The 230,686-nt window shown below is 63.3% G+C and carries 202 protein-coding genes, 2 tRNA genes, 6 pseudogenes and 1 riboswitch (1 of these 211 running past the window's edge); of the genes and pseudogenes, 76 read left to right on the top strand and 134 right to left on the bottom strand.

All coding sequences use genetic code 11. From position 1 onward, the window contains the following. The 3 genes in view from GNH96_RS07555 to GNH96_RS07545 are tightly spaced (at most 33 nt apart) and all read left to right on the top strand, a layout consistent with a single transcriptional unit that may run on beyond the window. Positions 1-647: the final stretch of a hypothetical protein gene (locus tag GNH96_RS07555; protein WP_169603116.1), read on the top strand. 721 nt of this gene lie to the left of the window's left edge; the window shows 647 of its 1,368 coding nt (coding positions 722-1,368); the start codon falls outside the window, past its left edge; it ends in the stop codon at positions 645-647. A gap of 33 nt (positions 648-680) precedes the next feature. Next, positions 681-1,085, top strand: coding sequence for a group III truncated hemoglobin (locus tag GNH96_RS07550; RefSeq protein WP_169603115.1), 405 nt, complete (start codon positions 681-683; stop codon positions 1,083-1,085). Continuing rightward, complete coding sequence (locus GNH96_RS07545; RefSeq protein WP_169603114.1) at positions 1,082-1,528, top strand: hypothetical protein; 447 nt, start codon at positions 1,082-1,084, stop codon at positions 1,526-1,528. Before GNH96_RS07550 ends, GNH96_RS07545 begins: the two co-directional genes overlap by 4 nt. Positions 1,529-1,579: 51 nt before the next feature. On the opposite strand, the pseudogene GNH96_RS07540 reads toward GNH96_RS07545, so the two are convergent. The 7 genes and pseudogenes from GNH96_RS07540 to GNH96_RS07510 form a co-directional block, all read right to left on the bottom strand. Continuing rightward, a pseudogene (locus GNH96_RS07540) lies at positions 1,580-2,030 on the bottom strand (nitrogenase component 1). Positions 2,031-2,098: 68 nt separating this feature from the next. Beyond that, positions 2,099-2,170 (bottom strand): P-loop NTPase family protein, encoded by a 72-nt coding sequence (locus tag GNH96_RS16420; protein WP_267313399.1) that lies wholly within the window; start codon positions 2,168-2,170, stop codon positions 2,099-2,101. Positions 2,171-2,299: 129 nt separating this feature from the next. Then, complete coding sequence (moeA, locus tag GNH96_RS07530) at positions 2,300-3,568, bottom strand: molybdopterin molybdotransferase MoeA (RefSeq protein ID WP_169603113.1); 1,269 nt, start codon at positions 3,566-3,568, stop codon at positions 2,300-2,302. A gap of 528 nt (positions 3,569-4,096) precedes the next feature. Further along, the gene (locus tag GNH96_RS07525) at positions 4,097-5,077 is read right to left on the bottom strand and encodes a peptidylprolyl isomerase (protein WP_169603112.1); all 981 of its coding nucleotides are present in this window, start codon (positions 5,075-5,077) and stop codon (positions 4,097-4,099) included. After that, the gene (locus GNH96_RS07520; protein ID WP_169603111.1) at positions 5,077-5,364 is read right to left on the bottom strand and encodes a BolA family protein; all 288 of its coding nucleotides are present in this window, start codon (positions 5,362-5,364) and stop codon (positions 5,077-5,079) included. Before GNH96_RS07520 ends, GNH96_RS07525 begins: the two co-directional genes overlap by 1 nt. Further along, on the bottom strand, positions 5,361-5,663 hold the full coding sequence (locus GNH96_RS07515) for a YciI family protein (protein WP_169604630.1): 303 nt from the start codon (positions 5,661-5,663) through the stop codon (positions 5,361-5,363). The genes GNH96_RS07520 and GNH96_RS07515 overlap by 4 nt, the downstream gene beginning before the upstream one ends. A gap of 5 nt (positions 5,664-5,668) precedes the next feature. After that, positions 5,669-6,211 carry a septation protein A gene (locus GNH96_RS07510; protein ID WP_169603110.1) on the bottom strand — a complete coding sequence of 181 codons (543 nt, stop codon included), beginning with the start codon at positions 6,209-6,211 and terminating at the stop codon, positions 5,669-5,671. A 187-nt stretch (positions 6,212-6,398) separates the two neighbouring features. Here GNH96_RS07510 and GNH96_RS07505 point away from each other — a divergent pair, with 187 nt between their 5' ends. Next, positions 6,399-6,701, top strand: coding sequence for a DUF1244 domain-containing protein (locus GNH96_RS07505; protein WP_169603109.1), 303 nt, complete (start codon positions 6,399-6,401; stop codon positions 6,699-6,701). Here GNH96_RS07505 and gloA read toward each other — a convergent pair. Beyond that, positions 6,698-7,090, bottom strand: a complete 393-nt coding sequence (gene gloA / locus GNH96_RS07500; protein WP_169603108.1) for a lactoylglutathione lyase — start codon at positions 7,088-7,090, stop codon at positions 6,698-6,700. The genes GNH96_RS07505 and gloA overlap by 4 nt on opposite strands. A gap of 171 nt (positions 7,091-7,261) precedes the next feature. On the opposite strand from gloA, the gene GNH96_RS07495 reads away from it, so the two are divergent. Beyond that, positions 7,262-7,352, top strand: a tRNA-Ser gene (locus GNH96_RS07495). A 201-nt stretch (positions 7,353-7,553) separates the two neighbouring features. Next, positions 7,554-7,694: an Arm DNA-binding domain-containing protein gene (locus tag GNH96_RS07490; protein WP_169603107.1), complete on the top strand. Its 141-nt coding sequence runs from the start codon at positions 7,554-7,556 to the stop codon at positions 7,692-7,694. A gap of 38 nt (positions 7,695-7,732) precedes the next feature. Here GNH96_RS07490 and GNH96_RS07485 read toward each other — a convergent pair. From GNH96_RS07485 to GNH96_RS07470, 4 genes and pseudogenes are all read right to left on the bottom strand, one after another. Continuing rightward, positions 7,733-9,022 (bottom strand): annotated as a pseudogene (locus GNH96_RS07485) (IS256 family transposase). 259 nt (positions 9,023-9,281) lie between these two features. Then, positions 9,282-10,130, bottom strand: coding sequence for a hypothetical protein (locus GNH96_RS07480; RefSeq protein ID WP_169603106.1), 849 nt, complete (start codon positions 10,128-10,130; stop codon positions 9,282-9,284). Between the two features lie 14 nt (positions 10,131-10,144). Beyond that, entirely contained in the window at positions 10,145-10,792 is a 648-nt protein-coding gene (locus GNH96_RS07475; RefSeq protein WP_169603105.1) for a helix-turn-helix domain-containing protein, read from the bottom strand. Positions 10,793-10,811: 19 nt separating this feature from the next. Then, entirely contained in the window at positions 10,812-11,612 is an 801-nt protein-coding gene (locus GNH96_RS07470; protein ID WP_223163478.1) for a TIGR04255 family protein, read from the bottom strand. Positions 11,613-12,034: 422 nt separating this feature from the next. Here GNH96_RS07470 and GNH96_RS07465 point away from each other — a divergent pair, with 422 nt between their 5' ends. Beyond that, positions 12,035-12,601: a recombinase family protein gene (locus GNH96_RS07465; protein ID WP_169603104.1), complete on the top strand. Its 567-nt coding sequence runs from the start codon at positions 12,035-12,037 to the stop codon at positions 12,599-12,601. A 323-nt stretch (positions 12,602-12,924) separates the two neighbouring features. On the opposite strand, the gene GNH96_RS07460 is transcribed toward GNH96_RS07465, so the two are convergent. Continuing rightward, positions 12,925-13,299, bottom strand: a complete 375-nt coding sequence (locus GNH96_RS07460; protein ID WP_169603103.1) for a hypothetical protein — start codon at positions 13,297-13,299, stop codon at positions 12,925-12,927. Positions 13,300-13,744: 445 nt separating this feature from the next. On the opposite strand from GNH96_RS07460, the gene GNH96_RS07455 reads away from it, so the two are divergent. Then, the gene (locus GNH96_RS07455; protein ID WP_169603102.1) at positions 13,745-16,204 is read left to right on the top strand and encodes a putative bifunctional diguanylate cyclase/phosphodiesterase; all 2,460 of its coding nucleotides are present in this window, start codon (positions 13,745-13,747) and stop codon (positions 16,202-16,204) included. A 22-nt stretch (positions 16,205-16,226) separates the two neighbouring features. On the opposite strand, the gene GNH96_RS07450 is transcribed toward GNH96_RS07455, so the two are convergent. The 12 genes from GNH96_RS07450 to msrB all read right to left on the bottom strand — a co-directional run bounded on the left by GNH96_RS07450 (position 16,227) and on the right by msrB (position 26,975). Continuing rightward, positions 16,227-16,535, bottom strand: a complete 309-nt coding sequence (locus tag GNH96_RS07450) for a hypothetical protein (protein WP_169603101.1) — start codon at positions 16,533-16,535, stop codon at positions 16,227-16,229. Positions 16,536-16,662: 127 nt separating this feature from the next. Further along, positions 16,663-17,163 (bottom strand): phosphatidylglycerophosphatase A family protein, encoded by a 501-nt coding sequence (locus GNH96_RS07445; protein ID WP_169603100.1) that lies wholly within the window; start codon positions 17,161-17,163, stop codon positions 16,663-16,665. Beyond that, positions 17,144-18,148 carry a thiamine-phosphate kinase gene (thiL, locus tag GNH96_RS07440; protein WP_407658840.1) on the bottom strand — a complete coding sequence of 335 codons (1,005 nt, stop codon included), beginning with the start codon at positions 18,146-18,148 and terminating at the stop codon, positions 17,144-17,146. The genes GNH96_RS07445 and thiL overlap by 20 nt, the downstream gene beginning before the upstream one ends. Before the next feature lie 2 nt (positions 18,149-18,150). After that, entirely contained in the window at positions 18,151-18,747 is a 597-nt protein-coding gene (gene nusB / locus GNH96_RS07435) for a transcription antitermination factor NusB (RefSeq protein ID WP_169603099.1), read from the bottom strand. Next, entirely contained in the window at positions 18,744-19,223 is a 480-nt protein-coding gene (gene ribH, locus GNH96_RS07430; protein ID WP_169603098.1) for a 6,7-dimethyl-8-ribityllumazine synthase, read from the bottom strand. Before ribH ends, nusB begins: the two co-directional genes overlap by 4 nt. A 12-nt stretch (positions 19,224-19,235) precedes the next feature. Continuing rightward, positions 19,236-20,351 carry a bifunctional 3,4-dihydroxy-2-butanone-4-phosphate synthase/GTP cyclohydrolase II gene (gene ribBA / locus GNH96_RS07425; RefSeq protein ID WP_169603097.1) on the bottom strand — a complete coding sequence of 372 codons (1,116 nt, stop codon included), beginning with the start codon at positions 20,349-20,351 and terminating at the stop codon, positions 19,236-19,238. Next, positions 20,348-21,007 (bottom strand): riboflavin synthase, encoded by a 660-nt coding sequence (locus GNH96_RS07420; RefSeq protein ID WP_169603096.1) that lies wholly within the window; start codon positions 21,005-21,007, stop codon positions 20,348-20,350. Before GNH96_RS07420 ends, ribBA begins: the two co-directional genes overlap by 4 nt. A 29-nt stretch (positions 21,008-21,036) precedes the next feature. Next, positions 21,037-22,161: a bifunctional diaminohydroxyphosphoribosylaminopyrimidine deaminase/5-amino-6-(5-phosphoribosylamino)uracil reductase RibD gene (ribD, locus tag GNH96_RS07415; protein WP_188114796.1), complete on the bottom strand. Its 1,125-nt coding sequence runs from the start codon at positions 22,159-22,161 to the stop codon at positions 21,037-21,039. Between the two features lie 24 nt (positions 22,162-22,185). Next, on the bottom strand, positions 22,186-22,683 hold the full coding sequence (gene nrdR, locus GNH96_RS07410; RefSeq protein WP_169603095.1) for a transcriptional regulator NrdR: 498 nt from the start codon (positions 22,681-22,683) through the stop codon (positions 22,186-22,188). 53 nt (positions 22,684-22,736) lie between these two features. After that, positions 22,737-23,993: a serine hydroxymethyltransferase gene (glyA, locus tag GNH96_RS07405; RefSeq protein WP_169603094.1), complete on the bottom strand. Its 1,257-nt coding sequence runs from the start codon at positions 23,991-23,993 to the stop codon at positions 22,737-22,739. Positions 23,994-24,162: 169 nt separating this feature from the next. After that, entirely contained in the window at positions 24,163-26,475 is a 2,313-nt protein-coding gene (ppk1, locus tag GNH96_RS07400; RefSeq protein ID WP_169603093.1) for a polyphosphate kinase 1, read from the bottom strand. A 44-nt stretch (positions 26,476-26,519) separates the two neighbouring features. Continuing rightward, positions 26,520-26,975, bottom strand: a complete 456-nt coding sequence (msrB, locus tag GNH96_RS07395) for a peptide-methionine (R)-S-oxide reductase MsrB (protein ID WP_169603092.1) — start codon at positions 26,973-26,975, stop codon at positions 26,520-26,522. A gap of 70 nt (positions 26,976-27,045) precedes the next feature. Next, positions 27,046-27,287: riboswitch (cobalamin riboswitch) on the top strand. A gap of 140 nt (positions 27,288-27,427) precedes the next feature. Here msrB and GNH96_RS07390 point away from each other — a divergent pair. Continuing rightward, the gene (locus GNH96_RS07390) at positions 27,428-29,314 is read left to right on the top strand and encodes a TonB-dependent receptor plug domain-containing protein (protein WP_228720066.1); all 1,887 of its coding nucleotides are present in this window, start codon (positions 27,428-27,430) and stop codon (positions 29,312-29,314) included. Between the two features lie 9 nt (positions 29,315-29,323). Here the strand turns inward: GNH96_RS07390 and GNH96_RS07385 are convergent, their stop codons facing one another. The 19 genes from GNH96_RS07385 to rnr all read right to left on the bottom strand — a co-directional run bounded on the left by GNH96_RS07385 (position 29,324) and on the right by rnr (position 46,645). Further along, entirely contained in the window at positions 29,324-29,716 is a 393-nt protein-coding gene (locus GNH96_RS07385; RefSeq protein ID WP_169603090.1) for a ClpXP protease specificity-enhancing factor, read from the bottom strand. Next, entirely contained in the window at positions 29,713-30,366 is a 654-nt protein-coding gene (locus tag GNH96_RS07380; RefSeq protein WP_169603089.1) for a glutathione S-transferase N-terminal domain-containing protein, read from the bottom strand. Before GNH96_RS07380 ends, GNH96_RS07385 begins: the two co-directional genes overlap by 4 nt. 244 nt (positions 30,367-30,610) lie before the next feature. Then, on the bottom strand, positions 30,611-31,333 hold the full coding sequence (locus GNH96_RS07375; RefSeq protein WP_169603088.1) for a cytochrome c1: 723 nt from the start codon (positions 31,331-31,333) through the stop codon (positions 30,611-30,613). After that, positions 31,330-32,709 (bottom strand): cytochrome b, encoded by a 1,380-nt coding sequence (locus GNH96_RS07370; protein WP_169603087.1) that lies wholly within the window; start codon positions 32,707-32,709, stop codon positions 31,330-31,332. Before GNH96_RS07370 ends, GNH96_RS07375 begins: the two co-directional genes overlap by 4 nt. Beyond that, positions 32,709-33,305, bottom strand: a complete 597-nt coding sequence (gene petA, locus GNH96_RS07365) for a ubiquinol-cytochrome c reductase iron-sulfur subunit (protein ID WP_169603086.1) — start codon at positions 33,303-33,305, stop codon at positions 32,709-32,711. Before petA ends, GNH96_RS07370 begins: the two co-directional genes overlap by 1 nt. Before the next feature lie 252 nt (positions 33,306-33,557). Then, the gene (hisD, locus tag GNH96_RS07360; RefSeq protein ID WP_169603085.1) at positions 33,558-34,868 is read right to left on the bottom strand and encodes a histidinol dehydrogenase; all 1,311 of its coding nucleotides are present in this window, start codon (positions 34,866-34,868) and stop codon (positions 33,558-33,560) included. Between the two features lie 4 nt (positions 34,869-34,872). Then, positions 34,873-35,514 (bottom strand): ATP phosphoribosyltransferase, encoded by a 642-nt coding sequence (hisG, locus tag GNH96_RS07355; protein WP_169603084.1) that lies wholly within the window; start codon positions 35,512-35,514, stop codon positions 34,873-34,875. 5 nt (positions 35,515-35,519) lie between these two features. Beyond that, positions 35,520-36,785, bottom strand: coding sequence for a UDP-N-acetylglucosamine 1-carboxyvinyltransferase (murA, locus tag GNH96_RS07350; protein WP_169603083.1), 1,266 nt, complete (start codon positions 36,783-36,785; stop codon positions 35,520-35,522). Further along, on the bottom strand, positions 36,778-37,140 hold the full coding sequence (locus GNH96_RS07345; RefSeq protein WP_169603082.1) for an STAS domain-containing protein: 363 nt from the start codon (positions 37,138-37,140) through the stop codon (positions 36,778-36,780). Before GNH96_RS07345 ends, murA begins: the two co-directional genes overlap by 8 nt. Before the next feature lie 2 nt (positions 37,141-37,142). Continuing rightward, positions 37,143-37,640 carry an outer membrane lipid asymmetry maintenance protein MlaD gene (gene mlaD, locus GNH96_RS07340; RefSeq protein WP_169603081.1) on the bottom strand — a complete coding sequence of 166 codons (498 nt, stop codon included), beginning with the start codon at positions 37,638-37,640 and terminating at the stop codon, positions 37,143-37,145. 3 nt (positions 37,641-37,643) lie between these two features. Further along, complete coding sequence (gene mlaE, locus GNH96_RS07335) at positions 37,644-38,435, bottom strand: lipid asymmetry maintenance ABC transporter permease subunit MlaE (protein ID WP_169603080.1); 792 nt, start codon at positions 38,433-38,435, stop codon at positions 37,644-37,646. Next, positions 38,435-39,259 (bottom strand): ABC transporter ATP-binding protein, encoded by an 825-nt coding sequence (locus GNH96_RS07330; RefSeq protein WP_169603079.1) that lies wholly within the window; start codon positions 39,257-39,259, stop codon positions 38,435-38,437. The genes mlaE and GNH96_RS07330 overlap by 1 nt, the downstream gene beginning before the upstream one ends. A 127-nt stretch (positions 39,260-39,386) precedes the next feature. Beyond that, positions 39,387-40,166, bottom strand: a complete 780-nt coding sequence (locus tag GNH96_RS07325; RefSeq protein ID WP_169603078.1) for a DUF2806 domain-containing protein — start codon at positions 40,164-40,166, stop codon at positions 39,387-39,389. A 12-nt stretch (positions 40,167-40,178) separates the two neighbouring features. Further along, the gene (gene serS, locus GNH96_RS07320) at positions 40,179-41,453 is read right to left on the bottom strand and encodes a serine--tRNA ligase (RefSeq protein WP_169603077.1); all 1,275 of its coding nucleotides are present in this window, start codon (positions 41,451-41,453) and stop codon (positions 40,179-40,181) included. 8 nt (positions 41,454-41,461) lie between these two features. Then, on the bottom strand, positions 41,462-41,788 hold the full coding sequence (locus GNH96_RS07315; RefSeq protein ID WP_169603076.1) for a DUF190 domain-containing protein: 327 nt from the start codon (positions 41,786-41,788) through the stop codon (positions 41,462-41,464). Next, positions 41,785-42,471, bottom strand: coding sequence for a fluoride efflux transporter CrcB (gene crcB, locus GNH96_RS07310; protein ID WP_169603075.1), 687 nt, complete (start codon positions 42,469-42,471; stop codon positions 41,785-41,787). The genes GNH96_RS07315 and crcB overlap by 4 nt, the downstream gene beginning before the upstream one ends. Then, entirely contained in the window at positions 42,468-43,526 is a 1,059-nt protein-coding gene (gene mtnA, locus GNH96_RS07305) for an S-methyl-5-thioribose-1-phosphate isomerase (RefSeq protein WP_169603074.1), read from the bottom strand. The genes crcB and mtnA overlap by 4 nt, the downstream gene beginning before the upstream one ends. Before the next feature lie 102 nt (positions 43,527-43,628). Next, complete coding sequence (rlmB, locus tag GNH96_RS07300) at positions 43,629-44,381, bottom strand: 23S rRNA (guanosine(2251)-2'-O)-methyltransferase RlmB (RefSeq protein ID WP_169603073.1); 753 nt, start codon at positions 44,379-44,381, stop codon at positions 43,629-43,631. Continuing rightward, positions 44,378-46,645 (bottom strand): ribonuclease R, encoded by a 2,268-nt coding sequence (rnr, locus tag GNH96_RS07295; RefSeq protein ID WP_228720065.1) that lies wholly within the window; start codon positions 46,643-46,645, stop codon positions 44,378-44,380. The genes rlmB and rnr overlap by 4 nt, the downstream gene beginning before the upstream one ends. Positions 46,646-46,756: 111 nt before the next feature. Here rnr and GNH96_RS07290 point away from each other — a divergent pair. Next, positions 46,757-46,841: transfer RNA gene (locus GNH96_RS07290), tRNA-Leu, on the top strand. A gap of 145 nt (positions 46,842-46,986) precedes the next feature. Here GNH96_RS07290 and GNH96_RS07285 read toward each other — a convergent pair. From GNH96_RS07285 to hfq, 6 genes are all read right to left on the bottom strand, one after another. Continuing rightward, complete coding sequence (locus GNH96_RS07285; protein ID WP_169603071.1) at positions 46,987-48,285, bottom strand: adenylosuccinate synthase; 1,299 nt, start codon at positions 48,283-48,285, stop codon at positions 46,987-46,989. 70 nt (positions 48,286-48,355) lie between these two features. Then, on the bottom strand, positions 48,356-49,576 hold the full coding sequence (locus tag GNH96_RS07280) for an ATP phosphoribosyltransferase regulatory subunit (protein ID WP_169603070.1): 1,221 nt from the start codon (positions 49,574-49,576) through the stop codon (positions 48,356-48,358). Positions 49,577-49,706: 130 nt separating this feature from the next. Beyond that, positions 49,707-50,570: a protease modulator HflC gene (gene hflC / locus GNH96_RS07275; RefSeq protein ID WP_169603069.1), complete on the bottom strand. Its 864-nt coding sequence runs from the start codon at positions 50,568-50,570 to the stop codon at positions 49,707-49,709. Further along, entirely contained in the window at positions 50,570-51,784 is a 1,215-nt protein-coding gene (gene hflK, locus GNH96_RS07270; protein ID WP_169603068.1) for an FtsH protease activity modulator HflK, read from the bottom strand. Before hflK ends, hflC begins: the two co-directional genes overlap by 1 nt. Before the next feature lie 103 nt (positions 51,785-51,887). Beyond that, positions 51,888-53,198, bottom strand: a complete 1,311-nt coding sequence (gene hflX / locus GNH96_RS07265) for a ribosome rescue GTPase HflX (protein ID WP_169603067.1) — start codon at positions 53,196-53,198, stop codon at positions 51,888-51,890. Between the two features lie 47 nt (positions 53,199-53,245). Further along, positions 53,246-53,494 carry an RNA chaperone Hfq gene (gene hfq / locus GNH96_RS07260; RefSeq protein ID WP_169603066.1) on the bottom strand — a complete coding sequence of 83 codons (249 nt, stop codon included), beginning with the start codon at positions 53,492-53,494 and terminating at the stop codon, positions 53,246-53,248. Positions 53,495-53,773: 279 nt separating this feature from the next. On the opposite strand from hfq, the gene nagZ reads away from it, so the two are divergent. From nagZ to GNH96_RS07245, 3 genes are read left to right on the top strand one after another with little or no spacing between them, the layout of a single operon-like run. Beyond that, on the top strand, positions 53,774-54,808 hold the full coding sequence (nagZ, locus tag GNH96_RS07255; protein ID WP_228720064.1) for a beta-N-acetylhexosaminidase: 1,035 nt from the start codon (positions 53,774-53,776) through the stop codon (positions 54,806-54,808). Next, positions 54,805-55,368, top strand: a complete 564-nt coding sequence (locus tag GNH96_RS07250; protein ID WP_169603065.1) for a hypoxanthine-guanine phosphoribosyltransferase — start codon at positions 54,805-54,807, stop codon at positions 55,366-55,368. The genes nagZ and GNH96_RS07250 overlap by 4 nt, the downstream gene beginning before the upstream one ends. A 1-nt stretch (position 55,369) precedes the next feature. Beyond that, positions 55,370-56,110 carry an S-methyl-5'-thioinosine phosphorylase gene (locus GNH96_RS07245; protein ID WP_169603064.1) on the top strand — a complete coding sequence of 247 codons (741 nt, stop codon included), beginning with the start codon at positions 55,370-55,372 and terminating at the stop codon, positions 56,108-56,110. 6 nt (positions 56,111-56,116) lie between these two features. On the opposite strand, the gene GNH96_RS07240 is transcribed toward GNH96_RS07245, so the two are convergent. Continuing rightward, positions 56,117-56,563 carry a thiosulfate oxidation carrier protein SoxY gene (locus GNH96_RS07240; RefSeq protein ID WP_169603063.1) on the bottom strand — a complete coding sequence of 149 codons (447 nt, stop codon included), beginning with the start codon at positions 56,561-56,563 and terminating at the stop codon, positions 56,117-56,119. A 79-nt stretch (positions 56,564-56,642) separates the two neighbouring features. Between GNH96_RS07240 and soxZ the strand changes: the two genes are divergently transcribed. Next, positions 56,643-56,945 carry a thiosulfate oxidation carrier complex protein SoxZ gene (gene soxZ / locus GNH96_RS07235; RefSeq protein WP_169603062.1) on the top strand — a complete coding sequence of 101 codons (303 nt, stop codon included), beginning with the start codon at positions 56,643-56,645 and terminating at the stop codon, positions 56,943-56,945. On the opposite strand, the gene GNH96_RS07230 is transcribed toward soxZ, so the two are convergent. From GNH96_RS07230 to GNH96_RS07150, 17 genes are all read right to left on the bottom strand, one after another. Beyond that, positions 56,946-58,526 carry a peptide chain release factor 3 gene (locus GNH96_RS07230; RefSeq protein WP_169603061.1) on the bottom strand — a complete coding sequence of 527 codons (1,581 nt, stop codon included), beginning with the start codon at positions 58,524-58,526 and terminating at the stop codon, positions 56,946-56,948. It abuts the gene before it with no gap. Between the two features lie 75 nt (positions 58,527-58,601). Continuing rightward, positions 58,602-60,536 (bottom strand): ATP-dependent DNA helicase, encoded by a 1,935-nt coding sequence (locus GNH96_RS07225; RefSeq protein ID WP_169603060.1) that lies wholly within the window; start codon positions 60,534-60,536, stop codon positions 58,602-58,604. Position 60,537: 1 nt separating this feature from the next. Then, complete coding sequence (locus GNH96_RS07220; RefSeq protein WP_169603059.1) at positions 60,538-61,062, bottom strand: tetratricopeptide repeat protein; 525 nt, start codon at positions 61,060-61,062, stop codon at positions 60,538-60,540. Between the two features lie 59 nt (positions 61,063-61,121). Then, the gene (locus GNH96_RS07215) at positions 61,122-61,895 is read right to left on the bottom strand and encodes a TatD family hydrolase (protein ID WP_169603058.1); all 774 of its coding nucleotides are present in this window, start codon (positions 61,893-61,895) and stop codon (positions 61,122-61,124) included. A 39-nt stretch (positions 61,896-61,934) separates the two neighbouring features. Continuing rightward, the gene (locus GNH96_RS07210; protein WP_169603057.1) at positions 61,935-62,291 is read right to left on the bottom strand and encodes a PilZ domain-containing protein; all 357 of its coding nucleotides are present in this window, start codon (positions 62,289-62,291) and stop codon (positions 61,935-61,937) included. Positions 62,292-62,305: 14 nt separating this feature from the next. Then, positions 62,306-63,292, bottom strand: a complete 987-nt coding sequence (locus GNH96_RS07205) for a DNA polymerase III subunit delta' (RefSeq protein WP_169603056.1) — start codon at positions 63,290-63,292, stop codon at positions 62,306-62,308. Continuing rightward, positions 63,285-63,911, bottom strand: coding sequence for a dTMP kinase (gene tmk, locus GNH96_RS07200; protein ID WP_169603055.1), 627 nt, complete (start codon positions 63,909-63,911; stop codon positions 63,285-63,287). The genes GNH96_RS07205 and tmk overlap by 8 nt, the downstream gene beginning before the upstream one ends. After that, positions 63,908-64,909: an endolytic transglycosylase MltG gene (gene mltG, locus GNH96_RS07195; protein ID WP_169603054.1), complete on the bottom strand. Its 1,002-nt coding sequence runs from the start codon at positions 64,907-64,909 to the stop codon at positions 63,908-63,910. Before mltG ends, tmk begins: the two co-directional genes overlap by 4 nt. Beyond that, positions 64,906-65,733 (bottom strand): aminodeoxychorismate lyase, encoded by an 828-nt coding sequence (pabC, locus tag GNH96_RS07190; protein WP_169603053.1) that lies wholly within the window; start codon positions 65,731-65,733, stop codon positions 64,906-64,908. Before pabC ends, mltG begins: the two co-directional genes overlap by 4 nt. Before the next feature lie 59 nt (positions 65,734-65,792). Continuing rightward, positions 65,793-67,034: a beta-ketoacyl-ACP synthase II gene (gene fabF / locus GNH96_RS07185; RefSeq protein ID WP_169603052.1), complete on the bottom strand. Its 1,242-nt coding sequence runs from the start codon at positions 67,032-67,034 to the stop codon at positions 65,793-65,795. A gap of 80 nt (positions 67,035-67,114) precedes the next feature. Beyond that, positions 67,115-67,345, bottom strand: a complete 231-nt coding sequence (acpP, locus tag GNH96_RS07180) for an acyl carrier protein (protein WP_010961245.1) — start codon at positions 67,343-67,345, stop codon at positions 67,115-67,117. Between the two features lie 94 nt (positions 67,346-67,439). Beyond that, positions 67,440-68,177, bottom strand: coding sequence for a 3-oxoacyl-ACP reductase FabG (gene fabG / locus GNH96_RS07175; RefSeq protein ID WP_169603051.1), 738 nt, complete (start codon positions 68,175-68,177; stop codon positions 67,440-67,442). Then, positions 68,174-69,130 carry an ACP S-malonyltransferase gene (gene fabD / locus GNH96_RS07170; protein ID WP_169603050.1) on the bottom strand — a complete coding sequence of 319 codons (957 nt, stop codon included), beginning with the start codon at positions 69,128-69,130 and terminating at the stop codon, positions 68,174-68,176. Before fabD ends, fabG begins: the two co-directional genes overlap by 4 nt. 17 nt (positions 69,131-69,147) lie before the next feature. Beyond that, positions 69,148-70,113 (bottom strand): beta-ketoacyl-ACP synthase III, encoded by a 966-nt coding sequence (locus tag GNH96_RS07165; protein WP_169603049.1) that lies wholly within the window; start codon positions 70,111-70,113, stop codon positions 69,148-69,150. Next, on the bottom strand, positions 70,110-71,129 hold the full coding sequence (gene plsX / locus GNH96_RS07160) for a phosphate acyltransferase PlsX (protein WP_169603048.1): 1,020 nt from the start codon (positions 71,127-71,129) through the stop codon (positions 70,110-70,112). Before plsX ends, GNH96_RS07165 begins: the two co-directional genes overlap by 4 nt. A gap of 76 nt (positions 71,130-71,205) precedes the next feature. Further along, positions 71,206-71,400 carry a 50S ribosomal protein L32 gene (rpmF, locus tag GNH96_RS07155; RefSeq protein ID WP_169603047.1) on the bottom strand — a complete coding sequence of 65 codons (195 nt, stop codon included), beginning with the start codon at positions 71,398-71,400 and terminating at the stop codon, positions 71,206-71,208. A 9-nt stretch (positions 71,401-71,409) separates the two neighbouring features. Beyond that, positions 71,410-71,925: a YceD family protein gene (locus GNH96_RS07150; RefSeq protein ID WP_169603046.1), complete on the bottom strand. Its 516-nt coding sequence runs from the start codon at positions 71,923-71,925 to the stop codon at positions 71,410-71,412. Positions 71,926-71,980: 55 nt separating this feature from the next. Between GNH96_RS07150 and GNH96_RS07145 the strand changes: the two genes are divergently transcribed. After that, entirely contained in the window at positions 71,981-72,580 is a 600-nt protein-coding gene (locus tag GNH96_RS07145; protein WP_169603045.1) for a Maf family protein, read from the top strand. Positions 72,581-72,601: 21 nt separating this feature from the next. On the opposite strand, the gene GNH96_RS07140 is transcribed toward GNH96_RS07145, so the two are convergent. From GNH96_RS07140 to GNH96_RS07125, 4 genes are all read right to left on the bottom strand, one after another. Further along, on the bottom strand, positions 72,602-73,225 hold the full coding sequence (locus GNH96_RS07140) for a lytic transglycosylase domain-containing protein (protein WP_169603044.1): 624 nt from the start codon (positions 73,223-73,225) through the stop codon (positions 72,602-72,604). A gap of 69 nt (positions 73,226-73,294) precedes the next feature. After that, a complete protein-coding gene (gene purT, locus GNH96_RS07135) occupies positions 73,295-74,497 on the bottom strand; it encodes a formate-dependent phosphoribosylglycinamide formyltransferase (protein WP_169603043.1) in 1,203 nt (400 codons plus the stop codon). A gap of 134 nt (positions 74,498-74,631) precedes the next feature. Further along, entirely contained in the window at positions 74,632-76,311 is a 1,680-nt protein-coding gene (locus tag GNH96_RS07130; RefSeq protein ID WP_228720086.1) for a Calx-beta domain-containing protein, read from the bottom strand. 383 nt (positions 76,312-76,694) lie between these two features. Next, positions 76,695-78,395 (bottom strand): multicopper oxidase family protein, encoded by a 1,701-nt coding sequence (locus tag GNH96_RS07125; protein ID WP_169603041.1) that lies wholly within the window; start codon positions 78,393-78,395, stop codon positions 76,695-76,697. A 536-nt stretch (positions 78,396-78,931) separates the two neighbouring features. On the opposite strand from GNH96_RS07125, the gene GNH96_RS07120 reads away from it, so the two are divergent. The 16 genes from GNH96_RS07120 (at position 78,932) to GNH96_RS16010 (ending at position 94,630) form a co-directional block, all read left to right on the top strand. Next, complete coding sequence (locus GNH96_RS07120; protein WP_228720063.1) at positions 78,932-79,450, top strand: copper resistance protein NlpE; 519 nt, start codon at positions 78,932-78,934, stop codon at positions 79,448-79,450. Positions 79,451-79,568: 118 nt separating this feature from the next. Continuing rightward, positions 79,569-79,823: a DUF504 domain-containing protein gene (locus GNH96_RS07115; RefSeq protein WP_169603040.1), complete on the top strand. Its 255-nt coding sequence runs from the start codon at positions 79,569-79,571 to the stop codon at positions 79,821-79,823. A 242-nt stretch (positions 79,824-80,065) separates the two neighbouring features. Further along, the gene (locus GNH96_RS07110; RefSeq protein ID WP_169603039.1) at positions 80,066-81,820 is read left to right on the top strand and encodes a proline--tRNA ligase; all 1,755 of its coding nucleotides are present in this window, start codon (positions 80,066-80,068) and stop codon (positions 81,818-81,820) included. Between the two features lie 69 nt (positions 81,821-81,889). Then, positions 81,890-82,453 (top strand): ATP-dependent protease subunit HslV, encoded by a 564-nt coding sequence (hslV, locus tag GNH96_RS07105; RefSeq protein ID WP_169603038.1) that lies wholly within the window; start codon positions 81,890-81,892, stop codon positions 82,451-82,453. Beyond that, the gene (hslU, locus tag GNH96_RS07100) at positions 82,450-83,772 is read left to right on the top strand and encodes an ATP-dependent protease ATPase subunit HslU (RefSeq protein WP_169603037.1); all 1,323 of its coding nucleotides are present in this window, start codon (positions 82,450-82,452) and stop codon (positions 83,770-83,772) included. The genes hslV and hslU overlap by 4 nt, the downstream gene beginning before the upstream one ends. A gap of 2 nt (positions 83,773-83,774) precedes the next feature. After that, positions 83,775-84,140 carry a gamma-butyrobetaine hydroxylase-like domain-containing protein gene (locus GNH96_RS07095; protein WP_169603036.1) on the top strand — a complete coding sequence of 122 codons (366 nt, stop codon included), beginning with the start codon at positions 83,775-83,777 and terminating at the stop codon, positions 84,138-84,140. 33 nt (positions 84,141-84,173) lie between these two features. Beyond that, positions 84,174-84,920, top strand: coding sequence for a bifunctional demethylmenaquinone methyltransferase/2-methoxy-6-polyprenyl-1,4-benzoquinol methylase UbiE (gene ubiE / locus GNH96_RS07090; protein ID WP_169603035.1), 747 nt, complete (start codon positions 84,174-84,176; stop codon positions 84,918-84,920). A 2-nt stretch (positions 84,921-84,922) separates the two neighbouring features. Beyond that, complete coding sequence (locus tag GNH96_RS07085; RefSeq protein ID WP_169603034.1) at positions 84,923-85,585, top strand: ubiquinone biosynthesis accessory factor UbiJ; 663 nt, start codon at positions 84,923-84,925, stop codon at positions 85,583-85,585. Further along, a complete protein-coding gene (gene ubiB, locus GNH96_RS07080) occupies positions 85,582-87,210 on the top strand; it encodes a ubiquinone biosynthesis regulatory protein kinase UbiB (RefSeq protein WP_169603033.1) in 1,629 nt (542 codons plus the stop codon). The genes GNH96_RS07085 and ubiB overlap by 4 nt, the downstream gene beginning before the upstream one ends. A gap of 68 nt (positions 87,211-87,278) precedes the next feature. Continuing rightward, the gene (locus tag GNH96_RS07075) at positions 87,279-87,836 is read left to right on the top strand and encodes a thioredoxin family protein (protein ID WP_169603032.1); all 558 of its coding nucleotides are present in this window, start codon (positions 87,279-87,281) and stop codon (positions 87,834-87,836) included. A gap of 39 nt (positions 87,837-87,875) precedes the next feature. Beyond that, the gene (locus tag GNH96_RS07070; RefSeq protein WP_169603031.1) at positions 87,876-89,051 is read left to right on the top strand and encodes a phosphoglycerate kinase; all 1,176 of its coding nucleotides are present in this window, start codon (positions 87,876-87,878) and stop codon (positions 89,049-89,051) included. 137 nt (positions 89,052-89,188) lie between these two features. Further along, on the top strand, positions 89,189-89,473 hold the full coding sequence (gene rpoZ / locus GNH96_RS07065) for a DNA-directed RNA polymerase subunit omega (RefSeq protein ID WP_169603030.1): 285 nt from the start codon (positions 89,189-89,191) through the stop codon (positions 89,471-89,473). Between the two features lie 29 nt (positions 89,474-89,502). Further along, positions 89,503-91,719, top strand: coding sequence for a RelA/SpoT family protein (locus tag GNH96_RS07060; RefSeq protein ID WP_169603029.1), 2,217 nt, complete (start codon positions 89,503-89,505; stop codon positions 91,717-91,719). Continuing rightward, positions 91,716-92,102: a RidA family protein gene (locus GNH96_RS07055; protein WP_169603028.1), complete on the top strand. Its 387-nt coding sequence runs from the start codon at positions 91,716-91,718 to the stop codon at positions 92,100-92,102. Before GNH96_RS07060 ends, GNH96_RS07055 begins: the two co-directional genes overlap by 4 nt. A gap of 13 nt (positions 92,103-92,115) precedes the next feature. Beyond that, a complete protein-coding gene (recG, locus tag GNH96_RS07050; RefSeq protein WP_169603027.1) occupies positions 92,116-94,191 on the top strand; it encodes an ATP-dependent DNA helicase RecG in 2,076 nt (691 codons plus the stop codon). A gap of 88 nt (positions 94,192-94,279) precedes the next feature. Continuing rightward, positions 94,280-94,630 carry a YMGG-like glycine zipper-containing protein gene (locus tag GNH96_RS16010; RefSeq protein ID WP_228720061.1) on the top strand — a complete coding sequence of 117 codons (351 nt, stop codon included), beginning with the start codon at positions 94,280-94,282 and terminating at the stop codon, positions 94,628-94,630. Positions 94,631-94,661: 31 nt separating this feature from the next. On the opposite strand, the gene rsfS is transcribed toward GNH96_RS16010, so the two are convergent. Next, positions 94,662-94,985 (bottom strand): ribosome silencing factor, encoded by a 324-nt coding sequence (gene rsfS, locus GNH96_RS07040; protein WP_228720059.1) that lies wholly within the window; start codon positions 94,983-94,985, stop codon positions 94,662-94,664. 284 nt (positions 94,986-95,269) lie between these two features. After that, on the bottom strand, positions 95,270-96,964 hold the full coding sequence (locus GNH96_RS07035) for a lytic transglycosylase (RefSeq protein WP_169603025.1): 1,695 nt from the start codon (positions 96,962-96,964) through the stop codon (positions 95,270-95,272). A gap of 59 nt (positions 96,965-97,023) precedes the next feature. On the opposite strand from GNH96_RS07035, the gene GNH96_RS07030 reads away from it, so the two are divergent. Further along, positions 97,024-97,785, top strand: coding sequence for a class I SAM-dependent methyltransferase (locus GNH96_RS07030; RefSeq protein ID WP_169603024.1), 762 nt, complete (start codon positions 97,024-97,026; stop codon positions 97,783-97,785). A 283-nt stretch (positions 97,786-98,068) separates the two neighbouring features. Here GNH96_RS07030 and GNH96_RS07025 read toward each other — a convergent pair whose 3' ends face one another. From GNH96_RS07025 to rpsF, 8 genes are all read right to left on the bottom strand, one after another. Next, on the bottom strand, positions 98,069-98,248 hold the full coding sequence (locus tag GNH96_RS07025; protein ID WP_169603023.1) for a hypothetical protein: 180 nt from the start codon (positions 98,246-98,248) through the stop codon (positions 98,069-98,071). A gap of 417 nt (positions 98,249-98,665) precedes the next feature. Beyond that, positions 98,666-99,757 (bottom strand): redox-regulated ATPase YchF, encoded by a 1,092-nt coding sequence (gene ychF / locus GNH96_RS07020; RefSeq protein ID WP_169603022.1) that lies wholly within the window; start codon positions 99,755-99,757, stop codon positions 98,666-98,668. A 12-nt stretch (positions 99,758-99,769) separates the two neighbouring features. Further along, positions 99,770-101,227 (bottom strand): mannose-1-phosphate guanylyltransferase/mannose-6-phosphate isomerase, encoded by a 1,458-nt coding sequence (locus tag GNH96_RS07015; RefSeq protein ID WP_169603021.1) that lies wholly within the window; start codon positions 101,225-101,227, stop codon positions 99,770-99,772. 18 nt (positions 101,228-101,245) lie between these two features. Next, positions 101,246-102,523 carry a lipid IV(A) 3-deoxy-D-manno-octulosonic acid transferase gene (waaA, locus tag GNH96_RS07010; protein ID WP_169603020.1) on the bottom strand — a complete coding sequence of 426 codons (1,278 nt, stop codon included), beginning with the start codon at positions 102,521-102,523 and terminating at the stop codon, positions 101,246-101,248. Positions 102,524-102,548: 25 nt separating this feature from the next. Continuing rightward, on the bottom strand, positions 102,549-102,995 hold the full coding sequence (gene rplI, locus GNH96_RS07005; protein ID WP_169603019.1) for a 50S ribosomal protein L9: 447 nt from the start codon (positions 102,993-102,995) through the stop codon (positions 102,549-102,551). A gap of 57 nt (positions 102,996-103,052) precedes the next feature. After that, the gene (locus GNH96_RS07000) at positions 103,053-103,940 is read right to left on the bottom strand and encodes a YybS family protein (RefSeq protein ID WP_169603018.1); all 888 of its coding nucleotides are present in this window, start codon (positions 103,938-103,940) and stop codon (positions 103,053-103,055) included. Positions 103,941-104,002: 62 nt separating this feature from the next. Further along, positions 104,003-104,233 carry a 30S ribosomal protein S18 gene (gene rpsR, locus GNH96_RS06995; RefSeq protein WP_169603017.1) on the bottom strand — a complete coding sequence of 77 codons (231 nt, stop codon included), beginning with the start codon at positions 104,231-104,233 and terminating at the stop codon, positions 104,003-104,005. 56 nt (positions 104,234-104,289) lie between these two features. Then, entirely contained in the window at positions 104,290-104,703 is a 414-nt protein-coding gene (gene rpsF / locus GNH96_RS06990) for a 30S ribosomal protein S6 (protein ID WP_169603016.1), read from the bottom strand. A 383-nt stretch (positions 104,704-105,086) separates the two neighbouring features. Between rpsF and gltB the strand changes: the two genes are divergently transcribed. From gltB to GNH96_RS06975, 3 genes are all read left to right on the top strand, one after another. Continuing rightward, positions 105,087-109,715 (top strand): glutamate synthase large subunit, encoded by a 4,629-nt coding sequence (gltB, locus tag GNH96_RS06985; RefSeq protein WP_169603015.1) that lies wholly within the window; start codon positions 105,087-105,089, stop codon positions 109,713-109,715. Positions 109,716-109,752: 37 nt separating this feature from the next. Next, positions 109,753-111,192: a glutamate synthase subunit beta gene (locus tag GNH96_RS06980; RefSeq protein ID WP_169603014.1), complete on the top strand. Its 1,440-nt coding sequence runs from the start codon at positions 109,753-109,755 to the stop codon at positions 111,190-111,192. A gap of 171 nt (positions 111,193-111,363) precedes the next feature. Next, positions 111,364-112,848 carry a TrkH family potassium uptake protein gene (locus GNH96_RS06975; RefSeq protein ID WP_169603013.1) on the top strand — a complete coding sequence of 495 codons (1,485 nt, stop codon included), beginning with the start codon at positions 111,364-111,366 and terminating at the stop codon, positions 112,846-112,848. Between the two features lie 85 nt (positions 112,849-112,933). On the opposite strand, the gene GNH96_RS06970 is transcribed toward GNH96_RS06975, so the two are convergent. Next, the gene (locus tag GNH96_RS06970) at positions 112,934-113,263 is read right to left on the bottom strand and encodes a hypothetical protein (protein ID WP_169603012.1); all 330 of its coding nucleotides are present in this window, start codon (positions 113,261-113,263) and stop codon (positions 112,934-112,936) included. A 170-nt stretch (positions 113,264-113,433) separates the two neighbouring features. Beyond that, entirely contained in the window at positions 113,434-114,456 is a 1,023-nt protein-coding gene (gene rpoS / locus GNH96_RS06965; protein ID WP_223163477.1) for an RNA polymerase sigma factor RpoS, read from the bottom strand. A 320-nt stretch (positions 114,457-114,776) separates the two neighbouring features. On the opposite strand from rpoS, the gene acs reads away from it, so the two are divergent. Then, positions 114,777-116,711, top strand: coding sequence for an acetate--CoA ligase (gene acs / locus GNH96_RS06960; RefSeq protein ID WP_169603011.1), 1,935 nt, complete (start codon positions 114,777-114,779; stop codon positions 116,709-116,711). A gap of 54 nt (positions 116,712-116,765) precedes the next feature. After that, positions 116,766-117,104, top strand: coding sequence for a P-II family nitrogen regulator (gene glnK, locus GNH96_RS06955; RefSeq protein ID WP_169603010.1), 339 nt, complete (start codon positions 116,766-116,768; stop codon positions 117,102-117,104). A gap of 60 nt (positions 117,105-117,164) precedes the next feature. Here glnK and GNH96_RS06950 read toward each other — a convergent pair whose 3' ends face one another. After that, entirely contained in the window at positions 117,165-117,737 is a 573-nt protein-coding gene (locus GNH96_RS06950; protein WP_169603009.1) for a MarR family winged helix-turn-helix transcriptional regulator, read from the bottom strand. A gap of 56 nt (positions 117,738-117,793) precedes the next feature. Beyond that, positions 117,794-118,651 (bottom strand): polyamine aminopropyltransferase, encoded by an 858-nt coding sequence (speE, locus tag GNH96_RS06945; protein ID WP_169603008.1) that lies wholly within the window; start codon positions 118,649-118,651, stop codon positions 117,794-117,796. A 70-nt stretch (positions 118,652-118,721) separates the two neighbouring features. On the opposite strand from speE, the gene speA reads away from it, so the two are divergent. Genes speA through GNH96_RS06915 form a run of 6 tightly spaced genes read left to right on the top strand, consistent with a single transcriptional unit; the run spans position 118,722 to position 125,787 of the window. Beyond that, entirely contained in the window at positions 118,722-120,599 is a 1,878-nt protein-coding gene (gene speA / locus GNH96_RS06940; RefSeq protein ID WP_169603007.1) for a biosynthetic arginine decarboxylase, read from the top strand. Positions 120,600-120,601: 2 nt separating this feature from the next. Continuing rightward, a complete protein-coding gene (locus GNH96_RS06935) occupies positions 120,602-121,471 on the top strand; it encodes an NAD(P)-dependent oxidoreductase (RefSeq protein WP_169603006.1) in 870 nt (289 codons plus the stop codon). Between the two features lie 53 nt (positions 121,472-121,524). After that, positions 121,525-122,460 carry a glycine--tRNA ligase subunit alpha gene (gene glyQ, locus GNH96_RS06930; RefSeq protein WP_169603005.1) on the top strand — a complete coding sequence of 312 codons (936 nt, stop codon included), beginning with the start codon at positions 121,525-121,527 and terminating at the stop codon, positions 122,458-122,460. Next, positions 122,453-124,534: a glycine--tRNA ligase subunit beta gene (gene glyS, locus GNH96_RS06925; protein WP_169603004.1), complete on the top strand. Its 2,082-nt coding sequence runs from the start codon at positions 122,453-122,455 to the stop codon at positions 124,532-124,534. Before glyQ ends, glyS begins: the two co-directional genes overlap by 8 nt. A 1-nt stretch (position 124,535) precedes the next feature. After that, positions 124,536-125,075 carry a D-glycero-beta-D-manno-heptose 1,7-bisphosphate 7-phosphatase gene (gmhB, locus tag GNH96_RS06920; protein WP_169603003.1) on the top strand — a complete coding sequence of 180 codons (540 nt, stop codon included), beginning with the start codon at positions 124,536-124,538 and terminating at the stop codon, positions 125,073-125,075. Then, positions 125,038-125,787: a lysophospholipid acyltransferase family protein gene (locus tag GNH96_RS06915; RefSeq protein ID WP_169603002.1), complete on the top strand. Its 750-nt coding sequence runs from the start codon at positions 125,038-125,040 to the stop codon at positions 125,785-125,787. The genes gmhB and GNH96_RS06915 overlap by 38 nt, the downstream gene beginning before the upstream one ends. A gap of 10 nt (positions 125,788-125,797) precedes the next feature. Here the strand turns inward: GNH96_RS06915 and GNH96_RS06910 are convergent, their stop codons facing one another. Beyond that, entirely contained in the window at positions 125,798-127,000 is a 1,203-nt protein-coding gene (locus tag GNH96_RS06910; RefSeq protein ID WP_169603001.1) for an aminotransferase class I/II-fold pyridoxal phosphate-dependent enzyme, read from the bottom strand. A 138-nt stretch (positions 127,001-127,138) separates the two neighbouring features. Between GNH96_RS06910 and GNH96_RS06905 the strand changes: the two genes are divergently transcribed. Continuing rightward, positions 127,139-127,534 (top strand): hypothetical protein, encoded by a 396-nt coding sequence (locus GNH96_RS06905; protein ID WP_169603000.1) that lies wholly within the window; start codon positions 127,139-127,141, stop codon positions 127,532-127,534. 15 nt (positions 127,535-127,549) lie between these two features. On the opposite strand, the gene GNH96_RS06900 is transcribed toward GNH96_RS06905, so the two are convergent. After that, a complete protein-coding gene (locus tag GNH96_RS06900; protein ID WP_169602999.1) occupies positions 127,550-128,281 on the bottom strand; it encodes a proteasome-type protease in 732 nt (243 codons plus the stop codon). Between the two features lie 326 nt (positions 128,282-128,607). Here GNH96_RS06900 and GNH96_RS06895 point away from each other — a divergent pair, with 326 nt between their 5' ends. Together GNH96_RS06895 and GNH96_RS06890 are read left to right on the top strand one after the other, a co-directional pair. Next, a complete protein-coding gene (locus tag GNH96_RS06895) occupies positions 128,608-130,059 on the top strand; it encodes a circularly permuted type 2 ATP-grasp protein (RefSeq protein WP_169602998.1) in 1,452 nt (483 codons plus the stop codon). A 1-nt stretch (position 130,060) separates the two neighbouring features. Beyond that, positions 130,061-131,032, top strand: a complete 972-nt coding sequence (locus GNH96_RS06890; protein WP_169602997.1) for an alpha-E domain-containing protein — start codon at positions 130,061-130,063, stop codon at positions 131,030-131,032. A 95-nt stretch (positions 131,033-131,127) separates the two neighbouring features. Here GNH96_RS06890 and nhaD read toward each other — a convergent pair whose 3' ends face one another. Then, positions 131,128-132,435, bottom strand: coding sequence for a sodium:proton antiporter NhaD (gene nhaD, locus GNH96_RS06885; protein ID WP_188114795.1), 1,308 nt, complete (start codon positions 132,433-132,435; stop codon positions 131,128-131,130). 330 nt (positions 132,436-132,765) lie between these two features. Here nhaD and GNH96_RS06880 point away from each other — a divergent pair, with 330 nt between their 5' ends. Both GNH96_RS06880 and GNH96_RS06875 read left to right on the top strand, forming a co-directional pair. After that, positions 132,766-134,412, top strand: a complete 1,647-nt coding sequence (locus GNH96_RS06880) for a nitrite/sulfite reductase (protein ID WP_169602995.1) — start codon at positions 132,766-132,768, stop codon at positions 134,410-134,412. Then, positions 134,399-134,884 (top strand): DUF934 domain-containing protein, encoded by a 486-nt coding sequence (locus GNH96_RS06875; protein ID WP_169602994.1) that lies wholly within the window; start codon positions 134,399-134,401, stop codon positions 134,882-134,884. Before GNH96_RS06880 ends, GNH96_RS06875 begins: the two co-directional genes overlap by 14 nt. 77 nt (positions 134,885-134,961) lie before the next feature. Here GNH96_RS06875 and GNH96_RS06870 read toward each other — a convergent pair whose 3' ends face one another. The 7 genes from GNH96_RS06870 to GNH96_RS06840 all read right to left on the bottom strand — a co-directional run bounded on the left by GNH96_RS06870 (position 134,962) and on the right by GNH96_RS06840 (position 143,973). Beyond that, the gene (locus tag GNH96_RS06870) at positions 134,962-137,481 is read right to left on the bottom strand and encodes a FimV/HubP family polar landmark protein (protein ID WP_228720057.1); all 2,520 of its coding nucleotides are present in this window, start codon (positions 137,479-137,481) and stop codon (positions 134,962-134,964) included. A gap of 36 nt (positions 137,482-137,517) precedes the next feature. After that, positions 137,518-138,540, bottom strand: coding sequence for an aspartate-semialdehyde dehydrogenase (locus tag GNH96_RS06865; RefSeq protein WP_169602993.1), 1,023 nt, complete (start codon positions 138,538-138,540; stop codon positions 137,518-137,520). 28 nt (positions 138,541-138,568) lie between these two features. Further along, a complete protein-coding gene (gene leuB, locus GNH96_RS06860) occupies positions 138,569-139,651 on the bottom strand; it encodes a 3-isopropylmalate dehydrogenase (protein WP_169602992.1) in 1,083 nt (360 codons plus the stop codon). A gap of 29 nt (positions 139,652-139,680) precedes the next feature. Next, positions 139,681-140,319, bottom strand: a complete 639-nt coding sequence (gene leuD / locus GNH96_RS06855; RefSeq protein ID WP_169602991.1) for a 3-isopropylmalate dehydratase small subunit — start codon at positions 140,317-140,319, stop codon at positions 139,681-139,683. Then, positions 140,316-141,728 carry a 3-isopropylmalate dehydratase large subunit gene (leuC, locus tag GNH96_RS06850; RefSeq protein WP_169602990.1) on the bottom strand — a complete coding sequence of 471 codons (1,413 nt, stop codon included), beginning with the start codon at positions 141,726-141,728 and terminating at the stop codon, positions 140,316-140,318. The genes leuD and leuC overlap by 4 nt, the downstream gene beginning before the upstream one ends. Before the next feature lie 34 nt (positions 141,729-141,762). After that, positions 141,763-142,407, bottom strand: coding sequence for an adenylate kinase (gene adk / locus GNH96_RS06845; RefSeq protein WP_169602989.1), 645 nt, complete (start codon positions 142,405-142,407; stop codon positions 141,763-141,765). Positions 142,408-143,256: 849 nt separating this feature from the next. Further along, positions 143,257-143,973 carry a superoxide dismutase gene (locus GNH96_RS06840; RefSeq protein ID WP_228720055.1) on the bottom strand — a complete coding sequence of 239 codons (717 nt, stop codon included), beginning with the start codon at positions 143,971-143,973 and terminating at the stop codon, positions 143,257-143,259. A gap of 462 nt (positions 143,974-144,435) precedes the next feature. Here GNH96_RS06840 and GNH96_RS06835 point away from each other — a divergent pair, with 462 nt between their 5' ends. After that, positions 144,436-144,699, top strand: coding sequence for a hypothetical protein (locus tag GNH96_RS06835; protein WP_169602988.1), 264 nt, complete (start codon positions 144,436-144,438; stop codon positions 144,697-144,699). 155 nt (positions 144,700-144,854) lie between these two features. Here the strand turns inward: GNH96_RS06835 and GNH96_RS06830 are convergent, their stop codons facing one another. Continuing rightward, positions 144,855-145,196, bottom strand: a complete 342-nt coding sequence (locus tag GNH96_RS06830; RefSeq protein WP_169602987.1) for a zinc ribbon domain-containing protein YjdM — start codon at positions 145,194-145,196, stop codon at positions 144,855-144,857. A gap of 483 nt (positions 145,197-145,679) precedes the next feature. Between GNH96_RS06830 and GNH96_RS06825 the strand changes: the two genes are divergently transcribed. Continuing rightward, entirely contained in the window at positions 145,680-146,942 is a 1,263-nt protein-coding gene (locus tag GNH96_RS06825; RefSeq protein WP_169602986.1) for a dicarboxylate/amino acid:cation symporter, read from the top strand. A gap of 30 nt (positions 146,943-146,972) precedes the next feature. Here the strand turns inward: GNH96_RS06825 and GNH96_RS06820 are convergent, their stop codons facing one another. The 14 genes and pseudogenes from GNH96_RS06820 to rlmE all read right to left on the bottom strand — a co-directional run bounded on the left by GNH96_RS06820 (position 146,973) and on the right by rlmE (position 170,922). Beyond that, positions 146,973-147,551 carry a lipid-binding SYLF domain-containing protein gene (locus GNH96_RS06820; protein WP_169602985.1) on the bottom strand — a complete coding sequence of 193 codons (579 nt, stop codon included), beginning with the start codon at positions 147,549-147,551 and terminating at the stop codon, positions 146,973-146,975. A 405-nt stretch (positions 147,552-147,956) separates the two neighbouring features. Further along, a complete protein-coding gene (locus tag GNH96_RS06815) occupies positions 147,957-148,919 on the bottom strand; it encodes an IS5 family transposase (protein ID WP_169604620.1) in 963 nt (320 codons plus the stop codon). A 181-nt stretch (positions 148,920-149,100) separates the two neighbouring features. Continuing rightward, a complete protein-coding gene (locus GNH96_RS06810; protein WP_169602984.1) occupies positions 149,101-153,036 on the bottom strand; it encodes a hypothetical protein in 3,936 nt (1,311 codons plus the stop codon). A 143-nt stretch (positions 153,037-153,179) separates the two neighbouring features. Next, a pseudogene (locus GNH96_RS06805) lies at positions 153,180-154,120 on the bottom strand (integrase core domain-containing protein); the annotation flags it as partial. Between the two features lie 127 nt (positions 154,121-154,247). Continuing rightward, positions 154,248-155,474, bottom strand: a complete 1,227-nt coding sequence (locus GNH96_RS06800) for an FtsX-like permease family protein (RefSeq protein WP_169602983.1) — start codon at positions 155,472-155,474, stop codon at positions 154,248-154,250. Beyond that, the gene (locus GNH96_RS06795; protein WP_188114812.1) at positions 155,467-156,174 is read right to left on the bottom strand and encodes an ABC transporter ATP-binding protein; all 708 of its coding nucleotides are present in this window, start codon (positions 156,172-156,174) and stop codon (positions 155,467-155,469) included. The genes GNH96_RS06800 and GNH96_RS06795 overlap by 8 nt, the downstream gene beginning before the upstream one ends. A gap of 5 nt (positions 156,175-156,179) precedes the next feature. After that, positions 156,180-158,141, bottom strand: coding sequence for a vWA domain-containing protein (locus tag GNH96_RS06790; protein ID WP_169602981.1), 1,962 nt, complete (start codon positions 158,139-158,141; stop codon positions 156,180-156,182). After that, positions 158,138-159,238, bottom strand: coding sequence for a sel1 repeat family protein (locus GNH96_RS06785; RefSeq protein WP_169602980.1), 1,101 nt, complete (start codon positions 159,236-159,238; stop codon positions 158,138-158,140). The genes GNH96_RS06790 and GNH96_RS06785 overlap by 4 nt, the downstream gene beginning before the upstream one ends. An 11-nt stretch (positions 159,239-159,249) precedes the next feature. Further along, complete coding sequence (locus GNH96_RS06780) at positions 159,250-161,919, bottom strand: putative virulence factor (RefSeq protein ID WP_228720053.1); 2,670 nt, start codon at positions 161,917-161,919, stop codon at positions 159,250-159,252. A gap of 10 nt (positions 161,920-161,929) precedes the next feature. Next, positions 161,930-164,920: a virulence factor SrfB gene (locus GNH96_RS06775; RefSeq protein WP_169602979.1), complete on the bottom strand. Its 2,991-nt coding sequence runs from the start codon at positions 164,918-164,920 to the stop codon at positions 161,930-161,932. 21 nt (positions 164,921-164,941) lie between these two features. Further along, positions 164,942-166,522, bottom strand: coding sequence for an SrfA family protein (locus tag GNH96_RS06770; RefSeq protein WP_169602978.1), 1,581 nt, complete (start codon positions 166,520-166,522; stop codon positions 164,942-164,944). A gap of 202 nt (positions 166,523-166,724) precedes the next feature. Then, positions 166,725-168,068, bottom strand: coding sequence for a phosphoglucosamine mutase (gene glmM / locus GNH96_RS06765; protein ID WP_169602977.1), 1,344 nt, complete (start codon positions 168,066-168,068; stop codon positions 166,725-166,727). A 110-nt stretch (positions 168,069-168,178) separates the two neighbouring features. After that, a complete protein-coding gene (gene ftsH / locus GNH96_RS06760) occupies positions 168,179-170,086 on the bottom strand; it encodes an ATP-dependent zinc metalloprotease FtsH (protein ID WP_188114811.1) in 1,908 nt (635 codons plus the stop codon). 203 nt (positions 170,087-170,289) lie between these two features. After that, positions 170,290-170,922 (bottom strand): 23S rRNA (uridine(2552)-2'-O)-methyltransferase RlmE, encoded by a 633-nt coding sequence (gene rlmE / locus GNH96_RS06755; protein WP_169602975.1) that lies wholly within the window; start codon positions 170,920-170,922, stop codon positions 170,290-170,292. Between the two features lie 57 nt (positions 170,923-170,979). On the opposite strand from rlmE, the gene yhbY reads away from it, so the two are divergent. Continuing rightward, positions 170,980-171,261 (top strand): ribosome assembly RNA-binding protein YhbY, encoded by a 282-nt coding sequence (gene yhbY, locus GNH96_RS06750; protein ID WP_169602974.1) that lies wholly within the window; start codon positions 170,980-170,982, stop codon positions 171,259-171,261. Here yhbY and greA read toward each other — a convergent pair. From greA to hrcA, 8 genes are all read right to left on the bottom strand, one after another. Then, entirely contained in the window at positions 171,258-171,734 is a 477-nt protein-coding gene (greA, locus tag GNH96_RS06745; RefSeq protein ID WP_169602973.1) for a transcription elongation factor GreA, read from the bottom strand. The genes yhbY and greA overlap by 4 nt on opposite strands. Positions 171,735-171,758: 24 nt before the next feature. After that, positions 171,759-174,977, bottom strand: a complete 3,219-nt coding sequence (carB, locus tag GNH96_RS06740; protein ID WP_169602972.1) for a carbamoyl-phosphate synthase large subunit — start codon at positions 174,975-174,977, stop codon at positions 171,759-171,761. A gap of 15 nt (positions 174,978-174,992) precedes the next feature. After that, on the bottom strand, positions 174,993-176,129 hold the full coding sequence (gene carA, locus GNH96_RS06735) for a glutamine-hydrolyzing carbamoyl-phosphate synthase small subunit (protein ID WP_169602971.1): 1,137 nt from the start codon (positions 176,127-176,129) through the stop codon (positions 174,993-174,995). Positions 176,130-176,564: 435 nt separating this feature from the next. Next, the gene (dapB, locus tag GNH96_RS06730; RefSeq protein ID WP_169602970.1) at positions 176,565-177,374 is read right to left on the bottom strand and encodes a 4-hydroxy-tetrahydrodipicolinate reductase; all 810 of its coding nucleotides are present in this window, start codon (positions 177,372-177,374) and stop codon (positions 176,565-176,567) included. A 17-nt stretch (positions 177,375-177,391) separates the two neighbouring features. Continuing rightward, positions 177,392-178,528, bottom strand: coding sequence for a molecular chaperone DnaJ (dnaJ, locus tag GNH96_RS06725; protein WP_169602969.1), 1,137 nt, complete (start codon positions 178,526-178,528; stop codon positions 177,392-177,394). A 94-nt stretch (positions 178,529-178,622) separates the two neighbouring features. Beyond that, a complete protein-coding gene (gene dnaK / locus GNH96_RS06720) occupies positions 178,623-180,542 on the bottom strand; it encodes a molecular chaperone DnaK (RefSeq protein ID WP_169602968.1) in 1,920 nt (639 codons plus the stop codon). 67 nt (positions 180,543-180,609) lie between these two features. Then, on the bottom strand, positions 180,610-181,164 hold the full coding sequence (gene grpE, locus GNH96_RS06715) for a nucleotide exchange factor GrpE (protein WP_169602967.1): 555 nt from the start codon (positions 181,162-181,164) through the stop codon (positions 180,610-180,612). Positions 181,165-181,272: 108 nt separating this feature from the next. Continuing rightward, on the bottom strand, positions 181,273-182,325 hold the full coding sequence (hrcA, locus tag GNH96_RS06710) for a heat-inducible transcriptional repressor HrcA (protein ID WP_169602966.1): 1,053 nt from the start codon (positions 182,323-182,325) through the stop codon (positions 181,273-181,275). A 208-nt stretch (positions 182,326-182,533) separates the two neighbouring features. Here hrcA and GNH96_RS06705 point away from each other — a divergent pair, with 208 nt between their 5' ends. The 4 genes from GNH96_RS06705 (at position 182,534) to GNH96_RS06690 (ending at position 187,391) form a co-directional block, all read left to right on the top strand. Then, positions 182,534-183,406, top strand: a complete 873-nt coding sequence (locus tag GNH96_RS06705) for an NAD(+) kinase (RefSeq protein WP_169602965.1) — start codon at positions 182,534-182,536, stop codon at positions 183,404-183,406. Between the two features lie 3 nt (positions 183,407-183,409). Further along, the gene (gene recN, locus GNH96_RS06700) at positions 183,410-185,086 is read left to right on the top strand and encodes a DNA repair protein RecN (RefSeq protein WP_169602964.1); all 1,677 of its coding nucleotides are present in this window, start codon (positions 183,410-183,412) and stop codon (positions 185,084-185,086) included. Positions 185,087-185,460: 374 nt separating this feature from the next. Then, a complete protein-coding gene (locus tag GNH96_RS06695) occupies positions 185,461-186,507 on the top strand; it encodes an agmatine deiminase family protein (RefSeq protein ID WP_169602963.1) in 1,047 nt (348 codons plus the stop codon). Next, positions 186,504-187,391 (top strand): carbon-nitrogen hydrolase, encoded by an 888-nt coding sequence (locus GNH96_RS06690; RefSeq protein ID WP_169602962.1) that lies wholly within the window; start codon positions 186,504-186,506, stop codon positions 187,389-187,391. The genes GNH96_RS06695 and GNH96_RS06690 overlap by 4 nt, the downstream gene beginning before the upstream one ends. A gap of 65 nt (positions 187,392-187,456) precedes the next feature. On the opposite strand, the gene GNH96_RS06685 is transcribed toward GNH96_RS06690, so the two are convergent. Continuing rightward, entirely contained in the window at positions 187,457-187,816 is a 360-nt protein-coding gene (locus tag GNH96_RS06685; RefSeq protein ID WP_228720051.1) for an H-NS histone family protein, read from the bottom strand. A gap of 357 nt (positions 187,817-188,173) precedes the next feature. Between GNH96_RS06685 and mfd the strand changes: the two genes are divergently transcribed. The 3 genes from mfd (at position 188,174) to GNH96_RS06670 (ending at position 192,710) form a co-directional block, all read left to right on the top strand. Next, the gene (mfd, locus tag GNH96_RS06680) at positions 188,174-191,653 is read left to right on the top strand and encodes a transcription-repair coupling factor (protein WP_228720050.1); all 3,480 of its coding nucleotides are present in this window, start codon (positions 188,174-188,176) and stop codon (positions 191,651-191,653) included. A gap of 96 nt (positions 191,654-191,749) precedes the next feature. Next, positions 191,750-192,397 carry a riboflavin synthase subunit alpha gene (locus GNH96_RS06675; protein ID WP_169602961.1) on the top strand — a complete coding sequence of 216 codons (648 nt, stop codon included), beginning with the start codon at positions 191,750-191,752 and terminating at the stop codon, positions 192,395-192,397. A gap of 10 nt (positions 192,398-192,407) precedes the next feature. Then, positions 192,408-192,710: a DUF3175 domain-containing protein gene (locus GNH96_RS06670; protein ID WP_169602960.1), complete on the top strand. Its 303-nt coding sequence runs from the start codon at positions 192,408-192,410 to the stop codon at positions 192,708-192,710. Here the strand turns inward: GNH96_RS06670 and GNH96_RS06665 are convergent, their stop codons facing one another. Together GNH96_RS06665 and recQ are read right to left on the bottom strand one after the other, a co-directional pair. Beyond that, positions 192,711-193,073, bottom strand: a complete 363-nt coding sequence (locus GNH96_RS06665; RefSeq protein WP_169602959.1) for a (2Fe-2S) ferredoxin domain-containing protein — start codon at positions 193,071-193,073, stop codon at positions 192,711-192,713. Between the two features lie 18 nt (positions 193,074-193,091). Beyond that, a complete protein-coding gene (recQ, locus tag GNH96_RS06660) occupies positions 193,092-195,251 on the bottom strand; it encodes a DNA helicase RecQ (protein WP_169602958.1) in 2,160 nt (719 codons plus the stop codon). Between the two features lie 84 nt (positions 195,252-195,335). On the opposite strand from recQ, the gene GNH96_RS06655 reads away from it, so the two are divergent. The 3 genes from GNH96_RS06655 to GNH96_RS06645 are packed head-to-tail and all read left to right on the top strand — an operon-like array spanning position 195,336 to position 198,261. After that, positions 195,336-195,695 (top strand): cupin domain-containing protein, encoded by a 360-nt coding sequence (locus GNH96_RS06655; protein ID WP_169602957.1) that lies wholly within the window; start codon positions 195,336-195,338, stop codon positions 195,693-195,695. Next, on the top strand, positions 195,692-196,537 hold the full coding sequence (locus GNH96_RS06650) for a RibD family protein (protein ID WP_169602956.1): 846 nt from the start codon (positions 195,692-195,694) through the stop codon (positions 196,535-196,537). Before GNH96_RS06655 ends, GNH96_RS06650 begins: the two co-directional genes overlap by 4 nt. 38 nt (positions 196,538-196,575) lie before the next feature. Beyond that, positions 196,576-198,261, top strand: a complete 1,686-nt coding sequence (locus GNH96_RS06645) for an ABC1 kinase family protein (RefSeq protein ID WP_169602955.1) — start codon at positions 196,576-196,578, stop codon at positions 198,259-198,261. Here the strand turns inward: GNH96_RS06645 and GNH96_RS06640 are convergent. Together GNH96_RS06640 and GNH96_RS06635 are read right to left on the bottom strand one after the other, a co-directional pair. Further along, complete coding sequence (locus GNH96_RS06640) at positions 198,220-199,512, bottom strand: dicarboxylate/amino acid:cation symporter (protein WP_169602954.1); 1,293 nt, start codon at positions 199,510-199,512, stop codon at positions 198,220-198,222. The two genes, GNH96_RS06645 and GNH96_RS06640, sit on opposite strands and share 42 nt — an antisense overlap. 351 nt (positions 199,513-199,863) lie before the next feature. Further along, a pseudogene (locus GNH96_RS06635) lies at positions 199,864-201,037 on the bottom strand (IS3 family transposase); the annotation flags it as partial. 178 nt (positions 201,038-201,215) lie between these two features. On the opposite strand from GNH96_RS06635, the gene GNH96_RS06630 reads away from it, so the two are divergent. Next, positions 201,216-201,419 (top strand): hypothetical protein, encoded by a 204-nt coding sequence (locus GNH96_RS06630; RefSeq protein ID WP_169602953.1) that lies wholly within the window; start codon positions 201,216-201,218, stop codon positions 201,417-201,419. A 3-nt stretch (positions 201,420-201,422) separates the two neighbouring features. Here the strand turns inward: GNH96_RS06630 and GNH96_RS06625 are convergent. Beyond that, positions 201,423-203,000, bottom strand: a pseudogene (locus tag GNH96_RS06625) (IS3 family transposase). A 71-nt stretch (positions 203,001-203,071) separates the two neighbouring features. Here GNH96_RS06625 and GNH96_RS06620 point away from each other — a divergent pair. Beyond that, positions 203,072-203,755: pseudogene (locus GNH96_RS06620) on the top strand (integrase core domain-containing protein); the annotation flags it as partial. 13 nt (positions 203,756-203,768) lie between these two features. Here the strand turns inward: GNH96_RS06620 and GNH96_RS06615 are convergent. The 5 genes from GNH96_RS06615 to GNH96_RS06595 all read right to left on the bottom strand — a co-directional run bounded on the left by GNH96_RS06615 (position 203,769) and on the right by GNH96_RS06595 (position 211,752). Next, entirely contained in the window at positions 203,769-205,043 is a 1,275-nt protein-coding gene (locus GNH96_RS06615; RefSeq protein WP_169602951.1) for a hypothetical protein, read from the bottom strand. A 290-nt stretch (positions 205,044-205,333) separates the two neighbouring features. Next, positions 205,334-205,984 (bottom strand): DUF1294 domain-containing protein, encoded by a 651-nt coding sequence (locus GNH96_RS06610; protein ID WP_169602950.1) that lies wholly within the window; start codon positions 205,982-205,984, stop codon positions 205,334-205,336. Between the two features lie 84 nt (positions 205,985-206,068). Next, a complete protein-coding gene (locus GNH96_RS06605) occupies positions 206,069-209,299 on the bottom strand; it encodes an efflux RND transporter permease subunit (protein ID WP_169602949.1) in 3,231 nt (1,076 codons plus the stop codon). Positions 209,300-209,316: 17 nt separating this feature from the next. Continuing rightward, positions 209,317-210,396, bottom strand: coding sequence for an efflux RND transporter periplasmic adaptor subunit (locus tag GNH96_RS06600; RefSeq protein ID WP_169602948.1), 1,080 nt, complete (start codon positions 210,394-210,396; stop codon positions 209,317-209,319). Positions 210,397-210,417: 21 nt separating this feature from the next. Then, a complete protein-coding gene (locus GNH96_RS06595; RefSeq protein WP_228720049.1) occupies positions 210,418-211,752 on the bottom strand; it encodes a TolC family protein in 1,335 nt (444 codons plus the stop codon). Between the two features lie 280 nt (positions 211,753-212,032). On the opposite strand from GNH96_RS06595, the gene GNH96_RS06590 reads away from it, so the two are divergent. The 3 genes from GNH96_RS06590 to GNH96_RS06580 all read left to right on the top strand — a co-directional run bounded on the left by GNH96_RS06590 (position 212,033) and on the right by GNH96_RS06580 (position 215,352). After that, entirely contained in the window at positions 212,033-213,307 is a 1,275-nt protein-coding gene (locus GNH96_RS06590) for an NAD(P)/FAD-dependent oxidoreductase (RefSeq protein WP_169602946.1), read from the top strand. Positions 213,308-213,365: 58 nt separating this feature from the next. Continuing rightward, the gene (gene moaB / locus GNH96_RS06585; protein ID WP_169602945.1) at positions 213,366-213,887 is read left to right on the top strand and encodes a molybdenum cofactor biosynthesis protein B; all 522 of its coding nucleotides are present in this window, start codon (positions 213,366-213,368) and stop codon (positions 213,885-213,887) included. A gap of 175 nt (positions 213,888-214,062) precedes the next feature. After that, positions 214,063-215,352, top strand: a complete 1,290-nt coding sequence (locus GNH96_RS06580; RefSeq protein ID WP_169602944.1) for a YhjD/YihY/BrkB family envelope integrity protein — start codon at positions 214,063-214,065, stop codon at positions 215,350-215,352. A 122-nt stretch (positions 215,353-215,474) separates the two neighbouring features. Here GNH96_RS06580 and GNH96_RS06575 read toward each other — a convergent pair whose 3' ends face one another. From GNH96_RS06575 to lexA, 4 genes are read right to left on the bottom strand one after another with little or no spacing between them, the layout of a single operon-like run. Continuing rightward, complete coding sequence (locus tag GNH96_RS06575) at positions 215,475-218,543, bottom strand: error-prone DNA polymerase (RefSeq protein ID WP_169602943.1); 3,069 nt, start codon at positions 218,541-218,543, stop codon at positions 215,475-215,477. 5 nt (positions 218,544-218,548) lie between these two features. Then, positions 218,549-220,027 carry a Y-family DNA polymerase gene (locus GNH96_RS06570; RefSeq protein ID WP_169602942.1) on the bottom strand — a complete coding sequence of 493 codons (1,479 nt, stop codon included), beginning with the start codon at positions 220,025-220,027 and terminating at the stop codon, positions 218,549-218,551. Between the two features lie 7 nt (positions 220,028-220,034). Continuing rightward, a complete protein-coding gene (imuA, locus tag GNH96_RS06565; protein WP_169602941.1) occupies positions 220,035-220,658 on the bottom strand; it encodes a translesion DNA synthesis-associated protein ImuA in 624 nt (207 codons plus the stop codon). After that, positions 220,658-221,266, bottom strand: coding sequence for a transcriptional repressor LexA (gene lexA / locus GNH96_RS06560; RefSeq protein ID WP_169602940.1), 609 nt, complete (start codon positions 221,264-221,266; stop codon positions 220,658-220,660). Before lexA ends, imuA begins: the two co-directional genes overlap by 1 nt. A gap of 273 nt (positions 221,267-221,539) precedes the next feature. On the opposite strand from lexA, the gene GNH96_RS06555 reads away from it, so the two are divergent. The 10 genes from GNH96_RS06555 to GNH96_RS06510 all read left to right on the top strand — a co-directional run bounded on the left by GNH96_RS06555 (position 221,540) and on the right by GNH96_RS06510 (position 230,464). Continuing rightward, positions 221,540-221,893, top strand: a complete 354-nt coding sequence (locus GNH96_RS06555) for a hypothetical protein (protein ID WP_169602939.1) — start codon at positions 221,540-221,542, stop codon at positions 221,891-221,893. A 463-nt stretch (positions 221,894-222,356) separates the two neighbouring features. Next, a complete protein-coding gene (locus GNH96_RS06550) occupies positions 222,357-223,511 on the top strand; it encodes a sialidase family protein (RefSeq protein ID WP_228720048.1) in 1,155 nt (384 codons plus the stop codon). Beyond that, positions 223,508-223,954 (top strand): copper resistance CopC family protein, encoded by a 447-nt coding sequence (locus tag GNH96_RS06545; RefSeq protein WP_169602937.1) that lies wholly within the window; start codon positions 223,508-223,510, stop codon positions 223,952-223,954. Before GNH96_RS06550 ends, GNH96_RS06545 begins: the two co-directional genes overlap by 4 nt. 15 nt (positions 223,955-223,969) lie before the next feature. Beyond that, positions 223,970-224,662 (top strand): hypothetical protein, encoded by a 693-nt coding sequence (locus tag GNH96_RS06540; protein ID WP_169602936.1) that lies wholly within the window; start codon positions 223,970-223,972, stop codon positions 224,660-224,662. Positions 224,663-224,670: 8 nt separating this feature from the next. Continuing rightward, the gene (locus GNH96_RS06535) at positions 224,671-226,344 is read left to right on the top strand and encodes a hypothetical protein (protein WP_228720047.1); all 1,674 of its coding nucleotides are present in this window, start codon (positions 224,671-224,673) and stop codon (positions 226,342-226,344) included. After that, positions 226,341-227,009, top strand: coding sequence for an ABC transporter ATP-binding protein (locus GNH96_RS06530; RefSeq protein WP_169602935.1), 669 nt, complete (start codon positions 226,341-226,343; stop codon positions 227,007-227,009). The genes GNH96_RS06535 and GNH96_RS06530 overlap by 4 nt, the downstream gene beginning before the upstream one ends. Continuing rightward, entirely contained in the window at positions 227,006-228,187 is a 1,182-nt protein-coding gene (locus tag GNH96_RS06525) for an ABC transporter permease (protein WP_169602934.1), read from the top strand. The genes GNH96_RS06530 and GNH96_RS06525 overlap by 4 nt, the downstream gene beginning before the upstream one ends. A gap of 8 nt (positions 228,188-228,195) precedes the next feature. Beyond that, the gene (locus tag GNH96_RS06520) at positions 228,196-229,101 is read left to right on the top strand and encodes a metal ABC transporter substrate-binding protein (protein ID WP_169602933.1); all 906 of its coding nucleotides are present in this window, start codon (positions 228,196-228,198) and stop codon (positions 229,099-229,101) included. 10 nt (positions 229,102-229,111) lie between these two features. Beyond that, positions 229,112-229,462, top strand: coding sequence for a DUF3147 family protein (locus GNH96_RS06515; protein ID WP_169602932.1), 351 nt, complete (start codon positions 229,112-229,114; stop codon positions 229,460-229,462). A gap of 621 nt (positions 229,463-230,083) precedes the next feature. Next, entirely contained in the window at positions 230,084-230,464 is a 381-nt protein-coding gene (locus tag GNH96_RS06510) for a hypothetical protein (RefSeq protein WP_169602931.1), read from the top strand. Positions 230,465-230,686 lie beyond the last annotated feature (222 nt).

The following is a 230,686-nucleotide window of genomic DNA, read 5'->3' as shown; positions in this document are numbered from 1 at the left end:
TTCCGCTGGGCAAGGCCGCAAGTCCGAAGATCCTGGCCGAACAGAGATTCAGCCTCGGCATCAATCCTCCTTTTTTGGCCGGCCGCGCCAACTCCGCCTTCGACAACCAGGTGTTCAAGCTGTTCGACAGATGGAGCGGACGGCCCGACCGAAGCGGTTCCGACCGCCGGGCAGCCATTGCCCGCGGCCAGCAGATATTCAATACCCGCACTTTCGTCATCAAAGGCGTGGCAGGGCTCAACGACTCGGCACTGTTCGGAAAGCCGGAGCAGTTGACCGGCACCTGCGGCACCTGTCATAACACGCCCAACGTAGGCAACTCGTCCTCGGCGCTGTTCATGAATACCGGTGTAAGCGACGCGGATCGCCGAACCGGCGATTTGCCGCTTTATACCCTGACGAATAAGACGACCGGCGAATCGATCCAGACCACCGATCCTGGCCGAGCCATGGTCACTGGGCTCTGGAAGGACATCGGCTGCTTCAAGGTCCCTGCTTTGCGCGGACTGGCGGCACGACCTCCTTATTTTCATAACGGGAGCCGCAGCGAAATACCCGATGTGGTAGATTTTTACGAGACCCGATTCGGTCTCGGGCTCAACAACAGGGAACGCCTGGACCTGATAAGTTTTTTGCGCGCACTATAAAGAATCAGATAGCCATTGCACTGAGCGTCTTTTATGAATACTCCACCTACCTCAGCCACCGAAGAGCAGATCGCCGAGTTGGTCAGGCGTTTTTACGAACGGGCACTCCAGAACGACAGCCTGCGGCCTGTCTTCGAAGCCGCAGTTGCCGACTGGGACACCCATCACCGTCTGGTGCAGGATTTCTGGTCGCGGACTTTGCTGGACACCAGCCGGTACCGCGGACATCCTTATTCCATCCATGCGCAACTCCCTCTGCGGCCCGAACATTTCGATATCTGGCTAGGGCTGTTCCGCGAAACTGCGCGGGAAGTTCTGCCGGCCGACGCCGCCGACAAGGCTATTTCGCGGGCGGAGCACATGGCCGAGAGTTTCAAGGCGGGTATGTTCAGTTTTCCGCGGTACGAAGGCCCGAAGTTGTGGAAGTCTGCGCTGTGAAGCCGCGGCCGGCTGCCGATGCCGAACCTCGCTTCCTGCTTTATCACCTCCATCCCCTCAGTTCACGCCTGCTGTTCGTGCGCCACGCTTCGGGCAGCGTTCTGACGCCCCGCCCGCTGCCTTTTCTGTCCGGCACCGTCGAAGACGACGGCGCAGATCAGAAGCTGGACCCCATCCGGCAACTGAGCCTGGGCATGCAAATCCACGCCGGGCTGGGCTTCGAACCCGGAACCCTGGTGGTCGAACGGGAATTTCTGCGCCAGGCGGAAATCCCCAGGGCGGTGGTGAGCATTCATCTGGCCCGCTTCATCGCCCTGGATCCGCCGCATGACGAAATGCGGGCCAAAGGCGGCGAGTTCCGTCCTATCACTGAATTGCACGGTGGCCATCCGGTAGAAATGGCCGTGCTCCGCTGGGCTTACGAATTCCTGCTGGGCGGTTGAATCTGTCGAAACCCGCGGGGAGCGCTCGACGCTCCCCGTGGTCCGATGAGTTCAGCGGATGATGTCGAAGCTGTAGTCGGTCTTCGACGGAACGCTACTGTTGCGGTCGATCTCGCTGAATATCTTGTCCAGAATCGATACCAGTACGTTCAAGCCACCCTGATAGCCCCTCAGGGGAAAGCGGTGGTGGTGATGGCGATCGAAGATCGGGAAGCCAATCCGGATCAGCGGCGTACCGGTGTCGCGTTCGAGACACCTGCCGTAGGTGTTGCCGATCAGGAAGTCGACCGGATCGGTGAACAGCAGCGAACGACGGAGACGAGTCGAACAGCGCCTGCACCTTCTTTTCCCAAGACTTGCCGCCATTGGTCGACAAGACGTGGACGGGCTCCGCGCCGAGCTCCATGAGGAACGCGGATAGGCCTCGGCAACGATCGGGATCGCCGTAAATCTCAATTTTCTGTCCAAAGATGGGGGCATTCGAATCGGCGATGGCATCCAACAGCTAGCCGCGCTCGCGCTCCAGCTCACGGGGAGTCGGCGGGCCGGGACACGTCCATCAAAAGCCGATCAGTCTTCACTGACGCCCGGCTCCGGACCATCGGACTCCAGGCAACGGATGTCGCAGAAGCCGACCTTCATCACGTCTTCCAGCTCCAGGTCCTCGACGCTGCCGGCATCGGCGGCCAGGGTGTTCTGGGCGATGGCTCGGGGCGAGGTCCCCGCGGGAGGGCCGAACGTGATTCGCCGAATCCGTTCGGCCGGAGGAGATCACACCAGCCCGAAAAACGGCTGCACGTCCACCAAGGCGCCCGGCGCCACCGGACCGCAGTCCAGCGGCAGCACGATAAAGCAGTTTGCCTGGCTCATGGAGCTCAGGATGCCCGAACCCTGCTGGCCGGTCTTGCGGACCACCATCCGGCCCTCGCCGTCCATCTCCACGATGCCGCGCTGGAATTCGACCCGTCCCGGCCGCTTCCTCAACTTGGACAGGCATACGGCCTTGAACGCCGCCGGCTTGGGCAAAGGCCATTCACCCGTCATCCGCCGCAGCCCCGGTTGAACGAACTGATAAAACGTCACCATGGCCGCGACCGGGTTGCCCGGCAGGCCGAAAAACGCGGCCCGACCGATACGGCCAAAAGTGAGAGGGCGCCCCGGCTTCATCGCGATCTTCCAAAATTCGATGTGACCGGCCTGCTCCAAGGCCTCCCTGACCAGATCGTACTCGCCCACCGAAACGCCGCCGGTGGAAACGATCGCATCCGCCTCGGCCGATGCCTGGGCCAACACGGCTTCCAGCCGTTGCTTGTTGTCGCCGACGATACCGAATTCGCATACCTCGACACCCAAGCGCTGCAACATGCCGAGCACGGTGTAGCGGTTGCTGTCGTACAGACAGCCTTCCGCCAGCGCCTCGCCTGGCTCCCGCAATTCGTCCCCGGTGGTGAACAGGCCGACCTTCAACCTGCGGTAGACCGGCACCCGTACCAGCCCTTGCCCGGCCAGGACGCCCAGATCGGCCGGCGTGAGGCGGCGCCCTCGCGTCAGCACGACCTGGCCGACGGTGACGTCCTCGCCCACCTGCCGGACATTTTGGCCTGGCATGGCCCCGCCGCCGAACACGGCCCAGCCGTCCGTGGCTTCGACATGCTCTTGCATGACTACGGTGTCGGTTCCCTCCGGCATCACTGCGCCGGTGAAAATCCGCACGCATTGTCCCGAGTGGACTTTACCGGGGTATGGCGCACCAGCGCGCGACACCCCGATGACAGCTAGGCGGCACTTGCCCGATGCGGGCAGGTCCGAGGCTCGCAACGCATAACCGTCCATCGCCGAATTCGGCGCAGAGGGTACCGCCAGGACCGCGTGTACGTCGGACGCCAGCACCCGCCCCAAGGCGGACCGCAAATCGACGGTTCTTGATGCGTCGAGCGGCTGAACCGCATCGATGACCCGGCTCCAAGCTTGTTCGACCGTCAGCGAATCCGGTTCGTAGTCATCCTCGCAGGTTACGGGATGGCGCTCGTCTTTTTTCATAGGAAGAGGAACTCACACAATCGTAGGCCCGGCTCGTCTGTGCCGCGGACATTTCAAGGCATCGCAACACCCGGGGAATTTTCGCACGATGTCGCGCGCGGACGGCGGCGTGGCAACGGTTTCAGATTCAGACGGAGCCAGGATGCGTACGCTGCAAAGATGGGGTGAGCAAAGGTGAAACCGCGAGCATGGTCGGGATGGCACCCCGCCGCGGTATCCGCCCCGGATCTGCGCCGTCGCAGTCGACCCGAACCCGCCGGACCCACTCCAGCATCCGTTCACCCTTCGGGGTTAGGCCCTGAACATGCAGGCCCTGCTGAGTGAACATGGTTCCCCGGCTCTGTTTACAGACGCCGGAGCGCGGTGGAAGAGCCGTTGCGACACAAGGCGGGTTTCGGCACGACCGAAATACCGGTCTTGGCCAAGGCGACAAGACAACCAACCCGAGGGAAGAGTCCAGCCGCTAGCGGACCGATGCGAACGGCTGGACGCGCGAAACCCCGGACGATGCCGTCCGGGGCAGGCCAATTATTTCTTGGGCTGGGCTGTGGGGGCGGCAGAAGGGGCCGCAGGTGCTGCTTCCGGCTTGGCGGCGGCGGGTACCGTACCCGCGGCCTCACCGGCGGGAGCGGCGGCAGGGGAAGCCTCGGGTGCAGGCGCCGGCGTCGCAAAGCGATCGATCTTTGCCTTGGCCATCAGATCGTCGATGTACTGGTGCAGTTTCTGCGTCTGCAGCATGGACCTGATCTGCTCCTTGACGGCATCGAATGCCGGCGGAGCAGACTCCCGCGATTCCTCGCGCTGGATGACGTGCCAGCCGAACTGAGTCTGTACCGGCGTCTGGGTGATCTCGCCATTCTTCAACTTGGCGACGGCTTCGGAGAACGGCTGCACCATCTGTTGCGGGCTGAACCAGCCCAGTTCACCGCCCTCGTTCTTGGAGCCGGGATCTTTCGACAGCTTCTTGGCCAGATCCTCGAATTTTGCGCCCTTGGCGAGCTTGGCGATGATGTCCTTCGCCACGTCTTCCTTGTCCACCAGGATGTGGCGGGCGCGGTACTCGGTACGCTGCATGGCACCGATGCGGTTGTCGTACTCCTTCTTGAGTTCCTCATCAGAGATGGTGAGGTTCTTCATGAAGTCTTCGGCGGCGATCTGTGACAGGATGACCCTTTCGGCGTTATCGATACGCGCCTGGTACTCTGGATTCTTGCTTAGTTGCTTGGCCACCGCATCCTGCCGCAGCAGTTCGCGCTTGACGAGTTCGTCGACGATCTTTTCTTCGGAAACCTCGCCGTTGCGACGCTGGGCGAGTTCCGATTTGATAGCGCCCACCTCGGCCTTGGTGATGGCCCTTCCGTTGACGCTGGCCACGGAATTCTCCGGCGTCGCCACGATGCCGGTTTTTGCTACTGAGGCCTGGGTTTTCGACGCATCCGGAGCAGGTTGATTACAGCCCGTCAAGGCGACGGCCAAGATCGCTGCACCGCTGGCAAGAGACTTTTTCATCAAGGGTTTCCTGTTGTTTGATGTTCAGAAGGAGTCAAGGCTTTCATGCTGAGGGCATGAATTTCATTGTGCATCATGTCACCTAACGCCGAATACACCATCCGGTGGCGTTGGACCGCAGATTTGCCATCGAATGCGGCTGACACGATTGTGGCATGGAAATGTCCACCGCCGGCCACCGCACCGGCATGGCCGGCATGAGAGGCGCTGTCGTCGATGATTTCCAAATGCAGGGGCTCCAGTGCCCGCTGAATGCGTTCACGAATCTGTTCGACCCGGGTGTTCATGTTGGATATACCTGCCGAAAAGGTTTGACGACCACGCGGGCATAGACCCCGGCGCGACCGTAGGGATCTTCGTCCGCCCAGCGTTGCGCTTCTTCCAGGCTCGGAAACTCGGCGACGATCAGGCTCCCCGTGAAACCGGCCTCTCCCGGATCCTCGCAATCCACCGCCGGATGCGGCCCCGCCAGCACGAGCCGCCCCTCGTCCTGCAGGCGGTCAAGCCTCTGCAGGTGGGCCGGACGCGCACCCTTGCGATGCTCAAGGCTGCCCGGATGGTCTTCACAAAATATGGCATACAGCACTTGGCTCACTCCTCGGTCTTCGCTTCGGGCATGTGGCGGGCCAGAAAAATCGATTGCGCCACGACGAACACCAGGGTCAGTCCCAACATGCCGAACAGCTTGAAGTTGACCCAGGTTTCGGTGTCGAAACTGTAGACGACGAACAGATTGGCGGCACCGACGGCCATGAAAAACAGGACCCATGCCAGATTGAGCCGCAGCCAGACCTCCTTCGGCAGGTCGACCTGCTTACCCATGATCCGCTCGATCAAGGTGCGCTCGCCGACGAACTGGCTCAGCAGAAAGCCCAAGCCAAACGCCCAGTTGAGCACGGTCGGCTTCCACTTGATGAACAGTTCGTCCTGGAACACCAGCGTCGCCCCGCCGAAAACGGCGATGAGGACCAGCGTCACCCAATGCATCGGCTCGACTTTGCGGGTTCGGTACCAGGCAACGCCCACTTGCAGCAAGGTCGCGACGATAGCCACCGCCGTGGCGAGATAGATGCCCTGCCACTTGTAGGCGACAAAAAACAGGATGATGGGGAAGAAATCGAACAGCAGTTTCATCGGTATTCAAGTAGTTGGAAGGTGCCGGAAGCGGTCGCGGACAAGGGTGATGCCACCTTCCGCATCGCCCCGGCATTGCCGGCCGCCGACCGAGGAGCAAGGGGACCTGTCATAAAGCCCATAGTTTACACATCCTGGTGACGACGGGCATTATGTTCTTGATCCGAAGTCAACCGCTATTTCTTTCATGGACCAAGAACATCGCGCCGAAATCGAAGCTCGGACATTCCGCCGCCTCCTGGCCCATCTTCAGACCCATACCGAAGTCCAGAACATCGACCTCATGATTGCCGCGGATTTCTGCCGCAACTGTCTGGCGAAATGGTACAAAGCGGCCGCAGATGAAATCGGCGAAGAGCTGCCGTATCCCGAAGCGCTTGCGGCCATCTATGGCATGTCTTACGAAGAATGGAAAACGCGCTTCCAAACCGAAGCCACGCCAGAACAACTGCAACGGTACGAAGAGAAACAGAAGCGCAAGCCGGCCTAGCCCGCCGGCTTGTGTTCGATCAGCTCGATCCGGTAGCCGTCCGGGTCCGCGACGAATGCGATGACCGTTGTCCCGTGCTTCATGGGCCCGGGTTCGCGCACGATTTCGCCCCCCAAGGCCCGTATCCGCTCCACGGCGGCATGGATGTCGTTCACCTCCAGCGCAATATGGCCGAAGCCTGTGCCCAGATCGTACTTGTCCACGCCCCAGTTGTAGGTCAGCTCGATCACCGTGGCGTCGGCCTCGTCGCCGTAACCGACGAACGCCAAGGTGAACTTGCCGTCCGGAAAATCCATCTGTCGCAGCAAACGCATCCCCAGAACCTCGGTGTAAAACCGCAGGGACTTCGGCAAATCCCCGACTCGCAGCATGGTGTGTAAAATACGCATGGCTTCAGACCTCCTCTCGCGCCATGGGAACCGGTCGACAAGGCCGGTTTGGATTGGAAATGATAGCGCGGCCCGGCAGGAAAAGCTCCAAAGCCCCTGCCTCATGTGCCGATGGGCGAGGCTAAAGGCTGACAGTCGACGAAAACTTGGCTAGAATAGCCGCCCTTCAACGGAGAGATGTCCGAGTGGTTTAAGGAGCACGCCTGGAAAGTGTGTATACGGTAATACCGTATCGAGGGTTCGAATCCCTCTCTCTCCGCCATTTGAATGATTCAGACAGTCCCAGGACATCCCTAAGCCCGCAATTCTGCGGGCTTTTTTGTGTAAACTACATCCCGGACATTCCCGCGTGTTCCCCCTTAAGCTTTGTCTTTTTGGGGGCACATTTGGGGGCATGACCCAAGCCGGCGGGGGCTGGTGCCCCCAAAATGGCCGGAAGCCGCTCTACGTATGGGGTGTAGCCATGTTGACCGATACCGCAATCAAACGCATCAAGCCCAGGGAGAAGCCCTTCAAGCTCTCCGACGAGAAGGGGCTTTACCTGGAAGTCACGCCGGCTGGGGGCAGATACTGGCGGATGAAGTACCGCTTCGGCGGGAGCTAATGTCAAATCTGGTGTATGGGCCATTAGCACAAGGCTGATCAGGCGGCCAATACCTGCTGTTCCGGTGGGTCGTCGGTCACCGGGATCCCATCTTCAAACACCACGCCGGAAAGTCAAGTCCGGGATGCGTTCGGCGCCGCGAATGCGCCGCCAGGATTTCGCCGCCTCCTCCATCAGCTTGAACGCCAGCCCGAGGAACGTTGACCGCGACAGGCAGTTCTTGGCGCGTGTGGTACGGTGGCGGACCGTCGCGAACGTGGACTCGATCGGGTGGGTGGTCCGTAGCTGCTGCCAGTGCTCCGCCGGCAAGTCATGGAAGGCCAGCAGGGCCGCCCTTCGGCAGGCTCAGGGGCCGCCCGGTCCTTGGTCAATTTCTCGGTGGCCTTCGGGTACGTTGCTTGATAGCTCTGCACGCAGCGGTCAAACGCCTGCTCCGCCTCGCGCCGCGTGGGCGCCATCCAGATCGCCTGGAGCGCGGCCTTGGCTTGGCTCTGTAAGGCTTTCGGCAGGCTGCTCAGGACATTGCCCATCTTGTGAAACCCACACCGCTGATGGCGGGTCTCGGCGTAGACCTCGTCCATTGCGGCCCAGAAGCCCAGCGCCCCGTCGCCGATCGCCAGGCGTGGCCCCTCGGTCAGACCGCGGGTCTTGAGGTCCCGCAGCACGTCGAGCCAGGACGCTTTCGCTTCACGGAAGCCATCCGCCAAGGCAACGAGTTCCTTCCTGCCGTCGCACCGTACGCCGATGATCACCAGCAGACACAGCCGCGGGTCGTCCTCTTCACGGACGCCGGTGTGGACCCCATCGGCCCACCAGTACACGTAGCGCTGTTCGGACAGATCCCGCCGTGCCCACGCCTGATACTCCCGAGCCCAATCGGCCTTCAAGCGACTCACCACATTCGCTGATAGGCCCTTGGCCTGGTCACCGACCAGCACCGTTAGGGCCTCCTGCAGATCCCCGGTCGAGATCCCTTTCAGATACAGCCACGGCAAGGCCGCGCAGATACGACCGGAACGGCGCACATACGGCGGCACCAAGGCCGAGTTGAACTTCACCCCGCTCCCCGAACGGTCCCGGACCTTCGGCACCCGCACCGACACCGGCCCGACCGCCGTCAGCACCTCGCGTTCCGGCAAATCACCGTTGCGGACAATGGCCCGCTGACCGCCCCATGTGCGCACGTTCCCGTACCGGCTCAGCAACTCCCCCAACTCCGTCTCGATGGCCTTCTGGATCAACTCGCGGGCACCCCTTCGGATCAAATCCTCCAGACCCAGCCCCAGCTCCGTTGCCTTTTTCTCCTCGTCCTGCGTAACCTTGCTCATGGCGTACTCACCTCAATGCTGCTTTTCAGTCTCGACAACCGAATTGTCAGCAGGGTACGCCACCCGTTCAAGCCATCACCCCCCTGGCTCATACACCAGTTCCGACTATAACTCGGCGCTACGGCGGAAAAGGAAAAGGCCAGAGCGAAGTCTGGCCTTGGAAAAGTGGTGGTGGACCTTAGCCAAAAAGAAAACCGACATCTACAACCAGTGCGGGTTTGGGCGGAACCCATCGCGATGGCGCGGCTATCCCGGCCCCCTACGCCGGCATTTCACCCACCGGCAGAAAGTCGCCTTGCCCCTCATCTCGTAGGCTGATGTACTCCAAGCGCCACTGATCCACGCGGCGCAGGTCAGCCAGCGTCAGGCGCGTGTCTGCCACGGCTTCGCAAGCGTCGAGCGCGATCTCCGTGGCAACGTCGGGCTTGCCGTAGGTCTTTTCGAACAGATCGCGCAGCTGCCCGGCGACCCGCTCAGCCGACAGCCTCGCTTCGGTGCCACCCTCGGTGACGTCGTAGACAACGGACACTGAAAGCGCATAGGGCTCCCCTTCGCCCACTTCTGCGCCTCGCTGCTCACCCAGATCGAAGAACAGCCCGACCAGGTACTTCGCGTCGGGCTCCAAAATCTTGGCGATCAGCTGCTCGACGGTGCGCTTGCCAGAGAGCTTGCGCAGCCGCTCCTCGAAAGCATTGGGGAAGGCCGGTCGGCCGTATCGCGCAGCAAGCCACTGCTTCAGGGCACGCTTCGCGTCAACCGGCAGCGCGAGGCTGTTGTCTTTGACTGCGCGCTCGGCGAAGTCGCCTTTCGGTACGCTGCGGCGATCACCATGCCGGAGCTCAAGAATCAACGGCGCAGCGTCGCCGCCCTCGTAGGCGAGTTGGAGTCGTCGTGGATGCTTGGCGTATGAGAGCTGTGGATCAGGCTCCTTCATGACCTCGGCCACGATGACCTCGACGCACAGCTCGCTGTCATGCGGCAAGTCGCAGTCATGGGTGATGACGATGACGCGGCGCCCTTGGTCGGCCGCGCCGACCAAACCCAATGCAGCAGCGGCCTCGCAAGTTAGAAGATCACCCTGTCGCCAGTCCGTATCGCGCGCCAGCATCCATCGCCCCCGACCTATCGCTCGGGGGACCCGGGAATGGACAGCTCGGCTCGCCAATCTTCCGAGGGCTTCGCTTTCGACCTCGCCAAGCCTGATCGGTCATAAGCCTCATCCATCGCCTTGGCTTCGGTGACAAGTGACTGGATGTGCGACCGCAAGAGCTGGCCGGCAGCGGCGAAGTCCATCAAGGACCGGCCTTCAAATGCCTTCATCTTCAGCAAGGAAGACGCACGAGGGATGCCGGCATCTCGGAAAGCGTCGGCGGCATGGCTCAGGGCAAGAATCCTCTCGAACTTATCAGGCTCAGGTGTGACTTCTCCTCTGATCCACTTGTAGATTGCCTGCCTGGAGACGCCGAGCACCGAAGCCATATCCGAGATGGCAGGAATCAACACCTGGCGGATGTTGGCAAGGTGATCAGATGCAGATCGCAGATCAGGGTGTTGTTCCTGGCTGTCGTCAGCCGTCGCAACATCGACATGAAAGGGAACTCGTGCCTCCAGCATCCTGCGCCAGTCTCCGGCACGAGAGATCTCGAAAATACTGCCGGTGCCACCAACCGCAAGGGCTGAGCCGATCAGCGCCAAGGCTGCAGTGGCAACAGTCCCAATCGGCGCGGCAAACGGCATCGGTCGGGGGGTAGGTAAAGTCGCGGTGTACATGGCGTCTGGTTTGTCCGGTTCAGGCCCACGCGTCACGCGCGTGATCCGTCGTCGTTGCCCTGAAGACGGACTTGATGGTCGCATGCAGCGAGAGCAGCTGCTCACCTAGCTTGTCCATGTCGATCGGCATGCGGCCTTCGACGAAATGGTCCGTATCGATGACCGCATGCGCCCGAGATTCCTTCACCTCGAATTTCGGATTGATTATCAAGCCGTGGGGCTGCAGGTCTGGCGGGAACCCCAAGGGCGCGGTCATCCTATGCACCCGTGCCACAAGCGTCCCCATCGGTACCAGTGGGCCAATCTCTGTTCTAAAGACCGATTCTGTCAGTCTGTAAAGTGGCTGCGCATTGAACTCGACCCCATGCAACCCGCCAACAAGGTACTGCTCCACGCTCTCACCGGCGCGCGGCAAGACGGCATCCAGATAGCGAAGACCCAGCCGACTGACGTGATCGAGGGTAACCACCTCGTGCACGGCCGCCAAGCCACTCAGCAGCTCCGGGATGAACTCGTTGTGCGTGTCGTAGTGGGTCGTGTGGTACGTGATGGCCGACGGGGCGAGGATGAATCCAGCCGTGCTGTCGCTGCGGGTGATGAGCCACTGATGCACATGCGTGATCTGCGGCTCCACTTGCTGCGCCTGACCTGGCCCCGGCACAACCAGGTGCGTAACCTGTTGCGGCTCGAACAACGGGTATCCCTCACGGCGCAGTCGATCCTGGATCTGGTCCACGTACTTAGACATCGCGGCGACAGGATTGAAGTGCGCCTGCGCAAGCGCGTAGTACACCGGCGCGTTCGACATCCTTTCGCTCACTGGTAGGCTCCGATCTCTTCTTGGTTGATAGTTTGGTTGTCAGTTTACACCTTGGTTGACACTATGACCAGAAGGAGCCACAAAGCGTCCAATCACCCTGCTGTGTCGGCGACATGATCCGGGTCGGCGGTAGGCTGCCCATCGAGGCCTTCGCCTTCACCAGTGACGCGGTGTGGCCGGGTGCCGCTGGGGGTGACCCTGTTGCAGGGCGCCAGCGTGCAGCCGGCGCCGGTCCGCTGGCTGTTCCTGGAGTCTCTCATTTTGTGTACTAATGATAGACGCGATAGACCGGCCTGAAACCCGCATTTCACCGTCGATCAAAAGTTTATTTTTCGACTTTTGATAGACCGATGGAAACGCTTTTAAAACTTATGATAGACTTATGATCGTGTTCCATTCGTCATTTTTGGGAGGTCGTCATCATGAAACATCAGGTCGTGGGTTACATCCGGGTCAGTTCGGTCGGGCAAAACACGGACCGGCAATTGGCGGGCGTGGCGCTGGATCGGGTCTTTGAGGAGAAGGCAAGCGCGAAGACCGTCACGGCGCGGCCTGTGCTGGCGGAATGCCTGGCCTACGTGCGGGCCGGGGATACGCTGGTCTGCCATTCACTGGACCGGCTGGCGCGGAACACGGCGGAGCTTTTGGGATTGGTCCGGGAGATCACGGGTAAGGGCGTGACGGTCCGGTTTTTGAAGGAGAACCTCACCTTTTCAGGGTCCGACGATGACCCGTTCAAGAATCTGATGCTGAGCATGCTAGCCGCGTTCGGGCAGTTCGAGCGGGAGCTGATCAACGAGCGGCGGCGCGAAGGCGTGGCGGCGGCACGGGCGCGGGGTCGGAAGTTCGGGGCGCCGGCCAAGCTGACCCCGGAGCTGTGCGCGAAGATCGATGAGCTTTTGGCGTCCGGGGCCAGCAAGCGGACGACGGCAAGGGCGGTCGGGATCGGGGAGGCTACGCTGTATAGGTATCTGAATGAAAAGGGCTAGAACACGCCGATGAAAAAACAGGGGGCACATTTGGGGGCATGAAGTTCCATCATAAAGACGCGGTGATAGGCAGAATGCGGCTTACGAGGTACGTTCGATTGTCTCTCTCGCAGAAATGCCGGCTTTTTATTGGGCGCTTCGCATGAGCCTCTCCATCCGTCAATCGACCGGAAGCCGGAAGGCGCGGGAGGGGAACGGCCAGCCATCCTGTCCGTCCCCTGGGTTCCCACCACGGGTTCGGCACAAATCCACAAGCGCGGGTGAAGACCGGACGTTAACGAGACGCTCCGGCACGGGGCGAGTCTGTTTCCCGGAGCTGGCGGTTACCGCTTCACACCGTTGGAAATGCCGCCCGTACCGAAAGTGTTGCTCCACTGCCCCACAAAGGACAGTTTATTCCTGGCAAGTTGCAGATCAAAAGTCGAGCTGCCGCCGCTGAAATCCAGTTGCAGGGAAGCCGCACCATTCCTGTCCACACTGCCGGTTCCGGTAACATCGAATTCGATGTGATGGCCCATGACGCAATGGCCGGTCGCCGATCCCCGAACGATGCTGACTTCACAGCGTCCGGTGTGCTGTTCAGCGAGATTGGACTGGTACATGATCCATGTGCCGTTGAGGTCTGGGGTTTTGCATCCGGCCTGCAGCTGCGCACTGAACAGCGCGGCGGGTCGTGTAGCAAGCAACAGTTTTTTCATCGTCGTAAAGCCTTGTTTTCTTTTTGTCGGGGTCGATCGCCTCATCCACAAGCACAAGGCGGTATCTCTTGCGCGTGATGTCGCGCCCCGTTGCCTTAGCAAATCTCGCGCCCCACCCATCGCTGAGCCATCCGATTGATTTCCGAAGGGGGCGAAAGGAAGGACTTGTGCCTTAGTATGCTGCTATCGCGTCATATGACTCGGTTGATGCGCGATATCGCCTACCTGCATCAGACCAGCAGGTGGCGATACTTGAGCTGGAACATTACTCGCCGAGTGATAAGCTTGTTTTTTTGATGGCCACGACGCTCGAGGACAAATTCGTGACGAAGGTCCCGCTCACGCAAGCGTTATTCCCTCATCCGGGCAGTCCGCGGCATCGCGCCGAGGGCGCCGGCATTCCCACCGCCTCAGACTGAATTGCGGCCAGGAGGACGGAACAGCCATGGCACCGATCACGGTACTGAAGGCTTCCCTGGACTACCTGCCCCATGGCTATTGCTACGCGTGGATTCCGGAGCTGCTCTGGCTGCATGTGATTTCCGACCTGGTCATCGCCGCCGCGTACTATTCGATTTCCATCGCCCTTTTCTATTTCGCGAAACGGCGGCGGGATGTGGTTTTCCGGGGCGTATTTCTCCTGTTCGGATTGTTCATACTGGCCTGCGCGTGCACCCATCTCATGGGAGCATGGACAGTTTGGCACCCCGACTACTGGACGGACGGAGCCATCAAGGCCATCACGGCCGTGCTATCCATCGCCACCGCTGTCCTGGTCTGGCCCCTGATACCACAAGCGCTGCAAATTCCTTCACCGAAACAACTGCTGGAACTCAATCAATATCTGGCCAACGAGGTCGCGGAGCGGAAGCAGGCGGAGGAACGCTTGCGCACACTCATCGATGCGGAACCCGAATGCGTGAAAACGGTGGGGGCCGACGGCACCCTTATAGACATGAACCGGGCGGGACTTCGGATGATCGAGGCCGGCTCGATCGAAGAAGTCCGGGGAAAACCGATATCCGCCTTCGTCGATCCCAACGATCGTGAACGGTTCGAAGCCTTCAGTCGGCGGGTGCTGGCAGGCGAAAGCGGCAAGCTGGAATTCCAGGTCATCGGCCTCAGGGGCGGCCGGCGCTGGCTGGAAACCCACGCGGTACCTTTCTATGGCCCCCCTGGGCGCGCCGAGGCCCTGCTGGCCGTGACTCGCGACATGACCGATCGGAAGCAGGCGGAAGAGGCCGTACGACTGGCCGCAACCGCCTTCGAAACCAGTGAAGCCATCATGATTACCGACGCCGAGGGCATCGTGCAGCGGGTCAACTCGGGCTATACCGCAATCACCGGCTATGCCCCGGAAGAAATCATCGGCACACCGTCCGAATTTTTACGGTTCGGCGCGAATGAAGGCGAAGCGACATCCGCGCAAATCTCGGAAAGTTTGAACGGGACGGGTTGCTGGAAAGGCGAGGTCACGGCCCGGCGCAAGAACGGCGATACCTATCCGGCATGGCTTTCGATCAAGGCCGTGCGGAACGAGGAGAGGGTGCTGACGCACTATGTCGCAACCTTCGTCGACATCAGCGAGCGCAAGCGCGCCCAGCAGGAAATCGAGCAACTGGCTTATTTCGATTCGCTGACGGGACTGCCGAACCGCCGTTTGTTTCTCGAACGGCTGAATCAGGCCGTCGGGGAAAGTCGCATCGACGGGTCCCGCTGTGCGCTGCTGTTCGTCGACCTCGACCGGTTCAAGCATCTCAACGATGCATGCGGCCACACGGTCGGAGACCAGCTGCTGCGCAAAGTTGCCGAACGTCTGACCGAAGGCATCGGCCAGCGCGACATGGTTGCGCGCCTGGGTGGCGACGAGTTCGTGATCCTGCTGGACGGCCTCGATGCCGACATCGAACCCGCATCCCGGCATACCATGGAGGTCGCTGAAAACCTCAGGCTGATGCTGCAGCGGCCCTTTCTTCTCTCCAGCGGACAGCATTACGTCACCGCCAGCATCGGCACGGCAGTGTTTCCTTTCGATACGGGCTCGGCCGACGATCTGCTGAAAGCCGCCGACATGGCCATGTACCAGGCCAAGGCGGCCGGCCGCAATACGGTGAGGGCCTACGCATCGACCATGCAGGCGGCAGCCGAAACCCGCCTGACCCTGGAGAGGGACATGCATGCCGCACTGGAACGCGGAGAGTTCCAGATCTATCTGCAGCCGCAGGTCGATGGCGAAGGCAAGACCGTCGGCGCGGAAGCGCTGCTGCGCTGGCAACATCCCACCGAGGGGCTGCTGCTGCCCGACAAGTTCATCCCCTTGGCCGAAGACACCGGCCTGATTCTGCCGATCGGCGAATGGGTGTTCGAACAAACCTGCAAGGAGAGCGTACGCCTGTCACAGGCGGGACATAAGCTGCGCCTGTCGGCGAACATCAGCCCCCGCCGCTTTCAGCAGCCCGATTTCCTGGAACGGGTCCTGCGCATCCTGAACCGGACGGGGGCCGACCCTCACAGCCTGATTTTCGAAATCACCGAAGGTCTGCTGGTCTCGGACATCGACGATGCCATCGCCAAAATGAGCGCCCTGGAGCAAATCGGCATCCGGTTTTCGGTGGACGATTTCGGCACCGGATACTCCTCGCTGGCCTATCTGAAACGGTTGCCGCTGAGTGAGCTGAAGATTGCGCAAACCTTCGTGGACGACTTGCCGAACGACCCGAATGACGTCATGCTGGTCGAGACGATCCTGTCGATGGCTTACCATTTGAACCTGGAAACCATCGCCGAAGGCGTCGAGACCCGCGAGCAGCTCGCGTTTCTGAAGGAAAGGGGCTGTCAGCGCTTTCAAGGATACTATTTCAGCCCGCCGCTCCCGGCAGCGGAATTTTTCGAGAAATTGGCCTGAATCCGCCCGCCCGTGGCGCAGATCAATCGGCCGGCCGCATCACGGGCGTTTCGACGCCGATCTCGCTCTCGCAGTTCGGGCAGGCATACCAGGTTTCGGCGTCCGAGCCCCAGGCATAGCCTTCGTTTCCATCCTGCTCCATCGGCACGAGCTCCCTGCCCCGCCCCCGCCAGCCGCATTCCGGACACCGGTACATGGACCGCTCCATTTCATCCAGGAAGCGCTGAAACGCGACGAAACTCATCTTGTTCATCGACATGCGCGCGGAACTGATGTGGAAGCGGATTCCCGCGGCTTTGTCGTCGCAGTCCTTGGTGATGCGTCTGGCCATGGCATATTCCCCTTCATTTGTGGATGAGTCGCTGCGGGCAAATTCCGACTGCCTGTGTCGAATAACGTACTCCTTCTCGGATTAACGGGTCAAATCCCCCATCCGCCGAAAAGGCCGGCCTGCGGCGTCAGTGAATGAAGGGCATCACCAGCGGAGATGCCAGGCCATGCAAGACCAGAGAAGACAGCGCGCCGGCGACCACGTCGTCCAGCATGACGCCCCAGCCGCCGCCAGTGCGCCGGTCTATCACCCGGATCGGCCAGGGTTTGACGATATCGAAGAACCTGAAGAGGACAAAACCGAGCAGCACGTTCTGCCATGAGGCTGGAATGCTCCACATCGTGATGAGATAACCGACGACCTCGTCCCATACGATCGCGGGGTGGTCGGCCTGGCCCAACATGCGGCCGCAACGGCCGCAGGCCACCACGCCCAGCCCCAGCAGCAGAGCCATGGCCGTTGCGTAAATCGCCGGAGTGTACCCGGCAAGCAGGAGATAGACCGGAATTGCCGCGAGCGTTCCGAAGGTGCCCGGCGCCCAGGGCGCCAGCCCGGAACCGAATCCCACGGCGATCAGGCACCAGGGATTCTTGAGCATCGGGCGGAACTCAACGCGGCGGCGATTCATCCGTCGTCTCCCGAGACACAAAATGGAGGTAGCCCGACCGCCAAAGCCTTTCAGGCCGGCCGGCGCGCCGAACGCTCAAACCGGAGCCGGCGCGGATCGTGCCGATGCGGCTCACCCGGGTGCCGGTTGCCTCGGCCGCAAGTGTGACCGCGTTCGCCTTCATCGCCGGAGCGGTGAAACACAGTTCGTAGTCGTCACCGGCGACCAAAGGCATCTCCCAGTCGCCGGAATCGGCGACATACCGGCAGACGCCAGCCGACAGCGGCAGATTTTCCCAGTCGACCTCCGCGCCCACCGCACTCTGTTCCAGGATATGCCCCAGGTCCGCCGCCAGTCCGTCCGAGACGTCGATGCACGCGCTGGCGAATTCCGGAAGGCGCAAGCCAAAGCCGACCCTGGGTTCCGGAACGTCCAACCGATCCAGTGCCTCTTCGTCCGAGGCATCATATGCGCCCTGCCGGATCTTCAAGCCCAGGCCGGCCAAACCGAGACCGCCGGTGACGTAAACGGCGTCGCCGGGCTGTGCCCCCGACCGTTTCACCGCCGACCGTCCTGCCGCCGTCCCGAGTGCCTGCACGGTGATGGCCAACGGACCGCGCGTGGTGTCGCCTCCGATCAGTTGGACGCCGTGGCGCTCGGCGAGTCCGAAGAAGCCTTGCGCGAAGGCGGCAATCCATTCGGGATCGTTTTCCGGCAGGGTCAAGGCCAGCAGCGCCCAACGCGGCCTGGCCCCCATGGCGGCCAGATCGCTCAGGTTGACCGCGAGTGCCTTGTGGCCGAGCCTCATCGGGTCTGCATCGGGGAAAAAATGGACGCCGGCGACGAGGGTATCGGTCGTCAGGGCGAGCCGCGTCTCCGCCGCAAAGTTCAGAATCGCGCAATCGTCGCCGATGCCGAGCTCCGTCTCCGGGTGCATCACCCGCTGCCTGGAAAAGAAACGCCGGATGATCTCGAATTCACCCGGCCGCTGCATGGAATCGGGCAATCTCAGCCCCGCCTGCGGGCCGCCATCTCGACCGCCCGGCATTCGTGCGCCACCCGGTCCAGGATGCCATTCACATAGCGGTAGCTCTGGGTGGCGCCGAACTCCTTGGCCAGATTGATGGCCTCGTTCAGGATCACCCGGTAGGGCGTCTCCGGACGGCGCAGAAATTCGTAGCAGCCGATGCGCAGAATCGCCCGCTCCACAGGATCGACCTCTTCGATCGGGCGATCGATGAATTTCGCCAGCTCGGCATCCAGCAAGGGCAGGTTGTTCGCCACGCCGTGCAAGAGCTCCTTGAAATAGCCGACCTGGACGTCCGGCACGTGGCATTTGCTGACCCGCTGCTCCAGCGTCTCGTCCTCCGCCTCGCCCTCGCCGGCTTCTTGCGAGCGGCCGAATTTTTCCAGCAGTTCCTCGAGCTGGTCCCGCTCAGCCGGACTCAATTCCAAACCGTTGGCGTGACGCCGATACAGCGACTTGGTGAGCTGCAGCTCTTCGACGAACTGGCGTTCGATTTCCGGAAGGCTGTCCCTCGCCAGTTGCCACTGGTAAACGGCTTGTACGGCGGCACGGCGCGCCAGCGTCCGCGTCAGGCTCATTCAGCCCCCAGCTGCCGTAGCAGATTGACCATTTCGATGGCGGACAGCGCGGCTTCCGCACCCTTGTTGCCGGCCTTCGTGCCGGCCCGTTCCACCGCCTGCTCGATCGTGTCCACCGTGAGCACCCCGAAGGCGACCGGCAGGCCATGCTGCAGGGAGACGCTCGCCAAGCCTTTGACGCATTCGCCGGCGACGTAATCGAAATGCGGAGTCGCGCCCCTGATGACCGCACCCAGCGCGATGATTGCATCGTAACGGCCGGAATCGGCGATCTTCTTGACCGCCAGCGGCAGCTCGTAAGCCCCCGGCGTCTTGGCGATGCAGATGTCCTCCCGGCGGGCGCCATGGCGCACCAGGGTGTCGATCGCGCCGCTGACCAGGTGGTCCACGATGAAACTGTTGAAGCGCGAAGCGGCGATGCAGACGCGCAGTCCTTCGGCGTTCATGCCGCCTTCGAAAGTCTTGATATGAGCCATGTCGGTTCCCGATCAGTCGGTTGTCACGTAATCCACGACTTCCAGCCCGTAGCCGGAAAGTCCCAAATATTTCTTCTGCGCGCCCAGAACCCGCAACTTGTGCACGCCCAGGTCGGCGAGGATCTGTGCGCCGGTGCCGGTGGTGCGCCAGTCGACCCCGGGATCCTCGCGTTGGCCGATGTCCACGCCGTGGTCTTCCATTTGGTAGTGGTGGATGCGTTCGACCAGGCAGCGGTCGTCTTCCTCGTTGCGGATCACGACCAGAACGCCCCGCCCCTCGTCCGCGATCCGCTTCATCGCCGCGCGCAGCGATATGCCGACATCGCCCCGCCGCACGCCGAACAGGTCGGTCAGCAGGTTGCGGCCGTGCACCCGGACCAGCACCGGCCCCTCGCCGGCAATGTCGCCCAGCGTAAGCGCGAGGTGCAGCTTGTTATCCAGGCGGTCCTGGTAGGCATAGAGGTGGAAGCGGGCGTATTCGGTCGGGAATTCGCATTCGCAGATGCGCTCCACCGTCTGTTCGTTCTGCATCCGGTAGTGGATCAGATCGGCGATGGTGCCGATCTTGAGGCCGTGGACCGCCGCGAACTGTTCCAGATCCACGCGCCGCGCCATCGAGCCGTCCTCGTTGAGGATCTCCACGATCACCGCTGCCGGCACCAAGCCGGCCAAGCGCGCCAGATCGCAGCCCGCCTCGGTGTGGCCGGCGCGATTGAGCACCCCGCCGGGCTGCGCCATGAGCGGGAAAATATGGCCCGGCTGAACCAAGTCTTCGGGCTTGGCATCCACGGCCACGGCGCACTGGATGGTGCGGGCGCGGTCGCCGGCCGAAATGCCGGTGGTCACGCCGCTTGCGGCCTCGATCGACACCGTGAAGTTGGTCGAATGCGGCGTCCGGTTCTCGTTCACCATCAACGGCAACCGCAATTGCTGGCAGCGCTCGCGGGTCAGCGTCAGGCAGATCAGACCGCGGCCGTAGCGCGCCATGAAATTGATGTCCTCGGGCCGCACGTGAGCGGCCGCCATGACGAGGTCGCCTTCGTTTTCCCGGTCCTCGTCGTCCATGATGACGACCATCCGGCCCTGGCGGATGTCTTCGATGATTTCTTCGATCGTGTTTAATGTCATTCTGCGATGAATCCATGGCCGCGCAACGATTCGCGCGTCAGTGAACCGGCCGGCCGCGCGGCGGCGTCGCCCAGCATCAGCCGTTCCAGGTACCGCGCCAGCAGGTCGACTTCGAGATTGACCCGCCTGCCGGCGCATGTTTCTCCCAGTGTCGTTTCCGCCAAGGTGTGGGGCACGACGTTGACGTCGAAGGCGCAGCCATCGACGCGGTTGACCGTCAGGCTGACACCGTCGATGCAGATCGAGCCCTTCTCGGCGATGTATTTCGCCAAGTTCGCAGGCGCATCGATGCGGAACCTGACCGACCGTCCATCCTGGACTCGTGAACCGACGACGCCGACGCCGTCGACATGGCCGCTGACGATATGCCCGCCCAGGCGGGCGGCGGGCGTCAGCGCCAGCTCCAGATTGAGCGCCGCCCCGGCCTCCAGCTCACCCAGCGTGGTACGGGACAGCGTCTCGCGGGATACGTCGGCGCTGAAATGGCCGCTGCCGTATTCGATCACGGTCAGGCAGATGCCGTTGACGGCGATGCTGTCACCCCGCCTCACCTCGGCCATCGCCAGCTTGCCCGCAGCGACGGTCAGACGGCAGTCGCCTCCCTGCAACTCCTTGCGCTGAAGCTGCCCTTTGGCTTGTATTATGCCTGTAAACATGCCTTGAAAGTTCTCCGGAGCCGGTGGCTTCAAGCGCTCGGACGGAGGATCAGCCGCATGTCCTTGCCGACCCGCCGCACGTCCGAGATCGCCAGTTCCGGGCGGTCGGCCATCTCGGTCAGGCCCGGCAGGTGGAACAGGCCACGCGCCTGGTCCCCGAGAATGCAAGGCGCGATATAGACGTGCCATTCATCGACCACCCCGGCCGCAAGCAATGCGCCGTTCAAGGTCGCGCCGGCTTCGAACAGCACCTCGTTGAACTCCAGGCGTCCCAGCGCCCGCACCACGGCCGACACGGCAGGCCTTCCCGTTGCATCGGCTTCGACCTCCAGTATCTCGACGCCGGCATCGGTCAGGGATTGCCGGGCCCCAGCGTCGGCCTCCGTGGTTATCACCAGCACCCGGCCGGGCTGCCGGAAAACCCGCGCGCATGCCGGCGCTTGCAAGCGGCTGTCAACAATCACTCTCGCCGGCTGCTCCAGATCGGTAGCTTCAGCCAGGCGAGCGGTGAGGAAGGGATCGTCGGCGCGCACTGTACCGATGCCGGTAACGATGGCGGAGCTGCGCGCCCTCAAACGATGGACGTCACATCGCGCCGCCTCTCCCGTGATCCATTTGCTCTCGCCGGATGCCAGTGCGGTCCGCCCATCGAGACTCATGGCCAGCTTGCTCCTGACGAATGGTAGTCCCGAACGCATGCGCTTGATGAAGCCCGGATTCAGGCGCTCCGCTTCCTTCTCCAGCAAGCCGCGGGAGACCTCGATGCCGGCCTGCCGCAATCGTTCGAGCCCCTTCCCCGCCACTCGCGGATTGGGGTCCTGCATGGCCGCGACCACACGCGCCACGCCGGCCTCGATCAAACGCCCGGCGCACGGAGGGGTCCGGCCGTGATGCGAGCAGGGCTCAAGCGTGACATAGGCCGTAGCGCCCTTGGCCCGCTCACCGGCATTCCGCAGAGCCACGATCTCGGCATGCGGGCCGCCGGCGCGCTGGTGCCAGCCCTCGCCGACGACTTGGTTCCCGTGCACAAGGACACAGCCGACCCGAGGGTTGGGATCGGTGGTATACAAGCCCTTTTCGGCGAGACGCAGGGCACGCGCCATGAAGCGAAAATCGTCGGCGTTCCAGCTTGCGGTGTCGGTGGAGGGGGTCATCGAAAACGGCAGGGTATGCCTGTTTCAGGCATCGAAAGCGTCGGACTGCCTGCGAGCGGCCTCGGAATCGGGCTCGTTTTCCAGGCGGTCGATCACTTCGCGGAACTGGTTGACGTCCTCGAACCGGCGATAGACCGAGGCGAAGCGGACATAGGCCACGTCGTCGAGCTGGCTCAGCTCGTTCATCACGTACTCACCGACCAGACGCGACTGCACCTCACGCTCACCGGTCGCCAGCAGGCGTTTCTTGATGCGGGTGATCGCGGCCTCCACCCGATCGCTGGGCACGGGGCGTTTCTCCAGGGCGCGCAGCATGCCGGCGCGCAGCTTCTCTTCCCGGAACGGCTGCCGGCTGCCGTCCGACTTCACCACCCTGGGCATGTTGAGTTCAGCCGCTTCGTAAGTAGTGAAGCGCTCCTTGCACTCGCCGCACTCGCGGCGGCGGCGCACCTGGTCTCCCTCCTGCGACAGCCGGGAATCCACAACTCGCGTATCTTGAGCACCGCAGAAAGGACACCGCACGGGCGAACTTCACCCCTCACAATGTGCAAGCTTCCGGCGAATGGCCCCCACCTTCAGTTGGCATAGACCGGGAAACGCCGGCACAGATGAGTGACCTCGCCGCGCACCTGGCCGATGACTGCTTCGTCTTCGGGATTGTCCATGACCTCGCACATCCAGCCCGCCAGCAGGCGGCATTCCTCGATCCCGAAGCCGCGCGTGGTCACCGCGGGCGTCCCCACCCGGATCCCGCTGGTCACGAACGGAGACTGCGGATCGTTCGGCACCGCATTCTTGTTGACGGTGATATGCGCCCTGCCCAGTGCTTCCTCCGCCAGCTTGCCGGTCAGGCCTTTTTCGATCAGATCGACCAGGAACAGATGATTTCGGGTGCCGCCCGATACGATGCGATAGCCCCGTTCGATGAAGGTCTTCGCCATGGCGTCGGCATTCTCCATCACCGCAGCCTGGTAATGCTTGAAATCCGGCTGCAGGGCCTCCTTCAACGCCACCGCCTTCGCCGCGATCACATGCATCAGAGGCCCGCCCTGGATGCCGGGAAAGACCAGGGAGTTGAGCTTCTTCTCGACCTCCGGGTTGGCTTTCGCCAGGATCAGGCCGCCGCGCGGGCCGCGGAGCGTCTTGTGGGTCGTGGTCGTCGTCACGTCGGCGATAGCCACCGGGCTCGGGTACAGGCCGGCCGCGATCAGGCCCGCGACATGGGCCATGTCGACCATCAGCCAAGCCCCGATGGCGTCGGCGATGGCGCGGAAACGCTGCCAGTCGACCACCTGGGAATAGGCGGAAAAACCGGCCACGATCATCTTCGGCCGGTGTTCCTGAGCCAAGGCCTCGACCTGTTCGTAATCGATCTCGCCGGTCGCGGGATTCAGGCCGTACTGGACCGAGTTGTAGATTTTGCCGGAAAAATTGACCTTCGCCCCATGGGTCAGATGCCCGCCATGAGCCAGGCTCATGCCCAGCACGGTGTCGCCCGGGTTCAGCAAAGCCATGTAGGCGGCGGCATTGGCCTGCGAGCCCGAATGCGGCTGGACGTTGGCGTAATCGGCTCCGAACAGCTGTTTGGCGCGCTCGATGGCCAGGGTCTCCACCACGTCGACGTATTCGCAGCCGCCGTAATAGCGCTTGCCGGGGTAGCCTTCGGCGTACTTGTTGGTCAGCACCGTCCCTTGCGCCTGCATCACCCGCGGGCTGGCATAGTTCTCCGAAGCGATCAGCTCGATGTGGTCCTCCTGTCTGCGTTCTTCGTCCTGGATCGCAGACCAGAGTTCATCGTCGAATCCGGCAATCTCCATACCCTTGCTGAACATGGGAACCTAAACCTCTCCGTCGGGGTGAAAAAATGCGCTGTGGCGACGCGATATTGAACGTGGAAGTTTACACTGATTGGCCGCTCCCTTCCAAACACGCTCGGGTGGACGGGCTCGAGCCCGCGACCAGGGCCCGTCGCGGACTCCAAGCCCCGCTCAGGCGACGAATTCAAACCATCTTCTTGAGCGCCTCCAGCAGCTCTGCCTGCGCGTCGCAGTGCCGGGTGTCGTGCACCCGCTCGTAGCTTCCGTCGGAACGCAGTTGCCAAGCTTGGCAGTCATCCTTCAGGTAAAGTTCCAGATCGTTCCGTATCCGCTCGGCGAGCTTCTTGTTCTCGATGGGAAAACAGGTTTCCACCCGGCGGAACATGTTGCGGGCCATGAAGTCCGCGCTGGCCGCATACACTTCAGGCTCCCCGCCGTTCTCGAAACAATACACCCGGCTGTGCTCCAGGAATCGTCCGACGATGGAACGCACTTCGATGTTCTCGGAGACGCCGGGAATGCCCGGTCTCAGACAGCAGATGCCGCGCACGATCAGCCTGACCGGGACCCCGGCGCTCGATGCGCGGTAAAGGGCGCGGATCAGCTTGGGCTCGACCAGGGAGTTGATCTTGATGACGATCCGCGCCGGCCGGCCTTCCCGGACGTGCTCGATTTCGCGCTCGATCTTGCGGATCAGCGTCTTGTGGAGGGTGAAGGGCGATTGCAGCAACTTGTGCAGCTTGCCCATCTTTCCCAGGCTGGTGAGCTGGACGAACACCCTCTGCACGTCCTCGCCCAGCGCCTTGTCGGAGGTCATCAGGCTGTAGTCGGTGTAAAGGCGGGCCGTGCGGGGATGATAGTTGCCGGTCCCGAGGTGGGTGTAATACCTCAGCGTCCGCCCTTCCCTGCGCAGGATCAGCAGGATCTTGGCGTGGGTCTTGTAGCCGACGATGCCATACACCACCTGCACACCGGCCTCCTGCAGGCGGGTGGCCAAGGATATGTTGGCGCGCTCGTCGAAGCGCGCCAGCAGTTCCACGACCACGGTCACTTCCTTGCCGGCCCGCGCGGCGCGCGCCAGTGCATCGACGATGGGCGAATCCGGTCCGGTCCGGTACAGCGTCTGTTTGATGGCGACGACCTGCGGATCGTCGGCGGCCTGGCGGATCAGGTCGATGACCGGGATGAAGGACTCGTAAGGATGGTGCAGCAGGATGTCCTGCCGGCGCAAAACCTCGAAGAAGTCCTGGTGCCCTGTGAGCTGCGCCGGCCAGCCCGGTGTGAAGGGCGGATATTTGAGGTCCGGCCGGTCGACCAGGTCGTAGATCTCGCGGGTCCGGCTCAGGTTGACCGGACCGTCCACCCGGTACAGGCGGTCCTCGCCGAGGCCGAACTGGCTCAGCAGGAACTCGATCACCGCGTCCGGGCAGTTGTCGGCCACTTCCAGCCGCACCTCGTCGCCATAATTGCGGCTCGCCAGCTCGCCTTCGACCGCCTGCAGCAGGTCGTCGATTTCTTCCTCGTCCAGGAACAGATCGCTGTTGCGGGTCACCCGGAACTGGTAGCACCCTTTGACTTTCATGCCGTGGAAGAGGTCGTCGACAAAGGCGTGGATGATGGACGACAGGAACACGAAATCGTGCGGCCGGCCGCCGGTCGTGCTCTTCGGCAACTGGATGATGCGCGGCAGCGCCCTCGGTGCCTGGAGGATGGCGAGATGGATGTTGCGACCGAAAGCGTCCTTCCCCGCGAGGGAGATGATGAAATTGAGGGCCTTGTTGAGCGGGCGCGGAAACGGATGGGTCGGATCCAGCCCGATCGGGCTGAGGATCGGCGCGAGCTCTTCTTCGAAATATCGGCGCAACCATTTGTGCTGGGCATCGGTCCAGTCGGAACGGCGGATGAAGCGGATACCTTCGGCTTCCAGCGCGGGCAACAGCTCCTGATTGAGCACACGGTACTGTTCGGCGACCAGTTCGTGGACGCGTTCGCTGATGGCGGAAAGGACTTCCTGCGGCATCATGCTGTCCGGGTCGGTCTGGGCCGCCCCGAGTTCGGATTTTTGAAGCAGCCCGGCGACTCTGATTTCGAAGAACTCGTCCATGTTGGAACAGGAGATGCTCAGAAAATTGAGCCGTTCGAGCAGCGGCGTCCGGGGGTCCTTGGCCTGGTCGAGCACCCGGCGGTTGAATTCCAGCAGGCTGAGTTCCCGGTTCAGGAAACACCGGGAATCATCCAGCCCTACGCCCTCCAGTGAAACCTCCGCTACTTCGGCCGCACCGGCAGATGCGATCGCTTCTTCGCGCCCTGTTTCCATGTCGCCGACCATGAACTTGGCCGCCCTGACCATGCGCTGGGCTTTCTGCCGGCTGAGGCCGGGGATCTTGGTGAGCCGGCCGACGTCGGCATCGGCCAGCTCCTCGACCGAAAAAATCCCGTGCTCCGCCAGCATGATCCGTGTCGACTTGCTGATACCTTTGACTTTACTGATGACCAAGCGACCTCCCACCTTATCCTCGTTTTCGCGTTCCACGATGTCCATCATTCGAAAAGCGTCAGATACTCCTCGTAGCCGGCCTCGGCCAACTCTTCTTTGGGGATGAAACGCAATGCGCCGGAATTGATGCAATAGCGCTTGCCGGTAGGCTCCGGACCGTCGTCGAAAACGTGCCCAAGATGAGAGTCCGCATGCCTGCTGCGCACTTCGGTCCGGGTCATCAGCAGGGAGCGGTCGGCGAGAGTGACGATGTGGTCGGGCTCCAGCGGCCGGGTGAAGCTGGGCCATCCCGTCCCCGAATCGAATTTGTCGCGCGAGCTGAACAGCGGTTCACCCGACACGATGTCTACATAGATGCCCTCCCGGTGATCGTTCCAGTAGGGATTGTCGAACGGCCGCTCGGTTCCGTTTTCCCGGCAGATTGCATACTGTTCCGGGCTCAGCCGGCCCTTCAGTTCTTCCTCTGTCGGCTGCTTGAAGCGCTTCTCGTCCCAGCCCATAAGCCTGTCTCCAAATAAATCTCTTAAATAATCAATTATTAACCATTGGCGCTCCGGCTTCCATACGCTAAAATTCGCGCCCTTCACAGGTGTCGACCGGCACAAAAGACCGGTCGGTGAAACGGGAAGCCGGTGCGGATACCTTATCCCAATCCGGCGCTGCCCCCGCAACGGTGATTGAGCCGGAACGTTCCCTGCAACCGTTCCGAGGCGGATTCATGACGCCACTGCGCGAACGCGCGGGAAGGCAGAAAACCGCCGGCGAACACGCCTCTCATCAGCCCGGAGACCGGCCTGCGATGATTTGAAGACCCCGCGGAGGGCGAGGGTCGCACCCTGCTTTGCCGTCCGCCCGATGCTCACCCGGCGATGCGGCTGCGGCCGGCTGGCGACCTCCGTGGAATCATTAACGCCATGCGGGTGTGCATGGCCATCCCATGCAGAGGTCCATCGTGAAATCCCGGCTTTTCCGCCTTTCCCTGACGGCGCTCGGCGCCGCCCTTTCCTTCGACATATCGGCCATCGACAGCGACCCCGAGGAACTGGACACCGTCGTGGTCACGGCCACCCGCACCGAGACGCCGAGCCGGCAGGTCGGCAGCTCCGTCACCGTCCTGACCGCCGAGGACATCAAGGAGCGCGGCATCTATTCGGTCGACCAGATCCTGCGTATCGTTCCCGGCCTCGACGTGGCCCAGAGTGGCGGTCCGGGACGCGAGACATCGGTTTTCCTGCGCGGCGCCAACTCGGGCCAGACCATCGTCCTGATCGACTGGACCGAGATGAACGACCCCTCTTCGGCCAACGCCGGGTTCGACTTCGCCAACCTGACCGTCGACAACATCGAGCGCATCGAAATCCTGCGCGGCGCGGCCAGTTCGGTATACGGGTCCGAAGCCATCGGCGGGGTGATCAACATCATTACCAAGAAGGGCACCGGCAAACCGAGGCTGAAAGCCAGCGTCGACGGCGGCAGTTACGACACCTGGCGGGTCATGGGCGACGTCGCCGGCGGCGACCCCGGCCTGAACTACAGCCTCACCGCCAGCCACCGCGAAGTCCGCGGCTTTTCCGCCGCCGACCAGCATTTCGGCGCCACCGAGCGCGACGGCTACCGCAACACCACCGTCAGCACCCGCGTCGGCGGCAAGCCTGCCGACAACCTGGAGCTGGGATGGAGCCTCCGCTACGACGACGGCTTCACCAAGCTGGACAACTACGATTTCCTGCTCAGGCGCCCGGTCGACGATCCCAATTTCACGGGCAACACCCACGAGCTCTATACCCGCGGCTTCGGCACCCTCAAGCTGTTCGACAGCCTGTGGGAACAGACGGCCGGCATGGCCTACACCCGCGTCGACCGCCAGTACGACAACGCGGCCAATCCGGGCGACCCCTTCCCTTTCCGTGCGGCCTACCTGGGCGAAAAGATCAAGGGCAACTGGCTCAACACGCTCCGCCCCCACGAGACCAATACGGTCTCTTTCGGCATCGATGACGAGGAGGACACCATGACCATCATGGAGCCGTCGCAATTCGTCAAAAGCTACAACACCCTCGGCTATTTTCTCGAAGATCAGATCAATCCCGCCGACTGGTGGTCTACCACGGCGAACGTGCGCCACGACCATAATAACTTCGTTGGCGGCCGAACGACCTGGAGGGTCAGCCAGGTCTGGACCACTCCGCACATCGAAACGAGACTGAAGGCCAACTACGGAACCGGCTTCAAGGTACCCGCCCTCGCCCAGCTCTACGACCCCTTGTACAACACGGGAAACCCGGACCTGAGACCGGAAACCAGCACCAACTGGGACGTCGGCATCGAACAGCCGTTCTGGGGGCTGCTGAGGGGCAACGCCGGCATCGTGTACTTCAACAACCGGTTCAACAACCTGATCCAGTTCGATCCGGTCACGTTCCGCATGGAAAACATCAGCAACGCCACTGCCGAAGGCGTGGAAACCTATGTCGAACTGAATCCGCTGAGCGGCCTGGATCTGCGGGGAACCTATACCTACATGGACAGCCGGGACAAGGACACCGGAAACCCCCTGTACCAGAGGGCTCGCGACAAGGGGGCATTCGACCTCAACTACCGTTTCGACAACGGCGCCAACGTCCACGCGAACATCGTGATGGTCGGCCAGCGGCTTAGCACGGGTAATCGGATAGCAGCCGGTTACGTCATCCTTAACCTTGCGGCATCCTATGAAGTCAGCGACAAGCTGTCGCTGTGGACGCGGGTGGATAACGCACTCAACAAGTGGTACGAAGAGGTCTACGGCTACGGGGCCACCGGGGCCGCGGCTTACGGCGGCCTGACCCTGACCTATTAGCGGGAAGCCTTATTTCACCACACGCAGGGCCGGCCGCTTTTTCTGCGCCGGCTCCTGCGGTTCCGGCGCCGGCGGAGGTTCACCGCCGGGTCCTTCCTCCTGGTCGAACACCATGCCCTGGCCATTTTCACGGGCATACAGTGCCATGACGGCCGACACCGGAATGTGGACGTGGGTGGGCGCGCCGCCGAAACGGGCGCTGAAGGTCACCTCGCTGTTGTTCATGTCCAGACGCTGCACGGCCTCGGGACGGAGGTTGAGCACGATGCGCCCATCCTGTACGTATTGCCGCGGCACGTCTACCGCGGGCGCTTCGGCATCGACCAGCAGATACGGCGTGAAATCATTGTCGACCAGCCAGCCGTACACCGCTCGTATAAGGTAAGGCTTGAGTGGAATCATGCATCTTCCGGTGCAGCGTGGGCTGGCGCGGCGAACTCCCGCTCCTCTTCGCTCAGGCTCGCCTGAAACGAATGGCGCTCGAACAGCCGCGCCCCATAGGCTTTGATCGCATCGGCCTGCCGCGGCAGCCCGATGCCCAGCATCGGCAGCCGCCACAGCAGCGGCGCCAGCGAACAATCGACCAGGCAGAATTCATCGCTCAGGAAATAGGGCTTCGCGGCAAACACGGGCGCCGCCGCGAGCAGGCTCTCCCGCAGCTGCTTCCTGGCCTTCTGGCTCCTGCCCTCCGGCGCATGTTCGATTTCCTCCAACAGGCTGTACCAGTCATGCTCGACCCGATGCACGAGCAGGCGAGCCCTGGCCCGCGAAACCGGATCCATGGGATGCAGCGGAGGGTGGGGAAAACGCTCGTCGAGATATTCCATGATAATGCGGGAATCGTAGAGCACCAGATCCCGGTCGACGAGAGTCGGCATGGTGCCGTAAGGATTCAGCTCGACCAGATCCTCGGGAGGGTTGCCCATATCGACATATTCGATATCCGCGGAAATTCCTTTTTCATGCAGTACGATCCGCGTGCGATGACTGTACGCGCAGGTCGGAGAACAATACAGAGTCATCACGGATTTTCGACTGGCCGCTGTTGCCACGTATCACACCTCTTTCATGTCGTGATCACGCCCGGAATCCCCTTCCTTATCATGTCCAACCGCGAACTGGCGGGCCGTCTCTGCGAGAGCGGGAAACATTCGAGAAAGCCACCCGTCGGGCGTTTCTACACGCCGGAGGACAGTCTGGGACGCTCGGCCCAAATGCATCAAACCCTTGCGCTGAACCGGACGGATCGGGGGGTCTTGGCGCGCCGCGATCCGTTCGGATTGTATCATGTTCGCCTCAGGCGATGTCTTTCCAGTACTCCCGCTTGAGCCGATAGAGCACGACCATCAGCACGATCAGCAGCGCGATCGCATACTTGCCGATGCGCAGCCGGTCCAATTGGGCGGGCTCGGCGGCATAAACCAGGAAATTGACCAGATCGGCCACCACCGCGTCGAACTCCTCGGGCGACAATGCGCCTGGAGTGACACGTTTCAACCCGACGATGGCCTCCACCCCGCCGCCCTTCTTGACGACCGGCCGCTGGGCGCCCTGCAGGGAAGCGAATACGTTCGGCATGGCGACCTGACGAAAGAAGGCGTTGTCCACGCCGGTCGGCCGTGAAGGGTCCAGATAGAAACCCCGCAAATAACTGTAAATCCAGTCCGGATGGCGCGAACGCGCGATGAGGGAAAGGTCGGGCGGAGCGACTCCGAACCAGCCTTCCGCATCGGCGGCGCGCATGGCGCTGAGCATACTGTCCTGCGGCTTGGCCTGGCCCCGCAGGAAATCCCGCTCCAGGGCCTGCTGCTCCAGCTTGAGGTCGTGCGCCATCCGCGAATAGCGCAGGTGCTTGAGGGAGTGGCAGCCCTGGCAGTAGTTCGCGTACGTCACCGCGCCCCGCCTGAGCGACTCCTTGTCGAAGACGTCGATGTCGACGTCCTCCAACGGCATGACGCTTTCCACGGCCAACGCGCTGCCGGCCACCAAAGTCAGAAAAAATCCGCCGATTCGTCTCATTTTTTGATTCCGCTAAATTCCCTGGCTTTTTCCAAGCAAGCGGCGACCTGCGTGCCAGCCCTTTGGTACCATTTGGAATTCTCCGCCGCGGCGATGCCCCGCCGCACCCACTCCCAAACGATACCCTCGCGTTTTTCCAGCGGGATCACAGCCTCGGTCAGACGCTCCGGCAGAGGCCTGACTCGATCCTTCAGGCTGTACCACGGCATCAACAGGAAAAAGGCGAAGTAGTTGAGCGAGAAAAACCGGGCCAGGAACGTGGTGGTGGGCGTCACCGGCTTGGTCCCCAGGATGCCGAGCCCGAGGAAGCTCAGGACGAACAGGGTCAGGGCGGTCTTGTAATAGGCACCCCGGTACCGGATCGAGCGCACTTGGCAGCGGTCCAGCCACGGCAGTCCGAACAGCAACACGATCGACGCCCCCATGGCGATGACACCGCCGAGCTTGTCCGGCACCGACCGCAGGATCGAGTAGAACGGAGTGAAATACCAGACCGGCGCGATATGCTCGGGCGTCTTCATCGGATCGGCCGGCTCAAAATTGGGATGCTCCAGAAAATAACCTCCCATCTCCGGCGCGTAGAACACGACCAGTGCGAACAGGACCACGAACACCGCCATGGCATACAGATCCTTGACCGTGTAATAAGGATGGAGAGGGATGCCGTCCAGGGGAATGCCGTTGGCATCTTTCTTCTCCTTGATCTCGATGCCGTCCGGATTACCCGATCCCGAGGTATGCAATGCGGCCAGATGCAGCACGACCAGCATCACGATGGCCAGCGGAATCGCTACGACGTGCAGCGCGAAGAAGCGGGTCAGCGTGGCATCCGCCACCACGTAGTCGCCCCGGACCCAGGTGGCGAGATCCTCGCCGATCACCGGAATGGCTCCGAACAGCGAAATGATCACCTGCGCGCCCCAATACGACATCTGGCCCCAAGGCAGCAGATAGCCCATGAAGGCCTCGGCCATCAGCAGGAGGAAAATCACCATGCCGAACAGCCAGAGCAGTTCGCGGGGCTTCTTGAACGATCCGTAGAACAGCGCCCGGAACATGTGCAGATAGATCACGATGAAGAACGCCGAGGCACCGGTCGAATGCATGTAGCGCAGCAGCCAGCCCCATTTGACGTCGCGCATGATGTATTCGATCGAGTCGAAAGCGAGGCCCGCATCCGGCTTGTAGTGCATCGCCAGGAAGATGCCGGTGACGATCTGATTGATCAGCACGAACAGGGCGAGCGAGCCGAAGAAATAGAGGACATTGAAATTCTTCGGCGCGTAATATTGGGTCAGGTGGTCGCGGACGAAGGCGCTCACCGGGAGGCGCTGATCCACCCAATCCATCACGGCTTTCATTCTTTCGTTGGACATCAGGCCTCCTCGTCGCCGGCGACCCCGATCAGGATACGGGTGTCGCTGAGATATTTGTAGGGTGGGATGTCCAGATTCTTGGGCGCCGGAACCCCTTTGAATACGCGGCCGGCCAGATCGAAGCGCGAGCCGTGGCAGGGGCAGAAGAAACCGCCGGGCCAGTCAGGACCCAGATCGGCCGGAGCCACTTCCGGACGGAACGTCGGGGCACAGCCCAGATGGGTGCAGACGCCGACAGCCACGAAAACTTCGGGCTTCAAGGCCCGAACGGGATTGGTCGCCGCCTTAGGCTGATCGGACTCCTTGGACAGGGGATCGCGCAGCACGTCTTCGTCCAGTGTGGCCAAACGGTCGAGCTCCTCTCGAGTCCGGCGCAATACCCATACCGGCTTGCCGCGCCAGAGCACCCGAATGAGCTGGCCCGGCTCGAGTTTGCTGATATCGACATCGACCGGCGCGCCGGCGGCCTGGGCCTTGGCGCTGGGCTGCATGGAGCCGACGAACGGCACGGCGACCATGCCGGCGCTGACGGCACCGATCATGGTTGCGGCTTGTGTCAGGAACCGGCGCTTCTCTGAATCGACGCCTTCTGTCATCGTGAAATTTCTCCAGCGGTGGTCGGAAGGAGTTTTACTCCCGTTTGGAAACAATCCATTTCGAAACCCTCCTTATTGTTTGGCCGCCGATTGTGTTGCATAGTCGTCAATGCGGTCAAGCCAAACCGCGCAATTGTAGCACGCACGCGGGTTCCAGCTCGTGAAGGCAGTTCCCCGCGTTTGTCATTCGGGAAAATGTCCGGCCGCGGTTTCGCCGTCGAAACCGCCTGTGAGCGGGCCGGCAGCGGCTGCCTAGCGGTGCCTGATCCGGTATTCGGCCGAACGGGCGTGCGCTCCCAGCCCTTCTCCCCATGCCAGCAGCGAAGCGGTGCGACCCAGTTGGTCTGCGCCGTCTGCCGAACAGTAGATCAGACTGGAACGCTTCTGGAAGTCGTACACGCCCAGCGGAGACGAGAAGCGCGCCGTGCCCGAGGTCGGCAGAACGTGATTGGGACCGGCGCAGTAATCGCCGAGCGCCTCCGCGGTGTAGCGCCCCATGAAGATGGCGCCGGCATTGCGGATCGAACGCACCAGAATCTCCGGGTTCTCCACCGAAAGCTCCAGATGCTCCGGCGCGATGCGGTTCGCGACCGCCGCCGCTTGTTCCAGATCCTCGACCAGGATCATGCCGCCGCGCCGTTCCAGCGACACACGGATGACCTCGGCCCGCTCCATGCCGGGCAGCAGGCGCTCGATGCTGGCCTGTACCGAATCCAGGTGCGCCGCATCGGGACTGATCAGGATGGATTGGGCGTCCTCGTCGTGCTCCGCCTGCGAAAACAGGTCCATGGCGATCCAGTCCGGATCCGTCCGCCCATCCGAAATCACCAGGATTTCCGAAGGGCCAGCGACCATGTCGATGCCGACCTGGCCGAACACCAGTTTCTTGGCCGTCGCCACGTAGATATTGCCGGGGCCGACGATCTTGTCGACCCGCGGGACCGTCTCCGTGCCATAGGCCAAAGCCGCGACGGCCTGCGCACCGCCGATGCGGAATACCCGGTCCACGCCCGATATATAGGCGGCGGCCAGCACCAGGGCGTTCAGCTCGCCCCGGGGCGCCGGCACCACCATGACGAGTTCCGGCACGCCGGCCACCTTGGCGGGAACCGCGTTCATCAGCACCGAGGAAGGATACGCGGCCTTGCCGCCAGGCACGTACAGGCCGACCCGGTCGAGCGGCGTGATCTGTTGGCCCAGCAGAGTGCCGTCGGCTTCACGGTAGTCCCAGGATTCGAGCTTTTGCCGCTCGGCATAGGCCCGGATGCGCTCCGCCGCTTCCCGCAGGGCCTCGGCCTGTTCGGGGGGAAGGGCCTGCCAGGCCGCTTCCAGCGCATCGCGCGGAAGTTCGAGCGCCCCGGCGTCGTCCACGACGAAATTGTCGAAGCGCGACGTAAGCTCCACCAGGGCCGCATCGCCTTCGCGGCGGATGCGGCCGATGATCTCGATCACGCGCTGATGGATATCGGCATCCTCGCTCTCGTTCCAGGCCAGCAGCCGGTCCAATTGCGAGGCGAAATCCGCATCCGCGGTGTCAAGCCGTTTGATTTTTACTTCTGTCATAAACCTACCCCTCCCGAGCGGCCCGTTCCGAAACGATCCGCGCCAGATGGCCAATGAGTTCCGTGATGGCTCCATGTTTCATCTTCATGGCCGCCTTGTTCACCACCAGGCGGCTGCTGATGTCCATGATCAGCTCCAGCGGCTCCAGGCCGTTCGCGCGCAGCGTGTTGCCGGTGTCGACCAGATCGACGATGCAATCGGCCAGGCCGACCAGCGGCGCCAGCTCCATCGAGCCGTACAGCTTGATGACCTCGGCCTGCACACCGCGACGGGCGAAAAAGCGCTTGGCGGTGTTGAGGTACTTGGTCGCCACCCGCAGCCGGCGCGCGCCCAGGGGCACGTCCCGCCGGCCCGCCGTCATCAGCCGGCAGCGCGCGATCCCTAAATCCAGCGGCTCGTAGAGCCCCTCGCCTTCGTATTCCACCAGCACGTCCTTGCCGGCGATGCCTAGATCGGCCGCGCCATACTCGACGTAAGTGGGCACGTCCGCGGCCCGGATGATGACCAGCTGCACATCCTCCCGGTTGGTGGGAAGGATCAGCTTGCGGCTCTTGTCCGGATCCACCGACGGCACGATGCCGGCATCGGCCAGCAGAGGCAGGGCCTCTTCGTAGATGCGCCCCTTGGAAACGGCGATGGTCAGCATGGCGTCTAGTTCGGCACCCGGCGGATTTCGGCGCCGAGCTGGGCCAGCTTTTCCTCGATGCATTCGTAGCCGCGGTCGATGTGGTAGATGCGGTCGACCTTGGTCTGCCCTTCGGCCACCAAGCCCGCCAGCACCAGGCTGGCCGAAGCGCGCAGGTCGGTCGCCATGACCGGCGCCCCGGTCAGCCGGGATACGCCCTTGACGATGGCGGTGTTGGACTCCAGCTTGATATCGGCGCCCATGCGCTGCATTTCCTGGACATGCATGAAGCGGTTTTCGAACACCGTTTCGGTGATGACGCCTACACCCTCGGCAACGCAGTTCATCGCGGTGAACTGGGCCTGCATGTCGGTGGGAAACGCCGGATAGGGCGCCGTATGGAGCGATACCGCCCGCGGCCTCCGGCCCTTCATGTCCAGCTCGATCCAGTCTTCGCCCAGGGCGATTTCGGCGCCGGCTTCCTCCAGCTTGGCCAGCACCGCATCCAGCAGATCGGGACGGGTTCCCTTGAGTTTCACACGGCCGCCCGTCATCGCCGTGGCGACCAGGTAAGTCCCCGTTTCGATGCGGTCCGGCAGGATCCGGTAGCTCAGTCCCTCGCCGCTCAGCGAGTCGACGCCCTCGATCTGCAGGACGTCCGTCCCCGCCCCGCTCACTTTGCCGCCCATGGCATTGATGAAATTGGCGAGATCGACCACCTCCGGCTCCCTCGCCGCGTTCTCGATGATGGTCACGCCTTCGGCGAGCGCCGCGGCCATCATCAGGTTCTCGGTGCCGGTCACGGTCACTTGGTCCAGCACCAGCCGGCAGCCTTTCAGCCTTTTCGCCTCGGCGTAGATGTAACCGTTGCGGACGCTGATGTCGGCCCCCATGGCGGCCAGCCCTTCCAGGTGGAGATTGACCGGCCGGGTGCCGATGGCGCAGCCGCCCGGCAGCGAGACTTCGGCCCGGCCGAAACGCGCCAGCAACGGCCCCAGCACCAGGATCGAAGCGCGCATGGTACGAACCAGCTCATACGGTGCGAAAAAATTCCGGATCGTGCTCGGATCGACCTCGATGTTCAGCTTTTCGTCGACCATGAGATTCAAACCCATGCGGCCGAGCAGCTCCATGGTGGTCGTGATGTCGTGAAGATGGGGGACGTTGCCCACCGTCACCGGGCCGTCCGACAGCAAGGTCGCGGCGAGAACCGGCAGGGCCGCGTTCTTGGCGCCGGAGATTCGCAGTTCGCCGGAAAGCGGCCGTCCGCCTCCGATGAGAAGTTTATCCATGTCGTTCTGTATCCGTAGGTTGAGATGCGGTTCCGGAACAAGACGCCAGCAAGGCGCCGGTTCCGGACACGCGAACCAGATTCTCGACCTGGTCCGGCATATTTTCCAAGCGCAGGGACGCGCCGCTCTTTCGGGCCAGCCTCACCCATTCGATCAGCAGGGCGATGCCGGCGCTGTCGGCGCGCGTCACCTTGCGCAGATCGAACACCACGCTCGTTTGCGCACGAAACAGCCTGAGGGTCCGCTTAAGCGCCGCTGGCGCCGTGGCGAAAGTGAGCTCGCCGCTCACCGAATACCGCCCTGGGGCTTCCTCGTGCAAAGCGAAAACACGCTTCGGGCCGGCGGGCGGATGCATGGCTATTTCCCTTTGTCCGATTTGTCCTCGGACTTGCCTTCGCCTTCCGCCTTGTTGAACAGGAAACGGCTGATCACTTCTTCCAGGACGAGAGCGGACTGAGTCAACTCGATCTGCCCGCCTTCGCCCAGATAATCGTCGCTGCCGCCCGGCGTAAGGCCGACATACTGCTCCCCCAGCAAGCCGGCGGTCAGGATGCTTGCGCTGGTATCGCTCGGCAGGGTGTCGTACTGCCGGTCGATGCGCATTTCCACCACCGCTTCGTACGACGTCTTGTCGAATGAGATCGCCGTCACCCGTCCGATCCTGACCCCGCCCATCGATACGGCCGCGCGAGGCCGGAGGCTGCCGACGTTCTCGAACCGCGCGATGATCCTGTAGCCTTCCGCGCCGGTCTCGAACTCGCTGAGATTGCTCACTTTCATGGCGAGCAGGAACAGCGATGCCAGCCCCAGGGCGACGAATATCCCCACCCAGATTTCGATCGTTTTCGAATGCACGCCTCAATCCTTTCCAAACATCAGGGCTGTGAGCACGAAGTCACAACCCAGCACCGCGAACGCCGAATAGACCACCGACCGCGTCGTCGCACGGCTGACGCCTTCCGAGGTCGGCACGGCATCATAGCCCTCGAATACCGCGATCCAGGTGACGACCGCGCCGAAAACCAAGCTCTTGATGACGCCGTTGACGATATCCTCGTCGAAATCGATCTTGGCCTGCATCTGGGAGCGGAACGCGCCTTCGTCCACGCCAAGAAGGCCGACGCCGACGAAATAGCCGCCGAGCACGCCGATGATGCTGAACAGCGCCGCCAGCAGCGGCATCGAAACCACACCGGCGAAATAGCGCGGCGCGATGATCCGCTTGACCGGATCGACCGCCATCATTTCCATTCCCGAAAGCTGCTCGGTCGCCTTCATGAGGCCGATTTCCGCCGTCAAGGCGGAACCGGCCCGGCCGGCGAACAGCAGGGCCGTCACCACGGGCCCCAGTTCGCGCACCAGCGATGCGGCGACCATCACGCCCAGGCTTTCCTCCGCACCGAAATCCGACAGGACATAGTAACCCTGCAGACCGAGCACCATGCCGACGAACAGGCCCGAGATCATGATCAACAGGATGCTCAACACGCCGACCGAATACATCTGGGCGATGAGCAGGCGCAGGCGCGCGAGGATGCCCGGCAAGCCGGTGAGCACATGCAGGATGAACAGATGAGCCCGGCCCAGCTTGCGGACACTGACCAGAGCCGACTGGCCGAGGAGCTGGAACGACTTCGACACGATATTCATCAGCTTGCCACGAACCCCAGCAGATCGCTCGCATAATCCCTGGAAGGGTAATGGAAATGGACCGGCCCGTCCGGAAGGCCGCCCATGAACTGCCTGATCCAGGGCGAATCCGACTGCGCGACCTCCCCCGGCGTACCGTGCCCGACCACTTTGCCGTCGGAGATGAGGTACACATAATCCGCGATGGAAGCAGTCTCGTGCACGTCGTGCGACACCACGATGCTGGTCAACCCTAAGCCGTGGTTGAGGTCGTGGATCAACTGCACCAGCACCCCCATGGAAATGGGATCCTGGCCGGTGAACGGCTCGTCGTACATGATCATCATCGGATCCAGCACGATGGCCCGCGCCAGCGCGACGCGCCTCGCCATCCCGCCCGAAAGCTGCGCCGGCATCAGGTCGCGGGCGCCTCGCAAACCCACGGCTTCGAGCTTCATCAGCACCAGGGTACGGATCATCGATTCCGGTAAGCGGGTATGCTCGCGCAAGGGGAAGGCGACGTTCTCGTAAACCGAAAGGTCGGTGAGCAGCGCCCCGCTCTGGAACAGCATGCCCATGCGCTTGCGCAGGGCATACAGCTCATCCAACCCCAACCGGTGCACGTTGATCCCGTCCACCCGAACGGTACCGCTATCCGGGCGAAGCTGCCCGCCGATGAGTTTGAGCAGCGTGGTCTTCCCGGTGCCGCTGGGGCCCATGATGGCGGTGATCTTGCCGCGGGGGATGTCGAGGTCGATCTTGTCGAAGATCTTGCGACCGTTGCGGGAAAAACTCAGGCCGCGGATGGAAACGAGCGCGGGGGTGTCCGAAGGCTGGAAAGTCATGGGGCCGCTACGCGCGTCGTATCGTCGGTGCAGTACGCAAAAAAGGCGTGTATTGTCGGGACTGGGGCGGTGTCCGTCAACTCGAGCCCACCCCGCCAAGACAGAAAGCCTTGACCGATCAAGCGCATCACTGAGGCTGCGGCTCGACCTGCTCCAGTGCGACGCCCCGCTCGTCCCCGATCCGCTTGATCAGTTGGCGGGCATAACCGTTGAACGGCTTGACCCGTACGGCGGCGGCGAGCTGATGGCCGATCACGGAAAATTTACGATAGCTCACGCTGCCCGGATCTTCGCCCGCCGGCTTGGCCAATTCATACACGCGATCGAAATAAATCACGCGCAACCCGCGAGAACTCCCGCTCAAAACGCCGGTTTCCGGCGAAAGCAACCCGATCCCGATGAAATGCTGGGTCAGATCGTTGCCGCGCACATAGCTCCACATTTCCTGCCGGGTGAGGGCCTCGTCGAACAGGAAGCGCCAGCCGGATTCGAAAGCGAAAACGAAGGCGCAATACTCGGAAAAGCCGCTCAGCTCCCAGGCCTCCATCTGGCTCAAGCACACCAGCGCGCGATGCGAATAGAAGCCCGGCGCCGCCGCCTCCTTCGCCAGCACGCGCGCCCAGAACGCCTGCGCTTCGGCCTCGCCCACGTCCTGAGCCAGCCGGAAAAAAACGTCCAGCCAGTCGGCGCGGACCGGATCCTGCGACGCATACTGCGGCAGCTCCGCAGCGGCGAGCTCAAGAATGCGTTCGATGTTGCGCTGGCGCTTCGCCTCCCTATGGGCGGTACGAGCCGCCACGCGCGCGTCGAACGACGCCGCTTCAGCAGTGTCCCCAGGCAGCAGACACGCCCCCTCGCCCAGCACCGAAGCCGTGGCCCCGGCCAGTGTGTTCCACCATTCGCTCATGGCCTCGCTCGCTTATTCGATGACGGTGACGCCGCCCATGTAAGGTGCCAGGACCTCGGGCACCCGGATCCGCCCCTGCTCGTCCTGATAGTTTTCCATGACCGCGACCAGGGTCCGTCCCACCGCCAACCCCGAGCCGTTGAGCGTATGCACCAGCTCCGGCTTGCCGGTTTCGGGATTGCGCCAGCGCGCTTGCAGCCGGCGGGCCTGGAAGTCGCGGAAATTGCTGCACGAGGAAATTTCCCGGTAGGCCTGCTGGCCCGGCAGCCAGACTTCCAGGTCGTAGGTCTTGGCCGAGGAGAAGCCGGTGTCGCCGGCGCACAGCACGATCCGGCGGTACGGCAAGCCGAGTTTCTGCAGGATGGTCTCGGCATGCCCGGTCAGCGCCTCATGGGCCGCCGCCGAATCCGCCGGGCGGGTGATCTGGACCAGCTCGATCTTCTCGAACTGATGCTGGCGGATCAGCCCCCGCACGTCGCGGCCGTAGGAGCCGGCTTCGGCGCGGAAACAGGGGGTATGGCAGACGAACTTCAACGGCAGGCGCTCGGCCTCGATGATCTCGTCGCGGACCAGGTTGGTCACCGGGACTTCGGCGGTGGGGATGAGATAGAACGCCGGATCGTGTTCGATCTTGAACAGGTCTTCCTCGAATTTCGGCAATTGCCCGGTGCCGCGCAAGCTGTCGGCATTGACCATGAACGGCACATAGGTTTCGACATAGCCGTGCTGGCCGGTGTGGATGTCGAGCATGAACTGCGCGAGGGCGCGCTGCAGCCGGGCCAGCGGCCCCGTCAGGACCACGAAGCGCGAACCGGTCAGCTTGACCGCGGCCTCGAAGTCCGCATAGCCCAGCCCCACGCCCAAATCGACGTGATCCTTGGGCTCGAAGCCGAATCGCGGCGGTTCGCCCCAGCGCAGTAGCTCAACATTGTCGTCCTCGCTGCGGCCCTCGGGCACGTCGGCATCCAGGATATTCGGCACGCCCAACAGCAGGTCCTCCATGAGGGACTGGATCGATGCCAGTTCCGCTTCCTTCTCCTGCAGCTGATCGCCCAGGCCCTGTACCGCCGCCAGCAGGGGTTCGATGTCCTCGCCGCGGGCCTTGGCCTGGCCGATGGATTTGGAGCGGGTATTGCGCTCGTTCTGCAGGTTCTGCGTTTCCACCTGTACCGATTTGCGGCGCTCTTCGAGCGCGCGAAACGCTTCGACGTCCAGAATAAACCCGCGGCGCGCGAGCTGCTGCGCGGTCTGCTCCAGCTGACTGCGGACTAAGCGTGGATCCAACATCGTGTTGCCTATGCTCCTTCGTTGCGATGCGCGGTTGCCCGTGCCGTGGCCGGCCAGGTCACCACATGATGTAAATCGTATCGTTCGATGATGTCGGCGAGGGCCGACTCGACCCGCTCCGGTGCGTCGAAAAACTCGACGACCAATGGCAGATCCAGCGACAAGTCCACCAGACTGGCGGTATGCAGCCTGCCATCCGAACCGACTCCCGCCATGCCCTGGAATACCGTGAGGCCCGCGACTTCATGCGTGGCGAGCAAATGCTTCACCAGGTCGCGCATGATGTGCTCACCTTCCCGGAGATAGATCCGGGCGAAAATCACTGTCCGCTTCATCCTGCCCCCCTTGCCAATGCCAGCCCCAGACTCAGAAATACCACCGCGGCGAACGCCGACAGGGTAAAGGCGCCCCACAGCTCGACCGGGCCGCGCAACTCGGAACCCGTCAACACCAGTGCCGCCAGGGTTCCCACGACGATGAGGCCGGTCAAGGCCACCAGGACCAGTGACTCGATCTGAGGGCCGAATCCGGCCCGCGCAAATGCGTGAGCCGCAGCGAAGCCCGCTAGAAATGCCACCGCGCAGGCCGCCCCGAACACCCGCGGACCCGGTCCGCCCGCCATCGTTGCGATCTCGCCGATGGCCAGGCGGCGTGCCAGCACCGTGCCCACCCAGACGGCCGCAAGGCACAGAATGACGCTCAACAGCACGTTGAGCGCAGCCTTGAGCAGACTTCCCTCCTCGAACAGAACCAGCGTTTCCACCGAGAACGTCGAAAACGTCGTGTAAGCACCGAGAAAGCCGACCAGCACGCCGGCACGGTATTCCGCCGCCAGGGCAAAACGCTGGATCATCAATACCGTCAGGAATCCCATGAGAAACGAACCGCTGACATTGATGAACAGCGTCCCATGCGGAAAATCCCTTCCCAGCCAGCCGTACAGGCCATTGGAGACCCAGAAGCGCGCCAGCGCTCCGGCGGCTCCGCCCAAGGCAATCGCGGCCAGCGAAAGATTCATCGCGGCTTCCCGCGCAGAGCCGCCATGGCATCGGGCGAGGGATTCGCCACGGTCCCGGCCTCCGTGACGATGACGTCGATCAACTCGGCCGGCGTCACGTCGAACACGGGATTCCAGGCCCCGATCACGCTGTCGCTCCCGAGCAAAGCCGGATGCAGCAATTCGCGCGGATCCCGCTCCTCCACCACGATGTCCCGGCCAGTGGCCGTCGCCCAGTCCACCGTCGACGTCGGCGCCGCCACCATCAGCTTGACCCCGTGATGCCTGGCCAGCACCGCCAGCGAATAGGTGCCGATCTTGTTCGCCACGTCGCCGTTGGCGGCGATGCGGTCGGCGCCGACCACGACCCACGGCACGGCGCCGGATTTCATCAGCCAGGCTGCGGCGGAATCGGCCAGCAGGGTCGCCGGAATCCGGTCCTCGTTCAGCTCCCAGACCGTGAGCCGGGCCCCCTGCGACCAGGGCCGGGTTTCGGTGGCATAGACCCGTTCAAGGGTGCCCCGCCGCCAGGCGCTGCGGATCACGCCCAGCGCAGTGCCGTATCCCCCCGTCGCCAGCGCACCGGTGTTGCAATGCGTCAGCACTCCTTTGCATCCGCCCAGGATATCGGCGCCGAGTTCGCCCATCGCCAGGTTGGCGGCGAAATCGTCTTCGTGAATCTTGCGGGCAACCGCCAGAAGCGGCGGTACGGGATCGCCTTCGATACCAGCAATCGCCTCCCGCATCCGATCCAGCGCCCAGAACAGGTTCACGGCGGTGGGGCGAGACTCGGCAAGCCGCCGGATGTCGTCCTCGATGGCCCGTTTCCAGCCTGAAGGATCACGGGCGAAGCAGCCCCTGGCGCCGAGCACGACGCCGTATGCCGCGGCAATGCCGATCGCCGGCGCGCCGCGGACCCGCATGCTGGCGATCGCTTCCGCCACACCCGCCGCGGTGTCGAAAGTTTGGTAAACCAGCTCGCCCGGCAACAGGCGCTGATCCAGCACGTCCAGGCCGCGGTCCGACCATTTGAGGGCCTGGACGTTGGAAACTGCGGAAAATGAATGGTCTGACACGGGAATGAAAGCCCTGGAGCGGTTCATCGGCTGCCGCAATCGGCACGAAGTGCGGATTTTACGGGCTGAGAGCGGGATTGGCCATGGACGCCGTCGGCCGATTCAGGGCGCCGCCCGCCCCCGCTGGCGGAGGGCTTCGTACAGGACTATGCCGGTCGCCACCGACAGATTGAGACTCTCCACCCCACCCAACATCGGTATCCGCAACAAAAAGTCGCAGCGTTCCCGGGTCAGGCGCCTTAACCCCACCCCCTCGGCGCCCATCACGATCACCAGCGGCAGGTTCAGATCCAGCTCGTACAGCGTCTTTTCCGCTTCGCCTGCCGCCCCGGCCACCCAGTAGCCGCGCTCCTTGAATCGATCCAGGGTGCGGGCAAGATTCGTGACCCGGTACACCGGAACCGTCTCGGCGGCGCCGGAGGACACCTTGGCCACGGTCGGCGTCAACCCGACCGACTGGTCCTTGGTCACCACCAGTCCTTTGACGCCCGCAGCATCGCAAGTCCGCAGGCAAGCCCCGAGATTGTGCGGGTCCTGCACATGATCGAGCACCAGATAGAGCGGATGGCCATCGACGGCATCCAGCGCGTCCAGCAATTCAGCCTCGCCCCGCTCGCTCGGCAGATCCAGCTCCAACAGGACGCCCTGGTGCTTGCGCGGATCGGCCAGACGGTCGAGCCGTTTCCGGTCCGCGCGTACGATCTCCACCCCCAGTTCGTCCAGGCGCGAAGCGAGGGCCTTGAGGCGGCTGTGCATGCGGTGGTCGTCCAGCCAGGCCTTGAGCACCTTGTCCGGCGAGTGCTCCAGCGCCGCCTCGGCGGCATGGATGCCCCAGACGCGCCGGCTTTCCGTCATTTCTTGCTCCGCCTCCGGCTGCGCTTCTTGCGCTTCGGCCCAGCCTCCGGCGTCTCTGCGGTCTTCTTGACCAATTCGAGATCGATCTTGCGTTCGTCGAGATCGACCCGTGCGACCTTCACCCGCACGGTATCGCCCAGCCGGTAGCGCACGCCGCTGCGCTCGCCCGTCAGGCGGTGGCCGATGGGATCGTAGTGGAAGAAATCCTTGTCGAGGTTGGAGATGTGCACCAGCCCCTCGACGAAGATGTCCCGCAGTTCCGCGAAGAAGCCGAACGAAGTGACGGCCGAGATGACGGCGTCGAATTCTTCGCCCAGCTTGTCCAGCATGAATTCGCACTTGAGCCAGCTCACGACGTCGCGGGTGGCCTCGTCGGCGCGGCGCTCGCAAGTCGAGCAGTGTTCGCCCGCAAGCACCAGATCGTTGTGCGAATAGGCGAATTCGCTGGGCTTGGCTGCGCTCAGGGCATGCTTGATGGCGCGGTGGACCAGCAGGTCCGGATAGCGCCGGATCGGCGATGTGAAATGGGTATAGGCATCCGAAGCGAGACCGAAATGCCCTTTCTTGTCCGGGCTGTAGACAGCTTGGGCCAGCGACCGCAGCAGCACGGTCTGTACCAGATGTTCGTCGGGCCGGCCGTGGATGGCCTCGATGAGTTCTGCGTAATGTCGGGGCTCCGGCTCGTCGCCGCCGCCCAGGCTGAGGCCGACCTCACCCAGGAAGGTACGCAGATCGGTGAGGCGTTCCGCCGTCGGCCCTTCGTGGATACGCAGCAGGTGCGGCACCTTGGTCTTTGCCAGGAAGCGGGCCGTCGCCATGTTGGCGGCGATCATGCACTCCTCGATGAGCCGATGGGCGTCGTTCCGGACGACCGGCACGATGGTCTCGATCTTGCGTCCGGCGCCGAACACGATCCTGGATTCCTGGGTCTCGAAATCGATGGCTCCGCGCTCGTCCCTCGCCCGCCGCAGACTCCGGTAGACCGAATAAAGGTTTTCCAGATGCGGTACCAAGGCCTTGTAACGACGCCTGAGATCCTTGTCGCCGTCGACCAGCATGCGCGCGACCTGGGTATAAGTCAGGCGCGCATGGGACCGCATCACGGCTTCATAGAACTTCGTGCGGCCGATATTTCCGTCCTCATCCAGGATCATCTCGCAGACCATGCACAAGCGGTCTTCCTCCGGATTGAGGGAGCACAGCCCGTTGGACAGCACCTCGGGCAGCATCGGAATCACCCGCTCGGGGAAATACACCGACGTGCCGCGGATGTGGGCTTCGTGGTCCAGGGCCGTACCCGGTCTGACGTAGTGCGAGACGTCGGCGATCGCGACATACAGCTTCCAGCCCTTGGGCGTGCGGCGGCAATAGACGGCGTCGTCGAAATCTCGCGCATCCTCGCCGTCGATGGTCACCAGCGGCAGGTCGCGGAGATCGATCCGGCCGGCCTTGGCCTCTTCCGGCACCACCGTCGTCAGCCCGGCGACCGCTGCTTCGACCTCGTCCGACCACCGGTTCGGCAGGTCGTAATTGCGTATGGCAACTTCGATTTCCATGCCGGGAGCCATGTGGTCGCCGAGAATCTCCACGATCCGCCCGATGGGTTCGCGCCGGGCGGTCGGCTGTTCGATGATCTCGACCACGACGATCTGGCCATGCACGGCTCCCGCCAGGGCACTCTCCGGTACCAGGATATCGATGGGAATGCGTTTGTTGTCCGGAACGACATACGAGATGTCGTTCTCGATGTACAAACGGCCGACGGTGCTGCGGGTATTGCGTTCCAGAATCTGGACCACGGCCGCCTCGCGCCGCCCCCGGCGATCGATGCCGCGCACGCTGACCACCGCGCGGTCGTTGTGGATCAGGGCGCGCATGTCCTTCGGCGAGATGAACAGGTCGGCACTGCCATCGTCGGGATGGAGAAAGCCGAAGCCGTCGGGATGACCAATGACCCGGCCAGCGATCAGGTCCTTGGCATTGACCACGCAGAAGCGGTCGCGGCGGTTGCGCAGCACCTGTCCATCCCGCTCCATGGCATTGAGCCGGCGCCGCAGCGATTCGCGGTCGTCCGCGTCGTCCACGCCGAGCGCAGCGGCGACCTCGTCGAGATTCGCAGGAGCACCGATGTCCTGAAGCACCTTGAGAATCAGCTCCCTGCTGGGGATCGGGCGTTCATACTTCTTTGCCTCCCTTTCCGCATACGGGTCCTTGAGGCGAAACTCCCGCTCCCTGTTGACGGTATCGGCCGAAGACGTATTCAAATCGCTATCCTGATCCTTAATGCTCAATGTGTTCTCTCGAGTGCTGTTGACAGTAATAATTGAGCTGGCTATCATACCAGCTCTCGCAAGGCTTTCGAGCCTCATCATCTTGCCGAGGTGGTGAAATTGGTAGACACGCATGTTTCAGGTACATGTGAGGCGACTCGTGGAGGTTCAAGTCCTCTCCTCGGCACCAAACGCTCCCCTTACGCTCGATTCGAGCGGACCGCCCCAACCTGCATGAATCTGCGGCCCTAGGCGTCGCCCGCCCGGGCAACGGCGCGTCGCACTGTATCCGCACGCGGGCTTCCTCGCCGGAGGAAACCCGTGGCCCTGACCTCTTATCCTGCGGCGAAGGGATTCTGCATGACGATTGTGTCCTGCCGGTCGGGGCCGGTTGAGATGATGTCGACATTGACACCAACGGCCTCTTCCAGCCGCTTGATGTAAGCACGCGCATTGGGTGGCAGATCGTCCAGGGCACGGATACCGGCCGTGGACTCCTGCCAGCCGGGCATTTCTTCGATGATCGGTTCGCAACGGGCATAGTTGTCCGCACCGATCGGCACGGTATCGATCTCCTGGCCGTCGTAATGGTAGCCGGTACAGATACCGATCTTCGACAGACCGTCGAGCACGTCCAGCTTGGTCAAGCAGATGCCGCTCAATCCGTTCAGCCTGGCCGAACGGCGCATGAGCACGGCGTCGAACCAGCCGCAGCGGCGACGGCGGCCGGTCGTCGCACCGAATTCGGCGCCTCTGTGGCTCAGGATCTCGCCGGTGGCGTCGAGCAACTCCGTCGGAAACGGACCATTGCCCACGCGGGTGGCATAGGCCTTGGTGATCCCCAGGACATAGTCGAAATTCAGCAGGCCGACGCCGGTGCCGCAGGAGGCGCCGCCCGCCGTGGTGTTGGACGAAGTGACGTAGGGATAGGTGCCATGATCGATATCCAGCATCGCCCCTTGCGCCCCCTCGAACAGCACGTTTTCGCCCGCCGCCTGGTAGCGGTGCAGGATGCCGGCCACGTCGCCCAGCATGGGGCATATCTTGCCGCCCAAGTCCAGCAGATTGTCCAGGGTCTGCTGGAAATCCACGCCCTGCGCCCCGTAATACCGGGTCAGCATGAAATTGTGATAGTCGAGCAGTTCGCGCAGACGTTCGGGCAAGCCCGCCGGATCGCGGAGATCGCCGGCCCGCAGCCCCCGGCGCGCCACCTTGTCTTCGTAGGCGGGCCCGATGCCGCGCCCGGTCGTGCCGATGGCCTTGCCGCCACGCGCCGCCTCCCGGGCGTTGTCCAGGGCGACATGCACCGGCAGGATCAAGGCGCAGGCCTCGCTGATGATCAGCCGGTCACGGATCGACAACCCGACGCTCTCCAGCACCCCGATCTCATGCATCAGCGCTTCCGGCGAGAGAACGACGCCGTTTCCGATGAGGCAGGTGACACTGTCCCGGAGAATGCCCGAGGGGATGAGATGGAGCACGGTCTTGCGACCGTCGATGACCAGCGTGTGGCCCGCATTGTGCCCCCCCTGGAAACGGACGACGGCATTGGCGTGTTCGGTCAGGAGGTCGACCAGCTTGCCCTTACCCTCGTCCCCCCACTGGGTTCCGATGACGACTATGTTTTTTGCCATTGAATGAATATTCCGTTGCTGTATCGTTTAGGCTGTGCCAACTCTGGAACGGCAGGGCCGGAAACTGGCGTCATGCGTCGTTCGACGAAATAGGATGAACGCGCCAGCGACCACCGTCGCACCGCAGTTCGTTGCGGAAGCCGTGCGTCGCGGCATCGCCTGGCTGTCCGGGCAACGCTTCCACGACCGTCTGTCCCGCATCGCGCAGTTCGCGAATGGCCGCGGCCAGCCCGGGCTCACCGGCGGCCGGGGCGAATATGGCATTTCCATTGCCGGAAAATGACTCGCCGAGCGCAGACAATCTGAGAATGACCTTGAGATCGGCACTGAATCCGGTCGCCGGACGCGCCCGTCCGAACACCTTGCCGATGTCGTCATACCGTCCACCGCGCGCGATCTCCCGCCCGTAGCCGGGCACGAACGCGGCAAAAACCACGCCGGTCTGATAGCGGTAGCCCCGCAATTCGGCCAAGTCGAAATTGATGGGAAGCTCGGGACTATGACAGCCGAGCCGCTCTGCCAGCGATGCCAGCTCTTCCAGGGCGAGATGCACCGCCGCGTCGGCTTCGGCCAGGCATCGTCGGGCCCGCTCTAGGACGCCGTGCCGGCCGTTGAGATCGACCAGTTCCGTGAACATGCACGCCAGTGACGGCGCCATCCCCATGCCGGCAATGGCCGCCGTGAGTTCGGGGCGGGCTTTCTGCTGCAACAGGGAGAACAGTTCGCCTTCCTGCGTCTCAGTCAGCCCGGCCTGACGGGCCAGACCGCGGAATATGCCCACATGCCCCAGATCCAGGTGGACCCGCTCGACGCCTGCCGTTGCCAGAACTTCGAGCATCAGACGGATGACCTCGAGGTCGCTCGCCACGCCGCCGTGGCCGTAAAGCTCCGCGCCGAACTGGATGGGGCTGCGAGACTTCTCCAGGCGATCGGCCTGGGTGTGGAGCACGGAGCCCAAATAACAAAACCGCCCCGGCATATCGCCGGCATGGGTGCGGGCATCGATGCGGGCGACCTGTGGCGTCATGTCGGCGCGGATGCCGAGGAGGCGTCCACTGGCCTGGTCGATCAGCTTGAAGGTCTGGATGTCCAAGTCATGGCCGGCACCGGTCAACAGGGAATCGATGAATTCGATCAAGGGCGGCATCACCAGCCGGTAGCCCCAGGCGGCGAAGCGGTCGAGCACCCGTCGCCGCAACAGCTCCAGCCGCTCGGCTTCCTCGGGCAGAAGTTCTTCGATGCCTTCCGGCAGCAGCCAGCGGTCATCGGCTGGATAGGAAAAAGGGAACATAAGGATTCAATCGGGTCGAGCCGCAAGTAGCCAGCGCCCCGGACCACCGTTGGGCGAAAGACGTCGATGTCGAATTATAGCGGAGGAATGAGCCGGTGTGCCCGCCTAGGGCGACGGGCACACGGTCGTGTCACTTGCCGGTGGATTTCTTGAAATACCTGAAGAACTCGGAATCCGGCTCGAGCACCAGGGTGTCATCCTCGCGAATCGCGCTGCGGTAAGCCGACAGGCTGCGATAAAGGCTGAAGAATTCCTTGTTCTTGCCGTAAGCCTGGGCATAGATATCCGCCGCCGTCGCCTCGCCCTCGCCGCGCTTGAGTTCGGCGTCGCGGTAGGCATCGGCCAGGATCACTTCGCGCTGGCGGTCGGCGTCCGCACGGATACGCTCCGCCACTTCGGCGCCACGCGAACGGAAATCGCGCGCGACACGTGCCCGCTCGGCCTCCATGCGCCGGTACACCGAGGAGCTGACCTCACTGGGCAGATCGATGCGCATCACCCGGACATCCACGATCTGGATGCCGAGCTGCTCCGCCACCGGACTCGCGGCGCTGCTCAGGACGTCCCGGATCTGCGAGCGCTCGGAAGACACCAGCTCGCGGATGGTACGCTTGCTGAACTCGCTACGCATGGCGTCCTTGATGATCTGATCCAGGCGGATGTTTGCCTGAACCACGTCGCCCGCCACCGTCGTGTAATACTTGGCGACGTCCTTCACCCGCCATTTCACGAAGGAATCGACGATGACGTTCTTTTTCTCGGAGGTCAGGAAACGCTCGGGCTTGGACTCCAGGGTCAGGATCCGGCCGTCGAATTTCTTCACGTTGTTGATGAACGGCACCTGGAAATAAATCCCCGGCGTATAGTCCGCCTGCACGATTTCGCCCAGCCGGAACCTGATCACCTTCTGGGTTTCGGAGACGGTGAACATCGACAGCGATGCCAGCACCGCCGCCGCGCCGGCCACCGCGATGATTGCCTTAGCCTGTGCCATTATTGTCCCCTCCCGTCTCTGCCGCGGCTCGACGCACGCCCGCCGCCGGCCTTGGCTCCACCCTCCTGGCTGTCGATCTGCGCCGGCATGGGCACGCTGCCGGCTTCGGACTCGGACGCAGCGGCATCGGCTGCGCCCCGAGCCGACCTGATCTTGTCCAGAGGCAGGTAGATCACGTTGTTCCCGTTCTTCACGTCCAGCATCAGGGTGTTGGCGCGCTCCATCACTTCCTGCATCGACTCGATGTAAAGGCGCTCGCGCATCACGTCCGGCGCCTTTTCGTATTCCGCAAGAAGCCGCTCGAAACGACCGGCCTCGCCCCGAGCCTTGGCGATGACCTTTTCCTTGTAGCCTTCGGATTCCTGGGTCAACCGCGAAGCGGCGCCGCGCGCCCTGGGAACGACCTCGTTCGCGTAGGCCTCGGCTTCGTTCTTCAGCCGCTGCTCGTCCTCGCGAGCTTTGATGGCATCCTCGAAAGAAGCCTGTACGTCTTCCGGCGGCTGGGCATCGACCAGATTGACCGTGATCACCCGAATACCGGCACGATATTGATCGAGCATTTCCTGGATCTCGACCTTGATGTCGGCGGCAATACCGCTGCGCCCCTCGGTCAGGACGAAATCCATGGTGCTGTTGCCGATCACCGAACGTTCAGCGCTTTCGGTGACCTGCTTCAAAGTGCCCTCGGGATCCAGCACGTTGAACAGATAGTCCTTCGCGTCCTTGATCTGGTATTGCACGGCCAGACGGACGTCGACGATGTTTTCGTCTTTCGTCAGCATCAGGGCTTCGCGCGGCACCGAGCCGAGCGAGCCGACCGCCTGCTGACGCCCGCCCGAGCGGTAGCCGACCTCGACGAAACGCTGCTGCTCGACGTTGACCACCGTCACCGCTTCGATCGGAGCCGGCCAGTGCCAGTGCGGACCGGGCTGTGTGGTTTCGACGTACTTGCCGAAACGCGTCACCACGCCGCGGCTGCCCTCATCGACGATGTAAATGCCGGTCAGACCCCATACCGCCACGGCGGCCGCGCCGATCATGCCGGTCAGTCTGCCGGCGTTCCCGCCATCACCGCTGCCCGGCTTGCGCCCGAACAGCTTGTTGATGCGCTCCTGCAGATGACGCAAGACCTCGTCCAGATCCGGCGGGGTATCCTGCTGGTCGCGCCCGCTCCACGGGTCTTTTTTGCCACCGCCCGGTTCATTCCAAGCCATGTGAACACTCCTGTGACGATCTATAGCCATTACTTTCGAGTTGCAGCATTGCCCGGATTATCCCGGAAATTCGTCGAACATACAAAAATCCCGACGGGAATCGTCAGTGGCTCGCGCCTGCCCGCTTCGCCGTCCAATCCCCGCCCTCCCCATGCGCCGGGTCGTCCCCGATAGCGCAGCGCAAACCGCGGGCCGTGGCCGGAAATTCCACGCACATCCGCCAGCCGCCTTCGCCGTCGGGAGCTTCGGACAACACCCGCGCCTCGCGATAAAGCCGGGCCCTGAGTTCGCCCTGCTCCGCCGACAAGGCCAGAGTGCGGCGCTCGACGCCGCCCCCCAGGATCTCTTCGAGAAGCTCCTTCAGCAACTCCAGGCCGCTGCCGCTCCGGGCCGAAATCCAAATCCGGACCGGACGGCCCGACTGGTCGCGCTCGATGTGCGGAGCCACGCCGTCGAGGCGGTCGATCTTGTTGTAGACCTCGATACACGGAATCCGGTCGGCGCCGATCTCCGCCAGCACCTGCCGGACCTCTGCGATGGTTTCGTCCATGCGCTGGTCGTTGGCATCGATGACATGCAGCAGAAGATCCGCTTCGGCCGATTCCTGCAGAGTCGACCGAAACGCCGCGACCAGTTCGTGCGGGAGGTGCCGGATGAAGCCGACGGTATCCGCCAGCACCATGTTCAACCCGCCTCTGGTCAGGCGCCGCAAGGTCGGATCCAGGGTCGCGAACAATTGGTCTGCCGAATAGACGTCCGCCTGGGTCAAGGCGTTGAACAAGGTCGACTTGCCCGCGTTCGTATAACCGACCAGACCGACGACCGGCACCTGCGCCCGGCGACGGGCCTGCCGACCCTGGTTGCGCTGCACCTCCACCTGCTGGAGCCGCTTCTGGATCTGACGGATCCGGTTGGCAAGAAGACGCTTATCGGTCTCGAGCTGAGTTTCGCCCGGACCGCGTAGGCCGATCCCGCCCTTCTGGCGTTCGAGATGGGTCCAGCCCCGCACCAACCGCGTGGCAAGGTGCTTCAACTGAGCCAGTTCGACCTGGAGCCGCCCTTCGAAGGAACGCGCGCGCTGGGCGAAAATATCCAGGATGAGGCCGTTGCGGTCGACCACCCGGACATCCAGGGCTTTCTCTAGATTTCGCTCCTGGCTCGGCGTGAGCGCATGATTGAACAACACCAGCTCGGCCTCATACGCTTTGACGGTCTCGGCCAGTTCCTCCAACTTGCCCTGGCCGATGTAATAGCGTGGGTCGATCGCGCGCAGGCGTCCGCTGACAGTGGCCACCGGCTCGGCTCCGGCGGACAGCGCCAGGAGCCGAAGTTCGTCCAGATCCTCCTGATCCGGCCCGGCCAACGGCATGTGCACCAATACCGCGCGTGATCCGGCACCGGGCCTATCGAACAACCGACTCCCTCACGCCGACGGCCCAGTCCCTGGAGCGGTTTGCATCCTCATTCGGCCTCTTCTTCGCCGCCGTCGCCCGCATGCGGCACGCGCACGGGACGGCCGGGTACGATTGTCGAGATCGCGTGCTTGTACACCATCTGGCTGACGGTATTCTTCAGCATGATCACGTACTGGTCGAACGAATCCACCTTTCCTTGCAGCTTGATCCCATTGACGAGATAGATCGAAACCGGAACGTGTTCCTTCCGGAGTGTGTTCAGGAATGGATCTTGCAAATTTTGGCCCTTCGACATCCTCTTTCTCCTTGTTGTTTTTGGATTGGATTACCTTCCCATCCAAGACTTGAAACAAATTAACAGAATTGCACCGGCATCGCCATCTGCACAATCTTGAGACAAACCGTTTGCAATTCAAGCCTTCCCGCAAAATTTTCGCGCTGCGCCGGAGACCGAAGCCTTCAGGTAGACCCATCACCCGCCTGGTGCACCCTTTTTACAATTCAACCACAACTGGCCCGCCGTCCGCCCTTGCCTATGGTTTACAATGCCCGCCCCGATCCGAATGAGAGCCGTATGAATCCAGTCCCGCCACCGCGCTGCCTGATGTTCGACCTTGCCGGGACCACCGTATCGGACGAAGAGCGCGAATTTCTGCGTCATCCAGCGGCCGGCGGCCTGATTCTGTTCAGCCGCAACTACCAATCGCCGGAACAATTGACCGCGCTGGTCGCGAGCGTCCGCGCCCTGCGGCCGGATATCCTGATCGCCACCGATCACGAGGGCGGCCGGGTCCAGCGTTTCCGCGAAGGCTTCACCCGGCTACCCGCAGCGGCCACTTTTCTGGCATCGGGCCGCCCCGACGCCTTGGCGACTGCCGAAACCACCGGCTGGCTCATGGCGGCGGAGCTCCGGGCGGTGGGCGTGGATTTCAGCTTCGCGCCGGTGCTCGACGTCGACAGCGGTATCAGTGCCGTCATCGGCGACCGCGCCTTCGCCCGCACCCCGGATGAAGTCACCGCCGCCGCCCGAGCCTTCGTCGCCGGGATGCGCCGAGCCGGCATGGCCGCGGTGGGCAAGCATTTCCCCGGCCACGGGGGCGTGGCCGACGATTCGCATCTGACCCTGCCGGAAGACCGGCGCGAACTCGAGGACCTGCTCGCCCGCGACCTGCTGCCCTTCTCGGCGCTGATACGCGAGGACCTGGAAGGCATCATGCCCGCCCATGTGCTGTATGCCCGGATCGACGCCCAACCTCCGTGCTTTTCGCATTTCTGGCTGCAGACCATCCTGCGCGAACGGATGAATTTCGACGGCGCGATCTTCTCGGACGATCTTTCCATGGCGGGCGCTGCTTTTGCAGGCGACTACGCCACCCGCGCCCTGGCGGCGCTTAAGGCGGGCTGCGACATGCTGGTGGTTTGCAACACCCCCGAGGCGACCGCGGCGATCCTGCAAGCCCTGGAAAACCGCCCCGCTTCCGCCGGCAGCGCGCGCCGGCTGGCGGCCATGCGCGGCCGCTTTCCGATCGACCGCGGCGAGCTGCTGGCAAGCGCCGAATGGCGCGACGCGGTCGACCGTCTCCAAATCTTTGTCGGCCATACCGCATGAACAGACTCGAAGAGATACGGCGGGTCGAGGCAACCGCCGAACTGCTGCATTCCGAAGCCGAAGTCGAACGTGCCATCGCCCGCCTGGCCGCGGAGATCGGCGAGGCCATCGCGGACAGCAATCCGATCGTCATGACCATCCTCACCGGCGGGATCGTGTTCGCCGGGAAGCTCCTCACCCATCTGCGGTTCCCGCTGGAGCTCGACGCCATCGGCGCCAGCCGCTACCGCGGCCGGACCAGGGGCGGCGAGACCCACTGGCGGCTGGAACCCGGACTTCACCTGAAGGACCGCACCGTGCTGCTGGTCGACGACATCCTGGACGAAGGCATCACCCTGGCCGAGGTGCGAAAGCATTGCTTCGAGCTGGGCGCCGCGCGCGTCCTGATCGCCGTCCTGGTCGACAAGAATCTGGGGCGGGAGAAGCCCTGCCGGGCGGATTTCGTCGGCCTCGTTACGGAAAACCGCTACCTATTTGGATACGGCCTGGACTACAAAGGTTATCTGCGCAATGCCGCCGGCATCTATGCCTGCACCGGCACCGAATCCCAAGGAGCCTGACATGAGCCTCACCGCGATCATCGGCGGCACCGGCCTGACCCGGCTGGAACGACTCGACATCATCCGCCGTGAGACCTTGGCCACACCCTATGGCGCACCGTCCTCGGCCCTGACTTTCGGCCGGCTGGCAGGGCGCGACTTCGTGTTCCTGGCCCGTCACGGCGATCCGCACACCCTTCCTCCGCATCGGATCAACTATCGCGCGAACGTCTGGGCGCTGAAGCAGGCCGGCGCCGATGCCGTCATCGCCGCGGCCGCGGTCGGCGGCATCGGGGAACGCATGGGACCGGGCCGGCTGGCCGTCCCGCACCAGCTCATCGACTACACCTGGGGCAGGGCCGGCACCTTCTTCGAGGACGAGCTGGACCACGTCACCCACATCGATTTCACCGTGCCCTACAGCGAAGACCTGCGCCGGAAGCTGATCACCTCGGCCCGCGCCGCGGGCCTTTCCATCGTTGACGGAGGAGTTTACGGCTGTACCCAGGGACCGCGGCTGGAAACGGCGGCGGAGATCGCGCGGATGGAGCGCGACGGCTGCGATCTGGTCGGCATGACCGGCATGCCGGAAGCAGCGCTCGCGCGCGAGCTGGATCTGCCCTACGCGGCCTGCGCGATCGTGGCCAACTGGGCCGCCGGCAAGGGCGAAGGCGAAATCACCATGGCCGAGATCGAACGGCATCTTGCGCGCGGCATGGCCGATTTCGTCGAGCTGCTGACCCGTTTCGCCGAATCGGCCTGAACCCGATCAGCCGCAGCCGCCGACCGCCACCCTGACCTGTTTGCGGGTCCAGTAGAGCCTGCCTCCGGCCTCGGCCAGCGCGACCACCTCGCTGCTCTCGTTCATCTTGATGCGAAACGAGACCGAAGGCACCGCGCCGTCCAGGAAACTGAATGATGCCGCAAGCGGCCGGGGATTGTGCACCACCAGCAAATGCAGCGCGGCCGTCCGGTCGATTCGGCTCGCCAGCGTCACCGGCACGATGGCGCCGTTTTCCGCACTGTCCGGGACGTCCAGCACCAGTTCACCGCTGGCTTCCGGCGTTCGGCCACCCGTCAGGGCGCGCAGGACGCCATCGTAAGACGTCGGGTCCGTGTCTTTTCCGTAGGCAGCGGCGGCCCTGAAAAGCCCCAGCGCAGCGGCACGACGCAGGGCGATGAGGAGAAAACGGCGGCGGGAAGCGGTTTCGTTCATGTCGCAGAGCCAGGCTTGTCGGTGTCGCAGCTTATCGCTACCCTGAGTCTTCAGCCAAGACCCGTTCTTTCGCCGCTGCATGAAGATTCGTACCAAGACCGTCGACGGCGTCACCACCCTCCGCCTGCTGATCACCCATCCGATGGAAACCGGCCGGCGCCGCGACGAGGCCTCCGGCGCAGTCGTTCCGGCCCATTACATCGAGGAACTGACCCTCGAGCACGAAGGCAAACCCGTGGTGCGCTGCCGGCTCAGCACCGCCGTGTCCAAGGACCCTTATTTCTCCCTGCAATTCCGCGGCGGCCGGCCGGGGGAACGCATCCGGGTGAGCTGGACCGACAATCTCGGAAAAACCGAATCGCAGGAAGCCTTCATCGAGTGATTACAGCTCGCGGGTCGCGCTGAAGCGGATGTCCGGCCAGCGCTCCTCGGTGAGCGACAAGTTCACCCGGCTGGTGGCGAGATAGACCAGATAGCCGCTGCCGTCCTCCGCCAGGTTGTCGTGGACCTTGCGCTTGAACTCTTCGAGCTTCTTGGGATCGCTGCACGACACCCAGCGCGCCGTGGTCACCGGCACCGCATCGTAGACGCAGTCCACGTTGTATTCGGACTTCAGCCGGAACGCCGTCACGTCGAACTGCAGCACGCCCACCGCGCCGAGGATCAGGTCGTTGTTGCGCAGAGGCTTGAACAACTGGGTCGCGCCTTCCTCGCTCAGCTGCTGCAGGCCGCGCTGCAAGGCCTTGGAGCGCAACGGGTCCTTCAGCACCACGCGGCGGAACAGCTCCGGCGCGAAGTAGGGAATCCCCTCGAATTTCAGGTTCTCGCCCTGGGTGAACGTGTCGCCGACCTGGATGGTGCCGTGGTTGTGCAGGCCGATGATGTCGCCGGGATAGGCCTCCTCCACGTTCTCGCGGCTGTCGGCCTGGAAGGTGATGGCGTTGGCCACTTGCATGGCCTTGCCCGAGCGTACGTGGAACAGCCGCATGCCCTTGGTGTAGCGACCCGAGCAGACCCGCAGGAAGGCGATGCGGTCGCGGTGGGCCGGGTCCATGTTCGCCTGGATCTTGAACACGAAACCGGAAAATTTGTCCTCTTCCGGCATGACGGCGCGCTCGCGGGCCTGGCGCGAATGCGGCGGCGGCGCGTACTCGGCGAAGGCATCCAGCAGTTCGAGGATGCCGAAATTGTTGATCGCCGAACCGAAGAACACCGGCGTCTGGCGCCCGGCGCGATAGGCCTCCAGATCGAACTCGTGGCTCGCCCCGCGCACCAGTTCGATCTCCATGCGCAACTCGTCCGCCATGTCGCCCAAGCGTTCGTCCAGCTTCGGGCTGTTCAAGCCCTCGATGACCTCGCCCTTGACGATGCGGTCGCCGTGCGAGGCGCTGAACCAATGGATCGCATCCTCGTACAAGTGGTAAACGCCCTTGAAGCGCTTGCCCATGCCGATCGGCCAGGTGATGGGCGCGCACTGGATGTTGAGGATGCGCTCGACCTCATCGAGCAGCTCCACCGGCTCCCGGCCCTCGCGGTCCAGCTTGTTGATGAAGGTAAGGATGGGCGTGTCGCGCAGCCGGCACACCTCCATCAGCTTGATGGTGCGCTCCTCCACGCCCTTGGCGCTGTCGATCACCATGAGGGCGGAGTCCACCGCGGTCAGGGTGCGGTAGGTGTCCTCGGAGAAGTCCTCGTGGCCCGGCGTGTCGAGCAGGTTGAAGATGCGGTCGCGGTGCTCGAACTGCATCACCGAGGTCGTGACCGAGATGCCGCGCTGCTTCTCCATCTCCATCCAGTCCGAAGTCGCGTGCCGCGCCGCCTTGCGGCCCTTGACCGAGCCCGCGAGCTGGATCGCGCCGCCGAACAGCAGCAGCTTTTCGGTCAGCGTGGTCTTGCCGGCGTCGGGATGGGAGATGATGGCGAAGGTTCGCCGCCGCTCGATTTCGAATTCAAGATCGGACATGGAACAAGATAGGGCTGGCGGAAGGAAAACTGCCTATTGTAGGCCAATTCGCCACTCAGACGGAGACGGGAAATCTCAGGGGGAGACCGCCGGCTGAGGATCGGCGAAAAAGGCTCGCACCGCCTTCGACTCGCGGGTCATGCGCATCGGCGGCAGGCTGTCCAAAAACACCCGGCCGTAACTCTTGGACGTGAGCCGCGGATCGGCCAGCACCAGAACGCCGCGGTCGTCCACATCCCGGATCAGCCGGCCCGCGCCCTGCTTGAGGGTGATCACGGCGGCCGGCAGTTGGAACACCGCAAAGGGGCTGTGACCGCGCCTGCGGATGGCTTCCAGCCGGGCGCTGACGACGGGATCGCCGGGCGATGCGAACGGCAGCTTGTCGATCACCACGCAGGACAGCGCCTCGCCGCGAACGTCCACCCCTTCCCAGAAGCTGGCAGTGCCGAGCAGCAGGCCGTTGCCCGAGGCGCGGAAGGCTTCCAGCAACCGGGCCTTGGGCTGGGTGCCCTGGACGAACAGCGGAAACTCGGTCTTGCCTTCCAGGATGGACGCCGCCTCGGTCAAAGCCTGGTGGCTGGTGAACAGCAGGAAGGCGCGGCCGCCGCTCGCCTTCAGCACCGGATACGCCGCCCGCAGCACCGCCCGGGTATAGTCGGGGGCGCCCGGCTCGGGCAAGCCGGCCGGCAGGTACAGGAGGCTCTGGCGGCGGTAATCGAAAGGGCTTTCCCAGCGCCGGCAGTCCGCATCGCAGATGCCGAGCTGGCGCGAGAAATGCTCGAAGCGCCCCGACACGCTCAAGGTCGCCGAAGTGAATATCCAGGTCGCCTGTCTTGCCTTGCGGAAGCGGGCGAATTCGCCGGCGATGTCCAGCGGTGTCCGGCTCAAGGAAAAGCCGCGGCGATGGGTCTCGAACCAGCGCACCGATTCCTCGGTATCCTCGGCCAGGAAAGCCTCCAGCCGCTGGATGAACTCGTCGCAGCGCTTCCAGCAGGATTCCAGCCCCTTGCCCCGTACCGACGCCAGCTTCAGCTGGGCGGCCAAGGCCAGCAGGCTTTGTTCCATGCGCCTGAGCCCGGTGTTCACGGCCTCATGACCGGCCACGCTGTGCCAGGCATCGCGTCGCGACGCCTCGCCCAGCGCCGCGCGCATCGCCGCCAATTCGTTCTTGAGCAGGGTCGCGGCGTCTGCCAGCCCGCCCATGTCCGGCGCATCCTTGGCCCGTTCGATCAGGGTGTCGTCCGCCAGTTCGCCGAGCTGTCGCGTGCTCAAGCTGACCCCTAAGAACTGCGTCGCGGTGTCGGCGAATTGGTGGGCCTCGTCGACGATGATGACGTCGGCCTCTGGCAACAGTTCCCCGAAACCGTCGGTCTTGACCGCCCAATCGGCCCACAGCAGGTGGTGGTTGATGATGGTGATCTGCGCCTCTTGCGCCGCCTTTCTGGCCTTCACCACATGGCAGTCGTCGTAGGCCCCGCAATCCTGGCCCAGGCAGTTCTCGGCGGTGGAGGTGACCGAACGCCACAGGAGCGAGCCTTCCGGCACATCGTCCACCTCGGCGATGTCGCCGCCACGGGTTGTCTTCGCCCAGCGACGGATGCGTTCGAGCTGATCGGCCTCGTGCTCGCTGAAGCCGGCGCGAAAGCCGAAATCGACCACGTTTTCCAGCCGATAGGGACAAAGATAGTTCGACCGCCCTTTCAGCAAGGCAGTCCGGACCGGTGCCGCCAGCGCCTGCCGCAGCAGGGGCACATCCTTCTGGAACAGCTGATCCTGCAGGTTGCGGGTGCCGGTGGAGACCAATACCCGTTTGCCGCTCAGCAGGGCGGGCACCAAGTAAGCGAAGGTCTTGCCGGTGCCGGTGCCGGCCTCGGCAATCAGGCAGCGGCCGTCGCGGATGGCCTGCTCCACCGCCCGCGCCATGCCGGATTGCGCCTCCCGCGGCCGGAATCCCGCCAGCGCGCGCGCCAGCGGCCCGTCTTCCGCAAAGGCTTCGGCTACACCGCTCACGCTAGTTTCCCGAAGCGCCCCCGAGCTGCCCGGCTTGATCGATGAGTGCCTGAGCTTTCTCGATGAGGTCGGAATGGCCCTTGGCCAGTACTTTGGACTTCCGGGCCAGGTCGAGCGCGAGGCACGGCTGGTTCTGCTCCATCCGGATCGCCGCCAGCCGGTACCACAGATCCGGGTTGCGCGGCTGCATGCGGATGGCCCGCTCCAACGTGGCGGCGGCATTGTCGAGTTGTCCGGCGGCCTGCGCCTTGTCGGCATCCGACAGCAGCGCGGCCACGGCGGGCGTCGGAGCCGGCAGTTTCTTGGCGCCTCCGGAAGCGCCGGAGCCCGGCTTGGTCACCGGAGCCGCCGGTTTCGGCTTGGGGCCGGGCGTCGGCGCCGGCGTGGGAACCGGATGCGCGGCCGACGGCGGCGGCTTGACGGCCGCCCGCTGCGCACAGCCGGCCGAGACGGCCAGGCAAAGGGCGACCGCCGCCCAGCGGTAAGGCAGCGCACCGAAGCGCCGGGAGCGAGAATAGATCGTCATAAGGACATCCGGTCGTCAGGATAAAACCTTCTGGGCTAGGCAAGAAATGTTCCGCTGACTCAGCCGTTGCCGAACAGCTCGTCATAGTTCCGCATGCTCCGGTCGGCCACCTCGGCCAGCGAGACGCCCCTGAGTTCGGCGATCATGCCGGCCACATGGCGGACATGGTACGGATAGTTCGGCTTGCCCCGTAGCGGCACCGGCGCCAGATAGGGCGAATCGGTCTCGATCAGGAAACGGTCGTCCGGCACTCTGCGGGCGACGTCCTGAAGGGTTTCGGCGGTCCGGAAGGTGACGATGCCGGAGAACGAGATCGAAAAATTCAGATCCAGCGCCCGGCGTGCCGTCTCCCAGTCTTCGGTGAAGCAATGGAACACACCGCCCACCTCGCCCGCGTCCTCTTCTTCGAGGATGCGCAGCGTGTCCGCGCGCGAATCGCGGGTGTGGATGATCAGCGGTTTACCGGTGTGCTTCGCGGCGCGGATATGATTGCGGAAGCGCTCGTGCTGCCAGGTGAGATCTCCCTCGCTGCGGAAATAATCCAGGCCGGTTTCGCCGATGGCGACGACGCGGTCGTCATCCGCCAGTTCGGCCAGGCGCCACAGATCCGGCTCCTCGGTATCGGTTTCGTTGGGATGCACGCCGACCGAGACGGAGACATGGGGATAGGGCTCGATGAGCCGGCGCATGGCGGGGTAGTCTTCCAGGTTGATCGAGACGCATAACATGCGCTCCACGCCTTGGGCGCCGGCCTCCTCCATGAAGCGGGAAAAGTCGCCGCCGAACGGTTTCAGGTCGAGGCGGTCGAGGTGAGCATGTGAGTCGATGAACATGGGATTGGGAGCGACGAGGGCGGGTTTCGCCCCTAAGGATTACATGGTATGGGTAGGCTGATCCGATTCCAGATGGCCGGACAGGTAGCTTTCAATCAGCGCCTTGGTGACACCGGCGTCCTCTTCGTTGAATCGTACACCGATGCCGGCCGATCGGAAGCCGGCGGCACCCTTCGGCGTGATCCACACGACCCGGCCCGAAATCGGGATCCGCTCCGGTTCGTCCATCAGCTGCAACAGCATGAAGACCTCATCACCCAAACGGTAGTTGCGAGTCGTCGGAATGAACAGGCCGCCGTTCTTGATGGTCGGCATGTAGGCGGCATACAGCGCGTTCCTATCCTTGATGGTCAGCGCCAGAATGCCTTGGCGGGTACCCTTCTGATCTTCGCTCAATGCCGTGCTCCCGGTCACCTGAACCGGCTCCAGTTTATCAGGATATCTTCCATGATCAGTTGCCGGTTGGCTTGACCTTCCAGACTCCGCCGCGCGGTTTCGATTTCATCGAGCCGCCGGAACAGGCCGCGAAGTTCCAGGCCCTCCGCCAATGGCCGCAATTCCTGTTCCAGATCGGCATTGGCCAACCGGCCCCCTGCCGGCGTCCGACTGCTGCCGACGCGGATGAGGTCCGTGATCCAGCTCTGCAGCCAGCCGGTGACGGTCTCGCCGTCCTCCTTGGCCCATTGCTCGGCGACCGCGAGCGGATCAGCCGCTTGCCGGGACACCGCGATCCAGTCTTCGAATACCTTCCTCCGGCGCTGGACCAGATCGCCGCCATGCAGCTCGGCCGCACGGAGCGGCGCGCCGTTGGCCATCGCCAGCAACGCCTCGGCGTTCTCACCGAAACCCTGTCCGGCCAGCCAGCGCAGCGCGTCCTCCCGCTCCGGCAACGCCACCTCCAGCCGCTGGCAACGGCTCAACACCGTCGCCGGCAGCTGTGCAGGCCGTTCGCTGATGAGGACGAACAGGGTACGGGGATCGGGCTCTTCCAGGGTCTTTAGCAGGCTGTTGGCGGCCGCCGTGTTCATGGCGTGCGCCGGACGGATGACCACGACCCGGGCAGCACCGTACTGCGGCTTGAGCGAAAGCCTGTCGATCAGCCGGCGGATCAAATCGACGGTGATGCGCTTTCCCGCTTCCTCCGGCTCGACATGCAGGTAGTCCGGATGGCTGCCTGCCGCCACCAGACGACAGGCCGCGCAGACGCCGCAAGCACCGTCGACTGACGCTCGGCTGCACAGCAGCCGGCGAGCGAAATCATCGGCCAGCGCGCCCTTCCCCACACCCGCGGCACCTGAAATCAGAAGCCCTTGCGGCAGTCGCCCGGAAGCCAGATACGCCCTCAGCCGGTCATGGGCCGGCTCCAGCCAAGGATAACGCCCCACCAGATCAGACATGATCGGAAAACAGCCAATCCACTTGCGATGCTATCGCCGCCTGCACCAAGGCCAACGGCTGGGCGGCATCGATCACCCGTATCCGATCGGGCTCGGCCTGCGCCAACGCCAGATAGCCTTCCCGCACCCGCATAAAAAAAGCCATGTTCTCCTTTTCCAGCCGGTCCGGCCCGCTGCGCTGGTGCGCCCGCTTCAGACCGGTGTCCACCGGCGCATCCAGCAGCAGGGTCAGATCGGGCTTCAGCCCGGCCTGGATCCAGTCCCGCAGAAAATCGATGACCGATCGCTCGATGCCCCGCCCGGCGCCCTGGTAGGCATAGCTGGCATCGGTGAAGCGGTCGCATACCACCCAGGCGCCGCGCCGCAAGGCCGGCTCGACCACCTCCCGAAGATGATGGACCCGGGCCGCGAACAGCAGCAGCAACTCGGCTTCCGGCCGCACTTCCTCCTGATGCAGGAAAATCCCCCGCACCGCCTCGCCGAAAACGGTGCCCCCCGGCTCCCGCGTCGCAACGGCCTCCAGCCCGCGTTCGCGCAGCCGCCTCACGACGAAATCGAGGTTGGTGGTCTTGCCGACGCCCTCGCCACCTTCCAGCGTGATGAATTTGCCGGGTGTCATGGCTGCTTGCTCTTCTGGTACCGATCGACCGCTTCCCTATGTTCGTCCCAAGTCCGCGAAAAGCGGTGGCCACCATCGCCGCGCGCGACGTAGTACAGGCTGTCACCCGGCGCCGGGTTCAGCGCGGCCCGCAGCGAGGCCAGCCCCGGCGCTGCGATCGGCGCAGGCGGCAGGCCTCGGTGCAGATAGGTGTTGTAGGGTGTATCCGCTTTGAGGTCTTCGCGCCGCAGGTTGCCGTTATAGCGCTCGCCGAGTCCGTAGATGACGGTCGGATCGACCTGCAACGGCATGCCGGCCCGAAGCCGGCGGACGAGGACCCCGGCCACTTCGCGCCGTTCTTCCGGCCGCGCGGTCTCCTTTTCTATGATGGAGGCCATGATCAGGGCATCGTCCGGCGTGCGGTAGGGAAGCTCGGCGACCCTGCGCCGCCATTCCGCGGCCAGCACCGCCGCCATGCGGTCGTAGGCTCGCTTGAGAATTTCGACGTCCGGCGTGCCCTTGGTGAAGAAATAGGTATCGGGGAAAAACCGCCCTTCCGGATCCAGCTCCGCCCTTGCCAGCATCCGCATCAACGCAGCGACGTCACTTTCCGCCACGATGCGGTGCTCCAGCGCCGGCTGTGACTGCAGCGCCGCCAGCATCTGACGGAAGGTCCAGCCTTCGACGAGGGTCACGGCATGCTGGCGGACCCTGCCGGAGGCGAACAGCGCCAGCAGCCGGCGCCGGTCGATGCCCGGAGGAATCTCGTATTCCCCGGACTTCAGCTTGTGCGCCTGGCCTTCCTCCCAGGCAAGCAATACGAACCACCAGGGCTCGTCGATCACGCCCGCCTGCCTCAGTCCGGAGGCGATATCCTTCAGGCCCTGCCCCCGAGCGATCTCGAACACCACCGGCTCCGCGTTGGCGACCGGCCGCTCGATCGACTTGAGAAAATCGTTCACCGCAGCGATGACGACCGCTGCCGCGAGAATCAGCACTATGGCGGCGGCACGCTTCATTCGGACAGCACACCTCGCTGGCAGTCGGCCACCCGCGCACTCAGCATGCGCGTCACCTCCCCCACCGGGTAACTCCGGTCAGCCAGCCGTGCCACCGGCCAGATGCCGATGACACAGTTGGTCAAAAAGACTTCATCGGCGGACGCCAGCTCTTCCGGCCGGATGCGCCTTTCACGCACTTCGACCCCTTGGGAAGACGCGATTTCCAGGACCAGACGCCTCATCACACCATTCACGCCGCAGCGGTCGATGAGGGGAGTTTCGATCCTACCGGACTTCGCAAGAAAAACATTGCTCATGGTGCCCTCGACGACGAAGCCTTCAGTGTCGCACATCACGCCTTCCTGGTATTCGTCGGCCCACTCCCCCCGTCCGAGCACCTGCTCCAGCCGGTTCATGTGCTTGATCCCGGCGAGCGCGGCATTGACACCGAGCGGCGTACGGCAATGCATCGCACTCACGCCGTAGCGGTAATATGCCCGCGGAAATTCAGGGGCGGAATGGAGCGAAACCACGCGCGTCGGCTCGCCGTCCGTCACCGGCCGGTAGCCGCGTCCGCCGATGCCGCGGGTGATCTGTATCTTCACCACCCCCTCGGCCGCTTCCGGTCCAAGCAGCTGCAGGTCGGCGAGAAGCGACTCATCGCCGGGATAGGGGATGCCGAGCCGGGAGCAGGCATCGGCGAGACGGTCGAGATGCCGGGACAGCAGGAGCGGCCGTCCGCCGCTCACGCGGAGGGTCGTGAATACGCCGTCGCCATATTGAAACCCCCGGTCGCGCGCATCGACACACTCGGCGGGACGACCGTTGACCAGGACTCTCATGGAGACGGAATCCGGCAGAAGTGGAGCGAGGCGTAGAAGCCGGGGAAAACCCTCCGCGCCTAGGCGAATTTCTTGAAGATCAGCGTCGCGTTGGTGCCGCCGAAACCAAAGGAATTGGACATGACCACGTCGAGGTCTTTGTGCCTGGCGGTATGGGGTACGTAGTCCAAATCGCACTCCGGATCGGGCGTATCCAGATTGATGGTCGGCGGCACCACGCTGTCCCGGATTGCCAGCACCGAGAAGATCGCCTCGATCCCGCCCGCCGCGCCGAGCAAATGACCGGTCATGGACTTGGTCGAACTGATCGCGGTGGTATAGGCATGCGGACCCAGCACTGCCTTCATGGCGCGGGTTTCGGCGAGATCGCCGGCTGGCGTCGAGGTGCCGTGCGCATTGATGTAATCGATGTCTTCCGGATTGACGCCGGCATCGCGCATCGCGTGCATCATGCAGCGCGCGGCGCCTTCCCCGTCTTCCGGCGGCTGCGTCATGTGATGAGCATCACCCGACATGCCGAAGCCGATCACTTCCGCATAGATGCGGGCACCGCGCTTCCTGGCGTGTTCCAACTCTTCCAGCACCACCACGCCGGCGCCGTCACCCAGCACGAAACCATCGCGATCCTTGTCCCAGGGCCGGCTCGCCCGCGGCGGGTCATCGTTGCGGCGCGACAGGGCACGGGCCGAGACAAAGCCGCCCAGCGCTGTCGGCGAACTCGCCATTTCGGCGCCGCCGGCCACCATCACGTCGGCATCGCCATACTGGATCACCCTGGCCGCACTGCCGATGCTGTGGGTCGCCGTGGCGCAGGCGGTCACGATGGCATAATTCGGCCCTTTCAAGCCGTACTTGATGGACAGATTGCCGGAAATCATGTTGATGATGTTGGCCGGCACGAAGAAGGGTGAAATCTTGCGGGGTCCGCCTTTGAGAAATACGCCATAGCCGTGCTCGATGCCGGTGATCCCGCCGATGCCCGAACCGATACAGACGCCGATCCGGTCGGCATTGGCTTCGGTGACCTCGAGTCCGGCGTCTTCGAACGCCTGGCTGCCCGCCGCCATGCCGTAATGGATGAAGGTATCCATCTTCTTGGCTTCTTTTTCGGGCAGATACTGGGTGACATCGAAGTTGCGCACGCTGCCGCCGAAACGGGTGGCGAAGCCGGACACATCGAAATGCTCGATCGGGCCGATTCCGCTGCGGCCGTTCAGGATGCTATCCCAGCTTTCGGGTACATTGAGGCCGACCGGACAGACCATTCCCAGTCCGGTGATGACGACGCGACGCTTGCTCACGCTGAATTACCTGGAGGTCAACGAAAGAAGACCCCACCGGATGACGATGTCCCGTGGGGCTGATGGAACGGTAAAGCGGATCAGGTATGGCTCTGGATGTAATCGATCGCCTGCTGAACCGTGGTGATCTTTTCGGCGTCCTCGTCAGGAATTTCGCACTCGAACTCTTCTTCGAGAGCCATGACCAGCTCGACCGTGTCCAGAGAATCGGCGCCCAGATCGTCCACAAAGGAAGCCTCGTTCGAGATTTCGTCCTTCACGCCCAACTGTTCGGCGACGATCTTCTTTACACGTTCTGCTATATCACTCATCGTTTTTTGTCCTCAGTGTTATTCAAGTTTAGAGGTGCGGAGATTTTAGTGTGAATTCCCGCGAACACAAGCAATTTCTGGCAATAAAAGCCGCTTATGGCATGAACATGCCGCCATTGACATGCAGGGTTTCGCCGGTGATGTAGGCCGCATCGTCGGAGCATAGAAAGGCCACGGCCCCGGCGATTTCCTCGGCCCGGCCCAGCCGCCCCAGCGGAATGGAGGTCAGCAGGGCCGTCTTGTGCGCCTCCGGCAAGGCACGGGTCATATCGGTATCGATGAAACCCGGCGCCACCGAATTCACGGTGATGCCGCGCGACCCGATCTCCTTGGCCAGAGACTTGGTGAAGCCGATGATGCCGGCCTTGGCCGCCGCGTAGTTGGTCTGCCCGGCGTTGCCGGTCAACCCCACGACGGAGGTGATGTTGACGATGCGGCCGGTGCGCGCCTTCATCATGCCCTTGAGGCATGCCTTGCTCATGCGGTAGACCGAGGACAGGTTGGTGTCGATGATCGCATTCCAGTCTTCGTCCTTCATGCGCATCAACAGGCCGTCGCGGGTGATGCCGGCGTTGTTGACCAGGATCGTCGGCACGCCGAACTCCTCGCCGACGGCGGCGACGAATGCCTCGACCGACTGAGGATCACTCACGTCCAACACCCGCCCGCAGCCGGGCAAGCCGGCATCGCCCAAGCCTGCGCCTATGGCCGCTGCGCCTCCTTCCGAGGTCGCGGTGCCGATCACCGTATGGCCGGCCCGCGCCAAGCGGTGGGCAATGGCTTGGCCGATACCCCGGCTGGCGCCTGTGACAATTGCAATCTGGTCCGTCATCGAATCGACTCCAGGGCTTTATTAAACGAATCCTGATCCACGATGGCCAGCGTCGCTTCGCCGCTGACGATGCGCTTGTTGAGGCCGGCCAGAACCTTGCCGGGGCCGCATTCCACGAAGCGCCTGACGCCCTGGTCGCTGAGGAAGCGGATCGTTTCGGACCAGCGCACGGGATGGGAAATCTGCTGGGCCAGTACGGCCCGAATCACCTCGGGAGACGGGTGCATGGCGACGTCGACGTTGTGCACCACGCCGATCCGGTCATGGGGGGAATCGAACGGCGTTTCCGACAGCAGGGCTGCGAATTTTTCAGCGGCAGGCGCCATCAATGCGCAATGGGAGGGCACACTGACCGGAAGCAGCACCGCTCGTTTGGCGCCCAACGCCTTGGCCGCCGCGATCGCGCGCTCGACCGCGCTGCTTACACCGGCGATCACCACTTGGCCCGGCGCGTTGAAATTGGCCGGCGTCACGACCGAATCCGCAGTGGAGGCTTCCTTGCAAGCGGCGACCACCTGGGGATCATCCAAACCCAGAACGGCGGCCATGGCCCCCTTGCCGGGCGGCACGGCTTCCTGCATCAACCGTCCGCGCTGGGCCGCCAGCTTCACCGCATCGGCGAACCCGAGCGCACCGGCGGCGACCAGCGCCGAATATTCTCCCAGGCTATGGCCCGCCATCCACGCGGGACGCCGCTCGCTCGCTTCACACCAGATCCGCCAGGTCGCGACACCTGCGGCAAGCATCGCCGGCTGGGTATTGACGGTCTGGTCGAGTTCTTCTTCGGGACCCTCCTGGACCAGCTGCCAGAGGTCGAATCCCAGCACTTCCGAGGCCTCGGCAAAGGTCCGTCCGACCACCGGATACGCCGCGGCGAGGTCCGCCAGCATGCCGATGGATTGGGAGCCCTGCCCCGGAAAAAGGAAAGCGAGGCCGTTGTCGATATTGGGCATTGCAAAACGTCTTTTTATTAATAGCGCAGAAGAGCGGAACCCCAGGCGAACCCGCCGCCAAAGGCTTCCATCAGCACGGTTTGCCCGCGCCTGATGCGGCCGTCGCGAACGGCCTCGTCGAATGCAAGAGGAATTGAGGCGGAAGAGGTATTGCCTTGCTCGTCCACCGTCACGACGACGCGCTCCATGGGCAACTGGAGCTTTTTCGCGGTCGCCGCGATGATGCGGATATTGGCCTGGTGGGGCACCAGCCAGTCCACGTCGGATTTCTGAAGGCCATTCTGCTCCAGGGTTTCATCGACGATGCGGCCGAGCGTGTTGACTGCGACCTTGAAAACCTCGCTGCCCTGCATCCGAATGGTGCGGCTTTCGTCGCTTCCCTCGCCGTTGCTGGCGGGATTGGGCAGATACAGCAGGTCCTGGTAGTGGCCGTCGGAATGGATATGGGTGCTCATGATGCCGGGCTCGGTGGAAGACTCGAGCACCACGGCACCGGCACCGTCGCCGAACAGAATGCAGGTCGAGCGGTCGTCCCAGTCTACGGAACGGGAATTGACTTCGGTGCCGACCACCAGGACGCGGTTGGCATTGCCGGCGGAAATGTATTGATCGGCGATGCTCAAGGCGAATATGAAGCCCGAGCATGCCGCCTGCACATCGAAAGCCGCGCAACTACGCACACCCAGCCGCTGCTGCAGCAGGCACGCCGTGCTGGGAAAGACCCGGTCCGGCGAACTCGTCGCGAGGATGATCAGATCGAGATCGTGCGGATCGATGGCGGCCGCTTCCAATGCCTGCCGGGAAGCGATTTCAGCCATGCTGGACGCGGTTTCGTCGGGAGCAGCGATATGACGGCGGCGGATACCGGTCCGCTCGACGATCCATTCGTCCGAAGTTTCGACCCGCATGGCGAGGTCGTCGTTGGTCACCACCTCACGGGGGAGATAACCGCCGGTGCCCGCAATGCGCGAGTATCGGCTCACGCCAGGTTCCTCGCGGCGAAGACATCCGTCACGCGCTCGCCGATGCGGTCCGGGACGGCTTTCTCGACCTCTTTCACTGCGATCGCGACGGCGTTGGCGAAGGAAAAGCGGTCCGCGTTGCCATGGCTCTTGATCACGATGCCGCGCAGGCCGAGGAGGCTGGCGCCATTGTACTGGCGAGGATCGATCCGGCGCTTGAAGGCATTGAGTACGGGAAGCGCCACCAGGCCGGCGAGCTTGGTCAGCCAACTGCTGGAAAATTCCCGCTTGATGAAATGGGAAATCATTTTCGCCAAGCCTTCGCTACTTTTCAGCGCGACGTTTCCGACGAAGCCGTCGGTCACGACGATGTCGACACTGCCCTTGAAAATGTCGTTGCCCTCGACGAAGCCGACGAAATTGACGTGCGCTCCGTTGAGCAGTTCGGCGGCCCGCTTCACCTGTTCGTTCCCCTTGATTTCCTCTTCGCCGATGTTAAGGAGACCGACGGTGGGGTGCTCCCGCTCCTCCACGGCCCGCACCAATTCGTAGCCCATGACGGCGAACTGATAAAGGTGCTCAGCGGTACAGTCGACATTCGCGCCGAGATCGAGCACGTGGGTATGCCCTGTCATGGAAGGCACGGCAGCGATGATCGCCGGCCGGTCGATGCCGGGTATGGTCTTCAGGACGAATTTGGCGATTGCCATCAGCGCACCGGTATTCCCCGCGCTCACGCAGGCATCGGCCTCCCCCTGCTTGACCAGATCGATGGCCACCCGCATCGACGAGTCTTTCTTGGTGCGAAGCGCCTTGGATGGCTGGTCGTGCATTTCCACCACCTGAGAAGCATGGCGCACCTTCAGCCGTTCTCCAAACCGGGCCGGGGCGTCCTTGAGGTACCCGCGCAGCACGGTCTCGTCGCCCACCAGCACGAGCCGCAGCAACGGGTTCCGTTGCAGACTGTCCAAAGCCGCGGGCACCACGACCTGAGGTCCGTGGTCACCACCCATCGCGTCCAAAGCGATGGTCGTCATACCGTCACCGCGCCGCATGCACCGCCATCAAAAGTCAAAGAGAGGATACTAAACCGCAAGACCGAAAGGTCGATGCTTATTCTTCGGTTTCGTCGCCGCGCTTCGGCGCGACGACACGGCGACCACGGTAGTAACCGTCCGGGCTCACATGGTGGCGGAGATGGGTTTCGCCGGTATTGGACTCGACCGACAGAGCACTTGCGCTCAATGCGTCGTGCGACCGCCGCATGCCGCGCTTCGAACGGGTCTTGCGATTTTGCTGAACAGCCATGATGACTCCTTAAGAAGACTTGCTATCGTTGTTTTTCAATTGCGCCAGCACGGCAAAGGGGTTTTCCCTTTGCCTGACCGCCGGCCGCGGTCCGCCATGCGCCGCCTCCCCGCAGTTCGGATGCTGCGGTATCAGCGGGATGGCCAGGACCAGTTCGTCCTGAACCAGGTCGGACAGCCGAATCGGCGCTCCGCCGTCGAACAGCAGCGGCTCGTAAGACCCGGACAGGCGATCGGCTTCCTCCAGTGAAGCCACCACGCCCAGCGACACCGGCGACCGCACCGCCCACGGCAGCGGCTCCAGGCAGAGCTGGCATTGCAGCACGAGATCGGCTTCCACTCGGCCGGTCACCACCGACCCTCGGCCGTCCTTGCCGAAATCCAGCTCGACCCTGATGTTCCCGGCTTTCTCGAACAAGAACTCCTGGATACGGTCGAACAGTGCCAGCGGCATCTCACCCGCCAACCGGCGACGCTTGTCCGCGAAATCCAGCGGATCGACGAATTCAGGCAGGTGGGGAAGCATAATCGTGCAATAATACAGGCCAAATCCAACTTCTGTCAAAGCTTGGAACACCGCCATGCAGGCTTCCTCGCCTTCGCTGCAGCCGCTCGTGCTTGCCTCCGGTTCGAGCTACCGCCGCGAATTGCTAAGCAAACTCGGACTGGCTTTTACCCCGGTGTCGCCCAACATCGACGAGTCTGCCTTGCCGGGCGAGGATCCGGCGGATCTTGCCTTGCGGCTGTCGTGCCAGAAGGCGCAGGCGCTGGCGCCAGCCTATCCCGACCACCTGATCATCGGTTCGGATCAGGTCGCCGTTCTGGGAGAGCGGCGGCTGGGCAAACCCGGAAACCACGAAAACGCCGTGGCCCAGTTGCAGCAGGCCTCGGGGAAAATCGTGACTTTTCTGACGGGACTATGCGTGTACGACGCCCGTCGCGGCATCAGCCATGCCGGCCTCGACCGCTGCCGGGTGCATTTCAGGCGCCTGGACCGGCGCCTGATCGAGCGCTATGTCGCGATCGACCAACCTTACGACTGCGCCGGCGCTTTCAAGTCGGAAGGATTGGGTATAGCCCTGCTGGAGCGCATCGAGGGCGACGATCCGAATGCCTTGGTCGGCCTGCCCCTCATTCTGCTCACCGAACTGCTGCGGCGCTGCGGCGTAGCCGTCGTTTGAGGAGGCCGCTGCCGTACGGCCTCAGTTCAGGCGATTGTAGTACTCGATCACCCGGTTCAGGTAATCCTGGGTTTCGGGGAAGGGCGGAACCCGGTTGCCATATTTGATGATGTTGTTCTCGCCGGCATTGTAGGCAGCGACCGCCAGACTCACGTCGTTGAACATGCCGATGAGGTCGCTCAGGTAGCGGGCGCCGCCGTGGACGTTCTCCACCGGATCCGTCCGGTCCCGCACGCCATAGCGCGCCGCGGTGTCGGGCATCAACTGCATCAGTCCGACCGCTCCCTTGCCTGAAACCGCCTCAGCGTTGTATGCGGACTCGGCCTGGATCATCGCATGCAGCAGCAGCGGGTCGAGATGATAGCGCTCGGCCACTTCCGCGATCAGCGGCGCCAGGATTTCACGGTTCCGCTCGAGGGAAACCGACACCCGATGGGGCCGCGCCACGGCGGGCAGCGGCGGCGGCGACCCCAGTTTGCCGGCCACCTTGGTCGTGGCGATCAGCCGGTAGCCGTTGTGCTGGGGCCGGTCGGTGTAATAGACATGGCCCTTCTTGTCGACGAACTTGTAGACATCTGCCGAAACCTGCGCCGCCGGCAACCCCCCCAGCATCAGCGCGATCCAAAGACGTCGTTTTATCCGCATGTTTTTCCGTCTTTTTCTCGAATCAAAACGAGCGCGGTTATACCACCGCATCGTCGATCCAGACAAGTCTCACGCCGGAACCGCCACCGGCCGTACCGCCGATGCCGCCTGAGCCGCCCGGCGCCGGGCCTCATCCACCGTATCCGCCGCCGCCAGAGCGACGCCCATCCGCCGCCGCGGAAACGCTTCCGGCTTGCCGAACAGGCGAATCTCGGATTCCGGCACGCTCAACGCCTGCTCCAGTCCCTCGAAAGCGATGCCTTCCGCGGCCATCCCGCCGTAAATCACGGCGCTGGCACCGGGGCGCCTTAAAGCGGTGTCGACCGGAAGCCCCAGGATCGCGCGGACGTGCAGTTCGAATTCGTTTTGCGCCTGACTGATCATGGTCACCATCCCGGTGTCGTGCGGGCGCGGGCTCACTTCGCTGAACCAGACCTCGTCGCCCCGGACGAACAGTTCGACACCGAACAGCCCTCGCCCCCCCAAAGCATCGACTACCGAGCGGGCAATCGCCTCGGCCCGCTCCCTGGCTTTCGGGTTCAGGGGCTGCGGCTGCCAGCTTTCCACATAATCCCCGCCCTGCTGGCGGTGGCCGATCGGCTCGCAGAATGCTATCCCGGCATCGCCTGCCGGAGTCGGTGAACGCACCGTCAGCAGGGTGATCTCGAAATCGAACTCGATCCTGCCTTCGACGATGACGCGGCAAGCTTTGACCCGCCCGCCTTCCCTCGCATGGGCCCAGGCCGCTTCAACATCGTCGGGACCCTTCAGCATCGACTGGCCTTTGCCGGAGGACGACATGATGGGTTTGACGAAGCAGGGGAAACCGATCTTCGCCGCCGCTTCGGCCAAGGCGTCGCAGGAATCGGCAAACGCATAGGGCGATGTCGGCAGGCCCAGTTCTTCCGCCGCCAATCGCCGGATGCCTTCACGGTTCATGGTGAGCCTCACCGCACGGGCATTGGGCACGATCTTCGCCAGCCCCAGCCGCTCGATGTCGGCAAGGGCATCGGTGGCGATCGCCTCGATCTCCGGCACGATGAAATGCGGACGCTCGCGCTCGATGAGCGTCCGGATCGCCGCCGCATCCGTCATGTCGACGACATGGGCGCGGTGGGCAACCTGGTGCGCCGGGGCGCCGGGATAGCGGTCGACGGCGATCACCTCGACACCATAGCGCTGCAAGGAGATCACCACTTCCTTACCGAGTTCACCGCTGCCCAGGAGCAGCACCCGGACGGCGGAGTGCGAATTTGGGGTTCCGATACGCATATAGAGAATGCCGAAGGATGGTAGGGAGGAACCGGCGGCGAGAGCAGGCCGGGAGGCAGTGATTTTAATGCCCCCCTGCCTCCCATTGCCACGCTGCCGGCCTTTTTCACCGCCTCCGGCTTTCCGGCGGGCGATCAATCATCATCGGCAATGGTGACCGTTGCATCCGAGGCCGGCAAGCGGGTGTATTCCTTCCTTCCCGCAATGGCCAGGGTCATCGTTTCCGCCCCTTCGACGAGGCGGTCGTTGCGCAGCTTCACCGAAACGTCCACGCTGGCGACGCCCTTTGGCAGGGTGACCCGAAGCTTGGGCTTGAGGTAATCCTTGCCCGGCTGAGCGCTGCCGCCCAGCGTCAGATGAACGGTCAAGGACTTGTCGGTCGGCGTCTCGCGAGACACGGTGAAAACCAAGCGCTCTCCGCTTCCTTCGGCAACTTCGGTCCGGCCAGCCGACACCCAGACGCGGGGCAGCGAGCCCAATAGCACCTCGCCGCTGATCTGGGACACGGTCGTCAGATCGGGCTTGAAGCGCAGCGTGCTGCGGAGCCTGCGGATCACGGCAGGATTCGCCGCCGCGATCTCCTTGGCGGCGCCGAGGGCCGCCCCCACTTGGCCCGGCGCCGGCAGGGTGCCAGTGGCCGTGTTTTCGTTGTGCGCCAGAGTCCGCCTGAGTTCGCCCGCAGCCGCAGCTTCCCTGGAATTCCCGATCGCCGTGGTCAGCAGGCTCTTGTCCGCCTCCTGGCTGGCCTGATAGGTCAACGTGAAGCGGGCATGATCGGCGGCGAACGCGGAATAACGTTCCTGGAAGAGTTCGAGCATCCGGACGGCGGTGCCGCGCATGGAGCCGGCCAGCCGCTGGAACTGCAATTGCGTCGAGGGCTGGGTCCGGCTGCCCTCCTCGTTGCGCTGGAATATGATCGTGGCGGCCTTCACCCCGTCATTGGCCGCCGCCGGAATTTCCCAGGTGATGGTGCGGCGAAGGCCGGTCGCGGCCTCGCCGGCCGTAGCGTCCGTCTTGAGCACGGCAGCGGGAAAATCTTCCGCCAGCCGGGACGAGACGAAATCGGCGGTATCGACCGGCAGGGTCGCCAGATAACGCAGCACGAGCTGCGAATTCGTCAGCAGATGCTGTATGGACAGATCGCGATCCGCGAGCGACAGGTACTTGTACACATCGGAAGCCTTGGCCATCCTGGCTTCCACCGTCCCGTCCAGCCGGGTAGCGACACTCATGTCCTGCGCCACCAGGGACAGCACCTCGTTCGACAGACCGGCGGCATACTGGGGCAGCAAATCCCCGTTTTTCTTCACTTCGAAGGCATTTTTCGGCTCGAAGAAAACCAGCGGCACATCGTGCGTCAGGTTGTTGATGCGCTTGTCCTGGGCGCGGATGTCGATCGCAAAATCTCTGATCTTGGGCAATCCGCCCAGCCGCACCACCGCACTATTCTTGAGCGAGGCGGTGTATTGCAACAGATCCCGCGCCGCCGCGAGGCGCTGCTTCGCCAGTTTGGCATTCTTGGTTTCATCCAGCGATGCAAACGGTTTGACGTAGAACGGCATCTCCCCCGCCACCGTCAGGCTATGGCAGCCGGCCTTTTCACAACTCTTGGCCGGGCTCGCTTCATTGATCATCAGGCCGCCATGGTCCACGGAGATGGAATCCTTGACGTGGCACTGGTCGCAGGTGGCGTCCTTGGCCGGGTGATGTTCGGCCACGCCCGCCGTTTCGCCGTCGATGGCGTCCATGAGCTGGAGAACGGCCCGGAATTGGTCCTCCGTGTCCGTAACGGGCCGGTTGACGTTGAACTTCACGGTCAATATATGCCGCGATCCCTCGAAAGGGTCCGGCGGTGCAGCATTCGCCGGAGTCAGGCATAGCGGAATCAAAGCACACAACCAACCCAAAGAGGATGGCGGGAAAAGGCGGTGAAATCTCATAGGGGGCTCGCATGGTCTTGTTGATCGAAAAGGCACGGCTATCCAAACGGTGAAACTGACATGCCGTCCAATACGAATGATAATGAGTCGTATTTACCAATTCAACAACGAGTCCACATGCGTAGACCAAACTCCGGGAGGGATCAATCGTGTGAAAACCGGTGGGCAACGCTCACCGGCGTTCTTGGGGGGCGCAGGAAAAGACGACGTGCCTCGCAAGTTCGGGCAGGACGCTCCTTGTCCCGTCCGAACTTCGTTCATTCGATGGAAAACTCGCGCATCATACCCATGTCCTCGTGCTCCAGGTTGTGGCAGTGGTACATGAACAGGCCCTTGAAGTCCTGGAATGGCTTGATCAGGCGAATCCGTTCGCCGGGCATCGTCAGCACGGTGTCCTTCCAGCCGCTGTCGACGAAGCCCTCACGCACGCTCGCATAGTCCTCCAGCACCGCGCCGCTCACCGTGCGGCTGACGACCTGGAAGGACTGGCCGTGCAGATGGATGGGATGCGCCATCGACATCATCATGCCCATGCCACCCTCCATGCCGCCGCCGTGTCCTCCCATCATCCCCATGCCGCGATGCCCCATCATGCCCATGCCACCGTGCATGCCCATGCCTGGCCCGCCGCCATGCTCCATGCCCTCTCCCGAACGGCCGTGGCCGTGGAATATCTCCAGCAGTTGAATGCTGCCCAGCGGAATCCGCTCGAACGGCTGCAGGTCGTCGTGGGCATACGGGCGACGGTTGAGCAGCATGGACATCGGCCCTTCGGAAATCTCCAGAGGCAGCGGCTTGTCCGGATTGGCGGTATCGGCCAGGGTGTAGCGGGAAAGCTTCGCAAGGCGCCTCGGCAGGCTGGGGCTTTCGCTCACCCGCCGGGTCACCCGGACCGTGAACAGCGGGTAATCGCTGCCCAGCGGCAAGGAGCTGTGCATCATCTCGCCCATCATCCGCCGCGCCATCATCGGGAGAGCACCCGAAAACGGCAGGCTCCGCATCACCATCTGCGAACCCACCCCGCGCCCGCTGAAATCCGCCCAGACGTCCAGCCGCTCGCCCGGCGCGAGCATCACATAGGGCTTGACCTCCGGCGCCTCCAGCAAGCCGCCGTCGGTACCGATGACCGTCAAGGGCGTGCCGTCGTCCCAGCCCAGCTTGTAGATGCGGGCGTTCGAGCCGTTCATGATGCGCAGCCGGTAGGCCCGGCTCGCCACCTCGACCGCGAAGTCCGGCCGGCCGTTGACCAGGATGCGATCGCCATGAAACCCCATCATCCGCTCGTGCATGTGGCGGACATAGACGAGCTGGTTGTCGGCGTCGAAGCGCCGGTCCTGCAGCACGAGGGGGATCTCGTATTCCCCCGCGGGCAGGCCCAGTGCCGCCTCTTCCTCGTCGTTCACCAGGATGCCACCGGCCAGGCCGTGATAGACCTGCCGTCCGGTCATCTCGTGCGGATGCGGATGATAGATGTTCAGACTCGCACGGTTGAGCACCTCGAATTCGTAAACGAAAGTCTCTCCCGGATCCATCGCGTACATCGGGTGGCCGTCCATCAGCGCGGGAACATGCATGCCGTGCCAGTGCGCGATGGTCGGCTCGGACAGCTCGTTGCGGAAATGAATGCGCACCTTCTGGCCCTTGCTCAGGCGCATCACCGGGCCGAGGTAAGACCCCGGCAGGTTGGTCAACGTGCCTTCCGGGCCTTTCACCAAGCGTGCGACGTACTGCTGAACCCGCGTCGGCTGGCCGGGCAGGATAGCCACCGAGGACTGGCGTGCCACCAGCTCGATTTCCACGTCCGGGACGAACGCGGGCGATGCCTTGTTCGGGCTGAGCTTCGGGCCGGTCGGCATGGTCATGGCCTGTGCCCAGGCCGGCACCCCGGCGAGAGCGAACAGACCCAGACCGGTCTGGCGGAGAAAACGGCGGCGTGACACATGGATGCTGGATGGCATAACCCCTCCTTTCGACCTCAAGGTCGCTCTAGTTATGGCGAACCTTCTCCTGCTGCGGGCGCCGCCAGCCGGGAGGCTCGTGGTGGACGGGCGCCCGCACGCATGGCGGACGGGATGCCCTTGGCAGCATTGTATATAAGTTTCCGGTGATATCGCCATTCGATCCCGGAGGCCGGTGGCTGGAGGTTGCCAGAGGCGTGCGGATCGTTCAGCGGAGCGCCGACCCGTAGACAGATGCCAATCCATTCGTCTGCGCCGCCTTCGACAGGACCTGGCCAGATGCGCGCCCGGCTATCAGTGCCCGCTTGCGCAAGACACGAAAGCGCGGCGGGCGTGGCCAAGCGCAGGCGGCTATGCCCTGGAAGTAGGAGTATGTGTAAAAATCCAGCGTTGGCGAACGCGGCCCGGCCTTGCGCCGGCTTCGTGTCCGCCAGCGCCTCCGCGGTGCGGGCGTCGCTCCTGGACGCTCGGCATCTCGAGGGCGCGGGATGAACCGATACCCAGAAATTCCTAATATGCGAACATTGAACGGAAAAATGATCAAGCAGGTCCCCTTCCTCGTTTTCGGCGCGCTACTTAGCGCGATCCCGCCCGCCGGGGCGGAAAGCGACAAAGAGCTCCAGGAAAAAGCCCTCAAGGCACGTGAACTGAACCAACACGGCGCAATGGACCATTCGGCACATGCTGGTGCCGAGGAATCAGCGGGCAAATTCCGTGGCGTCTTTTACGGCTACCTGCCGTGCCAGGAAGAAAATTGCAACGGATTGAAGATGACCCTGTCGTTGAACGACAAGAACCGGTATCTCCTGGTCATCCAGCCCGCAAAGCCGCAAAACCGGGAGTCCTTCGAAAAAGGCAGATACCAGTGGGATGACAAAAACGGCCTGGTCGTGCTGACCCCCAACAAGGACGCCCCACCGCGCCGCCTCGCCATCCGGGACGAAGGCACCCTGATCTATCTCAGCGGCGACGGCAAGCCCCTGCCCGGTGATCAGGACAGATATCTGCTGGAAAGAAGCGATAAGGCCAACAATCGGGAGATGCACATTCATTGACGACCATGCCGCCGGGGGACGATGGCGAAGGCTTAACGCCTCAGCCCTTCAATGAATAAAGTTCGCTTAGCGGCGGTCTCTGTGATCTCGGAGCGGGTCGAAGACCAATTTCCCAGCCATGATACCGATTCAAGATCTGCTCCATCGCATACGCTGGGATGCGGAATTCGGCCGCGCGGAATTCCGCATCGGCTACTACGACCGTATCGAGCGCCGCATTGTGCAGGTGCCGCTTGCAGAACTGGCGTTTCCCGAGGACCCGCCGAACGCGTTTGAATGGATTGACCACTTGGGCGAGTTGCGTACCATCCCTCTGCATCGCATCAAGGAGGTGTACCGCAACGGCGAACTGATCTGGCAGCGAACCCATTGAGCTCTGCGCCGCGGTGAAACCCAGGCGCAGCACGTTCCCACCCGGTCCGCCATGCAACCGACGACTGCCAGGCCGACTGGCTGCAAACGGTACCGGGCGCGGTATGCCGGACCGACGAGCGCGCCATAGTCTGCGGCTGCGGCACCCATCGCGGCTCCGGCGCGCCCAGCCAAAATCTTGCTGACTTGATCCGCCATCTATCGATAAAATAAAAAATTTTCCAGCCGCCTAGATACTTCCCCATGCGCACCTCCCAGTTCCCCCTGAACACCCTCAAGGAAACCCCGTCCGACGCCGAGATCGTCAGCCATCAGCTCATGCTGCGCGCCGGCCTGATCCGGAAGCTGGCGGCCGGGCTCTACACTTGGCTGCCGCTGGGATTGAAGGTCTTGCGCAAGGTCGAGCGGGTGGTGCGCGAGGAGATGGACCGGGCCGGGGCACTGGAAGTGCTGATGCCGGTGGTGCAGCCGGCCGAGCTGTGGCAGGAGTCGGGACGCTGGGAGCAGTACGGACCGGAGCTGGCGCGCATCAATGACCGCCACGACCGGGCGTTCTGCCTGGGCCCGACCCATGAGGAAATCATCACCGATCTGGCCCGCAACGAGCTGAAGAGCTACAAACAGCTCCCGGTCAATTTCTACCAGATCCAGACCAAATTCCGCGACGAGATCCGGCCGCGCTTCGGCGTGATGCGGGCGCGCGAATTCCTCATGAAGGATGCCTATTCCTTCCATCTGGACAACGAGTCGCTGGCCCAGACCTACGACGCCATGTATCTGGCTTACAGCAACATCTTCAGCCGGCTGGGCCTGAAATTCCGCCCCGTCCTGGCCGACACCGGCGCCATCGGCGGCAGCCATTCGCACGAGTTCCATGTGCTGGCCGATTCCGGCGAGGATGCCATCGCCTTCTCCACGGCCAGCGATTACGCCGCCAACATCGAACAGGCCGAGGCCGTGGCGCCCGCAACGCCACGTTCGGCTCCAACCGCCGAGCTGCTCAAGGTCGAGACGCCGGGCAAGAAAACCATCGCCGAGGTGAGCGAATTCCTCGGGGTTCCCGCCGACAAAATCCTCAAGACCATCGCCGTCATGCAGACCATCGTCGATGCCGACGGCCTGGACCGGGACGTGTTCGTGAAGGTCCTGCTGCGCGGCGACCACGAGCTGAACGAGATCAAGCTGGGCAAGGTGCTGGGCCGGTTCCGCTTCGCCAGCGAGGACGAGATCGAGCGCCACATGGGCTGCCGTCCCGGCTACATCGGTCCGCTGAACCTGCCGGCCGAGGCCGCTTTCGGCCCAGTCTATGCCGACCGCGCCGTGGCCGCGATGAGCGATTTCGTCTGCGGCGCCAACGAGGCCGGCTTCCACTTCACCGGGGTCAACTGGGAGCGCGACCTGCCGCTCCCGCAGGACGAGTATCTGCGCGACCTCCGCAACGTGGTCGAGGGCGACCCCAGTCCGGACGGCTTAGGGGTCTTGAGCATCGCCCGCGGCATCGAAGTCGGCCACATTTTCCAGCTCGGCACCAAGTACAGCGCCGCGCTCAACGCCACCGTGCTCAACGAGGAGGGCCGCAGCCAGGTCATGGTGATGGGCTGCTACGGCATCGGCGTGTCGCGGGTGGTCGCGGCAGCGATCGAACAGAACCACGACGAACGCGGCATCCTCTGGCCGGAAGCCCTGGCGCCATTCCAGGTCGCCCTGTGCCCGATCAACATGCAGACCTCCGAGCGCGTGCAAGTCGCCGCCGACCGGCTCTACGCCGAACTCTCGGCCGCCGGATTCGAGGTGCTGTACGATGACCGCAAGGCCCGCCCCGGCGTGATGTTCGCCGACATGGAGCTGATCGGCATTCCACATCGCATCGTCGTCAGTGAGCGCGGACTGGACGCCGGCACCCTGGAATACAAGGGGCGCCGAGACGCAGACAGCCAGCAGATCGGGATCGAAAACGTCGTCGAATTCCTCCGGAGCCGTTCGGAACCCTTAAAGTAAACGCCACACGGACGATTGTTGCGCATTCGTATAGAATGCCGATGTTTCACCCACGACTTTAGAAATCCTGTGGAAGATTTTCACGGCACAACCATCGTCTCCGTCCGCCGGGGCAACCAGGTAGTGATCGGCGGCGACGGCCAGGTCACGCTCGGCAACACGGTAATGAAGGGCAATGCCCGCAAGGTGCGGCGCCTCTATAACGGACGGGTGCTGGCCGGTTTCGCCGGCGCCACGGCGGACGCCTTCACCCTGTTCGAGCGCTTCGAAAACCAGCTGGAAAAGCATCGTGGCAACCTCACCAAAGCCGCGGTGGAACTGGTCAAGGATTGGCGCACCGACCGCATGCTGCGCCGGCTGGAAGCCTTGCTGGCCATCGCCGACGACAAAGCCTCGCTCATCATTTCCGGCAATGGCGACGTCATCGAGCCGGAGAACGGCCTGATCGCCATCGGCTCGGGCGGCCCGTTTGCCCAGTCGGCGGCCCGCGCCCTGCTCGAAAACACCGAACTGGGTGCCCGCGACATCGTCGAGCGTTCGCTCAACATCGCGGCCGACATCTGCATTTACACCAACCGCAATCTGACCATCGAAGAACTCGAGATCGCGCAGAATTCCAGTACCCCAGCATGAGCCAGATGACTCCCCGCGAAATCGTCCACGAACTGGACAAGCACATCGTCGGCCAGGCCGAGGCCAAACGCGCCGTCGCCATCGCGCTGCGCAACCGCTGGCGCCGGGCCAACATCGGCCAGCCGCTGAGGGACGAGATCACGCCCAAGAACATCCTGATGATCGGCCCGACCGGCGTCGGCAAGACCGAGATCGCCCGCCGCCTGGCCCGGCTGGCCAACGCGCCATTCATCAAGATCGAGGCGACCAAGTTCACCGAAGTCGGCTATGTCGGCCGCGACGTCGAATCCATCATCCGCGACCTGATCGATGCGGCGATCAAGATGATCCGCCAGGCCGAAATGGCCAAGGTGCAGAGCCGGGCCGAGGCCGCCGCCGAAGAGCGCGTGCTCGACGTGCTGGTGCCGCACGCCAGCACCTGGAACGCCGACGAGGAGGGCGATTCGCCGGCGCGGCAGAAGTTCCGGCAGAAGCTGCGCAGCGGCGAACTGGACGACAAGGAGATCGAAATCGACGTCTCGGCCGCCCCGATCGGTGTGGAGATCATGGCGCCGCCCGGCCTCGAAGAAATGAGCAGCCAGTTGCAGAACCTGTTCCAGAACATGCAGTCGGGGCGCACGAAGAACCGCAAGCTGCGGGTTGGGGATGCGCTCAAGCTCCTCAAGGAAGAAGAGGCAGGGAAAATGGTCAACGAGGAAGAGATCAAGCTGCGGGCCGTCCAGGCGGTGGAGCAGAACGGCATCGTCTTCCTCGACGAGCTGGACAAGATCTGCAAGCGCGGCGAATACGGCGGTCCGGACATTTCCCGCGAAGGCGTGCAGCGCGACTTGCTGCCGCTGGTCGAAGGCAGCACCGTCAGCACCAAGTACGGCGCCATCCGCACTGACCATATCCTGTTCATCGCTTCCGGGGCCTTCCATCTGGCCAAGCCGTCCGATCTGATCCCGGAGCTGCAGGGGCGGTTTCCGATCCGTGTGGAGCTGAGCCCGCTGTCGGCCGACGACTTCGTGCGCATCCTCACCGAGCCGGACGCCTCGCTGACCGCGCAATACACCGCCTTGCTGGCGACCGAAGGCGTCAACCTGGAATTCGCCGACAGCGCCATCCGCCGCATCGCCCAGATCAGTTGGGAGGTGAACGAGCGCACCGAGAACATCGGCGCCCGCCGGCTGCACACGGTATTGGAGCGCCTGCTGGAAGAAATCTCCTTCGACGCGCCAGACCGCGCGGGCCACAGCATCACGATCGACGCAGCCTACGTCGACGCCCACCTGGGCTCCCTGGCTCAGGACGAAGACCTCAGCCGCTACATCCTGTGACCATGAGCGATCCGACCCCCTTAGCCATCACCCTGCACCGGGAGAGCCGGCTGCTCGAAGTATCCTTCGACGACGGCAGCCGCTTCGAACTGCCCTGCGAATACCTGCGTGTGTATTCGCCCTCGGCGGAAGTGCGCGGCCACGGTCCCGGGCAGGAAACCCTGCAGCTGAACAAGGAAGACGTGACCATCACGGCCATCGATCCGGTCGGCAACTACGGCATCAAGCCGACCTTCAGCGACGGCCACGACACCGGCATCTATACCTGGAAGCTGCTGTACGACCTCGGCCGTCACTACACCACCCTGTGGCGCGAGTACCTCGGCAAAGTCTCGGCGGCGGGCTGCAGCCGCAAAACCGGCCACTGACCTAACGCCTTAAGTCCTTTTTCGAGAATACGCATGAGCGACAATACCACCCACTTCGGCTTCCGCACCGTGCCCGAGGGCGAAAAAGCGAGCATGGTCCGCGCCGTGTTCGACTCCGTCGCCGGCAAGTACGACGTCATGAACGACCTGATGTCGATGGGCGTCCACCGCATCTGGAAACGGATCGCGGTCGATCTGGCACATGTCCGCTACGGCGAGAAGGTGCTGGACCTGGCCGGCGGCACCGGCGACCTGACGGCCCTGTTCCGCAGGCGCGTCGGCGCCAAGGGATTCGTGGTGCTGTCCGACATCAACGCGGAAATGCTGGGGCGCGGCCGCGACCGCATCATCGACGAAGGCCTCGCCGAATCGGTGGCTTACGCCCAGATCGACGCGGAAAAACTGCCCTTTCCGGACAACAGCTTCGACTGCATCAGCATCGGCTTCGGCCTGCGCAACGTCACCCACAAGGAAGAAGCCTTGAAGTCCATGTACCGCGCCCTGAAGCCGGGGGGACGGGTCATCGTGCTGGAATTCTCCGAGGTCCACAACGAACTGCTCAAGAAGGCCTACGACCTGTACTCGTTCAAGGTGCTGCCGTTCCTGGGCAAGCTCGTCGCGAACGACAGCGAGAGCTACCGCTACCTGGCCGAGTCGATCCGCATGCACCCCAATCAGGAGCAACTCAAGGCCATGATGCAGCAGGCCGGCTTCGAGCGCTGCGAATACTTCGACCTGATGCAGGGCATCGTCGCCGTGCACCGGGGCTACAAGCTCTGAGCATGGCCGGGACCCTGAAACTCCTGCTCGCGGCCGCCTTGAGCGGCGCCCTGGAGAAGGCCTTGTCGCGCTATGTCGCCTTGGGTGCATCGAGCCGCATGCGGCTGGAGGCACTCGCCGGCAAATCCGTTGCTTTGGTGCTGACGCCCCCCGGCCTCGGCCTCTTGTTCTGCCCCACCCCCGACGGCATCCAGGTGCTGCGGGAAAGCACGGCCACGCCCGACGCCGTGATCGCGGGCTCCCCCCTGACGCTGGCGCGGATGGCGCTGAGCCGGGACAACGTCGGCCCCGGCACGGCCGGATCACTGGTGCTGGAGGGCGATACCGAAACCGCGCGCAAGTTTTCCGAATTATTGAAAGACCTCGATATCCCCTGGGAAGCGATCATCGGACGCTATCTGGGACCACCGGCGGCCAGGGAAATCGCCGACGCGGGGCGGATGCTCCAGAGCTGGAGCGCCGACGTCGGCACCAGCGTGCGCCTGGACCTCCGCGAACTACTGCAGGAGGAGACCCGGATCGTCCCCGCCGGCCCCGAGGCCGATGCCATGTACACGGCGGTCGACCAGCTGCGCGACGGCGTCGCACGGCTGGAAGCCCGGCTTGCCCGTCTCGAAAAAACGCTGCATGCCGCCCCCCGCCACCTTCAGCCGAAAACGCCGTGATCCCGATCCGACTCGTCAGCCGCTTACTGCACATCCAGCAGGTCCTGGTCCGCCACGGACTCGACGAACTGGTCGAAGCCACCCATCTGTACCGCCCGCTGCGCTATGCCGCCCGTTTCCCGGCGGGGCTGCGCGCTCGCAACCTCGAAGCGCCGCGCGCGGTGCGCATCCGCCAGGCGCTGGAGGAACTCGGGCCGATTTTCGTCAAATTCGGCCAGACACTCTCGACCCGCCGGGACCTGCTGCCCGACGACATCGGCGAGGAACTGGTCAAGCTGCAGGACCGCGTGCCTCCCTTCCCCGGCCTCGAGGCCCGCCGGATGATCGAAGCCGCTTTGGGCCAGCCGGTCGGGACGCTGTTCCGGTTCTTCGACGAGGAGCCGCTCGCCTCGGCCTCGGTCGCCCAGGTGCATGCCGCCCGGCTGCACAGCGGCGAGGACGTCGTGGTCAAGGTGCTGCGGCCCGGCGTCCAGAAACGCATCGAGGCGGACATCGAACTGCTCTATGCCTTGGCCGGCATGGCCCACCGGTTCTGGCCGGACGCCCGACGGCTCCGCCCGACCGAGGTCGTCGCCGAATTCGAGAAGACCATCCTCGACGAACTGGACCTGGTGCGGGAAGCCGCCAACGCCGCCGAGATCCGGCGCCGCTTCGAGACTTCCGAGATTCTCTACATCCCCAAGGTCTACTGGGATTACACCCGTCGCGACGTGATGGTGATGGAGCGCATCGCCGGCATCCCCATCGGCGACATCGCACAGCTCAGGCGTGAAGGCGTCGACCTCAAGCTGCTGGCCGAACGCGGAGTGGAAATCTTCTTCACCCAGGTGTTCCGCGACAGCTTCTTCCATGCCGACATGCATCCCGGCAATATCTTCGCCACCCCCGATGCGCGCTACATCGCGGTCGATTTCGGCATCGTCGGCAGCATCTCCAAGGCCGACCAGTACTACGTCGCGGAGAATTTCCTGGCCTTCTTCAACCGGGACTACCGCCGCGTCGCCGAGATGCACGTCGAATCCGGCTGGGTGCCGCGCACCACCCGGATCGAGGAATTCGAATCGGCCATCCGCAGCGTCAGCGAACCGATCTTCGAGAAGCCGCTGAAGGAAATCTCCTACGGCCAGGTGCTGCTGCGGCTGTTCCAGGTGGCCCGGCGCTTCGACATGGAAGTGCAGCCCCAATTGGTGCTGCTGCAGAAGACCCTCCTCAACATCGAAGGCTTGGGAAGGGAACTCTACCCCGAACTCGATCTCTGGCAGACGGCCAAACCTTTCCTCGAACACTGGTTCCAGGAAGACCGGGGACCGAAGTCCACGGTCAAGAAGCTGGGCGCCAAGCTTCCCGAATGGGCCCAGCAGTGGCCGGAAGTGCCGGGCTTGGGCTACCAGGCGCTGGACCGCGCGGTGAACGGCAGGCTCGAACTCCCTATCCGCTCGGACGAACTGCGCGCCCTGAGCCGGGAAGTCCGCCAGGGGCAGCGCCGCATCCTGGGCGGCATCGGCGGCGGTTCGCTGGTCCTGAGCGCCGCGATCCTGGGCACCGCCTTCGCCCAGTCGGCACTGGTCTGGCTGCTGGCGGCGCTCGGCTTGGGCCTGTTCACCTATGCCTGGACCCTGCGCTGAAACGGTGCAGGCGCTCCGGGCGATGTCTGGTATCATGCGGAAAACCCTAAATTTCAGAGCCTGCCGACATGGTAAGAACAGAAACCCCTGTGTGTGAATTCGGCCAAAAAGCCATCGATTTCGCCCTGCCAGGCGTCGACGGGAAGACCTGGACGCTGGAGCAATGCCGCGGCCCCAAAGGCCTGCTGGTCATGTTCATCTGCAACCATTGCCCCTACGTCAAGGCGGTGCAGGACCGCCTGGTGCGCGACGCCAGAGACCTCCAGGCCCTCGGCATCGGCACGGTGGCGATCATGTCCAACGATCCGACCGACTATCCGGAAGATTCGTTCGAGAATATGAAGAAGGTCGCCGCGGAACTGGCCTACCCCTTTCCTTACCTGCTGGACGAAACCCAGGCGGTCGCCAAGGCCTACGGTGCCGTCTGCACGCCGGATTTCTTCGGCTACAACGCCGATCTCGAACTGCAATACCGCGGTCGGCTCGACGCCAGCCGCAAGGAGGCCGCGCCGCCGGACACCCGCCGCGACCTTTACGAGGCCATGAAGCAGGTGGCCAGGACCGGCAAGGGGCCGGCGGAACAGTTCCCCAGCATGGGCTGTTCGATCAAGTGGCGCGACGCCTGAGCGGCGATGCCAAGATTCAAGAACACAAAGGAGCATCTGATGGCTTTCAAACGCATGACCGACATCGATCTCGCGGGCAAACGCGTCCTGATCCGGGAAGACTTCAACGTCCCCGTCAAGGACGGCAAGGTCGCCAGCGACGCCCGCATCCGCGCCGCGCTGCCGACCATTCGCCACGCGCTGGACGCAGGCGCCACGGTGATGCTGATGTCGCATCTCGGCCGCCCCACCGAAGGGGAATATGCCGAGGAATTTTCCTTGCAGCCCGTGGCCCAGCGGCTGTCCGAACTGCTGGGCAGGCCGGTGCAGTTGGTGAAGAACTACCTCGATGGCGTCGATCCTGCCGCCGGTTCGGTCGTACTATTCGAGAACGTCCGCTTCAACAAGGGAGAGAAGAAGGACGATGAGACCTTGGCCCGCAAGCTCGCCGCGCTGTGCGACGTCTACGTGATGGATGCCTTCGGCACGGCGCATCGTGCCGAAGCTTCGACGCACGGCGTCGGCAAGTTCGCGCCCGTCGCCTGCGCCGGCCTCCTGCTGGCGGCGGAACTGGATGCATTGGGCAAGGCCCTGCATGCCCCGGCACGGCCGCTGGTCGCCATCGTCGGCGGCTCGAAGGTCTCGACGAAGTTGACGGTGCTCGACTCCCTTTCGCAAGTGGTCGATCAGCTCATCGTCGGCGGCGGCATCGCCAACACCTTCATCAAGGCGGCTGGGTTCAACATCGGGAAATCGCTGTATGAGGAAGATCTGGTCGCCGAAGCCCGGCGCCTGATGGAGGCCGCGAAAGTCAAGGGAGGCGAGATTCCGGTGCCGGTCGATGTCGTCGTCGGGAAACAGTTCGACGCGGCCGAACCCGCTGTGGTCAAGAACGTTGCGGACGTCGCCGACGACGAGATGATCTTCGACATCGGCCCCGAGACCGCCAGACGCTATGCCGACTATGTCGGCCGCGCCGGGACGGTGGTCTGGAACGGCCCGGTGGGTGTCTTCGAGTTCGACCAGTTCGGCGAAGGCACACGCACCTTAGGGCTAGCCATCGCCGAAAGCGATGCGTTTTCCATCGCCGGCGGCGGCGATACCCTCGCGGCCATCGACAAATACGGCATCGGCGACCGCATCTCTTATATTTCTACGGGCGGCGGCGCTTTCCTGGAATTCCTCGAAGGCAAGCAACTACCGGCGGTCGCCATGCTGGAGAACCGCGCAGCTTGAATCCCGACACAGCCCTACCTTTGCTGTATCGCGTCCGCAACAAATCACCGCTTCGGGAGTCAAATGAACTGTACACGGCTTCCGAACTACGGTACATACTATCCGTTTTTTCCATCGCTACCGATTGAGGATCATCAATGGCGCGCATCACCGTCGAAGATTGCCTGGATAAAGTCGAAAACCGTTTTCAGCTCGTGCTGCTGTCCAGCAAGCGGGCCCGCGTGCTGGCGCGCCATCCCGAGGAAGCCAAGGTGGCCTGGAACAACGACAAGCCGACGGTGGTTGCCTTGCGCGAAATCGCGGAAGGACACATCGGCCCGGCCTATCTGAAGGAAAAGGTGAGAACGGACCGCTTCCCGATCGAACGGCCGATGCCGGCCCCGCCCAGGGACGACCTGGCCGATCTGGACGACGAAATCTAAGCTTTCCGGAGACCGCCCCGACAGCCGTCATGAGTCCCTACGCCATCGCCGATACTCCGCTGCCGCAAGAGCCGGCGGAACTGCCCCAGGAGAAACTGGCGCGCCGGCTTGGCACGTTGACGTCGAGCTACCTCGATCCGGCTCAGGTTTCCGAAATCCACCAGGCTTACGAAGTCGCAGCCAAGGCGCATGATGGACAGCTCCGGCTGAGCGGCGAGCCTTACGTCTGCCATCCCCTTTCGGTCGCGATCATCCTGGCCGAGATGCGGATGGACGCCAAGGGCATCATGGCCGCCCTGCTCCACGACGTCATCGAAGATACGCCGCTGACCAAGGAAGACCTTAGCACCCGCTTCGGCGCCGAAGTGGCGGAACTTGTCGACGGTGTCAGCAAGCTCACCCAGCTCGACTGCAAGTCGCGCGCCGAAGCCCAGGCGGAGAATGTTCGCAAGATGGTCTTGGCGATGGTCAAGGATCTGCGCGTCATCATGGTGAAGCTGGCCGACCGCCTGCACAACATGCGCACGCTGGACGTGATGAATGCCGGGCGGCGCTACCGCATCGCCAAGGAAACCCTGGACATTTACGCCCCGATCGCCCACCGGCTGGGGATGAACGAAGTCCGGCTGGAACTCGAGAACCTGGGATTCTCGGCCATGTACCCGATGCGGTACCGGGTGCTCGAACACTGCGTGAAAAAGGCGCGCGGCAACCGCAAGGAAATCCTCGCCACCATCGAGTCGACCCTGAAAACACGCCTCAAGGACTGCGGCATGCCGGACGCCCGGATCATCGGCCGGGAAAAGCATCTTTACAGCCTGTACCAGAAGATGCGCGGCAAACATCTCCCGTTCGCCCAGGTCTACGACGTCTACGCTTTCCGCATCGTGGTCGATTCGCCCGACGAGTGCTACCGGGCGTTGGGCGTAGTGCACAATCTGTACAAACCCATCCCCGGTCGGTTCAAGGACTACATCGCCTTGCCCAAGGCCAACGGCTACCAGTCGCTGCATACGGTACTGATCGGCCCCTTCGGCCTGCCGCTGGAAATCCAGATCCGCACCCATGCGATGCACCACATGGCGGAGTCGGGCATTGCCGCCCACTGGCTGTACAAATCGGAAACCGACCCCGCCGCCGGCAGCCAGGCCCGGGCCCGCGAATGGCTCAAGGACCTGCTGGAAATCCAGAAGAGCGCCGGCGACTCCATGGAGTTCCTGGACAACCTCAAGGTCGACCTGTTCCAGCACGAATGTTACGTCTTCACCCCGAAGGGCCGCATCATCAAGCTGCCGCGCGGGGCGACCATCGTCGATTTCGCCTATGCGGTCCATACCGACATCGGCAACTCCTGCGTTTCGGCACGGGTCAACCGCGTACTCGCACCACTGCACAGCGTGCTCGAAAACGGCCAGACCATCGAAATCATCACCGCGCCCTGGGCCCGGCCCAATCCACTGTGGCTGAACTATGTGGTGACGGCCAAGGCGCGGGCCGCCATCCGCAGCCACCTGAGGAATTTCAAGAAGCAGGAGGCAGTCAATCTCGGCCGGCGCCTGCTTGAAAAGGATCTGGCCAATCACGGCCTGAATCTGGATGCGATTCCGCAACACTGTATCGACAACTTTACCCGAAGCCTCGATCTGCCTTCATTCGAATCCCTGCTGGAAGACTTGGGGCTCGGGAACCGGCTGCCCTTTCTGGTGGTGCAGCAGATGCTGCAAAGCGATCAGGAAATCCACAAAGGCGTGTCATCGCCGTCCGACGAAAAACGCGCAAGAACGCCCCTCGTCATCAAGGGCACCGAGGGCGTCGTGGTCAACTTGGCGAAATGTTGCCGGCCGATCCCGGGAGACCCGATCGTAGGTTTCTTCAATCCAGGCAAAGGTATCGTGGTGCATGTCACCGACTGCAAGAACGCCGCCGAGCTGCGGCGCAAGCAGATCAACAGCCTGGACGTGGAATGGGATCGAGCGGCGAGCGGGATGTTCCCGGCGATGATTCGCCTGGAGCTGATGAACCGCGTCGGCACCCTCGCCCAGATCGCTTCGGCTATCTCGCGCATGGAAGCCGACATCGAAAACGTCCAGATCACCAACCAGGACGATCAGATATCCACCGACATCCTCACCATCGGGGTCAAGGATCGCGTCCACCTCGCACGAGTGATGCGGGAATTGCGGAAATTGAGCATCGTCCTGAAAATATCCAGAGTCAAATCGGAACTGAGAAAGAAAGAATCATGACACGCCAAGTCATTCACACCGATCACGCACCCAAGGCCATCGGCACCTATTCCCAAGCGATCAAGGTAGGCAACACCGTCTACCTGTCCGGCCAGATCCCCCTCGATCCGGCCACCATGACGCTGGTCGACGACAACATGGAAGTCCAGATCCGACGGGTTTTCGACAATCTGGGCGCGGTTGCCGAAGCCGCCGGGGGCACGCTAAGAGACATCGTGAAGCTCAACGTGTTCTTGACCGATCTCGGGCACTTTCCGCTGGTCAACGAAATCATGGCGAACTATTTCGGCGAGCCTTATCCGGCGCGCGCCGCGATCGGCGTGGCTGCTCTCCCCCGCGGCGCTTGCGTGGAAATGGATGCGGTCCTGATCTTGCCGGACTAACGCCTCCAGAGCGATGACGAAATCGCGGGCACTGGGACAGGTCTCCCTGGGCAGCCTGCAGGGGGCGGGCGAAAAAACGATAGCCCGCCTCAACAAGCTCGGCATCTTCAGCCTGCAGGACCTCCTGCTTCACCTACCCATCCGCTACGAGGATCGGACCCGGCTCACGCCCTTGGGCTCGCTGCAACCCGGCCAGTCCGCCCTAGTGGAAGGCGAGGTGGAGCTTGCGGATGTCGCCGGCACGACACGCCGTTCGCTGATCTGTCGTATCAGCGACGGCACCGGCTTCCTCAATCTGCGCTTCTTCCATTTCCGGCCCGAACAGCTCCGCGCGCTGAGCGGCACCCGGCGGATTCGCTGTTTCGGCGAGGCCCGCCTCGGGGCGCACGGACTGGAAATGGTCCACCCCGAATATGAAGGTCTGAACGGCACCGCCTCCCCTCCCCTGGAACCGGGGCTGACCCCGGTTTACCCAACCACGGACGGCTTGCGCCAGCAGAGCCTGCGGCGGCTCGTGGCTCAAGCCCTGCGCATCGCCGGGCAGTTCCCGGACGATCCAGTCGAGTTCCCGCTGAAACTGTCACCCGTGCTCGATGCCATGTCCTGGTGGCATGCGGTCCACAGCTTGCACCGCCCCGTCGATAGCCGGCACGACATCCTGGAACGGGCCCGCCGACGCCTGGCCTACGAGGAACTGCTCGCTCACCATTTGAGCCTGGGCCGATTTCGGCAGGAAATCCGTCGGCGGTCCGCCCCTTTGCTGCGGACGAATTCCGTACTCAAGGAATCCTTCAGTGCCGGCCTGCCCTTTGCGCTCACCGCGGCGCAGCGGCGGGTGATCCGGGAAATCGAGTCCGATCTGTGCGCCGGGCGCCCCATGATGCGCCTGCTGCAAGGCGACGTCGGCTCGGGCAAAACGGTCATCGCCGCCCATGCCGCGCTGGCGGCGGCGACCAGCGGCTGGCAGACCGCCCTCATGGCACCCACCGAGCTGCTGGCCGAACAGCATTTCCGCACCTTCAGCGCCTGGTTGAAACCCGCGGGCATCACGACTGCCCTGCTGACCGGCAAGCTCAAGAGCCAGGCTCGACGGGACACCTTGTCGGCGGTCGCGGCCGGCGACGCGGCACTGGTCATCGGGACTCATGCGCTGTTCCAGCAGACCGTCGAGTTCCACAGGCTGGGCCTGATCATCATCGACGAACAGCACCGCTTCGGGGTCCACCAGCGCCTGGCGCTGCGGGACAAGGCCCATCCGGACGCCGTCCTGCCTCATCAATTGGTCATGACCGCGACGCCGATTCCACGCACGCTGGCGATTCTAGGCTACGCCGATCTGGACTGTTCGATCATCGACGAACTCCCGCCGGGACGAACACCCGTCGTCACCAGCGTGATTCCTTCGACGCGGCGAGCGGAAATCATCGACCGCATCGGCAACTGGATCGCCGGCGGCAGGCAAGCCTATTGGGTCTGCACCCTGATCGAGGAATCGGAAGCGCTGCAGTGCGAGGCAGCCGAAAATACCGCCGCCAGCCTCGCCGAGGCCCTCCCCGGCCTTCGCGTCCGGCTGCTTCATGGCCGTATGTCAGCCTCCGAGAAGGATCTCGTCATGCAGGAATTCAAGGCAGGCGAGTCCGACATCCTGGTCGCGACGACGGTGATCGAAGTGGGCGTAGACGTGCCCAATGCCGGCCTGATGATCATCGAGAATCCCGAGCGCCTGGGCCTCGCCCAGCTGCACCAGCTTCGGGGACGGGTCGGTCGCGGCCCGGGCGAGGCCTACTGCATCCTCCTGTATCAATCCCCGCTCTCCGCCACCGGCAAAGAAAGGCTGAAAATCCTGAAGGAATCCTCGGATGGTTTCGTCATCGCCGAGAAAGACCTCCAATTGCGGGGGCCAGGCGAGTTTCTGGGCGTCCGCCAGACGGGGCTGGCCCGATTCCGGATCGCGGACCTTGCCCGCGACGCCGACCTGCTCGAAACGGTCCCCCGGAACGCCGAACGGCTACTCGAATGCCACCCCGAACTGGTCGCGCCCCTGCTCGGCCGCTGGGTAGATCACGGACTGCATTATGTCGGCGCGTGACACGCGTGGCACATAGATGCCCATGCCTCGAGTTGATAAACTGCAACACGTCTCCATGACCTGGCAAAGAGCAAAGGAGAGGTTCACCATGACCGGCCATCCTGCGAACATTCGCGCCATCCCCGTTGTAGCCAACTTCCCCCGCAGCTTCGCGGCTTTGATTCTTGCCGCCGGAATGGCCGGATGTGCCGGGATGACGCCGAGCCAGCAGCGCATGACGTCCGGCACGCTGATCGGTGCCGGAGGCGGGGCAGTCATCGGAGCGCTGGCGGGCAATGCCGCCATGGGGGCGGGTATCGGGGCCGCAGCGGGGCTGGCCGGCGGCTATCTGTATCAGAAGTACAAAGAAAACCAGGCGGAGACCTACGCCGAAGGCTATCGGCAAGGCCAAGCCAGCACTCAATCGAAGAAAAAACAGAAGAAGACGCCGCCGCAGTAGCCGGTACGCGGCGTCCCCGAAGCCAAGCCGCTCAGGCGGCGGCAGGAAAGGTTTCGGCCCAGAGCTTTTCGAGTTGGTAAAACTCGCGTACCGGCGGCTTCATCACATGCACGACGACATCCCCGAGGTCCACCACCACCCATTCGCCGGAATCCTCCCCCTCTAGCCCGAAGGGATGAAGCGCATGCGCTTTGGCACTGGCTTCGACACCCCCCGCCAGGGATCTGACGTGACGGTCGGAAGTGCCGCTCGCGATCACGAAGAAATCGGCGATGGCCGTTTTTCCGCGCAGGTCGATGATTTTGACGTCGCGCCCTTTGCCTTCATCCAACGCGGCCACGACGATTTCGAGCAACGAATCGATTTGCATAGGCATCTAGGTTGATAACTCCAATAACTTGAGAGGATTCAGACTGAACGAGGTTACACGGCCGGCAGCCGAAAAACATCCCTATCAAGCAGGAAGGCCCGGCCGAGGCGAAAACTGACTAGCATGGGAACGATCCCGCTGGGGATCGGAGAATACAGACGATCAGAACAATCTTCTCGCCTGACTTGAGGCCGCTTGGGCCGAATTGCAAGAACCGCTGGCAAGATCAACGAGTATCGTGCCTCCGCCATCGCCATGGTGGCAGCATTTTAATCCTTTCCGGCTGAAACCTTGATGTTCCTGCCTGCTTCGATCTTGTTTTCCTTCACCCCATTCCATTTTCGGAGATCCGCGACGCTGACCCCAAACCGCTGGGAAATGGCAAACAGCGTTTCCCCTGGCTTGACGGTATGGCGAATGGATTGCGACGCATTGATCCCGCTGCCATGCCTTTGGTCGGACAATCTAAGCAAACCATGTTTTTCCTTGCTTCCTCCGCCTTGCCCATCGTGAGACGGCTCAGAGCGCGAGCGAGCCGAATCTGCCATCACTTTCCAGTCGTCAGCCTTCCCCCCGTGTTTTCCTTTGTTGGACAAGCTGGGGCCTTCATTGCGACCGCGCTTTCCCTTGGCGGTCTGGTCTGCGCGTTCATGTTCCCGCATCGGAGCGTCCCGGAGACGGGTCCCATCGCGGAGACGGACGACGACATGTGAACCATTCCGCTCCCCGACCTCTACCTCCTGCCAGCGGTCCTCCCGATTCAACCTCTTCGCCGAAGCCCGCTCCGAACGGCTCGACGGATAAGCATCACCCGACCCATCACCGGTGGTCGCGGGCTTCCGCTCCGACCGGGCAGAAGCCTGGTCGGCAGCGTCATCCGCAGAGGGGCCAGATGATTCGCGTCGGCCGAATTCGAACTTTCCGGTCTCGCCAGATGCCTCGGGACGGGCATCGAATTGTCCCCCCATCGCCAGGCGGGCCAGCTCCTTCTTGAATTTCCGCGACTTGTCCGCAGGCACGAAAAGACGATAGGAACCTTCGATATCGGTATGCTGATGCTTGAAGCCGGGATTCAATTCGAGCATCTGCTCCAGACTCATGTCGGCGGCATCCGCCGCCAGCGCAAGATCCAATTGTGAACTCACCTTCACCGGCTTGAAAATGGCTTCGTTCGGAATGTAATGCAGATCGATGGCATACTTGTCCGCGTTCGCGAACACCTTCGAGACGGCCAGCAACCGGGGCACGTAGGCCTTCGTCTCCTCCGGCAAATCCAGCGACCAGAAGTCGGTCGGCAAATTCCGCGCTTCGTTTCGTTGTATCGCCTTGGCGACCGCCCCTTCGCCGCAATTGTAGGCCGCCACGGCCAGAAGCCAGTCGCCGTTGAAATCGTTGTTGAGTTTTTTGAGGTATTTGATTGCCGCCCGCGTCGAGGCATAAACATCGCGGCGCCCGTCGTACGAACGGCTCCGCTTCAAGCCGTAGCGACGCCCCGTTTCCGGGATGAACTGCCAGATCCCTGCAGCCCTGGCAGGAGAAACCGCATGCGGCTGGAACGCGCTTTCGACAATGGGCAACAGTGCCAACTCTCCTGGCATCTTCTGTTTCTCAAGCTGCCGAACGATGGTATATAGGAAGGGTTCGGCACGCCTCTGCGCACGCTTTAGGTAATCGGGATGGTTGATGAACCACGACACTTCGCGGTCTATGGCGCGATGTTCCACGTTGGGCAAGGCGTACAGCGAGAACATTCGTTCCCACAACGTGTCGTACCGGGAACCTGGGGATGCCTGCTTCTCCTTCTTGGATCGGCCGCCCTTGGCTGCTTCCTCGGAAGCAGCCCCGAACCGGGGCTCCGGAGTCAATGCTTTCAGGTTATTGGACTTGCTGGCACAGCCTGGAAGAAGCAGTGCCACCAGCGACACGGTGACGAGCAATCGCGGACGGAGCGGAAATCGCTTCATGAAATACTCCCTCAGTTAGGCTGCTGGCTGAGGCTAGCTACAACAGGCCGCTCAACTCTATGAGTACAAACAAAGGCTTTGCTCAACACCCTCATGAGATATTCTCTGAATGGTATCGAGCCACGACGCCGGGGCAGGCACTCAAGCGATTGGAATTCCATTATTTGTCGAGTGGGCTAAAGCTTACTTACAATCAGATTACATTACAAGTTGGGTGCCCAGGCGACATGCCGCCCCTTGAAGGCTGCCCGGCCGGCATCTCGTGCCTCGTCACCACCGGGCCGAAGACGGCCCACCGTGCGCCCGCGCCGGTCATTGCCGCCCCGAATGAAATCCCGTTCGGCGCCCAGAGCATCGACGTCATCTACATCGTGCACGTACTCGAGTTTTCCGGTGATCCCTATTGGATACTGAAAGAGTGTGAGCGCATTCTCAAGCCTCAGGGAGAACTTCACGTCATCGCACTCAACCCTTGGAACCCAAAGAACCTGCCACGCTGCATCCCCCTGCTTCTTAAAAAAACGGAGATCAGCCTGATCACGCCGTCTCGCCTGATTGCCTGGCTGCGAAGCCTCCATCTGGAAACCTCCCTGGTCGCCGGCTTCAGCCTGACCCCGGAATGCTGCCTCCCGAACAGCGGCTCTCTCCTGAACCGTTCCCGTGCCCGTTTAGCGACGGCTTATGCGGTTCGAGCGATCAAGCGCCGACAGCGGCTGATTCCCGCGACACCGTGCTGGTCCTCGATTCCCGAATTGATCGGTGGCGGCTGCTCAATCGAAACTGCTTTTCTTGCGCTTGACGAGGAAGCGCCACAGGCATAGGACGCCTCGGTTGCCGTAGCCGGGGCGTTGAATCAAAGGGCGGTGAAACCGCAGAAAGACCGGAGGCATTCCCAAGGAAGAACGCTCCTATCAGGTGGGATTTGATGCGCAGAAAAGATAGAGCTCCCGTGCTTTAAGTCAAGAACTCATCCTTTCTACGCACCCAAAAAACAGCGAGCATTTGCTCCTAATAGACTTTCCTGTCCTCGCTCACCCGGTCTCGATACCGGGAATGAACGATCCGTATTGTCAAAACAATCCCATTCGAGGAATGGCGAAAGTCCTACTTGCTTTTTTGCTTCGAAATTTGAGCGTCGACTTCCTTGGCCGCCTCTTGAGCGGCACCGCTCTGCCAACCGCTCACTTCATTTTCTCTCGCCTTAAACAAGACGACCAGGACGATGGTCCCTACGATCAGTGCGCCGATCCACAACCAGAAGTTATCTTTTTCTTGGTTTTCCACTTTATATCCTCCTATCGTTGCCGATGTTGCAGGGATTACGCTTCGAGCCCAACGGCTACCCGCCTCCCCATCATATAGTTGATGGTTGCACTCTGAAGCGGGATGGGACGGGACCCATCTCGGTGCTCCGCTTCATTGATGGCAAGTTTACCCCCACAAAATAATGAAAAACAATAGTTGATCTGGATCAAACTTTAAAAATTTTTCGCCTCGCTCCTGCCCCGCTCGTCACACCCATTCGTCCTCGATCAATGCCGGGCGGCGGCCCTAGGCCGGATCGCAGGTCATCGAGCCCCTTCAAAATCGCAGTTCCTGCGATTGTAGACGAGCCCCTCCGTCTACCCTTTGTGACTCCTGGCGTCTTCCGCCACAAAGCGCCAGCGCCCCTCCGCTCGGATCGCCCCCTCCGGGGGGCGCCTAAACATTGAAGCGGAAATGCACGACGTCGCCGTCGCGCATGACATAGTCCTTGCCTTCCAGGCGCCATTTGCCGGCATCCTTGGCCCCCTGCTCGCCGTTGCAGGCGACGAAGTCTTCGTAGGCGATCACTTCGGCACGGATGAAGCCTTTTTCGAAGTCCGTATGAATGACTCCGGCCGCCTGGGGAGCGGTGGCTCCCGCGGGAATCGTCCACGCCCGCACTTCCTTGACGCCCGCGGTAAAAAAAGTGAACAGGTTCAGCAAGCGGTAGGCGGCCCGCACCACCCGGTTGAGTCCCGGTTCATCGAAACCGATCTCCGCCAGAAAATCCGCTTTGTCCTCCTCTTCGAGCTGAGACAGCTCGGCTTCGAAGGCGGCGCATACCGGCACGACCACCGCGCCCTCATCCCGGGCGAAGGCTTCGACCTGATCCAGCAACGGATTGTTCTCAAAGCCGCCTTCCTGAACGTTGGCGATATACATCGTCGGCTTGGCGGTGAGGAGGTGCAGGTCCCGCAGCAAGGCCACGTCCTCCGGGGGCAAAGGCATCGCGCGCACCGGAGTCCCGGCGTTCAGCCCCTTGATCACGAGATCCAGGACGCGAACGCGCTCGATCTCGTCCTTGTTCCCGGACTTGGCGGCCTTCTGGGCCCGCTGCAGGCCCTTCTCCACCGTCGCCATGTCGGCGAGGATGAGTTCCATCCCGATCACTTCGATGTCGGACAGCGGATCGACCTTGCCGGCGACGTGCACCACATCGTCGTTCTCGAAGCAGCGGACGACATGCGCGATCGCGTCGGTCTCGCGGATGTGGGCGAGAAACTGGTTGCCCAAACCCTCACCTTTGGATGCGCCGGCCACCAGACCCGCGATGTCGACGAACTCGATGGTGGTGGGCAGCACCCGCTCTGGCTTGACGATCCCCGCCAGCACTTCAAGCCGCGGATCGGGGACGGGCACCACGCCCACATTGGGATCGATGGTGCAGAACGGATAGTTCTCGGCCGCAATGGCGGCCTTGGTGAGCGCGTTGAAAAGCGTGGACTTGCCGACGTTGGGCAGGCCGACGATGCCGACGTGTAATGCCATTTGGGAATATTCCTAGCGTTCTTCGGTACGGTGGTATTGGTCCTGGAAGCGGACGATGTCGTCCTCGCCGAGATAGCTGCCTGATTGCACCTCGATGATTTCCAATGGAATGGTTCCTGGATTTTCCAGGCGATGGTGAACCCCGATCGGGATATAGGTGGACTGGTTCTCGGTCAGCAGGAATGATTCCTCGCCCCGGACGACACGCGCCGTACCCCGCACCACGATCCAGTGTTCGGCCCGGTGGTGGTGCATCTGCAGCGACAGGGCCGATCCCGGCGTCACGGTGATCCGCTTGACCTGGTAACGCTGACCCGTGTCGATCGACTCGTAGGTCCCCCAGGGCCGGTGCACTCGACGATGAATTTTGTGTTCCGGGCGGTTGGCCGATTTCAGATGTTCAGCGATCTGCTTGATGTCCTGCGCCTTCGATTTATGGGCGACCAGCACCGCGTCCGCGGTGTCCACCACCAGCAGGTCGTCCACGCCGATGGCCGCGAGGAACCGGCTGTCGGCATACAGCAGGGAATTCCGCGTGTCGCGCGCATAAACGTCGCCCTCCACCACATTGCCGTTATCGTCCCGCGGCTTGACCTCGGACAGCGAGGCCCATGAGCCCAGGTCGCACCAGCCCACGTCGATCGGGATGACGACCGCCTGTCCCGAGCCATTCAGCTTTTCCATCACGGCATAGTCGATGGAATCCGCCGGGCAGCGGAGGAAATCGCTCCGGTCCACACGGAGGAAGTTGCCGTCCCGGCAGGACTTCTCGTAGGCCGCTGAACAGTGCTCCAGAATGTCGGGCCGATGCAGCCCTATCCGTTCCAGCCAGACACCTGCCCGCAGGACGAACAGTCCGCTGTTCCAGAGATAATCGCCCGAGTCCAGGTAACGCGAGGCCGTTTCGGCATCCGGCTTTTCCACGAAGGCCTCCAGCTCAAAGATGCCGTCGTCATCCAGCGCCCTGCCCTTGCGGATGTAGCCGTAACCCGTCTCCGCCCTGTCGGGTACGATGCCGAATGTCCCGATCAGCCCGCGTCCGGCAACGCCTAGCGCGCGCGCCAGGCCCGCGCGAAATCCTTCGACGTCGGCGATATGGTGGTCCGCCGGCATCACTGCCAGAATGCATTCTTCCCCATGGCGCTCGCGAACATGAAGCCCCGCGATCGTCAATGCCGGGGCCGTATTGCGGCCGCACGGTTCGAGCAGAATGTCGGCCTCCTCGTAGCCCATCTGCCTGAGCTGTTCGGCCACCAGGAAGCGATGCTGTTCGTTGCATACCACCAAGGGCGAGCGGATGTCGAAGCGCGCTTCGGCGATGCCGCCGATGCGATCGGCGGTTTCCTGGAACAAAGTCCGCTCGCCCAACAAGGGTAGGAACTGTTTTGGATAGGCCTCACGGGAATGGGGCCACAACCTGGAACCCACACCGCCGGAAAGAATGACTGGTTTGATCGTGACGTTCGTCATTGCGCGCCCTCGCAAAAATCAATGAGATGTGGAAAGCTCCCGAAGATGAGGCGCAAGAAGCCGCCAATGCCGCTCCGATGCACCCCGATTGCGTTCGACGAAGGCCAGAGCCCGCCGCCTCAGCTCGGCGCGTAAGCCGGCGTCCGCCGCCAGCCGATCGACCGCGGCGGCCAAAGCCTCGGCGTCGTGGACTCGAAGAGCGGCCTCGCCGCCCGCCAGATCATCGCATATCTGTTTGAAATTCCGGGTATGTTGACCGAACACAATGGCCGTTTCCGCCAATGCGGGCTCCACGACGTTGTGACCACCGATGTCAACCAGGCTCCCGCCGACGAAAGCGATGTCGCTCGCAACGTAGAAACGCATGAGGTCTCCTAGCGTATCGAGCAGGAAAACATCGAAATTCCCAGGCATGACCTCGCCGGCTTGGGTTTGCCGGGCGATCCGGTACCCGCTCGTAGCCACCAGCCGCGCGACCTCTTCGAAACGCTCGGGATGGCGCGGCGCGATCACCAGCTTCAAATGCGGATGCCGGCATCTGACGCTCGCGAAGGCCTCCAGCACCGCCCTTTCTTCACCCGGATGCGTGCTCGCCGCCAGCCACACCAGCCGCTCCTGGAACACGCGCTTCTTGAGGGCTTCTCCAGCCTCGCGAGTCGAGGCATCCAGTTCCGTATCGAATTTCAGATTGCCGGTCACGGTGACGGCCGAAGAATCCGCGCCGACTGCAAGGAAACGGCGGGCGTCGTCCTCCGTCTGGGCCGCGATGTCGACGCCGGCCAGAAGATTCTTCAGGGTGCCGCGGATATGACCATATCGCCGGGCCGACCGCTCCGACAAGCGGGCGTTGGCGATCACGAGCGGAACGCCTCGCCCGCGGCAAGCCGCGAACAGGTTGGGCCAGATTTCCGTTTCCATGATGACGGCCAGACGGGGCGAAAAATGGTCCAGAAAACGGCCGACGCCATCCGGCAGGTCGTAGGGGAGATAAACATGCTCGACCGCATCGCCGAGCACTTTGCGCAGTCGCGCGGAACCGGTCGGCGTGGTCGTGGTGACGAGGATGGAAGCCGGCAGGTGCCGCCGGATGGTGGCAATCAATGAAAATGCGGCTTCCGCTTCGCCCACGGAAACCGCATGAATCCATACGTCCACCGGCCTCCGGGGGCCGGGATAGAACGCAAACCGCTCGGCTACCCGCTCCCGATAGCCCGGATTCGCCCGGCTGCGCCAGAACAGGCGCGCCAGCACCAAGGGGAGGGACGCGTAAAACAGGCTCGTATAAACGGACCTCACGCTCCGCCCCCGGCGCTTGGTCTGATTACTCCGCGACGACCTTCAGGTTCAGCGTCGCGTTCACGTCGCTATGCAGGTGCAGCGTGATTTCGTAATCTCCGGCGAGGCGGATCGGGCCGTGGGGCAGCCGCACCTCGTGCCGCTCGACCGCCACGCCGGCCGCAGTGACCGCTTCGGCGATGTCTTTGGTGCCGACCGAGCCGTACAGCTTGCCTTCCTCGCCGGCTTTCTGGGCGATGGAAACGCTCAGCTGCGAGATCGCCTCGGCGCGGGCCAGTGCAGCAGCAAGCTCGTCGGACGCCTTTTTCTCCAGTTCCGCCCGGCGCTGCTCGAACTCGGCCAGCTTCGCCGCCGTCGCGGCAACCGCCTTGCCTTTCGGAATCAAGAAATTGCGGCCATATCCCGGCCGCACCGAAACCTTGTCACCCAGGCTGCCGAGATTCGGCACCTTCTCAAGAAGAATCACATCCATCTTCCAGACCTCGAAAAAACTGATTTTAAGAAATGAATTATTGCCGGCCCGTGCGCTTCAGGCGCCCGCAATCCGCCGGTGACGCCAGTCCATCCAGACGTCGGTAAACCCCATGAGCACCACGGGGATGGCGACCTGGGGAATCACGAACAGCAGCAGATAAACCCCCGCCAGCCAGAACTTTCCGCCTGCGCGGCGGGACAGCAGCGCATGGATCACCGCGATTCCCACCATGAGGTACAACATGAAAAACACCAGCCCGAGATTCCACATCAATTCCGCCACCGCCGATGACGCAAACAACGCCGCGCCGCCCATGCAGGCCAGAGCGACATACGCGAACGCCGGGCTGGGCCGCAGTTCGAGATACTCGGCGCGGAATCCGCCGGGGTTGTACAGCAAGGACTGCCACCATCGGGCCAACACCAGGGTCATGAATACGCTGAGCGCGGAGCCCGCGCTCACGAAGCCCGTCGCATAATGCGCGGCCACACGCAGTCCCGAACGGGCGGCGTCCGCGTCGAAATCGGCCGGCGCCTGATCCAGCAGCGGCTGGACCATCGGCATGAGCTTTTCGCTCCAGAATTCCGCCGGATTGCTGACCAGGCCATAAACCGCCAAAACGGCCACCAGGGCGGGAATGACGACGGCGGCCAGCGCCCACTCGAGGCGGCGGGACAGCCGCAGCACCCATGCCGCAAGGGCAGTGGGAAGCCAGAGCAACAGCGCATAGATCAAGGGCGCCGCCACGCTGCCCAGCACCACTCCCCCGAAGGCGGCAACGGCCATCGCCGCCGGAACCAAAACCGTCAACGCCGACTGCGGGCCTTGCCGCAGCACTACGAGCCCGAAGGCGGCGGAACTCAGCAGACCGACCAGCGGTATCATGAACGAAAGGCAGGCAAAGCCGGCGATGACAAACACCGCCTGCCACCGGCCCTTCATGACGAAAGCCGCAAGCCCCTTCACGAACCCTCAGCCTTTCAGCGACAACGGCCTAAGGACGCTTATTGCTCGTGCGCATCGCAGAACGGGAGCAGCGCCAAAAACCGCGCCCGCTTGATGGCCGTGGCCAACTGGCGCTGATACTTCGCACTGGTCCCCGTAATGCGGCTGGGAACGATCTTCCCCGTTTCCGAGATGTATTCCCGCAGCATGTCCAAATCCTTGTAATCGATTTCCTTGACATCTTCCGCGGTAAAGCGGCAATACCTTCTACGTTTGAATTGACGAACCATCGGTGAACTCCAAAACCTGATCGGCGAATATGTATTCCGGCTTATCGGCAGCGGCCTCAGGCCTCTGCTTCCGCCTCGTTGTTCGGCTCGACGCCGGCTGCCTTCTCGTCTTCGCTGTCGTCAGCCGACGCGCGCTCGACCTCGGCTTCCCCACCCGACCTTGCCAGCGCCGACGGCTCGGTTACCGCCTCGTCGCGCTTGATCGTCAGACTGCGCAGCACCGCGTCGTTGAACCGGAAACCGCTCTCCAGTTCTTCCAAAGTCGCCTGATCGCACTCGATGTTCATCAACACGTAATGCGCCTTGTGCAGCTTGGCGATAGGATAGGCCAGTTGACGGCGCCCCCAGTCCTCCAGGCGATGGATGCGCCCCATCGCGCCTTCGATGATGGAACGGTACCGGTCGATCATCGCCGGCACCTGTCCGCTCTGATCCGGATGGACCATGAACACTATTTCATAATGTCGCACGCTAATGCTCCTTTCGGTTTGAGTCAGCTTCCCGCCGGGGCGATGAAGCAAGGAGAAGGGGTAGATACCCCGTCAAAAACGGCAAACTATACCCTTTTCACCGTTCCCGAACAATACGGAGGACACATCCAGGCCCCTCGGCCGAGAGAGATAGCGGACGGCATGTGTTGCAAATGCATGCCCGATTCCATATAGTTTCCAGCCATTTTTTGCGGGCGGACCGCCGCCCCCTGTGCGATGACCTTGTCCTCATTCGTTGATCACCGGACCCGCGTAAGCCGCGGCCGTCCCTTTCAGGGCGGAACCCCGTATCGGAACGGATGGGGCGCCACTCCAGACGCGTTCGCTCGTTGACCCGGCGCGATCCTCAAGAGGTAACCCCAATGAGCCACCATGCATTGCCCCGGAAGCAGGGTTTGTACGATCCACGCCACGAACACGACGCCTGCGGCGTCGGCTTCATCGCCCACATCAAGGGCAGGAAAAGCCACGACATCGTTCTCCAGGGGCTGGAAATACTGAAGAATCTCACGCATCGCGGCGCGGTGGGGGCCGATCCGTTGGCGGGCGACGGCGCCGGCATCCTGCTCCAGCTGCCCGATGCGTTCCTGCGCAAGGCGTGCGCCGGACTCGGCATGACGCTTCCCGAGCCCGGCCATTACGGCGTCGGCATGCTGTTCATGCCGCGCGACACGGAGAACCGGCGCCGCTGCGAGGACATCCTGAACCGCTATATCACCGCCGAGGGCCAAACGGTCCTCGGCTGGCGCGACGTTCCCGTGGACAATACCGGCATCGGCGAGACGGTCAAGGCCGTCGAGCCGGTAGTGCGCCAGGTCTTCATCGGCCGCGGCGCCGGTTGCGCCGATCAGAATGCCTTCGAGCGCAAGCTGTTCGTCATCCGCAAGCAGGCCGAAAACGCCGTGCGCGAGGGCAAAGTCGCCGGCGGCGAGATGTTCTACCTGCCCTCGCTGTCGTCGCGCACGATTGTTTATAAAGGTATGCTGCTGGCCGACCAGGTGGGTTCCTATTACCGCGATCTGAACGACGAGAGCCTGGTTTCGGCCCTGGCCCTGGTTCACCAGCGCTTTTCGACCAACACCTTCCCGACGTGGGACCTCGCCCACCCGTTCCGGATGATCGCCCATAACGGCGAGATCAACACGATTCGCGGCAACATCAACTGGATGGCCGCGCGCCGTCAGTCCATGAAATCCGCGCTGCTGGGTGAAGACCTGGACAAAATATGGCCGCTGATCGCCGAAGGTCAGTCCGACTCGGCCTGCTTCGACAATGCGCTGGAGCTGCTGGTCACCGGCGGCTACTCGCTGGTCCATGCCATGATGCTGCTGATTCCCGAAGCCTGGGCCGGCAACCCGCTGATGGACCCCAAGCGCCGCGCGTTCTACGAGTATTACTCGGCGCTGATGGAACCCTGGGACGGCCCCGCCGCCGTGGCTTTCACCGACGGACGCCAGATCGGCGCGACACTCGACCGCAACGGCTTGCGCCCGGCACGCTATCTGATCACCGACGACGACTACGTCATCATGGGGTCGGAAATGGGCGTGCTCAACGTTCCGCAACACAAGATCGTCAAGAAGTGGCGCCTGCAGCCCGGCAGGATGTTCCTGATCGATCTGGAGCAAGGCCGCATCATCGAGGACCAGGAGATCAAGGACGAACTGGCCCGGCGCAATCCGTACCAGGAATGGCTGGACAAGACTCAGATCAACGTCGAGAACCTGCCGCCCGAAGTCGCCGCGATGGCGCCGGATCACGCCACCCTGCTCGACCGGCAGCAGGCCTTCGGCTACACCCAGGAAGACATCAAGGTCTTCTTCAAGCCGATCGCCCTGAGCGGGCAGGAACCGGTGGGTTCCATGGGGACCGACGCCGCCCTGGCCGTGCTGTCGAACCGGCCGCGGATGCTTTACGACTACTTCAAGCAAGGTTTCGCCCAGGTCACCAACCCGGCGATCGACCCGATCCGCGAGGAGCTGGTGATGTCGCTGGTGTCGCACATCGGCCCGCGCCCCAACCTGCTGGCGCTGGACAATGGCGGCAACAACAAGCGGCTCGAGGTACACCAGCCGATCCTCAGCAACAGCGACCTGGAAAAGATCCGTCGCATCGAGGCGCGAACCCAGGGCGCGTTCCAGACCAAGACCCTGAGCATCTGCTTTCCAGCCGATGCCGGTGCACCGGGCATGGAGCCGGCGCTCGACGCCGTGTGCCGCCGCGCCGAACAGGCCGTGCTGGAAGGCAACAACATCCTGATCCTGTCGGACCGCGGCATGGATGCGGGCCATATCGCCATCCCCGCCCTGCTCGCCACCTCGGCGGTCCATCACCATCTGATCCGGGCCGGCCTGCGCACGCATTCGGGCCTGGTGGTGGAAACCGGCGAGGCGCGCGAAGTCCATCACTTTGCCCTGCTCGCCGGCTACGGAGCCGAGGCCATCAACCCCTACCTCGCCTTCGACACTTTGTCGGACCTGCTCGACTCGCTGCCGGAGAAGCTCAGCGAAGAGGAAGCCCATAAGCGCTACATCAAGGCCGTGGGCAAGGCCTTGCTCAAGATCATGTCGAAGATGGGCATCTCCACCTACCAGTCCTATTGCGGCGCACAGATATTCAACGCCGTGGGGCTGGGCGAGAGCTTCCTCGATCGCTATTTCCATGGCACCGAATGCACCACCGGCGGCATCGAACTCAAGGAAGTCGCGGAGGAAACCGTCCGCCGTCACCGCCTGGCTTTCGGCAACGCGCCGCTGTACCGGAGTGCGCTCGACGTCGGTGGCGAATACGCCTTCCGGGTGCGCGGCGAAGATCACATGTGGACGCCGGAAACGGTCTCCAAGCTACAGCACGCGACCCGCGCGAACGACGCCAAGACCTATGCCGAATACGCCAAGCTGGTCAACGAGCAGAACGAGCACCTGCTGACCCTGCGCGGCCTGATGGATTTCCGCTACGCTGCCGAGCCGGTGCCTTTGGACGAAGTCGAACCGGCCAAGGATATCGTCAAGCGCTTCGTCACCGGCGCCATGTCGTTCGGATCGATCTCCTACGAGGCGCACACCACCTTGGCGATCGCCATGAACCGGATCGGCGGCAAGTCGAACACCGGCGAAGGCGGCGAGCTACCCGAGCGCTTCGTGCCGCTGGCGAACGGCGATTCCCTGCGTTCGGCGATCAAACAGGTCGCGTCGGGACGCTTCGGCGTCACCGCCGAATACCTCGTCAATGCCGACGACATCCAGATCAAGATCTCGCAGGGCGCCAAGCCAGGCGAAGGCGGCCAGCTGCCCGGCCACAAGGTCGACGCGGTCATCGCCAAGGTACGCCATTCGACCCCCGGCGTCGGCCTGATTTCGCCGCCGCCGCATCACGACATCTATTCGATCGAAGATTTGGCCCAGCTGATCCACGACCTGAAGAACGTGAATCCGGCGGCCCGCATCAGCGTCAAGCTGGTGTCGGAAGTCGGCGTCGGCACGGTGGCGGCGGGCGTCGCCAAAGCCCACGCTGACCATGTCACCATCTCCGGCTATGACGGCGGCACCGGCGCCAGCCCGATCACCTCCATCAAACATGCAGGGCTCCCCTGGGAAATCGGCTTGGCCGAAACCCACCAAACCCTGGTGCTCAACCGCCTGCGCGGACGCATCTGCGTCCAGGCCGACGGCGGGATGCGCACCGGCCGCGACGTGGTGATCGCCGCCCTGCTCGGCGCGGACGAGGTCGGCTTCGCCACCGCCCCGCTGATCGTCGAAGGCTGCATCATGATGCGCAAATGCCACCTCAACACCTGCCCGGTGGGGGTGGCGACGCAGGATCCGGAGCTGCGCAGGCGCTTCACCGGCCAGCCTGAACACGTGGTGAACTATTTCTTCTTCGTCGCCGAGGAAGTTCGCCAGCTCATGGCCCGGCTCGGCTTCCGGCGCTACGAGGACATGGTCGGCCGCTCCGATCTGCTCGACATGCGCAAAGCCGTCGACCACTGGAAAGCCTCCCGCATCGACCTGTCGAAGGTCCTGTACAAACCGGAAGCCGGCCCCGGCGTCGCCATCTTCAACTGCGAGCAGCAGGATCACGGCTTGGACAAGGCGCTGGACCGCAAGCTGATCGAATTCGCCCGGCCTGCGCTGGAAGAGAAAAAACCGGTCCATATCGACATCGGCGTTCGCAACTACAACCGCACCCTGGGCGCCATGCTCTCGGGCGAGGTCGCCAAGCGCTACGGCCATGCCGGCCTGCCGGAAGACACGATCCACATCAAGGCCCACGGCACCGCCGGCCAAAGCTTCGGCGCCTTCCTGGCCGCAGGCGTGACGCTGGAGCTGGAAGGCGAGGCCAACGACTACGTCGGCAAGGGTCTGTCCGGCGGCCGTCTGGCGATCTATCCGCCGGCCGACTGCCCCATCACGCCGGAACAAAACATCATCGTCGGCAACACCGTGCTATACGGCGCCATCAGCGGCGAATGCTATTTCCGCGGCGTGGCCGGGGAGCGCTTCGCGGTCCGCAACTCCGGCGCGATCGCGGTGGTGGAAGGCCTCGGCGATCACGGCTGCGAGTACATGACCGGCGGCGTGGTGGTGGTGCTGGGCGAGACCGGACGCAACTTCGCGGCCGGCATGTCCGGCGGCGTCGCCTATGTGCTGGACGAATCCGGCGATTTCGAACAGCGCTGCAACCTGGCCATGGTGGAACTCGAGCCCCTGCTGGCGGAAGACGATGCGCTGGAGCATTTCGAGCACCAGGGCGGCGATCTGGAGACTCACGGCATGGTCGACATCATGCACGACATGACCCGCAACGACATGCGCCGACTGGGTTTCCTGATCGAGAAGCACCGCCGCTATACCGGCAGCGAGCGCGCCGGGCTGATCCTGGACAATTGGGCGGTCTACGCACCCCGGTTCGTCAAGGTCATGCCGGTCGATTACCGCAAGGCGCTTGAAAAGATGCAGCAGGCCCGGACCGGTGCGTCCGCGCACCATTGAATCCGGCCCACAAGACAGACGCGAGGTATTGAACAAGATGGGAAAACCCACCGGTTTCATGGAAATTGCTCGGCAGGACCGGCGTTACACCCTGGTCGCGGACCGCATCCAGCATTACCGCGAATTCGTAGTGCCGCTCAGCGAGGAAGAAATCAGCCGCCAGGGCGCCCGCTGCATGGATTGCGGCATCCCCTATTGCCACCAGGGCTGCCCCGTCAACAACATCATTCCGGACTGGAACGATCTGGTGTATCAAGGCAATTGGGAAGAGGCGAGCGAGGTGTTGCACAGCACCAACAACTTCCCGGAATTCACCGGCCGGATCTGCCCCGCTCCTTGCGAAGCCGCCTGCACGCTGAACCTCAACGACGAGCCGGTCACCATCAAGACCATCGAGTGCTCGATCGTCGACAAGGCCTGGGAAGAAAGCTGGATCCGTCCGCAAATCCCCCTCAAGCGCACCGACAAACGCGTGGCCGTGGTGGGCTCGGGTCCGTCCGGGCTCGCCTGCGCCCAGCAACTGGCTCGCGCCGGCCATGGCGTCGTCGTCTATGAGAAGGCGGACCGTATCGGTGGCCTGCTGCGCTACGGCATTCCCGACTTCAAGATGGAGAAACATCTGATCGACCGCCGCATCGCCCAGATGCAGGCGGAAGGCGTGATCTTCCGTCCGAACAGCCACATCGGGGCCAATATTCCGATGAGCCGGCTGCTGGCCGATTTCGACGCCATCGTGCTGGCCGGCGGCTCGGAGCAGCCGCGCGACCTGCCCGTTCCTGGGCGCGAGCTGGGCGGCATCCATTTCGCCATGGAGTTCCTGAAGCAGCAGAACCGGCGCGTCGCCGGCGATGCGATCGAAGACGAGAGCAGCATCCTGGCAACGGACCGGCACGTCATCGTCATCGGCGGCGGCGACACCGGCTCCGACTGCATCGGTACCTCGATCCGCCAGGGCGCCGCCTCGGTCGTGCAACTGGAAATCCTGCCCCAGCCCCCGGCCAAGGAAGACAAGGGGCTCACCTGGCCGAACTGGCCCAACCGGCTGCGCACCTCCTCCTCGCAGGAAGAAGGCTGCGAACGCCGCTGGAGCGTCGCGACCAAGCGCTTCAGTGGCGAAAACGGGCGGGTCACCCAGATCCATTGCATCGAAGTGAGCTGGAAACAGGACGGCGGACGTTGGCTCATGGAAGAAATCCCGGGCAGTGAATTCACGCTCAAGGCCGACCTCGTCCTGCTCGCCATGGGTTTCGTACACCCGGTGCACGAAGGGCTGCTGGAGGAAGCCGGGGTCCGGCTCGACGAGCGCGGCAATGTCCAGGCAGATGCCCTGAGCTATCGCACCTCGGTGGACAAGGTATTCACGGCCGGAGACATGCGGCGGGGGCAGTCGCTCGTCGTCTGGGCAATCCGCGAGGGGCGCCAGGCGGCACGGGCCGTAGACGAATTTCTCATGGGCCACTCCGAATTGCCGCGGTGAACCCGGCGATACCGTGAGTCGCCCCAGTATCGTGAGCGAACCCAGGACCCCCGGCCCGAAGCCGCCGTCCGAGGACATCGGAACCGGAAATCCGGGCCCGCGTCCGAATCGCGCCGACGGCTTGTGTGATGGCCCGCCGATGCACCCCATGCACCGACTCCGCCGTTGACGATGCCCCAGATCGCATCCCGCAGCACCGTAAAGCGCCTGCTCTCTCTCGCCCGTGTGTTCGGGTTGATGCTGATGGTCTTCAGCCTGACCTATCTGCTCCCGATCTCAGCCTCCTTGCTCGCCTCCGACGGCACTGCGCTCCTGTTCATCGAGGACATGCTCTTCACCATCGGCGCCGGCGCGATGCTTTGGATCGCGACAAGGCAGTATCAATACGACCTCAAGTCCAAGGATGGCTTCCTACTCGTGGTGCTGGCCTGGACCGGCATGGCGGCCTTCGCTACCTTCCCGCTGATGTCGTACATCGAGGGGCTATCGTTTACCGATGCCTATTTCGAAGCCATGTCCGGGCTGACGACGACAGGGGCTACGGTGCTGGCGGGCCTCGACCAGCTTCCTCCCGCAATCAACCTCTGGCGCCACGAATTGAACTGGCTGGGCGGGATGGGCATCATCGTGCTGGCGGTGGCCATTCTCCCCGTGCTGGGCATCGGCGGACGCCAGCTGTTCATGGCGGAAACCCCCGGCCCCATGAAGGAAAACAAGCTGACACCGCGGATCACCGAAACCGCAAAAAATCTTTGGCTGGTTTACGCCTATATCACGCTGGCCTGCATCCTGTGCCTCAAGATAGCCGGCATGAGCTGGCTTGACGCCATCTGTCATGCTTTCGCCGCCATGAGCCTGGGCGGGTTCTCGACCCATGATGCCAGTGTCGGCTACTTCGACTCGCCGGTGATAGAAGCGATCCTGATGGTTTTCATGCTGATCGCCGGAATGAACTTCTCCACCCATTTCCTGGCAATCCGCACCAGGAGCCTGAAGGCTTATCAGCATGACATCGAGGCCATTCCCTACCTGATTCTGGCATTAGGAAGCTGTCTGGCCATCGCCCTGTTCCTGGTCGCGCACCACACTTATCCGGATTTCTGGACCGCTCTACGGCATGCGAGCTTCAACCTCGTGTCCATCGCCACCGACTGCGGTTTCGCATCCGTAGACTATAATCAGTGGCCCTTGTTCGCACCGCTGTGGATGCTGTTCCTGAGTAGCATCCTGGTGTGCACGGGTTCGACCGGCGGCGGTATCAAGATGATGCGCACCCTGATCCTGATGAAACAGAGTCAACTGCAGATGCTGCTCCTGACACATCCGACGGCGGTCAATCCGGTCAAGATCGGCCATATGGTGATTCCTTCGAGCATCATTCTGTCGGTCCTGGGTTTCATCTTCGTCTACTTCATGAGCATCGTCATCCTGACGTTGTTGCTGGTGGTCAGCGGGCTGGACATGGTGTCCTCGTTCTCTGCCATCATCGCCAGCATCAACAACGCAGGTCCCGGCCTCAATGTGGTGGGACCCGCCAGCAACTATGCCTCCCTTTCCGATTTCCAGACCTGGACATGCACCGTCGCCATGTTCCTGGGCCGCATCGAGGTTTTTACCGCACTGATCATCTTCACCTCGACATTCTGGCGCAAATGAATCGCCAAAAAAGAAGCGCCCCGCAAAGGGGCGCTTCGTCTTGCCCATCAGCGCGGGCAAACAGCCGATACCAAAAGCATCCCGATCAGGGCCACCATAATCCGGGGCCCCACATGCCCCAGTTCATCGTGGCATCGAGGTTGGTCTCCGCCGCCTGCCTCTGCTCGTCGGCGATTTCCTTCTCCACCGCGAGCTTCTGGAAACGTGCATAGGCGTCCGCGTCGCCCACGTAAACGCATTGACAGATGCTCGCGTCCGCGTAGACGTACATTATTTTGTCGCCTTTGGGGTGCGCGACAAGCTTCTGCTGCGTCATCCCCTTGACGTTGGCCTGCTGCTCCGGCGTCTGAGCATAGTTGATCTTGAAGCCGGCGGCCGCAAGCAGCTGTTCCGTATCCTGAATCTTCTCTTCCATAGACGCGCAAGCCGCCAATTGGAAAGCAATCCCTAGGATTCCGAATCTACGAAGCGTCATGATTCTCTCTTGAGTCCGTTGCATTCTGGGTAATTTAACGCGGATCGGTCCCTGCGTCGACAAGGACGGGCGCCCTTGAAGCCAGCCAGCAGGAGCCGACAGCGGCCGGCTCAGTTCAGCAATACCGCGTCGGCGGTATATCCTTCCGCCTCCAGCATGCCGCGCAGCTTGAGCTGCGCCTCTCTTTGAATCTGGCGAACTCTTTCGCGGGTGATCCCCATATCCAGGGCCACCTCTTCGAGCGTCGCCACCTCATGCCCACCGAGCCCGAAGCGGCGCTGGAGAACCTCACACTGGCGGGAATTCAGTCGATCGAGCCATTCGCCGATTTTCTGTTCGAGTCGTTCCGCCAGCAGAGTATCCGTTATCGGACTCTGACCGTCATCCGGCGCCATGTCGAGCAGGGATTTGGAGGAATCGGCGGTGATCGGCGCATCGGCCGACAAATCCTTTTCACTCAGCCGCAGAAGCTGCTCGACCCGCTCGGGAGATTTGCCGAGTTGCCGGGCCACATCCAGAGCCGTCGGCACCCCCTGTATTTTGACGGACAGGCTCCGGTAGGCCTTCAGTACCACGTTCATTTCCTTGGCCACATGAACCGGAAGCCGGATGGCCCGGACCTGGCTCATCAGGGCGCGCTCGATCGTCTGCCGTATCCACCAGGTTGCGTAGGTGGAAAAGCGGAAACCGCGGTCCGGCTCGAACTTCTCGACGGCCCGGATCAGGCCGAGATTGCCCTCTTCGATCAGGTCGAGCAAAGGCAAACCCCGGTTCAGATAGCGGCGTGCAATCTTGACGACCAGACGCAGATTGCTTTCGATCATGAGGCAGCGGGCGGCCTCATCGCCTTCGAGGGCACGCCGTCCGAAATGCTTCTCTTCCTCCGCCGTCAGAAGTTTCCATTTCCCCAATTGGTTCAGGTAAATCCGCGTCGCATCGAGCTCGGAACCAACCTCGGCCCCTTCTCCGCATTCATCGGAAGCTTCATCCCGCCACCCTGGCGCCCCGCCATCATCGACGGCGTCCACCTCGATCTCGCAACCGGCGCTCATTTCGATCGCGGCTGTCTCATCGACATAAGCCAAGCCCCCAACGAGACCGCCATCCAACTCAAAATCGACTTCAGACGACATCGGTTTCTTCCTCAACAAACCCGCCGCTCACGACCCCTCTGCCGGACGCGGCATTCGCACTACCCGTTATCGCGAACTCCCGCAATAACGCCCCTTCGATACCGCGCTCCATTGTATACCGACGGAGGGAAGAAAAACCCTCTTTTTACGAAGTAAACAGGCACGTCACGGGTTCTTACTCTTCAGCCCCTCTCAGGACGGCGCCTGATACCTCGGCTCAGATTTCATTGTCGCCGAACCCGTCTTAAAATTCACCGGATTTCATGCCCTTCTCATGAGTATAATTCTCAATTCGCGGCCGACCGGACACGCCACAATAAATGAAAACAGAACACGTCTATCCCGTTCCTGCGAATATCGCGGCGTCCACCCTGATATCCGACAAAATTTATCGGGAAATGTATGACAACTCCATCAGGGATCCCGAAGGATTCTGGGCCGGCTTGGCCGAGGAATTCTTAAGCTGGAACACCACCTGGAACCGGGTGGCGCGATGGGACTTCGATACGCCGAACATCGAGTGGTTCTCTGGCGGACGATTGAATGTCTCCTACAACTGCCTCGACCGTCATCTGCCCGAACGAGGCGATCAGACCGCAATCCTCTGGGAGGGCGACCAGCCCGACGACCAGCGCAGCCTGAGCTACCGCGAATTGCACGACCGCGTCTGCCGGTTCGCCAATGTACTGAAATCCCATGGCGTCGGCAAAGGCGACCGGGTCTGCATCTATCTGCCGATGATCCCCGAAGCCGCCGTGGCCATGCTGGCCTGCGCCCGCCTAGGCGCCATACACTCGATCGTGTTCGGAGGGTTTTCGTCCGAGGCATTGAAGGACCGCATCCTGGATGCCGATTGCCGCCTCGTCGTCTGCGCCGACGAAGGTCGGCGGGGCGGAAAATTCGTGCCGCTCAAGCACAATGTCGACATCGCACTGCGCGAATGCCCGGAGGTCCGAACCGTGCTCGTGGTGCGCCATACCGCTCGGCCGGTGGACTGGACCGAAGGACGCGATCACTGGTTTCACGAGGCCGTGGAGTCCGCATCGCCCAACTGTCCCCCCGAAGACATGGATGCGGAAGACCCGCTGTTCATTCTCTATACCTCCGGCTCGACCGGCAAACCGAAGGGGGTGGTCCACACCACGGGCGGCTATCTGCTGTATGCCGCGGTCACCCACAAATACGTTTTCGATTACCGCGGCTGCGAAGTGTATTGGTGCACCGCGGATATCGGCTGGATCACCGGCCACAGCTATGTCGTCTACGGCCCGTTGTGCAACGGCGCAACCACCCTAATGTTCGAGGGCGTGCCGACCTATCCCACGCCGGCGCGGCTCTGGCAGGTCATCGACAAATACAAGGTCAGCATCTTCTACACGGCGCCCACCGTCATCCGGGCCCTCATGGGTTTGGGCGAGGACTGGGTGAAGCAGGCGGAACGGAGCAGCCTGCGAATACTGGGCTCGGTCGGCGAACCCATCAATCCCGAGGCTTGGGAATGGTATTACCACGTGGTCGGCGATGGCCGCTGCCCGGTGCTCGACACCTGGTGGCAGACCGAGACCGGCGGCATCATGATCACGCCCCTTCCGGGAGCCACCCCGCTCAAACCCGGCTCCGCCACCCGGCCCTTCTTCGGCATCATCCCCGCCATCCTGGACGCCCAGGGCAATGAACTGGCCGGCCCGGCGGAGGGCGTCCTGGCCATCACCGCTTCCTGGCCGGGCCAGGCCCGCACCGTGTTCCGCAATCACGATCGTTTCCGCGAGACGTATTTCGCCCTCTATCCGGGCAAATATTTCACCGGCGACGGCGCGCGCCGGGACGCGGACGGTTATTACTGGATCACCGGCCGGGTGGACGACGTCATCAACGTCTCGGGACACCGGATGGGCACCGCCGAGATCGAGAGCGCGCTGGTGCTGCACGATGCCGTAGCGGAAGCCGCGGTGGTCGGCTACCCGCACAACATCAAGGGCCAGGGCATCTATGCCTATGTCACCCTGGTTGCCGACGCGACCCCGAGCGAAGAGCTGAGGCGCGAACTGATCGACCTGGTCAAGCAGGAAATCGGCGCGATCGCGACCCCGGACATCATCCAGTGGACACCAGCCCTGCCGAAGACCAGATCGGGTAAAATCATGCGGCGAATACTGAGGAAAATCGCCGCCAACGACCTGGATCAACTGGGAGATACCTCGACGCTGGCCGACCCTGCGGTCGTCGACGACATCATCCGGAACAAACCGGCCTAGCGGCTGTCATCACGCTTCACTCACTTGAAAAAACAACGATCCGCGGAGACGATCATGAAACTCATCACTGCAATCATCAAACCCTTCAAGCTCGACGACGTGCGCGAAGCGCTTTCCGATATCGGCGTGAGTGGACTGACGGTCACCGAAGTCAAGGGGTTTGGGCGGCAAAAAGGCCATACCGAACTCTACCGCGGAGCCGAATACGTCGTGGATTTTTTGCCGAAGGTGAAACTGGAGATCGCGGTCGCCGACAATCTGGTGGACACGGCGGTCGATGCGATCGTCAAGGCGGCGAACACGGGCAAGATCGGCGACGGCAAGATCTTCATCACCGCCATCGACCAGGCGATCCGGATTCGCACCGGGGAAACCGGGGATCAGGCGCTGTAACAGCCCCCCGCGCCAGATTCAGACGTTAGAAACGCAAGGGCAGCTCCTGGCTGCCCGCCGTCAATCGCCAACGGGCAATTGGTGCTCGCGGCAGATCATCTCGGCATCGTCCTCGAACAATTGTTCACCGGTCAGCGCGCAACGGCGACGGGCATCTTCGAGAATGAGGTGGTAACGACAGGTCTTGCAGGCACCGAAGGTCTTGAGCTGGTTGGCCACCTGCATCGCCTGGAGGACATTGGCGAGGGCCGATTCCAGTACCTGGCGCTGGTCCTCCGGCAGAGTGCGCAGGGCCGCACGCAGCACGGGGGGCGGAATCGACTCCTTCAGCAGCCGCCGGCCCGCCTCGGTCAACGTCAGATGCACCACACGCCGGTCACGGGCATCGCTTTCCTTGACGATCAAGCCATTGCTTTCGAGGACCGCCAGTGTCTGCGATACCGTCCCCTTGGTCAGCCCCAGATAGTCGGCCACGGCCAGCGGCGTGTTGCTGTACCGGTTGCAACTGGCCAGATAATGCAAGGCTTCGAGCTGCACCGGCTGAAGCCCTTTGAAGCTTTCGGACCGGCGCGCATCCATGCGGATCAGGTTCGAAATCCGCTCCAGATAGTCGTATACGCGATCAGCTTCCATGGCGATCAATGGTATCGGACCGATCGTATCTTGACAAATCGCCGCCGAGCATCGGTTCAGCCCAGCTCCCGCAGGGCGTTGCGAAAGAACTCAGGCACGGCGAACGCGGCCCGATGGATTTCCGCGTTGTAATACTGTGTCGGGAACGGCTTCGCCACCGCGGCGTCCGCGCGGAACCGGCTCAGGTCCCCTTTGCCGGCCATCGTGGCACTCCACCAGCCCGACGGATAGATGAATTGCGGGAAGAACAGCGTGCGTGTCTGCGAAAAGCCCGCCTGCCGCATGATCCGATGCATCGAGGTGATGAGCGGCATGTGGAACAGCGGCGATTCGCTCTGCTGCGCCAGGATACCGTCGGCACGCAGGCAGCGGTGGCATTCGCGGAAAAACGCTTCGTTGAACAGCCCCTCCGCCGGCCCGACCGGGTCGGTGCTGTCGACGATGATGACGTCGACGGAAGCCTCCGGCGCATCCTTTACCCATTGGATGCCGTCGATGAACAGCAGTTCGGCGCGGGGATCGTCGTTGGAATCACACAGCGCCGGGAAATACCGCTCCGCCAGCCGGGTCACGCGCTCGTCGATGTCGATCTGAACGGCCTTCTCGACTTCCTCGTGCTTCAGCACTTCGCGCAGACTGCCGCAGTCGCCGCCGCCGATGATCCACACCGTCTTCGGTGCGGGATGGGTGTAGAGCACGGGATGCGTCATCATCTCGTGGTAGAGGAAATTATCGCGGTCGCTCACCATGGTGCAGCCGTCGATCACCATGAGCTTGCCGAACCATTCGGTGTCGTAGATCTCGATGCGCTGGAACGGTGTCTGTTCCTCGTGCAGCTTCGCCTTGATTTTCAGGGACAGCGCACTGCCGTACTGTGGATAGGATTCGGTAAACCAGTCCTGTGCGTCGCGCATGGAAGTCCTCCTGCGTGGAAAAAATGTTGCATTCTCCCCATAATTGGATGTTTTTGAAAGACGGTCCCCCATGACAAAGGTGAACTGGACGCTGAGCGAAGCGCGCGATACTTACGGTATCGAGCATTGGAGCGAAGGGTATTTCGACATCGCGCCCGAGGGCGATGTCGTCGTCTGCCCGCGGCGGGGAGAGATCGATGGCAGCGTGAGTCTTGCCGCCATCGCCCGCAGCGTCCGCGCCGAAGGGCTTTCCCTCCCGGTACTGATGCGCTTCACCCAGATCCTCCACGACCGGGTGCGCTTGCTCACCTCGGCTTTCGGCAAGGCGCGCGCGGCCTACGAATACACGGCGAATTACACGCCGGTTTACCCCATCAAGGTCAACCAGCAGCGCAGCGTCATCGAGAACATTCTCCGGGCCGGCGGCGTCGGCCTGGAAGCCGGCAGCAAATCGGAGCTGCTCGCCATCCTCGCGCTGGCGGAATCCGGCACCATCGTCTGCAACGGCTACAAGGACCGTGCCTACATCCGGCTGGCCCTGATCGGTAGCCGACTGGGGCTGCGCGTCTTCATCGTCATCGAGAAACTGTCCGAACTCGAACTGGTGCTGAGCGAGTCCCAGGCGCTCGGCATCGCCCCGCAGCTCGGCGTCCGGGTGCGGCTCTCCAGCATCAGTACCGGCAAATGGCAGAACAGTGGGGGCGAGAAGTCCAAATTCGGCCTGCATGCCGGCGAAATCCTGAAGTTCCTCAAACGGCTCGAAGGCGTCGGCGGACTCGGCTGGGTCCGGCTGATGCATTTCCACATGGGATCGCAAGTCGCCAACATCAACGACGTCAAGACCGCCTTGCGCGAGGCCGGCCGCTACTACGCCGAGCTGCGGCGGCTGGGCGCGCCGGTGGATCATGTCGACGTCGGTGGGGGCCTCGGCATCGACTACGAGGGCACGCACTCGGTCAGCGACTGCTCGATCAACTACAGCGTGGAGGAATACGCCCACAGCATCGTCCGCGCGTTCGCCGAACTCTGTGCCGAGCAGGGACTGCCCCCGCCCAATCTGATCACCGAAGCCGGCCGTGCAATGAGTGCCCACCATGCCGTGCTGGTGACCAACGTCGTCGATATCGAAACGGCCACCTACGACGCCAGCCCGGTCTCGGCCTCGGTGGCCCAGCCTTTGAAAGACTTGGAAGACCTGCTCCGGCGGGTGGACAGCGAATCGGTGCTGGGGCTATACCACGACGCCGAGTTCGACCTGTCCGAAGCCCGGACCATGTACGTCCAGGGCAAGATCTGCCTGGACCAGTTGGCGGAAGCCGAAAGACTCCATGCCACGCTCTGCCATGAAGTGCAGCAGCGCCTCGACATCCGTCTGAGGGCCCACCGGGCCGTGCTCGACGAGCTCAACGAACGCCTGGCCGACAAGCTGTTCTGCAATTTCTCGGTCTTCCAGTCGATTCCCGATGCCTGGGCGATCGATCAGATCTTTCCGGTCATGCCTCTGCAGCGTCTCGACGAGGAGCCCACCCGGCGGGCGGTGGTCCAGGATATGACCTGCGATTCCGACGGCCGGATCAATGCCTACATCGACCGCCAGAGCATCGAGAACACCCTGCGGATGCACGAGCCGGTACCGGGCGAGCCTTATCTGATCGGCATCTTCCTGGTCGGCGCCTATCAGGAAATCCTGGGCGACATGCACAACCTGTTCGGCGACACCCACTCGGTCAATGTCGAACTGGACGGCTCGGGCGGCTACACCTTCAGCCATACCCGTCGGGGCGACGGCGCCGACGATCTGCTGCGCTACGTCCACATCGACCCCGACGAGCTGGAACGCGCCTACCGCAAGAAGCTGATCGAAGCGGATATCCCCTTGCACCAGCGCAAGCAGTACGAAAGCGAACTGATCGCCGGGCTCAGCAACTACACCTATCTGGAGGAATGAGCATGAAGACCGGCTTCGTCGGCCTCGGCGCCATGGGGCTGGGCATGGCCCGCAACCTCCACCGGGCGGGCCTTTTGGCCGGCGTCTGGAACCGCACGCCGGAAAAGGCCCTGGCGCTCGCCGCCGAGACCGGCACCATGGCCTACGCCGGCGCCGCCGATCTGGCCGCAGCCTGCGATGTCATCGTGACTTGCGTCTCCGCCGACGCCGATGCGCTGGAAGTGATCGGGGCTTTGGCGCCGACGCTCCGGCCGGGCGCGGTGGTCGTCGACTGCTCGACGGTTGGCGTAGCCACCGCCCGCCGCGCCGCCGAGGTCGTCCGCCAGGCGGGCGGCGATTTTCTCGATGCCCCGGTGAGCGGCGGCGTCGAAGGCGCCTGCAGCGGCACCCTGGCGTTGATGGTCGGCGGCCGGGCCGAAGCCGTCGAAAAAGTCAGGCCGGTGCTGGAAGCGATGGGCAACCGCATCATGCACATGGGCGACACCGGCGCCGGCCAGGCCACCAAGGCGGTGAACCAGGTGATGTGCGCCGGCATCAACCAGGCCGTCACCGAGGCCCTGGCATTCGGGCAAGCGCTGGGATTGGACCTGGACAAGGTCATCGACGTGGTTTCCGGCGGCGCCGCCGGAAACTGGTTCCTGGACAAGCGCGGCAAAACCATGATCCGCGGCAGCTTCCAGCCCGGCTTCAAGCTGGCCTTGCACCACAAGGACCTGAACATCTGCCTGGAGATGGCGGAAAGATTGGGCATCCCCCTGCCGCTGAGCACCCAGACCCGGGACGACTATGCCGAACTCATGGCCCGGGGCCACGGCGAGGACGACATCTCCGGCCTGTTTCGGCTGAAATCGGCCGCGCGCCCCAAGGGCTGACCCTATACTTTCAGCTATAATTCCCGCCCGCACGAAAACCTGCCGGATCGCTTGTGCCTACATCGAACTCCCCCGCCGCCGAAACCTTGAGCTTCCAGGATTTGATCCTGGCCCTTCAACGCTATTGGGCCGAGCAAGGCTGCGTGATCCTCCAGCCGCTGGATCTGGAGGTCGGCGCCGGAACCTTTCACCCGGCGACCTTCCTCCGCGCCATCGGCCCGGAACCGTGGAACACCGCCTACGTTCAGCCCTCGCGCCGCCCCACCGACGGCCGCTATGGCGACAACCCCAACCGGCTGCAGCATTACTACCAGTTCCAGGTGGTGCTGAAACCCTCGCCGCCCGACATCCAGGAGCTCTACCTCGGCTCGCTGCGCCTGCTCGGCTTCGACCTCCTCGAACACGACGTCCGCTTCGTCGAGGACAACTGGGAATCGCCCACGCTCGGCGCCTGGGGCCTGGGCTGGGAAGTCTGGCTGAATGGCATGGAAGTGACCCAGTTCACCTATTTTCAGCAGGTCGGCGGCCTCGACTGCCGGCCGGTGAGCGGCGAAATCACCTACGGCCTGGAGCGCATCGCCATGTACGTGCAGGGCGTGGAGAACGTCTACGACCTGGTCTGGACCCGGGGGCCGCAGGGTATCGTCCGTTACGGCGACGTGTTCCATCAGAACGAAGTCGAGATGTCCGCCTTCAACTTCGAGCACGCCAACACCGAATTCCTGTTCGGCGCCTTCGACACCTACGAGCGCGAATGCCGCCAGCTCATCGCGCTGGGGCTGCCCCTGCCCGCCTATGAGATGGTGCTGAAGGCCTCGCATGCCTTCAACCTGCTCGATGCTCGCCGGGCGATCTCGGTCACCGAGCGCCAGCGCTTCATCCTGCGGGTGCGCGAACTCGCCAAGGCCGTGGCCGAAGCCTATTACCAGCGCCGGGAAGCCTTGGGGTTCCCGATGCTCAACGCCCGGGAGGAGCACGCTCATGGCTGAGACCCGCGACCTGCTGTTCGAGCTGGGCACCGAGGAGCTGCCGCCGAAATCCCTGCTCAAGCTGAGCGGAGCGCTCAAGGACAACATGGCTGCCGGACTGGAAAAAGCCGGCCTGTCGTATGCCGCCATCGAAGCCTACGCCACGCCGCGCCGGCTCGCGTTGCTGATCCGGGAACTGGCCACCGCCCAGCCGGACCAGACCGTCGAGCGGCGCGGGCCGGCGCTGAACGCCGCCTACGACGCCACCGGCGCACCCACCAAGGCCACCGAGGGCTTCGCCAAAAGCTGCGGCGTCACGGTCGACCAGCTCATCACGCTGAAGACCGACAAGGGCGAATGGGTGGGCCTGATACAGGAGGTTCGCGGCAAACCCACCGAAACCCTGATCCCCGACATCATCCGCCAAAGCCTGGCCGCGCTGCCGATCGCCAAGCGCATGCGCTGGGGCGCGGGACTGGCCGAATTCGTCCGGCCGGTGCAGTGGGTGGTCTTGATTTACGGCGATGGCGTGATCGAATGCGAAATCCTCGGCGTCGCCGCCGGCCGGACCACCCGCGGCCACCGCTGTCATGCGCCGGCTCCGATCGAGATCACGTGTCCCGCCGAATACGCCCGCCTGCTGACGACCCAGGGCCACGTCCTGCCGGACTTCGCCGAACGCCGCAGCCGGATCGAACGGCATGCCGTGGAAACTGCCGCGACGGTGAATGGCAAGCCGCTGATCGACCCCGATCTGTTGGACGAAATCACCGCCCTGGTCGAGTGGCCGGTGCCGGTGCTGGGCGGCTTCGAGGCGCGCTATCTGAGCCTGCCGCCGGAAGTCTTGATCACGACCATGCAGGACAACCAGAAGTACTTCCCGGTGGTCGACGCGGACCGCAAGCTGCTGCCCCATTTCATCACCTTCAGCAACATCGACAGCCGCCGGCCCGAGTTCGTCCGCCAAGGCAACGAGCGCGTGGTCCGGCCGCGGCTGGCGGATGCCGAATTCTTCTGGAACCAGGACCGCAAACGCACCCTGGAAGACCGGGTGGAGGAACTGGGCCAGGTCACCTTCCAAAACAAGCTCGGCTCCATGCTCGACAAGACCCGGCGGGTGCAGCACATGGCCGCTTTCGTCGCCGAATCCTTGAACGTGGACCCGAGCTTCGCCGAACGCGCCGCCCTGCTGGCGAAGGCCGACCTCCTGACCCACATGGTCGGAGAATTCACCGAGCTGCAAGGCACCATGGGGCGCTATTACGCGCTGGCCGAAGGCGAGCCCGAGGAAGTCGCCCAGGCCATCGAGGAACAGTACCTGCCCAAAGTGTCCGGGGGCCCGCTGCCCGCCTCGCGCACCGGCGAGATCCTGGCGTTGGCGGAAAAGATCGACACCCTGGCCGGCATCTTCAGCATCGGCCTGGTCCCCAGCGGCGACCGCGACCCTTACGCGCTGCGCCGCGCCGCGCTGGGCGTCATCCGCATCCTGATCGAAAAGGAGCTCGACCTGGATATCGAAGTCCTGCTGGAAAAGGCCTTGGGACGCCTCCCCCACGGCTTCGATCCGGACGCGACCCGCTCGGCGCTGCTCGATTTTCTCTATGAGCGCCTGCGCGGCTACTGCCTGGACCAGGGCTACCGCCACGACGAGTTCGAGGCTGTGCTGGCGATCCGGCCGACGAATCTCGTAGATTTCGTGTACCGGCTCCTCGCCGTGCGCGAATTCCGTGCCCTGACCGCGGCCGAAAGCCTCGCCGGGGCCAACAAGCGCATCCGCAACATCCTGCGCAAGTCGGGCGAAACGGTGGTTGCGAACGCCGACGAACAGATTCTGGCCGAGCCCTCGGAAAAGGCGCTGCTGGCTGCGGCCCGCCAGGCCCATGCCGATATCCTGCCGCTGCTGCACGCCCGCGACTACACCACGGCGCTGTGCCGGCTGGCGCAGCTGCGCGACAGCGTCGACACCTTCTTCGACGAGGTGATGGTGATGACCGAGGACGAATCCCTGCGCCTCAACCGGCTCGGCCTGCTCGCCCTGGTAGAAGGATTGTTCCTGAACATCGCCGACATCTCCGCGCTACAGCCGGCCCAGTGACATGCGCTATGTGATCCTGGACCGGGATGGCGTCATCAACGAAGACTCCGACGACTACATCAAGTCGCCGGAAGAATGGCGGCCGATCCCCGGCAGCCTCGACGCCATCGCGCTGCTGACTCGCCACGGCTTCCGGGTGGTGGTACTGACCAACCAGTCCGGCATTGCCCGCCGGTTGTTCAGCCCCGCCACGCTGGAAGCGATCCACGACAAGATGCGGACGGCGGTCCGGGAGGCCGGCGGCGAAATCTTCGACGTATTCCTATGCCCGCACGGTCCTGAAGACATGTGCGGCTGCCGCAAGCCCAGGCCCGGCCTGTTCCGCGCCTTCGCCGAAAAATACGGCGTGGAACTCGCCGGTGTGCCGGCCGTCGGCGATTCGCTGCGCGATATCGAAGCGGCGACGGCGGCGGGCGCCGCGCCGATGCTGGTGGAAACCGGCAAGGGCATGCGCACGCTGGACCGGAATCCCGAGCTCGACGTCCCCACCTTCCCAAACCTGTATGCAGCCGCACAAAATATCGTCTTCAGCCAAGCTTGAGATCATCCTGCGCTCGGCGGTGTTCTTCACGGGCATGATCTTGTCCACCTTCGTGATCAGCCCGTGCATGATCGCCGCCCGGCCCTTCGCCTTCCGTGTGCGCTGGGCGCTGGCCAATCGCTGGGTCCGGTTCAATCTCTGGATGCTGAAGACCGTGTGCCGGCTGGACTTCCAGGTCCAGGGCCGGGAAAACATTCCAGCCCAGCCCGGCGTCATCCTCTGCAAGCACCAGTCGGCCTGGGAGACCATCGCCCTGCAGGTGATCTTCCCGCCCCTGGTTTTCATCCTCAAGCAGGAGCTGCTGAGACTGCCGGTCTGGGGCTGGGCGATGGCGACGCTCAAGCCTATCGCCATCAACCGCGCGCACAAGACGGCGGCGCTCAAGCAGGTGTTGAACGACGGGGTGAAGCGGCTGAGAGAAGGATTATGGGTCGTGGTATTCCCGGAAGGCACCCGCGTCGCCCCCGGCAAGAAGGGGCACTACGGCGCCAGCGGCGCCATGCTGGCGCACCGCGCCGGCTGCCCGGTGGTGCCGGTGGCGCACAATGCCGGCGAATACTGGAGCCGCCGAGCCTTCCTGAAGTATCCGGGCACCATCCAGGTCCGCATCGGACCGCCGATCGACGCCACCAAGTTCGACGCGGCGGAAATCACCGCCCAGGCCGAGCGCTGGATCGAAGCTCAGATGCAGGAGATCAGCCGGGCATCCTGATCCCGGCCTTTCAGCCGCCGACGAAGCGGCGCATCCTTTCGACCGCCTCCCGCAGCACCGGAACGTCGGCCGTGTAGGCGAAGCGCAGGTACCGTTCCGGCGCCTGGACGCCGAAATCCTTACCCGGCGTGACCGCGACGCCTTCGTGTTCCAGCAGGGCAGCCGCCAACTCGGCGCTGTCTTCGGTCAACGCCGAGCAGTCGGCGTAGATGTAGAATGCTCCGGCCGGCTGGACCGGCACCCGGAACCCCAGCTTCACCAACGCCTCCCACAGGAAATCCCTGCGCACCTCGAAAGCCCGGCGGCGGCGTTCCAGTTCGGCGAAGCTTTGGTCCGAAAATGCCGCCAAGGCCGCGTGCTGCGAGAGCGTGGGCGCCGAGATGAAGATATTCTGGGCCACCCGCTCCACGGCCGCCGTGTATGCCTCCGGCACGATCAGCCAGCCCAGCCGCCAGCCGGTCATGCCGAAATATTTCGAAAAGCTGTTGACGACGAACGCATTCCCGCCGAACTCCAGCGCGCTGGCCGAGCGTCGGCCGTACTCCAATCCGTGGTAAATCTCGTCCGAGATGAACACCCCGCCCTCAGCCTCGAACCATTCGACCAGCTCCCGCAGAACCGCCGCATTCATGACCGTGCCGGTCGGATTGGAAGGCGAGGCGCTGATCGCCAGCGGTACCTCTCCCCCGCCATGCGCCCGGCACAAGGCCGCGTTCAGGTGGAAGTCCTGCTCCGGCCCCACCGGCACGGCATGCGGGTCACCCGAATACAGGCGCACGAAATTGGAATAACAGGGATAACCGGGGTCGGCCAGCATGACCCGCCGTCCGGGCGACAAGACGGCCGCCAGCACCAGGGAAAACGCACCCGAAGCGCCCGGGGTGAGGAATATCCGCTGCGGCGCTACCGTCACGCCGTAGCGATCGCGGTAGAACCTCGCGATGCGCTCCCGCAGCTCGGGCAGCCCGGCGGCAGGCGTATAGCGCACCTGCCCGTCGGCCAGGAAACGAATGGCTGCTGCGGTCACCGGCTCAGGCGTGGGGAAATCCGGCTCGCCGATCTCGAGGTGGACGACGGAACGGCCGGATGCTTCCAATTGCCTGGCGCGCGCCAGGATCTCCATGACCTGGAATGGCCGGATGCCATCGGCCAGACAGCCACTTTGCACCGCTCCCACGGGCCCCTCGCCAGACTCATGCTGTCGCCGGCTCATCGCATCCTCTGTCAACCCGGACGGAAAAAATTCCATTTTACGGTTAAAATCCGGGCGTTGTGGATCTGCTCGTTGGGGCATAGAGCGGTCGGCCGATTTTTCACCCATCCATCAACCAGGCGGCGTAAGTTCGGACTCATGCGTGCGGGCAAATTCTATCTCTTCGTCACTTTCGTGGTTCTGCTCGTCATCGCCATAGAAGGCGAACTCGTGGTGGAAGTCCTGTCACATACCTTCGAACTGCTTCTCGAAGCCCTGGAGATGCTGCTCGACACGGTGTTCGAAGCCATGCTCGGCCTCACGCCGCGCGGCGCCCAGGTTCTTACGGCTTGGCTGGCGGTCGGCGTCCTCGTCTGGCTGGGGACGATGGTGGCCGGCAAGATCGCCCGAGAGTGGAACGATCGCATCCGGCAGATCGAGGATTACTGGCACGAAACGGTCGACCAGGCCAAAGCCTGGTACCTTCGCCATAGGCTGAAACTCATCCTGATCGGCTCGGTCATCGGCCTGCTGGCCCTCCTGCTCCTGTTCTGAGCCGGCCGACTCGGTTTATTCCCACTCGAACCGCGGCAGCAGGCTGAACGCATTGCGTATGCCTTCCGCCCATTGTTTCTGGATCGAAGCGTAAAGGGGGCTGGAATAATCCAGCTGGAGATAATGGCCAATGGCGAAGGAATCCCGCCGGTAGATGGCGATCTCTATCGGCGGGCCGACCGAAATGTTGCTGCGCATGGTCGAATCGATGGAGACCAGGGCGCAGCGCGCCGCATCTTCGAGCGTCGTGGCCGGGGCAATGATCCGGTCGAGAATCGGCTTGCCGTACTTGGTCTCGCCGACCTGCAGATAGGGATTCTCGGGCGACGCCGTGATGTAGTTGCCCTGAGGATAGATGAGATAGATTTCCGGCGGCTGGCCCTGGATCTGGCCGCCCAGGATGAAACTGGCCTCGCCGGAGATGCCGCAGCGTTGCATCGCGCTGGCGTGTTGCTCCTGAACCCGCACGCTGGTTCCGCCTATGTAGGACGCGGCGTCGTATAAATAGGCCGCCGTATTCAGATTGTAGAGCGCTCCCGGATTTTCCAGATCGCGTCGTATGAGATTGATCAACGCCTGCGTCGTCGCCAGGTTGCCGGCGGCCAGGATGACCATCATGCGGTCGCTGTGCAAGTCGAAGCGGTACATCTTGCTGTAGACGCTGGCGTAATCGACACCGGCATGAGTGCGGGAATCGGAGGCGAATACCAGCCCTTCGTCGACCTTGATGGCAAGGCAGTAAGTCATCGGGTTTCCTTACGTGTGATCTGCGCGGTTGAGCCAAAGGACTCTAGCTCGAAACGGCCCTCGATCTCAAGCCGTAGCCGTCCCGCAAGAGCCGACCGGCTTCCGCGCCTGCACCGAATGGGCGCATGGGGTTCCCGGCCCGCCCCAAACCGGCTCCGGAACCAACGCCGCCGAAAGTCCGGCTCCGGAAAACACCGAAAAGACGGCGCGGTGCTTGGGATGGCCCGGAAATCGCTAGCATCCTTTTGAAGGACACGAGCCTCCGGCATCGCGACGGCCAATCCCGCGTTCATAAAACTTTCGCCTCCAAGGATCGAAGCACGATCATGAGCTTAGCCCTGCAAGACTACCCCAACCCGGCATGTTTCGATGAGCTGATCGACGATGACGGCGCCGCCCGGCCCCATGCCCGCGCCTTGTTCGACCATCTCGACAGTTTCTCCGAAACGGACATCCAGGAACGCAAGGCCGCCGCCGAGGCCGAAATCCTGAGCATGGGCATCACCTTCACGGTGTACTGCGAGAACGAAGGCTCCATCGACCGCGCCTGGCCGTTCGACATCATTCCTCGGCTGATCCGCGCCGCCGAATGGCGAACCGTCGAACGGGGACTGAAACAGCGCACCCGCGCGCTCAACCTGTTCATCGACGACGTCTACCACGGCCAGAACATCGTGCGGGACGGCGTGTTCCCCCTCGAATTGTTGGCCGACTCCAAGAACTTCCGGCCGGAATGTGTGGGCATAGACCCGCCGCTCGGCGTCTGGGCCCATATCTGCGGCACCGACCTGGTCAAGGACAGGGACGGACGGTTCTACGTCCTGGAGGACAACCTGCGGGTGCCGTCCGGCGTCTCCTACATGCTCGAGAACCGCCTGGTGATGAAGCGGGTGCTGCCCGAGCTGTTCGAATCCTATGCCATCGCCCCGGTCGACGATTACCCATCACAGCTCCGCCACTGTCTGGCATCGCTGGCCCCGGAGAAGGATAACCCCCAGATCGTGGTGCTGACGCCGGGCGTCTACAACTCGGCCTATTTCGAGCACGCCTATCTCGCCCAGCAGATGGGCGCCGAACTGGTGGAAGGACGCGACCTCGTGGTCGGCGACGACGACTGCGTCTATATGCGCACCATCGAGGGCCTGCACCGGGTCGACGTGGTGTACAGGCGTATCGACGACCTGTTCCTGGACCCCGAAGCTTTCAAACCGGAATCGGTGCTCGGCGTGCCGGGCCTGATGCGGGCCTGGAAGCAAGGCAAGATCGCGCTGGCCAATGCACCGGGCGCGGGTGTGGCGGACGACAAGGTGGTCTACACCTACGTCCCCGACATCATCCGCTATTACCTGAACGAGGAGCCCATCCTGCCCAATGTGCCCTCGTACCGCTGCGTCGATCCGGACGAATGCCAGTACGTCCTGGACCACCTCGACCAGCTTGTGGTCAAGCCGGCCAACGAGTCGGGCGGTTACGGCATGTTGATCGGCCCCAAGGCCAGCCCCGACCAACGCGCAGAGTTCGCCGAACGCATCCGCCGCGATCCCCGCAACTACATGGCGCAGCCCATGCTCACCCTGTCCACCGCCCCCACCCTGGTCGACCACCGGGCCGAGCCGCGCCACTTGGACCTGCGTCCCTTCATCCTGAGCGGGCGGGACACTTACGTGACCAATGGCGGGTTGACGCGGGTCGCCCTGAAAAAAGGCTCGACCGTGGTGAACTCCTCCCAGGGGGGCGGCAGCAAGGACACCTGGATCATCGACGGAGAAGGAGCCTGACATGGCGATGCTGTCACGAGTCGCGGAAAGCCTCTACTGGATGTCGCGCTACCTGGAGCGGGCGGAAAACACGGCCCGCATGATCAACGCCAACGCGAACATGATGCTGGATCTCCCCAAGGACATCCGGCCCAGCTGGAATTCGCTGCTCACCATCACCGACAGCGAAACCGTGTTCAAGGCGCTCTATCCGGTTCCGGCCGAAAGCCAGATCACCCGTTTCCTGATTTCGGACGCCCGCAACCCCGGCTCGATCATCAGCTCACTGCGCGCCGCCCGCGAGAATGCCCGCAGTATCCGGGACATCCTCCAGCGCGAAGGTTGGGAGCAGATCAACGAACTCTATCTCAAGGCCACGGCACGAGTACCGGATAGCGAATCGCCGAAACGCCGCTTCGCCTATCTCGACGAGATCATCCTCAGCGTGCAAGGTGTCGCCGGGTTGATTGCCGGCACCATGAGCCACGACGAGGCCTATGAATTCGTCCGGCTCGGCTGCGACCTGGAGCGCGCCGACATGACCACCCGCATTCTCGACGTCCGCTGGGGCGATCTCTCGCCCGATGCCAAGGAAAGCCTGAAGCCCTTTGAAAACCTCCTGTGGATGAGCGTGCTGAAATCGATGACGGCATACCACATGTACCGGCGCCATTGCCAGACCGCGGTCGGACGCGACTCCGTGGTGAAGTTCCTCATGGAGGACACCCTGTTTCCTCGTTCCTGTCATTATTGCCTGCGCGACATGCAGGATGCGCTCGACCATCTGCCACAAGGCGGCCGCGTCCGCGACAAACTTGCCGAAGCCATCGGCCTGTTGCAGGATGAGGAATCCCGCCGGCACGCCGAGCTGCACCGTTTCATCGACGACCTGCAGATCAAGCTGGGCGAAATCCACGACACCTTGTGCGGCTGCTATTTCGACGGAGACAAGCTGTCGTCACAGCAGATGCAGCGCGCCTGCTGCGACACGTAGCAGACGCCGGCCACAAAAAAAGCCCGCGGCCGAAACCGCAGGCTTTTGTCGTCCAGCCTCCGGGCCGTCCTTCAGGACGGCCCGAACGGTAAGGATCAGCCGTTGATGAAATAGTGCGTCATGATGCTGGCGACATAACCGGCAGCCACCGCGGGGGTCCATTTCAGATGGCTGAAGAAGGTGTACATGCCGCGTGAAGTCCCCATCAGCGCCACCCCCGCCGCCGAACCCACCGACAGCATGGAACCGCCCACGCCCGCAGTCAGGGTGACCAGCATCCACTGGTAGATGTCCATCTCCGGATTCATGTTCAGCACCGCGAACATCACGGGGATATTGTCGACCACCGCGGACAGCAGACCGACGATGATGTTGGCCGTGGTCGCGCCCAGGCCGTCGTACATCGCCACGGAAGCCAGCTCCAGATAACCGATATAGCCCAGGCCGCCGACCGCGAACACCACGCCGAAGAAGAACAGCAGCGTATCCCATTCGGCATCGCGGACGTTGGCGAACACATCGAACTTGTCGCCATCGACGCCGGGGAAATACAGCTTGAGACGGTAACCGTAGAACATCAGGATCGACAGACCGACCATCATGCCCAGGAACGGCGGCAGGTGGAGGAACTGCTTGAAGCTGACGGCGATCCCGATGGTCAGCACGAACAGGCCGCAGATCAGCAGGGCGCCGGGCTTCATGGTGACGACTTCTTCCTCCGGAAATTCCGGCAGTTCGTTCGGAATCGCGAAGTGCATGAAGGCGGCCGGGACGACGAAGTTCACCACCGAAGGGATGAAAAGCTCGAAGAAGTCGAAGAACTCCGCCTTGCCGGCCTGCCACACCATCAGGGTGGTGATGTCGCCGAAGGGGCTGAAGGCGCCGCCGGCATTGGCTGCGATCACCAGATTGATGAACCCCAAGCTGACGAATTTGGGGCTCTTCGCGCCTACCGCCATCACCACTGCGCCGACCAGGAGAGCCGAGGTCAGGTTGTCGGCCACCGAAGACAGGAAGAAGGTGATGATGCCGGTGATCCAGAACAGCTTGCGGTAGCCGAACTTGCGGGATACCAGCCAGGAACGCAGCGCTTCGAACACGTTGCGTTCGGCCATGGCGTTGATGTAGGTCATGGCGACCAGCAGGAACAGCATCAGTTCCGCGTATTCCTTGAGGTCGTGCTCGAATGCCTGGTGCACCGCCTCGGCGGCGACGCCGGCGGCGCTGGCCATGTAAGCGACCTGCGCCCAGATGATGCCGGCGGCGAGGATGACCGGCTTGGACTTCCGAAGATGGGTGAACTCTTCGGTCATCACGAAGGCGTAGGCCACGATGAAGATCAGAACACAGTATAATCCGCGGTGGGTAGCGGTAAGATCGAGGTTCCCGGCTTCTTCTGCCATGGCAAGCTCGGGTAATCCCAGACATAGCGTCGATAATGCGAGTGCGCGTAACAAGGCCTAATCCTCTCCAATTGTTTTTGATAAAAACGTGGCCGCTGTCGAAGCGGCCCGCCTGTTCCCAAATCTGACCGGCGATTATATAAGAACTACACCAGGACTGACGAATTGGCCGAGCCCGCCGCGCCCGTGAATTCAGCATTTCGCCCGGGATAAATCACGCACTGCACCGTGCCCGGGGCGTGTCCGTTCCCGTGCCCATGGTGTTCCAGCCAATTTCATAGTAAAACACTCAAGATATCGCCGGAGCGATCACTAAACACCGAAAACGCCATGTATCAGTACGACCACTACGACCAGACGCTCGTCGACGAACGGGTAGCCCAGTTCCGCGAGCAGACCCGCAGGTTTCTCCGGGGCGAACTGACGGAAGACCAGTTCCGGCCCCTGCGCCTCATGAACGGGCTGTATATCCAGCGGCATGCCCCCATGCTGCGCATCGCCATACCCTACGGCCTGCTGTCCTCGCGGCAGTTGCGCAAGCTTGCCCATATCGCCCGCCGCTATGACAAATCGGTGGGGCACTTCACGACCCGCCAGAACATCCAGTTCAACTGGCCGCGCCTGGAAGACGTGCCGGATATCCTTGCGGAACTGGCCTCGGTCCAGATGCATGCGATCCAGACCAGCGGCTCATGCATCCGCAACGTGACCTGCGACCCGCTGGCCGGCGTCTGCCCCGACGAGATCGAGGACCCGCGCCCGTATTGCGAAATCATCCGCCAGTGGTCGACCCTGCACCCGGAATTCAGCTACCTGCCGCGCAAGTTCAAGATCGCCGTCAGCGGCGCGGCGAAGGATCGGGCGGCGACCCAGGTGCACGACATCGGCCTGCAGATGGTGAGGAACGATGGCAGCGAAACCGGTTTCGAAGTCCTGGTGGGCGGCGGCCTCGGCCGTACGCCGATGATCGGCCAGACCATCCGTCCCTTCCTCGCCAAGGCCGACCTGCTGTCCTACCTGGAGGCCATCCTGCGCGTGTACAACCGTTTCGGACGGCGCGACAACAAATACAAGGCGCGGATCAAGATCCTGCTCAAGGAAACCGGGATCGACGAGTTCACCCGCCAGGTCGAAGCCGAATGGGCGCATATCCGCGGCCAATTGGTCCTGGACACGGCCGAGATCGAGCGGGTCAAACGGCATTTCACTGCACCGGATTACCAACCCGCAGGCGAAGGAACGGTGGAAACGCAGGCCGGCGCCGATCCGCGCTTCGCCGCCTGGCTCCGGAACAACACCGCATCCCACAAGATCGCCGGCTACCGCTCGGTGTTCCTGTCGCTCAAACCCCGCGGCGTACCGCCGGGCGATGTCACCGACGCCCAGATGGATGCGGTGGCCGACCTCGCCGACCGCTACAGCTTCGGCGAGATTCGCGCCACCCATACCCAGAACCTGGTGTTCGCGGACGTGAACCAGGACGCTCTGTTCGAACTATGGCAGCGGCTCGACGCCATAGGACTGGCCACGCCCAACATCGGCAAAGCCACCGACATGATCTGCTGCCCCGGCCTGGACTACTGCTCGCTCGCCAACGCCAGCTCGATCTCGGTAGCGGAAGACATCTATTCGCGCATCGACGACCTTGATTATCTGCACGACCTCGGCGACCTGCGCATCAACATCTCCGGCTGCATGAACGGCTGCGCCCACCAGAGCGTCGGCCATATCGGCATCCTCGGCGTCGACAAGAAAGGGGAGGAGTGGTACCAGCTCACTCTCGGCGGCAGTTCCAGCAACGACGCCTCGCTGGGCGAACGCCTCGGCCCCGCGGTCGACAAGGCGAACGTGGCCGGTGCCGTGGAAACCATCCTGCAAGCCTACATCGAACTCCGCCAGGATGAGGAATCCTTCCTGGACACCGTGCGGCGTCTCGGCATCAACCCGTTTCAGGAGCGCGTCTATGCCCATCATTAAGGACGGAAAAATCGTCACCGACACCTGGCACCACCTGACCGACGACGAGCCGGTGAGCGCCGCCCCCTGCACCGTCTCGCTCGCACGCTGGAGCCGGGAGAAACACGAACTGGCTGCCCATGGCGGCGCCTTAGGCCTGAGGGTGGGCGGCGGCGACCGCATGGAGGATTTCGTCGGAGACCTCGACCAGTTTCCGCTGATCGTCGTGGAGTTCCCGAGCATGACCGATGGCCGCGGCTTTTCCCTCGCCAGACTGCTGAGAGAGCGCTACGGCTACCAGGGCGAACTCAGGGCGCGCGGCGCCTTCATCCTGGATCAGGTGTTCTATCTCCGACGCGTCGGCTTCGATGCCTTTGAATTTACGCATGAAGTGAACCTGGAAGCCGCATTGCCCCTGCTCCACGAGTTCAGCGTGACTTACCAGGCCGCGGTAGACGAACCGTTGCCGATTTATCGGCGTTGCGCCCGATGAACCGGTCGTCTTGAAGGTCCGGCTGCGCCTCGACTCGACCGGGCGCATCGGAACCACGAGGAGTCTGGAATGCCGTTCTACCGGCTCTGCAACCCCGTCACCCGCTCCATCAGGATGCGGGCTTCGGCCTTCTGGTGGTCATTCCCCGCGGCCAGGATCTCTTCAAGCAGCTCGCGGGCCGAATCGGCATCGCCCATATCGACGTATGCCTTGCTCAGGTCGAGCTTGGTCTCGAGCGGGTCCATGTCGGTGATGCCGGCGTAAGGATCGGTGTCCTCTGGCACCTCGTTCGGCGCACCAGACCCGACCCCAGAGATGCCTTCGGAATTCGGTGTGACGGGAATCGCTTCGATCTCGATGGCCATCGGCAGTTCGAATGCGAGACCCGGGTTCGCCTGGGCCGGCACTGACGCCCGAGCTTTTTCGGCGCTGTCGCCAAGGCTTTCGAGTTCCGCCAGCAGCGACTCCAGGGTATCCGCCGTCCGAACCCCTGCGCCGGCATACGGTTCGGGTTCGTAAGCGATGAGATTGCCGGTGTCGTGGACGATCTCCTGCGCGTCCTCCAGCCTCTCGCCCGAAGCCGCCGAATCCAGTCCGCCAAGCTCGAACTCCAGGGGCGCGATGTCTTCGGCCCCGCCGGTTTCCGAGGCGCCGTCCGCGGATGCCGCCTCGCCAAAGGCAGGCACGACCTCATCCTCGGACCCGGCCGGCACCGATTCGAGAGCGGGCTCTTCCATCCCCTCCCGCGGCGAGGGTGACACGATCGATGCAGCTGATGCGGCATCGGGGAGAGTGTCCTGAGCATCCGCCTGAACAGGAGATTTCAGCCTCAATTTCAGGCTCATGCGGGACACCTCGCCCCACAGCTCCGGCCGCGTCTGGCGCCAGCCCGACACCGCTTCGGCCAACTCCTCGAACGCCTGGCACTTACCCCCGAGATACAGGATCTCGAGAAGTTTCAAGTGGAATTCATCGCGTTCAGGATGTGCCGCGACGGCCGCCCTCATCAACTGCTCGGCCTGAGCGTGTTTGCCATTCGCCAGAAAGGCATCGGCTTCGGCAATCGGATCGACCGGCTCCCCTGAGTCCACCGCTTTTGCCAAATTGCTATAGGCTTCCAGACTGCGCGCGGCCGCGAGGGGGGCCGACCTTGCCCCGGCTGACTCCCGCTTGCCGGCCACCAGCGCGTCGAGGCTCGAAGGCAACCCCAAGCCAAGCGTGAACAGCCGCCGCCTCCGGTTCGTCCACCAAGCCAGCGCCGCAGCAAGGCTGACGGCGCCGAAACCGACGCCCCCAATCCAGGAGCCGTTCCCGGCATCTTCTTCCGGTCGAACCACATCGGCCGCCGGTGGTTGAATGGCTACCGTCACCGCCGCGCCTTCGGCCGCCTCCGCAGCACGAGGAGGAACGGTTTCCGGCGACGGCGCGGGCGTTGCGGCGGCAGGCGTCGGGCTGGGGACGGCGCCGGCAAATCCCGCTTGACCGGTCCCCGGCTGCGCCGGCTGCATTCCCGCGATCTGCTGTTCCTTCAGTTCGAGGAGCCTTTGAAGGGTCGAGAGCTGCTGCTCGAGCGCACCCAGACGGGCACGGATTTCCTCGTTTTCCTGGCGAAGGCTTTCGGCGACCTCCAGGGCGATGTCCTCCTTGCCGCCGGACTTGCCTACCTGCCCCTTGTTGCCGGGAGCGAGAAGTTTGAGCTGTGAACCCCGGTTCGCCACCTCCGTGCCGACCGGCGACGGCACGGAGTTTGCGGGCGGATGTTCGGGCTCCGTCCCTGCGTCCTCGTCCACACGGCCTCGGCGCGCCGCGGCCTGCAACTCCCGCCACTCCCTGGCCGCTTCCGCCGGCGTCCGTTCCGCCAACACCGCCTGCGGCGGAACGTTCAAGGTGGCTCCGTACCTGAGCGCGTTGACGTTGCCCCCGATGAAAGCATCCGGGTTGGCGCGGTAGATGCCGACCTTGAGCTGCTCGGGGGTGAGGTCCCCCTCCGCGCCCACGGCGCGGGCAACGGAAGACAGTGTGTCGCGGCGCCTTATGGGGCCGTATTCCGAGAGATTCCGAGTCGGCCTCGGGCGGCTTGCGTAGGGCGAGGACTGATTGTCCGGCGGATCAAGCGAACGTGGCGCGGCATCCCCCCGATAGCCGGAGGAAAGCTCGGCCTGGCGGGAAGGGCTCAGCCCCGGAAAGACCTGGCTCGGCGGATCGACCAGCACAGTGAATTCCTTGACGACCCGCCCCTCCGGCCAGCTCACTTCCATGAGAAAACTCAGGAAAGGTTCGCGGATGGGCTCACGGGAGCTGATTTGGATCACGTAGCTCCCATCCGGGCGCTGCTCCGGATGGAACCGAAGACTCGTGAGGAACTGATGGCGATCGATGCCGGCCTGCGCAAAAGCGTCCGGTGCCCCCAACGTGACCTTGATGTCCTCGAGTTTTTCCCCGGAAACGACGAGGGGCACCTCGGCCTTGAGTGTCTGATTAAGGGCGGATTGCAGTCTGAGTTCCCCGACCCCCAGTGCAGGGGAGCCGGGCGACATGAGAATGCCGATGAGGGTCAGGGTCCGACGCGCGAATCTGGTCCTTTCCGCTCTGTCCACTGCGTGTCTTCAGCAAGAAATGTATAAAACTTGGACTCAAAGATAGTTGCTGATCAGCGCCTCCGCAATCTGCACACTGTTGAGCGCCGCGCCCTTGCGGATGTTGTCGGCGACCACCCACAGGTTCAGGCCACGCGGATGCGAGATGTCCTCGCGGATGCGGCCGACATAGACCGGATCGTGCCCGGCCGCCTCGGTGACCGCAGTGGGATAACCGCCCGGCTGATGCTCGTCGATCACCACCACGCCCGCCGCCTTCTGCAACAGCACCCTCGCCTCCTCCGCCGTGATCTTGTCGCGGGTCTCGATGTGCACCGCCTCGGAGTGCCCATAGAACACCGGCACCCGCACGGTGGTCGGATTCACCAGGATGGCGTCGTCGCCCATGATCTTGCGGGTTTCCCAGACCATCTTCATCTCTTCCTTGGTGTAGCCGTTGTCCATGAAGACGTCGATCTGCGGCAGCACGTTGAAGGCGATCTGCTTGGGGTAAACCGAGGCCTCGCAGGAACGGCCATTGAGCAGCTGCGCGGTCTGCCCCGCCAGTTCCTCGATGGCCTGCTTGCCGGTACCGGACACCGCCTGGTAGGTACAGACATTGATGCGCTCGATGCCGACCGCGTCGTAGATCGGCTTCAACGCCACCACCATCTGGATCGTGGAGCAATTCGGGTTGGCGATGATGCCACGGTTCCTGTAATCGGCGATCTTCTCCGGATTGACCTCCGGCACCACCAGCGGGATGTCGTCCTCGTAGCGGAAACGGGAGGTGTTGTCGATCACCACGCAGCCGGCCGCGGCGGCCTTGGGCGCATGGATGTCCGACACCGAGGCGCCGGGCGAGAACAGCCCGATCTGCGCCTGGGACCAGTCGAACTCCTCGACGTCCAGCACCTGGAGCTGACTGCCCCTGAACTCCACGCGCTTGCCGGCGGAGCGGCTGCTGGCGAGGGCATACACCTCGCCCACCGGGAAATTGCGCTGCTCCAGGATGGAAAGCATGGTTTCGCCGACGGCCCCGGTGGCTCCCAGGACGGCGACGTTGAAGGTTTTGCTCATGACTTACACTCGAAGGGAAACGTCGGGTTCAGGCGGCGCGCAGGGCGGCGACGATGGCATCGCCCATCGCGGCGGTGCCGACCTTGGCGGTGCCTTCCGAGGCGATGTCGGCAGTGCGGTAGCCCTGGTCCAGCGCTTTCTGCACGGCATTCTCGATCCGTTCCGCCGAAGCCGCGTCGTCCAAGCTGTAGCGCAGCATCATGGCCAGCGACAGGATGGTGGCGATCGGATTGGCGATGCCGCGGCCGGCGATGTCCGGGGCTGAGCCGTGGATGGGCTCGTACATGCCCTTGCCGTCCTTGTCCAGCGAGGCCGAGGGCAACATGCCGATCGAGCCGGTCAGCATGGCGGCGCAGTCGGACAGGATGTCGCCGAACATGTTGTCGGTCAGCATCACGTCGAACTGCTTGGGATTGCGCACCAGCTGCATGGAGGCGTTGTCGACGTACATGTGGCTCAGGGCGACGTCGGGATATTCCTTGCCGACCTCGATCACCACCTCGCGCCAGAGCTCGGTGCATTCCAGCACGTTGGCCTTGTCGATGCTGCACAGGCGCTTGTTGCGCTTCCGGGCGATCTGGAACGCGCTGTGGGCGATGCGGCGGATTTCCGATTCACTGTACACCAGGGTGTTGTAGCCTTCGCGCTCGCCTTGATCGTTGATACGGCGGCCGCGCGGCTTGCCGAAATAGATGCCGCCGGTCAACTCGCGCACGATCATGATGTCGAGACCGGAGACCACCTCGGGCTTGAGGGTGGAGGCCGACACCAACTGCGGATAGAGCACCGCCGGGCGCAAATTGGAAAACAGCGCCAGCTCGGACCGCAGGCCCAAGAGGCCGCGCTCGGGCCGCAGCGAATAGTCCAGCGGCTCCCACTTGGGGCCGCCGACCGCGCCGAGCAGGACCGAATCGGCAGCCCGGCACAGGTCCAGGGTTTCCTTGGGGAACGGCGTGCCGTGCGCGTCGTAGGCTGCGCCGCCGATCAGCGCATGCTCGGTTTCGACCGCGAGGCCGAATTCGGTACGCAGGCAGTCCAGGACCTTCAGGGCTTCGGCGACAATTTCCGGTCCGATGCCGTCACCGGGCAATACAGCGATTTTCACAGTCATTGAAGCGAATTCCTCAATTCACGCAAGGGTCAGGGTACGGCGAACAGCCAAGGCGCGGACTTCCGGCGGGCGTCTTCATAGGCGCGAATGGCTTCCGCGTGCTGCAGGGTCAGGGCGATGTCGTCCAGGCCGTTCAGCAACCGATGCTTGCGGGAGGCGTCCACCTCGAAATGGAAGGTCTCGCCGAACGGCGTCGCCACGGTCTGCTCATCGAGGTCGACGGTCAACTCGAATCCCGGCCCGGATTCAGCAAACAACCGGTCCACCTTCGCCTCGTCGAGCACGATGGGCAGGATGCCGTTCTTGAAACAGTTGTTGTAGAAGATGTCGGCGAAGCTCGGCGCGATGATGACGCGGAAACCGTAATCCTCCAGGGCCCAGGCCGCATGTTCGCGCGAGGAGCCGCAGCCGAAGTTCTTGCGGGCCAGCAGTATCCTGGCCCCGGCATAGCACGGCAGATTGAGCACGAAATCCGGATTCAGCGGACGGCTGCTGCAATCCATGTCGGGCTCGCCGCGGTCCAGGTAGCGCCATTCGTCGAACAGATACGGCCCAAAGCCGCTGCGGTGGATGGATTTCAGGAACTGCTTGGGGATGATGGCGTCGGTATCGACGTTGGCGCGGTCCAGTGGCACCACCTTTGAGGTGACCTTGTTGAAAGGCTTCATGCGCCCACCCCTTCGGTAATGTCGACGAAATGACCATGTATCGCAGCCGCCGCCGCCATGGCTGGACTCACCAGATGAGTGCGGCTGCCGTAGCCTTGGCGCCCTTCGAAATTGCGGTTGGAGGTCGAGGCGCAACGTTCGCCCGGCCCCAGCCGGTCGGCGTTCATCGCCAGGCACATGGAACAGCCGGGATCGCGCCATTCGAAGCCGGCGTCGATGAAGACCCTGTCCAGGCCTTCTTGTTCAGCCTGGCGCTTGACCAAGCCGGAGCCGGGCACCACGAGCGCCTGTTTGACGCTCGCCGCGACCTTGCGGCCGCGAGCGACGGCCGCCGCCGCGCGCAGATCCTCGATCCGTGCGTTGGTGCAGGAACCGATGAACACGCGGTCCACCCGGATCGATTCGATCGGCGTGCCCGGCTGGAGATCCATGTACCGCAACGCCCGCTCCATGCTCTCGCGCCGGACCGGATCGGCTTCCGCCGCAGGATCGGGTACCGTCGCGTCCACCGGCACGACCTGCTCCGGCGATGTTCCCCAAGTCACCTGGGGCTTGATGCTTGCGGCATCGATCTCGACGGTCTTGTCGAACACTGCGTCCGGATCGCTATGCAGCTCTTTCCAGGCCTCGACCGCCTGTACCCACAGCGCGCCCGCCGGCGCAAAGGGGCGGCCTTTCAGATACTCCAGCGTGACCTCGTCCACCGCCACCAGGCCGGCGCGCGCGCCCGCCTCGATAGCCATGTTGCAGACCGTCATCCGGCCTTCCATCGACAACCCGCGGATGGCCTCGCCGGCGAATTCGATGGTGTAGCCGGTGCCCCCGGCGGTGCCTATCCGTCCGATGACCGCGAGCACGATATCCTTGGCGGTAACGCCCGGCGCCGGCTTGCCGTCGACGAGCACCCGCATGTTCTTCGCCTTGCGCTGCACCAGGCATTGCGTGGCCAGCACGTGCTCGACCTCGGAAGTGCCGATCCCGAAGGCGAGCGCCCCGAACGCACCGTGGGTCGACGTGTGCGAATCGCCGCAGACGATGGTCATGCCCGGCAGGGTCGCGCCCTGCTCGGGACCGATCACGTGCACGATGCCCTGGCGCACGTCGTCCATCGCGAATTCGGTGATGCCGAAATCGGCGCAGTTCCTGTCCAAGGTTTCCACCTGCAGGCGCGACACCGGATCGGCGATGCCTTGGTCCCGGTGGGCGGTCGGTACGTTGTGATCGGCCACCGCAAGGTTGGCATCGACCCGCCAGGGTTTGCGGCCCGCCAGGCGCAATCCTTCGAATGCCTGGGGTGACGTCACCTCGTGGATCAGATGACGATCGATATAGATCAGGCACGATCCATCGGCATCGGCATGCACGACATGGTCGTCCCACAGCTTGTCGTAGAGTGTTTTTCCGCTCATGGCTTCAAGATGGAAAGATCGAACCGGCGGCCCGTCACGCCAACACCGCCAGGATCGCGTCCCGAATGGCCTCGACGCTGCCTACGCCCGGCACGGTATGGAATTTCGCCCCGCCCTCGCCCGCCTTATCCCGATAGTAGGCTATCAGCGGCTCGGTCTGGGCATGGTAGACCGCCAGTCGCTTGCGGACGGTCTCCTCCTTATCGTCCTCGCGTTGAATCAGCGGCTCGCCGGTCTCGTCGTCCTTGCCTTCGACTCTCGGCGGATTGAACACCACATGATAGGTACGGCCCGAGGCCGGATGCACCCGCCGGCCGCTCATCCGCTTGACGATTTCCTCGTCGTCCACGGCGATCTCGACCACATGATCGAGCGTCACGCCCATCTCGGCAAGCCCATCGGCCTGGGCGATCGTGCGCGGGAAGCCGTCCAGCAGGAAGCCGTTCGCGCAATCCGGCGCAGCGATGCGTTCCTTGATCAAGCCAAGAATGATCGAATCCGACACCAGCTGCCCGGCATCCATGATCTTCTTCGCCTCCACCCCGAGCGGCGTGCCTTCGCGCACCGCGGCACGCAGCATGTCGCCGGTGGAAATCTGGGGGATGCCGAAACGTTCCGTGATGTATTTGGCTTGCGTACCCTTACCGGATCCAGGGCTTCCCAGCAGCATGATGCGCATGAACGACTCCGAAGCTTAGAGATAATAAACCCTGCATGATGCCATAAATGCGCCCGTGGCGCCTACCAGCCACCCCCTGTATCAAAGACCGGGAAGATGCGTGGGGAAACATTCCGCGGGAGTCCGATTGCGAATGCCCCCTTCATCAGCGGAAGCGAGCGGAACCCCACCGCGACCGGACCACCGCAATGCAACCCTGTCCGCCCCGCAACACTTGGGAAATACTCCGGATACAACTGCATGATTTACTTCACGTCGTGGACCGAGGAACATTCCCTTACCCACGTCGACAGTTGACCATGGACCCGGTGACCTGGCGGCCAGTTGCCCTAAGCTGGCCGCTCCCTGCATCAAGCACGACCGCTCCGCCCCCTCGAATGCGACGGCTCTGGCCGCCCCCTTTCCGGTTCGCCATCCAACTGACGAATGCATGAAAAGCTCAGGCCCCGACACATTCCCGATACAATTCCCTTCAGCCGGATGCGCCAGAGCATGGCGCACTTCCGAGCGCAGCGGGCGGAGGTCCGCATCCGTCATTTCCGTTGCTTGAATACGGCTAGACACCCTACTCCCCATGCGAGAGCGGCCGCTTCGTCCCCAAAATCTACAAAATTTCGACAATTCCTGGATATTCCGGAAATACTTCCGATACAACCGCATGTTGAACTACGCACCGTGGTTGGGAGCATCCTCCGATCCACTTGCGTGTAGTTCTCGTGGTTTATCGTGTCTGTTCTCGGCGGCTGGCCGGGGTTGCCCCTCCCTCACGGACCCGGCTGGTCGCCCTCTTTATCCCACATCGTCAGGCAAAGCCCCTACTGCCACGAGCGGTGCCAATGAGCCCGCTTCTTAACCCGCGTTTTGGAGAGCGAACTCCCAGTTGATCAGTTTGTCCAGAATGGCATTCAGATAATCGGCACGGCGGTTCTGATAGTCCAGATAATAGGCATGCTCCCAAACGTCGATCGCAAGCAGAGGCTTCATGCCAGAGGTCAACGGAACATCGGCATTTGCCGTTTTAATGATCTTCAGCTTACCGCCATCGAGGACGAGCCACGCCCAGCCACTCCCGAACTGGGACACGGCCACGTTCGCGAATTCCTTCTTGCAAGCGTCGACGCTTCCAAAAGAGTCCTCGATTTTTTGCTTCAGCGCAGCCGGCGGTTCTCCGCCGCCCCTGGGCCTTAAGCTCTTCCAATAAAAAGTGTGATTCCAGACCTGAGCCGCATTATTGAAAATAGCTGCCTTGTCCGGCCGTCCTGCCGTACCGGCAATAATCTTTTCCAAAGACATATCGGCGTATCCCGTTCCGGTGACGAGCTTGTTCAGGTTGTCCACATAACCCCTGTGATGCTTCCCATAGTGAAACCCGATCGTCTTTGCAGAAATCGCCGGCTCCAAGGCGCTCTCGGCATAAGGCAAAGGTGGCAGGACACAGGGAGACGCGGCCTTCGCAGCCCTGGGAAGTCCGCCAGTCGCAAGCCATGCAACCGTTCCCGCGGATGCCATCAGAAAGCTGCGGCGGCTGGGCACAACCGATGAATCGCGTATATCACTCTCGCGCATATCAGCACCTATGGGTTTGGTGGAAGAATCGAACCGGGTTGGCTCATGATGCGTCACCGCGTTCCGAGTAAGCAACAACTTTCAATACGGAAAGCCCAGGCGTTCCGAAGCCGGGTATCGCAGATGACTCAGTAGTCACGAAAATCTTGGACCTCGGCCCTTGCCTCCATCGCCAGCAAAGGCTTTGATGGTGAACAAGTACGCCGGATGACCCGGCATTGTCGTGAACACTGCGAGGACATCGAGGAGCGTCGTCGTGCAGCCGTTCACTGCCTTGAGTTGGGGAAACGGCGTTTACGGAACGCTGACATTCCGAACACATTCAGGACACACAGACATGATGAACTATGCACCGTGAATCAGCCGCCGTCTCTTTGGCGCTGGCGACTATTCACGGTTCATCATCTCCCATTCGCCGGCGACCAGTGCTAGTCCCCCTCTTAGGCTGGTCGCCAGCTTTTTATGGGCCGCACCCGCGCTTCCAACGAAATCATCACCCCTTCTGGAATCGCTTTGCAGACCGAAGCTCCCTCGGCTGCCTTCACCTTGAACTTCGTCTGTCGGCACCAACGTCACATCCCCGCGCGCGTGCATCACCTCAACGAAATCCAACCCGGCGAGCTCCTCGCCGCCACCGACGATCGATCCAGCGCTCCATCATTTTTTGGCGCTGTGAAACCACTGAGTAAGCAGGTTGTTAGCAAAAAACAAAGCCAGGCTGCGTGAGCCAGGATAATCGGCGAGGGCTCGATTCCAGGCTGCTCGAACATCCAGCAATGGATTGGATTATTTTTCGTTGATCAAGTCGCAACAGCTTAAGTATGGGGCGTTGCTTGCAGAAGCGAATAAATTCGCCTCTCCTCCCGCCAGGTCAAGTTGATTTAGGCTTTCTTAACGAACTCCGATTTCAAACCCATCGCGCCGATGCCTTCGATCCTGCAATCGATGTCGTGGTCGCCGTCGACCAGACGAATGTTCTTGACTTTGGTGCCGACCTTAATCACCGACGACGAACCTTTGATTTTAAGATCCTTGATTATCGTCACGCTGTCCCCGTCTTGTAAGACGTTGCCATAAGCGTCTTTCACTACCCTACCGGTATCGGCACTCTCGGAAGTCGCAATTTTTGGCCATTCATGCCCGCATTCCGGACAAATGTATATGTCACCGTCTTCGTAGGTGAATTCAGAATCGCATTGTGGGCACCGAGGGAGATTGCTCATGAAATACCTTTGGGGGTCAGGCTACAAGAAAAGTGCGCGGAATTTACACCACGGTCAAACGCGAAGTCAAAGACTCAGCATCAAAATGTTTCTAAAACAATGAGTTGAAGCCGATTATAAATCGGCTGCGACTACCGGCCGGCCAGTTCGACTTGCATAACCGTCAGGCGTTGGTGCATAAATCAACCAATGGCAACATTTCCCTTCTCCCCCCATTTTCCTCAGGAAGGCTTCCCCCGGGGCCGGAGGCTTTCCTGTGCCAGTGATGATGCAAGAACTCTTCCTCGAACCAAACCGTCACATCACCGCGCCGCACCAGCGCACGGTCGTCATCCGGTTTTTGTCTTCGGCTTTGGCCGCTTGGCCCTCCGGCACCCCTGGCTTCGACACGCGCTGGACGCGCTTCAGGCTGGATGGGCCGCATAGAATGCCGCGTTCGGCCAATTCATGCACCAACGCCCACCAGGAACCCGAAACGCAAACATGAAGACCTCAGGTTCAAATCCTCCGATTCGCGCTTCGCGTGCAAACCATCAGACGCTCTACGTACTGGCCGCGATCCTTCTCGGCGTGATCGCCGGGGAGGCCCTGAATCTCGCCCTCGGCAAAGGCGAGGCGCTGACCGGCATCATGAATGTGTTCGGCGCATTGACGGACGTTTTCATGCGGCTGATCAAGATGATCATTGCGCCTTTGGTATTCGCGACCCTGGTCGTGGGTATGGCGAAGATGGGGGATGCGCGTACCGTCGGGCGGGTGGGCGGCAAGGCCATCCTGTGGTTCTTCTCGGCCTCGCTGGTAAGCCTCATGATCGGCATGGCCCTGGTGAATCTGCTCGCGCCGGGCGAGGCACTGCATCTGGAGCTGCCGGCGGCGGGCGCCGACACGGGCTTGCAGAAGCATGACCCCACGCTGGCCTCGTTCGTCGCGCACGTGGTCCCCAGGAGCCTCTTCGAGGCCATGGCGCAGAACGAGATTCTGCAGATTGTGGTGTTCTCGATTTTCTTCGGCATCGCCTGCGCCCAGCTCGGCGAACTGGCCCAACCCACGGTGCGGCTGCTGGACTCCCTGGGCCATGTGATGCTGAAGGTCACCGGCTATGTGATGCAGTTCGCGCCGGTCGCGGTGTTCGCGGCGATGGCCTCGATGGTCGCCAAGAATGGCTTCCGTGTGCTGGGCTCCTACGGCATCTTCATCGGCGAGTTTTACCTCGGCCTGGCCGTGCTGTGGACGCTGCTCGGCGGCGTCGGCTTCCTGCTGCTGGGCCGGCGGATCACCAGCCTGCTACGGCATGTCCGCGAACCGGCACTGATCGCATTCGCCACGGCCACCAGCGAAGCGGCCTATCCCAAGCTGCTGCAACAACTGGAACGCTTCGGCTGCCCCGAGCGCATCTGCGGCTTCGTGCTGCCGCTGGGCTATTCCTTCAACCTGGACGGCAGCATGATGTACATGACGTTCGCCGTGCTGTTCATCGCTCAGGCCTACGGCATCGCGGTGGCACCGGCGGACCAGCTTCTCATGCTGCTGATGCTGCTGTTTACCAGCAAGGGCATCGCCGGGGTGCCGAGGGCGTCCCTCCTCGTCATCGCCGCCACCCTGGACATGTTCGACCTGCCGGCGGAGGGCTTGCTGCTGTTGCTGGGGATCGACCAGGTGCTGGACATGGGACGCAGCGCGACCAACGTGTTCGGCAACGGCGTGGCCGCGGCGGTGGTGAGCCGGTGGGAAAAGGCGCTGAAGTGAGACTCCGCGCCGATTCCCGCCCGGTCGGGGCTAGTTCAGATCGTCGTTCTTGTAGTACTTGGCACCGGCGATGCTGATGCCGACGATGGCGCCGGCTTCGCTGATCTGATACATGGTCACGCCCGGCGACACGGTGACCCCGAGACGACCACCCGCACCCTGGGTGGTTGTCTGCAGAGCGGCCTCGGTATTCCCGCCGAACTCCCAGCCCGAATTCACGAACTTGTCGAAGGCTTCCTGCGTATCGAACAGAAATACGACGCGGAACTTCTGGGCCCCGAAGCCCAGCCCCGGCGAAAGCTCGAACATCTTCATGAAGGTCGCCTTCTGGGTGGCATTGTTGATGGCGACACCTTCGCCGTGCGAGCCACCGCCGAAGATGATCTTCAAGCCGAAGTCGCTGAACACCGCATAACCGGCCGACTTGCGGACGCGAGCCTTGGCCTCGGGATAATTCTGATAAAGCTGCGCCATGGTCTGGCTCGCCATCGAGCGGATTTCCGCCCGCTGGGCTTCTTTTTCAGAGCGAGTCAGCGGCTGCGACGCGCAGCCGAACAAGAAGAGAACGAAAACGGCGAACAACGCGAATGCTTTCGGGGTTCTAGTCATCTGGAGTCTTTCCTTCGCTGGGGTTGTTAAACATGTAGTCAGACAAAACCTGCGGCACCAGTTTAATCCTGGCGCGCCCCGGTCAATACCTGCTAGCTTATACCATTACACACATCTTTTTTGCACCAACCGCCCGAATGCTTGAAATCATCGGCATTCCTGGCATCTGGCGTTGTAGGCCACACATAGCCGCGTTGCCTACGCTTGCCGCATACCATTGATTTTCCGTTGTCTGGCAGAGATATGTGTAAAGGCATGCTGCTAGCTCTACCAAATTGCCTTGGCATGGAACGCCCGCACAATTTCGTCCTTGCTGAGCCAAGGCAAATCCATCAGTTTCGCCGTGACGAGGCGTTGGTGGATAAATAGACTCATGGCTACATTCCCCCCTTGACCGTGCAGACTTCAGGATGAAGTGCCCCCTACCCGAACCGAAATCGGCATGCCAAGGTAGGTCATGAGATTCATCGCGGCAATCCGCACATGAACGTCGGTCACTTGGGTTTCGAACAGGCGGGAGGCCAGGCTGCCATCGAACAGTTGCTTGAGGCGGTACATGGCGTTTTCCGCGAGGCTGCGGCAGTGATAACCCGTGGTTTTCTTCCAAGCCGCCATTCCTTGCTCAGCGATCTGCCGCAGCGCGTCGTTCCGTGGATGACCGTCTTCCCATGGAACGGCATTGTCGCGTGGCGGTACCACCAACCGTGCCTCCCGCGAAACGGCGACCTCATAGGCACGGCGGGTGTCATAAGCGCCATCGCCGGCGATCTGTTCAATCGGGCCTTCGACTTGCTCCACCAAGCCTTCGAACACCTCGCCATCCGCCCACTCGACCGCGGTGACCTCCATGCCGATCACGTCCTTGGCGTGGCCATCCACCGCCAAATGCACCTTGCGCCAGGTCCGGCGCTTGCCTGCCCCCTGCTGACGGACTTTCCACTCGCCTTCGCCGTGGATTTTCAATCCCGTGGAGTCCACCACCCAGTACACCGGCCCCGGCCGTTCCCTGCGCGGAATGACCGCAAGGCGCTTCGCGCGCCGCGACATTTGGGTAGGATCCGGGACCGGCAAAGCCACGCCCATCAGGCGCATCAGCGAACCCGCCAGACCTTCCACCGAGTGGTAAGGCAATCCAAACACCGCCTTGAGCATCAGCAAGGTTTGAATCGCTATATCCGAATATTTCAACGGCTTCCCCCGGTGGCCGGTGGCTTTCCCGTGCCAGTGATGACGCAAGAAGTCTTCCTCGAACCAAACCATCACATCACCGCGCCGCACCCGTGCCCGGTCGTCGTCCGGCCAGTTCGTCACCCGGCATTTAGCTTTGGCTTTGGCCGCTTGGCTTTCCGGTAACCCGTGTTTAGACACTCTCTGGACGCGCGTCAGTCTGCATGGGCCGCATAGAATGGCTCCGTCTGCGGATTTATGCACCAACGCCCTCCCAGGATGACTCGGACGTCCTGTCGGGTTTCGCGAAAAATGGTGACACTCGCGGTGCTGGCAATTCCATTTCCACGCTTAATGCAAATACAGCCACGAATTTCCCAAACTACTCCCCACAGAAGTTCTCGCTCGTTGGAACAGGGCACGTCGCATTACTTGATGGGACTTGCAAAAGTCCAATAGTCCAGGGCTTCTCTCTCTTGTAACAGCTAGCATATTTTCCAGGTAGTACGAAATTCAAGATACCATCTGGCGTAGAGGGTGGTTCAAAGTCTGAAGGCAATGTAAAGCGAAAGCCCAAGCATCCCCCTTGAGGGCAATCGCTCAAAAAAACGCCATCAGCCCCTTCCCGAGAGGTTCGCGTCACCCAATAATTGCAGATGGAATTTATATCGTCTTGAAGCCCAACCTCCTTAAACTTTTTACTAACAACACACGAGGTTTTTTGTGAGCCCATCGTGTTATTTTCTTTTGCCGAACACAAGTTAGCGGGATAACACGGTTCAGAAGAGTTGATTTTTGCGTAATTCCTATACCCTTCGTGTGATAATACAACGGTAAGAATGCCGTTTTCATCAAGTCCAACCGCACTGCTAGCCGTTGGCGTTCCATTCAAGTCGTTAATCTGTATTCCATTCCCACCTTCGTTGACGTGCGGGTTCGCCAGGACCCACCTAAAGTTGTCCGCGATACTGAAATCCGTTCCAACATAAATCTGGTAAGTCACTGTAGTGCGAGTATTTCCATACAGGTTAAACACCGCATAGGTATTGTCCGCAGCAAAGTTGACGAGTTGCCCAATGTTAGGTTGTGTCTGATAGGAGGAAGGAAGAACGGTATCAATATAGTAGGTGCCGTTATTCATCGTGAGGCCTGGAGCAGAACCTGTCTGAGTGCCAACGAAAAATGTTCCCCTTCGACAGCAATCCGTTTCTCCGGGTAGGCAAACCTTCTGCTTTGACCAGCAAAAGTCGCCCGTGCTATTTGTAATAAGCTGACGGTACACCGCAACCGCAGGCTCCCCGGCACCCCAGTTTCCATCTGTTTCCCACGAAGAGGAGTTTATCTGGCTTAATCTGGAAATGATTGTCGACACGAATTCATGAGGGACGGTCTGCGTTCCTATGGAATTACATTGCCCAACCGAGATTGGAACATCGTAGAACGGGTTGTTGCTCAACCCAGAGGTTTTATTTGCGCTTTTCTTCGGGAATGGCGAGTTGAATGATGGAATCAAGCCGTTGAGGCTACCATCAAGATCATTCAAGATCGTGGTGGCGTCAATAGAAGTAGCGCCCATATCTGTGACGGTGTATGTTACCGATTGACCTGGAGCTGCTGTTCCTGACGAATATAATATATTCTCATCAAGAACATTGTGTCGAATGCTGTCCATATCGAAAGACGTATTTTTAAAGGCAAAGACAGGTGGATAATAAAAACCATTTGTTTGTTTCCATCCGATAGCTGCGTTGGCCACTGTGTAACTTAACACATTGCTTCCATTTTCTGACGAAGCAATTTGATTCGTTGAGTCGTAGATGTATTCTGAAGGGATATCGATCGTTTCGTCTTGAATACGCGTGAAGACATTTGTATCCGAAAAGAAAGGGCCATCATATATGGTAATCATCCGCTTCGGATTAATTCCCCCCATATAAACTCCCGTACCGTCCGACGGCAAAAAGCAATATCCGCCCGAGCTGGTGCATTCCGAATTCATAAAGGGATTAGAGCTGGGAGGAGATGATGCGAGAATGGTTGGGCCATGTTGTCCAGAATTCTGATCCGAAGGATTTACGCTTCCAACGAAAATTGAGTTTTTTACTATCGCAAGTTGTTGTGGCAGGGTTTGATTCCAGCTGCCCCCGCTAACGAACCCTAAGCCACCGAATAGCTGGTCGGTTATAGCGCTATTAATTACCACCCAACTCCAAGGCCGTAACCAAATCGAGCCAAAATTTGTCTGAGCCCAATTGAACGATGTCGTGAGGCGGTCAATTATCGAGGCAGCACAGGAAGCGTTATTAACATTCGTACCGGTAGGCTGGGAACTGCAGTTAGGGTTAGGGTTCCCTTTAGTCGGGTGAAAGGTTGGATAAAAATTGCTAGCGACCTGAGGCTTGGAGGCCTGTTGAGTCGCTTCATCGGTGTTTTGAAGAACGACTAAAGGCTGTCCTAGGTTTGCACTGGCATCAGACAGTGGTTTGCTTATTAACGTCGTATTGGGTGTGAGACTTTGACGTTCGGACATAAAGGCATACGGTGCTGTAGTACAACCATTGCCACGAAACCGCTTGAGTGGCGCTTGTCTTGCGCCTTGCACATTGTAGTTCGCATAGTCGGCGTCGCTATTGGAGCCTGATGCCCAGTGAAGCCGCATACTCGGCCCGCTGACACTTGAACTAAGGGGCCAATAGCAAACGCCGAAGCCTTGCACCCCGACTGCTTGGTTGCCAACAAATTCGTTGTATGTATTCATCATCCAAAACATGGTTGGGTAGGCAGCATCGCTGCCTTGCACCGACCCATCATTCATGGCGTTGAGTATGGGCGGAATATAGCGATGCTCCGGACTATCCGATGCGGTCCCATTAAAATAATCCATGAAGGCAGCACGAGCGGTAATTCCAAGATTCTGGCATAGAACGTTGTTAATTTCGGAGCCGTCCTCCAAATAATAAGCATGGCCCATGGAGAGATAGCCAACGTTACGTGACAGCTCAATTCCATGCGAACCGTGAATGGTAATAAATCGCGTATTCGAATCCCAGATCGAGCTGTCGCGTACGAAGGTATTTGTATATGAGGCGTCTTTGACGAGGTGAAAGTGAACCGGGTAGGTGCCGATTGCACCACCCTGCCCCATGTGTAGAAATTCAACTCCTTGTATTTGAAAATCCGCAAAACCCTGCCTTACTATTAAGTGGGCGCCAAAATAACAGGATGGATTTGGTGTCAAAATCTGCTGGGGAAGGCCGCATTCGTTGGCTGCTGGGAATGCGTCCGTTGAGGTGCTCCCTAGCGACTCGATGGTAATGCTTCGAGATAGCAGCCCTACCGCGGCTCTCATTTCGACTTCGAGCTGCGCATTATTGTTGGGTGAAGTTAATTTAGAGCTTGGCGGTACAGTATACGGTTTTCCGTTGTGGTTGTATTTCAGGGGGGTGGAAAGACTGATTTGGTTTGCATTAACTGAACGGATAGTTGACAATTCTGAATGACCGACATGCCAATCCGTGGTTCCAATGACAATCAGGTCATTAGGTGACCAGTTGACATCGCGGTCGAGTACGAGTTCCGTTCTTCCTTCTTGGACATCGGCGTTAAGCCTTACCCAACTTATTCCGGTTTCAGCGGCCCATTTGTCAATATTGCTTTGATCGGCGGGGCGAGGAATATTACAGCTTCGAACTTTCTTTGGCGATGGGTCATTATCTACTCGCTTGTTCTTCTCCACGCCCTTAGCGCCGAATAATTTAAGGCTCCCACCATAACTCACCGCGAGCACTTTGCGACCGAAGTAGCCGCCGTATGAGTATAAATCCTCATAGCCTTCAAAATAACTGTTATATTGTTTTGGTGTGATAGTTGCCTGGCACGGGTCTGTTTTGACAAATCCCTTTCGATGAAGACAGCCCTTTCCCACAGCCTCGGCCGGATAGCATCCGCCTGAACTTTTGCATGCAATCGGTAAATCGAGTGGGTTACCATATAACTGGATATGGAGGTGACCGCCTTTACTACCAAAAGGGGTACTATAGCTTCCAGCCAACATCGCTCCTCCCTGCTCAATTAGGATTGATTTGGCCTTAAAATATGTATCGCCAGGCCCATCGACGAAGATGATTTGGCCGCCACTTAGTATGTTAACGTTTTCATATGTATAAGTTTCGCCTGGAAGGCTTTGATAGCAGGACGTTACTATCAATGAAGCCGGTGGAGTAACGCTTGCAGGAAGGGGTTGACATGTGGATCCTGAGGCAAGCTGTGAAAACAAGGTGATCCCCAGGAGTAAAATGCCTGTGCGATTATATGTCATTCGGCCATACCATAAAGATTGTTAAGCGCGTTTTCTTTTACCTGAATTCGTGCAAATTTTCACGGATTAGGATACAAAACAATCATATAGCAAAGAATTCTGTCAAGTCCAGGACGATTATAAATACGCCGATGAATATAGATGTCAAGTCCCGTGATGTGATAAACCTTTTTGTGAAACAGATCAGGGTGTGATGCTTGCCATTGTTTCAGGGCCTGGACCGGCGTTTGATGGTTGAGGGCTCGCTGTGGCATGTGGTGATTGTAGAGGTTGGCATAACGCAGCAAGGTGGTCGCCAGGCCTTGGGTCGAGTCGAAGCGATGGGTTTGCAGCACCTCGGCAATGCGGCCATTGAACCGTTCGACCATGCCGTTGGTTGGTGGCTTTCAGGGTGGAATCAAGCGGTGTTCGATAGTGTGCTCGGCGCAGGCTTGATCGAAGAGGTGGGTGCCCGTCGGTTGCTTGGCCTTGACCAGGAAGCGGTCGGTGAATGCCGAGACGTGATCGGTCAGGCATGTCGGGATGCGGAACGGTGCCGCCTCGATCACGGCCTTCAAGAATGCCTTGGCGGAACGCGCGGTGCGGTTGGGTTTCACGTGGCGCGATCGATGGCGACAAACAGGAACTGGCGGGCTTCGCCCTGGATGGCGGGGAGGTACTTCACGTCGACGTGGAGGAAGCCCGGCTCATAAGCCTTGAAGGATTTGTGGGGTGTGGCGGCGGGTATCGGTTGCAAGGCCTTGAGATGAGCGACGCCATGCCGCCGCAGGCAGCAATCCAGCCCAGACCGCGAGACGCCGGGATTGAGGCATTCCCGCGTGACCGCCAGCAGGTCATCCAATGGCAACAGCAGGTGTTGCCGCAGGTAGACGACGATGGCCTCCTGCGCCGGGGTCAACGTGGTATGCAGCGTAGGCGGCCGGTGGGAGGCGTCTTCGACCGACGTCCGCCGGCGCCACTTCTGCACGGTGGCACGGGCGAGGCCCTACTGCCGGGCCAAGGCCCGCGAACCCTGGGTGGACTCCTGGAGTTCCCGCCGCACCGCGGGCGTCGTACGGGCACGGGGATGCAAACGAATCATCATCGGGACGCTCCCTTCTTCGAGGACGGACCAAACACTTCCCGGAGCAGGCTCCAGGCTTCGAATAGCGCCTAACTCCTTCGAGGAAGATGATCACGCGGGACGTAACACCGCCGTACTTTCCAGACCGTTAGACCTCCCGCAGGCTCTCCCCCGGTTCGATCCGTAACACGGCCGCCATGGCGATCAGCGCAGCCAGAACGGCGAGGGTTTCGGTCAGCAGCGACGCCGTCACCCCGTCGCGCAGCAACAGGCGGCACACGAATTCGTCCCGGCCCAGGTCCGCACGGAAGATCCGGTCGATCGCCTCTGCCGCGGCGAAATAAGCGGCAAACGACAGTGCGACCCCGGCCGCGGCCACGCCTGCGGCCTGGACGGCGGGGAAGCCGGCGAGCAGCCGGTTGCGGATGCCGACCAGGCGCAGCAAGGCCAGCTCGCGCCGCTTGCGCTCGACATTGGCCCAGAGGCTGGCGCCCAGCGACAGCACGCAGCCGGCGATGCCGACCCCGGCGATCAGGCGGAACAGGAAGCTCAGGGCATGGTCGATGTTCCGGACCAGTGCGATGTCCTTGCCGCGGATGGAGACGTCATAGCCTTGCCCGCGCAGCGATTCGGCCAACCCCGGCACGGCTTCCAGGCTACGCGCATAGAGCCGGAGCCGGGCGTAGCGGGGCGAGCCGGACGTGTGAGACGTGCCGTCGGCAACGCCCAGCTCGGGCACGGCATAACCATCGCGGTAACGTTCCAGGGCTTCCAACAGGGGGAGCGCCACCAACGCGCCCCAACCGGAATAACGGGATTCGGCCAGCACGGCGCTCACGCGCAGCGGCAGCCTCAGCACCTGCCGCTGCTGATGGAGATTGCGGTAGACGATGCCTTCCACACTCATCCCGGCCGAAACACCAAGCTTGCCGGCGGCCTCAAAACTCAGTGCCAGTTCGCCCAAGCCTTCCGGAATCCGGGCGTCCGCGCCGAACAACGGGTCACCCTTATCCGTGGGAATCAGGTCGACATCCTGCAGGCCTTTTCCATCGGCTGCGGCAAGGTCCAGGGTGGCGGCGAGGGTACGGGTACTGGGCACAGCGAAGCCGACTTGGGGATTGGCTCGGAGCCGCTCCAGCCAACCCGGCTCCAAGGAGGCGTTCAGCCGCCAGACGATCTCGAGGTTCCGCGGATCGGATTTCAGCCGCGCCGTGAGCGTGTCGACAATCCCGGATTTCAGCCCAAACAGCACCAGCAAAGGCGCCAGCACGGCGGCAATCGCCAGCGCCAGGCAGAGCGACACCCGCCATTCGTGGAACAGGTCTCGCCCGGCGAGCCCGCCGACTAAACGCAGTTGGCGCAACGTCTCACGCATCGGCTGGCCACTCCAGGCGGCTGCGGCAAGCCCCGGACCCGGCATCCGGTACGACCCGGGCTTGGGGCAATGCCAGCTTGCGCACCAGCTCCCAATCGTGGGAAACGACGACGAGGGCGATGCCGAACTCGGCGGCCAGTTCCAGCATCAGCCGGCAGACTTCCAGCGCCTGGGGCGGATCGAGCGCGGCGGTGGGTTCGTCTGCCAGCACCAGGGCGGGCCGGTGGGCGAAGGCGCGGGCAATGGCGGCCCGCTGGCGTTCGCCGACCGAAAGGGCTCGGGGTTTCTCGGCTTTGAGATGAGTCAGTCCCAGGCGCGCCAGTAATTCGCCGGTCAGCGCATCCGGCCCCAGCCCCAGCAGGCGGCGCGAAAGCTCGACGTTTTCCCGCAAGTTAAGGAAAGGCAGCAGGCCGCCGGTCTGCAGGACATAGCCCAGGTGCCTGGAGCGCAGGGCGGCGAGCCCGCCGTCTCCGCCGGACCGCCATAGCGCGGCCACGTCTTGATCGAGAAACCGGAACGCATCCGCCCGATCCGGGCGCAGCACCAGCCCGAGCAGGTCGAGCAGGGTGCTTTTGCCGGAGCCGCTGGGGCCGGTGACGGCCAGGCATTCCCCTTTGCGGAGGGACAAACCCTCGACCGCCAGCGTGAAAGCCCTCTCGCCTTCGCCCCGGCGCCGTTCGACGCCGGAAAGCTCCAGCATTGGCCTCACGGCAGGGCGCCGATCGGGACCGGATAAACCGCCTCGCTGGGGTCGTTCGAACCGTCCAGCATCACCCAGCGATCGGCGTCGTCGTGATATATCTGGTAATGCCGCAGCTTGCGGCGCAGCCCGTCGAGGAAGTCCTCCTGCTGGCGCTGGCTCCACTGCTCCCATTGGTCGGAAGTCAGGTTCATCACCGCGCTCTTGTAGGGCAAGCCTTCCAGGTATTCGCCGAGCAGGCCGAGTTCAGCCAGCTTGCGGGCCTTGGGGTCGGCCAGCTTGGCGGGATCGCGCACCAGATGCGCGGCCGAGGACCGCAGCAGGTCGAAGAAGGCGGCAGTGCCGGTGGTCTCCTGCGACTTCTCGCCCTGGTCGAGGATGAGCTTGATGGTCTGGCTGAGATTGCTCAGTTCGTTCCTGGTCAGCAGCACCCGCACTTCGGTGGCGGCCAACTCGGGATGGGCGTAGTCGCGGTCGCACAGCCAGGCCCGGAACAGATCGGGCGCTTGGGTACCCTTCTCCCGGCCGAGATAGGCGAGCTGCATCGCATGCCCCAGCAGCAGGGCATCGCTGGTGATCCGTTCGCTCTCGTCCTTCGGTTTGGCGCTCGTCGCGGTGCGGGCGCTGCCGGCCACCATCTGGCCCTGAGAGGCCCCTTCCACCAGCTTGACCAGGGTGTAGGCCAGCGAATCGACGATCTTCCCGAACTTGCCCAGGTCGCCGGATTCGACGTCGTAATACAGCGGCCGGCCGGCGACCGGGTTCTGGGTCAGCGCCTGGTACTGGCCGGCGGCCTTGGCATGATCGGCCTTGCCGGCGGGCGTCTTCAGGTGCAGTCCGAACAGGGCCACGCCGAGCTGTTCGGCCTCGATGCGGACCTGCTCCGCGCCCAGCTTGGTCTGAGACAAGGGATCGTTGCCGTCGATGGCGCCGGCATCGGTGATGAGGACCACGTAGCGGCCGCCGAATTCGCTCCATTTGATCTTTTGCAGCGCCGTCATCACGCCGGCGTAACTGTCCTCGTCGAAGGCCGAGCTCGACACCTTGGCCGGGCTGAGGCTCGCGACCTTTGCGAGAAAGTCCTTGCCGGTCTTCACTTCGCTGGGGTCGGCGAACACCTTGGAGACGTATTCCAGCCCAGGCACCGCCTGGGTGCTGGAACGGAAGGCGACCAGCCCGAAGCGGACCTGGTCCGCCAGTCCGGCTTTCTCGATCCTGGCGTAGACCCGGCGCACGGCGTCTCGGGTGCGGTCGATGTACGGCCCCATGGAGATGGTCGAATCGATCACGAACACCACCGCGGCGCTGAAACTTCGCAGCACCGAAGGCACGTCCTGGGCCTTGCGCCGGGCTTCCGCGGGCGAGGATTCGCCGGCCTTGGCGGTGACCGAGGCGACCTCCAGTACCCGCACGTTGCGCGGCGAGGTCAGCTCCTCCGCCTGCAGGATGGGCAACAGGTAGAATTTCTTGGCCGGATCGACGTATTCCTGGGGCTCCACCGAAATCAGCCGAGGATCGGGCTTGCCGGCTTCCACCGTTTTCAGGATCGCCGAGGCAGCGCCGCCGGGATCGGCGGCCTTGAGGATGTCCAACACGCCCTCCTTCTTCTCGAACAATAGCGCCCGGGAGCGGTTCGCTGGATTCGTGAACGCCAGCGTCAGCTGCTGGTTCCACGGGACGCTCTGGGCCGCATCCAACCAGCCGTCGATCTCGCCGCGGGCATCGCCGCCGATCTGCAGCCACTCCTTGCCGTCCACCGTCTCGCGCTCGTACACGTAGTAGCGCGACAGCGCCGCCGCAGGCTTGCCGTCGGTTTTTCCGGGATGGGACACGATGCGGGCTCCGGGGCGGGTCAGAACGCGCTGGTAGAGGGTTTTCTTGCCGGGCATCAGCAGGGGCTCGGCGGCAAAGGCCGGCGCCATGAACAGAACGGCGGCGAAGCCGAACAGTCGCAAGCTAGCTTTCATTTCGCCTTTTCCTCGCATTCCTTCAACAGAGCCTCGGCAGCCGCATCGCCCGGCGCTTCCGCGACGGATTTGCGCAACAGTTCCAGGGCATGGGACAGGAAGGCCGGGTCCTGGGTATTGCGGCAGTACAGCCGCCCCGCCCCGAGCCTGCCGTCCTTGTCTCCGGCGCGGGCCGCCTCGTCGTACCAGTAGGCCGCGGTCTCCCAGTCGGCGTTCGCCGCAGGGCTGGTTTCGGCGGACCAGGTGTCCGGATCGTACATCCGGCCGAGCTGGATATAAGCCTTGGGCGCGCCCAGCGCCGCGGCTTCCTGGAACAGCTGGCGGGCGGCATCCGGCTGGCGGGCGGCCAAGCTCTTTTCCGCCGCCGCCAGGCAATCCCCGGCGCTGAGGCCGGTGCAATGCTGGGGCGGCGAAATCGGCTGCACCTCGACGTTCTGCTGTGTCCTTGGCTCGGCGGCTTGGCACCGCGGGCCCGCCAGCGCCGGGATGCGGCAGTCCCACCAGGCCCAAGCGCCCGCGCCGGCCAGCACCGGCAGCAGGGCGAATCCGAGCCAGAGACGGCGCGACGAACGGGGAACAGGCGCCGGAACCGGTTCGGGCGGCGGCTCCGGCGCAGGAATGGGGGCGGGCTCGGGGACCGGCTCGGGCTCCAGTCGGGGCGCGGGAGCCGGCTTGGCCTCGAAATAAGCGCCGGAACCGAGCAAAGGGCGTTGGATCCGCAGGACGCAGGGATAGCGGGCGCCGTCCACCGTTAGGGTCAGGCGGAACACCACGCTGTGGGCCTGACTGACGATGGGGTCGACGATTTCGGGGCCGACCGGGATGTCATGGGGAATTGCGGGGGCTTGGCCGGGCGCGGTTTCGATGTCCGCCGCTTCGCCGCTCCCCGCCATCGCATCCGCCGGACGGGCGTCCACCCCATGCCAGAATTCCTGCGCCTGCCAAGTCCCGCCCGGTCCCAAGAAAGGCGCCGAGCCCTGATTACGCTCCAGACAGAATTCGAGCCTGCCGGCCGTTTGCTCCAGCCCGCCGATGCGGATCAGCCCGTAGCCGGGGCCGATCCCCGGATCGTTGACCAGTTCGCACTTGATCGCCATCGCCGCCTCCCTCAATGGCCGGGCACGGCGCCCAAGGTCGCCAGGATTTCGCCCAGCCGCAGATTCTGCTCCGGCGTGATCTCGCGGCCGGCGCTGTGCCCAGCGTTGTCTATGGCGAGTTTGCGGAAGGCTTCCAGCCAGTCGACGATGAAGGCTGCGGGGTAGTTGAGCTCTTCCGCGCCGAGCTGCGGCAAGGCAGAAGCGGCGATCGCCGCCGGCGGCTCGAACAGCTTGCGCCCGCCCAGCGGAGATTCCGGCCGGGATGCGACCGGCGTCTCGCCCAGTCCCAGCAGGTCGACGAATTCGCCGATGATCCGCCGCACCGCCATCACCTGCTGGTCGACGATGCCGATGCGGGTGGTGCCGCGCATCTCTTCCAGCGGACGCAAGGCCTCCACCAGCTTCCTCTCCAGCTTGTGGCGGTCGATCCCGGTGACGATCTCATCGCTCAGGATGCGGGTGGTTTCCACGCCGAAGGCCAGATAGCGCAGCGCATCGGCATTGTCCGGCAAGGCCCGGAGCTGGCGGATCCAGGCCGAGACCGCGGCCTTGGCGAAATTCTCGGCGCGCCCGCGGCGTTCCTGGGCCGGCGACGATTCGGCGGCTTTCGCCACCGGCAGGTGGATGAGGCCGCGGCGCGCCGGCGCCGGCTTGGCGGCATCGGCTTCGCCTGCTTCGCCGATGTCGTCCGCGGTCAGATACAGCCGCCGCAACTGCTCCGCGGCAGGATGCAATCGGTAGAGCAGCTCACCGAAGCCGTCCGGGGCCTCGACCACCGCCTGATAGAGCTGCTCGGCGCAGCGCTTCTTCTTTTCGACCTCGCCGGCACCCTCGGCCTGGAAATACGGCAGCAACCGGTGTTCGCCGATTTCCTGCTGGATCTTCACGACCTGCTCGCCGATCCGGTTCCACTTCGCCCCGAGCAGGCAGACGGTGCGCAGGTACTCGGCCAGCCGGGTCATGCCCCCATCGTTGACGCTCAGCACCGCGTCCCAGGCCGCGCCCGCATCGCGGACATGGCGCTGCACCGCTTCGTTGTTCAGGAAAAACTCGCGCTGTCCCGCCAGCCGCTGCCGTTCCTCCTCCGACAGAAAATCGGTTTCCACCCCATCCGCGTCGACCTTGAAAGCGCTGCGCAGCATACCGGGCTTGCGCACCAGGAAGACGTTGTCGAACGGCTTGCCCCCGGTCCAGTCGTTCAACCAGTCGCACTGGGCGAAACGCTCCAACAGAGTGATATGGATCATGTTGGCCCATTCCTGCTGCTGCTGCACGGCGGTCTGGCCCGGCTTGGCCTCCAGCCGGCGGTCGAGCTGGGTGACGACCCAGACCAGGCCCGGCGGACGCGCGCCGCGGTCGGCCGGCGTCTCGCCTTGGGTGCCGTGGACCCAGGCCGACAGGGCCGGCGCCAGCGAAGTGACTTCGATCTGGCTGTCGCAGCGGGTGCACATCAGGAGCACGTTCATCTCCTGATCCTCGGTGTAGCGCTCGAACAGATAGGCGACCTTGGCCCGCAGCATGAGCTGCGCCACCGGGTCGGCGTCCTCGCGCCTGAGCTGCTTGCGCACCTCGTCCAGGTCGGCGATGTCCAGGCGGCCGCGGTAGCCGGGGAAATCCAGCAAATCGACCTCCTCCAGCAGGCCGATCGCCGGGGCGTCGGCCAGCACGAAGCGCAGTTCCGCCGTCAGCGCCGCCAGCACCGGCCGGGGCACCGTCGCCTCGGCCAGAATCTGACCCTCGCGCTGCGGCAAGACCGCCAAGCTTTCCCCGCCGTCCTTGCCCAGCGTGTCCAGCACGTCCACGTTGAGGATGCTGTCCGCCCGCCAGGCCAGCTCGCAGCCGGTCTCGGACACCAGCGCGGACAGCGGCACGAACACGGTGCCGGCGTGCGACATGTGCGCCAGCGCCTCCGCCAGCAGGCGGTAGGTTCGGGTCAGGTCGGGAATTTCGCCCCACAGCACCGCAAGCAATGCGGCGCGGTGCTCGGTCTTGAGCCGCGGCGCAAGCTCGATCACCTTGGGCCAGTAGTCGGCGCGCAAGGGCGCGAAGGACTTCTCGAAGCGGCGCTCGAAATAGTCGACGAGATCGACGACCTCGTCGCTGCTCAGGCCCCCGGTCGGCTCGGGCTGGCGCAAGGGTTCCAGCCGCCCCAGCAGGGCGCGGAGCTTGTCCGGATCGGTATCGAAGCCGACCCTTTCGCGGTCGAAATCGTTGAAGAAGCTGTTGCCCAGGATCTTGGCGATGTCGCCTTCCGAAAACAGGGTCAGCTCGACCGGGAAGCCTTGCGGGGCTGCGCCCGGCTTGCGGGTGAAGCGCGTCACCAGCCCCGTCGCCTCCTTGCCGCCGCCGGGCGGATTCAGGTGACCGATGAAATCGACGCGCTTGCCGTCCAGCAGCGTTTGCAGACCGCCCTCGGCGGAGCGCGCCAGCGTGGAAATCAGATACGACTTGCCGGCCTGCGACATGCCGAACACTCCGGCGGAAAACGGCCGCTTGGCCGCCGCGCCCAGACGCCGGCACAGATTGCGCGAACGCCGCAGCTTCTCGATCAACCCGTCGCCTTCCCGGTCCAGCCGCTGGGCGTTGGTGCGCACCTCCGCCACCCAATCCAGCGCCTCTCCCGCACCCCGGAAGATCGCATCGCAACGCTCGCTCAGTGACTTGTCGTCCCAGTTCGTCATGTGAATGCCCTTAACGGATGATGCTGCCCGTATCCAGCCAGTAGCTGCTTTCGCCGATGCCGACCGTGGTCAGGGTATTGAGCTTGAGCACGATGTCGCGCGCCGGGTTGAGGGCGGTGCCCTGGCTGGTGACGGCGGAGGCCACGCTGAAGCGCTCGGGCCCTGCGCCTTTCTTGCGGTCCAGCTTGAGGGCGACCTGGATCACGGCGGGCGCGGTGCGGTCGGCGCCGGCGAGGAGCTGCTTGGCGCGTTCGCTCAGGTCCAGCACGTACAGCGGCGTCGCCGGCCAGCGCTCGGACGCGAGTTGCCTGAACCCCAGGATCATCCGGGCGCGCATCTCGAACGGCTGCTCCGGCAGCTCGTAGTTTTCGTCATCCAGGTTGATGTCCCGGTAGTACACGTCGGCGTCGCGCAGCACGAGGTTCTGGTCGATCAGCCCCAGGTGGCGGACGGTGGAGTACACCTTGTAGGCATGGGCCAGAAAGTTGAAGTTGGGGAGGCGGCGGGCACCGCCGACCTTGCAGATCATCGCGCCGACCACCGCCGTGGTCTTGGGATCGCCGATCCGTCCGTCGCGGTGGAAGGGATACCAGACCCCGGCGCGGAATCCCGCCAGCGGCACGATCCGGTCCGGCGGCAAGGGCAACAGCCGCCGGAACAGGGCCAGGATACCCGGCATGCAGGAGGGCCGCCCGCTCAGCAGCAGCACGTCGCAGTGGTACAGATGGACGATCTCGCACAGCGCCCGGATGGTCTTGCAGATTTCGAACTGGTCTTCCAGGAACAGCCGGTGCAGGCGGTGCAGATCGAAGGGAATCGCCACTTCGAGCAGGTCGAAGTCCTGGCTCCCCGCTCCGGTCGCCCGTTTGACCCCCAGCGCGAAATGCCGCACCACATGATCGGAGGGGCGGTCCTCCCCCGCCAGCAACTCGCCGATCTTCAGCGAGCGCGATTCGGACGGCAAGGTCGGATCGAAGCCCTCGTAGGCATGCAACAGCTTCAGCCCCAGCGGATAGAACACCTCCAGGGCCAGCCGCTGGCGCGAGGTGCGGTCCTGCACCGACAAGGTCTCGGCGCCGATGAGCTGCGACAGCAGCGGCGCGGGATCGGCCACACCGTATTCGAGCAGCGCCGCTTCGATCGCCGGCACGATCATCTTCTGCACCGTCTCCAGCAGCAGATCGTCGCCTGCCACCTTGAAGCCGTCGCGGAAGCGCTGCTCCGGCAGGATGTAGACATTGGCGCCCTGGCCATGATCCAGCCGGTAATCGGCCACCACCAGGTCGCTGGTGCCGCCGCCGATGTCGATCGAGGCCACCGTGATCGCCTGGCCTGCCCGGTCCGAACCGCTGCGGCGCAGGATGCGGAAAAACTCCTCCGGCCGCCCGCCGAAATGCTCATGGATTTCGCTGAACAGGTACACCGCCTGGGCGGAGGTCGCCTCGTCCCATTCGGTATGGATCGCCGGAAAGCGCGGCCAGGCGGTCGGGTTGCCCGCCGAATCCACCGCGTCGACGGCGTCGTCTTCCGGGTGCCAACCGAGCGCCTTCCATACCAAAGCCATGGCCTGGCGCAGCCGCGCCGCGAAAATCTGCCGCTCCGGCTTGGGCATGGAGGGCGGCACGGTGATGATGATGGAACGCAGATGCCGGGGCTTCTCCGGATCGCCCTGCTTGATCCGCTGGGCCGGGCTGTTGATCTGGCCGAGCGCATGGACGAGGATTTCGGCCAGGAAGAAGCACATCAAGGCGCTGCGCGAATACTTGGGCACGAACACCGGCATGCGCTCGGCCTCCGGCAGTTCGTGCAGGGCTTCGCCGCGCTCGTTGATGAGGTTGCTGAATGGCGCGCCGGTGGCATGGGGCTCGATTTCCTCGCGGCTGGAGGCGACGTTGAAGCGCCAGCCGGGCTCGTAGCGGTCTTCATCCCAGAGGTAGCGCTTGGGGCTGGACAGCCCGGTCGAGCCTTCGGTGCCGCGGCGATGGTTGGCCAGCCGCGCCGCCTCGCGTCCGACCCGGGCGATGGTCGGCCAGACGAAGGCGTCGTTGCGCCCGCTCTTGCAGGCCAGGTGCTCCTTGCCCAGCAGGGCCTGAGCGAATTCCACCCGGCTCTCGAAGGGTTCGTGGTAGACCTTGTGCGGCTCGGACAGGTCGCGGATGGTGAGTTCGTAGCGGTTCTTCAGGCCGTCGTGCTGCTGCGGATGCTCCTCGACCAGGATGCCGCAGGTGCGGGAGTTGCCGACGTCCAGCACCAGATCGACCGGGATCGGCGCATAGATGTCGTCCGGCGCGTTGCTGCGCAGCCGGACTTCCGGAATGCCGGCCCGTGTGCCGATCAGGTGCAGGAAATTGAGGTAATGGGCGTGATGGCCGAGCTGTTCGATCTCGCTGTCGATGTCTTCCGCCGGCAGCCGCAGCCGCTCCTCCGCCTCGTCGCGGAACACTTCCGCCAGCCATTCGTCGACCCATGGCAGCTCCGGATACCAGCCCATTTCGTGCGCCCGGTGGGCGAGCTGGAAGCTGGCGCCGGTCTGCACGTCGGCGCGGGTCGGCGCCAGATAGGCCGTAGCCTCGCGCGCCTCCAGCACCTGGGTGTCGAAGGCCAGCGTCAGGCGGTGGGTGTGGCCGCGCAGGTCCTCGCCTTCGCCGAGCTTGACGATGCGGCCGCGGGCCCAGGTGGTGGGTCCCTGGTCGAAGCGGCGCTGCGGCCCGGCGCGCAGCATGGGCAACGGCAGCCAGCAGCCGTCCAGCAGCTTGATGGACTCCTCCACGCCGACACTGAACTGGGGTTTGACCACCCGCAGCGGATCGGCCGGATGCACGTGGCGTTCGCGCCGCTCGTCCCATTCCAGCCGCGCCAGCGAGCGCTGGCCGCTCTGCGGGGCGAACTCGCCGGGCGGCTCCCGGCGCAGGTCCAGCGTCAGCCCGAAATCCATGAACTGGACCCCGCTGCGCATGATCAGCGTAGCGTTCTCGGCGAATTCCACCAATTCGCTCAGCATTCGGCTTCCCCGCTCGTTCCGCTATTTCTTGGTGATCCGGACATTGTAATCGGAGCCGTCCGGATTCTTGCCCTTGCACACCGCATGGCCCTGCGGGTCGGTGGTGCATTCCACCTTGGAGCGCTGGATGCTGCTGCCGTCGGGGCAGCGGATGTCGCCGGCCTGGTCGATCACCAGCTTGGAGCCGCTGAAGCTGGAGGTCACCGGCGCGGTGCATTCCATCGCCTTGCCGCCGACCGAACGCTTCAGCCGGGCCATGCCTTCCTTGCCCTTGAAGTCGTATTCGAGCTGGACCGGATTGCCGGAGCTGTCCTGCAGACCGGTGACGGAATGCCACTGGCCGTTCAGGAAGTCTGTCGACCCTTGCCTGGCGGCCTCCTTGGGGATCGTCAGCGGCGCACCGGACGTCCTCGCGTTGCCGCCAGCCTTGGAAATGGCCTTTTCGGACGAAGCCTCCTCGGGCGGTTCGGTTTTCGCTGCAGATTGATCTTCGCCGGATGGTCCTGCTTCATCGGCCGGCTGGCCTTCGGCAGTTTGTCCGTCCGTACCGGAATTCGATTGCGGCGTATCGTCGCCAGGCGATTCCGTCCCATCCATGTCGGCGTCGGCAGACTCGGCCTCGGCGGCTGATGTGCTTTCGGCCGCGTCAGCCGCACTTCCCGGCGGCATCGCGGCTGAAGTGTCCCAATGCTCGGTAGCGGTCGCCCCTTCCGGGCTTTGGCCCGCATGCGTGGAATCCACGACGGTCCGGGAACCCTCCACCGAGCGGGTCAGGCTCACCGTGTCCCGATCATGGCGTTCGTTCCGGTCGATCCGCTCACCGAAGGCGGCATCGTCACGGCGGCTCTTCTCCCCACTTTCCTCGTTTGCTTCGGGACGGGGAGATCCGTCGGGGATGACATCCCCCTCCCTTTCCAGCGGAACCGGGGTCGGCGTAGGTTCTTGCCGGATGAACCCGGACAGACCGTCCGGCCCGCAACTCTTCAAGCCGAACAAGAGGAATCCCAGCAGAAGCAGCAGCGGCAACAACAGCCACAGCCAGCGCAACCCGCGCCGACGCCCCACCGTCGAGGGAGCCAGGCCCGAACCTTCCTCGAAACGCGCCGCCGGCGCCGAGATACTGCCGACATCGAGGCCGGCCAGCACATCGCGCTCCGGGGCTTCCTCGCGCTCGCTGAATCCCCAGAAGGTCATGACCGGCCGGCCCCCTACGAGATAGACATGGTCCTCGGCGGGAATCCGCGTGGCCAGCGCCAGCAGCTTGCCGAAAACCTGCTGCTCGCTGTCCTCCGAGGCCTGCAGCGCCCGGCTCTTTTCCAGCAGGCGTTCCCGCGCGGCCAAGAGGCTGGCCCGCGCCGGACCGCGCTCCTCCGGCGTCGCCGAAGTCCAGGGCACCACGTCGCCATCGAAGGCCGAATACCAGTCGAGGGTGTCCCCTTTCTCGTCCTGAACCGGCACGGCGAAATAATCCGCCGCCTCCTGGCCGAGTTGCCGCCGAATCGCGGCCCGCAACTGCGAAGCGGCCCGGTAGACCGGATTGCCGGTCGCGCCCAGGGGCAAAAAGTGCTTCAGGCTGCCGGATCGAAGCAGGACGCCAGCCATAGGGAACTCCTTGGAATCGTCGAAACCGGGGGAAGGTCGGATGGATCGCGAAGACGGCCGGCAGCCGGACTCCGCCCCTGCCGCCCGATTGTAGCAAAGATGCTGATTGAGAACGGGAAACCCTCCGAACACACGAGGCGGGAGGTCTTCATTGCCGCTCGAACGGCAGGAGCCGGACAGCGCCCATGTGCCGAAAGACGGTTCAGGCGGAAAACGCCTGCGTGACCGCTCCGGCCAGCCGGTCCGCGAGTTCGTGCACTTTGCCCTCGTCCGCTCCCTCGACCATCACCCGGATCAACGGCTCGGTCCCGGACGGGCGCAGCAATACGCGCCCCGAGTCGCCCAGCTCCAATTCCGCTTCGGCTTTCACCTTCTGAACCAGCGGCGCCGAATCCAGACTGACCCTCTCCCTCAGCCGAACGTTGACCAGACGCTGGGGATATTTTTTCATTCCCTGCTTCAGTTCGTTCAGGGATTTGCCAGTCCGGGCGATTTCCGCCAGGACTTGCAGGGCGGAAACGATGCCGTCGCCGGTGGTCGTACGATCACGGCAAATGATGTGTCCCGAACTTTCGCCGCCCAGAATGCTGCCGTGCTCGAGCATCATTTCCATGACATAGCGGTCGCCGACCGCGGCCCGCCTGAACTCCAGGCCCAATCGTCCGATGGCCTGCTCCAAGCCCAGATTGCTCATCAGGGTTCCCACCACCGAACCGGCCAGTTCGCCGCTGGCGCAGCGGGCATTGGCGATGACGAACAACAATTCGTCGCCGTCGACGACCTGTCCCCGGTGATCGACCATGATCAGCCGGTCGCCGTCGCCGTCCAGCGCGATGCCCAGATCGGCTTTCTCCCTAAGCACCGTCTGGCGAAGGTTTTCCGGATCGGTGGCGCCGACGCGGTCGTTGATGTTGAGCCCGTCCGGCGTCGCCCCGATTGTGCTCACCGTAGCCCCCAATTCGGAAAACACATGGGGGGCCACGTGGTAAGTCGACCCGTGCGCGCAGTCCACCACCATCCTCATTCCCGAAAAATTGATGCCCAGGGGGATCGTGCTCTTGCAGAATTCGATGTACCGGCCCGCCGCATCCCCGATGCGCGTCGCCTTGCCGATGTGCGAACACTCTACCGTGGTCATCGGCTTGCGCAGGTAGTCTTCGATCTCCAGCTCGACTTCGTCCGGCAGCTTCATGCCGTCCGGGCCGAAAAACTTGATGCCGTTGTCGTAGTAGGGATTGTGCGAAGCGCTGATGACCACGCCCGCCTGGGCGCGGAACGTCCGGGTGAGATAAGCGACCGCCGGGGTCGGCATCGGGCCCAGCAGCTGCGTGTCCACGCCGGCGGCGGAAAAACCGGCTTCGAGAGCCGACTCGAACATGTATCCGGAAATCCGCGTGTCCTTGCCGATCAAGACGCGCTGACCGGGCTTCCCGCGCGCGAAGACGCGGCCCGCCGCCCAGCCGAGCTTGAGCATGAAGTCCGGCGTGATCGGGTAGTCGCCCACCCTGCCACGAATGCCGTCGGTTCCAAAATACTCTTTCTTCACTGCTTCTTCCTCCTATCCGCCACCAAAAAAATAGCGAACTCGCAGACAACAGAAAACCCCTGGCAGGCACCAGCCTGCCAGGGGTTCGAAGGCCCGTGCGGCCCGAACGTTTAGTGCTGCTCCGCCGGCTTGCCGAAGGAACCCGACACCGGCTCATCGCCTCCCTTGGCAGCGGACTCGCCGCTGCCGGGCGGAATGTTGTCCTCCCAGCTCTGGGGTGGCCGCGGCGGCTTCCCTTCCATGATGTCGGCGATCTGCAGACGGTCAATGGTTTCGTATTTGATCAGCGCTTCGGCCATGAGATGCATCTTGTCCATGTTTTCCCGAAGGATACGCTCGGCACGTTCGTAGTTCCGGTCGATGATCGAGCGGATTTCCTCGTCGATCAGATGCGCCGTTTCTTCCGAAACGCTCTTGTGCTTGGTTACCGAACGGCCGAGGAAGACTTCGCCCTCCTCTTCGCTGTAGGCCAAAGGCCCCAGCCGCTCGGACAGGCCCCACCGCGTCACCATGTTCCGCGCCAGGCTGGTCGCGCGTTCGATGTCGTTCTGAGCGCCGGTGGTGACGTGCTCCCGTCCGAACACGATCTCCTCGGCCAGCCGCCCGCCGAACAGGCTGGAAATCTGGCTCTCCAGTTTCTGCTTGCTGGCGCTGTAGGTGTCGCGCTCCGGCAGGAACATCGTAATGCCGAGGGCGCGGCCACGCGGCATGATGCTGACCTTGTAGACCGGATCATGCTCGGGCACCGACAGGCCGACGATGGCGTGGCCGGCTTCATGGTAGGCCGTGAGTTTCTTTTCCTCGTCGCTCATGACCATCGACTTGCGCTCGACGCCCATGAGGATCTTGTCCTTGGCCTTCTCGAAGTCCTCCATTTCCACGACCCGCTTGTTCTTGCGGGCCGCGAACAGGGCGGCCTCGTTGACCAGGTTGGCCAGATCGGCGCCGGAGAAACCGGGCGTACCGCGCGCCAGATACTTGGCTTCCACGTCGTCGGCCAGCGGCACCCGCTTCATGTGGACCTTGAGGATCTGCTCGCGCCCGCGGACGTCGGGCAGACCCACCACCACCTGACGGTCGAACCGGCCCGGCCGCAGCAGCGCGGGGTCGAGCACGTCGGGCCGGTTGGTGGCGGCGATCACGATGATGCCCTCGGTGCCTTCGAAACCGTCCATTTCGACCAGCAACTGGTTCAGGGTCTGCTCGCGTTCGTCATGCCCGCCGCCGAGCCCGGCGCCACGGTGGCGGCCGACCGCATCGATTTCGTCGATGAAGATGATGCAGGGCGCATGTTTCTTCGCCTGCTCGAACATGTCGCGCACGCGCGATGCGCCCACGCCGACGAACATTTCCACGAAATCCGAACCCGAGATCGAGAAGAACGGCACCCTGGCTTCGCCGGCAATGGCGCGGGCCAGCAGGGTCTTACCGGTACCCGGAGGGCCGACCATGAGCGCGCCGCGCGGAATCTTGCCGCCCAATTTCTGGAATTTGCTGGGATCCTTGAGGAAATCGACCATTTCAGCGACGTCTTCCTTGGCCTCGTCGGCGCCGGCGACATCGGCGAAGGTCACCTTGACCTGGTCTTCCTCGATCAAACGCGCCTTGCTCTTGCCGAACGACATCGCTCCCCGGCCGCCGGCGCCGCCCTGCATCTGGCGCATGAAGAATATCCACACGGCCACCAGCAGCAGCATCGGGAACCAGGAGATGAAAATCTGCATCAAGAGCGACTGCGACTCCGGCGGCTGCGCCTTGATATCCACATGATTCTTGAGCAGATCGTCGATCAGGTGCGGGTCTTCCGGATTGTAGGTCGAGAATTTCTCGCCCGTGCTCAGCATGCCGCGCACCGTCTGTCCGTCGATGGTCACCGATTTGACCTGCCCTTCGTTCACTGCCGAAATGAACTGTGAGTAGGACATGCCGGAATCGACCGATTTGCGGGAGCCGAAGTTGTTGAAGACGGACATCAACACGACGGCAATGACCACCCACAGAAGGATGTTCTTTAACATATCGTTCACGACTCGAATCTCCCTAGTCGGATTGGGATGGGATGGTATACGGCTTTATTATTTATGTCAGACCGATGACGACAATATAATCCACACCTGCGTTGGACCGCCACGAAATTCCCCGCGGCACGACAAAAATCATCGACGCAACATGACACAAATATGACATCTCGATGGCCAAAATCGTTCCCGAACGTGTCCGATCATCGGTCGCCGCCGCGGTAACCCTTGCCGACGAGATAAATTTCCGCGCTCCGGGGCCGGGAGGCTTTCGGCTTCCTCATGGCAACGGACGCGAACGCCTTTCTGGCGTAAGCCACGTATTCCTGGAATCCCTCGCCCTGAAACAGCTTCACGACGAACCGACCGTTCGGCGCCAGGACCCGTTCGGCCAGATCGTAGGCCAGCTCCGCCAAGTACATGCTGCGCGGCTGGTCGACATGACGGTTTCCGCTCATGTTGGGCGCTATGTCCGACAATACCACATTCGCCGAGCGCCCGCCGATCGCCTCCAGCACGCTCTGGAATACCGCATCGTCGAGGAAATCCCCTTGCACCACGGTCACACCCGGCAAAGGCTCCATCGGCAGGATATCCAGGGCGAGGACCTTACCCTTCGGTCCGACCCGCTGCGCCGCATACTGCGACCAGCCTCCGGGTGCCGCGCCGAGATCGATCACCGTGGCGCCGGGCTCGAACAAACGGTCGCGCTCGTCCAGCTCGATCAGCTTGAACACCGCCCGCGAGCGATAGCCCTTTTCCTGCGCCAGACGCACGTACTCGTCGGAGAAATGCTCCGCGAGCCAGCGGCCACTGCTTCGGCTACGCTTTGCCATGAGAAATTTGTTCAATCACGCTAGAATGACCGGCTTTTTCCCGCGAGAGTAACCCGTATGACCTCCGAACTCAGACGCCAACTGCGCGCCAAGGCTCACAAACTGAAACCGGTCGTGATCACCGGCCAAGCCGGCATTACGCCCGGCGTGCTCGCCGAGATCGGCCTGGCACTGGATCATCACGAATTGATCAAGGTCCGGGTCAATGCGGGGGACCGTGAAACCAGGGCGGAGATGGCGACTTCGGTCTGCCGGGAGACGGGCGCCGAGCTGATCCAGTCACTCGGGCACGTGATCACGCTGTTCCGGAAATCGCCTGAGCGGGGTAAAAAAGCCTAGATGTATTTCACCGATATGATTTCATATTCGCGGGTGCCGCCCGGCGCCTGCACAATCGCCACATCGCCTTCCTGCTTGCCGATCAGCGCACGGGCGATAGGCGACGTCACGGAGATCCGGCCTTCCTTGATCTCGGCCTCATCCTCCCCGACGATCTGATATGTCACCACATCGCCCGAAGCCAAGTCCTCGATCTCGGCAGTCGCACCGAAGACGATCTTGCCGCCGGGGTTCAGGCGGGTGACGTCGATGATCTGGGCGTTGGCGAGCTTGCCTTCGATCTCCTTGATCCGGCCCTCGATGAATCCTTGCTGTTCGCGCGCGGCGTGATACTCGGCGTTTTCCTTCAGGTCGCCATGGGCACGCGCCTCGGCGATTGCCTCGATCACTCGGGGCCGTGCCACCGACTTCAGATGATTGAGTTCTTCACGCAGCTTTTCGGCACCGCGCGTGGTCATGGGAGTCTTGTTCATCGCTATTCCTTCCGATTCTCCGATTCAGGATAGGGCGCCGTGCAAATCCTGCAGCCGGTTGACGTCCACCGAGCCGAGTTCGTCGAGCGCGCAGCAGATGGCATGGGCGCCGGAAATCGTGGTGGTATAGGTCACCTGATGCTGCAAAGCCTGCCGTCGAATGGTGAACGAATCGGCGATGGCTTTCTTGCCCTCGGTCGTGTTGATGATAAGCTGAATCTGGCCGTTCTTGATCATGTCCACGATATGCGGCCGCCCCTCGTACACCTTGTTCACCTTTTCGCAGGGGACGCCCGCTTCCTGCAGCACCTTCGCCGTGCCCCGCGTGGCCACCAGGCGGAAACCTTTGGCGACCAATGCTTGGGCGATGGGAACGATCTTGGGCTTGTCGGCGTCGCGGATGCTGATCAGCGTCACCCCTTCGTAAGCCAGCCGGACGCTGGCAGCCCGCTGCGCCTTGGCGTAGGCTTCGCCGAAGCTGGCGCCGACGCCCATGACCTCGCCGGTGGATTTCATCTCCGGCCCCAGCAGCGGATCGACGCCGGGGAACTTGATAAACGGGAAGACCGCTTCCTTGACTGAAAAATACGGCGGGATGCGCTCTTCGACCATGCCCTGCCGGTCCAGGCTGCAGCCGACCATGCAGCGTGCCGCGACCTTGGCCAGCGGGTAGCCGGTCGCCTTCGAAACGAAGGGGACGGTGCGGGACGCGCGCGGATTCACTTCCAGCACGAATATCTCCTCGCCCTGGATGGCGAACTGGGTATTCATCAAGCCGACCACGCCCAACGCCTCCGCCAGCAGGCGGACCTGCTCCCTGACACGGTCCTGGATGTCCGATCCCAGGTCATAGGGCGGAATCGAGCAGGCGGAATCGCCCGAATGCACTCCGGCCTGCTCGATATGCTGCATCAAGCCGCCGATCATCACGCGCTGGCCGTCGGCGACGGCGTCCACGTCCATCTCGATGGCGTCGGACAGAAAGCGGTCGAGCAGCACGGGGGACTCGTTGGAAACGCTGACTGCTTCGAGCATGTAGCGCTTGAGGTCGTCGTCGTTGAACACGATTTCCATGGCCCGGCCGCCCAGCACGTAGGAAGGCCGTACCACCAGCGGATAGCCGATTTCCTGGGCGCCGCGCAGGGCTTCATCCAGCGAGCGCGCCGTGCGGTTGGGCGGCTGCTTCAGGTTGAGGCGGTCGATCAACTTCTGGAAGCGCTCGCGGTCCTCGGCCAGATCGATCGAATCGGGCGAGGTGCCGATGATCGGCACCCCCGCCGCCTCCAGCGCCCGAGCCAGCTTCAACGGCGTCTGGCCGCCATATTGCACGATGACGCCCCTCGGCTTCTCCAGCTGGACCACCTCGAGCACGTCCTCCAGCGTGAGGGGCTCGAAATACAGGCGGTCGGAAGTATCGAAGTCGGTGGATACCGTCTCCGGGTTGCAGTTGATCATGATGGTCTCGAAACCATCCTCGCGCAGCGCCATCGCCGCGTGCACGCAGCAATAGTCGAATTCGATGCCCTGGCCGATCCGGTTGGGGCCGCCGCCGAGCACGACGATCTTCTCGCGCTCCGTCGGTGCGGCTTCGCACTCTTCTTCGTAGGTCGAATAGAGATAGGCGGTGAAGGTGGCGAATTCGGCCGCACAGGAATCGATCCGCTTGTACACCGGGCGGATGCCGAAACGGTGCCTCACCGCTCGCACTTCCGCCTCGCTGCGATCCAGCAGACGCGCCAGCCGAGAATCGGAAAAGCCCTTGCGCTTCAGTCCCAGCAGTTCATCGGCGGTCAGCGAAGCGAGCGTACGCCGGGCCAGAGCGGCTTCTTCGAGCATGAGGTCCTCGATCTGGGCCAGAAACCAGGGGTCGATGGCACTCAGCTCGTGGATCTCGTCCAGGCTCAAGCCCAGCCGGAAGGCGTCGGCGACATAGAACAGGCGGTCGCAGCCCGGATGGCCGAGCTCGCGCTGCAGGCGCTCGACCCGGTCCTCGCTGTCGGCGGCCAGTTTGCCGACCAGCCCGTCGACACCGATCTCCAGGCTACGCAGAGCCTTCTGCAGCGACTCCTGGAAAGTCCGGCCAATCGCCATGGCCTCGCCCACCGATTTCATCTGGGTGGTGAGGCGGTCGTCCGCCTGCGGGAACTTCTCGAAGGTGAAACGCGGGACCTTGGTCACCACGTAATCGATGGTCGGCTCGAACGAAGCCGGCATCGCGCCGCCGGTGATCTCGTTGCGCAGCTCGTCCAGGGTATAGCCGACCGCCAGCTTGGCCGCGACCTTGGCGATGGGGAAGCCGGTGGCCTTGGAAGCCAGAGCCGACGAGCGCGATACCCGGGGATTCATCTCGATCACGATCAGGCGGCCATCTCTCGGGTTGACCGCGAACTGCACGTTGGAACCGCCAGTATCCACCCCGATCTCGCGCAGCACCGCAATGGACGCGTCGCGCATGATCTGGTATTCCTTGTCGGTCAGCGTCTGCGCCGGCGCGACCGTGATCGAGTCGCCGGTATGCACGCCCATGGGATCGAGATTCTCGATCGAGCAGACGATGATGCAGTTGTCGGCCCGGTCGCGCACCACCTCCATTTCGTATTCCTTCCAGCCGAGCACCGACTCCTCGATCAGCAACTCGTGGGTGGGCGACAGATCCAGGCCGCGCTCGCAGATTTCCACGAACTCCTCGCGGTTGTAGGCGATGCCGCCGCCGGACCCGCCCAGGGTGAACGAGGGCCGGATGATGGCGGGATAGCCCACCGTATCCAGCACCACCAGCGCCTCCTCCAGACTGTGGGCGACATCGGACTTGGGCACCGACAGGCCGATCTTGACCATGGCCTTGCGGAACTGGTCGCGGTCCTCGGCCTTGGAGATGGCTTCGCGTTTGGCGCCGATCATCTCGACGCCAAACCGCTCCAGTACGCCTTCGCGGTCGAGGTCCAGGGCGCAGTTGAGGGCGGTCTGGCCGCCCATGGTCGGCAGCAGCGCATCCGGCCGCTCCTTTTCGATGATACGGGCGACGGTCTGCCAATCGATCGGCTCGATGTAGGTGGCATCGGCCATCTCCGGATCGGTCATGATCGTCGCCGGATTCGAGTTGACCAGGATGACCCGATAGCCCTCCTCCCGCAGCGCCTTGCAGGCCTGGGCGCCGGAGTAGTCGAACTCGCAGGCCTGGCCGATGACGATGGGGCCGGCGCCCAGGAGCAGAATCGATTTGATATCGGTACGTTTTGGCATGAACGAAGGACGCGATTAATGACGGTTGCGGGCGACTTTCATGTCGGCGATGAAGCGGTCGAACAGATCGCACAGATCGTGCGGGCCGGGACTCGCTTCCGGATGCCCCTGGAAACCGAACGCGGAACGATCGGTGAATTCGATGCCCTGGAGACTGCCGTCGAACAGGGAACGGTGGGTCGGCCGCACATTTTCGGGCAGGCTGGCTTCCTCGACGGCGAAACCGTGGTTCTGGCTGGTGATCACCACTCGGCCGGTGCCCAGGTCCTGCACCGGATGATTGGCGCCGTGATGGCCGAATTTCATCTTCAGGGTGCGCGCGCCGGCCGCGAGGGCCAGCAACTGGTGCCCCAGGCAGATGCCGAAAACGGGGATGCCAGTGGACAAAAATGCCCGGATCGCCGCGATGGCATAGTCGCAGGGCTCCGGATCGCCCGGGCCATTGGACAGAAACAGGCCGTCCGGCTTCAGCGCCAGCGCCTCGGAGGCCGGCGTCTTGGCAGGCATCACGGTGACCCGGCAGCCTCGGTCCGCGAGCAGACGCAGGATATTCTGCTTGACGCCAAAATCGTAGGCCACCACGTGGAAGCCGCCGTTACCGGCATGCACCGGCTCGGCGCCGAGCCGCCAGGTGCCTTCGGCCCACTCATAGGACTGCTGCGTAGTCACGACCTGGGCCAGATCCATGCCCTGCAGGCCGGAAAAGCCGCGGGCCATGTCCACCGAGGCATCGGCATCCAGACCGTCGCCGGCCGCGATGCAGCCGCGCTGGGCGCCCTTATCGCGCAGGATGCGAGTCAGCCGGCGGGTATCCAGGCCGGCGATGCCGACGACGCCGCGCTGACGCAGATAATCGTCGAGCCGGATCTGGCTCCGCCAGTTGCTGGCCCGCAACGGCAGGTCGCGGATGACCAGGCCGCTGGCGAAAATGCCGGTGGACTCGGCATCCTCTTCGTTGACGCCGGTGTTGCCGACGTGCGGATAGGTCAACGTGACGATCTGGCGGGCGTAGGACGGATCGGTGAGAATTTCCTGATAGCCAGTGATCGAGGTATTGAACACCACCTCGCCCACCGACGAGCCTTCGGCTCCAATCGCGTAGCCGCGAAACACGGTACCGTCTTCAAGAGCAAGCAGCGCGGGAGTTTTCAATAAGGCCACCTTAAGATGTGCAAAACGGGGCAGACCCGAAGATATGCCCCGCTTGTTGGAATTCGACGCGTTTTAGCCGCTCGATTATAGAAGATCGCCCTGATGGAGTCCATCCGGCGTACCAGTACTAGATGTAACGCTGCGCGAGGCCTGATTGAATGTGGGTATCCGAACCCACGGTCGGGTTACTTTCTTTTGTGCGGACAAAAGAAAGTAACCAAAGAAAAACCACCCGGAGGCCGCGAAAGCCTCCTGCGCTTCTCGCTTTCGGCGAGGGTCCATCGAAGGGGCTCCTGCCCCTCGATGGACGAGCCGCGTCCCTGCGGCTCCCCTTCGGGCTTTTCTCGCCGAAAGCTGCGATGCTCGGCGCGGCCTGACGGGGAAAAACAAGCCCCCGCGGCATGCTTCATCCTATTACACCCTATCGTGCGGAGTTTATTCCCTCAACCCCAACACATCCTGCATGTCGAACAAGCCTTCTCCTTGGGACATCAGCCAGATGGCCGCTCTTACCGCACCCTTGGCGAAGGTCATGCGGCTACTCGCCTTGTGAGTGATCTCGATGCGCTCGCCCTCATCGGCGAACATGACGGTATGCTCGCCGACGATGTCGCCGGCGCGGATGGTGGAAAACCCGATGGTCTTGGCGTCGCGCGCGCCGGTGATGCCTTCGCGGCCGTAGATCGCGCAGTCCTGCAAGTTCCGCCCCAAGGCTTTCGCCACCACTTCGCCCATGCGCAGCGCGGTTCCGGAGGGCGCGTCGATTTTATGGCGATGGTGCGCTTCGACGATCTCGATATCAGAATGCTCGCCTACCACATGGGCCGCGATGTCCAGCAGCTTGAGCGCCAGATTCACTCCCACGCTCATGTTGGGCGCAAACACGATACCGATGCCTTCCGCGGCGGCGGCGATGGTCTGGCGCTGCGCCGCGCTGAAGCCGGTCGTCCCGATCACCAGCCGTATTCCGGCCGAGCGGCAGAATTCGAGGTGGGCCAGCGTGACTTCCGGCAGAGTGAAGTCGATCAGCACATCGACTCTGTCCGACACTTCGCTCAGGTTGCCGACCACGGGCAAACCGATAGTCGACAGGCCCGCCAGTTCGCCGGCGTCGCGGCCGACTGCGGGGCTGCCCGGGCGGGCGACCGCTGCCGTCAGCTCCACTGCCGGATCGGCCAGACAGGCACGCACGAGATTGCCGCCCATGCGTCCCGCGACACCGGCTATTCCAGCTCTAATGACCATGATTTCAGCCTGCTCCCTCAAAGTCCCAGACGATCGAAGAACTGCTTGACGCCGTCCAGCCAGCCGTGAGCCTGTGGGCTGTGATGGCTGCCGCCGCCGCGCAGGGATTCGTCGAGCTGCCTGATCAGCTCGGTCTGCTCCTTGTTCAGATGCACCGGCGTCTCCACCCGGACCCGGCACAGCAGGTCGCCGGCGGCGCCGCCCCGAACCGGCTTGACACCCTTGCTTCGAATCCGGAACAGCCGCCCCGTCTGGGTCTCGGGCGGAATCTTGAGCACCACCTTCCCGTCCAGCGTCGGCACTTCCAGCTCGCCGCCCAGGCAGGCGGTGGGGAAACTGATCGGCACTTCGCAATACAGGTCGGCGCCGTCACGGGTGAAGATCGCATGCTCCTTCACGCCGATGTGGACGTAGAGATCACCCGGCGGCCCACCGCCCTCTCCCGCTTCACCCTCGCCGGAGAGACGGATGCGGTCGCCGGTGTCCACGCCGGGCGGGATCTTGACCGAGAGCGTCTTGGTTTCCTGCACGCGGCCCTGGCCATAGCAGACCCGGCACGGATCGGCGATATGCCGGCCGCTGCCACGGCAGGTCGGGCAGGTCTGCTGGACGGAGAAGAAGCCCTGCTGCATCCGGACGGCGCCCTGGCCGTGGCAGGTCGGGCAGGTCACGGGAGAACTGCCTTTTTTGGCGCCGGAGCCGCCGCATTCGGAGCACGAAACCCAGGTCGGCACCTTGATCTTGGTTTCGGTGCCGGCCACGGCCTCTTCCAGTGTCAGCTCGAGGTTGTAGCGCAGGTCGGCGCCGCGCTGTCCGCGGCCGCGGCGCCGACCTGCGCCGCCGCCGAAGATGTCGCCGAAGACATCGCTGAAAATATCGCTGAAATTATCGCCGGTGAAACCGAAGCCGCCGCCTCCGCCCATCGACGGATCGATCCCGGCGTGGCCGAACTGATCATAGGCGGAGCGCTTCTTGGGGTCGGACAGCACATCATAGGCTTCCTTCACGGTCTTGAAACGCTCCTCGGCCTCGGGATTGTCTTTGTTCCGATCGGGGTGGTATTTCATTGCCAGACGGCGGAACGCCTTTTTGATGTCGCTGTCGCTGGCGTTGCGCGGAACCCCGAGCGTTTCGTAATAGTCTTCTTTTGCCATAAACGCACAACCGCCGGCTTGACGCCGGCGGCCCGATCAGCAGGGAAAGGATGAGCCGCCCCGCCCTACAAGAGGCGGAAAGGCTTGCCGCGGTTTAACGCTTGTCGTCGCGGACTTCTTCGAACTCGGCGTCGACGACATCGTCACCGCCACCGGCTTTTTCATGGCCGTGAGTTTCCGCGGCGCCCGGCTCGGCCTGTTGGGCATAGAGCCGTTCGGCCAGCTTGCCGGAAAGCTCGGTCAGCGTCCTGGTCCGCTGCTCGATCAGATCCTTGTTATCACCGCCCATGGCATCTTTCAGATCGTTCAAGGCCGCCTCGATCTTCGCCCGTTCCTCGCCGGAAACCTTGTCGCCCAGTTCGGACAAGGTCTTGTTGGTGGCATGGACCATGGCGTCGGCGTGATTGCGCGCGGTGACCAATTCGTGCATGCGGCGGTCTTCCTCCGCGTGCAACTCGGCATCCTTCACCATACGCTTGATCTCATCCTCGGACAGGCCGCTGGAGGCGCGGATGATGATGGACTGCTGTTTGCCGGTCGCCTTGTCCTTGGCGGAAACGTTCAAAATGCCGTTGGCGTCGATGTCGAAGGTCACCTCGATCTGCGGCACGCCGCGCGGCGCCATCGGGATGTCGGTCAAGTCGAAGCGGCCCAGCGACTTGTTGTCTCGGGCCATTTCACGCTCGCCCTGCAGCACGTGGATGGTCACGGCCGTCTGGTTGTCCTCGGCGGTGGAGAAGACCTGCGTCGCCTTGGTCGGGATCGTGGTGTTCTTTTCGATCAGCTTGGTCATGACGCCACCGAGGGTCTCGATGCCCAGCGACAGGGGGGTCACGTCCAGCAGCAGCACATCCTTCACCTGGCCGCCGAGCACGCCCGCCTGGATGGCGGCGCCGACAGCCACGGCTTCGTCCGGGTTGACGTCCTTGCGCGGCTCCTTGCCGAAGATTTCCTTCACGAAATCCTGCACCTTGGGCATCCGGGTCTGACCGCCGACCAGGATGACCTCGTCGATGTCGCCCGGCTTGACGCCGGCGTCCTTGAGCGCGGTTTCGCAGGGACCGCGGGTGCGCAGGATCAGGTCCTCCACCAGCGCTTCCAGCTTGGCCCGGGTCAGCTTGATGTTGAGGTGCTTGGGTCCGGTCGCATCCGCCGTAATGTAGGGCAGATTGATTTCGGTCTGCTGGCTGGAAGACAGCTCGATCTTGGCCTTCTCGGCGGCCTCCTTCAGGCGCTGCAGCGCCAGCGGGTCGTTGTGCAGGTCGATGCCCTGTTCCTTGCGGAACTCGTCCACGATGTATTCGATGATGCGCAGGTCGAAGTCTTCGCCGCCGAGGAAGGTGTCACCGTTGGTCGACAGCACTTCGAACTGGTGCTCGCCATCGACCTCCGCGATCTCGATGATGGAGATGTCGAAGGTGCCGCCGCCCAAGTCGTAGACCGCGATCTTCTGGTCGCCGCGGCGCTTGTCCATGCCGTAGGCCAGCGCCGCAGCGGTCGGCTCGTTGATGATGCGCTTGACGTCGAGGCCGGCGATGCGCCCGGCGTCCTTGGTGGCCTGGCGCTGGGAGTCGTTGAAATAGGCCGGTACGGTGATGACCGCTTCCTTGACCTCTTCACCCAAATAGGCCTCGGCGTCCTTCTTGAGCTTCATCAGCACGCGCGCCGAGATCTCCGGCGGCGCCATCTTCTTGCCCGCGACCTCCACCCAGGCATCGCCATTTTCCGCCTCGACGATGGTGTAGGGCACCATCTTGATGTCCTTCTGGACGACATCGTCCTTGAAGCGGCGGCCGATGAGCCGCTTGATCGCGAACAAGGTGTTCTTCGGATTGGTGATGGCCTGCCGCTTGGCAGACTGCCCGACCAGCGCCTCGTTGTCGGTGCTGAACGCGACGATCGACGGCGTGGTGCGCGCACCCTCGGCGTTCTCGATCACGCGGGGCTTGCCACCTTCAAGAATGGCCACGCACGAGTTGGTGGTGCCCAGGTCGATCCCGATAATTTTTGCCATGGATTTCTCCGGTTTATCTGTGATTGTTCTGAGGGACAGATGCTATGTGAGGCCGATCCAGGGGATTTCAAGCCTGGGCTACGACCACGAGCGCGGGGCGCAGCAGACGGTCGTTCAACAGATAGCCTTTCTGAAATACCTTGAGCACGGTGTTCGGCTCGACCGACTCGGCAGGTTCCAAAGCCATGGCCTGGTGCCGTTCCGGATTGAATTTCTCGCCTACCGGATCGATGGCCAAGATGCCGAACTTCTCGAACACGCTCTGAAACTGCTTCAAGGTCAGCTCAGCTCCTTCCCGGAGCTTGGCGACATCGGGGGTATCGGCCGATGAGGCCGCGATGCCGAGTTCCAGGCTGTCCATCACCGGCAACAACTCCTTGGCGAATTTTTCCAGGGCGTACTTGTGCGCATTCTGGAGGTCTTTTTCCATCCGCCGGCGCAGGTTTTCCATTTCCGCCTGGGCCCGCACGAAACGCTCCCAGTTGTCACTCGCCTGCTGCTGTGCCTCAAGCAATGCCCGGTCGGGCTCCGCGGCAGGCGCTTCGGCAGGTGGCGCCTCCACTTCCAGAAGTTCCGGCTGGGCGTCTGTGCCGGGACCGTTGGTCAATTCTTCTTCGCTCATAGTCCGAATTATAGGGGTTCAAAATTTTTTTGATCGGAAAAAACGATACCGCCCGGCTCCTTGGGAGCGGGCGGCGGACTTCCCGGTACCGTCACAACTCCGGAAACATTAAGTTGGGGCCCGTGTCCGCTGATTCAAGGCTGCGCCCACCAGTTTCGCGGTGACGTCCACGAGAGGGATCACCCGCTCGTATTTCATCCGGGTCGGCCCGATCACGCCGAGCACGCCCAGCACGCGATTGTCGACCGAATAGGATGCCGTCACCAGGCTGCAGGGCTCCAGCGGCCGGAGGCCACTCTCTTCGCCAATGAGTATTTTCACGCCGGGGGAGGCGAGGCAGCGATCGAGCAGCCCGACGATGCTTTCCTTCTGACGAAACGCTTCGAACAGGCCGCGCAGGCGCTCCACATCGGCCAACTCGACGAAATCCATGAGGTTGGTTTCACCCCTGACCAGAAACGGCTTCTTCGAGCGAGCGCCCTCCAGCAAGGCCTGCTCGGCGATCTCGCCCGCCTGCAACAGTTGCTCGCTCAGGCGCTCACGTTCGTTCTGCAATTCGGAGCGCAGATGTTCGCGCGCCGAAGCCATGTCCTTGCCGATGCAGACGGCATTGAAGAAATTGGCGGCGGCCTGCAACTCCGCAGCGCTGAAACGATGGGGCGTGTGAATGATCTTGTTGTGGATTTCCTGATCGCTCGTCACCAGGATGGCCAGTACCCGGTGGTCCGACAGCGGCAGAAATTCGATGTGCTGGAACGCCAGGGTTTCCCGCCTCGGCATGGAGATGATACAGGCCATGTGGGTCAGCTCCGACAGCAGTTTGGAGGCGGTTTCCAACAGATCGCGCGGGTTATCCTGGCTCTCGAGGTCCAGCCACAACTGGTCGACGATGCCCTGCTGCAAGGGCTTCACGATCAGCAAAGAGTCGACGAACAGCCGGTAGCCGCTCACGGTGGGCAGGCGGCCCGCCGAGGTATGCGGCGAGGTGATCAAGCCAAGTTCCTCGAGATCGGCCATGACGTTGCGTATGGTCGCCGGGCTCAAACCGGCATCCTTGGCGAGAACGCGCGAACCGACCGGCTGGCCTTCGCCGATATACCGTTCCACCAGTGCCTTCAACAGGTGCTGGGCTCGCTCGCTCAATTCGGGAAAACTTGCCACGGTATGCCGGAAAGATGCTGGATTAGCACTCGATTACGCCGAGTGCCAAAAACTAGCAACCCCTAGATTAAGTGTCAAGAAGGTCCTACCATTGGGCAACGCCGCATCGCAAGCATTTTAACTCGTGGCGAAGATCTAAGGCTTGCCAATCCTAAATAATTTGATGCTCGGGCCTTCAACCCCGGGATTCCACACGACGTTCAGGCGGATGCTTTCGCAATTTCGCACCATCGCGCTCATCGGGAAGCCGGACGCCCCGCGGATAGCGGATACCCTCGGCGCCATCCATGCCTATCTCCTGACTTCCGGACTCGACATTCTGGTGGAGCGAGGCTGTGCCACGCTTTTCCCCCATTCCGCCCAGATCTGCACCATGCCCGAACTGGCCCAGCGGGCGGACATCGCCGTGGTGGTCGGCGGAGACGGCACATTGCTGGGAGCCGCGCGTAGCCTTTACCTGCACGACGTTCCCCTCATTGGCGTCAACCTGGGACGGCTGGGCTTTCTGGTGGATATTTCCCCTAACGACGCGGTCGGGAAGCTCCACGAAATATTGACCGGGTCGTACCGGGCCGAGGAGCGCTACCCTCTGGTGGCCCAACTGATCCGGGACCGTGAAGCCATCGCCCAGGGCGCCGCCGTCAACGAGGTGGTCATCCATAGCGGCAGCGCGACCAGCATGATAGAAATCGAAACCGCCATCGACGGCGTCTTCCTGAATTCGCAGCGCTCCGACGGACTGATCGTCTCCACACCCACCGGCTCGACCGCCTACGCGCTATCGGCCGGCGGGCCGATCCTGTATCCCGCGCTCAATGCGATGGTGCTGGCGCCGATCAATCCCCATACCCTGTCCAACCGCCCCATCGTCATCTCGGGGGACAGCCTGGTCGAGATCGCCTTCCGGCCGAACAAGCAGTTCCGGGCCCAGGTGAGCTGCGACAACGTCCCTTTCCCCGAAGTCGCGGCCGACGACAGCATCGCGATTCGCAAGGCGGAGCGGCCGTTCCGCATTCTTCATCCCATGGACTACGATTTTTTCGAGATCCTGCGGCTCAAGCTCAACTGGAGCAACCGTTAGACGATGCTGACCCGCCTGAGCATACGGGATCTGGCGGTCGTGTCCGCCCTCGATCTGGATCTCCGGTCCGGCTTCACCGTGCTGACCGGCGAAACCGGCGCCGGCAAGTCGATCCTGCTCACGGCGCTGGGGCTTGCGCTCGGCGACCGGGCGGACTCGGGCCTGGTGCGGCCGGGCGCCGAGCGGGGCGAAGTCAGCCTGTGCTTCGATCTGGACGACGCATCGTCTGCCCGCGATTGGCTGCTCGATAATGAACTGGCCGAAGCCGACGAGGACATCTGCCTCATCCGCCGGACCATCAGCGCCGACGGACGTTCCCGCGCTTTCATCAACGGCCGCCCCGCGACCCTGCCGAACCTCCAGGCCTTGGGCCGGCACTTGGTGGAAATCCACGGCCAGCACGCCCATCTGAACCTGCTGCAGGCCGGCGAGCAGCGAGCCTTGCTGGACCGACATGCAGGTTCCCGTGAACTGGCCTCGGAACTGAAACGGATTTTCGATCGCTGGAAAGACGTTTCCGACCGGATCGACCAGCTACAGCAGGACGCCAGCCGCCGCAACGCCCGCCAGGAACTGCTCCAGTACCAGGTGAACGAACTGGAACAGCTCGACATCCCGGCCCTGGACTACCGCGCCCTGTCGGAAGAACACGAACTTCTGGCCAATCTCGGCCGGGTCTCGGAAATCGGCTACGCCCAGCTCAAGCTGCTCTACGAGGACGAACACTATTCCGTGAACGGGCTGCTGGCCCAGTCCACCCACGCGGTCGGCGAACTCGCCCAGCTCTCGCGGGAATTCGCCGAAACGCTGGAACTGCTGGAAAGCGCCCGCATTCAGGTCAAAGAAGCGGCGATGGCGTTGCGCCATCACCTGGACGCCCTCGATCCCGACCCGGCTAAGTTCGCGGCACTGGAACGACGGCTGGCGGAAGTTCACCAGCTCGGGCGCAAGCACCAGGTGCGCCCGGAAGAGCTGCCCGCCCACCTGGAAACGCTCCGGACCGAATTGCGTAGCCTTGCGACCGGCGAAGAACGGCTCGAGCACCTTCTTGCCGAACAAAGCGACCTGCTGGCCGCCTATGACACCGCCGCCCGCGCCCTGTCGCAAAAGCGGCAGCAAGCCGCGGAGGCGCTGGAGACCGACATCTCGCGGCTGATCCATGAACTCGGCATGCCGCACGGGCGCTTCGCCGTCGCGTTCGAGACCGATGCGGAGGCTTTGCCCGCGCCCCACGGGCGGGACAGGATCGAGTTCCTGGTCAGCGCCAATCCGGGTCTGCCGCCGCGGCCGCTGTCGCGGGTTGCCTCCGGCGGCGAGCTTTCCCGCATCAGCCTGGCGATCGAAGTCGCATCGATCGCGCAAAAGACGACGCCAACCCTGATTTACGACGAGGTCGATACGGGCATAGGCGGCGGCGTCGCCGAGATGGTGGGGATCAAGCTGCGCTCGCTCGGCGTCAACCGCCAGGTGCTGTGCGTGACCCACCTCCCCCAGATCGCCGCGCTGGGCCATCAGCATCTCCTGGTCGAAAAACATGCCACAGACGGCATGACCCAGTCCACGGTACGCGCGCTGAACATGGACGAACGCACTGCCGAGGTCGCCCGCATGCTCGGCGGCCTGCGCATCACGGAACAGACTTTGGCCCATGCACGGGAAATGCTGATGCTGGCGCACTGATCTCGCATTCTTCGGCGGATTTTGCTTTAGAATGAATGACACTATCACCACGTCGGTTAGCCGACCCGATCACCCGTACACCGACCAGGAGCCCCCATGACTGAAGCGACGCAAGAGACGAAACCGACACGGTCACTCAAGGAGAATCTCCAGGAAACCGTGGAAATACTGAAAAGCTGCGCTACCGGGACCCTACCCAGGAAAGTGGTCGTCGCAGCCGCACTGATCGCTCCGGGCCTTGTCCTTTTCTGATTCCGACCGCGCGACGCCAAGGCTGGAAAGCCGCGACCGTATGGATCGCGGCCGCTTCGTCCCGACATCCGTTTCCGAAAAATCCACGGCGTAAGCCGTTCAGTCCCCTATTTCCGACTTACGTGACTTCCCTACGATTCCTTCCCGAATGGGAAAAACAGTCCGCCGTGCTGATCGCCTGGCCGCCCCGCAACGGCGATTTCGCCCCCTGGCTGGACGAAGTGGAACAAACCTATGCCGCCATCGCCGAGGCCGTCAGCACGCGCGAAACCCTCTTGGTCGCCTGCCAGGACCAGAGCCATGAACAGCATATCGGCGAAATCCTGGCAAATACCGCGGCGGACCCCGACCGGACCGTTTTCATCCGAATCCCGTACAACGACATCTGGGTGCGCGATACCGCCCCTTTGAGCCGTCAGAATGACGGTCGTGTGGAATTGCTGGATTTCCGCTTCAACGGCTGGGGTGGGAAATACGAATGCGCCGACGATGCGGCACTGGCTGCCCGCCTCGTTGCGAGCGGCATTTTTGGCCACACGCCGCGGGTCGCGGTAGATTTCGTGCTGGAAGGCGGCAGTATCGAGACCGATGGACTCGGCACCCTGCTCACGACCAGCCATTGCCTGCTCAACCCCAACCGCAATCCGGATTGCAGCCGCACCGACATCGAGGCCCGCCTGGCCGAGACGCTGGGGGCCGACCGGATACTGTGGCTGGATCACGGCAAGGCTGAAGGCGACGACACCGACGCCCACGTCGACACCCTGGCGAGGTTCTGCTCGGAACACACCATCGCCTATACCGCCTGCGACGACGAATCCGATCCGCACTATTCGCCGCTCAAGGCGATGGAGCGGCAACTCCAGGCCATGACGCAGCGTGACGGCCGGCCCTACACCCTGGTGCCGCTACCGATTCCGAAACCGATCCGCGACGAGGAGGGGCTGCGCCTGCCCGCCACCTACGCCAATTTCCTGATCATCAACGGCGCCGTCTTGGTCCCCGTCTACGCCGACCCGGCGGATGCGCTCGCCCTCGAACGCCTCGCGCCGTGTTTTCCGGATCGCGAAATCGTCCCGATCCGCTGCACGCCGCTCATCCGCCAATACGGCAGCCTGCACTGCATGAGCATGCAATTTCCCGAAGCCGCAGGAGTCACCCGGGCATGAAATCCACCTTCAAGCTGGCGCTGGTACAGCAAGCCTGCAACGGTGGCCGGACACAGAATCTGGCCGAGTCCGTGGAAGCCATCCGCAGCGCCAAGGCTCAGGGCGCCGATCTGGTGATGCTGCCGGAACTGCACCTTGGCCCCTATTTCTGCCAGACCGAGGACTGCGGCTGCTTCGACGGCGCGGAAGCCATACCGGGCCCCACCACCGCCGAACTGGCGTCCGTGGCGCGGGCGCTGAATATCGTGGTCGTCGCCTCGCTGTTCGAGCGGCGGGCGCCCGGCCTCTATCACAACACAGCGGTGGTGCTGGACAGCGACGGCAGCCTGGCCGGCAAATACCGGAAGATGCACATACCGGACGACCCCGGCTACTACGAGAAATTTTATTTCACGCCGGGCGATCTCGGCTTTCGGCCAATCGACACCTCGATCGGACGGCTGGGAGTACTGGTCTGCTGGGATCAATGGTATCCGGAAGCCGCGCGTCTGATGGCGCTGGCCGGCGCAGACCTCTTGCTGTACCCCACCGCCATCGGCTGGAATCCCGCCGACGACGAGGCAGAGCGGGCGCGCCAGCTCGAAGCCTGGGTGACTGTGCAGCGGGGCCATGCCGTGGCCAACGGACTGACGGTGGCTGCCTGCAACCGCATCGGCAGCGAACCCGATCCCAGCGGCCAGACACCGGGCATCCTGTTCTGGGGCAACAGCTTTGCGGCGGGCCCTCAGGGCGAATTCATCTGTCGGGGAAGCTCGGCGGACGCGGAATTGTTGATGGTGGAAGTCGACCGCAAACGCTCCGAAGACGTCCGCCGCATCTGGCCCTTCCTGCGGGATCGCCGTATCGACAGTTATGAAGGATTATTGCGGCGCTATCTCGATTAACCATCCTCGGTCCATAAAAAAGCCGGGGCAAGCACGACGCTCGCCCCGGCTTTTCGCCAGCGGGATCAGGATTTGATCTCGAATTCCTTGATATCGTGGCCTTGCGCGAGCAAAGCCTGCAGCCAACGCGGTTTCACGCCGCGGCCGCTCCACTTTTCCGCGGCATTATGCGGGTTCTGGTATTTTGCGGGCACTTTGGCGCCCCGGCGGGAACTCGGCGCGGCTGCACTTTTCGAAACGTCTTCGACGATCTGGAACTTGACGCCGGCCTTGGAGGCCAGTTCATTCATCTGGCGAAGATATTCGCGCCGCTCCGATTCCTGTTTGTCCTTGAGCGCCTTAGTCGCCGCATCGATCAGCGACTGTAATTCCTGTACCGTATAACCCGAAAAATCATGTGACATTGACAACACCTCTCTGAGCAAGTCTTAAACTATATTGTTGACACCCTCGATATAATACATAAATCGGAGAACACAATACAATATGTGCCAGCCCATCCTCTTCGAGAAGGGCGAATTCCCGCCTTGGAGGTCGACTTTTTGGCCCTGGCGCCGTTTAGTTACACTGGCTGCCGAACCAAGCCGAAACGCACCGTCGACCTCCCGGGACTGGAGGCAATTCGGACCGGCCCGAGAAACCCGATTTGACATCGTCGCGCGCTTGCTTCGAATCCAGAAACTTTTCCGCGCGCCCAGGCTCGCGTTCTAGGACACCGAGCCCATAAAATACGCCTTTTTTTTCGCGGACATATCGTCGTAGACGTCCGATAACCCCCTAGCATGAAACCACACGTCCCTCCTCCCTCCCTGTCCTCGCTGTTGAAACCGGTGTTACCCGCCCTGCACCATCGGGCCGTCTGCTGGAGCGGTCTGCATGGCTGCGGCGATTCGCTCGCGATCGCTTCAGCCTTCGAGGCATCGCCGGGCTTGTTTCTGGTCGTTACCGCCGATGCGCAAGGCGCCTTGCGCATCGAACAGGAAGTGAGGACGTTTCTAGGCACGGACATACCGATACTTCCGTTCCCCGACTGGGAAATCCTACCGTACGACGTTTTTTCCCCTCTGCCGGAAATCACCTCGCAAAGGCTGCGGACATTCTTCGACTTATCCAGGACGCAGCACGGCCTGCTCATCACGCCGGTTTCCACCCTGATGCATCGCGTGGCCCCGCGGACCCACACCCTGGCCAATACGTTTTCCATACGCGCCGGCAGCGCCCTGAATATCGACCAGACCCGGCAGACCCTGGAAAGCGTCGGCTATCAGTGCGTATCGCAGGTATACCAGCACGGCGAGTTCGCGATCCGGGGTTCGATACTTGACCTTTACCCGATGGGAAGCGAGGTGCCTTACCGCATCGAACTGTTCGACGACGAGGTCGAAACGATCCGTTCCTTCGATACGGAAAGCCAGCGCTCGATCGAAAAAGTGTCAGGGATAGAACTTTTTCCCGCCCGTGAATTTCCTTTCGACGACGCGGCGATCAAACGGTTCCGGCGGAATTTCCGTGCCGAATTTCCCGACGCCGTGAGTCACAGCGCCTTGTACCAGGATGTCAGCAAGGGAATCGCCGCCGGCGGCATCGAATACTACATACCCCTGTTCGTGGAACGGATGGATACGCTGTTCGATTACCTGCCGGCCGATACGACCCTGATACTGCACGGCGACGTCGAGCAAGCCGCCTCGGCCTACTACGCCGAAGCCGTCGGCCGCCACGACCAGCGCCTCCACAATGTCGACCGGCCGCCGCTGCCCCCTGCCCGGCTGTTTCTGGAACCACCGGCGCTCGCATCCACCCTGGCGACCTTCGCTCGGATCGCCATCCCGCCGGCCGATGCCGCGTCCGGCGGCATCGCCGCCGTGGCGTTCGACTGCACCCCGCCCCCCCCCTTGAGTCCCGACAGCAAGACCCAGCCGCCCTACGAACCACTCCAGCGCTTCATCGAGGGATTCGCCGGGAAAATCCTCCTGGTGGCGGAATCCGCCGGCCATCGCGAAACCCTGGCCGCCAATCTCGCGAAATTCCGGATCCGGCCCAGGATCGTCGACGGTTGGCGGGAATTTCTCGCCGCCGACGACCCGCTGTGCCTGACGGTGGCCGCTCTGGATCATGGGCTGGTCATTTCCCAGCCGCCGCTGGCGATCGTGACCGAGGCCCAGCTTTCCGGCGACAAGGCCCAGCAGCGCCGGCGCCGGCAGCGCACGCACGCCAAAGATATCGGCCAATTCCTGCGCAACCTGGAGGAACTGGAAATCGGCGCGCCGGTGGTGCACCGCGAACACGGCGTCGGCCGCTATCTCGGCCTGCAGCGGATCGAAACCGGCGGCGTGGAATCGGAGTTCCTGACCCTGCGCTATGCCAACGACGACAAGCTCTACGTGCCGGTTTCGGCGCTGGGGATGGTCAGCCGCTACGCCGGCGCGGACCCGGAGCATGCGCCGCTGCACCGCCTGGGCAGCGAGCAATGGGCCAAGGCGCGCCGCAAGGCGCTGGAGCAAGTCCGTGACGTCGCCGCCGAATTGCTCGACATCCACGCCAAGCGGGCCGCGGCGAGCCGCAAGAGCTTCGCCACCCTGACCGAAGAATACCTAGGCTTTGCCGCCCAGTTCCCGTTCGAGGAAACGCCCGACCAGGAAACCGCGATCCAGGACGTCATCCGCGACCTCGCCGCCGCCCGTCCGATGGACCGGGTGATTTGCGGCGACGTCGGCTTCGGCAAGACCGAGGTCGCCATGCGGGCCGCCTTCATCGCCGCCCAGAACGGCCGCCAGGTCGCCGTGCTGGTGCCGACGACGCTGCTGGCCCAGCAGCACTACAAGAACTTCTGCGATCGCTTCGCCGACTGGCCGATGCGGATCGAAGTGCTGTCGCGCTTCGTCTCCAAGAAGGACCAGACCCAGGCCATCGCGGACATCGGCGATGGCAAGGTCGACATCATCATCGGCACCCACCGGTTGCTGCAGAAGGACATCCGCTTCAAGGATCTGGGGCTGGTCATCATCGACGAGGAGCACCGCTTCGGGGTCGCCCACAAGGAGCATTTCAAGAAACTGCGCAGCGAAGTGGACTGCCTGGCGCTGACGGCCACGCCCATTCCACGCACCCTGGACATGGCGCTGACCGGCCTGCGCGAGATTTCCATCATCGCCACCCCCCCGCCGCACCGCCACGTCATCCGCACCTTCGTCACCGAATGGGACGACGCCCTGGTGCAGGAGGCCCTCCACCGCGAGATCAAGCGCGGCGGCCAGGTTTATTTCGTGCACAACAAGATCGAGACCCAACCCAAGCTGGCGGAGCGGCTGGAGAAACTGGTGCCCGGCGTGCGCATCCGCATCGCCCACGGCCAGATGCCGGAGCGCGAGCTGGAAAACATCATGCTGGACTTCTACCACCAGCGCTTCAACGTGCTGCTTTGCACCACCATCGTGGAAAGCGGCATCGACGTGCCCAGCGCCAACACCATCCTGATCGACCGCGCCGACACCTTCGGCCTGGCTCAGCTCCACCAGCTGCGCGGACGGGTCGGACGCTCCCACCACCGCGCCTACGCCTATTTGCTGGTGCCGCCGAAAAAGGCCATGACCGCCGATGCGGTGAAGCGCCTGGATGCGATCGAGGCGGCGGGCGAACTCGGCGCCGGCTTCCTGCTATCCTCGCAGGACCTGGAGATACGCGGCGCCGGCGAACTGCTGGGCGAGGACCAGAGCGGCCAGATCCAGGAAATCGGCTTTACCTTATATACGGAGTTGCTGGAGCGCGCCGTCAACGCGCTGAAATCGGGCAGGCAGCCGGAGCTGGAGACCGATCATCTCGGCGGGACCGAGGTCGACCTGCAGTGCGCCGCCCTGATTCCGGAGGAATACCTGCCCGACGTGCACACCCGCCTGGTGCTGTACAAGCGCATCGCCAATGCCCGCAATGACGATGAGCTGCGCGAGCTGCAGATCGAGATGATCGACCGTTTCGGCCTGTTGCCGGACGCGACCAAGCACTTGTTCGCGATCAGCACGCTGAAGAACGAGGCCGCCAAGCTGGGCATCGCCAAGATCGAAGCGGGCGCCAGCGGCGGGCGGCTGATTTTCGAGGCCCAGCCCAACATCGACCCGGCCGCGATCATCCTGCTGATCCAGAAGGAGGCAGCCACCTACAAGCTGGACGGCCCGGACAAGCTGCGGTTCATCGCCAAGCTCCCCACCCCGGCGGAACGCATCCAGTTCGTGGAGGCCCTGCTGGGAAGACTGGCGGCCAAATGAGCTGCCGAGACCGGAAGAGCCACACCTCGTGGAAGCCGGCACGCTGGACCACCGGGCGGCTTGGAACTCTTACTTTGAACGGAGGACCTGTCCACCATGTTTACCGGAATCATCCGAGGCCGCGGCCGGATCATTGCCGCCGACCCGCAAGACACCGGCACCCGCTTTCGCATCCGCTTTCCGGACGACCTGCTCGGCGGCCTGGAAACCGGCGCCAGCGTGGCGATCGACGGCGTCTGTCTCACCGTGGTGCGGATCGCCGGCAATGAGATCGACTTCGATGCCATCGCCGGCACGCTGGCGCTGACCAATCTCGGCGACCGCCGCGCCGGCGACGAAGTCAACCTGGAGCGCTCGGCCCGCCTGGGCGACGAGGTCGGCGGGCATCATGTCTCGGGCCACGTCTCCACCACCGGCGTGATTACTTCGATCGAACTGGAAAGCCCCGGCAACCATCACATCGAATTCCAGGTGGACCCGCAGTGGGCACGCTACATCTTCCTGCGCGGCTTCCTGGCGGTGGACGGCGCCAGCCTCACGGTGGCGGAAGCCGATCCCGAGCGCGGCCGGTTCCGGATCAACCTGATTCCCGAAACCCTCCGCAACACCTGCTTCCGCCGCTACCGCACCGGCGACCGGGTGAACATCGAAGTGGAGCACCAGACCCAGGTGCTGGTGGACGTGGTGACGCGGACGATCAGCGCCGCGCTGGCGGGCCGGGAGGATCGTCAGGCCGAGAAATGAGGTGTAGCCCATGGCACCGGATGACCGCCAACGCTGGTCCCAGCGCGTCACCGAGACCAGCAATGCGCTGGACCTGGAGCCGGGCGTGTTCACCTGGGACGATCCGCGCCGGATCGCGCTGTCGCTGCGGCGCTCCGCCGAATCCAGCAGGCGCCGCAAGGCCGGGCCGTTCCAGTCGGCGATGTCGATGCTGAATTTCTACATCAACCGTGCCGGCAGCCAGCTTTCCGAATCGCAGCGGGCCTGCCTGGAGGCGGCGAAGGACGAGCTGCGGGCGCTCTACGGCAGGCCGCGCCGACGCCCGCCGCCGTGATCAATCCGTGGCCACGCCGCGGCGGGAGGCGATCACGTATTCCGCCACCGGCGTGCCGCCGATCAGATGTTCCTGGATGATCCGCTCCAGCACTTCCGGGGTGCAGTCGCGATACCACACGCCCTCGGGATAGACCACGGCGATGGGGCCCTGGGCGCAGACGCGGAGGCAGTCCGCCTTGGTGCGGAATACGCCGCGCTTGGTCAGGCCGAGTTCCTCGAGACGGCGCTTGAGGTACTCCCAGGACTCCAGGCTTTCCTCCCTGCCGCAGCACTTGGGCTTGGTCGCGCCAGCACACAGAAAGATATGTCGTTCGATGTCGTTCAGCCCGAGCTGGGCCACGACGTTTCTCAGTGCTTCCATGGTTCCTCCGTCTTCGCTTCAGTTTGACAATGCGCCCCAGGAAACCAGCAGGCAACGCAACACGCCATAGTCGTAGCGCCCTTCCAGCGCCTCGAACAGGGGCTTGATGGCGGCCGGCCGGTCCTGGGGCAGGTTCCTCCACACGCTTTCGATCCGCGCGGCCTCCTCGTCCGAAAGCCCAGTCACATCCAGCGCATCCACGGCGCCCCGGGCCACGGCCTGGGCCAGATGGGCATAGACGGTGGAAGGCTTGAGTTCACGCCGCGCGGCGATCTGCTCGACGCCGAGGCCGAGCCGGAACAGCGCCAGGCTTTCCTCCGCCGTGGTCTGCCCCGCGATGTCCCCGCCGCCGCGCTGGCCGGAATGCTCGCGGATCAGTTCCAGGAATTCGTCGCCGTACAGCGCCAGCTTGCGCTCGCCGATACCGGGGATTCGCGCCAACTGGACGTGAGTTTCCGGGCGGCGCTGGACCATTTCCATCAGCACCGCGTCGTGCAGGATGACATAAGGCGGGACGCCCTGTTCGTCGGCCAGTTGACGGCGCAGGCCGCGCAGGGCCTGGAACAGGTTTTCGTCTTGAGGATCGGAAAAGCGGATCGCGCCGCGCCGTGTGTCGCGGGCGGACGCGGCAGTCTTCCTGGTTTCTGGGTCCTTGCGCAGGAACAGGGTCTGTTCGCCCTTGAGCAGGGGGCGGCTGGCAGGGCTCAGCCGCAGGGCGCCGTGGGCTTCCCAGTCGACCACGAGAAAACCCTGGGTGACCAGTTGGCGGAACACCGAGAGCCATTGCTTGTCGTCCAGCTCCCGGCCGATGCCGAAGGTGCTGAGCCGGTCGTGGCCGAAGCCGCGGACGCGTTCGGAGGTCTTGCCGAGCAGCAGGTCGATGACGTAATGGGCGCCGAAGCGCTGGCCGCTGCGATAGACGCAGGACAAGGCCTTGCGCGCGGCCTCGGTCGCATCCCAGGTCTGCACCGGGTTGAGGCAGTTGTCGCAGTTGCCGCAAGGCTGTTCCAGCCGGTCGCCGAAATAGTGCAGCAGGGTCTGGCGGCGGCAGGACGTCAGCTCGCAGAACCCCAGCATGGCCTCGAGCTTGTGGCGCTCCACCCGCTTGTGCAGTTCGTCGGCGTCGGAGGATTCGACCATGCTGCGCAGGGTGATGACGTCCTGCAGCCCGTACACCATCCAGGCATTGGCGGGCAGCCCGTCGCGGCCGGCGCGCCCGGTTTCCTGGTAATACGCCTCCAGGCTCTTCGGCAGGTCCAGATGCGCCACGAAGCGCACGTTGGGCTTGTCGATGCCCATGCCGAAGGCGATGGTCGCCACCACGATCAGCCCTTCCTCGAGCAGGAAGCGGCGCTGGTTGTGCTGGCGGGTTTCGGCCGAAAGGCCCGCATGGTAGGGCAAGGCCTTGAGGCCCTTGCCGCAGAGCCAAGCGGCGGTTTCTTCGACCTTCTTGCGCGACAGGCAGTAGACGATGCCGGCGTCGCCCTCGTGCTCGCGCCGGATGAAGTCCAGCAACTGTTGGCGGGCGTTGGACTTCTGGCCGATGGCGTAGCGGATGTTGGGCCGGTCGAAACCGCCGAGGAAAACCCGGGCCTCGTCCAGTCCCAGCCGTTCGATGATCTCCCGGCGGGTCCGCTCGTCGGCGGTCGCGGTCAAGGCGATGCGGGGGACCGCCGGAAAGCGCTGGTGCAGCAGCGACAACTGCCAGTAATCGGCCCGGAAATCATGCCCCCATTGCGAGACACAATGGGCTTCGTCGATGGCGAACAGCGCGATGCGAACCCGGTCGAGCACGCTTAGGAAACGCTCGGTCAACAGGCGCTCCGGCGCCACGTAGAGCAGGTCCAGCTCGCCCGCCAGGAATCGGCTCTCCACCTGGCGCTGGGTATCGAAATCCAGGCTGGAATTGAGGAACGCGGCCTTCACGCCCAATTGCAGCAGGGCGCCGACCTGGTCTTCCATCAGCGCGATCAGGGGCGAGACCACCACCCCGGTACCCGGCCGCAGCAGCGCCGGAATCTGGTAGCACAGCGACTTGCCGCCACCGGTGGGCATCAACACCAGGGCGTCGCCCCCGCTCAGCAACTGCCCGATGATCTCGGCCTGAAGGCCGCGGAAACGCTCGTAGCCGAAAACCGTTTGCAGCGTTTTCAGCGGGCTGACAGCATCGACGGACATGGAAACGGAGCCGGAAACCCAAAAGGCTCCACTATAAAGCATCGAAGGGAGATAATGACGCCCCACGTCCCCGAGAGCACCGGTATGCCGAAAACCGACAACCTGTACTCCGCCATACCCGCCGATCTGCCCGACGAACTGTTCGAAACCCTCGAACAGACCGACGGCTTCCGGCTGGAACGCATCGTGTCCCGCGGACACGTCACGCCGGAAAGCGCATGGTACGACCAGCCGCTGACCGAATGGGTGGTGCTGTTGCAGGGCGAAGCCTCGCTGCGCTTCGAGCAGGAATCCGAACCGCGGCGCCTGGCTCCCGGCGACTGGCTGCGCATCCCGCCGCATTGCCGGCACCGGGTGGAATGGACTTCGACCCAGCCGGAAGCCGTCTGGCTCGCCCTGCATTATCCCGAACCGGTCCGTACCGAAACCCTGGAATCCGAATGACCCGTGGCAAATCCATCTACCGCCTGTTTCCCCCGCCATTCGAGGAAGTCGCGCTGCACGGCCTGTATCTGAGCCTGAACCTGCATCGGTTGAGCAGCGCGGGCCGGCCGTTCGTGTATGCCAATTTCCTCGCCAGCCTGGACGGGCGCATCGCCCTGGAGGATGCCAGCGGCCAGACCTTCTTGCCGAAATCGTTGACCACGCCGGACGATTTCCGGCTGTTCCTCGAACTCGAAGCCCAGGCCGACTGCCTGATCACCCACGGCGGCTATCTGCGTTCGCTGCAGGAAAAGCGGCTGGGCAACATCCTTCAGATCGGCCTGGAGGAGCGCTCGCGCGATCTGGCTGCCTGGCGCCGGAACCAGGGGCTCAAGCCCCAGCCGGACATCGTCGTCGCCAGCGCCAGCCTGGACTTTCCCATGCCTGCATCGATCCGCGAGCACGGCCAGCGCTGCCTCATCGCCACCGGCCGCCATGCCGATCCCGCCCGGGTCCGCCATTGGGAAAACGAAGGCTATGACATTCTGTTCACCGGCGACGGCGCCATGGCGCAAGGCGATGCCCTGGTCGACGAGCTCGACGCGCTGGGCTACCGCTCCATCTACCTGATCGCCGGTCCCCACATGCTCGACACCATGGTCCGCAACGGCCGGCTGTCGCGGCTGTTCCAGACCATCACCCACCAGTTGCTCGGCGGCGAAGGCTTCCGCACCCTGGTGCCGGGGCCCGAACTCGGCCCCCATGGCCATTTCAAAATGCTGTCCCTGTACTACGATCCGACCTCACCGCTCGACACCGGGCAGTGGTTCGCCCAGTTCGAAAACCTGTCCGGCGCGGCTTAAGCTACACTGCCCCGATTGATACCACTGCGTCAAGCCGCATGCTCGTCGAAACCTTCCACACGCTCCGCGACTTCGCCCGTTTGCACGAGATCGCCTCGGTCCTGATCCGGTTCGGGTTCGGCGAGGCCGTGCACCGGCTCGGCATCCATCACGCGCTGGAAAAAGCCGGAAAATCGCTGTACTGGAAATACGCGGAGGAACAAGCGCAGCTCTCGCTGCCGGCCCGCATGCGCCGCGCCCTCGAGGAAATGGGACCGAGCTTCATCAAGCTCGGGCAGATTCTGTCGACGCGCGTCGACCTGCTGCCGCCCGAATGGATCGAGGAACTGAGCCACCTCCAGCGGCGGGTCCCCCCCCTCCCCTTCGAGGCTCTGCGGCCGCAACTCGAAAGCGATCTGGGCGGGCCGCTGGACAAGCTGTTCGCGGCCTTCGATACCCGGCCGCTCGCCGCGGCCTCGATCGCCCAGGTGCACCGCGCCAGGCTGCACAGCGGCGAAGACGTCGTGGTCAAGATCCGCCGGCCCAGCATCACCAAGACCATCGATGCGGACCTGCGATTGATGGCGAAGCTGGCGAAACTGATCGAGTTCGAATTCCCCGAGCTCGATTACCTGCGCCCCAGCGAAATCGTGCGCCAGTTCGGGCTTTCGATCCACCGCGAGCTGGATTTCGTCAACGAATGCCGCAACACCGATCGCCTGGCGGCGAACTTCCGGACCGATCCCAGGATCGTCATTCCCCGGGTTCACTGGGACTATGTGCGGGAGCGGGTCTGTGTCATGGACTACATCGAAGGCATCGACGCCATGGATCTCGACGCCGTCCGCGCGGCCGGGCTGGACCAGCGCACGCTGGCCAAGGTCGGCGCGGATGCGATGCTCAAGATGATCCTGCTGGACGGTTTCTTCCACGCCGATCCGCATCACGGCAACCTGCTGTACCTGCCGGACCACCGCATCGCCTTCCTCGATTTCGGCATGGTGGGCCGCCTGCCGGAACTGCGCCGCCACCAACTGGTCGATCTCCTGTCCGCCATCGTCGGCCGGGACGCCCAGACGGCGGCGGACGTCCTGCTGGACTGGGCGGGCACGGTCAACGTCGATCCGGATCTGCTGATCGCGGACATGGACAACCTGATCGACGACTATCACGGCGCCACGCTGAAGCAGCTGAGCCTCACCCAGATGCTCACCGACCTGACCCAGCTCATGCGGCAGCACCGGTTGGCATTGCCGCCGGATCTGACCCTTTTGTTCCGCGCGCTCATCACCCTCGACGGCATCGGCAAGCAGAACGATCCGGACTTCGACATCTTCACCCAGGCGGCCCCCTTCATCGAGAAAAGCCTGAAAGAGCGCTACGACCCCGAGAAGATCGCCCGCAGCGCCTGGCGCAACGCCCTGCACGCCATGGACATGGTCGCCACCCTGCCGACCGAGCTGCGGCGGGTGTCGCGCGCCGTACAGAAAGGCGCGCTCAAGCTCAACATCGACCTGGCCCGGCTCGATCACCTGGGCTGGCAGGTGGAGCGGGCGCTGGGCTGGCTCAGCCTCGGCCTGGTTGCCTCGGCGCTGATCATCGCCTCGGCCATCGTCATGACCGTGCAGGGCGGCCCGACGCTATGGGGCCTGCCGGCGTTCGGGCTGCTGGGCTACGTCGGCGCCAGCGCCATGGCGTCCTGGCTACTGGTCGCGATCTGGCGCGGCACCCGGGGCAAGCACTGATCGCGGCGTCCAGACGCTGCTCCCCGTGTCTTCGGCCGCCCGCTCCCAGCGGGTGACGGCCAGCGTGGCGACGGCGTTGCCGATCAGGTTGGTGATCGCCCGCGCCTCCGACATGAACCGGTCCACCCCGAGCAGCAGCGCCAGACCCGCCACCGGCACCACATCCAGCGAGGACAGCGTGGCCGCCAGGGTGATGAAGCCGGCCCCGGTCACGGCCGCCGCGCCTTTGGAGGTCAGCAGCAGCACCGCCAGCAGGGTGAGCTGGTGCCCGAGGGTCAGCGGCGTGTCCGTCGCCTGGGCCACGAACACCGCCGCCATCGTCAGGTAGATCGCCGTTCCGTCCAGGTTGAAGGAATAGCCGGTCGGCACCACCAGCCCGACGATCGAACGCGGGCACCCCGCCGCCTCCAGTTTTTCCATGAGCCGCGGCAAGGCGGCTTCCGATGAAGAAGTGCCCAGCACCAGCCATAGTTCTTCCTTGATGAGCTTCAGCAGCCGCCACAGGCTGAAGCCGGAAACTCTCGCCACCGTCCCCAGCACCAGGACCACGAACGACGCACAGGTCAGATAGACCCCGCCCATCAGCTTGCCCAGCGACAGCAGGGTGTCCGGCCCGTACTTGCCGATCGTGAACGCCATCGCCCCGAATGCGCCTACCGGCGCCGCCCGCATGATGAGGCCGATGGTGGCGAACAAGGCTTCCGACACCCGTTCCAGAAAATCCAGCACCAGCGTGCCGCGCTCGCCCTGCCTGCTCATGGCGACGCCGAACAGCACCGAGACCAGCAGCACTTGCAGGATATCGCCCTTGGCGAAGGCGTCGACCGCGCTGGCGGGGATGATGTTCAACACGAAATCGACGCCGTTCAGAGCCTTGGCGCCGCTGGCGTACTGGCCGATCGCCGCGGCGTCCAGGGTCTTGGGATCGGCGTGGATGCCCGCCCCCGGCTGCAGGAGGTTGACCACGACCAGCCCGATCACCAGCGCCACGGTCGTCAGCACCTCGAAGTAGATCAACGCCTTCAACCCGACACTGCCGATCTTGCGCAGATCGCCGACCTTGCCGATGCCCAGCGTCACCGTCACGAACACGATCGGCGCGATCATCATCTTGATGAGCTTGACGAAGCCATCGCCCAAAGGCTTGAGCGTCACCCCCAGCTCCGGCCAAGCCGCACCCAGCGCCACGCCGACGATGACCGCCAGGATCACCTGGACGTAGAGTTCCTTGAAGAGGTGCCGCCCCGCCATCCGCCATCCCCTGCCCAAAAGGGGTAAGCATACCCGAGCGGCCGGAGCCGTTCAGCCGTCGCCATGACCGCGGGCCGCAACAAGGAGGGTGGCGGCTCTCCTTTGCGGCGGCTTGGGCAGCGGTTTTTTTCCATCCCGAGATGGACCGTTCCGCCCGACGGGATGACAATAGGAACCCTCTCCAGTTTCTCCGCCCCGGCGATCTGCCGCCACCTCGGCGATACCGCGGTCCTCCCCCGATCGGGAACCAATGAGCGGATGATTGGATTCCGAATAACAACATCTGGGAGAGATCGACCGTGAAATGATCTGGCAAGAGTTTTCCGGACACAAAATCATGCAGCTTTGTCGGTGCAGTTGGTCGAACTCGGCAGGCGTTCGATCACCGAGTGTCGAATGCTTGCGCTGCCGGTGATAAAACACTTCGAGGTATTCGAAGATCTCTTGCTTGGCCTGCTCCCGGGTCTCGAAACGGCGATGAGGGATCAGCTCCGTTTTGAGGGTGGGAAAGAAGCTCTCGGCCGGAGCGTTGTCCCAGCCGTTGCCGTTGCGACTCATGCTGCAGAGGTAGCCAGGGTCCTTCAGCCTCGTCTGGAAGCGACCTGATGCGTACGGGCTGCCGCGGTCGGAAGGCACCAGTAAGCCCTTGCCAGGACGTCGACGCCAGCGGGCCATCTGCAGGGCATCGACGACCAGGTCGGCGGTCATCCAGGCCGACATGGCCCACCCCACCACTTGGCGCGAGAATAGGTCCAGAAACACCGCCAGGTAGAGCCAACCTTCGCCGGTCGCCACGTAGGTGATGTCGCCGACGTAGACGCGATCCTGCTCGGCGACCTGGAACTGCCGGTCCAGACGGTTGGGCGCCACCGGCAGGGTATGGTTCGAGTTCGTGGTCGCCCGAAACCGCCGCCGGGTCTTGCAGCGCAGCCCTGCCTGGCGCATCAGACGGCCGATCCGGGCACGGCTGACCCGCTGCCCCTGCGGGTCCAAGTCGTCCTGGATACGCCGTGTTCCGTAGGTTTGGCGACTGTCCTCGAAGATCTGTTTGAGGTCCTCTGTCAACTGCCGATCGGCTTGCTTGCGGGCACTCTCGGGCCGGCTCACCCATTCGTAGAACCCGCTCCGGGAGACGTCGAACACACGACACATCCGGCTCACCGAAAACACAGCCTCATGCTCTTGAATCAAGGCGTACTTCACGTGGCATGCTTCGCGAAGTACGCCGCTGCTTTTTTTTTTTTAAGATGTCGCGCTCCTCTTTCAAGATCGATACCTCTCGGCGCAGCCGCCTCAGCTCTTCGTCAAGGTGCTCGGAATGCACCGACTCCTGACCGGCCTGAGGCTTGCCGTGATACCGCCGAACCCAGCCGTACAACGTATCCTTGCCGACCCCCAACTCCCGCGCCGTCTGGGGCAACGGGCGCTTCGACTCCACGGCCAACTTCACCGCCGATTCCTTGAACTCCGCGGTGTACTTGTTACGTCCCGAGTGATCATCTTCCTCGAAGGAGTTAGGCTCTATTCGAAGCCTGGAGCCTGCTCCGGGAAGTGTTTGGTCCGTCCTCGAAGAAGGGAGCGTCCCGATGATGATTCGTTTGCATCCCCGTGCCCGTACGACGCCTGCGGTGCGGCGGGAACTTCAGGAGTCCACCCAGGGTTCGCGGGCCCTGGCCCGGCAGTAGGGCCTCGCCCGTGCCACCGTGCAGAAGTGGCGCCGGCGGACGTCGGTCGAAGACGCCTCCCACCGGCCGCCTACGCTGCATACCACGTTGACCCCGGCGCAGGAGGCCATCGTCATCTACCTGCGGCAACACCTGCTGTTGCCGCTGGATGACCTGCTGGCCGTCACGCGGGAATGCCTCAATCCCGGAAATTGTCAAGGTAGTTGTCGCCTCGGTGGTTAAATCTCAAGCGGCTTTTTTGGCCTCGGTTTTCCCCTCTCTTGGATCGCCTGCTTTCGCATCAGTCTGATCCGGATTCAAATGAACCACCTGGATCCGTTGCCAATTCCGGGTGGGTCCCCGCCAACGCTGAGGATGCCGGGCTCGGGCGGCCTCGTAGACGGCCTTGCGTTGATCCAGCAGCGCCGTGTCCTGGCCGGCATGGCGCTGTGCCGGGGTGACGAAGCGGATGGCGCTGTGGCGATGTTCGTGGTTGTACCAGCGAACCAAGCCCATTACCCACTGCCCTGGCCGCCGCCAGGTCGGCAAAGGGCCGCAGCGGGTATTCGGGGCGGTATTTCAAGGTCTTGAACAGCGATTCCGAGTCAGGGTTGTCGTTGCTGACCGCCGGGCGACTGAATGACGGTATGACGCCGAGCGCCTGCAGGGTGGCCAGCATGGTCGCGCCTTTCATGGGGCCGCCATTGTCGGAATGCAGGATGACCTGATCCGGCAGAACGCCTTCGCGGTGGCAGAGATCACGCAAAACCTCGCTGGCCAGGACACTGTTTTCTTCTTCATAGACCTGCCAGCCAACGATCTTGCGGCTGAACAGGTCGAGGAACAGGTAGAGATAGAAGAACTGCCCCCGGATGGCGGCCGGCAGGTAGGTGATGTCCCCACTGTAGACCTGGTTCGACGCCGTGGCGCAGACCGCACGGGGCTTGGCTCTCGTGGTCTTTGCGGGGCGTTCGCTGCGGCGGTGCCCCAACTGGTTTTCCGCCCGCAGCACGCGATAGAAGGTCGACTCCGAGGCGAGATAGCGGCCTTGATCCGCCCGCCGGGGCACGATCTGGCTTGGCGGCAAATGGCCGAATTCCTCCGAATTCGCCACCGCCAGCAGCTCGGCGCGCTCTTGGGCCGTCAGCTTGTGGGGTGGCTCATACGGCCGTAACGGGCGCTGGTCGCTGCGGATCGTTTCGTCCTCCCGCCAGCGTTGCAGGGTGCGCGCACTCAGCCCCAGCACGGCGCAGGCTTCGTCCTGGCGCGCGCCCGCCGTCGTGGCTTCCGACAGCAGTGCGACCCCTTGCTGGCGCTCTTCGAGGGGGGTCATTCGACCTCTCCCCCCAAGAGCGCCCGGTACTTTTTTTGAAGCACCCACAGCGCCGCCGCTTCCGCCAACGCTTTCTCCTTGCGCGTCAATTCGCGTTGGAGGCGTTGGTTTTCTTCCTTCAGTGTACGGAGCTCCCGCGAGCCTTCACGACTTTCGACCGCGCCGGCAGCACGACAAAAGTCCGCCTGCCATTGCGCCAAGTGATGTGCAAACAAGCCTTTTTCCCGACACCAGGCATTGAGCGCCTCGCCTTCCAGGCCATGGCTTTCATGCAGTGCGAGCAAACGTTCTTCCACGCGCCAATCCTGAGGGCGTTTCTCCCGCACTGACGAGGGACTCTGATCTTGGTCTGTAGCCTTGTTCATCCAACCCTTCAAGGTAAAGTAATTCACGTTTAACTCTTGCGCTAAAGACCGGACCGACCGGTCTCCACGATTCAATGTCTTGGCGAGCGCTTGCTCTTTGAAGGCTTCAGAATACGTTGCTTTCATCTGGCTCTCTATCCTCTAAAGTTCATCAGTTCTGAAAATTAGAGGCGACAACTATTCTGACGCAGGGGGATCCCGGCGTCTCGCGCTCCGGGCTGGATCGCTGCCTGCGGCGGCATGGCGTCGCTCATCTCAAGGCCTTGCAACCGATACCCGCCGCCACACCCCACAAATCCTTCAAGGCTTATGAGCCGGGCTTCCTCCACGTCGACGTGAAGTACCTCCCCGCCATCCAGGGCGAAGCCCGCCAGTTCCTGTTCGCCGCCATCGATCGCGCCACGCGGTGGGTCTACGTGGCTCTGAAACCCAACCGCACCGCGCGTTCCGCCAAGGCGTTCTTGAAGGCCGTGGTCGAGGCGGCACCGTTCCGCATCCCGACATGCCTGACCGATCACGTCTCGGAGTTCACTGACCGCTTCCTGGTTAAGGCCAAGCAACCGACGGGCACCCACCTCTTCGATCAAGCCTGCGCCGAGCACACTATCGAACACCGCTTGATTCCACCCCGAAAGCCACCAACCAACGGCATGGTCGAACGGTTCAAGGGCCGCATTGCCGAGGTGCTGCAAACCCATCGCTTCGACTCGACCGAAGACCTGGCGACCACCTTGCTGCGTTATGCCAACCTCTACAATCACCACATGCCGCAGCGAGCCCTCAACCATCAAACGCCGGTCCAGGCCCTGAAACAATGGCAAGCATCACACCCCGATCTCTTTCACAAGAAGGTTTATCACCTCACGGGACTTGACAAGTAGGCTTACTGAATACTTATTTCTTCACTGGCCGGAATCCCACCACACCATGCTCCACGTCGAACATGACGTCATAGTAGGTATACAACATCAACCCGGTGTTCATATATCCCGACCACGTCGGCCCGCCATCGTTTCCGCGCACGCTAGCCGAAACCTTATTGACAGTCGCCTTCTGCCCGGTGAGAAGATAAAAATCGAGATTCTGGCCACCCGGAACCGTCGTGGCCGCGCTGATCGTCAGACCCACTTTCGATTTGAAATCCCCCGTATAGGGTACAGTGCTACCCTCGGGGTTGCGAAGAAACAGAGAGTCGACATATAAATTATCGTTTTGCCAAAGGGTCGTCGCGGGCGCGCCGGTGTCGAGGGTCAAGCCAACGTTCGAAAACGCCTGACCATTGCCACTGCTGGACCTGCCATATTCCCATGACAGATTCGCATAGGTAATCTGCTCGCTCCACGTCGGCATGCTGCCGACCGGAAAATTCGAATATGGCGGACAAGTAGAAGAAGGGGCTTCCGGCGCCCCACCCGCTTCCACACAGGTCGGATTCATCGGCAATTGCGTGGTAAAGGTGGCCATATCCTCATCGGTAATGCCGATCGTCAATGTCGGTTTAGATTTTCCCAGCGGACCCACATGGACGATAAAACCGTTAGTCAGGCCGGTTTGCGGCAACTGAGGGAGGGCGGAATAAACGCCGGCCGACTTATCAGCTGTCATTATCGGAAAAAGTGCCGCACCGAAGTCACCATAGAAATGCCCGAACAAGGGCGGCTTGCCGGTCGCCAAGGCCTTATACCAAGCCTTGACTTTCTTCGGTTTTTTCTTGTCCGCAAAAGCTGTAATCTGAGCGACGCCGACGGGAGCCACTGACTCGCACTGTTTGGCGAATCCGGACCCCCGGGGTTTATACAGCGCTACCACCGTATCCACCAGATTGGCCGTGTATTCATTACCAGATGTATAGGCTATCGAAAGCGCATCGGTCTGGACTGTCTCGTAATTCCCCCACCACTGCCCTTTCTTTTTCGGTGGCGTAGGCGTATATGCCGCCCAGAATCCCGGACCTCCGGTATCGAATTCATACAGCTGTGGAGCCCCGCCGCCGAGCCCGACATGGATGCCGAGCTTGTATTCAGGCGACTTCCCGGAACCGGCATTGACGTTCACGAGCTTCAACGGAACGATACACGGTTCAGCTGACTCCGCAGCCTGTGCCGATACCAGGCCAACCCCCAGAATCAGCCAAGAACAAAAACCAATGGAATGTGCGTTATCTGCCATTTCATATCTCCATAAAAACTATCATTGTTTTAAGTATTTCCTATGTCGCCCAGGACGACGTCCAGCATGCATTTCGCAGCCGAGGCCCTGTGTATCGATCGCTCCAGCGATCAGGACGCGCATCACTAAAATCAGCAGATTACTTCATCAAGTAATCATAATATTCTAATATTATGATTACTTATCAGAAACAGACGCAGAGATCGAAGCGATACCCCTGTTCTTCGTTCCGGACAGGCTATATTAACAGATTTCGTTCTTAAAAGTTGCGACACTCTGTTAATTTTCATTCACATCACAAACATTGCCATTGCTTGGTGCGTGGAAAATTCGAAGGCGATTGTTATGATCCAAATCAATGCATGTAGGGCAATAATCGCCCTGAAAATGATCTGGAACCGCGATTTCCTGAGCTTGTGCCGGTATTCCCGCTGGGCAATCAAGGCTCCCGGCCAGCCGCCGAGCAGGGCGAACAGATGCAGGTAGGTTTCAGGCACGCGCCAATGCCCGGTGATCGAGGAGCGCTTGTCCAGGCCATAGAGAAAAAGCGTGATGGCGCTGATGAACACGTACATCAGGAGGGGGATGGGGTTGCCGACGCTCCACAGCAGCCAGGTCGACAACAGGAAGGGCAGGCCGATCACGCCGTTGATGTATGGCGACCGCTCCAGCGGCTTGACCTGGACGGGCCCGAAACGCGGCGCGGCGTACTTGATCCCCTCGATCGCCGCATGCCGCAGCCGCTCCCGGCCGTCGGCCTCGGTTTCGACGCGGTAGTGCACGATATCGCCGATCTGAGGCCGCCGGCTCATGCCCTTCTTGAAAGCGCTGATGTGGATGAAGAGATCATGCTCTCCCACGAACGGACGGATGAACCCGTACCCCTTTTCATCCTGCCAGACCACCAGCTCACCGACCTGGAATGGCGATAGCTTTCCCATGAACGCACCCTGCCCGATTGTTTTCGTTGTCCGGCCCTCCCCGCAGACCGTGCGCTTATTCTAATCGGTCGGGAACGGGAAAAATCAGGGAGCGGGCTCCCGGTGGATCATCCAGTAGACGACGGGCACGACCCACAGGGTGAACAGGGTGGAGGCGAAGATGCCGAAGATGAAGCTCCAGGCCAGGCCTGAGAAGATCGGGTCCAGGGTGATGACGAAGGAGCCGAACATGGCGGCGCCGGCGGTGAGGAAGATGGGCCTAAGGCGGGTGGCGCCGGCTTCGACCAGGGCATCGAACAGCGGCGTGCCCTGCCCCCGCAGGCGCTCGATGAAGTCGATGAGGATGATGGAATTGCGCACCACGATGCCGGCCAGCGCGATCATGCCGATCATGCCGGTGGCGGTGAACAGGACGGGATTGTCATAGCCGGCCACCGGCGAGGTGAACAGCAGGTTGAGCAGCCAGAATCCGGGCATGATGCCGATGATGGTCAGCGGAATGGCCACCATGATGACCAGGGGCATGCCGAGCGAGCCGGTCTGAGCCACCAGCAGCACGTAGATCATGACCAGCGCGGCGCCGAACGCTGCGCCTAAGTCGCGGAACACGTCGACGGTGATCTTCCATTCCCCTTCTCCGGCCAGGTCGACCCGGTAGCCCGGCGGCAGCGGCTTGGAGTCCTCGATGTCGCCCCAGTCCAGCACCGCCTCGACCGGGGTTCGGCCGGCCATTTCGGCGGTGACGTAATTCAGCCGGAGAAGATTCTTGTGGTAGATGGTACGGTCCGCCTGGTCCTCGACCAGGGTGCCCACCTCGCCGAGCGGCACCAGTTGGCCGTCCGCCCCCCGCACCTTGAGCGTCATGAGTTCGGCCAGGGACGAGCGCTCGGCGCGCGGCAGGCGGAGCACGATGTCGAGCGGCTCGCGTTCTCCCCGCACGTGAACGGTGCCGACAGGCCGCCCTGCCGTCGCGGCTTGCAAAGCCTCGGCCAGCGTCGCCACGCTGAGCCCGTTGAGCGCCGCCTTGTCGCGGTCCACCCGGTAGCGGATCAGGGTCTTGGGCTCGTCCACCCGGTCGTCGACATCGACCATGCCGGCGATGCCGGCGATGTCGTCCCGCACCCGTTCGGTCACCCGGTCCAGCTCGCCGGGTTCGGCATCCAGCGGACCATAGACTTCGGCGACGAAGGTCGACAGCACCGGCGGTCCAGGCGGGGTTTCCACGATCTTGGCCTTGGCCCCGAAGCGCGCGGCGATGCGCTCCACGTCCGCGCGTATCCGCAGCGCGATCTCGTGCGACTGCTGCTCGCGCCGCTCCTTCGGGAGCAGGCTGATGCGGATGTCGCCGACGTAGCCGCCGCGGCGCAGGTAGTAATGCCGCACCATGCCGTTGAAATCCATGGGCGAAGCCAGACCGACGTAGGTCTCGAAGTCGGTGACTTCGTTGACCCGCGCCAGGTAGTCGCCCAGCGCCCGCGCCACCGCGTCGGTGCGTTCGAGGCTGGCGTCGCGCGGCATGTCGATCACCAGTTGCAGCTCGTTCTTGTTGTCGAACGGCAGGAGCTTCAGCGGCACCACACGGGTCACGGCGAGCAGGCTCGACGCCACCAGGGCGCCGACCATCAGCCAGAGGAACAGCCTGGCGCGTCCGGGCCGCAACACCAGCGCACCCAGGGTACGGCGATAGAACTTGTAGATCGGGCTGTCCTGGAGGGAATAGGCAACCTCGCCCGTGCCGTATTCGCTCTTCAGCAGGTAATAGCTGGCCCAGGGGGTGACGGTGAAGGCGACCAGCAGCGACATCAGCATGGCGATCGGCACGTTGAACGCCATCGGCCCCATATACGGCCCCATCATGCCGGTGATGAAGAACATCGGCAGGAACGAGACGATGACGGTGAAGGTCGCGAAGATGGTCGGCGGCCGGACTTCGTCGACGGCGGTGATCGCGGCCTCGAGGGGCGGTTCGCGCCGCAGCTTGAAGTGGCGGTAGATGTTCTCGACGTCGACGATGGGGTCGTCCACCAGAAGACCCAGCGAGAGGATCAGCGCGAACAGCGTCACTCGGTTGATGGTGTAGCCGAAGATGAGGTCGAACAGCAGGGTGATGCCCAGTGTCATCGGCACAGCCAGCGCCACGATGAAGGCTTCCTTCGGCCCCAAGGCAAAAGCCAGCAGCACGATGATGGTGACGATGGCGATGAAGAGATGCTTCACCAGCTCGTTGACCTTGTGGTTCGCGGTCTCACCGTAATCGCGGGAGATCGTGACGGTAACGTCTTCCGGGATGAGCGTGCCGTAAAGGCCCTTCACTTCCTCGATGACCCGCTCGCTCACGCTGACCGCGTTCGCGCCCCGCCGCTTCGCGACCGCGAGGGTCACCGCCTGGCGCTCTTCGCCGGGCCTGGCGGCGGCGGTTTGGCCGACCGACCTGCTTTCCGCCGCCGCCGCGCCGAAGCCGATGCGGGTATAGCTTTCGACCTCGGCCGGCCCGTCGATCACCTCGGCCACCTCGCTCAGGCGCACCACCCGGCCGTCGTGGTGACCGACGGCGGTGTCCGCGACCTCGCCGGCGGAAGCGTAATGCGGGCCGGCTTCCAGGTCGACGCTGTGATTGGCGCGGTCGAAACTCCCGGCTTCCAGCTTGACGTTGGCGCCCCGCAAGGCCTGCATCAGGCCGCCGATGTCCAGCCCGTGCGCCGCCAGCCGCGCTGGATCCGGATGGATCCGCACCGTCCGGCGCTGGCCGCCGACGACGAAGATGCGGCCGGTGTCCTCCTGGGAGCTCAGCTTGTCCTTCATCTCGTCGGCCAGGCGCCGGAGCACCGCCGCGTCGTACAGCGGATGGGGCGAAGACAGGGTGAATGTGAGGATGGGCACGTCGTCGATCTCGACCGGCTTGACCAGCCAGGACTCGACGATGGAAGGAATGGCATCCTTGTTCGACATCAACTTGCTCCACACCTTGAGCAGGCTGTCCTCGCGGTCTTCGCCGACATAGAAGCGCACCGTCACCATGGCTTCGCCGGCGCGGGAAGCGGAATAGACGTATTCCACGCCGTCGATCTCCCTCAGCCGGCTCTCCAACGGCGTCGCCACCAGTTTCTCGACTTCCTCGGCCGAGGCTCCCGGCGCACTGACGACCACGTCGGCCACCGGCACCACGATCTGCGGCTCCTCTTCCCGCGGCGTCAGCAGCAAGGCCGCCGCGCCGAGCAGGAAGGAGGCGATGAGGAAGACCAGGGACAGCTTGGAGGTGATGAAGACACGGACGATCGCCGCCGTCAGGCCCCGTTCGTCGGTTGGTTTGGCCATGCGGTTCTCCGGGACGGTCAGCGGCTCGGGATCTGGATGGTATCGCCCGGCTCGAGCCCGGCCAGGACTTCGAGCTGGCCGTCGTGGACCCTCCCGGTACGGATGTGCCGCAGCACGGCACGGCCCTGTTCGACGACGCGCACGCTCTCGATCTGGCCGATCCGCGTGACGGCGGCCGCGGGAATCAGCAGCACCTCACGCTGGCCGCAGGGCAGCTCCACGCTGGCGTAGGCGCCCGGCTGCCAGGCTGTGACATCCGGCAGGCGCGCCTTGAACCAGACCGTGCGCGTGGCGGGGTCGGCGGCCGGGGCGACTTCGTCCACCTCGACCGGGTAGACCTGTTCCGGCGCGCCGCCTGTTGCCGTCAGAGGCGTTCCGGCCCGCAAGGCGCCGGCACAGCGCTCGGCGACCGCGCCTTCGATCCGCAGCCTGCCGCTTTCCTGTACGGTCAGCACCGGCATGCCGGGCAGGGCGGTATCGCCGCGGTCGAGTTCGCGCGACACCACCGTGCCGTCGACCGGCGATTCCAGCTCGGTCTCGCCGAACAGCGAACCGGCCTCGGCGATCGCGTCCTGCGCCGCCTTCACCTGGGCGTTCGCGGCGCGGGCGGTGGCCTGGGCGGTCTCCAAGGTCTGTCGGGTGGCTGCCTCCTTGGCATAGAGGCTTTCACTGCGGATCAGCTCCGCGCGGGCCCGCACCGCCTCGGCTTCGGCGGCGGCCAGTTGCGCCCTGGCCTGGCCGAGCCGGGCGCTCAACTCCTTCGCTTCCAGCCGCGCCACCACCTCACCGCGCCGCACGCCGTCGCCGACCTTGCGGGTGATCTCGACGATGCGGCCCGCGACTTTCGGCGAGATGCGGGCGACGACCGGGGCAGACACGGTGGCCGGCCAGGCGGCGGTTTCCGCGATCGTCCGCGGCGCCAGGGTAAGGGTCTGTCCCGTCACCGGTACCGCTTGCTCCTCGGCAAGCAAGCCGGGCTCCGCCTTGCCGACGAAACCGCCCTCCATCCAGACCAGCATCAGGACCAGGGCCGAGACGGCGACTGCCGCATACAGCAGCGTCCTGCGGGAATTCGAACCGTGCGCTTCAGCGTGCATTGCTTTATTCCTTCTATCGATCTAGCGCCAGAAGCCGGATGCCTTCTTCAGGCTCGCCGTCGCCACTTCAACCGCATAGCGGGCGGCGATGGCGCGGGTCTGGGCCTGGGCCCGGTCGGCTTCGGCTTCGAGGTAGCGCGTCACTGTCGCCGCGCCTTCCCGGTATTGTTCGTGCACCAGCCGCAACGCTTCGTCCGCCGACCTGGCGCCGGCTTCCGCCGCATCCTTGCGCGACAGGGCTTCGTTGAGTTGGAGATAGGCTTTGCGCACTTCCTCCTCGATTTCCAGCCGGGTGCGCGTCTCCAGCGCCTGGGCTTCGCTCAGGCGTTTCTCGGCGGCGGCAATCCGGGCCGTGACCGCCCCCCCTGCGTACAGGTCGAGTTCGGCGTTGACGCCCAGGGTGACGTTGCCCTGCTCGGTGGAAAAACCCGGCGTCCTGCTGTTCTGGCCATAGGCGGCGAAGGCATTGACCCGGGGCAGCCTAGCGCCCTTCTCCATGTCGAGTTCGTGCTGGCGCATGGCGACCTGATGCGTCGCCGCCTGCATTTCCGGCCGTTGCGACAGGGCCTGGGCCAGCACTTTCTCCATGCCGTCCCCGCCCGCGGCTTCCCTGGCCACCGGCTCCACCGCCTCCAGATTGGCCGCCGACTCGCCACCGAGCAGGGTCTTGATGGCGGCGCGGGCGAGTTCCACCGAATTCAACGCATGGGTTTCGTTTTCGCGGGACTGGGCCAGCCGGACTTCCAGCGACAGCACGTCCGATTTGAGGCTGGAACCGGCCTGATGCCGGTGGCGCGTGTGTTCGAGCTCACTGGTGACCGCTTCCACCGATTTCTTGGAGACCTCGACCTGGCGCGGCGCTTCCAGCAAGGCGTAGTACGCCGCCGTGACGGCGGCCGCGAGCTGATTGCGCAGCGCCGAATGCTCCAGCTCGGCGACCTCGACGCCCAGCTCCGCCGCCTTCTTGCGGTAATAGTCCTGGCCGCCGCGGAATATCGACCAGGTGGTGAACACTTCCGGGCGGAAGTTCTCGACGTAGCCTGGATGGTTGATGTTCATGCCGAAATTGAAGCGGCGCTGGGCCACGACGTAGGAGAACGCCAGAGCGGGGTTGTCCGAATAGTCGTAACCGACGCGAGCGGTGAGGCGGGGATAGAACGCGGCCGTGGCCTCCTCGACGCTGGCCTGGGCCTGCCCGAGCCTCGCCTCGGCGGCATGAATGTCGGGGTTCTTCTCCCAGGCCAGTTCGATGGCCTGCTGCAAGGTCAGGCGGGATTTGCCCGATTCGGCGGATAAGGCCTGTGGACTCCCGAACGCGAGCGCTACGAGCGGAACGAGGACCGGAGAGAACCGCATCCGGAAACGGGCAGACCTGATTTCTATCGAATGCATGGGTGCGACGCTGCGTGTCGATGTCGACGGCTCCCTGCGGGAAGCTCTTTCCGAATGATAGCCAGTTCCATGACATGGAACCACCAAGCCCGATAATATATCTTGAGCTTGATATGAATTTTAGCAGTTGCTAATATTCTCGACAAGCGATCGGTACACGAGCAGACTTTTCACGCCCGATCGTCAACAGCGTTACCAAACAACACCATCAATCACGCAGGCGAACTGCGCGGGAGGAAACCCAATGGCTCGAATCGTCATACTCGGCGCCGGCATCGGCGGCATCCCCATGGCCCTGGAAATGAAGCACCTCGCCCGGAAAAAGCAGGACGAGGTCGTGGTCATCTCCGACAGCCCCACGTTCCACTTCGTGCCTTCCAATCCCTGGGTCGCGGTGGGCTGGCGCAAGCCGGAGGACATCAAGGTCGAACTCGCCCCCATGCTGAAGAAGCGCAAGATCGAGTTCATCCAGCAGAAGGCGACCAAGGTCGATCCGGCCAACAACCGCGTCGAACTTGCGGACGGAAGCTCGGTGAACTACGACTTCCTGGTCATCGCAACCGGCCCACGCCTGGCCTTCGACGAAGTACCCGGCTTCGGCCCGCACGGCCACACCCAGTCGGTGTGCCACGTCGACCACGCCGCCGAGGCCCTGGAGTTCTGGGATGGCTTCGTCAAGGACCCCGGCCCGATCGTCGTCGGCTCGGTGCAGGGCGCCTCCTGCTTCGGCCCCGCCTATGAATATGCCTTCATCGCCGACACCGACCTGCGCCGCCGCAAGATCCGCGACAAGGTGCCGATGACCTTCGTCACCTCCGAACCCTATATCGGCCATCTCGGCCTGGGCGGGGTGGGCGACTCCAAGGGACTCCTCGAAAGCGAGATGCGCGACCGCCACATCAAATGGATCACCAATGCCAAGGTCGACAAGATCGAGGATGGCAAGATGTTCGTCACCGAGGTCGACGACGACGGCAAGGAAAAGAAAAAGCACGAACTGCCGTTCAAGCACTGCATGATGATCCCGGCCTTTACCGGCATCGACGCGGTGCGCGGCATCGAGGGACTGGTCAACCCGCGCGGCTTCGTCATCGTCGACGAACATCAGCGCAACCCCACCTTCAAGAACGTCTATTCGGTCGGCGTGTGCATCGCGATTCCGCCGCTGGAACAGACCCCGGTGCCCACCGGCGTGCCCAAGACCGGCTACATGATCGAGTCCATGGTCACCGCCACCGCGCACAATATCCGCGCCGAACTCGACGGCAAGGAGCCCAGCTTCAAGGGCACCTGGGCCGCGCTGTGCCTGGCGGACATGGGCGACACCGGCGCCGCCTTCATCGCCCAGCCGCAGATCCCGCCGCGCAACGTCACCTGGGCCAAGAAAGGGCGTTGGGTGCATCTGGCCAAGATCGCCTTCGAAAAGTACTTCATCCGCAAGGTGAGGAAAGGCATCAGCGAGCCCATCTATGAACGCTTGGGCCTCAAGGCCCTGGGCATCGTCCGGCTGAAGAACTAAGCTATTCGGTCCAGCGCCCGCGCATCCAGGCGGGCGCCCCAGCCCGGACCCTTCCGCCATGACTTCCGACCGCACATTCCTTCCGCTCGACATCGCCGTACTCACGGTTTCCGACACCCGCACCGAAGACAACGACAGCTCGGGGAAGATACTGGTCGAACGCCTCACCGAGGCCGGCCATCGTCTGGCCGAGAAATGCATCGTGCCGGACGACGTCTACCGCATCCGGGCGGTGGTCTCCAGGTGGATCGCCGATCCCGGCATCCAGGCCGTCATCAGCACCGGTGGCACCGGCGTCACCGGCCGCGACGGCACCCCAGAGGCCATCTCGGTGCTGTTCGACAAGACCCTGGACGGCTTCGGCGAGGTGTTCCGCGCCGTCTCCTACCAGGAAATCGGCACCTCCACCATCCAGTCGCGGGCCATCGCCGGCGTCGCCAATGGCACCTACATCTTCGCCCTCCCCGGCTCCTCCGGCGCCTGCCGCACCGCCTGGGACCACCTCATCCGCCCGCAGCTCGACTCCCGCACCCGGCCCTGCAACCTGGCCGAACTGATACCGCGGCTGGGGGAAAAATAAGCGAAAAACCGGGCATCCGGCCTCATCGTCGGACCTCCCCCCAACGCCCCCATGCAAATCGACGCGGACAATCGCATTGGCATAGACTGAACTCCCGAGCAGGGGCCGAATCCGGCTTGCCGGTCGAAGCCTCGGTAAGGCGCTCGCCCCCCGCTTACCGCCGAGAGCCAAGCCCATGAAATCCACCGAGCGCTTGTTCCCCGCTGTCGGGCCGCAAGCCGCGGACACCTTCAAGACGCTGAAACTGCTGGCCCTGGTGCTGCTGCGCGAGTACCGCGAAGGCGGGATCAAGCATCGGGCGATGAGCCTGGTCTATACCAGCCTGCTCTCCTTGGCGCCGCTGCTGGCGGTGAGCTTTTCGGTGCTCAAGGCGTTCGGCGTGCACAACGAGATACAGCCGTTTCTGCTCGAAATGCTGGCTCCCTTGGGCGAAAAAGCGAAGGAGGTCACCGATAACATCATCGGCTTCGTCGGGAACATCCAGGTAGGCGTTCTGGGCTTCGTCGGCTTTGTGATGCTGTTCTACACCGTGGTGTCGCTGCTGGAGCAGATCGAAGACAGCTTCAATCACATCTGGCGGGTGTCCAGGACGCGCCCGCTGTACCGCCAGTTCAGCGACTACCTCAGCATCGTCCTGATCGGTCCGGTACTGCTGTTTTCCGCCATCGGCATCGCGGCCTCGATGAGCCGCATGGACATCGTACAGCGGCTGATCGCTCTGGAGCCTTTCGGCACGGCCTACTATCTGGCCGGCATCGCCCTGCCCTATGTGCTGATCGTCGCCGCCTTCACCTTCGCCTATTCGTTCATACCCAACACCACGGTGAAATGGCGGCCCGCGCTGGCGGGCGGGCTGTTCGCCGGCCTGAGCTGGAAAGCGACGGGCTTTCTGTTCGCCGAGTTCACGGTCAATTCCGCCCATTACAGCGCCATCTATTCCGGCTTTGCCGTCATCCTCCTGTCCATGATCTGGCTGTACCTCAGTTGGCTCATCCTGCTGCTGGGGAGCGTCGTCTCCTTCCACATCCAGTTTCCCCACTATCTCGGCTACGGCGGCCGGCGGCCCCACCTGAGCCCACAATCCCAGGAACGCCTCGCCCTGCTGCTCATGATCCTGATCGGACGGAGCCACGCGCGCGGCGCGCCCGCACGCACGCTGCCCGACCTGGCGGATCAAGTGAACCTGCCTTGGGAAGCGGTGGCGGACCCGCTGGAATGCCTGAAACGGCACGGCCTGCTGTTAAGCGTGAATGGCGAGCAGAAAGCTTACGTTCTCGCGCGGGATACCGATGCGATCCTGTTGAGCGAAGTGGTGGAGGCGGTGCGAACCGCGGGCGATCAGCCGGTTCTGATGCTTCAAGACGAACCCGACGTCGTCCGGGACATCCTGGCCGCCATCGACCGCAGCCCGGAAACGACGCTGGGAAACCGCAGCTTGCGGGACGTCGTTCGGATCGGCGGATAGCACCTCCCGGACACGTCCCGCATCCGCCTGTCCCGGCTACCTGAGCGGCAGAAATACGTCGGTGACCGCCGGGTGAACGACTCCGGCCGAAGCAACCCTATGTCATCCGACTTTATTAACGCTCACTGGAAATCCCTGGACTTTACCACCAACCCGTCCAGCCATTTTCCGATATCTTCCAGCCGCCCGGCGACGAGGTGCAATACGCCTTCTTCCTGCTGCACGGTGCCGGATACCGCGAGGAGCTGGGCATACAGCAAGGGGCGGCGTTGGGCCTGGGCGGTGGCGGGCCAGACGATGAGGTTGATCTGGCCGGTTTCGTCCTCGATCGTGACGAAGGTGGTGCCGTTGGCGGTCATGGGGCGCTGCCGGCAGACCACGAGACCGGCGACGCGGGCGATGGCGCCGTTCCTCACCTGCCATAGCGCTTCGGCGGTGCGGAAGCCGTGGCGGTCCAGCCGTTCCCGCAGCAAGCTCAAGGGATGGCGGCGCAGGCTGGCGCCGGCGGCGGCGTAGTCGGCGATGACGTCCTCGGCTTCGCCCGGTTTCCTCAGCAAGGGCTCGGCTTCCGTGAATTGCGGTTCGGCATGGAGCGGGGTCGGCGCTTCCACCCCGGCGGCTTCCCAGAAGGCGCGGTGACGGTGGCCGCCGAGTCCGCGCAGGGCATCGGCGGCGGCCAGCGTTTCCAGTTCGCGGCGGTCGAGCCGGGCGCGGGTGGTTAAATCCTGGACGCTTTGGAACGGTCCCTGCCGGCGGGCTTCGCTCAGGCGTTGCGCCGCAGCGGATGAGAATCCGTTGACCAGGCGCAGCCCCAGCCGAAGGGCCGGAACGGGCGAGTCAGCCGGCTCCAGCGTGCCATCCCAGTCGCTGTGGTTGACGTCGATCGGGCGCACTTCGACGCCGTGGCGGCGGGCGTCCTGGATGAGCTGGGAGGGGCCGTAGAAGCCCATCGGCTGGCTGTTGAGGAGGGCGCAGGCGAAAGCGGCGGGATGGTGGCACTTGAGCCAGGCCGAGACGTAGGCCAGGAGGGCGAAGCTGGCGGAATGCGACTCGGGGAAGCCGTATTCGCCAAAGCCCTGGATCTGGCGGTAGATCTGGCGGGCGAAGCGCTCTTCGTAGCCGCGCTCGCGCATCCCGTCCATCAGCTTCTTTTCGAACGGCTCCAGCCCGCCCTTGCGGTGCCAGGCGGCCATGGCGCGGCGCAGTTGGTCGGCTTCGCCCGGCGTGAATCCGGCGGCGACCATGGCCAGTTGCATCACCTGTTCCTGGAAGATCGGCACGCCCAGGGTCCGCTTCAGCACTTTCTCCACCTCGGGGCTGGGGTAGGACACCGGCTCCAGCCCGGCCCGCCGACTCAGATAGGGATGCACCATGTCGCCCTGGATCGGTCCGGGCCGGACGATGGCGATCTGGATCACCAGGTCGTAGTAGCTGTTGGGACGGAGCCTCGGCAGCATGCTCATCTGCGCCCGCGATTCCACCTGGAACACGCCGATGCTGTCGGCCCGCTGCAGCATCTCGTACACCGCCGGGTCTTCCGGGGGGATGTCGGCCAGCGCGAACGGCCGGCCCCGCCCTTCGCCCACATAGGCCAGCGCCTTGCGGATCGCGGTCAGCATGCCCAAGGAGAGGACGTCGACCTTGAGCAGCCCCAGCGATTCCAGATCGTCCTTGTCCCACTGGATCACGGTGCGCTCGGGCATGGCGGCGTTCTCCACCGGCACCCAGTGCGACAGGTCCTCGGCGGCGATGACGAAGCCGCCCACGTGCTGGGACAGGTGGCGGGGAAAACCCACCAGCACCTGCACCAGGGCCAGCAGACGCCGCACCGCCGGGCTTTCGGGCGCGAGCCCGGCTTCGGCCAAGCGCTCCGGCAGCGTCGCGGCGACGCCGTGGCGATCGAGCACCCGCGCCAGGGCATCGATCCGCGACGGCGAAAAGCCCAGCGCCCGGGCGACGTCGCGCACCGCGCTCCTGGTACGGTAGGTGATGAGGCTGGCCGCCAGCGCCGCCCGGTGGCGGCCATACTTGCGGTAGATGTACTGGATGACCTCCTCGCGCCGCTCGTGCTCGAAATCCACGTCGATGTCGGGCGGCTCGTTGCGCTCCTTGGAAATGAAGCGCTCGAACAGGAGATCGAGCCGGGCCGGGTCGACCTCGGTGATCCCGAGGCAATAGCACACCGCCGAATTGGCCGCCGATCCCCTGCCCTGGCACAGGATGCCGCGGCTGCGGGCGAACTGGACCACGTCGTGCACGGTCAGGAAGAACGGCTCGTAGGCCATGGCGCCGATCAGTTCCAGTTCGTGCTCGATCTGCCGCCGTACCTTGTCCGGCGCGCCTTCCGGCCAGCGCCGCGCCATGCCTTGCCGGGTCAGCTCGCGCAGCCAGGCGATGGCCGTGCAGCCGTCCGGCACCAGCTCGGCCGGGTATTCGTAGCGCAGCTCGTCCAGCGAAAACCGGCAGCGTTCGGCGATGCGCAGCGATTCTTCGAGCAGCGCCCGTGGATAAAGCCGCGCCAGGGTCTCGACGGGACGCAGATGGCGCTCGCCGTTCGGAAACAGTGCGTAGCCGAGTTCCGCCAGCGGCTTGCCGAGACGGATGGCGGTCAGGGTATCCTGCAGCGGCTGGCGCTCGCGGACATGCATGTGGACGTCGTTGCAGGCGACGAGGGGCAGCCCCAGCCGCTCGCCCAGCGCCTGCAGGGTGGATAGGCGGCGGCCGTCCTCGCCGCTCAGGAACAGCTCGACGCCGATCCAGCAGCGGGCCGGGAACAGTCGTGCCAGCCAGCCTCCGGTTTCGGCATCGGACGCGTCCTCCGGCAGCCAGATCGCGAGGCACCGGTCGAGCGCGTGGGTTTCGAGCTGGCCGCGGAGCAGCCGGTATTCCCCTTTCTCCGCCGCCCGCCGGCCCAGGGTGATGAAGGCCGCGAGCTGGCCGTAGCCACAGCGGTCGGTCGCCAGCAGCACCAGCTTGGGACCGCCCTCCAGGCGGAATTCGCTGCCGATGATGAGCTTGAAGCCGAGCGTCTTGGCCTCGGCATGGGCGCGCACCGCCCCGGCCAGCGAGCATTCGTCGGTGAGCGCCAGGGCCGCATAGCCCAACCGGGCGGCTTCGGCCACCAGTTCCCCGGGATGCGAGGCCCCGCGCAGGAAGCTGAAGTTGCTCAAGGCATGCAGCTCGGCGAACATCGGTCTCAGCCGAACAGGCCGTGCCAATGCCAGGGCCCCGCCGTCCCGGTGTCGCGGTAGATCCACAGCCGCGCCCCGGCGCCGTCGACCGCCACGTGATAATCACGCCGCACCGGCCCGCCATCCCACCAGCCGGTTTCGATCCTCTCGCACTCGGGCAGGATACGGATGTCCCGCCGGGACAAAAGCCGAGGCCGAGGCAGCAGCCACAGCGGCCGGGGCGACCGCGCGGTCTCGCCGCTGCGGGACGCGTTGCCGGATTCCGTCCGCTCCGGCCGGTGATCGGCGCGGAGCACAGGCTGGCGCAGGGCCTGCGGTCCCAGCCGGGCCTGGAGGCGGTCGAGCAGCTCGTCCCAGCCCTCCCCGCCGGCCGTTTCGGGCGTGAACAGGTCCGTCCTCGGCAGCGTGAACGGCTGGAGGCCGGCGCTTCGCAGCAGCATGCCCCGGACCGGGCCGGGCAGCGCCAGCCGATCCAGCCGCTCGCGCAGCAGGGCTGCGAATTGCCCGGCCTCCCGTCCTGCCCGGCGTAGTCCCAAGCAAACCCGCGTCGGCGCGGCGCGGGCATGCCGCAGTTCGAGTTCCAGCCCGGCGGCGACGGCATCGCGGCTCCGCAGGAAAGCCTCGAATTCCGCCAGCAAAGCTTCGACCAGCGGGAAGACCCGGGTCAGGTCTTCGGTTTCCATCGCCAGTTCTCGCTCGGCGCGGAACCGCGGCGGGGCATGGAACTGCCGCAGCGGCTGGGGCCGGCTGCCCGCGGCCTCGTCCAGCCGCCGCAGCAGATCGCGGCCATAGCGGCGCGCCAAGCCGTCCCGCGGCATGCGCCAGAGATCGCGCAGCACCCGCAGTCCGGCACGGGCCAGGCGCCCGGTGAGCTTATCGTCGATGCCCAGCGCGGCGATGGGCAGATCGCCCAGCACGGAACGCAACGCCCCGGCCTCGAGTACCGGCGCCGGGCACCCTGCGCGCGCCAGCAGCCAGGCCGCCGCGGGCGTCGGCGCCAGACCGCATTGCACCGCGTGGCCATCCGCCGCGCAAGCTTGCCGCACCTTTTCGGCCAGTGCCTCCGCCCCGCCGAACAGCCGGAGGCTGCCGCGGACCTCCAGCTGGAGGGTGGCCGGGAAGTCCAGGCTGATCCAGGGGGTGAATCGCAGGCAGCGTTCCGCCAGCCGGGAAAGGGCGCGCCGCTCGGCCTCCGGATCACGGTTCACTGGCGCCAGCTTGGGACAGAGCGCCTGGGCTTCGGCCAAGACCATGCCGGGGACGACACCTTGCGCAGCGGCTGCCGCCGAAGCACCGTGAACCCGGAGCCGGCCGCCAGCGGCGTCGGTGACGGCGAGCGGTTCGGGCGCCGCGGCCCCCAAAGCCTCCAGCGCAAGCGCGGGGAAATGCAGCGCCAGCCAGAGCGGCGCGGCAACGGCCGCGGAGTCCTCGCACGGCGGCTCCGCCGGGAGAGATGGGAAATGGTAAGCGCGCGCCAGGGCCATGGCGCCCTCAGAGCATCAAGCGGACGCGCGCCCCGCCGAATCCGCCGCGAGCTTTGAGTATCCGCAGTTCCAGTCCGCCTTCGCAGATGCCGAGATTCAGGCGCAATGCCGCCGTCGTGCCGCAGGCGGCGCCGGCGGAGAACAGCATGCCGAGCGCGCCGCTTTCCGCCGCCGCCACTTGCAGGCGGCGCCAGACCGCGGGCGGCAGCGTCCGGGGCCAGGCCAGCACCAGCCCGGTTTCCGGATGGCGCAGCAGCAGTTCCATCGCCCAACCCAGATCCCGCCTGCGGTCCGCCACCGCCACCACCAGCATCCGCCCGATCTCGACCCCGGCCTGGACCAGCGCCGGCGCGTAAGGCTCGAACGGCGGCGCGACCCACACCAGCCGGCGGCCGTCGCCGGCGATGCGCCGCATCAGCGGCAGCAGCAACCGCAATTCGCCGATGCCCTGGACCGGCGCGACGATCTCGGTCAGGGCGCCCGCCGGCCAGCCGCCGCCCGGCAGCACCGCATCCAGCGCCGCATGGCCGCTGGGGATGACCGGCGCCCGCCAGGATTCCGGCCGGCGCCCGCGCCAGACCCGGGGGTCGCGCTCCAGCAGATCGGCCAAGGCGTCCGTTTTCCCGGCCATCAGCCCACCCGGGTACGGATCACGCCGACCACGACGCCCTCGATGCACAGCGGCTGACGTTCGAGATCGACGGCGATGACGGAAAACTCCGGATTGGCGGGCTCCAGATAGGCCACGGCGCCCTCCAGCCGCAGGCGCTTCACGGTCACTTCGTCGTGGAGGCGCGCCACCACGATCTGGCCGGAGCGGGCTTCCGGCGCCTGCTGCACCACCAGCAGATCGCCGTCGATGATGCCGGCGTCGCGCATGCTCATCCCTTCGACCCGCAGCAGATAATCGCCTTTGTGCTCGAACAGCTCCGGTCCCAGCCGGCAGTGGCGCTCGACTTGGGCTTCGGTCATCAACGGCCGCCCCGCCGCGACCTTGCCGATCAGAGGGAGGCCCATGTCCTCGGCCTTGGCGAGCAGGCGGATGCCGCGGGAGACGGAGGGGATCAGCTCGATCACGCCCTTGCGCTCCAGCGCGCGCAACTGCTCGCGCACGCCATGGGGCGAACTGACCCCGATGGCGCGGGCGATCTCGGCGATGGTGGGGGGAAAACCTTCGTCTTCCAGGCTGCGGCGGATGCAATCCAGGATTTCCCGTTGACGCGAGGTCAGAGGCTTCATGCTCGGCATACGAATACTGTTTTTATAAACAGTATTCCATCAAACCCCGTCCGTCAACCGGCCGGCGATCCGCCCGGCATTCAGGCTATTGCCCCATCCACTGCGGCATACGCCGCAGCCTGCGGGAAAAATGCATGAGGCGATCGCGTTGATTCAGCATTTACTCTCCGGCTATAGCCGGGCTTTCACACCCCGGCAATGATGTTGGCATAATGTTTTCATGCTCCTTGGAGCATTTTCCCTTTATCACACAGAACATCGGAGGTATTCATCATGCTCGTAGGTGCTCTCGCCGTATTCACGCTCGTCGCCCTGATGGGGCTGGCCATGATTTGCGATGTCTGGGCCGGCCGCCCCGTGGAGCCCGCCTATCCCATCCTGCACGGCGTGGCCTCGCTGGTCGGTTCCGCCCTCGTCATCGTGGCCGCCCTGGGAGGCGACACCCGCCTTTACCTCAACATCGGCATGGCCGTGGTGATCATCGGCCTGGGCCTCTTGATGGGGCTGACCGCCAAGAAAGGCAAGCGGGTACCGCGCGCCGTGCTGGTGGCTCACGTGGGCCTGGCGGTAACCTGCTATCTGGCGCTGGGCTTCTTTGCGTTCAATCCGAATGCAACCCTGATCTAAGACTCCACCCCCTCGGGAACGCGTTCTGCGTTCCTGGAAACCGCAATCTCCCTCATCGACGCTCGGCAACCGGCACCCCGCGGGCACCGGTTGCCTTCTCTTCCCCTCTCTCTCCAGCCAACGAGGCATTTACCTCAGCCGCTTGGTGATTTCACTTACCGCCACAGCCACCATCTCGGCGTAACGATCTGTTATTCAATAGAAAATTAATTGGCACGCGAGCTGCTTTGAAAGTCAACGACCGTAGCGGTGCCCTCCTTCCCGCGGACAGGAAGACCGCCTAAGCAGCCACGGGGCACCGGCTGGCGATACAGATTTTTCAGACCGGCGAGTTCCATCCTTGAGTTTCGACATGCGCACGTCCTCTCTGACAACCCGGCCACTCATTGCCCTCGCGGCGGCGTGGGCCGGGTTCCTTTTCGAGCCTCCCTGCTCCGCGCAGCAGCCGGAAGCGTCGTATGCCGTGAGCTACCCCGTCATCGACGGACTGAACGAGATTCAGGGCCTGGATGTCGCGGTCGATGGCCGCTCCATCCACGCCCTGCTGGTGGGAAAACCGGCGGATGGCGGACGCTCCCGCGTGGTCCACGTGCATTCGGAGGACGGCGGGCAAACCTGGACACCGCCGAATGTCCTGAACCGCCCGGACGACCCGCCGGTCATCGCCCGGCGGGGCAACGACGCGCGGCTTGCCGTCAAAGGGAAAGACATCGTGGCCGCCTGGCAGACCCAAGGCGAACTTCCGGGCACCGGACCGATGAGCATCGTCAGCTCGCGCGACGGCGGAAACACGTGGACACGGGGCGACAATCCCGCGACCGGAGACAGCTTGAAAAACCAGGCTTATCTTTCCCTGGTGGCCGACCCGCAAGGGGAATTCCATCTGGTCTGGCTGGACGACCGTGAGGAAACCGGGGACACCCAGGGATTGCGCTATGCCAGCTCGAAGGACGGCGGGTTGCACTGGGGCCCCGAAGCCACCCTGGACCCGGCGGTCTGCACCTGCTGCTGGAGCCGGCTCGAGGTCCTGCCGGACGGCACGCTGTCCGTGCTGTACCGCGACGCCGACCCGCGCGACATGAAGCTTGTCCTCCGTCCCGGCCAAACCGGCGGCTGGCGGCCTGCCGGGCCGGTCGGCGCCTTCGGCTGGCATTTCACCGGCTGCCCCCATTGCGGCGGCGGGCTGGCGGGCAGCAAGGCCAGGAACGGCCGGGCGATGCTGCATAGCGTGGTCTGGACGGGCAAGGAAGACTCGGCCGGCCTGTTCTATCTGAAGTCGGCGGACGCCGGCAGGAACTGGTCCGCGCCCCGGAAGGTCGGCGACGGCCACAGCCGTGACGGCGACATCGCGGCACTCGATCGGGGGACGCTGGCCATCGCCTTCACCCGCGACACCCCGGCCGGCACCTCCGTCCAGCTCACGCAGTCCGGCGACGAGGGGGGACATTGGACCGATCCGGCACCGCTCACCGGCGAGGCCGCCAAAGCCCAGCACCCGCGCATCCTGGCCACGCCTTTCGGATTCCGGGTGTTCTGGACCGAAACCCGCCCCGGCGGCCGGAAAACCTGGGCCATGGCAGCCCCCAGAACCGAAACCACGACACGACGAGATTCATGAGAAAACCCACCCCATCCCTAGCCATGATCGTCGCCGGCTTGGCCTTGGCCGGCGCGGCAGCCGCGAACGCTTCGGAAGACGGCGCGCTGGCCGCCGCCAATCCTTTCCTTGCCCGGACGGTCGACACGCCCGTCCATCTGGCCCACGCCATCCTGGTCAAGGCGATACCGGAGCGGGACGCCACCATCACCGACGTGCCGGAGGAGGTCCTTTTGACCTTCAACGAAGGCGTGGGCAACGACTTCCTGGCCCTGGCCGTGGTCGACGGCGAAGGCAAGCGGGTCGACAACCACGACGCCAAGCTCGATTTCACCGACCGCTCCAAGCTGCGGACCTCGATTTCCAAGCTCTCCCCCGGCCGCTACATGGTGCGCTACCGGGTGCTCTCCGCCGACGGCCATGTGGTCAGCGGCAAATATTTCTTCCAAGTCCAGACCCCCTGAAGGAGGACGACTCCCATGACGCATCGTTACGCATTTTTCTGCCGCACCGCCGCGGCCCTCTTGGGCTTGTCCGTGGCCGCCGGCCCGGCCTTCGGCGCCAGCTCCCCCCGCGACATGAACAACGCCCGGCAGATGTACCAGGGCGCTTCGATGAACTGCCTGGTGGCCAACGACTTCTACGCCGTGCATTTCACCGCCATGCAGGAAGGCCGCTACGAAGGCGAGCGGCACGATTTCGTCAAATACTGCCAGGAAATTCCGGGCACCGGGAAAACCTATCTGAGCATCGACCTGCTGGACCGCGACGTGCGCAACACCCCGGTCGCCTTGCGGGTGATCGAAGAAGACCTGGGCGAAGGCGGGCAACTGCCCAAGGAGAAGAGCACGCTGTCCGAGGTGCCGCCCAAGATCTACAAGAACGGCACGGTGGAAACCTATGCCAACATCACCCGGCCCGGCCACTATGCGCTGATCGCCGTGATCGGAGACGAGGCCGTGACCGAGGACGACCGCCTGCGGATTCCGTTCAGCGTCGGCGTCCCCTCTCCCGTCCAGCCCAACCGCTGGCCCGGCGCCCTGGCGGCGCTGGTCGGCGCCATCGTGCTCGCCACGCTCTGCTATGTGGCCTACCGCCATCTGGGCCTGCGCCGTGCCGGCAGCGCCGCCGCCGGCGGAACGGCAAAGGCGCCGCGCCGCTTCCCGGTCTGAGCCCCCCGATGATGGATCATCGCCGCGCCCGTCAAGGCCTTGCGCCGTGCCTGTTGCTTGCTCTGGCAGCCGGAACGACCGCGTTCGCGGATTGGGCCGGCTTCGCCCAGTACGGCGCAGTGGCGGAAATCGCCGTCGAACCGGACGCGGTCGACATGGACATCCGCATCAAGGAAAGCGTGTTCACGAATCTGGCCGGAGCCGATGGCGGGCCGCTCCTCCCCGGACTGCTGCGGCTCCAGGACAAGGACGGTCATCCGCTCGAAGGCAGGATTGTGTCCTTCGCCAAACCCGACGCCGTCCCAGGCAAAACGGACGGTCCCTGTTACGAAGCCAGGCTGCGTTTCGACGTCGCCGGAAAACCCGAAGCCCTGAGCCTGGTTCCCGCAGCGCGACTCGGCAAGGAACTCGGCGTGGTCGTCAGCCATCGCGGCGTGCCTGTGGCCGATCTCGGCGCACTCGAGGCGCCCGCCCGCATCCTGCTGGACTGGAATGACCCGTGGCGCTCGCGCTTCGAAGATTCCGGCCGCCTCCGGCGCCACAGCGCGCCTCGCTCCTTCCTCTACGTCGAGCCCTACGAGGTCCGGCACGAAGTGCTGCTGCGGCTGGAAGACCTGGCGCCTTATCTGCGATTCAAACCCAAGGATCCACAGAACCTCGGTGCCGGCGAACGCGAATCCCTGAAGCAGGCGGCCGGCGATTTCCTGCGGACGCGCAACCCGGTGCGCGTCAACGGCACCGTGGTGGAAGCCCAGCTCGACCGGGTCGAATTCCTGCGTTTCGACCGCCAGGGCATGCAGAAAGCCGGCGATACCGAGCCTCTCTACCCCGCCTCGGCGCTGGTCGGCGCCATCCTGGTCTACCTCACGGAAGCGCCCGCCGAAACGGTGGACCTGCAATGGGAGCTGTTCGGCCCCGGCCTCGAGCGGCGGCCCGTCACGCTGTATTTCGGCAAGGAATCCTTCGAATTCGACGCCACCCCGCGCGACCCGGTGTTCCGCTGGTCGGCGGAAGAAGCCTTGGGGCTGGCACCCGAGGTCGAACCACCGGCACCGGCCCCCGATGACGAGCACGGCGTACCAGCCCTCCGCTTCCAGGCCGCGGCCGTGGCCTTTCTGTGCGCGGCATGGCTGGCCCGGCGCAAGCATCCCGTCCTGGCCGGCACCGGGCTGGCCGCGGCCGTCGCCGCGATGCTGTTTCCGCAAGCGCTCGGTTTGACCGGACAGCCGGAAGCCCGCGCCGAGGCCTTCCCTCGTCCGCAGGTGCGGCCCCGCCTGGAAGCCCTGCTGCACAACGTCTACCGCGCCTACGCCCTGCCTGGAGAAGAGGCCGGCTACGACCGCCTGGCGATGAGCCTGGACGGGCCACTGCTGGAAGAAGTCTATCTCCGCCAGCGGCGGGCGGTCATGGCCCGCAATCAGGGGCTGGGAGGCGAAGGGCGGGTCAGCCGCATCGAAGTGCTGGGAGACGGGCTCGCCACCCGGAAACTCGGGCCTTCCAGCTTCGAGGTCACGGCCCAATGGATTGCCCACGGCACGGTCTCCCACTGGGGCCATTCCCACGACCGCCACAATCTGTATGCCGCCCGCATGGTGCTGAGCATCGCCGGAGACGGCACCTGGAAAATCACCGCGATGGACCTCCTCGAAGGCCGCCCCTCGGCATCCTCCCCCCGTTCATGATCGAAATCGAAAACCTGAGCTTCCGCTATCCCGGCAGCCGCTTTGGCGTCGCCTTGCCCGCCTTGCGCATCGAACGCGGCGGCAGGGTCGCCATCATCGGCCCCAGCGGGGCGGGGAAAACCACCCTGCTGAAACTCATCGCCGGCATTCTGTCCCCCGATGAGGGAACCATCCGCGTCGATGGCGTCACCGTCAGCGCACTGGACGATGGCGCGCGGCGGAATTTCCGGATTTCCCGCGTCGGCTTCGTGTTCCAGGAACTCGAGTTGCTCGACTACCTCAGCGTGTTCGACAACATCGTGCACCCCTACCGGATCAACCGGGTGCTGAAGCTGGACCAGGGGGTGCGGGACAGGGCCCGCGAACTGGCGGAACAAACCGGCCTGGCGGACAAGCTCGCCGCGCTACCGCGGGAGCTGTCCCAGGGCGAGCGGCAAAGAGCGGCGGTCTGCCGCGCCCTGCTGGCCGAGCCGGGTCTGGTGCTGGCCGACGAGGCGACCGGGAACCTCGATCCGGCCAACAAGCTCAGGGTCATCGAACTGCTGATCCGAGCCGCGGAGCGCAAGCGGTCCACCCTGCTGGCCGTCACCCACGACCACGAACTGCTGCCGCTGTTCGACCGCGTCATCGACATCCGCCAACCCCAGGGCCCAGAAGCAGAATGAGGCACGATTTCTATCTGGCCTGGCGCTATCTGCGCCACCACCGGACGCGGACGCTGATCCTGGTGCTGTGCCTGAGCCTGATCGCCGCGCTCCCGCTGGGCCTGCACCGGGTCCTGGACGCGGGCGAATACTGGATGACCCGCCGGGCCGAAGCCACGCCGCTCTTGGTCGGCGCCCGCGGCAGCGCGGTGGACCTCACGCTCGGCGCGCTGTATTTCAGCGAGGCCGGCGTGCCGTCCATCCGCATGCAGGAGGCCGACCGCATCGCCGCCACCGGCTGGGCCGACCCGCTGCCCATCTACGCCCGCTACCGGGTGCAGGGCCAGCCGTTGATCGGCGTCACCCTGGACTATTTCGACTTCCGGGGACTCGTTCCGGCGCAGGGCGAATTGCCCGCGATCCTCGGGGACTGCGTCCTCGGTGCCGACGTCGCCGAGCGCCTCGGGCTCGGACCGGGCGACACCCTGGCGTCTTCCTCGGGAAACGCATTCGATCTCGCCGGCACCTATCCGCTCAAGCTTCACGTCACCGGCGTGCTGGCCAAGGCGCATTCGCCGGACGACCACGCCGTCTTCGTCGATCTCCAGACCGCCTGGATCATCGAAGGCCTGGGCCATGGCCATGCGGAAACCCAAGCGGCCCCCACCCAGCCCGATTCGCCTTTCGGCGCCGCGACCGTCCGCCGCGCCGATGCCGGGCTCCTCACCTATACCGAAATCACCCCCGAGAACCTGGGTTCGTTCCATTTCCACGGCGACCCGGCCACCTACCCGATCAGCGCCGTGATTGCCCTGCCGCACGACGCCCGCTCCGCGACCCTGCTGCGCGGGCGCTACCTGGACGACAAGTCGGCGACCGAAATGATCCGTCCGCTGGATGTGACCCGCGGCCTGCTGGAGAACATCTTCCGGGTCGGTGCACTGTTCGACGGCATCCTGCTGCTGGTCGTCGCCATCGCTTTCCTGCTCGTCGCCCTGGTGTTCGCACTTTCGCTGCGCCTTCGGCAACGGGAAATCGAAACGATCTACCTGCTCGGCTGCGCCCGGCTTGCCGTGATGCGCCTGCTGTTCGCGGAGATCCTGCTCATCGCCCTGCTCGCAGGCGCGGTTTGCGCCGCCGTGCTGTACACGGCCGCGCCCCATGCTTCCGATCTTGCACGCCATTTCATCCTGAGTTGAAACCCGCCATGCCGACATTCCGCATCCTTTCCCTCGTCATCGCCCTGGTCGCCGCCGCTTCCGCCGGGGGCGCGAGCGCCATCGGCGAGCACAAGCTCGAGATCGTCGCCTCGAACTATCCCCTGGCCTACTTCGCCGAACGGCTCGCAGGCCCTTGGGCCACGGTCATCCTCCCGGCGCCGGCGGACGTCGATCCGGCCTACTGGCGGCCGGATGCGAAAGCGGTCGGCGCCATGCAGAAGGCCGACCTGATTCTTCTCAACGGCGCGGACTACGAAAAATGGCGGGCGCACGTCGCCCTGCCCCGCCTGAAAACGGTGGACACTTCGGCCGGCTTCCGCGACCGCTTCATCCGCATCGAGAACGCGGTGGTGCACAGCCACGGGCCGGCCGGCCAGCATTCGCACGAAGGCATCGCCTACACCACCTGGCTGGATTTCGACCAAGCGGCGCAACAGGCCGAAGCGGTGGCAAAAGCGCTGATCGCCAAACGGCCCGAACTCAAGACGGCCGTCCTCGACGCCCTGCGGTCACTGCAGGCGGACCTGTCGGGCCTGGACGGTGAAATCAAGCGGATTGCCGCCGTCAAACCAAACCTGCCCCTGATGGCATCCCATCCGGTTTACCAGTACCTCGCCCGCCGCTACGGCCTGAATCTGAAAAGCGTCCACTGGGAGCCCGGCGAAATGCCGCCGGAAAAGGAATGGACCGAGCTGGACAAGACCCTGGCCGGCCACCCGGCGAAGACCATGCTGTGGGAAGCCCGGCCGGCCGCCGCGATCGCGGACAAGCTGGGCGCCAAAGGTGTCGCGAGCGCGGTTTTCGATCCTTGCGCCAACCGGCCGGAAGCCGGGGATTTTCTTGTCATCATGAAACAGAACGTCGAGAATCTGAGGACGTCCTTCCAGCGCTGATGAGCAGCCCATGCTGTATTACGCGGTCAAGCTGGCGGTATCGGTCTTGGCCTTGGTGGCGATAACCGAAATCGCAAAACGCAGCACCGTTTTCGCGGCCCTGGTCGCATCGCTTCCCCTGACTTCCCTCCTCGCCTTCATCTGGCTGCACTGCGACGGCGCGCCACCCGGACAAATCGCCGACCTTTCATTCCGTATTTTCTGGCTGGTGCTGCCCTCGCTTGTCTTATTCCTTCTTCTGCCTCTGCTGCTGAAACACGGTCTCGGTTTCTGGATCAGCCTGGCCATTTCTTCGACGATGACGGCGCTGGCCTATATCACGCTGATGGCTCTGTTACCTTTGATCGGCATCCGACTCTGAACCATCTCTTAACGACGACCCCCAAATCCCAATAGACATCGCGCTCGATCCATTTTTTTTCCAATCAGAACACCTAGGTGATTTGATACATCCACCGAGGGATTTGACGCAGTCGGAGAGAACTGAAACCGACGGCGGGCGACCCGGACAACGAAATCAGCCGCGATGATGACGATCGACCTGCCTTTGGTTTCCCGTCTCCTCTCGAAGTCAGGGAATGGCACCACCAGCCAATATCGCCTATGCAGATGATTTCACTAGAAATTTATGGATTTTCGAAGAGATGCGCCACGGTCACAGCCGCTATTCCAGCCTCATGTCCCGATATTTGTTCCAAGCCTTACCCCTATAGGCACGTGTTTTGCTGTTAATTATGTGCTGAATCTCCTAGGGCGCCCAGTTCGGGATTTCACGCGCCCCGCCGGGTAGCGTTTTCAACGCTTGCCTTGCGGACTCGCTCGGAATCACAGGACATGGACGCATTCCCATACCCGCCGCTCGCGGCGGGCTTTTTTGCACGTCCATGAAGATTCGCTCAATCAGAAAGTACGTTCCCGGTCTGTTAAGAATCCGGACGGCATCTGTGATCCCTCACAAATAACTACAGTTAAGGAGTCTTGAATGAATAATTATGGCCTTCGCCGCGTCCTGCTCGCTTCATTCCTCGGACTGGCTGCCGGCATCAGCTTCGCCGGTGGGCGCTATGCGGACCCGCCGCCGAATCTCGTCGAAGTTTTCAACGCCAGCAAGGCGGCACTGGAGGCTGCGAAACAATCCAACAAGGATTTGTGCCTGGAGAATGCCAAAAAGGCGAGAAAACTGGCGATCGATTCCTATAAGGAAAAGAGCACCATGCCCATGCAGATGTCCAGCAGCCGATTGAAATCGGTGATCAATTCGCTTGAAGCCGGTCAAGTCGCGGAAACGGTAACGCCGCTGGAAGAAGTGGTGAAGGAAGTCGGCGGCGAAGTCGAATACTACAAGAAGGAAGGGAAGCTCTAAGACCCACGCGTACCGAGGAAGAACCGCCGCTTCGCGCCGCTGAAAGCGGAGCGGCGTGCGCTTCTCTAGCATCTCTCCCCCACAATTCCGCCTCTTCGAGTCCACCATGTCAATCTACAGGAATATCTTGATCATCCTCCTCGGAACCGCGTTCCTATGCGGCTGCGGCAAGGAGGGACCTTTCGGGAATACCCCCGGGCCGAAAAAACCGGAATGGATGAA

It is taken from the genome of Methylococcus geothermalis (assembly GCF_012769535.1).
Taxonomy (GTDB): Bacteria; Pseudomonadota; Gammaproteobacteria; order Methylococcales; family Methylococcaceae; genus Methylococcus; species Methylococcus geothermalis.
Note: the sequence above shows the minus strand (reverse complement) of the source record. Positions and strands in the feature narration are given on the sequence as shown.

Coding starts and splice junctions, on each gene's coding strand:
- carB (WP_169602972.1), bottom strand. CDS start 174,977: ATGCCAAAACGTACCGATATCAAATCGATTCTGCTCCTGGGCGCCGGC.
- rlmB (WP_169603073.1), bottom strand. CDS start 44,381: ATGACGGAAAGCCGGCGCGTCTGGGGCATCCATGCCGCCGAGGCGGCG.
- GNH96_RS07000 (WP_169603018.1), bottom strand. CDS start 103,940: ATGAAGGGCCGGTGGCAGGCGGTGTTTGTCATCGCCGGCTTTGCCTGC.
- GNH96_RS06770 (WP_169602978.1), bottom strand. CDS start 166,522: ATGGCTGGCGTCCTGCTTCGATCCGGCAGCCTGAAGCACTTTTTGCCC.
- fabD (WP_169603050.1), bottom strand. CDS start 69,130: ATGCCCAATATCGACAACGGCCTCGCTTTCCTTTTTCCGGGGCAGGGC.
- GNH96_RS06570 (WP_169602942.1), bottom strand. CDS start 220,027: ATGGCCCTGGCGCGCGCTTACCATTTCCCATCTCTCCCGGCGGAGCCG.
- GNH96_RS06545 (WP_169602937.1), top strand. CDS start 223,508: ATGAGAAAACCCACCCCATCCCTAGCCATGATCGTCGCCGGCTTGGCC.
- pabC (WP_169603053.1), bottom strand. CDS start 65,733: ATGAGAGTCCTGGTCAACGGTCGTCCCGCCGAGTGTGTCGATGCGCGC.
- GNH96_RS06580 (WP_169602944.1), top strand. CDS start 214,063: ATGAAATCCACCGAGCGCTTGTTCCCCGCTGTCGGGCCGCAAGCCGCG.
- GNH96_RS06595 (WP_228720049.1), bottom strand. CDS start 211,752: ATGCGGTTCTCTCCGGTCCTCGTTCCGCTCGTAGCGCTCGCGTTCGGG.
- GNH96_RS06705 (WP_169602965.1), top strand. CDS start 182,534: ATGCTTTCGCAATTTCGCACCATCGCGCTCATCGGGAAGCCGGACGCC.
- GNH96_RS06515 (WP_169602932.1), top strand. CDS start 229,112: ATGCTGTATTACGCGGTCAAGCTGGCGGTATCGGTCTTGGCCTTGGTG.
- imuA (WP_169602941.1), bottom strand. CDS start 220,658: ATGGCCGGGAAAACGGACGCCTTGGCCGATCTGCTGGAGCGCGACCCC.
- GNH96_RS07345 (WP_169603082.1), bottom strand. CDS start 37,140: ATGCATCCGCCCGCCGGCCCGAAGCGTGTTTTCGCTTTGCACGAGGAA.
- crcB (WP_169603075.1), bottom strand. CDS start 42,471: ATGAATCTTTCGCTGGCCGCGATTGCCTTGGGCGGAGCCGCCGGAGCG.
- recN (WP_169602964.1), top strand. CDS start 183,410: ATGCTGACCCGCCTGAGCATACGGGATCTGGCGGTCGTGTCCGCCCTC.
- GNH96_RS07115 (WP_169603040.1), top strand. CDS start 79,569: ATGATACCGATTCAAGATCTGCTCCATCGCATACGCTGGGATGCGGAA.
- GNH96_RS07370 (WP_169603087.1), bottom strand. CDS start 32,709: ATGTCCAACGAAAGAATGAAAGCCGTGATGGATTGGGTGGATCAGCGC.
- GNH96_RS06645 (WP_169602955.1), top strand. CDS start 196,576: ATGCTCGTCGAAACCTTCCACACGCTCCGCGACTTCGCCCGTTTGCAC.
- recQ (WP_169602958.1), bottom strand. CDS start 195,251: ATGTCCGTCGATGCTGTCAGCCCGCTGAAAACGCTGCAAACGGTTTTC.
- hfq (WP_169603066.1), bottom strand. CDS start 53,494: ATGTCGAAGGGCCAAAATTTGCAAGATCCATTCCTGAACACACTCCGG.
- GNH96_RS07245 (WP_169603064.1), top strand. CDS start 55,370: ATGAGCCTCACCGCGATCATCGGCGGCACCGGCCTGACCCGGCTGGAA.
- GNH96_RS06655 (WP_169602957.1), top strand. CDS start 195,336: ATGCCGAAAACCGACAACCTGTACTCCGCCATACCCGCCGATCTGCCC.
- GNH96_RS06865 (WP_169602993.1), bottom strand. CDS start 138,540: ATGAGCAAAACCTTCAACGTCGCCGTCCTGGGAGCCACCGGGGCCGTC.
- GNH96_RS07120 (WP_228720063.1), top strand. CDS start 78,932: ATGATCAAGCAGGTCCCCTTCCTCGTTTTCGGCGCGCTACTTAGCGCG.
- GNH96_RS07375 (WP_169603088.1), bottom strand. CDS start 31,333: ATGAGACGAATCGGCGGATTTTTTCTGACTTTGGTGGCCGGCAGCGCG.
- GNH96_RS06520 (WP_169602933.1), top strand. CDS start 228,196: ATGCCGACATTCCGCATCCTTTCCCTCGTCATCGCCCTGGTCGCCGCC.
- ribH (WP_169603098.1), bottom strand. CDS start 19,223: ATGGCTCATATCAAGACTTTCGAAGGCGGCATGAACGCCGAAGGACTG.
- ftsH (WP_188114811.1), bottom strand. CDS start 170,086: ATGTTAAAGAACATCCTTCTGTGGGTGGTCATTGCCGTCGTGTTGATG.
- rpsR (WP_169603017.1), bottom strand. CDS start 104,233: ATGGTTCGTCAATTCAAACGTAGAAGGTATTGCCGCTTTACCGCGGAA.
- GNH96_RS07460 (WP_169603103.1), bottom strand. CDS start 13,299: ATGAAAAAACTGTTGCTTGCTACACGACCCGCCGCGCTGTTCAGTGCG.
- GNH96_RS07110 (WP_169603039.1), top strand. CDS start 80,066: ATGCGCACCTCCCAGTTCCCCCTGAACACCCTCAAGGAAACCCCGTCC.
- GNH96_RS07550 (WP_169603115.1), top strand. CDS start 681: ATGAATACTCCACCTACCTCAGCCACCGAAGAGCAGATCGCCGAGTTG.
- serS (WP_169603077.1), bottom strand. CDS start 41,453: ATGTTGGATCCACGCTTAGTCCGCAGTCAGCTGGAGCAGACCGCGCAG.
- GNH96_RS06975 (WP_169603013.1), top strand. CDS start 111,364: ATGCCCCAGATCGCATCCCGCAGCACCGTAAAGCGCCTGCTCTCTCTC.
- GNH96_RS07420 (WP_169603096.1), bottom strand. CDS start 21,007: ATGTTTACAGGCATAATACAAGCCAAAGGGCAGCTTCAGCGCAAGGAG.
- GNH96_RS06590 (WP_169602946.1), top strand. CDS start 212,033: ATGGCTCGAATCGTCATACTCGGCGCCGGCATCGGCGGCATCCCCATG.
- murA (WP_169603083.1), bottom strand. CDS start 36,785: ATGGATAAACTTCTCATCGGAGGCGGACGGCCGCTTTCCGGCGAACTG.
- GNH96_RS07030 (WP_169603024.1), top strand. CDS start 97,024: ATGAGTACAAACAAAGGCTTTGCTCAACACCCTCATGAGATATTCTCT.
- GNH96_RS07325 (WP_169603078.1), bottom strand. CDS start 40,166: ATGAGCGAATGGTGGAACACACTGGCCGGGGCCACGGCTTCGGTGCTG.
- hisD (WP_169603085.1), bottom strand. CDS start 34,868: ATGACAGAAGTAAAAATCAAACGGCTTGACACCGCGGATGCGGATTTC.
- GNH96_RS07250 (WP_169603065.1), top strand. CDS start 54,805: ATGAACAGACTCGAAGAGATACGGCGGGTCGAGGCAACCGCCGAACTG.
- GNH96_RS07085 (WP_169603034.1), top strand. CDS start 84,923: ATGGCCGGGACCCTGAAACTCCTGCTCGCGGCCGCCTTGAGCGGCGCC.
- ribD (WP_188114796.1), bottom strand. CDS start 22,161: ATGACCCCCTCCACCGACACCGCAAGCTGGAACGCCGACGATTTTCGC.
- rpoS (WP_223163477.1), bottom strand. CDS start 114,456: ATGTCGTCTGAAGTCGATTTTGAGTTGGATGGCGGTCTCGTTGGGGGC.
- gmhB (WP_169603003.1), top strand. CDS start 124,536: ATGCGCTATGTGATCCTGGACCGGGATGGCGTCATCAACGAAGACTCC.
- GNH96_RS06785 (WP_169602980.1), bottom strand. CDS start 159,238: ATGGCGATCAAGTGCGAACTGGTCAACGATCCGGGGATCGGCCCCGGC.
- GNH96_RS07075 (WP_169603032.1), top strand. CDS start 87,279: ATGGTAAGAACAGAAACCCCTGTGTGTGAATTCGGCCAAAAAGCCATC.
- GNH96_RS06880 (WP_169602995.1), top strand. CDS start 132,766: ATGTATCAGTACGACCACTACGACCAGACGCTCGTCGACGAACGGGTA.
- GNH96_RS06540 (WP_169602936.1), top strand. CDS start 223,970: ATGACGCATCGTTACGCATTTTTCTGCCGCACCGCCGCGGCCCTCTTG.
- GNH96_RS06875 (WP_169602994.1), top strand. CDS start 134,399: ATGCCCATCATTAAGGACGGAAAAATCGTCACCGACACCTGGCACCAC.
- nagZ (WP_228720064.1), top strand. CDS start 53,774: ATGAATCCAGTCCCGCCACCGCGCTGCCTGATGTTCGACCTTGCCGGG.
- GNH96_RS06640 (WP_169602954.1), bottom strand. CDS start 199,512: ATGGCGGGGCGGCACCTCTTCAAGGAACTCTACGTCCAGGTGATCCTG.
- nhaD (WP_188114795.1), bottom strand. CDS start 132,435: ATGGCAGAAGAAGCCGGGAACCTCGATCTTACCGCTACCCACCGCGGA.
- GNH96_RS06835 (WP_169602988.1), top strand. CDS start 144,436: ATGGGCCGCACCCGCGCTTCCAACGAAATCATCACCCCTTCTGGAATC.
- mltG (WP_169603054.1), bottom strand. CDS start 64,909: ATGAAGCGTGCCGCCGCCATAGTGCTGATTCTCGCGGCAGCGGTCGTC.
- GNH96_RS06535 (WP_228720047.1), top strand. CDS start 224,671: ATGATGGATCATCGCCGCGCCCGTCAAGGCCTTGCGCCGTGCCTGTTG.
- GNH96_RS06820 (WP_169602985.1), bottom strand. CDS start 147,551: ATGACTAGAACCCCGAAAGCATTCGCGTTGTTCGCCGTTTTCGTTCTC.
- dnaK (WP_169602968.1), bottom strand. CDS start 180,542: ATGGCAAAAATTATCGGGATCGACCTGGGCACCACCAACTCGTGCGTG.
- GNH96_RS06795 (WP_188114812.1), bottom strand. CDS start 156,174: ATGCTGGAGCTTTCCGGCGTCGAACGGCGCCGGGGCGAAGGCGAGAGG.
- GNH96_RS07285 (WP_169603071.1), bottom strand. CDS start 48,285: ATGGCAAAAAACATAGTCGTCATCGGAACCCAGTGGGGGGACGAGGGT.
- GNH96_RS07510 (WP_169603110.1), bottom strand. CDS start 6,211: ATGAAACTGCTGTTCGATTTCTTCCCCATCATCCTGTTTTTTGTCGCC.
- GNH96_RS07280 (WP_169603070.1), bottom strand. CDS start 49,576: ATGTTCCCTTTTTCCTATCCAGCCGATGACCGCTGGCTGCTGCCGGAA.
- rlmE (WP_169602975.1), bottom strand. CDS start 170,922: ATGGCAAAGCGTAGCCGAAGCAGTGGCCGCTGGCTCGCGGAGCATTTC.
- GNH96_RS07450 (WP_169603101.1), bottom strand. CDS start 16,535: ATGGCCAGACGCATCACCAAGGACTGCGACGACAAAGCCGCGGGAATC.
- hflK (WP_169603068.1), bottom strand. CDS start 51,784: ATGGCTTGGAATGAACCGGGCGGTGGCAAAAAAGACCCGTGGAGCGGG.
- GNH96_RS06890 (WP_169602997.1), top strand. CDS start 130,061: ATGGCGATGCTGTCACGAGTCGCGGAAAGCCTCTACTGGATGTCGCGC.
- GNH96_RS06830 (WP_169602987.1), bottom strand. CDS start 145,196: ATGAGCAATCTCCCTCGGTGCCCACAATGCGATTCTGAATTCACCTAC.
- GNH96_RS06935 (WP_169603006.1), top strand. CDS start 120,602: ATGAAGACCGGCTTCGTCGGCCTCGGCGCCATGGGGCTGGGCATGGCC.
- GNH96_RS06610 (WP_169602950.1), bottom strand. CDS start 205,984: ATGGGAAAGCTATCGCCATTCCAGGTCGGTGAGCTGGTGGTCTGGCAG.
- recG (WP_169603027.1), top strand. CDS start 92,116: ATGACGAAATCGCGGGCACTGGGACAGGTCTCCCTGGGCAGCCTGCAG.
- GNH96_RS06775 (WP_169602979.1), bottom strand. CDS start 164,920: ATGCTGAGCGAATTGGTGGAATTCGCCGAGAACGCTACGCTGATCATG.
- GNH96_RS07220 (WP_169603059.1), bottom strand. CDS start 61,062: ATGACGATCTATTCTCGCTCCCGGCGCTTCGGTGCGCTGCCTTACCGC.
- ubiE (WP_169603035.1), top strand. CDS start 84,174: ATGAGCGACAATACCACCCACTTCGGCTTCCGCACCGTGCCCGAGGGC.
- msrB (WP_169603092.1), bottom strand. CDS start 26,975: ATGGGCTGGGACGAGAAGCGCTTCAAGCAGCCGACAGAGGAAGAACTG.
- GNH96_RS16010 (WP_228720061.1), top strand. CDS start 94,280: ATGACCGGCCATCCTGCGAACATTCGCGCCATCCCCGTTGTAGCCAAC.
- hflC (WP_169603069.1), bottom strand. CDS start 50,570: ATGGCACAGGCTAAGGCAATCATCGCGGTGGCCGGCGCGGCGGCGGTG.
- GNH96_RS07070 (WP_169603031.1), top strand. CDS start 87,876: ATGGCTTTCAAACGCATGACCGACATCGATCTCGCGGGCAAACGCGTC.
- GNH96_RS06910 (WP_169603001.1), bottom strand. CDS start 127,000: ATGAGCCGGCGACAGCATGAGTCTGGCGAGGGGCCCGTGGGAGCGGTG.
- GNH96_RS06510 (WP_169602931.1), top strand. CDS start 230,084: ATGAATAATTATGGCCTTCGCCGCGTCCTGCTCGCTTCATTCCTCGGA.
- speA (WP_169603007.1), top strand. CDS start 118,722: ATGACAAAGGTGAACTGGACGCTGAGCGAAGCGCGCGATACTTACGGT.
- hslU (WP_169603037.1), top strand. CDS start 82,450: ATGAGCCAGATGACTCCCCGCGAAATCGTCCACGAACTGGACAAGCAC.
- mlaE (WP_169603080.1), bottom strand. CDS start 38,435: ATGAATATCGTGTCGAAGTCGTTCCAGCTCCTCGGCCAGTCGGCTCTG.
- GNH96_RS07205 (WP_169603056.1), bottom strand. CDS start 63,292: ATGTCTGATCTGGTGGGGCGTTATCCTTGGCTGGAGCCGGCCCATGAC.
- GNH96_RS07315 (WP_169603076.1), bottom strand. CDS start 41,788: ATGAAGCGGACAGTGATTTTCGCCCGGATCTATCTCCGGGAAGGTGAG.
- leuB (WP_169602992.1), bottom strand. CDS start 139,651: ATGACTGTGAAAATCGCTGTATTGCCCGGTGACGGCATCGGACCGGAA.
- petA (WP_169603086.1), bottom strand. CDS start 33,305: ATGACAGAAGGCGTCGATTCAGAGAAGCGCCGGTTCCTGACACAAGCC.
- GNH96_RS07330 (WP_169603079.1), bottom strand. CDS start 39,259: ATGACTTTCCAGCCTTCGGACACCCCCGCGCTCGTTTCCATCCGCGGC.
- leuC (WP_169602990.1), bottom strand. CDS start 141,728: ATGAGCGGAAAAACACTCTACGACAAGCTGTGGGACGACCATGTCGTG.
- glyA (WP_169603094.1), bottom strand. CDS start 23,993: ATGTTCAGCAAGGGTATGGAGATTGCCGGATTCGACGATGAACTCTGG.
- acpP (WP_010961245.1), bottom strand. CDS start 67,345: ATGAGTGATATAGCAGAACGTGTAAAGAAGATCGTCGCCGAACAGTTG.
- GNH96_RS06555 (WP_169602939.1), top strand. CDS start 221,540: ATGCTCGTAGGTGCTCTCGCCGTATTCACGCTCGTCGCCCTGATGGGG.
- GNH96_RS07140 (WP_169603044.1), bottom strand. CDS start 73,225: ATGCGGATAAAACGACGTCTTTGGATCGCGCTGATGCTGGGGGGGTTG.
- rpoZ (WP_169603030.1), top strand. CDS start 89,189: ATGGCGCGCATCACCGTCGAAGATTGCCTGGATAAAGTCGAAAACCGT.
- GNH96_RS06900 (WP_169602999.1), bottom strand. CDS start 128,281: ATGACTTACTGCCTTGCCATCAAGGTCGACGAAGGGCTGGTATTCGCC.
- GNH96_RS07215 (WP_169603058.1), bottom strand. CDS start 61,895: ATGTTCATCGACTCACATGCTCACCTCGACCGCCTCGACCTGAAACCG.
- rpmF (WP_169603047.1), bottom strand. CDS start 71,400: ATGGCTGTTCAGCAAAATCGCAAGACCCGTTCGAAGCGCGGCATGCGG.
- grpE (WP_169602967.1), bottom strand. CDS start 181,164: ATGAGCGAAGAAGAATTGACCAACGGTCCCGGCACAGACGCCCAGCCG.
- glnK (WP_169603010.1), top strand. CDS start 116,766: ATGAAACTCATCACTGCAATCATCAAACCCTTCAAGCTCGACGACGTG.
- plsX (WP_169603048.1), bottom strand. CDS start 71,129: ATGACGACCATCGCTTTGGACGCGATGGGTGGTGACCACGGACCTCAG.
- GNH96_RS06895 (WP_169602998.1), top strand. CDS start 128,608: ATGAGCTTAGCCCTGCAAGACTACCCCAACCCGGCATGTTTCGATGAG.
- rplI (WP_169603019.1), bottom strand. CDS start 102,995: ATGGATGTGATTCTTCTTGAGAAGGTGCCGAATCTCGGCAGCCTGGGT.
- ribBA (WP_169603097.1), bottom strand. CDS start 20,351: ATGACATTAAACACGATCGAAGAAATCATCGAAGACATCCGCCAGGGC.
- GNH96_RS07035 (WP_169603025.1), bottom strand. CDS start 96,964: ATGAAGCGATTTCCGCTCCGTCCGCGATTGCTCGTCACCGTGTCGCTG.
- GNH96_RS07055 (WP_169603028.1), top strand. CDS start 91,716: ATGACACGCCAAGTCATTCACACCGATCACGCACCCAAGGCCATCGGC.
- GNH96_RS07095 (WP_169603036.1), top strand. CDS start 83,775: ATGAGCGATCCGACCCCCTTAGCCATCACCCTGCACCGGGAGAGCCGG.
- GNH96_RS07455 (WP_169603102.1), top strand. CDS start 13,745: ATGGCACCGATCACGGTACTGAAGGCTTCCCTGGACTACCTGCCCCAT.
- GNH96_RS07125 (WP_169603041.1), bottom strand. CDS start 78,395: ATGCCATCCAGCATCCATGTGTCACGCCGCCGTTTTCTCCGCCAGACC.
- GNH96_RS07445 (WP_169603100.1), bottom strand. CDS start 17,163: ATGAATCGCCGCCGCGTTGAGTTCCGCCCGATGCTCAAGAATCCCTGG.
- dnaJ (WP_169602969.1), bottom strand. CDS start 178,528: ATGGCAAAAGAAGACTATTACGAAACGCTCGGGGTTCCGCGCAACGCC.
- GNH96_RS06905 (WP_169603000.1), top strand. CDS start 127,139: ATGCGTGCGGGCAAATTCTATCTCTTCGTCACTTTCGTGGTTCTGCTC.
- GNH96_RS06840 (WP_228720055.1), bottom strand. CDS start 143,973: ATGCGCGAGAGTGATATACGCGATTCATCGGTTGTGCCCAGCCGCCGC.
- GNH96_RS07385 (WP_169603090.1), bottom strand. CDS start 29,716: ATGATTCCACTCAAGCCTTACCTTATACGAGCGGTGTACGGCTGGCTG.
- greA (WP_169602973.1), bottom strand. CDS start 171,734: ATGAACAAGACTCCCATGACCACGCGCGGTGCCGAAAAGCTGCGTGAA.
- GNH96_RS07230 (WP_169603061.1), bottom strand. CDS start 58,526: ATGTCCGATCTTGAATTCGAAATCGAGCGGCGGCGAACCTTCGCCATC.
- GNH96_RS07520 (WP_169603111.1), bottom strand. CDS start 5,364: ATGAACACCCGGGTCGAACAGATTCGTGAACGCATTCAGCGGGCACTG.
- GNH96_RS06915 (WP_169603002.1), top strand. CDS start 125,038: ATGCAGCCGCACAAAATATCGTCTTCAGCCAAGCTTGAGATCATCCTG.
- mfd (WP_228720050.1), top strand. CDS start 188,174: ATGAAACCACACGTCCCTCCTCCCTCCCTGTCCTCGCTGTTGAAACCG.
- gloA (WP_169603108.1), bottom strand. CDS start 7,090: ATGCGTATTTTACACACCATGCTGCGAGTCGGGGATTTGCCGAAGTCC.
- GNH96_RS06530 (WP_169602935.1), top strand. CDS start 226,341: ATGATCGAAATCGAAAACCTGAGCTTCCGCTATCCCGGCAGCCGCTTT.
- GNH96_RS06665 (WP_169602959.1), bottom strand. CDS start 193,073: ATGGAAGCACTGAGAAACGTCGTGGCCCAGCTCGGGCTGAACGACATC.
- GNH96_RS06800 (WP_169602983.1), bottom strand. CDS start 155,474: ATGCGTGAGACGTTGCGCCAACTGCGTTTAGTCGGCGGGCTCGCCGGG.
- GNH96_RS06575 (WP_169602943.1), bottom strand. CDS start 218,543: ATGTTCGCCGAGCTGCATGCCTTGAGCAACTTCAGCTTCCTGCGCGGG.
- ychF (WP_169603022.1), bottom strand. CDS start 99,757: ATGGCATTACACGTCGGCATCGTCGGCCTGCCCAACGTCGGCAAGTCC.
- GNH96_RS07465 (WP_169603104.1), top strand. CDS start 12,035: ATGAAACATCAGGTCGTGGGTTACATCCGGGTCAGTTCGGTCGGGCAA.
- moaB (WP_169602945.1), top strand. CDS start 213,366: ATGACTTCCGACCGCACATTCCTTCCGCTCGACATCGCCGTACTCACG.
- GNH96_RS07060 (WP_169603029.1), top strand. CDS start 89,503: ATGAGTCCCTACGCCATCGCCGATACTCCGCTGCCGCAAGAGCCGGCG.
- GNH96_RS06950 (WP_169603009.1), bottom strand. CDS start 117,737: ATGGAAGCTGATCGCGTATACGACTATCTGGAGCGGATTTCGAACCTG.
- GNH96_RS07015 (WP_169603021.1), bottom strand. CDS start 101,227: ATGACGAACGTCACGATCAAACCAGTCATTCTTTCCGGCGGTGTGGGT.
- yhbY (WP_169602974.1), top strand. CDS start 170,980: ATGACCTCCGAACTCAGACGCCAACTGCGCGCCAAGGCTCACAAACTG.
- GNH96_RS06780 (WP_228720053.1), bottom strand. CDS start 161,919: ATGACGAACTGGGACGACAAGTCACTGAGCGAGCGTTGCGATGCGATC.
- purT (WP_169603043.1), bottom strand. CDS start 74,497: ATGCGTATCGGAACCCCAAATTCGCACTCCGCCGTCCGGGTGCTGCTC.
- GNH96_RS06650 (WP_169602956.1), top strand. CDS start 195,692: ATGACCCGTGGCAAATCCATCTACCGCCTGTTTCCCCCGCCATTCGAG.
- GNH96_RS06605 (WP_169602949.1), bottom strand. CDS start 209,299: ATGGCCAAACCAACCGACGAACGGGGCCTGACGGCGGCGATCGTCCGT.
- lexA (WP_169602940.1), bottom strand. CDS start 221,266: ATGAAGCCTCTGACCTCGCGTCAACGGGAAATCCTGGATTGCATCCGC.
- adk (WP_169602989.1), bottom strand. CDS start 142,407: ATGCGCATCATGCTGCTGGGAAGCCCTGGATCCGGTAAGGGTACGCAA.
- GNH96_RS06810 (WP_169602984.1), bottom strand. CDS start 153,036: ATGACATATAATCGCACAGGCATTTTACTCCTGGGGATCACCTTGTTT.
- moeA (WP_169603113.1), bottom strand. CDS start 3,568: ATGAAAAAAGACGAGCGCCATCCCGTAACCTGCGAGGATGACTACGAA.
- GNH96_RS07505 (WP_169603109.1), top strand. CDS start 6,399: ATGGACCAAGAACATCGCGCCGAAATCGAAGCTCGGACATTCCGCCGC.
- dapB (WP_169602970.1), bottom strand. CDS start 177,374: ATGGTCATTAGAGCTGGAATAGCCGGTGTCGCGGGACGCATGGGCGGC.
- GNH96_RS06970 (WP_169603012.1), bottom strand. CDS start 113,263: ATGGAAGAGAAGATTCAGGATACGGAACAGCTGCTTGCGGCCGCCGGC.
- GNH96_RS06600 (WP_169602948.1), bottom strand. CDS start 210,396: ATGCACGCTGAAGCGCACGGTTCGAATTCCCGCAGGACGCTGCTGTAT.
- acs (WP_169603011.1), top strand. CDS start 114,777: ATGAAAACAGAACACGTCTATCCCGTTCCTGCGAATATCGCGGCGTCC.
- GNH96_RS06675 (WP_169602961.1), top strand. CDS start 191,750: ATGTTTACCGGAATCATCCGAGGCCGCGGCCGGATCATTGCCGCCGAC.
- gltB (WP_169603015.1), top strand. CDS start 105,087: ATGAGCCACCATGCATTGCCCCGGAAGCAGGGTTTGTACGATCCACGC.
- GNH96_RS07150 (WP_169603046.1), bottom strand. CDS start 71,925: ATGCTTCCCCACCTGCCTGAATTCGTCGATCCGCTGGATTTCGCGGAC.
- nusB (WP_169603099.1), bottom strand. CDS start 18,747: ATGAGCCTGACGCGGACGCTGGCGCGCCGTGCCGCCGTACAAGCCGTT.
- GNH96_RS07490 (WP_169603107.1), top strand. CDS start 7,554: ATGTTGACCGATACCGCAATCAAACGCATCAAGCCCAGGGAGAAGCCC.
- GNH96_RS07480 (WP_169603106.1), bottom strand. CDS start 10,130: ATGCTGGCGCGCGATACGGACTGGCGACAGGGTGATCTTCTAACTTGC.
- hisG (WP_169603084.1), bottom strand. CDS start 35,514: ATGCTGACCATCGCCGTTTCCAAGGGGCGCATCTACGAAGAGGCCCTG.
- glyS (WP_169603004.1), top strand. CDS start 122,453: ATGGCTGAGACCCGCGACCTGCTGTTCGAGCTGGGCACCGAGGAGCTG.
- tmk (WP_169603055.1), bottom strand. CDS start 63,911: ATGACACCCGGCAAATTCATCACGCTGGAAGGTGGCGAGGGCGTCGGC.
- GNH96_RS07525 (WP_169603112.1), bottom strand. CDS start 5,077: ATGAAAAAGTCTCTTGCCAGCGGTGCAGCGATCTTGGCCGTCGCCTTG.
- GNH96_RS06690 (WP_169602962.1), top strand. CDS start 186,504: ATGAAATCCACCTTCAAGCTGGCGCTGGTACAGCAAGCCTGCAACGGT.
- GNH96_RS06825 (WP_169602986.1), top strand. CDS start 145,680: ATGAAGACCTCAGGTTCAAATCCTCCGATTCGCGCTTCGCGTGCAAAC.
- GNH96_RS06980 (WP_169603014.1), top strand. CDS start 109,753: ATGGGAAAACCCACCGGTTTCATGGAAATTGCTCGGCAGGACCGGCGT.
- GNH96_RS06670 (WP_169602960.1), top strand. CDS start 192,408: ATGGCACCGGATGACCGCCAACGCTGGTCCCAGCGCGTCACCGAGACC.
- GNH96_RS07240 (WP_169603063.1), bottom strand. CDS start 56,563: ATGAACGAAACCGCTTCCCGCCGCCGTTTTCTCCTCATCGCCCTGCGT.
- fabG (WP_169603051.1), bottom strand. CDS start 68,177: ATGACGGACCAGATTGCAATTGTCACAGGCGCCAGCCGGGGTATCGGC.
- speE (WP_169603008.1), bottom strand. CDS start 118,651: ATGCGCGACGCACAGGACTGGTTTACCGAATCCTATCCACAGTACGGC.
- GNH96_RS07145 (WP_169603045.1), top strand. CDS start 71,981: ATGCAGGCTTCCTCGCCTTCGCTGCAGCCGCTCGTGCTTGCCTCCGGT.
- leuD (WP_169602991.1), bottom strand. CDS start 140,319: ATGAAGCCTTTCAACAAGGTCACCTCAAAGGTGGTGCCACTGGACCGC.
- soxZ (WP_169603062.1), top strand. CDS start 56,643: ATGAAGATTCGTACCAAGACCGTCGACGGCGTCACCACCCTCCGCCTG.
- GNH96_RS07475 (WP_169603105.1), bottom strand. CDS start 10,792: ATGTACACCGCGACTTTACCTACCCCCCGACCGATGCCGTTTGCCGCG.
- GNH96_RS06615 (WP_169602951.1), bottom strand. CDS start 205,043: ATGGCAGATAACGCACATTCCATTGGTTTTTGTTCTTGGCTGATTCTG.
- GNH96_RS06525 (WP_169602934.1), top strand. CDS start 227,006: ATGAGGCACGATTTCTATCTGGCCTGGCGCTATCTGCGCCACCACCGG.
- GNH96_RS06790 (WP_169602981.1), bottom strand. CDS start 158,141: ATGAAAGCTAGCTTGCGACTGTTCGGCTTCGCCGCCGTTCTGTTCATG.